This is a genomic window from Cupriavidus sp. PET2-C1 (assembly GCF_054515855.1).
In genome coordinates this window covers 2,384,762-2,612,208 of sequence record NZ_CM137260.1, presented here as the reverse complement: position 1 = coordinate 2,612,208, position 227,447 = coordinate 2,384,762, and the positions used below count along the sequence as shown (strand labels likewise).

196 protein-coding genes, 2 tRNA genes and 3 rRNA genes (2 of these 201 running past the window's edge) are annotated in these 227,447 nt (G+C 66.4%); 74 read left to right on the top strand and 127 right to left on the bottom strand.

What is annotated here, in order from left to right:
- Nucleotides 1–322, top strand: the 3' portion of a protein-coding gene (locus tag ACX12D_RS31685) for a DUF6896 domain-containing protein (protein WP_459374942.1). The gene continues 656 nt to the left of window position 1, outside the view; 322 of the gene's 978 nt are visible here — the last part of the coding sequence; its start codon lies off the left edge, out of view; the stop codon is at nt 320–322.
- Nucleotides 323–832: 510 nt separating this feature from the next.
- Here ACX12D_RS31685 and ACX12D_RS31680 read toward each other — a convergent pair.
- The 12 genes from ACX12D_RS31680 to flgB form a co-directional block, all read right to left on the bottom strand.
- Nucleotides 833–2,638 carry a methyl-accepting chemotaxis protein gene (locus tag ACX12D_RS31680; protein WP_459374941.1) on the bottom strand — a complete coding sequence of 602 codons (1,806 nt, stop codon included), beginning with the start codon at nt 2,636–2,638 and terminating at the stop codon, nt 833–835.
- 496 nt (nt 2,639–3,134) lie between these two features.
- A complete protein-coding gene (flgL, locus tag ACX12D_RS31675; protein WP_459374939.1) occupies nt 3,135–4,367 on the bottom strand; it encodes a flagellar hook-associated protein FlgL in 1,233 nt (410 codons plus the stop codon).
- A gap of 37 nt (nt 4,368–4,404) precedes the next feature.
- Nucleotides 4,405–6,318: a flagellar hook-associated protein FlgK gene (gene flgK / locus ACX12D_RS31670; RefSeq protein WP_459374938.1), complete on the bottom strand. Its 1,914-nt coding sequence runs from the start codon at nt 6,316–6,318 to the stop codon at nt 4,405–4,407.
- Between the two features lie 215 nt (nt 6,319–6,533).
- Nucleotides 6,534–7,556 carry a flagellar assembly peptidoglycan hydrolase FlgJ gene (gene flgJ, locus ACX12D_RS31665; RefSeq protein ID WP_459374936.1) on the bottom strand — a complete coding sequence of 341 codons (1,023 nt, stop codon included), beginning with the start codon at nt 7,554–7,556 and terminating at the stop codon, nt 6,534–6,536.
- A gap of 2 nt (nt 7,557–7,558) precedes the next feature.
- Nucleotides 7,559–8,692 carry a flagellar basal body P-ring protein FlgI gene (locus tag ACX12D_RS31660; RefSeq protein ID WP_416051540.1) on the bottom strand — a complete coding sequence of 378 codons (1,134 nt, stop codon included), beginning with the start codon at nt 8,690–8,692 and terminating at the stop codon, nt 7,559–7,561.
- Nucleotides 8,693–8,706: 14 nt separating this feature from the next.
- Complete coding sequence (flgH, locus tag ACX12D_RS31655; protein WP_459374935.1) at nt 8,707–9,384, bottom strand: flagellar basal body L-ring protein FlgH; 678 nt, start codon at nt 9,382–9,384, stop codon at nt 8,707–8,709.
- Nucleotides 9,385–9,386: 2 nt separating this feature from the next.
- Nucleotides 9,387–10,172 (bottom strand): flagellar basal-body rod protein FlgG, encoded by a 786-nt coding sequence (gene flgG / locus ACX12D_RS31650; protein ID WP_043356996.1) that lies wholly within the window; start codon nt 10,170–10,172, stop codon nt 9,387–9,389.
- A gap of 51 nt (nt 10,173–10,223) precedes the next feature.
- A complete protein-coding gene (flgF, locus tag ACX12D_RS31645) occupies nt 10,224–10,967 on the bottom strand; it encodes a flagellar basal-body rod protein FlgF (protein ID WP_416051539.1) in 744 nt (247 codons plus the stop codon).
- Between the two features lie 50 nt (nt 10,968–11,017).
- Complete coding sequence (flgE, locus tag ACX12D_RS31640; protein ID WP_441635663.1) at nt 11,018–12,259, bottom strand: flagellar hook protein FlgE; 1,242 nt, start codon at nt 12,257–12,259, stop codon at nt 11,018–11,020.
- Nucleotides 12,260–12,315: 56 nt separating this feature from the next.
- The gene (locus tag ACX12D_RS31635; protein ID WP_459374934.1) at nt 12,316–12,987 is read right to left on the bottom strand and encodes a flagellar hook assembly protein FlgD; all 672 of its coding nucleotides are present in this window, start codon (nt 12,985–12,987) and stop codon (nt 12,316–12,318) included.
- Between the two features lie 14 nt (nt 12,988–13,001).
- Entirely contained in the window at nt 13,002–13,409 is a 408-nt protein-coding gene (flgC, locus tag ACX12D_RS31630) for a flagellar basal body rod protein FlgC (protein ID WP_006162655.1), read from the bottom strand.
- 7 nt (nt 13,410–13,416) lie between these two features.
- On the bottom strand, nt 13,417–13,827 hold the full coding sequence (flgB, locus tag ACX12D_RS31625; protein ID WP_416051536.1) for a flagellar basal body rod protein FlgB: 411 nt from the start codon (nt 13,825–13,827) through the stop codon (nt 13,417–13,419).
- Between the two features lie 222 nt (nt 13,828–14,049).
- Here flgB and flgA point away from each other — a divergent pair, with 222 nt between their 5' ends.
- From flgA to ACX12D_RS31610, 3 genes are all read left to right on the top strand, one after another.
- Nucleotides 14,050–14,769, top strand: a complete 720-nt coding sequence (gene flgA, locus ACX12D_RS31620) for a flagellar basal body P-ring formation chaperone FlgA (protein ID WP_441635667.1) — start codon at nt 14,050–14,052, stop codon at nt 14,767–14,769.
- Between the two features lie 167 nt (nt 14,770–14,936).
- Nucleotides 14,937–15,242, top strand: a complete 306-nt coding sequence (gene flgM / locus ACX12D_RS31615; protein WP_183033945.1) for a flagellar biosynthesis anti-sigma factor FlgM — start codon at nt 14,937–14,939, stop codon at nt 15,240–15,242.
- 54 nt (nt 15,243–15,296) lie between these two features.
- Nucleotides 15,297–15,755 (top strand): flagella synthesis protein FlgN, encoded by a 459-nt coding sequence (locus ACX12D_RS31610; RefSeq protein WP_459374933.1) that lies wholly within the window; start codon nt 15,297–15,299, stop codon nt 15,753–15,755.
- 363 nt (nt 15,756–16,118) lie between these two features.
- Here ACX12D_RS31610 and ACX12D_RS31605 read toward each other — a convergent pair whose 3' ends face one another.
- From ACX12D_RS31605 to ACX12D_RS31500, 22 genes are all read right to left on the bottom strand, one after another.
- The gene (locus ACX12D_RS31605; RefSeq protein WP_459374932.1) at nt 16,119–16,550 is read right to left on the bottom strand and encodes a flagellar protein FlhE; all 432 of its coding nucleotides are present in this window, start codon (nt 16,548–16,550) and stop codon (nt 16,119–16,121) included.
- Nucleotides 16,547–17,263 carry an RNA polymerase sigma factor FliA gene (locus tag ACX12D_RS31600; protein ID WP_006162649.1) on the bottom strand — a complete coding sequence of 239 codons (717 nt, stop codon included), beginning with the start codon at nt 17,261–17,263 and terminating at the stop codon, nt 16,547–16,549. The genes ACX12D_RS31605 and ACX12D_RS31600 overlap by 4 nt, the downstream gene beginning before the upstream one ends.
- A 40-nt stretch (nt 17,264–17,303) precedes the next feature.
- Nucleotides 17,304–18,122 (bottom strand): MinD/ParA family ATP-binding protein, encoded by an 819-nt coding sequence (locus ACX12D_RS31595; protein WP_459374931.1) that lies wholly within the window; start codon nt 18,120–18,122, stop codon nt 17,304–17,306.
- A 3-nt stretch (nt 18,123–18,125) separates the two neighbouring features.
- Nucleotides 18,126–20,567 carry a flagellar biosynthesis protein FlhF gene (gene flhF / locus ACX12D_RS31590; RefSeq protein WP_459374929.1) on the bottom strand — a complete coding sequence of 814 codons (2,442 nt, stop codon included), beginning with the start codon at nt 20,565–20,567 and terminating at the stop codon, nt 18,126–18,128.
- 13 nt (nt 20,568–20,580) lie between these two features.
- Complete coding sequence (flhA, locus tag ACX12D_RS31585; RefSeq protein WP_459374928.1) at nt 20,581–22,668, bottom strand: flagellar biosynthesis protein FlhA; 2,088 nt, start codon at nt 22,666–22,668, stop codon at nt 20,581–20,583.
- Complete coding sequence (gene flhB, locus ACX12D_RS31580) at nt 22,665–23,807, bottom strand: flagellar biosynthesis protein FlhB (protein WP_459374927.1); 1,143 nt, start codon at nt 23,805–23,807, stop codon at nt 22,665–22,667. Before flhB ends, flhA begins: the two co-directional genes overlap by 4 nt.
- A gap of 274 nt (nt 23,808–24,081) precedes the next feature.
- On the bottom strand, nt 24,082–24,717 hold the full coding sequence (gene cheZ / locus ACX12D_RS31575) for a protein phosphatase CheZ (RefSeq protein ID WP_043358525.1): 636 nt from the start codon (nt 24,715–24,717) through the stop codon (nt 24,082–24,084).
- Nucleotides 24,718–24,727: 10 nt separating this feature from the next.
- Nucleotides 24,728–25,123 (bottom strand): chemotaxis response regulator CheY, encoded by a 396-nt coding sequence (gene cheY / locus ACX12D_RS31570; protein WP_459374926.1) that lies wholly within the window; start codon nt 25,121–25,123, stop codon nt 24,728–24,730.
- Between the two features lie 88 nt (nt 25,124–25,211).
- Nucleotides 25,212–26,288 (bottom strand): protein-glutamate methylesterase/protein-glutamine glutaminase, encoded by a 1,077-nt coding sequence (locus tag ACX12D_RS31565; RefSeq protein WP_459374925.1) that lies wholly within the window; start codon nt 26,286–26,288, stop codon nt 25,212–25,214.
- A gap of 23 nt (nt 26,289–26,311) precedes the next feature.
- Nucleotides 26,312–26,968 carry a chemoreceptor glutamine deamidase CheD gene (gene cheD, locus ACX12D_RS31560; protein ID WP_441635686.1) on the bottom strand — a complete coding sequence of 219 codons (657 nt, stop codon included), beginning with the start codon at nt 26,966–26,968 and terminating at the stop codon, nt 26,312–26,314.
- Complete coding sequence (locus ACX12D_RS31555) at nt 26,968–27,870, bottom strand: CheR family methyltransferase (RefSeq protein WP_459374923.1); 903 nt, start codon at nt 27,868–27,870, stop codon at nt 26,968–26,970. Before ACX12D_RS31555 ends, cheD begins: the two co-directional genes overlap by 1 nt.
- 70 nt (nt 27,871–27,940) lie before the next feature.
- Nucleotides 27,941–28,435 carry a chemotaxis protein CheW gene (gene cheW, locus ACX12D_RS31550; RefSeq protein ID WP_006162638.1) on the bottom strand — a complete coding sequence of 165 codons (495 nt, stop codon included), beginning with the start codon at nt 28,433–28,435 and terminating at the stop codon, nt 27,941–27,943.
- A 21-nt stretch (nt 28,436–28,456) separates the two neighbouring features.
- Nucleotides 28,457–30,478 carry a chemotaxis protein CheA gene (gene cheA, locus ACX12D_RS31545; RefSeq protein ID WP_459374922.1) on the bottom strand — a complete coding sequence of 674 codons (2,022 nt, stop codon included), beginning with the start codon at nt 30,476–30,478 and terminating at the stop codon, nt 28,457–28,459.
- A gap of 59 nt (nt 30,479–30,537) precedes the next feature.
- Nucleotides 30,538–31,560, bottom strand: coding sequence for a flagellar motor protein MotB (motB, locus tag ACX12D_RS31540; protein WP_459374921.1), 1,023 nt, complete (start codon nt 31,558–31,560; stop codon nt 30,538–30,540).
- Between the two features lie 18 nt (nt 31,561–31,578).
- Nucleotides 31,579–32,442, bottom strand: a complete 864-nt coding sequence (gene motA, locus ACX12D_RS31535) for a flagellar motor stator protein MotA (RefSeq protein WP_006162635.1) — start codon at nt 32,440–32,442, stop codon at nt 31,579–31,581.
- Nucleotides 32,443–32,681: 239 nt separating this feature from the next.
- Nucleotides 32,682–33,287, bottom strand: coding sequence for a flagellar transcriptional regulator FlhC (gene flhC, locus ACX12D_RS31530; RefSeq protein WP_183033935.1), 606 nt, complete (start codon nt 33,285–33,287; stop codon nt 32,682–32,684).
- Nucleotides 33,284–33,601, bottom strand: coding sequence for a flagellar transcriptional regulator FlhD (gene flhD, locus ACX12D_RS31525; protein WP_006162633.1), 318 nt, complete (start codon nt 33,599–33,601; stop codon nt 33,284–33,286). The genes flhC and flhD overlap by 4 nt, the downstream gene beginning before the upstream one ends.
- A 409-nt stretch (nt 33,602–34,010) precedes the next feature.
- Complete coding sequence (locus ACX12D_RS31520; protein WP_459374920.1) at nt 34,011–34,745, bottom strand: DUF4088 family protein; 735 nt, start codon at nt 34,743–34,745, stop codon at nt 34,011–34,013.
- Nucleotides 34,746–34,795: 50 nt separating this feature from the next.
- Nucleotides 34,796–36,619, bottom strand: coding sequence for a methyl-accepting chemotaxis protein (locus ACX12D_RS31515; RefSeq protein WP_459374919.1), 1,824 nt, complete (start codon nt 36,617–36,619; stop codon nt 34,796–34,798).
- Between the two features lie 156 nt (nt 36,620–36,775).
- A complete protein-coding gene (locus ACX12D_RS31510; RefSeq protein ID WP_459374918.1) occupies nt 36,776–38,416 on the bottom strand; it encodes a methyl-accepting chemotaxis protein in 1,641 nt (546 codons plus the stop codon).
- 45 nt (nt 38,417–38,461) lie between these two features.
- On the bottom strand, nt 38,462–38,938 hold the full coding sequence (locus tag ACX12D_RS31505) for a chemotaxis protein CheW (RefSeq protein WP_441639107.1): 477 nt from the start codon (nt 38,936–38,938) through the stop codon (nt 38,462–38,464).
- 168 nt (nt 38,939–39,106) lie between these two features.
- Complete coding sequence (locus tag ACX12D_RS31500; protein ID WP_441639105.1) at nt 39,107–39,490, bottom strand: response regulator; 384 nt, start codon at nt 39,488–39,490, stop codon at nt 39,107–39,109.
- 345 nt (nt 39,491–39,835) lie between these two features.
- Here ACX12D_RS31500 and ACX12D_RS31495 point away from each other — a divergent pair, with 345 nt between their 5' ends.
- Nucleotides 39,836–40,588, top strand: a complete 753-nt coding sequence (locus ACX12D_RS31495; protein WP_459374917.1) for a hypothetical protein — start codon at nt 39,836–39,838, stop codon at nt 40,586–40,588.
- 53 nt (nt 40,589–40,641) lie between these two features.
- Here ACX12D_RS31495 and ACX12D_RS31490 read toward each other — a convergent pair whose 3' ends face one another.
- From ACX12D_RS31490 to ACX12D_RS31480, 3 genes are all read right to left on the bottom strand, one after another.
- Nucleotides 40,642–42,585 carry a putative bifunctional diguanylate cyclase/phosphodiesterase gene (locus ACX12D_RS31490; protein WP_459374916.1) on the bottom strand — a complete coding sequence of 648 codons (1,944 nt, stop codon included), beginning with the start codon at nt 42,583–42,585 and terminating at the stop codon, nt 40,642–40,644.
- 132 nt (nt 42,586–42,717) lie between these two features.
- Nucleotides 42,718–44,469 carry a methyl-accepting chemotaxis protein gene (locus ACX12D_RS31485; protein ID WP_459374915.1) on the bottom strand — a complete coding sequence of 584 codons (1,752 nt, stop codon included), beginning with the start codon at nt 44,467–44,469 and terminating at the stop codon, nt 42,718–42,720.
- 184 nt (nt 44,470–44,653) lie between these two features.
- Nucleotides 44,654–45,481, bottom strand: a complete 828-nt coding sequence (locus ACX12D_RS31480; protein ID WP_459374913.1) for a flavin reductase family protein — start codon at nt 45,479–45,481, stop codon at nt 44,654–44,656.
- A gap of 125 nt (nt 45,482–45,606) precedes the next feature.
- Here ACX12D_RS31480 and ACX12D_RS31475 point away from each other — a divergent pair, with 125 nt between their 5' ends.
- Nucleotides 45,607–45,912 carry an H-NS histone family protein gene (locus ACX12D_RS31475; RefSeq protein ID WP_441639095.1) on the top strand — a complete coding sequence of 102 codons (306 nt, stop codon included), beginning with the start codon at nt 45,607–45,609 and terminating at the stop codon, nt 45,910–45,912.
- Nucleotides 45,913–46,101: 189 nt separating this feature from the next.
- On the opposite strand, the gene galE is transcribed toward ACX12D_RS31475, so the two are convergent.
- Both galE and ACX12D_RS31465 read right to left on the bottom strand, forming a co-directional pair.
- Nucleotides 46,102–47,121, bottom strand: coding sequence for a UDP-glucose 4-epimerase GalE (gene galE, locus ACX12D_RS31470; RefSeq protein ID WP_459374912.1), 1,020 nt, complete (start codon nt 47,119–47,121; stop codon nt 46,102–46,104).
- A 164-nt stretch (nt 47,122–47,285) separates the two neighbouring features.
- Complete coding sequence (locus ACX12D_RS31465; protein ID WP_459374911.1) at nt 47,286–48,323, bottom strand: tyrosine-type recombinase/integrase; 1,038 nt, start codon at nt 48,321–48,323, stop codon at nt 47,286–47,288.
- 374 nt (nt 48,324–48,697) lie between these two features.
- Here ACX12D_RS31465 and ACX12D_RS31460 point away from each other — a divergent pair, with 374 nt between their 5' ends.
- Together ACX12D_RS31460 and ACX12D_RS31455 are read left to right on the top strand one after the other, a co-directional pair.
- The gene (locus ACX12D_RS31460) at nt 48,698–49,078 is read left to right on the top strand and encodes a nuclear transport factor 2 family protein (protein ID WP_217446695.1); all 381 of its coding nucleotides are present in this window, start codon (nt 48,698–48,700) and stop codon (nt 49,076–49,078) included.
- A 53-nt stretch (nt 49,079–49,131) separates the two neighbouring features.
- A complete protein-coding gene (locus ACX12D_RS31455) occupies nt 49,132–50,133 on the top strand; it encodes an NAD(P)H-dependent flavin oxidoreductase (RefSeq protein WP_441639089.1) in 1,002 nt (333 codons plus the stop codon).
- A gap of 113 nt (nt 50,134–50,246) precedes the next feature.
- Here ACX12D_RS31455 and ACX12D_RS31450 read toward each other — a convergent pair whose 3' ends face one another.
- Nucleotides 50,247–50,792, bottom strand: coding sequence for a PadR family transcriptional regulator (locus tag ACX12D_RS31450; RefSeq protein ID WP_459374910.1), 546 nt, complete (start codon nt 50,790–50,792; stop codon nt 50,247–50,249).
- Nucleotides 50,793–51,103: 311 nt separating this feature from the next.
- Here ACX12D_RS31450 and ACX12D_RS31445 point away from each other — a divergent pair, with 311 nt between their 5' ends.
- On the top strand, nt 51,104–51,325 hold the full coding sequence (locus ACX12D_RS31445; protein ID WP_459374909.1) for a hypothetical protein: 222 nt from the start codon (nt 51,104–51,106) through the stop codon (nt 51,323–51,325).
- Between the two features lie 234 nt (nt 51,326–51,559).
- Here the strand turns inward: ACX12D_RS31445 and ACX12D_RS31440 are convergent, their stop codons facing one another.
- The 7 genes from ACX12D_RS31440 to ACX12D_RS31410 all read right to left on the bottom strand — a co-directional run bounded on the left by ACX12D_RS31440 (nt 51,560) and on the right by ACX12D_RS31410 (nt 60,907).
- Entirely contained in the window at nt 51,560–52,579 is a 1,020-nt protein-coding gene (locus ACX12D_RS31440; RefSeq protein ID WP_459374908.1) for a Bug family tripartite tricarboxylate transporter substrate binding protein, read from the bottom strand.
- Between the two features lie 125 nt (nt 52,580–52,704).
- The gene (locus ACX12D_RS31435) at nt 52,705–53,436 is read right to left on the bottom strand and encodes an SDR family NAD(P)-dependent oxidoreductase (protein WP_043357057.1); all 732 of its coding nucleotides are present in this window, start codon (nt 53,434–53,436) and stop codon (nt 52,705–52,707) included.
- A gap of 223 nt (nt 53,437–53,659) precedes the next feature.
- The gene (gene pcaF, locus ACX12D_RS31430) at nt 53,660–54,862 is read right to left on the bottom strand and encodes a 3-oxoadipyl-CoA thiolase (protein WP_174424128.1); all 1,203 of its coding nucleotides are present in this window, start codon (nt 54,860–54,862) and stop codon (nt 53,660–53,662) included.
- A gap of 75 nt (nt 54,863–54,937) precedes the next feature.
- Nucleotides 54,938–55,585 carry a 3-oxoacid CoA-transferase subunit B gene (locus tag ACX12D_RS31425; protein WP_043357060.1) on the bottom strand — a complete coding sequence of 216 codons (648 nt, stop codon included), beginning with the start codon at nt 55,583–55,585 and terminating at the stop codon, nt 54,938–54,940.
- Between the two features lie 20 nt (nt 55,586–55,605).
- A complete protein-coding gene (locus tag ACX12D_RS31420; RefSeq protein WP_043357062.1) occupies nt 55,606–56,289 on the bottom strand; it encodes a 3-oxoacid CoA-transferase subunit A in 684 nt (227 codons plus the stop codon).
- A 398-nt stretch (nt 56,290–56,687) separates the two neighbouring features.
- Complete coding sequence (locus ACX12D_RS31415) at nt 56,688–59,765, bottom strand: AAA family ATPase (RefSeq protein WP_459374907.1); 3,078 nt, start codon at nt 59,763–59,765, stop codon at nt 56,688–56,690.
- Nucleotides 59,762–60,907 carry an exonuclease SbcCD subunit D gene (locus ACX12D_RS31410; protein ID WP_459374906.1) on the bottom strand — a complete coding sequence of 382 codons (1,146 nt, stop codon included), beginning with the start codon at nt 60,905–60,907 and terminating at the stop codon, nt 59,762–59,764. Before ACX12D_RS31410 ends, ACX12D_RS31415 begins: the two co-directional genes overlap by 4 nt.
- Nucleotides 60,908–61,117: 210 nt before the next feature.
- Here ACX12D_RS31410 and ACX12D_RS31405 point away from each other — a divergent pair, with 210 nt between their 5' ends.
- Nucleotides 61,118–61,462, top strand: coding sequence for a NirD/YgiW/YdeI family stress tolerance protein (locus tag ACX12D_RS31405; RefSeq protein ID WP_459374905.1), 345 nt, complete (start codon nt 61,118–61,120; stop codon nt 61,460–61,462).
- An 89-nt stretch (nt 61,463–61,551) separates the two neighbouring features.
- On the opposite strand, the gene ACX12D_RS31400 is transcribed toward ACX12D_RS31405, so the two are convergent.
- On the bottom strand, nt 61,552–62,541 hold the full coding sequence (locus ACX12D_RS31400; RefSeq protein WP_459374904.1) for a Bug family tripartite tricarboxylate transporter substrate binding protein: 990 nt from the start codon (nt 62,539–62,541) through the stop codon (nt 61,552–61,554).
- 400 nt (nt 62,542–62,941) lie between these two features.
- Here ACX12D_RS31400 and ACX12D_RS31395 point away from each other — a divergent pair, with 400 nt between their 5' ends.
- Both ACX12D_RS31395 and ACX12D_RS31390 read left to right on the top strand, forming a co-directional pair.
- Nucleotides 62,942–63,799 carry a helix-turn-helix domain-containing protein gene (locus tag ACX12D_RS31395; protein WP_459374903.1) on the top strand — a complete coding sequence of 286 codons (858 nt, stop codon included), beginning with the start codon at nt 62,942–62,944 and terminating at the stop codon, nt 63,797–63,799.
- 72 nt (nt 63,800–63,871) lie between these two features.
- Nucleotides 63,872–64,198: a hypothetical protein gene (locus ACX12D_RS31390; RefSeq protein WP_006165120.1), complete on the top strand. Its 327-nt coding sequence runs from the start codon at nt 63,872–63,874 to the stop codon at nt 64,196–64,198.
- A 45-nt stretch (nt 64,199–64,243) separates the two neighbouring features.
- On the opposite strand, the gene ACX12D_RS31385 is transcribed toward ACX12D_RS31390, so the two are convergent.
- From ACX12D_RS31385 to ACX12D_RS31315, 15 genes are all read right to left on the bottom strand, one after another.
- Nucleotides 64,244–65,614: a sigma 54-interacting transcriptional regulator gene (locus tag ACX12D_RS31385; RefSeq protein WP_459374902.1), complete on the bottom strand. Its 1,371-nt coding sequence runs from the start codon at nt 65,612–65,614 to the stop codon at nt 64,244–64,246.
- A 38-nt stretch (nt 65,615–65,652) separates the two neighbouring features.
- Nucleotides 65,653–67,383: a TadG family pilus assembly protein gene (locus ACX12D_RS31380; RefSeq protein ID WP_459374901.1), complete on the bottom strand. Its 1,731-nt coding sequence runs from the start codon at nt 67,381–67,383 to the stop codon at nt 65,653–65,655.
- The gene (locus tag ACX12D_RS31375) at nt 67,380–67,736 is read right to left on the bottom strand and encodes a DUF3613 domain-containing protein (RefSeq protein ID WP_459374900.1); all 357 of its coding nucleotides are present in this window, start codon (nt 67,734–67,736) and stop codon (nt 67,380–67,382) included. Before ACX12D_RS31375 ends, ACX12D_RS31380 begins: the two co-directional genes overlap by 4 nt.
- A gap of 77 nt (nt 67,737–67,813) precedes the next feature.
- Complete coding sequence (locus ACX12D_RS31370) at nt 67,814–68,569, bottom strand: pilus assembly protein TadD (RefSeq protein WP_459376581.1); 756 nt, start codon at nt 68,567–68,569, stop codon at nt 67,814–67,816.
- A 131-nt stretch (nt 68,570–68,700) separates the two neighbouring features.
- Nucleotides 68,701–69,726 carry a type II secretion system F family protein gene (locus ACX12D_RS31365; RefSeq protein WP_459374899.1) on the bottom strand — a complete coding sequence of 342 codons (1,026 nt, stop codon included), beginning with the start codon at nt 69,724–69,726 and terminating at the stop codon, nt 68,701–68,703.
- Nucleotides 69,727–69,738: 12 nt separating this feature from the next.
- The gene (locus ACX12D_RS31360) at nt 69,739–70,665 is read right to left on the bottom strand and encodes a type II secretion system F family protein (protein WP_459374898.1); all 927 of its coding nucleotides are present in this window, start codon (nt 70,663–70,665) and stop codon (nt 69,739–69,741) included.
- Nucleotides 70,658–71,974: a CpaF family protein gene (locus ACX12D_RS31355; RefSeq protein ID WP_459374897.1), complete on the bottom strand. Its 1,317-nt coding sequence runs from the start codon at nt 71,972–71,974 to the stop codon at nt 70,658–70,660. Before ACX12D_RS31355 ends, ACX12D_RS31360 begins: the two co-directional genes overlap by 8 nt.
- A 1-nt stretch (nt 71,975) precedes the next feature.
- Nucleotides 71,976–73,193, bottom strand: a complete 1,218-nt coding sequence (locus ACX12D_RS31350; RefSeq protein ID WP_459376580.1) for a pilus assembly protein — start codon at nt 73,191–73,193, stop codon at nt 71,976–71,978.
- 38 nt (nt 73,194–73,231) lie between these two features.
- A complete protein-coding gene (locus ACX12D_RS31345) occupies nt 73,232–74,593 on the bottom strand; it encodes a type II and III secretion system protein family protein (protein ID WP_459374896.1) in 1,362 nt (453 codons plus the stop codon).
- Nucleotides 74,594–74,690: 97 nt separating this feature from the next.
- Nucleotides 74,691–75,662, bottom strand: coding sequence for a Flp pilus assembly protein CpaB (cpaB, locus tag ACX12D_RS31340; protein WP_459374895.1), 972 nt, complete (start codon nt 75,660–75,662; stop codon nt 74,691–74,693).
- Nucleotides 75,663–75,744: 82 nt separating this feature from the next.
- Complete coding sequence (locus ACX12D_RS31335; protein ID WP_459374894.1) at nt 75,745–76,209, bottom strand: TadE/TadG family type IV pilus assembly protein; 465 nt, start codon at nt 76,207–76,209, stop codon at nt 75,745–75,747.
- A gap of 95 nt (nt 76,210–76,304) precedes the next feature.
- On the bottom strand, nt 76,305–76,811 hold the full coding sequence (locus tag ACX12D_RS31330; protein ID WP_459374893.1) for a prepilin peptidase: 507 nt from the start codon (nt 76,809–76,811) through the stop codon (nt 76,305–76,307).
- On the bottom strand, nt 76,812–77,000 hold the full coding sequence (locus ACX12D_RS31325) for a Flp family type IVb pilin (protein WP_459374892.1): 189 nt from the start codon (nt 76,998–77,000) through the stop codon (nt 76,812–76,814). It abuts the gene before it with no gap.
- A gap of 357 nt (nt 77,001–77,357) precedes the next feature.
- A complete protein-coding gene (locus tag ACX12D_RS31320; RefSeq protein WP_459374891.1) occupies nt 77,358–78,533 on the bottom strand; it encodes a collagen-like triple helix repeat-containing protein in 1,176 nt (391 codons plus the stop codon).
- Between the two features lie 521 nt (nt 78,534–79,054).
- A complete protein-coding gene (locus tag ACX12D_RS31315; RefSeq protein ID WP_459374890.1) occupies nt 79,055–79,237 on the bottom strand; it encodes a hypothetical protein in 183 nt (60 codons plus the stop codon).
- Between ACX12D_RS31315 and ACX12D_RS31310 the strand changes: the two genes are divergently transcribed.
- The 5 genes from ACX12D_RS31310 (at nt 79,236) to ACX12D_RS31290 (ending at nt 88,453) form a co-directional block, all read left to right on the top strand.
- The gene (locus tag ACX12D_RS31310) at nt 79,236–80,735 is read left to right on the top strand and encodes a collagen-like triple helix repeat-containing protein (protein ID WP_459374889.1); all 1,500 of its coding nucleotides are present in this window, start codon (nt 79,236–79,238) and stop codon (nt 80,733–80,735) included. The genes ACX12D_RS31315 and ACX12D_RS31310 overlap by 2 nt on opposite strands.
- A 197-nt stretch (nt 80,736–80,932) precedes the next feature.
- Nucleotides 80,933–82,600, top strand: coding sequence for a ShlB/FhaC/HecB family hemolysin secretion/activation protein (locus tag ACX12D_RS31305; RefSeq protein WP_459374888.1), 1,668 nt, complete (start codon nt 80,933–80,935; stop codon nt 82,598–82,600).
- Nucleotides 82,601–82,767: 167 nt separating this feature from the next.
- Nucleotides 82,768–85,056 (top strand): TonB-dependent receptor, encoded by a 2,289-nt coding sequence (locus ACX12D_RS31300; RefSeq protein WP_459374887.1) that lies wholly within the window; start codon nt 82,768–82,770, stop codon nt 85,054–85,056.
- Nucleotides 85,057–85,312: 256 nt separating this feature from the next.
- Complete coding sequence (locus ACX12D_RS31295) at nt 85,313–87,529, top strand: TonB-dependent receptor (protein ID WP_459374886.1); 2,217 nt, start codon at nt 85,313–85,315, stop codon at nt 87,527–87,529.
- Between the two features lie 117 nt (nt 87,530–87,646).
- On the top strand, nt 87,647–88,453 hold the full coding sequence (locus ACX12D_RS31290) for a tetratricopeptide repeat protein (RefSeq protein WP_459374885.1): 807 nt from the start codon (nt 87,647–87,649) through the stop codon (nt 88,451–88,453).
- Here ACX12D_RS31290 and ACX12D_RS31285 read toward each other — a convergent pair.
- Together ACX12D_RS31285 and ACX12D_RS31280 are read right to left on the bottom strand one after the other, a co-directional pair.
- Nucleotides 88,422–88,628, bottom strand: coding sequence for a dodecin (locus ACX12D_RS31285; protein ID WP_459374883.1), 207 nt, complete (start codon nt 88,626–88,628; stop codon nt 88,422–88,424). The two genes, ACX12D_RS31290 and ACX12D_RS31285, sit on opposite strands and share 32 nt — an antisense overlap.
- A gap of 164 nt (nt 88,629–88,792) precedes the next feature.
- Nucleotides 88,793–89,755, bottom strand: coding sequence for a LysR family transcriptional regulator (locus tag ACX12D_RS31280; RefSeq protein WP_459374882.1), 963 nt, complete (start codon nt 89,753–89,755; stop codon nt 88,793–88,795).
- A gap of 433 nt (nt 89,756–90,188) precedes the next feature.
- Here ACX12D_RS31280 and ACX12D_RS31275 point away from each other — a divergent pair, with 433 nt between their 5' ends.
- The 3 genes from ACX12D_RS31275 (at nt 90,189) to ACX12D_RS31265 (ending at nt 93,222) form a co-directional block, all read left to right on the top strand.
- The gene (locus tag ACX12D_RS31275; protein WP_459374881.1) at nt 90,189–91,595 is read left to right on the top strand and encodes an amidase; all 1,407 of its coding nucleotides are present in this window, start codon (nt 90,189–90,191) and stop codon (nt 91,593–91,595) included.
- A 79-nt stretch (nt 91,596–91,674) separates the two neighbouring features.
- Nucleotides 91,675–92,694: a Bug family tripartite tricarboxylate transporter substrate binding protein gene (locus ACX12D_RS31270; RefSeq protein WP_459374879.1), complete on the top strand. Its 1,020-nt coding sequence runs from the start codon at nt 91,675–91,677 to the stop codon at nt 92,692–92,694.
- A gap of 276 nt (nt 92,695–92,970) precedes the next feature.
- A complete protein-coding gene (locus tag ACX12D_RS31265) occupies nt 92,971–93,222 on the top strand; it encodes a hypothetical protein (RefSeq protein WP_006163098.1) in 252 nt (83 codons plus the stop codon).
- A 33-nt stretch (nt 93,223–93,255) separates the two neighbouring features.
- Here ACX12D_RS31265 and ACX12D_RS31260 read toward each other — a convergent pair whose 3' ends face one another.
- Entirely contained in the window at nt 93,256–93,999 is a 744-nt protein-coding gene (locus ACX12D_RS31260; RefSeq protein ID WP_459374878.1) for an SDR family oxidoreductase, read from the bottom strand.
- 187 nt (nt 94,000–94,186) lie between these two features.
- On the bottom strand, nt 94,187–95,098 hold the full coding sequence (locus tag ACX12D_RS31255; protein WP_459374877.1) for a LysR family transcriptional regulator: 912 nt from the start codon (nt 95,096–95,098) through the stop codon (nt 94,187–94,189).
- A gap of 316 nt (nt 95,099–95,414) precedes the next feature.
- Between ACX12D_RS31255 and ACX12D_RS31250 the strand changes: the two genes are divergently transcribed.
- The 3 genes from ACX12D_RS31250 to ACX12D_RS31240 all read left to right on the top strand — a co-directional run bounded on the left by ACX12D_RS31250 (nt 95,415) and on the right by ACX12D_RS31240 (nt 98,971).
- The gene (locus ACX12D_RS31250; protein ID WP_459374876.1) at nt 95,415–96,149 is read left to right on the top strand and encodes a DNA/RNA non-specific endonuclease; all 735 of its coding nucleotides are present in this window, start codon (nt 95,415–95,417) and stop codon (nt 96,147–96,149) included.
- Between the two features lie 262 nt (nt 96,150–96,411).
- Complete coding sequence (locus ACX12D_RS31245; RefSeq protein WP_043357103.1) at nt 96,412–97,131, top strand: dienelactone hydrolase family protein; 720 nt, start codon at nt 96,412–96,414, stop codon at nt 97,129–97,131.
- 298 nt (nt 97,132–97,429) lie between these two features.
- Nucleotides 97,430–98,971, top strand: a complete 1,542-nt coding sequence (locus ACX12D_RS31240) for a fatty acyl-CoA synthetase (RefSeq protein WP_459374875.1) — start codon at nt 97,430–97,432, stop codon at nt 98,969–98,971.
- Nucleotides 98,972–99,133: 162 nt separating this feature from the next.
- Here the strand turns inward: ACX12D_RS31240 and ACX12D_RS31235 are convergent, their stop codons facing one another.
- Together ACX12D_RS31235 and ACX12D_RS31230 are read right to left on the bottom strand one after the other, a co-directional pair.
- Nucleotides 99,134–99,811, bottom strand: coding sequence for an outer membrane lipoprotein (locus tag ACX12D_RS31235; protein WP_459374874.1), 678 nt, complete (start codon nt 99,809–99,811; stop codon nt 99,134–99,136).
- Between the two features lie 177 nt (nt 99,812–99,988).
- On the bottom strand, nt 99,989–100,441 hold the full coding sequence (locus tag ACX12D_RS31230; RefSeq protein ID WP_150991589.1) for a MarR family winged helix-turn-helix transcriptional regulator: 453 nt from the start codon (nt 100,439–100,441) through the stop codon (nt 99,989–99,991).
- Nucleotides 100,442–100,643: 202 nt separating this feature from the next.
- Here ACX12D_RS31230 and ACX12D_RS31225 point away from each other — a divergent pair, with 202 nt between their 5' ends.
- Both ACX12D_RS31225 and ACX12D_RS31220 read left to right on the top strand, forming a co-directional pair.
- Entirely contained in the window at nt 100,644–101,213 is a 570-nt protein-coding gene (locus ACX12D_RS31225) for a YggT family protein (RefSeq protein ID WP_459374872.1), read from the top strand.
- A 219-nt stretch (nt 101,214–101,432) separates the two neighbouring features.
- Nucleotides 101,433–101,711 carry a hypothetical protein gene (locus ACX12D_RS31220; RefSeq protein ID WP_253930380.1) on the top strand — a complete coding sequence of 93 codons (279 nt, stop codon included), beginning with the start codon at nt 101,433–101,435 and terminating at the stop codon, nt 101,709–101,711.
- Nucleotides 101,712–101,873: 162 nt separating this feature from the next.
- Here the strand turns inward: ACX12D_RS31220 and ACX12D_RS31215 are convergent, their stop codons facing one another.
- Entirely contained in the window at nt 101,874–102,803 is a 930-nt protein-coding gene (locus ACX12D_RS31215) for a LysR family transcriptional regulator (protein WP_459374871.1), read from the bottom strand.
- Between the two features lie 141 nt (nt 102,804–102,944).
- Here ACX12D_RS31215 and ACX12D_RS31210 point away from each other — a divergent pair, with 141 nt between their 5' ends.
- Nucleotides 102,945–103,793, top strand: a complete 849-nt coding sequence (locus ACX12D_RS31210) for an IclR family transcriptional regulator (protein ID WP_459374870.1) — start codon at nt 102,945–102,947, stop codon at nt 103,791–103,793.
- Nucleotides 103,794–103,806: 13 nt separating this feature from the next.
- On the opposite strand, the gene ACX12D_RS31205 is transcribed toward ACX12D_RS31210, so the two are convergent.
- Complete coding sequence (locus tag ACX12D_RS31205; protein WP_441639009.1) at nt 103,807–104,577, bottom strand: phytanoyl-CoA dioxygenase family protein; 771 nt, start codon at nt 104,575–104,577, stop codon at nt 103,807–103,809.
- Between the two features lie 284 nt (nt 104,578–104,861).
- Here ACX12D_RS31205 and ACX12D_RS31200 point away from each other — a divergent pair, with 284 nt between their 5' ends.
- From ACX12D_RS31200 to ACX12D_RS31180, 5 genes are all read left to right on the top strand, one after another.
- A complete protein-coding gene (locus ACX12D_RS31200) occupies nt 104,862–105,782 on the top strand; it encodes an AAA family ATPase (protein WP_459374869.1) in 921 nt (306 codons plus the stop codon).
- Between the two features lie 6 nt (nt 105,783–105,788).
- A complete protein-coding gene (locus ACX12D_RS31195; RefSeq protein WP_459374868.1) occupies nt 105,789–106,835 on the top strand; it encodes a DUF58 domain-containing protein in 1,047 nt (348 codons plus the stop codon).
- On the top strand, nt 106,832–108,859 hold the full coding sequence (locus ACX12D_RS31190; protein ID WP_459374867.1) for a transglutaminase TgpA family protein: 2,028 nt from the start codon (nt 106,832–106,834) through the stop codon (nt 108,857–108,859). Before ACX12D_RS31195 ends, ACX12D_RS31190 begins: the two co-directional genes overlap by 4 nt.
- 115 nt (nt 108,860–108,974) lie before the next feature.
- Complete coding sequence (locus tag ACX12D_RS31185) at nt 108,975–109,463, top strand: MarR family winged helix-turn-helix transcriptional regulator (protein ID WP_441639001.1); 489 nt, start codon at nt 108,975–108,977, stop codon at nt 109,461–109,463.
- Nucleotides 109,460–111,034, top strand: coding sequence for an MFS transporter (locus tag ACX12D_RS31180; protein ID WP_459374866.1), 1,575 nt, complete (start codon nt 109,460–109,462; stop codon nt 111,032–111,034). Before ACX12D_RS31185 ends, ACX12D_RS31180 begins: the two co-directional genes overlap by 4 nt.
- 230 nt (nt 111,035–111,264) lie before the next feature.
- Here ACX12D_RS31180 and ACX12D_RS31175 read toward each other — a convergent pair whose 3' ends face one another.
- The 9 genes from ACX12D_RS31175 to ACX12D_RS31135 form a co-directional block, all read right to left on the bottom strand.
- Nucleotides 111,265–111,582: a hypothetical protein gene (locus tag ACX12D_RS31175; RefSeq protein WP_006164639.1), complete on the bottom strand. Its 318-nt coding sequence runs from the start codon at nt 111,580–111,582 to the stop codon at nt 111,265–111,267.
- A gap of 272 nt (nt 111,583–111,854) precedes the next feature.
- On the bottom strand, nt 111,855–113,318 hold the full coding sequence (locus ACX12D_RS31170) for a DegQ family serine endoprotease (RefSeq protein ID WP_459374865.1): 1,464 nt from the start codon (nt 113,316–113,318) through the stop codon (nt 111,855–111,857).
- Between the two features lie 164 nt (nt 113,319–113,482).
- Complete coding sequence (locus ACX12D_RS31165) at nt 113,483–113,785, bottom strand: GIY-YIG nuclease family protein (protein WP_459374864.1); 303 nt, start codon at nt 113,783–113,785, stop codon at nt 113,483–113,485.
- 154 nt (nt 113,786–113,939) lie between these two features.
- Nucleotides 113,940–114,052, bottom strand: a 5S ribosomal RNA gene (gene rrf, locus ACX12D_RS31160).
- Between the two features lie 128 nt (nt 114,053–114,180).
- Nucleotides 114,181–117,153, bottom strand: a 23S ribosomal RNA gene (locus ACX12D_RS31155).
- 303 nt (nt 117,154–117,456) lie between these two features.
- Nucleotides 117,457–117,532: transfer RNA gene (locus ACX12D_RS31150), tRNA-Ala, on the bottom strand.
- Nucleotides 117,533–117,580: 48 nt separating this feature from the next.
- A tRNA-Ile gene (locus tag ACX12D_RS31145) sits at nt 117,581–117,657 on the bottom strand.
- Nucleotides 117,658–117,718: 61 nt separating this feature from the next.
- Nucleotides 117,719–119,250 (bottom strand): 16S ribosomal RNA (locus tag ACX12D_RS31140).
- The 16S, 23S and 5S rRNA genes sit together here with 2 tRNA genes alongside, the layout of an rRNA operon.
- 187 nt (nt 119,251–119,437) lie before the next feature.
- Nucleotides 119,438–119,731, bottom strand: coding sequence for a hypothetical protein (locus ACX12D_RS31135; protein ID WP_459374863.1), 294 nt, complete (start codon nt 119,729–119,731; stop codon nt 119,438–119,440).
- 51 nt (nt 119,732–119,782) lie between these two features.
- On the opposite strand from ACX12D_RS31135, the gene ACX12D_RS31130 reads away from it, so the two are divergent.
- From ACX12D_RS31130 to ACX12D_RS31090, 9 genes are all read left to right on the top strand, one after another.
- Nucleotides 119,783–121,381, top strand: coding sequence for an exonuclease domain-containing protein (locus tag ACX12D_RS31130; RefSeq protein WP_459374862.1), 1,599 nt, complete (start codon nt 119,783–119,785; stop codon nt 121,379–121,381).
- Between the two features lie 281 nt (nt 121,382–121,662).
- On the top strand, nt 121,663–123,186 hold the full coding sequence (locus ACX12D_RS31125; protein WP_459374861.1) for an amidase: 1,524 nt from the start codon (nt 121,663–121,665) through the stop codon (nt 123,184–123,186).
- 64 nt (nt 123,187–123,250) lie between these two features.
- A complete protein-coding gene (locus ACX12D_RS31120; RefSeq protein ID WP_459374860.1) occupies nt 123,251–124,591 on the top strand; it encodes an MFS transporter in 1,341 nt (446 codons plus the stop codon).
- 81 nt (nt 124,592–124,672) lie between these two features.
- Nucleotides 124,673–125,104: a hypothetical protein gene (locus ACX12D_RS31115; RefSeq protein WP_459374859.1), complete on the top strand. Its 432-nt coding sequence runs from the start codon at nt 124,673–124,675 to the stop codon at nt 125,102–125,104.
- Between the two features lie 467 nt (nt 125,105–125,571).
- The gene (locus tag ACX12D_RS31110; RefSeq protein WP_459374858.1) at nt 125,572–126,567 is read left to right on the top strand and encodes an ABC transporter substrate-binding protein; all 996 of its coding nucleotides are present in this window, start codon (nt 125,572–125,574) and stop codon (nt 126,565–126,567) included.
- Nucleotides 126,568–126,616: 49 nt separating this feature from the next.
- Nucleotides 126,617–127,654 (top strand): aromatic ring-hydroxylating dioxygenase subunit alpha, encoded by a 1,038-nt coding sequence (locus tag ACX12D_RS31105; protein WP_459374857.1) that lies wholly within the window; start codon nt 126,617–126,619, stop codon nt 127,652–127,654.
- 46 nt (nt 127,655–127,700) lie between these two features.
- A complete protein-coding gene (locus ACX12D_RS31100) occupies nt 127,701–128,615 on the top strand; it encodes an ABC transporter ATP-binding protein (RefSeq protein ID WP_459374856.1) in 915 nt (304 codons plus the stop codon).
- Nucleotides 128,616–128,657: 42 nt separating this feature from the next.
- Nucleotides 128,658–129,452, top strand: coding sequence for an ABC transporter permease (locus ACX12D_RS31095; RefSeq protein WP_459374855.1), 795 nt, complete (start codon nt 128,658–128,660; stop codon nt 129,450–129,452).
- Nucleotides 129,449–130,885, top strand: a complete 1,437-nt coding sequence (locus ACX12D_RS31090) for an amidohydrolase family protein (protein WP_459374854.1) — start codon at nt 129,449–129,451, stop codon at nt 130,883–130,885. The genes ACX12D_RS31095 and ACX12D_RS31090 overlap by 4 nt, the downstream gene beginning before the upstream one ends.
- A 120-nt stretch (nt 130,886–131,005) precedes the next feature.
- Here ACX12D_RS31090 and ACX12D_RS31085 read toward each other — a convergent pair whose 3' ends face one another.
- Entirely contained in the window at nt 131,006–132,184 is a 1,179-nt protein-coding gene (locus ACX12D_RS31085) for a citrate synthase family protein (protein ID WP_459374852.1), read from the bottom strand.
- A 111-nt stretch (nt 132,185–132,295) separates the two neighbouring features.
- On the opposite strand from ACX12D_RS31085, the gene ACX12D_RS31080 reads away from it, so the two are divergent.
- From ACX12D_RS31080 to ACX12D_RS31070, 3 genes are all read left to right on the top strand, one after another.
- Nucleotides 132,296–133,708, top strand: a complete 1,413-nt coding sequence (locus ACX12D_RS31080) for a CoA transferase (RefSeq protein WP_459374851.1) — start codon at nt 132,296–132,298, stop codon at nt 133,706–133,708.
- Between the two features lie 104 nt (nt 133,709–133,812).
- A complete protein-coding gene (locus tag ACX12D_RS31075) occupies nt 133,813–134,085 on the top strand; it encodes a type II toxin-antitoxin system Phd/YefM family antitoxin (protein WP_459374850.1) in 273 nt (90 codons plus the stop codon).
- The gene (locus ACX12D_RS31070) at nt 134,082–134,474 is read left to right on the top strand and encodes a type II toxin-antitoxin system VapC family toxin (protein ID WP_459374849.1); all 393 of its coding nucleotides are present in this window, start codon (nt 134,082–134,084) and stop codon (nt 134,472–134,474) included. The genes ACX12D_RS31075 and ACX12D_RS31070 overlap by 4 nt, the downstream gene beginning before the upstream one ends.
- A 52-nt stretch (nt 134,475–134,526) precedes the next feature.
- On the opposite strand, the gene ACX12D_RS31065 is transcribed toward ACX12D_RS31070, so the two are convergent.
- Nucleotides 134,527–135,531, bottom strand: coding sequence for a Bug family tripartite tricarboxylate transporter substrate binding protein (locus ACX12D_RS31065; RefSeq protein ID WP_459374848.1), 1,005 nt, complete (start codon nt 135,529–135,531; stop codon nt 134,527–134,529).
- Nucleotides 135,532–135,807: 276 nt separating this feature from the next.
- Here ACX12D_RS31065 and ACX12D_RS31060 point away from each other — a divergent pair, with 276 nt between their 5' ends.
- Nucleotides 135,808–137,121: an MASE1 domain-containing protein gene (locus tag ACX12D_RS31060; RefSeq protein ID WP_459374847.1), complete on the top strand. Its 1,314-nt coding sequence runs from the start codon at nt 135,808–135,810 to the stop codon at nt 137,119–137,121.
- Entirely contained in the window at nt 137,118–138,353 is a 1,236-nt protein-coding gene (locus ACX12D_RS31055; RefSeq protein ID WP_459374846.1) for an alpha/beta fold hydrolase, read from the top strand. Before ACX12D_RS31060 ends, ACX12D_RS31055 begins: the two co-directional genes overlap by 4 nt.
- Here the strand turns inward: ACX12D_RS31055 and ACX12D_RS31050 are convergent.
- The 7 genes from ACX12D_RS31050 to ACX12D_RS31020 all read right to left on the bottom strand — a co-directional run bounded on the left by ACX12D_RS31050 (nt 138,350) and on the right by ACX12D_RS31020 (nt 148,954).
- Nucleotides 138,350–140,677 carry a patatin-like phospholipase family protein gene (locus ACX12D_RS31050; RefSeq protein ID WP_459376579.1) on the bottom strand — a complete coding sequence of 776 codons (2,328 nt, stop codon included), beginning with the start codon at nt 140,675–140,677 and terminating at the stop codon, nt 138,350–138,352. The genes ACX12D_RS31055 and ACX12D_RS31050 overlap by 4 nt on opposite strands.
- Before the next feature lie 379 nt (nt 140,678–141,056).
- Nucleotides 141,057–142,055: a Bug family tripartite tricarboxylate transporter substrate binding protein gene (locus ACX12D_RS31045; RefSeq protein WP_459374845.1), complete on the bottom strand. Its 999-nt coding sequence runs from the start codon at nt 142,053–142,055 to the stop codon at nt 141,057–141,059.
- The gene (locus tag ACX12D_RS31040; RefSeq protein WP_459374844.1) at nt 142,046–143,401 is read right to left on the bottom strand and encodes a DUF1254 domain-containing protein; all 1,356 of its coding nucleotides are present in this window, start codon (nt 143,399–143,401) and stop codon (nt 142,046–142,048) included. The genes ACX12D_RS31045 and ACX12D_RS31040 overlap by 10 nt, the downstream gene beginning before the upstream one ends.
- Before the next feature lie 24 nt (nt 143,402–143,425).
- Complete coding sequence (locus ACX12D_RS31035) at nt 143,426–144,745, bottom strand: DUF1254 domain-containing protein (protein ID WP_459376578.1); 1,320 nt, start codon at nt 144,743–144,745, stop codon at nt 143,426–143,428.
- 27 nt (nt 144,746–144,772) lie between these two features.
- Nucleotides 144,773–145,783, bottom strand: a complete 1,011-nt coding sequence (locus ACX12D_RS31030; RefSeq protein WP_459374843.1) for a Bug family tripartite tricarboxylate transporter substrate binding protein — start codon at nt 145,781–145,783, stop codon at nt 144,773–144,775.
- Nucleotides 145,784–145,885: 102 nt separating this feature from the next.
- Complete coding sequence (locus ACX12D_RS31025) at nt 145,886–148,045, bottom strand: acetate--CoA ligase family protein (protein WP_459374842.1); 2,160 nt, start codon at nt 148,043–148,045, stop codon at nt 145,886–145,888.
- A gap of 102 nt (nt 148,046–148,147) precedes the next feature.
- The gene (locus ACX12D_RS31020; protein WP_459374841.1) at nt 148,148–148,954 is read right to left on the bottom strand and encodes an IclR family transcriptional regulator; all 807 of its coding nucleotides are present in this window, start codon (nt 148,952–148,954) and stop codon (nt 148,148–148,150) included.
- A gap of 156 nt (nt 148,955–149,110) precedes the next feature.
- Between ACX12D_RS31020 and ACX12D_RS31015 the strand changes: the two genes are divergently transcribed.
- The 3 genes from ACX12D_RS31015 to ACX12D_RS31005 all read left to right on the top strand — a co-directional run bounded on the left by ACX12D_RS31015 (nt 149,111) and on the right by ACX12D_RS31005 (nt 151,836).
- Nucleotides 149,111–149,803: a TetR/AcrR family transcriptional regulator gene (locus tag ACX12D_RS31015; RefSeq protein ID WP_459374840.1), complete on the top strand. Its 693-nt coding sequence runs from the start codon at nt 149,111–149,113 to the stop codon at nt 149,801–149,803.
- Nucleotides 149,804–149,946: 143 nt separating this feature from the next.
- Nucleotides 149,947–150,945: a Bug family tripartite tricarboxylate transporter substrate binding protein gene (locus ACX12D_RS31010; RefSeq protein WP_459374839.1), complete on the top strand. Its 999-nt coding sequence runs from the start codon at nt 149,947–149,949 to the stop codon at nt 150,943–150,945.
- Nucleotides 150,946–151,149: 204 nt separating this feature from the next.
- Nucleotides 151,150–151,836: a histidine phosphatase family protein gene (locus ACX12D_RS31005; protein WP_459374838.1), complete on the top strand. Its 687-nt coding sequence runs from the start codon at nt 151,150–151,152 to the stop codon at nt 151,834–151,836.
- A 1,041-nt stretch (nt 151,837–152,877) separates the two neighbouring features.
- Here ACX12D_RS31005 and ACX12D_RS31000 read toward each other — a convergent pair.
- The 3 genes from ACX12D_RS31000 to ACX12D_RS30990 all read right to left on the bottom strand — a co-directional run bounded on the left by ACX12D_RS31000 (nt 152,878) and on the right by ACX12D_RS30990 (nt 155,688).
- On the bottom strand, nt 152,878–154,056 hold the full coding sequence (locus ACX12D_RS31000; RefSeq protein ID WP_459374837.1) for an acetyl-CoA C-acetyltransferase: 1,179 nt from the start codon (nt 154,054–154,056) through the stop codon (nt 152,878–152,880).
- 180 nt (nt 154,057–154,236) lie between these two features.
- Nucleotides 154,237–154,701: a PaaI family thioesterase gene (locus tag ACX12D_RS30995; protein WP_459374836.1), complete on the bottom strand. Its 465-nt coding sequence runs from the start codon at nt 154,699–154,701 to the stop codon at nt 154,237–154,239.
- Between the two features lie 12 nt (nt 154,702–154,713).
- Nucleotides 154,714–155,688: an NAD(P)H-dependent flavin oxidoreductase gene (locus ACX12D_RS30990; protein ID WP_043357169.1), complete on the bottom strand. Its 975-nt coding sequence runs from the start codon at nt 155,686–155,688 to the stop codon at nt 154,714–154,716.
- Between the two features lie 186 nt (nt 155,689–155,874).
- Here ACX12D_RS30990 and ACX12D_RS30985 point away from each other — a divergent pair, with 186 nt between their 5' ends.
- On the top strand, nt 155,875–156,762 hold the full coding sequence (locus ACX12D_RS30985) for a crotonase/enoyl-CoA hydratase family protein (protein WP_459374835.1): 888 nt from the start codon (nt 155,875–155,877) through the stop codon (nt 156,760–156,762).
- Between the two features lie 28 nt (nt 156,763–156,790).
- A complete protein-coding gene (locus tag ACX12D_RS30980) occupies nt 156,791–157,462 on the top strand; it encodes a nitroreductase (RefSeq protein WP_459374834.1) in 672 nt (223 codons plus the stop codon).
- A 173-nt stretch (nt 157,463–157,635) separates the two neighbouring features.
- Here the strand turns inward: ACX12D_RS30980 and ACX12D_RS30975 are convergent, their stop codons facing one another.
- Both ACX12D_RS30975 and ACX12D_RS30970 read right to left on the bottom strand, forming a co-directional pair.
- Nucleotides 157,636–160,407: a LuxR C-terminal-related transcriptional regulator gene (locus ACX12D_RS30975; RefSeq protein WP_459374833.1), complete on the bottom strand. Its 2,772-nt coding sequence runs from the start codon at nt 160,405–160,407 to the stop codon at nt 157,636–157,638.
- Between the two features lie 230 nt (nt 160,408–160,637).
- A complete protein-coding gene (locus ACX12D_RS30970; protein ID WP_459374832.1) occupies nt 160,638–162,182 on the bottom strand; it encodes an AMP-binding protein in 1,545 nt (514 codons plus the stop codon).
- A 299-nt stretch (nt 162,183–162,481) separates the two neighbouring features.
- Here ACX12D_RS30970 and ACX12D_RS30965 point away from each other — a divergent pair, with 299 nt between their 5' ends.
- Together ACX12D_RS30965 and ACX12D_RS30960 are read left to right on the top strand one after the other, a co-directional pair.
- Entirely contained in the window at nt 162,482–163,627 is a 1,146-nt protein-coding gene (locus tag ACX12D_RS30965) for an acyl-CoA dehydrogenase family protein (protein ID WP_459374831.1), read from the top strand.
- Between the two features lie 47 nt (nt 163,628–163,674).
- On the top strand, nt 163,675–164,910 hold the full coding sequence (locus ACX12D_RS30960; RefSeq protein WP_459374830.1) for an acyl-CoA dehydrogenase family protein: 1,236 nt from the start codon (nt 163,675–163,677) through the stop codon (nt 164,908–164,910).
- A gap of 6 nt (nt 164,911–164,916) precedes the next feature.
- Here ACX12D_RS30960 and ACX12D_RS30955 read toward each other — a convergent pair whose 3' ends face one another.
- From ACX12D_RS30955 to ACX12D_RS30930, 6 genes are all read right to left on the bottom strand, one after another.
- Nucleotides 164,917–165,231: a DUF7696 family protein gene (locus ACX12D_RS30955; protein ID WP_459374829.1), complete on the bottom strand. Its 315-nt coding sequence runs from the start codon at nt 165,229–165,231 to the stop codon at nt 164,917–164,919.
- Nucleotides 165,232–165,258: 27 nt separating this feature from the next.
- Nucleotides 165,259–165,969 (bottom strand): helix-turn-helix transcriptional regulator, encoded by a 711-nt coding sequence (locus ACX12D_RS30950; RefSeq protein WP_459374828.1) that lies wholly within the window; start codon nt 165,967–165,969, stop codon nt 165,259–165,261.
- Between the two features lie 417 nt (nt 165,970–166,386).
- A complete protein-coding gene (locus ACX12D_RS30945) occupies nt 166,387–167,964 on the bottom strand; it encodes a fatty acid--CoA ligase (protein WP_459376577.1) in 1,578 nt (525 codons plus the stop codon).
- A 64-nt stretch (nt 167,965–168,028) separates the two neighbouring features.
- On the bottom strand, nt 168,029–168,811 hold the full coding sequence (locus ACX12D_RS30940) for an SDR family NAD(P)-dependent oxidoreductase (RefSeq protein WP_043357193.1): 783 nt from the start codon (nt 168,809–168,811) through the stop codon (nt 168,029–168,031).
- Between the two features lie 219 nt (nt 168,812–169,030).
- On the bottom strand, nt 169,031–169,276 hold the full coding sequence (locus tag ACX12D_RS30935) for a GlsB/YeaQ/YmgE family stress response membrane protein (RefSeq protein WP_441639843.1): 246 nt from the start codon (nt 169,274–169,276) through the stop codon (nt 169,031–169,033).
- Nucleotides 169,277–169,307: 31 nt separating this feature from the next.
- A complete protein-coding gene (locus ACX12D_RS30930) occupies nt 169,308–169,730 on the bottom strand; it encodes a signal protein (protein ID WP_459374827.1) in 423 nt (140 codons plus the stop codon).
- Between the two features lie 388 nt (nt 169,731–170,118).
- Between ACX12D_RS30930 and ACX12D_RS30925 the strand changes: the two genes are divergently transcribed.
- Together ACX12D_RS30925 and ACX12D_RS30920 are read left to right on the top strand one after the other, a co-directional pair.
- Nucleotides 170,119–172,398, top strand: coding sequence for a mechanosensitive ion channel family protein (locus ACX12D_RS30925; RefSeq protein ID WP_459376576.1), 2,280 nt, complete (start codon nt 170,119–170,121; stop codon nt 172,396–172,398).
- A 331-nt stretch (nt 172,399–172,729) separates the two neighbouring features.
- Nucleotides 172,730–173,890 carry a helix-turn-helix transcriptional regulator gene (locus tag ACX12D_RS30920; RefSeq protein ID WP_459374825.1) on the top strand — a complete coding sequence of 387 codons (1,161 nt, stop codon included), beginning with the start codon at nt 172,730–172,732 and terminating at the stop codon, nt 173,888–173,890.
- Between the two features lie 9 nt (nt 173,891–173,899).
- On the opposite strand, the gene ACX12D_RS30915 is transcribed toward ACX12D_RS30920, so the two are convergent.
- A complete protein-coding gene (locus ACX12D_RS30915) occupies nt 173,900–174,790 on the bottom strand; it encodes a LysR substrate-binding domain-containing protein (protein ID WP_459374824.1) in 891 nt (296 codons plus the stop codon).
- Between the two features lie 156 nt (nt 174,791–174,946).
- Here ACX12D_RS30915 and ACX12D_RS30910 point away from each other — a divergent pair, with 156 nt between their 5' ends.
- From ACX12D_RS30910 to ACX12D_RS30895, 4 genes are all read left to right on the top strand, one after another.
- A complete protein-coding gene (locus ACX12D_RS30910) occupies nt 174,947–176,155 on the top strand; it encodes a CaiB/BaiF CoA transferase family protein (protein ID WP_459374822.1) in 1,209 nt (402 codons plus the stop codon).
- A 69-nt stretch (nt 176,156–176,224) separates the two neighbouring features.
- Complete coding sequence (locus tag ACX12D_RS30905) at nt 176,225–176,686, top strand: MaoC family dehydratase (protein ID WP_441639848.1); 462 nt, start codon at nt 176,225–176,227, stop codon at nt 176,684–176,686.
- A 19-nt stretch (nt 176,687–176,705) separates the two neighbouring features.
- Entirely contained in the window at nt 176,706–177,866 is a 1,161-nt protein-coding gene (locus ACX12D_RS30900) for an acyl-CoA dehydrogenase family protein (protein WP_459374821.1), read from the top strand.
- Nucleotides 177,867–177,879: 13 nt separating this feature from the next.
- A complete protein-coding gene (locus ACX12D_RS30895) occupies nt 177,880–178,881 on the top strand; it encodes an acyl-CoA dehydrogenase family protein (RefSeq protein ID WP_459374820.1) in 1,002 nt (333 codons plus the stop codon).
- Nucleotides 178,882–178,916: 35 nt separating this feature from the next.
- Here the strand turns inward: ACX12D_RS30895 and ACX12D_RS30890 are convergent, their stop codons facing one another.
- Nucleotides 178,917–179,591 carry a TetR/AcrR family transcriptional regulator gene (locus ACX12D_RS30890; protein ID WP_459374819.1) on the bottom strand — a complete coding sequence of 225 codons (675 nt, stop codon included), beginning with the start codon at nt 179,589–179,591 and terminating at the stop codon, nt 178,917–178,919.
- A gap of 99 nt (nt 179,592–179,690) precedes the next feature.
- Between ACX12D_RS30890 and ACX12D_RS30885 the strand changes: the two genes are divergently transcribed.
- Nucleotides 179,691–181,127, top strand: coding sequence for a protoporphyrinogen/coproporphyrinogen oxidase (locus tag ACX12D_RS30885; RefSeq protein WP_459374818.1), 1,437 nt, complete (start codon nt 179,691–179,693; stop codon nt 181,125–181,127).
- Nucleotides 181,128–181,142: 15 nt separating this feature from the next.
- Here ACX12D_RS30885 and ACX12D_RS30880 read toward each other — a convergent pair whose 3' ends face one another.
- From ACX12D_RS30880 to ACX12D_RS30840, 9 genes are all read right to left on the bottom strand, one after another.
- Entirely contained in the window at nt 181,143–182,669 is a 1,527-nt protein-coding gene (locus ACX12D_RS30880) for a SpoVR family protein (protein WP_309406016.1), read from the bottom strand.
- A gap of 88 nt (nt 182,670–182,757) precedes the next feature.
- Nucleotides 182,758–184,035, bottom strand: a complete 1,278-nt coding sequence (locus ACX12D_RS30875) for a YeaH/YhbH family protein (RefSeq protein ID WP_459374817.1) — start codon at nt 184,033–184,035, stop codon at nt 182,758–182,760.
- A 37-nt stretch (nt 184,036–184,072) separates the two neighbouring features.
- Entirely contained in the window at nt 184,073–185,995 is a 1,923-nt protein-coding gene (locus tag ACX12D_RS30870) for a PrkA family serine protein kinase (protein WP_318235460.1), read from the bottom strand.
- A gap of 421 nt (nt 185,996–186,416) precedes the next feature.
- The gene (locus ACX12D_RS30865; RefSeq protein ID WP_459374816.1) at nt 186,417–187,604 is read right to left on the bottom strand and encodes an acyl-CoA dehydrogenase family protein; all 1,188 of its coding nucleotides are present in this window, start codon (nt 187,602–187,604) and stop codon (nt 186,417–186,419) included.
- A gap of 74 nt (nt 187,605–187,678) precedes the next feature.
- Nucleotides 187,679–188,458 carry an enoyl-CoA hydratase/isomerase family protein gene (locus tag ACX12D_RS30860; RefSeq protein ID WP_459374815.1) on the bottom strand — a complete coding sequence of 260 codons (780 nt, stop codon included), beginning with the start codon at nt 188,456–188,458 and terminating at the stop codon, nt 187,679–187,681.
- Between the two features lie 60 nt (nt 188,459–188,518).
- Entirely contained in the window at nt 188,519–189,505 is a 987-nt protein-coding gene (locus tag ACX12D_RS30855; RefSeq protein WP_459374814.1) for a Bug family tripartite tricarboxylate transporter substrate binding protein, read from the bottom strand.
- Nucleotides 189,506–189,544: 39 nt separating this feature from the next.
- Entirely contained in the window at nt 189,545–191,224 is a 1,680-nt protein-coding gene (locus ACX12D_RS30850) for a long-chain fatty acid--CoA ligase (protein ID WP_459374813.1), read from the bottom strand.
- 123 nt (nt 191,225–191,347) lie between these two features.
- Entirely contained in the window at nt 191,348–192,340 is a 993-nt protein-coding gene (locus ACX12D_RS30845) for a Bug family tripartite tricarboxylate transporter substrate binding protein (protein WP_459374812.1), read from the bottom strand.
- A 41-nt stretch (nt 192,341–192,381) separates the two neighbouring features.
- Nucleotides 192,382–193,386, bottom strand: coding sequence for a tripartite tricarboxylate transporter substrate binding protein (locus ACX12D_RS30840; RefSeq protein WP_459374811.1), 1,005 nt, complete (start codon nt 193,384–193,386; stop codon nt 192,382–192,384).
- A gap of 335 nt (nt 193,387–193,721) precedes the next feature.
- On the opposite strand from ACX12D_RS30840, the gene ACX12D_RS30835 reads away from it, so the two are divergent.
- Complete coding sequence (locus tag ACX12D_RS30835) at nt 193,722–194,900, top strand: AraC family transcriptional regulator (protein WP_459374810.1); 1,179 nt, start codon at nt 193,722–193,724, stop codon at nt 194,898–194,900.
- A gap of 147 nt (nt 194,901–195,047) precedes the next feature.
- Here ACX12D_RS30835 and ACX12D_RS30830 read toward each other — a convergent pair whose 3' ends face one another.
- Together ACX12D_RS30830 and ACX12D_RS30825 are read right to left on the bottom strand one after the other, a co-directional pair.
- Entirely contained in the window at nt 195,048–195,482 is a 435-nt protein-coding gene (locus tag ACX12D_RS30830) for a universal stress protein (protein ID WP_174423784.1), read from the bottom strand.
- Between the two features lie 36 nt (nt 195,483–195,518).
- Nucleotides 195,519–195,737, bottom strand: a complete 219-nt coding sequence (locus ACX12D_RS30825; protein ID WP_441639861.1) for a YdcH family protein — start codon at nt 195,735–195,737, stop codon at nt 195,519–195,521.
- Nucleotides 195,738–196,222: 485 nt separating this feature from the next.
- Here ACX12D_RS30825 and ACX12D_RS30820 point away from each other — a divergent pair, with 485 nt between their 5' ends.
- Both ACX12D_RS30820 and ACX12D_RS30815 read left to right on the top strand, forming a co-directional pair.
- The gene (locus ACX12D_RS30820; protein ID WP_459374809.1) at nt 196,223–196,675 is read left to right on the top strand and encodes a helix-turn-helix domain-containing protein; all 453 of its coding nucleotides are present in this window, start codon (nt 196,223–196,225) and stop codon (nt 196,673–196,675) included.
- A gap of 11 nt (nt 196,676–196,686) precedes the next feature.
- Nucleotides 196,687–196,986: a hypothetical protein gene (locus ACX12D_RS30815; RefSeq protein ID WP_459374808.1), complete on the top strand. Its 300-nt coding sequence runs from the start codon at nt 196,687–196,689 to the stop codon at nt 196,984–196,986.
- 353 nt (nt 196,987–197,339) lie between these two features.
- On the opposite strand, the gene ACX12D_RS30810 is transcribed toward ACX12D_RS30815, so the two are convergent.
- The 5 genes from ACX12D_RS30810 to ACX12D_RS30790 all read right to left on the bottom strand — a co-directional run bounded on the left by ACX12D_RS30810 (nt 197,340) and on the right by ACX12D_RS30790 (nt 202,518).
- Nucleotides 197,340–198,584, bottom strand: coding sequence for a CaiB/BaiF CoA transferase family protein (locus ACX12D_RS30810; RefSeq protein WP_459374807.1), 1,245 nt, complete (start codon nt 198,582–198,584; stop codon nt 197,340–197,342).
- Nucleotides 198,581–199,444: a MaoC/PaaZ C-terminal domain-containing protein gene (locus ACX12D_RS30805; RefSeq protein ID WP_459374806.1), complete on the bottom strand. Its 864-nt coding sequence runs from the start codon at nt 199,442–199,444 to the stop codon at nt 198,581–198,583. Before ACX12D_RS30805 ends, ACX12D_RS30810 begins: the two co-directional genes overlap by 4 nt.
- Nucleotides 199,445–199,448: 4 nt before the next feature.
- Nucleotides 199,449–200,363: an SDR family NAD(P)-dependent oxidoreductase gene (locus ACX12D_RS30800; RefSeq protein WP_441639885.1), complete on the bottom strand. Its 915-nt coding sequence runs from the start codon at nt 200,361–200,363 to the stop codon at nt 199,449–199,451.
- Nucleotides 200,364–200,455: 92 nt separating this feature from the next.
- Nucleotides 200,456–201,457, bottom strand: coding sequence for a tripartite tricarboxylate transporter substrate binding protein (locus ACX12D_RS30795; protein ID WP_459374804.1), 1,002 nt, complete (start codon nt 201,455–201,457; stop codon nt 200,456–200,458).
- A 68-nt stretch (nt 201,458–201,525) separates the two neighbouring features.
- On the bottom strand, nt 201,526–202,518 hold the full coding sequence (locus ACX12D_RS30790; RefSeq protein ID WP_459374803.1) for a Bug family tripartite tricarboxylate transporter substrate binding protein: 993 nt from the start codon (nt 202,516–202,518) through the stop codon (nt 201,526–201,528).
- Between the two features lie 208 nt (nt 202,519–202,726).
- On the opposite strand from ACX12D_RS30790, the gene ACX12D_RS30785 reads away from it, so the two are divergent.
- The 3 genes from ACX12D_RS30785 to ACX12D_RS30775 all read left to right on the top strand — a co-directional run bounded on the left by ACX12D_RS30785 (nt 202,727) and on the right by ACX12D_RS30775 (nt 204,327).
- The gene (locus ACX12D_RS30785) at nt 202,727–203,629 is read left to right on the top strand and encodes a LysR family transcriptional regulator (protein WP_043357232.1); all 903 of its coding nucleotides are present in this window, start codon (nt 202,727–202,729) and stop codon (nt 203,627–203,629) included.
- Between the two features lie 102 nt (nt 203,630–203,731).
- A complete protein-coding gene (locus ACX12D_RS30780) occupies nt 203,732–204,010 on the top strand; it encodes a type II toxin-antitoxin system Phd/YefM family antitoxin (RefSeq protein WP_459374801.1) in 279 nt (92 codons plus the stop codon).
- A complete protein-coding gene (locus ACX12D_RS30775) occupies nt 204,007–204,327 on the top strand; it encodes a type II toxin-antitoxin system RelE/ParE family toxin (protein ID WP_459374800.1) in 321 nt (106 codons plus the stop codon). Before ACX12D_RS30780 ends, ACX12D_RS30775 begins: the two co-directional genes overlap by 4 nt.
- Before the next feature lie 72 nt (nt 204,328–204,399).
- Here the strand turns inward: ACX12D_RS30775 and ACX12D_RS30770 are convergent, their stop codons facing one another.
- From ACX12D_RS30770 to ACX12D_RS30760, 3 genes are all read right to left on the bottom strand, one after another.
- Entirely contained in the window at nt 204,400–205,728 is a 1,329-nt protein-coding gene (locus ACX12D_RS30770) for a TldD/PmbA family protein (RefSeq protein ID WP_459374799.1), read from the bottom strand.
- Nucleotides 205,728–207,161, bottom strand: a complete 1,434-nt coding sequence (locus tag ACX12D_RS30765) for a TldD/PmbA family protein (RefSeq protein WP_459374798.1) — start codon at nt 207,159–207,161, stop codon at nt 205,728–205,730. Before ACX12D_RS30765 ends, ACX12D_RS30770 begins: the two co-directional genes overlap by 1 nt.
- Before the next feature lie 1,191 nt (nt 207,162–208,352).
- Nucleotides 208,353–209,354 (bottom strand): tripartite tricarboxylate transporter substrate-binding protein, encoded by a 1,002-nt coding sequence (locus tag ACX12D_RS30760; RefSeq protein ID WP_459376575.1) that lies wholly within the window; start codon nt 209,352–209,354, stop codon nt 208,353–208,355.
- 406 nt (nt 209,355–209,760) lie between these two features.
- Here ACX12D_RS30760 and ACX12D_RS30755 point away from each other — a divergent pair, with 406 nt between their 5' ends.
- The 7 genes from ACX12D_RS30755 to ACX12D_RS30725 all read left to right on the top strand — a co-directional run bounded on the left by ACX12D_RS30755 (nt 209,761) and on the right by ACX12D_RS30725 (nt 217,154).
- Nucleotides 209,761–210,930, top strand: coding sequence for an acyl-CoA dehydrogenase family protein (locus ACX12D_RS30755; protein ID WP_318235482.1), 1,170 nt, complete (start codon nt 209,761–209,763; stop codon nt 210,928–210,930).
- Between the two features lie 11 nt (nt 210,931–210,941).
- Nucleotides 210,942–212,141, top strand: a complete 1,200-nt coding sequence (locus ACX12D_RS30750) for a CaiB/BaiF CoA transferase family protein (RefSeq protein WP_459374797.1) — start codon at nt 210,942–210,944, stop codon at nt 212,139–212,141.
- Nucleotides 212,142–212,360: 219 nt separating this feature from the next.
- Complete coding sequence (locus ACX12D_RS30745; protein ID WP_459374796.1) at nt 212,361–213,740, top strand: MmgE/PrpD family protein; 1,380 nt, start codon at nt 212,361–212,363, stop codon at nt 213,738–213,740.
- 31 nt (nt 213,741–213,771) lie between these two features.
- On the top strand, nt 213,772–214,608 hold the full coding sequence (locus tag ACX12D_RS30740) for an HpcH/HpaI aldolase/citrate lyase family protein (protein WP_459374795.1): 837 nt from the start codon (nt 213,772–213,774) through the stop codon (nt 214,606–214,608).
- A gap of 28 nt (nt 214,609–214,636) precedes the next feature.
- Entirely contained in the window at nt 214,637–215,491 is an 855-nt protein-coding gene (locus tag ACX12D_RS30735) for an HTD2 family dehydratase (RefSeq protein WP_459374794.1), read from the top strand.
- 79 nt (nt 215,492–215,570) lie between these two features.
- Nucleotides 215,571–216,545, top strand: a complete 975-nt coding sequence (locus ACX12D_RS30730; protein WP_459374793.1) for a tripartite tricarboxylate transporter substrate binding protein — start codon at nt 215,571–215,573, stop codon at nt 216,543–216,545.
- Nucleotides 216,546–216,638: 93 nt separating this feature from the next.
- Nucleotides 216,639–217,154: a MaoC family dehydratase gene (locus tag ACX12D_RS30725; RefSeq protein WP_459374792.1), complete on the top strand. Its 516-nt coding sequence runs from the start codon at nt 216,639–216,641 to the stop codon at nt 217,152–217,154.
- 70 nt (nt 217,155–217,224) lie between these two features.
- Here the strand turns inward: ACX12D_RS30725 and ACX12D_RS30720 are convergent, their stop codons facing one another.
- The 3 genes from ACX12D_RS30720 to ACX12D_RS30710 all read right to left on the bottom strand — a co-directional run bounded on the left by ACX12D_RS30720 (nt 217,225) and on the right by ACX12D_RS30710 (nt 220,903).
- Nucleotides 217,225–218,187, bottom strand: a complete 963-nt coding sequence (locus ACX12D_RS30720) for a Bug family tripartite tricarboxylate transporter substrate binding protein (RefSeq protein WP_441639878.1) — start codon at nt 218,185–218,187, stop codon at nt 217,225–217,227.
- Between the two features lie 110 nt (nt 218,188–218,297).
- Nucleotides 218,298–219,842, bottom strand: coding sequence for a class I adenylate-forming enzyme family protein (locus ACX12D_RS30715; RefSeq protein ID WP_459374791.1), 1,545 nt, complete (start codon nt 219,840–219,842; stop codon nt 218,298–218,300).
- A gap of 80 nt (nt 219,843–219,922) precedes the next feature.
- On the bottom strand, nt 219,923–220,903 hold the full coding sequence (locus ACX12D_RS30710) for a tripartite tricarboxylate transporter substrate binding protein (protein WP_441639880.1): 981 nt from the start codon (nt 220,901–220,903) through the stop codon (nt 219,923–219,925).
- 279 nt (nt 220,904–221,182) lie between these two features.
- On the opposite strand from ACX12D_RS30710, the gene ACX12D_RS30705 reads away from it, so the two are divergent.
- Entirely contained in the window at nt 221,183–222,391 is a 1,209-nt protein-coding gene (locus ACX12D_RS30705; protein ID WP_459374790.1) for an acyl-CoA dehydrogenase family protein, read from the top strand.
- A 25-nt stretch (nt 222,392–222,416) separates the two neighbouring features.
- Complete coding sequence (locus ACX12D_RS30700; protein ID WP_459374789.1) at nt 222,417–223,544, top strand: acyl-CoA dehydrogenase family protein; 1,128 nt, start codon at nt 222,417–222,419, stop codon at nt 223,542–223,544.
- Between the two features lie 477 nt (nt 223,545–224,021).
- On the opposite strand, the gene ACX12D_RS30695 is transcribed toward ACX12D_RS30700, so the two are convergent.
- From ACX12D_RS30695 to ACX12D_RS30685, 3 genes are all read right to left on the bottom strand, one after another.
- Nucleotides 224,022–225,560 carry an acetolactate synthase large subunit gene (locus ACX12D_RS30695; protein WP_459376573.1) on the bottom strand — a complete coding sequence of 513 codons (1,539 nt, stop codon included), beginning with the start codon at nt 225,558–225,560 and terminating at the stop codon, nt 224,022–224,024.
- Between the two features lie 112 nt (nt 225,561–225,672).
- The gene (locus ACX12D_RS30690; protein ID WP_459374788.1) at nt 225,673–226,503 is read right to left on the bottom strand and encodes a GntR family transcriptional regulator; all 831 of its coding nucleotides are present in this window, start codon (nt 226,501–226,503) and stop codon (nt 225,673–225,675) included.
- Between the two features lie 219 nt (nt 226,504–226,722).
- On the bottom strand, nt 226,723–227,447 hold the 3' portion of the coding sequence (locus tag ACX12D_RS30685) for a DUF535 family protein (RefSeq protein WP_459374787.1). Its footprint extends 328 nt past the window's final position; only the last 725 of its 1,053 coding nucleotides appear in the window; its start codon lies off the right edge, out of view — the gene reads right to left on this strand; the stop codon is at nt 226,723–226,725.

The following is a 227,447-nucleotide window of genomic DNA, read 5'->3' as shown; positions in this document are numbered from 1 at the left end:
AATGCACGTTTTCCTGCAGAATAGTCGCCCAGCAGCCTTTGAGGAATTGATTCCGAAAAGCGATGCCATAGGGAAAATGATTAAACGGCACCGCCATCCGCTTCGGGAGCTCCGAAACAAAACGTTTCATCTACGGGAAAATCCGGAGGCAATCCGACGATTCTTCGATCCCGATGAAAACAGGCTTCCGTGGGCTCGTGAATTGCACGATGCGCTTACAGATTTTTTCTCTGCTTATCGCGTCACGTGTGAAGTCCATTACGCGCTCAACGGACGACGGGGTGAGCTGCGCGTCACACGAGAACCGCCTCAACGATGGTGAGCTACCAGCCCAGCCAAACGGTTGAAGCTCCGGGGATTTGGTGGCCCATCTCGTCGAGGAGGATCGTCATCAAGACGATCGACTGTTAAAGCTTCGCGTATCCGAAAAGCGGACATCAGCGACAGGCCGCTTTTGGCCGAACTGAGACATCACCTCAGTTCTACCGCTACCGGCGCCAGGCCCGACCGCGCCCGGTGACTCGTCCTGCCCGCGCCCCCGGAAATCGGCGAGAACCCAAGAAACGTTCTTCGCCGAATCACGAGGTGGGAGAGCCGAGCGGGGCCGGGTAACGGTGTAGTTCAGGGATCGGCCCAACGGCTGGCATCCTCGCCCATCCGGCACTAGCAGCCACCATGGTCCTTGCGACCTCCGGACGTAATAGCGTAGGTGCCTCCACGGGGACCGGTGTAGTGGTGCCCTTGATGCCGAGCGGACAGGTGGGGATGCACATTCCAATGTCCGCGCGTTCATGTCTGTGTCGCTGTCCGCGGGCCGCTGCCAAGAACCGTGTTATGCCTCGCGCAATTGAAATCGTGCCACTGTTCGCGCGAGCTCCCGTGCCTGATCATTGAGCATCGATGATGCTGCCGCAGACTCCTCCACCAGCGCGGCGTTCTGTTGCGTGGCTTGATCCATTTCTGACACGCTCTGGTCGAGCTGTCCAATACCTGTGTTCTGCTCGCTCACCGCACCGTGTATCTCGGTAATGATGCGTCGAACGTGCTCGATGTCCTTGACAATTTCAGTCATGGTCGAGCCCGCTGCCTGGACCCGCTCGGTGCCGCTGCTTACGCTGGCTACGGAGCTTTCGATTAGCCCCTTGATCTCCTGGGCGGCCGTGGCACTGCGCTGAGCCAGGGTCCGCACCTCGCCAGCCACCACGGCAAAGCCGCGGCCCTGTTCCCCGGCACGCGCCGCCTCGACTGCCGCGTTAAGCGCGAGGATATTGGTCTGGAAGGCGATGCTGTCGATCACGCCTATGATTTCCGTGATCCGCCCCGACGATTTGGCGATCTCGTCCATGATGCGCACAGCGCCAGAGACAACTTCGCCGCCGCGCGCCGCGGTGGCGCTGGCATCAGTCGCCAACTGCGTTGCCTGCTCGGCCGCTTCCGCAGTCTGCTTGACACTCGATGCCAATTGGGTCAAGGCTGCCGAGGTCTCCTGCAGATTGCTGGCCGAGGCTTCCGTGCGGTGGGATAGGTCGCGATTACCTGCCTCGATCTCGCCAGTTGCCGAGGTCATACCCTGCACACTGGCACGCACGTCGATCAACACGGCGCCGATCTTCTCTACGAAGGCGTTGAACGACGCGGATATCTGTGCCACCTCATCATTGCCCACGACATCCAGCCGGCGGGTCAAGTCACCCCCGCCAGTCCCGATGGTATCCATCGCGTCACGTACGCTAGAGAGCCTGCGGAGCGCTTTTGCGGTAAAGAAGGTGGCAATGCCGAGCGCAGCCAGGGTAAGCAGGACCAAGGCTATGCCCATGGCGCTTACGACGTGGCGCAGGCCTACGGTGGCTTCGGCCTTATCGAGCGCGATCACCAGATACCAATCGGTGCCGGCGACAGCCTGGGCCTTCAGCAGCTTCGGCACGCCCTGGATTTCCACTTCTAGCGGCGCACTAGCCCGAACCAGGTTCTCGAGCGTGGCCGGCGTCAGTGCAGCTGTCACTTCGCTGACCGGCTTTAGCATCTGATTCGCATCGGCGTGGGCGATTACCTGGCCATCCCTGGCTACAACGAAGGCCAAGCTCGAAGGCGTTGGATGTATCGCCTTCACGACTTCTCGCACGCCGTCCAGAGGCACTGCGCCGCTGACGGCGCCGATTGCCGCGCCGTCACGGATGAGTGGCGCCGCAAAGGACACGTACGGCACTCGCGTCGAGACATCTCCATACGGCTTGGTCACAGTCGGCTTGCCCGCGGCCAGCGCCGCTTTGTACCAAGGGCGCGCGGTAGGGTCGTAGTCCTTCGGCGTCGTGCTGCTGCTCGAGTAGTATGACTTGTCGTTCCACCCGATGGTGGTCACGGGAAAGCCGTTGGCATCACCCATGAACTTGACCAAGCCAGCGGGGTCGCCTTTCTCCACGACCTCCGCTGCAGTCTTGACGGCCAAAGCCTTGGCGGCGACCCATTGTTCGATCGCCAGCGTGTTGCCACTGGCGATGGCGCTAAGGTCGCTCTCCATTGTTGCCGTCATATTTGCATGGACGATGCCATAGGTGGCGGCACCCGAGAGTGCGAGAGCGCCAACAACCGTGGCGGACATGATCAGAGCGATGCGGGTGCGGAGCGAGGATGCGGTCATACCGAAGAGAGTGAAGTTACCTGGGTGAGTCGGTCTGAGTGCGGCATTGTCGCGGTGCCTGAGACCACGGCATCGGCCGGCCTTAGGCACCACAGAGCTAACTACGGCAACCGAGTGGGTAACTTAAGGCCGGCGGCAAGAACCGGCGCGAGTGCCCTGCGCTGGGTCCGAGGGTGGGGTGGAACCTGTTCCTCGCTCGGGTAGAGCGATGGGCGGCCGGGGACTGACGGTACCCTGGTAGACATGAGAGGGCATGCGGGCTGGCAGGTCTTGGCGTGTTCAACCATACTGGCCCAAGGTTCCGTCTCCCCTCTTACAAGCGCAAACGCTTCAGTGCTGAGTACGATACCGAGGCATTAGAGGGTCCCAAGCAATAAAGCCCCAAGAGCCTTATGGTGCAAGGCTCTTGGGGCGATTTACGGTTTCGGGCTTTGTTGCGCTGGCGCGATGACCTTTATTGTTTCCTAACAACTCACCGGCCGCTGAAATCCCGCGCTTACCCCAGGTACTTGAACAGATTCATCCCCTGGATCTGCATGAACGACTGCTGCGCCGCCTGCAACGAAGTCTGGCGCTGGTAGTACTCGGTCATGGCCGAGTAGTAATCCAGGTCCTGCAAGCCCGACAGCGTCTGGCTGTAATTCAACCCGCGGTTGGTGCCGATAGTGTCGAGCGCATCGAGCTCATTCATGCGCGAGCCGACCGAGGTCTGCACCGTGCTGACGTTGTCCAGCGAGTTGGCCATCTGGCGGTTCGCCGTGGACAGCGCGTTGGCCAGCGTGGCGCGGTCGGTGTCGGTGACGATCGGTTGCTTCAGGGCATTGATGACGCTTTGCAGGTTGGCAAAGATGTCGGTGCCGGCTTGCTTCGCGGGTTGCAGGTTGACGACATCGCCATCCTTGGGCGTGCCCTTGATCGACAGCGAGAGCCCGCCGACCGAGATGCCGGCGCCGTCCACATAGTCCACCGGGGCGCCAACGGCGGCCGGCGGCGCGGCGCTCTGGTCCATTACCTGGTACTGCATCTTGCCGGTGACGGCATTGGTGGCGAAATTGAGCGAGAGGCTGTGGCCATACAAGGCGTTGGTCGGATCCGTCACCGAGATCGCGCTGAACTCGCCGGTGCCCGTATTGGTGGTGGGCGAGGAGGCAACGTAGGTGGCGGTGGACTGCACGCTCATGAAGATCGCGTTGCCGTTGTCGTTGGTGGGCATCTGGCGGGCAACGTCGACCTGCAGCAGTTGCTGGCCGGTATCGCCGCCATAGACCACCGCGCCGCTGCCGTTCTTCGCGAACGGCGGCGTGGACGACTGATAGCCCGCGAACAGGAACTGGCCGTTACCGTCGTCGGCGTTGGACAGGCCTAGCAGCTGGTTGTATGAGTCCTGCAGCGACGAGGCGACCGAGGCGCGGTCGGCAGCGCTCATGGTGCCGTTACCGGCTTGCACCACCAGCGTCTGGATGTTCTGGACGGTGGTGACGACGCTGTTGAGCGAGCTCAGCTCCATGGACAGGTTGGTGTTGGCCTGTTTGCGGGACGTGGCGTACTGGTCGTTGACCGCGCTGGATTGTGAGACCACCAACGCCCGGGTCGCGCCCACCGGGTCGTCGGACGGGGTCAGGATACGGCGGCCGGTGCCGAGCTGTTGCTGCACATGCAGCAACGAGCCTTGCTGGCTGTTCATCGAGGCCAGGCCGAGCTGGTAGAGCGTGGAGCTTGCAACGCGCATGTCTGTTCCTTTAGGAAATCCGGGTCTTCAGAAGCGATCAGCGGCCGATACCGATGATGGTGTCGAACAGCGTGGTGGCAGTCTGGATGACCTTGGCGTTGGCCTGGTAGAGCTGCTGGAAACGCAGCATGGAGACCGTTTCCTCATCCATGTTCACGCCCGAGACGGCTTGCTGTGCCGTCTGCACCTGGGTAGTGACGCTGTCCTGCGACGTCGACGCGATCTGCACCGACTTGGCGCGGCTGCCGACGTCGTTGACCAGCTGCGCGAAGGCGTCGTTATAGCTCGACACGCCGCCGATGGTCTTGGTAGTTTGCAGCTTGGCCAGCGTGAGCGCGTTGCCGTTGTCGGATACGCCGCTCAGGTTGGGCGCCAGCGTGAAGGTGTCGCCAGTCTTGGGCGTGCCGTCGAAGCTGACCGTGACACCGTTGAACGAGTATTGCGTGGCAGTGCCGCTGGGGGTCGGGCCGCTGGTGGGCACGACCGGTGCACCAGTCGCATCGGTGAAGACGTAATTGGCGCCGTTGTACTTGGCCGTGATCGTGGTAGCGGGCAGGCTGAAGCCTTGCGCGACATTGCTGACCTTGACCGTGCCGGTACCGGTGTTGGTGGTGCCTGCACTGACGCGCAGCGGGCCCGCGGCGGCAATCTTGGCGGGATCGGTAATGGCCATGTCCATGCCTGCGGCCACATTGCGGGTCGGCTGGATCTGGTAGGAATCATTGGCCGACATCGCTGTCGGGATCTTGACGTCCACGCCGTCCGCCGACAGCGTCAGCGGATAGGTGGCGGTAGCACCCGCCTGCGTAGCCACGACCTTGTTGTCGGACATGCGCGTGAGCGAGTAGTTGGTGCCGTCGTAGGTCAGCGTGTAGTCGCTGGTGGTCAGTTGCGACGTGTTGCTGATGCTGGCCGATACCAGCGAGGTGCCGGTGTTCGAGCTCTTGGGCAGCGTGACGGGCGTGCCGAGCTTGAACAGGTTGCCGCCGATCTGGCCGGTCAGGTCCACGCCGAGCTTATGCTGGTCGTTGAAGGTCTGGGCCAGCGTCACCGACAGCCGCCCGATGGCGTTCTGCGCGGGATCCAGCGACTCGGTGCGGAACTTGAGCAAGCCGCCGACGGAGCCCCCGGTGAGGGTGCTTTCGTCCATCTCGGTCACGTTGCCATTGGCCTGCGTGTAGGCGATCGTGGTACGCGACGGATCGGCTGACGATTGCACCGCCTTCAGGTCATAGGAGTTCGAGCCCATCACCAGCGGCTGGCCGTTGCCGACGAACACGTTGTATGTATTGTCCTGCGGCACCACCTTGACACCGACCAGCTGGGTCAGCTGCGAGACCAGCTGGTCGCGCTGGTCGAGCAGGTCATTGGGCGGCTGGCCGCCGCCGGCAGCGGTAGCCCGCGTGATCTGGTCGTTGAGCTTGGCAAGCTGCTGGGAGTAGGCGTTGATCTGCGTTACCGAGCTCTGCACCTGGGTATTGACGCCGTCACGCAATTGCTGAAAGTAGGAATTGGCGGCGCGCATCTGGCCGGTGAGCGATTGCCCGGCATTGATCAAGTTCTGGCGCGCGGCGGGATCCGCCGGCGTGTCCGACACCCCTTGCACGGCGGCGAAGAACTTCTGCATCAGCGGCGCGATGCCGCCCTTCTGGTCGGCCAGCAGGTTGTCGATCTGGCCGATCTGGGCGGAGTACGTCGAGAGCTGGGCGCTGGCGGACTGGGCGTTGCGCAGCTGGCCCGTCAGGAATTCATCATAGACGCGAACCACCGTGGTCGTGTTGGAGCCCTGCCCGTAAAAGCCGCTGCTGGTGTACTGGCCACCCGCGGACGCAATGATGGTGTTCTGCCGCGTATAGCCTGCCGTGGTGGCATTGCTGATATTGTGGCCAACCGTCGTCAACGCGTTCTGCGCCGTGTTCAGGCCGGAAAGTCCGATATTGAAGAGAGACATGCTCTAACCCCGCATCTGGTGGCTGCCGTGTGCCCGACCGGGCGATCCGTGCACCGTGGCCGCTGCTCGCGGAGCCTTCGATGCCGGTTCGCCGCTGCCGGACATGGACGGCGGTGAATGATGTAAGTAACGGCAGAAGTACAAGGAGACTTTAGTGCGCGGCGCCGACAATTTGCGTCCGGCCGGCGTGCGCCCGGCCAGGGCGCGGCATGCGCTCAGACAGGCACTTTCCGCATGATCCGGACCAGCTTTTCGCCGTAGGCAGGATCCGTGGCGTAGCCGGCCCGCTGCAGGCCCCGCGCCGCGTCGTCCGGCGTGGCCGCCGCCAGTACCTCGGCGTAGCGCGGGTTGTTGCTCAGCAAGCGGCCATAGTCGGCAAAGGCTTCGTCGTACGAACCGTAGGCGCGAAAGCGCGCGCGCACCTTCTGCGGCTGGCCGTCGACATATTCGGTGGTGGTAATTTCCGCGACCTGGCCCTTCCAGTTGGCGCCCGCCTTGATGCCGAAGACATTGAAGGTGGTGCTGCCGTCGGGGTAGGCAATCTCGCGCCGGCCCCAGCCGGATTCGAGCGCCGCCTGGCCCAGGATCAGCTTGGCCGGCACGCCGGTGGCGCGCGCCGCGGATTGCGCCGGCCCCGCCATGCGGGAAACGAAGGCGCTGATGTGGGCCGGTGTGTCTTCCGGCAACACGGCATTGCCGCCCTGCCAGGCTCCGGTGTCCTGCGACTGGTACTGGCGCAGGCCCGCGGTGGGGTTCCAGCTGGTGCCGGCCACCACGCTGCCCGCACGCGGCGCGTCCGCGTCGCCGTTGCGCATGTCCAGCGTGCGCGCAAGTCCGGGGGCCGCGTCGCCCATGCCCGCCTGCACGGCGGCCTGCTTGGCGGCCGCGCCGGCAAGCTCGGGCGGCAGGCCCGCGCCGCTGGCGCGCGCGAGCTGGCGCACCATCACGTCGGCCAGGCCGATGCCGCGCGTGGACATCTGCTGGGACAGCTGCTGGTCCATCATCGACATGTACAGCTTGGTCTGCTCGTTGTCGAACAGGCCATCCTGCGGCGTGGCGTCGCGCATGCTCTTGAGCACCATCTGCGTGAACACCGCCTCGAACTGGCGCGCGGCGGTGCGCAGCGTCTCCGGGGTGGCTCCGGTACGGGCGCTTTGCTTGAGGCCTTCAAAGCCTTGCGTATCCAGGGCGAAGCGTTGCGAGAGTTCGGCCTGTGCGGCCACGCGGCTAGCTGACATGATCAGATGATCTCGAGGTCCGCGCGCAGCGCACCCGCGGCACGCATGGCTTCAAGGATGGTCTGCAGGTCGGCCGGCGTCGCGCCCAGCGCGTTCAGGCCCTTGACCACCGCGGCCAGCGAGGCGCCGGCCTTGACCATTTGCAGCGCGCCGCCCTCTTGCTTCATGTTGATCTGGGAAACCGGCGCCACCACCGTCTGGCCGCCACTGAACGGCGCCGGCTGGCTGATCACCGGCTGGGTGTTGATCACCACCGACAAATTGCCGTGCGCCACCGCGCAGTCGTCCACCGTCACGGCCTGGTTCATCACGATCGAGCCGGTACGCGCATTGAGGATGACCTTGGCGGCGGCCTTGGCGCGCGTGACCTCGATGTTCTCGATGCGGGCCATGAAGCCCACCCGCGCGCTCGGGGCCGCGGGCGTGCGCACCTGCACCACCCTGCCGTCCAGCGCGCTGGCTACGCCGCCGCCCATCGCGCGATTGATCGCCTCGACAACGCGCTCGGCCGTGCCGTAATCGGTTTCGCGCAGCTCCAGGTTCAGGATGCCGCCTTCGGGCTGGAACGCCGGCACGGCGCGCTCCACGATGCCGCCATTGGCAATGCGGCCCACCGCCAGCTGATTGACCTGCACCTTGCTGCCGTTGGCCGACGCGCCCGCGCCGCCCACCAGCATATTGCCCTGCGCGATCGCGTAGACCTGGCCGTCGGCGCCCTTGAGGGGCGTCATCAGCAAGGTGCCGCCACGCAGGCTCTTGGCATTGCCCATCGACGAGACCACCACGTCGAGCTGGCTGCCGGGCCGTGCGAACGGCGGCAGCGTGGCGGTGACCATCACCGCCGCCACGTTCTTGAGCTGCATGTTCTTGCCGGCCGGCAGGGTGATGCCGAGCTGCGAGAGCATGTTGGTCAGGCTCTGCGTGGTGAACGGCGTCTGCATGGTCTGGTCGCCGGTGTTATCCAGCCCCACCACGAGGCCATAGCCCACCAGCGGGTTGTCGCGCACGCCCTGGAAGTTAGCCAGGTTCTTCAGCCGTTCCGCGTGCGACGCGCCTGCTAGCAGGCCCAGCGTCAGCGCCAGGAAGAGAGCGCGGACGATGCGGCTGCGCGAGGCGGGGAACGAAGACAGGGACATGACGCGGTCAGTGATCAATACGGTGAAACATTGAGGAAGAAACGCTGCAGCCAGCCCATGTTCTGCGTTTCGTCGATATAGCCCTTGGCGGTGTACTCGATGCGCGCATCGGCCACCTGCGTGGACGGCACTGCGTTGTCGCCGGTGATCGTGCGCGGGTTGACCACCCCGGAGAAGCGGATGTATTCCGCGCCCTGGTTGATGGCCATCTGCTTTTCGCCGGAGACGATGAGGTTGCCGTTGGCCAGCACTTCCAGCACGGTCACGGTGATGGTGCCATTGAACGTGTTGGTGGCGCTGGCACCGCCGCTGGCCTTGAGCGCGTTGGCGCCGCTCATGGTTGCGTTCTGGGCGCTGCTGAACAGCCCGCCAAGCGCCCTGGGCACGGCATCGAAGGCCAGCGCGCTGTTGGACGTGCGGCTGGCATTGGTGCCGGAGTTCTTGCTGGCGTTGACGTTCTCGCTGATCACGATGGTGAGGATGTCGCCCACGTTGCGCGGCCGGCGATCCTCGAACAACGGATTGCCCGCGTACGACGACTGGTAGATCGATCCGCTTGCCGGCGCCAGCGCGCGCGGCTCTGCCCGCGCGGAGGTGGGCAGCTGGACCAGCGGCTCGCGCGGCATCATCGCGCAACCTGTCGCGAGGCAGCAAAGGGCAAGCGCGCCCAGGCGAGTCAGCGAGGCAATCATGATCATCCCAGCTGGGTGAGGCGCTGCAGCATCTGGTCGGAGGTCTGCACAGCCTTGCTGTTGATTTCGTAGGCGCGCTGGGTCTGGATCATGCTCACCAGCTCCTCGACCACGTTCACGTTGGACGCTTCGACGTAGTTCTGCTGGAGCGTGCCGGAGCCGTTCAGGCCGGGCACCGTGGTATTCGGCGCGCCCGACGCATCGGTCTGCACATACAGGTTTTCGCCGAGGCTCTCGAGGCCGGCCGGGTTCGCGAAGGTAGCCAGTTGCAGCTGGCCGACCTGCACGTTGGCGCTCGAACCGGGCTGGGTCACCGAGACCACGCCGTCGCGTGCAACCGTCAGCGCCGTGTAGTTGGCCGGCAGGGTGATGGCGGGCTGGATCACGAAACCGCTGGACGTCACCAGCTGGCCGTTCTGGTCGGTCTGGAACGAGCCATCGCGCGTGTAGGCGGTGGTGCCGTCAGGCATCGTGACCTGGAAGAAGCCCTGGCCGATCACGGCCACGTCCTTGCTGTTGCCGGTCTGCTGCGGATTGCCCTGGGTATGGATCCGCTCGGTAGCCACGGGGCGCACGCCGGTGCCCAGCTGCAGGCCGGACGGCAGCGTGGTCTGGTCCGAAGACAATGCGCCGGGCTGGCGCACGGTCTGGTACATCAGTTCCTCGAACACGGCACGCCCACGCTTGAAGCCGTTGGTGGAAACGTTGGCCAGGTTGTTCGAGATCACGTCCATCTGCGTCTGCTGCGCATCGAGGCCGGTCTTGGCAATCCAGAGAGAGCGGATCATGTTTGTCCTCACAAGGCTGCCGCGAGCCGCGGCAGCACATCAATTCAAAGTTCAGTTATTCGAGAGCAGTTGATTAGCGCGCTGATCGTTGGTGTCAGCGCCCTGGATCATCTTCATCTGCATTTCGAAGCGGCGGGCGTTGGCGATCATGTCGACCATCGCCTCGACCGGGTTGACGTTGCTGCCTTCGATCGCGCCGGAAATCACGCGGATATTGGCGTCAACCTGCAGCGGCTGCGCGCCGGGGCGCAGCCGGAACAGGCCATCGTCGCCTCGGGCGATCGAATCGGGCGGTGGATTCACCAGCCGCAGCTTGCCCACCTGGGCCAGGCCCGCGGAGGTCTCGCCAGGGCCGCGCGCGGTGATCGTGCCATCGCTGCCGATGGTGACCTGCGCGCCAGGCGGCACCGCGATCGGGCCGCCATCGCCCATCACCTGCAGGCCGGTGCTGGTAACCAGCTGCCCGTCCGCCGACACCTGCAGCGAACCGGCGCGGGTGTAGGCTTCCGTGCCGTCCGGTGCCTGCACCGTCAGCCAGCCGTTGCCCTGCAGCGCCACGTCCAGCGGGCGCTCCGTGTAGGTCAGCGGGCCGGCCTTGAAGTCGGCGCCAGGCGTGGACGCCAGCGTGAATGCGCGCGTTGGCGAGGCTTGCCCCACCACCGGCACCGCGCGGAACATGTTGACCTGCGCGCGGAAGCCCGGCGTGGAAGTATTGGCCAGGTTGTTGGACACCGCGGCCTGCTGGTCGAGCGTCTGCTTGGCCCCCGACAGGGCGGTATAGATCATGCGGTCCATGGCGTCCCTTTAGTTCCTGTCCGTGCGGCTCGTCTTGCCAACGCTGCGCATTACAGGTTGACCAGCGTCTGCATGACGGTGTCCTGCGCCTTGATGGTCTGCGCATTGGCCTGGTAGTTGCGCTGCGCGACGATCAGGCTGACCAGCTGGCCGGACAGGTCCACGTTGGATGCCTCCACCGCATTGGACTTGAGCGTGCCAAGGCTTCCGCCGGCCGCGCCGACCACGGCCTGGCCCGATGCGCCGGTCGCGGACCACACATTGTTGCCCTCCGGCTTCAGGCCCTGCACGTTGCCAAAGCCGGCCATCACGACCTGGCCCAGCGCCTGCGTCTGCTGGTTCGAATAGCTGCCAAGGATGGTGCCATCCGGCTGGATCGCGAAGCCGAGCAAGCTGCCCGCGGTATAGCCGTTCTGCACGGGCGGCTTGGTGTCGTTGGCGCCGGCGAACTGCGTCGTGCCGGTCAGGTCCATCGCGATGGCCAGGGGTGCCGCGCCGTTGGCAGCAGCGATGTTGATGGCGGTGGTAGCGCCGGCGGCCGGCGACTGCAGCGTGCCCTTCGAGTCGAATTTGAGCGTGACCGGCGCGCCAACCACATTGCCCGCCGCATCGGTCAGGTTCATCGTCCAGTCGGTGCCGCCGCCGCCCGCTGCCGGGAACGTGCCCGCGCCGGGCGTGCCCGTGGAGAAGTACGCGGTGAGCTGCTTGGCGTTGCCCAGCGAGTCATAGACAGTGACGCCGGAGCTGTAGTTGTACATGCTCGACGTCGGCAGCGCGGCCGGCGTGCTGGCGAACGGCGTGGTCGGTACCGTGCTGCCGGAGTTCAGGTTGAAGGAGATGCCGAGGGTAGTGGTCGCCTTGGCGGCCATGGTGGTGTTCGGCACCACCAGCGGCTGCGGCTGCACAGCGCCGCCGCCGGTCGTGCCAGCCGGGTAGCCGGTCAGTTTCAGGCCTTGCGCGTTGGTGATGCTGCCGTCCTGCTGGCGCTGGAACTGGCCATTGCGCGAGTAGAAGACCGAGCCCGAGGAATCGGTCAGCCGGAAGAAGCCATTGCCATTGGTAATGGCTACATCGAGCGCACTGCCGCTCGACTCGATATTGCCCTGGTTGAACGACTGCACCACCGAATTCACGGTCGTGCCCAAGCCGATCTTGGTGCCGGCATACACGTCGGCGAACTGCGCGGTCGATTGCTTGTAGCCGACCGTGTTGGCGTTGGCGATATTGTTGCCGATGACGTCCAGATTCGATGCGGCGGCATTGATGCCGCTTACCCCTTGACCGAAACCCATGATTTTCTCCTAGTTACCTGACATCCTGCCGGCGCGTCTCGCGCGTGGCCACGTGATTAAAGAATGCGGCGAACGCCGTCGACCGGCGCGGTGCGGCCGCCGCCGATGTCGACCAGCACGCCCGTGGAGTCGCCACTGATGCTGTTGACCTTGCCGTAGACCAGCGCGACCGGCGCGACATTCTTGCCGTTGGCGGTGGCAGTGACCTTGAAGCTGTAGTCGCCGTCGGCAACCGCCACGCCTGCGTCGTTCTTGCCGTCCCAGGCGATGTCGTGCACGCCGGCGGTCTGGCCCTTCATGTCGATGGTGCGCACCACGTTGCCGTCCTTGTCGAGCACGCTGACCGTGACCGCATCGGCGGTCGCCGGCAGGTCCACGCCGATCTGGCCCGGCACGCCGCTGGCCACCGTGGTGGCATTGCCCGGCACCATCACGGTGTGGCCGATCAGCGCAGCCGAATCCATCGCGCGGCTCGCGCTGACTTGCGACAGCAGCGAGTTCAGCGTGGTGTTCAAGGTCTGCATGCCGCTCACCTGGCTGATCTGCGCGAGCTGCGAGGTCAGCTGCGAGTTGTCCATCGGGTTAAGCGGATCCTGGTTGTTCATCTGCGTGACCAGCATCGTCAGGAAGCTGTTCTGCAGGTCGGCGGCGGAGGCGCTGCCGCTTTGCAGGGTATTGGCGATCCCGGCAGCGCTGGTGCTGCCGCTGGTGGAAGAGGTCGTGGTCATTGCGTATCCCGGTTTTACTGACCGATGGTCAGCGTCTTGAGCATCATGTTCTTGGCGGTGTTGAGGACTTCCACGTTGGCCTGGTAGGAACGCGAGGCCGAGATCATGTTGACCATCTCCTCCACCGGGTTGACGTTTGGCATCGTGACGTAGCCGTCGGCATTGGCCAGCGGATGCGTGGGGTTGTGCACCATGCGCGGGGGCGACGGATCTTCCATCACGCCCTCCACCTGCACGCCGCCCACGTCGTTCTGGCCCGGGGTGGCGGCAAGGCCGAACACCACTTGCTTGGCGCGGTAAGGCTGGCCGTTGGGGCCGACCGCACTGTCGGCATTGGCCAGGTTGGACGCGGTCACGTTCATGCGCTGCGACTGCGCGGCCATGGCCGAGCCGGCGACTTCGAAGATGTTCATTGCTGGCATGGCGTGCTCACTGCTGGATGGCCGACAGCATGGTCTTGATCTTGGCGCTCATCACGGTCAGCCCGGACTCGAAGTGCACCGCATTGTCGGCAAAGGCGACGCGCTCGGTGTCCATCTCGACGGTATTGCCATCGATGCTCGACTGCATCGGGATGCGGTAGTCGAGTTGCATCTTGTCGGCGAACGCAGACGTCACGCCCGGCAAGTGGCGCACCGAGGTGGTGGACAGCGACACGCCTTCGGCTTGCTTTCCGCGCTCGACGCTTTGCGCCAGCGTGCTGGAGAAATCGAAGTCGCGCGCCTTGTAGCCGGGTGTGTCGGCGTGGGCGATATTGGAGGCAATCACCGATTGCCGCTGGGTCCGCAAGCTCAGCGCTTCTTGTTGGAAGCGCAACGCCGCATCGAGTCTGTCAATCATGTCTGTGTCTCGCTGGAGGGGGAGAGCAACGAAGGTCGACCTTCTTCAGGTGTGCCATCTTAGGGGCGGCCCCGTCATGCCAATCGCACGAATAGGGCAAAGAAAACCGCGCATTTCGACTCGAGCAAGAACGCGGGGCTGCCTACAATAGGACCCGTTGACACGCACGCGGCACCCGCTTTCGCGGTGCGGCCCGCGTCGTTTCCTTGCCTGGATGTACACATGAACCCTCGTTTCCGCGCCACCGCGGCGCGCGCCCTGCTCTGCGTGCTGGCCGCTGGCGGCACGCTGGCCGGCAGCGCCGGCGCGGCGCCGCCCTCGCCGTATCCCGAAGACCCGGTGCGCGCCGCGGTCGAACAATTCCTTGAGCGCCAGACTGCCGGCCTGCCCGGCAAGGCCACCATCCAGGTGGTGCCGCCCTCGGGCGGGCGCGCGCCGGATTGCCCGTTGCCCGAGCCGTTCCTGCCACCGGGCGCGTCTCCCTGGGGCCGGGTCTCGGTCGGCGTGCGCTGCGCCGGCGAACGTCCCTGGACCCGCTACGTGCAAGCGCGCGTGTCGGTGGTGGCCGACTACTATGTGGCCGGGCGCAACCTGATGCCCGGCGAGGCCATCGATGCGGCCGACATGGAAGTCCGCCAGGGCGACCTGGCATCGCTGCCGCGCGCGGTGGTGACGGATCCCGCCCAGGTGAGCGGCGCGGTGGCGGCCAACCGCATCGCGGCGGGTTCCCCGATGCGGATGGATCTGCTGAAGAAAGCCATTGCCGTACGCCAGGGCCAGAACGTGACTGTGCTGGTGGAAGGCGATTCGTTCCAGCTCAGCAGCGAAGGCAAGGTCATGGCCGAGGCCGCGGTGGGCAACAACGTCCAGGTGCGCCTCAAGAGCGGTCAGGTGGTCAATGCGCTGGTGCGCAACGGTGACACGGTGGTGCTGCAGCAATAGGGAGTCGGGACGGCGACGCCTGGAGTTGCGCATGCGTCTCATGGGTCGGCTCATGAGACAATACCGCGCGCTCCGGGGCCGGAAAAACGGCGCCGCGGCGCCGCAATTCGACCTAAAGTTTCGCCCGAAGCATCCGATAAGCCAAAGGTACCCAGCAAGGAATCATCGTGAAGATCAATCAGACCACCTCGTCGAGGCCGAGCGACGCCATCGACGGCGCCGTGCGCAGCGTGGCCGGCGCCCCCGGATCGACGGCTGCCCCGGAGACGTCCAGCGTACGCGTCAGCAGCCCCCTGTCGGCCCAGGTGCGCGAGATCGGCGCGCGCATGGTAGAAGACCATGACGACGATATCGACACCGCCAAGGTCGAAGAGATCCGCCAGGCCATCTCCGAAGGCCGCATCAAGATCGACCCAAGCAAGATCGCCGACGGCCTGCTCGCGTCCCTGCGCGAACTCAGCGGCGGCGCCTGACACCGCGGCTTGCTACGGGCCGCATCGCCAACCCCACCCCAAGATAGGCAAGCCATGAGCCAGTCCCTGATCCAGAACCTGCGCCGCGAAACCGAGCTCGCGCAGGAGTTCGCCACCGTGCTGGGCGAAGAAAGAAGCCTGATCAAGGCCGGCGATTACCAGGCCCTTGCCGGGGTGCTGGAACGCAAGGTCGAACTGGCCGGATTGCTGGGCGCGCTGACGCGCACGCGCGAGGCGCAGATGGGCGCCATGGGAATTCGCACCGGCGCGGGCGGCCAGCTGTTCGGGCGCCAGATCGATCCATCGGTGGAAGCCGCATGGCGGACGCTGGTGTTTGCGGCACGCGCTGCAAGCGACGCCAATGCGCTGAATGCCGCGGTTGTGGATGCGCACCTCGAGTTCACCGAGGAAGCGATTCTGGCGTTGCGGCAACGGGGTGACAACACGACGCTGTATGGGCGCGACGGGCGCGCGCAGACCGGGCCGCAAGGGGTCAGTCTGGCGACTGGTTGAATGGGGTAGCGGTTGAGCTGGGTAGTTTGTGGCATCTCGTTCTTGCGAGTGCCCGCCCTCTCCCCCGGCCCCTCTCCCACAAGTGGGAGAGGGGAGCAAACCAGCTGGGGGGAATTGGCCAACGCCTCGGTTTAGCCGTGTGACCCGCCCCCCAGGCGGGGAACACCCAAGCGCGATGCGAAGCGAGCCGTAAAGGTTTGAATCTCCCGTTATGCGGCGCCGCATCCGGGTCGCCTTCTTTGCCTACTTTCTTGGCGAGACAAGAAAGTAGGTCGCCGCCCCGCAGGGGTGGTGAAACTGCAGTTGAAGTTGCAGTTAAGCAGTTGCGGTTAAGCAGTTGCGGTTGCGGCTAAGCACCCCCCCTCACCGAAACCCAACCGTAACCTCATTAGCCTGCCCAATCAAAACCGGCGTCAACGCCCCCTTCCCCGGCACCTGAAAGGCAAACACAAAGCCCTTGGCAGCGTCATCCCCGCTAAACGCCTCGGTCAGCCCCTCAGCCCCCGAAAGCAATACACACCGTTGCGCATTGCATAGGTAAGCCTGCAGTGCATTCGGCGGCGTACGCGAGAAGCTATAGCGCCACCGCACTGTCGTGATTGCGCCCTGCGCCTGCGGCAGATAGCCGGTCGGTGAAATCGGGACGGAAACGGTACGCAGGCCTTTGCTGTATAGCGCAGGCCCGTTCACCGAAGCCGACCAGCTATGCAACGCCTGCCCGCCAGGCGCTGCCAGTGCCGGGCAGCACGCCACGGCGAGCGTCAACGCGGCGAAGCGCTTGGGCCAGTGGCTCACAGCAACCCGCGCAACTGCGAACGCAGCCGTGTGATCGCCTGGCTACGGATCTGGCACACGCGCGACTCGGTGACTTCCAGCACCGCGCCGATTTCCCGCAGGTTCAGCTCCTGGTCATAGCACAGCGACAGCACCAGCTTCTCCCGCTCGGGCAGGCGCTCGATGGCGCGGATCAGCGCTTCGCGCATGCCGCTCTCCATCAGCACCGTGAGCGGGTTGCCGTCATCGCTCACGCTCAGGTGCCGGTCCAGGAAGTCCTCTTCGCCGGAGCGCTCGAAGTCTTCATAGTGCAGCAGCTGGCAGCCATAGACCTCGTTGAGCAGCGTCTGGTATTCGTCCAGCGGCAGCTCCAGTTCCTGGGCCACTTCGGAATCGAGCGGCGCACGGCCCAGCGTTTGCTCCAGGCCGCGCACGGTGCGCTCGATCCGCCGCGTGAACTGGCGCAGGCTGCGCGACTGCCAGTCGTTGGCGCGCACCTCGTCGAGCATGGCGCCGCGAATGCGCTGGCTGGCGTAGGTCTCGAAACGCGCACCGTGGGTGTCTTCATAGCGCTTGGCGGCGTCGAGCAGGCCGATCATGCCGGCCTGGATCAAGTCATCGAGCTGCACGCTGGCAGGCAGCTTGGCCGCCAGTTGCAAGGCGATGCGACGCACCAGCGACGCATGCGCCGTCACGGTATCAGTCTGTTCGAGCTTTCCCTGAATCGTATACATGGTGGAATTCTCGTGAGTCCTAGCTTGCAGGTCCCGGCGCTTAAGCCAGGGCCGTGGCCGTCGGCGCCATTGGCGCCGACAGGGTTGAACGGGGATCGGAGGACATTGGCCAGCTGGCAATGCCTGTGGCAATTCGGCGCAATGCGGCGGTGGCGGGCGCGGCCGGGAAGGCCTCGACCACGCAACGGCCCAATGCGGTACTGCGCTCGACCAGCGGATCGTGCGGCAGGCTGCCCGCGGGGCTGGCCTCGACGCCAAGGTACTGGCTGGCGGTACGGGCCAGGTTGCCCAGCACCGCACTGGCGGCAGCGTCCCCGGCGGCGGCGTTGATCACCAGGTGGAAACGCCGGCAGGCGTACAGGTGATTGAGCTGCTTGATGCAAGCGTATGCGGCCTTGATCGAGGCCGGCTCCGCGCGCAGCACCACGATGAGGTTGTGCGCCGCGCCAGCCATTTGCGACAAGCCGCCATCCGCATCGCTGCGGGCATCGCTGAGCACGGTGCGAAACGACTTGAGCAACTGCAGGTCGCCATTGGCCTGGGGGCTGCCCGGCAGCACGGCAACGGTGCCGGCGGGACGCTTGCCGAGCGCTGCGTCGAGCGTCACCGCGCCTCCCAGCACCGCGGCCAGGGTGCCTTCCGGCATGGCGCCGGCAAGCCGGGTGGCGCGGGCGCCGAAGCGGTCCTCATCGACGAGCAGCACGCGTTCGCCTTGCAGGGCAAGGGCGTTGGCCAGCCCCAGTGCCACCGTGGTGGCCCCGGCACCGGCATCGCTTGCGACCACGGCAATGCGGCGCGTGGCGCGTGGCGCCAACATGCGCCGCAGGCTTTCCGCCTGGTCGGTTGCGAGTGAATTCACGGCTTATTCTCCCTGCGCCAGCGTCTCGAACACGCGGCTTGCGCTCATGCGCGCCTCGAGCTGGCCCCCGGCGACGCCCAGTTGGAACGTCTGCTCCGGCGCTTCCTGAACGGCGGGCTGCGTGGCGCGGCCGCTGCGGGCGGGATAGTTTTCCAGCACGTCGAGCAAGGCCAGCAAACGGCCGATGCCTTCGACCAGCACAGCGGCGCCGCAAGCCTGGCGAGCCGGCGCGCGGCCGGTCAGCCGCGCCAGGAATGCAGCGACCGAATCATCGCAGGCCTGCTCGAGGCGCAGCGCGGCCACACCCATCTGCAGCGCGAGCAAGCGGGCGCAGGCCTGCGCTTCGGCCTGTGCGGGTTCATTGCCGCCGTCGCCTTGGCCCAGGTGGTCCAGCGCATGGCGCAGCGTGCGCAGTTGCGCTTCGCCGGCTTCGGCCCAGCGGGCCCAGCGTGCTAGTTGCGCGCCCTCGGCCGACAGCGCCGGGTCGCACAGCAGGTAGTGCACGGCGAGCGTCTGGCCGTTCTCGCGGTCGACCACGCGCGACACCAGCAAGCCGGCATCGGTGCCGCCCTCGGCGGCGGAGCGGGCGCCGCGGGCCTGGCCTTCGAGCACGCGCACCGGGCATTGCGCGATCCACTGCACCGCATCGCGGCCGCGATAGTCCATGTCATGCACGGCGTGGAAGGTCAGCGTCTCGGCCAGCGCATCGAGCTTGACGGCGGCACCGCCGCTGGCCACGCGGGTGGTCTTGCGTGCGGTAGCCAGCCAGCGCTCGCCAGCTTGCTGCCAGCGTGCCAGCACGGGGGCGGCAGGCATGGCGTCGAGTACGTTGACCACGGTACGGGCGGCGGCGATGGCGGCGCACAGCGTGGCGGCATCGGCTTCCCATCCGCCCTGGCCGCCTTGCAGCGCCGGGCCGGTGCGGCCTGCGGGTGCGGCAGCGGCCGCCAGCGGCAGGCCGTCGCGGTCCGCCAGGAACAGCGTGTGCTGCCATGGGCGCGGCGCGCGCCGTCCCGCCACCGGTGCGGCCACCGTTGCGCTCAGCGACAGCACGAAGCGGTCGCAATGGCGGGCGAGGTCGCGGCAGGCGGCCTCGCGCACTTGCTGCGCCATCAGGCGCGGCGAGGGTGCGCTCTCATTGCGTTGCTGCCACAGCGAGCGGACCAGTTCAAAGCTATAGCTGCCAGCGTTCAGTTGCTCCACGCAATCGCCCACCGCGTTGGCGCTGTCGGCGAGCGAGCGCAGCATGCCGTCGGCGCCGCCTGGGCTGGCCGCGCGCGCGGCTTCGCTGTCGTCCTGCGCGGGCATGGCGCGGCGCGCGGCTTCCGCGTCGGCAAACACCGAGCCGCGGCGCGGCGTCTGGAAGGCGCGCTCGACAAGGGCCGCGCCGTTGGCGAGCTCAAGGTGCTCGGGCACGCGCTGGCCGGTGGAAGCGTAGTACACCGGCAAGCGGTGGCGGATCACCACGTCGAGCACGGAGCCCAGGTGCGTGGCCTCATCCAGCTTGCTGACGATGCAGCCGTCGATGCCGCCGTCGGGCGTGGCATCGTGACGGTAGGCGTGGACGACTTCGTTGAGCGTGTCGCCGTGGCTGGCGCCGTTGAGCAGCAGGATGCGCTGCACCGGCGCCTGCACGCCGGCCAGCATGGCGATCTGCTCGGACAGGTTGCGGTCGCGCTGGCTCATGCCCACGGTGTCGATGATCACCAGGTGCTTCTCGGTCAGCGCCGCCAGCGCGAAGCGCAGGTCGGCCGCGTCCTTGACCGCATGCACGGGCACGCCAAGGATGTCGCCATAGATGCGCAATTGCTCGTGCGCGCCAATCCGGAACGTGTCGGTGGTCAGGAGCGCCAGGCGTTCCGGGCCGTGCTTGAGCACGAAGCGCGCGGCCAGCTTGGCGGTGGTGGTGGTCTTGCCCACGCCGGTGGGGCCCACCAGCGCCAGCACGCCGCCCTGGGCGAAGAGCGCATCTTCGTCGTTCAGCACCGGCACCTTGCGCGCAAGCTCCTGGCGGATCCAGGTCATGGCGGCGGGCCGGTCATGGCCCAGCGGCAAGTGACCCAGCAGCGAACGGGCGAGCTGCCCGGAGAAGCCAGCGGTCACTAACCAGGTAAACAGCGAATCGCGCAACGGGTCTCCGCCGATCGACGGCAGGCTGTGCGTGCCCACGCCGGAGAACTGGCGCTCCATCATGGCGCGCATGGTCTGCAGCTCGCCGCGCAAGTCGCCAAGGGCGCCGTCGACGGCGACCGCGGCAGCCGGCGGCGGCGTGAACACGGGCGCGTTGCTGGAGATGGCGCCGAGATCGGTGTCGCGCATCGCGACAATCTCCACCCCCCCTTCGACGGTGCGGTTGGACAGCACCACGGCATCCGGCCCCATCGCCTCGCGCACCTGGCGCAAGGCCTCGCGGCCATTGGCCGCCACGAATTTAGCTACGCTCATTTTGCGAAACCCCTCACGCTGTGCCACCGATCATGGCGGTGATCCTGATATTTCGGTTGTCCGGCACCTCGGCATGCGAGAGCACCTTGAGTTGCGGCATGGTCCGGCGCAGGAAGCGCGCCAGCAACGGGCGCAGCGGATGCGGCACCAGCAGCACCGGATCCAGCCCCAGCTGTTCTTGCCTGGTCACCGCGCCGTGCGTCTGCTGCAGCAGCGCATCGGCCAGGCCCGGCTCGATGCCGCCGCCGTTAGTGAGCGCCTGTGACAGCACGCGTTCCAAGCCAGCGTCAAGGCCGATGACCTGGAGGTCGGCGCCGTTGGGGAACCACTGCTGGGTGATGGCGCGGCCCAGCGCCATGCGCACCAGCGAGGTGAGCTCGTTGGGATCGCTGACCTTGGGCGCGTGCTCGGCCACCACGTCCAGCACGGTGCGCATGTCGCGGATCGGCACGCTTTCGTCCAGCAGGTTCTGCAGGATCTTTTGCAGCGCGGTGAGCGTGATGACCTTGGGAACCAGGTCTTCGGTGAGCTTGGGAGATTCCTTGGCGATGCGGTCGAGCAGCGCCTGCACTTCCTGGCGGCCAAGCAACTCGGCCGCGTGTATGTGGATCAGGTGGTTGAGGTGAGTCGCCACTACCGTGCTTGCGTCCACCACGGTGTAGCCGTAGGTCTGTGCCTGCTCCTTGAGGCCGCTCTCGATCCACACCGCGGGCAGGCCGAAGGCCGGGTCCTGGCTGGGCGTGCCCGGCAGCGCGCCGGACACCTGGCCGGGGTTGATCGCCATCCACTGCCCGGGCGCGGCTTCGCCGCGGCCGATCTCCACGCCCTTGAGCGTGATGCGGTAGGCGTTGGGCTTGAGCTCCAGGTTGTCGCGGATATGCACCACGGGCACCAGGAAGCCGATCTCCTGCGCCACCTTCTTGCGGATGCTCTTGATGCGCCCGAGGAGCTCGCCGTTCTGCGCGCGGTCCACCAGCGGGATCAGGCGATAGCCCACTTCCATGCCGAGCGGATCGACCAGGGTGACATCGTCCCAGCTGGCTTCGGTCGATTCAGGCGCCACTGTGGGGGTACGGTCCTCGCGCTTCTTTTCCTGCGCCTGCGCCACGTCGCGGCGTGCCACGTAGCGGCCGAACCACACCAGCGCGCCGGCAAAGGCCAGGAAGGCGAAGTGCGGCATGCCCGGGATGATGCCCATCATGCCAATGATGGCGCCGGTCAGGTAGAGCACGCGCGGATTGGAGAACAGCTGGCCGGTCAGCTGCTGGCCCACGTCCTGCTCATTGGAGACCCGCGAGACGATCACACCCGCGGCGGTGGAAATCACCAGCGCCGGGATCTGCGCGACCAGGCCATCGCCGATGGTCAGCAGCGTGTAGTTGCGCACCGCGGTGGCGAAGTCCAGGTCATGCTGCACCATGCCCACCACCATGCCGGCGCCGACGTTGATGAACATGATCATCAGACCCGCCACGGCATCGCCGCGCACGAACTTGCTGGCGCCGTCCATCGCGCCGTAGAAGTCCGATTCCTGCGAGACCTCGGCACGACGCTTCTTGGCGCCGTCTTCATTGATCAGGCCGGCGTTGAGGTCGGCGTCGATCGCCATCTGCTTGCCGGGCATGGCGTCGAGCATGAAGCGCGCGCCAACTTCGGCGATACGCCCCGCGCCCTTGGTGATGACCATGAAGTTGATCACCACCAGGATCGCGAACACCACGATGCCCACCGCGAAGTTGCCGCCGACCAGGAAGTGGCCGAAGGCCTCGATCACCTTGCCCGCGGCATCCGGCCCGGTGTGCCCTTCCATCAGCACGACCCGGGTCGAGGCCACGTTGAGCGACAGCCGCAGCAGCGTGGTGAACAGCAGCACCGCCGGGAAGGCGGCGAAGTCCAGCGCCTTCTGGGTGTACATGCCCACCAGCAGCACCATGATCGACAGGGCGATGTTGAACGTGAACAGCAGATCCAGGATAAAGGGCGGCAGCGGCAGGATCATCATGCCGAGGATCATGATGATCAGCAACGGGCCGGCCAGGGCCTTCATCTGCCCGCCTGTCTGGCCCCCCGGCAGTTTGAACAGCGAGGTCAATGCGTTCATGCTTGGCTTTCCGGTACGGCTAACTCGTCAGGCACCAGCAGATCGGAGGGTGCCGCCGGATGCGGGCCGCTGCTGTGGTGCCAGTGCTTCAGTTGATAGACCCAGGCCAGGACTTCGGCCACGGAGGTGTACAGGCCGGCAGGGATTTCCCTGCCCAGCTCGACGTGACGATGCAGCGCGCGCGCCAGCGGCGGCGCGGACAGCAACGGCACGCCGTTCTCGACGGCAATCTCGCGAATGCGCGCGGCAATCGCGTCACTGCCCTTGGCGACCACGCGCGGCGCGCTCATGCGGCCTTCTTCGTAGCGCAGCGCCACGGCGAAGTGGGTGGGGTTGGTGACCACCACATCCGCCTTGGGCACTTCGGACATCATGCGGCGCTTGGCCATGGCACGTTGCTGCTGGCGGATGCGCGCCTTGATGTGCGGGTCGCCATCGCTGTCCTTGTGCTCCTGCTTGACCTCTTCCTTGGTCATGCGCAGCTTCTTGTAGAAGGTCCAGTACTGCCAGGGCACGTCGAGCGCGGCCACCAGCACCAGCGAACCCGCCACCATCGCGGTGCCGCTCAGCACCATCTCCAGCATGTGCAGCAGCGCTTCGTGGATCGGCGCGCTCATCAGCGCGATGGCCTCGGGCAACCGCCGCCACAACACCCAGCCGGCCACGCTGCCAACCAGCAGCGCCTTGGCAATGGCCTTGGTCAGCTCCACCAGCGACTGCGAGGAGAACAACCGGCCCAGCCCCTTGAGCGGCGAGAGGCGGGAGAAATCCGGGGCGAAGGACTTGGCGGAGAACATCCAGCCGCCCAGCAGCATGGGGCCGGCCAGCGCTGCCGCGCCAAAGAACAGCAGCAGCGGCAGGAAGGCCAGCAGGCCCTCCCAGACCGCGATGCCAAAGCGCGACATCATGCGCGTGGTGTCGAAGGCAATCGCCGGCTCGAAAGCCAGGCTGGCGTGCAACACGGCATCGAGCTTGTTGGCAAGCGTGCCGCCCAGCGTCGACAGGCCCACTACGCCACTCATCAGCATGATCAGCGTGGCGAGCTCGCGCGAACGCACGACCTGCCCCTCTTCGCGCGCCTTTTCCAGGCGCCGCGCTGAGGCAGGTTCGGTTTTCTCGAGATCGCTTTCTTCGGACATGGCCGCTCCGTTACGAAGCGGCATGCGGCCGTTCGTCAGGATCGATTATCGGAGCGGAAACCGGCGGGCATTAGCCGGAATAGGACTGGGATTCTGGCGCTGTTTGCGCGATGGCGGCGCTTGGGCGGGGCGCGCGGCGCACGCGGGAGGGCCGGCATGCGCGATGCGCAGCCCTCGCCTTGGCGGCGGGGGCGCTCCGGCAGTGCACCCCGGGGAAGGGGCGCACGCGGGACGGCGCGGCGCCGCTAGCGGCGCCGCGGTCCGTGCCTGGCGATCAGAAGCCCAGGCTGGCGAGCAGGTCGTCGACCTGTGACTGGTCCGAGACCACGTCGGCCTTGCCTTCGGGGTTCACCTGCGGCCCGTTCATCAACGTGGCCGGCGCTTCCACGCGGCGATCGGCCGGGACATTGTCGATCAGCACCTGCAGCAGTTCCTGCTCCAGGGAGTGGATCATGTCCATCATCTTCTTGATGACCTGGCCGGTCAGGTCCTGGAAGTCCTGCGCCATCATGATGTCGAGCAGGTGGCTGCCGGTGGCGCGGGCCTGCTGCGGCACGTCCGTCAGGAAGGCGCGGGTGTCGAGCACGAGCTCGCGCGCGTCTCCCAGCTCCACCGGCGTTTCGAACCAGGCTTCCCAGCGCTTGTCGAGCGCCTCGGCCTGCTTCTCCATGCCGGACTGGATCGGCTGCGCCAGCTCCACCGCGGTCAGCGTGCGCTCGGCAGCCTGCTCGGTCATGGAGGCGATATAGCTCAGGCGGTCACGCGCGTCGGGGATGGCCTGCGCGGCGCGCTCGATTTCCTTGTCGAGCCCCAATTCGCGCATGTTGTCGCGCAGCATCCGTGTCAGGGCGCCAATGCGCTGGAACAGCTGCTCGGCAGATTCGTTGCTTAGCGTCGGAGTCGTCGACATATCGCCCACCTTATGCCCCTTCCTTCGCCAGCTTCTCGAAGATCTTGGTAATCTTCTCGTCGAGCGTCGCGGCCGTGAACGGCTTGACCACATAGCCGTTCGCGCCGGCCTGTGCCGCGGCGATGATGTTTTCCTTCTTGGCCTCGGCCGTCACCATCAGTACCGGCAGCTTGGCGAGCGCCCCTTCGGCGCGAATCGCCTGCAGCATGCTCAGGCCGTCCATGTTCGGCATGTTCCAGTCGGAAATGACGAACTGGAAGCTGCCGTCCTTGACTTTGTCCAGGCCCGCGGCGCCGTCTTCGGCTTCCTCGACGTTGGCAAAGCCCAGTTCCTTAAGCAGGTTGCGGATGATGCGACGCATGGTGGGGAAGTCATCGACCACCAGGATCTTCATGTTCTTGTCCACTCTAACGGCTCCAATACAGTTGTGGAAAGTTGCTGCAATACTTGCGCTGGCCCCGCCGGTATGCGGCCGGGCCAGCGCTTGTGCCCTGTCAAACTCGCTGCGCGCGTGTCCCGAAGGTGGCCAGGCGTGCCATCACGCGCTGGCTCATCGCGTGCAGCGGTACTACCTCATGCACCCCGCCGGCGGCAATCGCCTCCTTGGGCATGCCGAATACGATGCAACTGCTCTCGTCCTGCGCCAGGTTATAAGCACCGGCCTCGCGCATGCGCAGCATGCCTTGCGCCCCGTCCTTGCCCATGCCCGTCAGCATCACGCCGATGGCATTCTTGCCGGCATGCCTGGCGGCCGAGTCGAACAGCACTTCCACCGACGGCCGGTGGCGGTTGACCGCCGGCTCCTGCGACAGGTGGGCCACATAGTTGGCCCCGCTGCGCGCGAGCAGCAGGTGCGAGTCTCCCGGGGCGATATAAGCGTAGCCGGGCAACACGCGCTCGCCGTGCTCCGCTTCCTTGACCGTGATCCGGCACAGGCCGTCCAGGCGCTGCGCGAACGAACGCGTGAAGCCGGCTGGCATATGCTGGACGATCAGCACGGCGGGGCAATCGGGCGGCATCGGCATCAGGAATTCCTTGATGGCCTCGGTGCCGCCGGTGGACGCCCCCACGATGATCAGCTTTTCCGTGGACAGCAACGGGCTGCGCAGCATCGGGGCCGCCGGCGCTGCCGCTTCCCCGCTGGCGGGTGCGTTGCTGCGGATGCGTGCGCGCGACGCGGCGCGGATCTTGTCGGCGATGGTGTCGGTGTAATCCATCAGGCCGTCGCGGATGCCGAGCTTGGGCTTGGTGACGAAATCCACCGCGCCGAGTTCCAGCGCGCGCATCGTGATTTCCGAGCCGCGCTCGGTCAGCGACGATACCATCAGCACCGGCATCGGGCGCAGGCGCATCAGCCGCTCGAGAAAATCCAGCCCGTCCATGCGCGGCATTTCCACGTCCAGCGTCAGTACATCCGGATTCAGGCGCTTGATCAGGTCGCGCGCCACCAGCGGATCGGGGGCAGTGCCTACCACCTCCATATCGCTCTGGCTGTTGATGATCTCCGTCATCAGGCTGCGTATCAGCGCGGAGTCGTCCACGCACAATACCTTGATCTTGGCCGCAGTCATGTCTGGAAAAAGTCCTTGTCGTATCAGGAAACGGCAGCCGATGGTGCACGCCGTGAAAACAGTTCCGCGCCGCCCTGTGCGGGCGTCGTCGCGGAGTTGGCAATGGCGCGTGCCAGCGCGCGTTCGTTGCGCTCGACCACCACCTGGTCGTCCTGGCGCGTGAGCCGGCGCACCAGCGCCAGCCCGGTAAGCGGGAAATAGCTGACCCGGCGCGCATGCGGGCCGCGCAGGTCTTGCGCGGCCAGCCGGATCCCTTCGGTCTTCAGGTAACGGATCACGAACTCCGCATTGCGGTCGCCGATGTTGAGCGTGGTCATGTTGGCCAGCACCGCGCCGCCGCCAAACACCTTGGCTTCGAGCCGCTCGCGCCGCGCGCCCATCTTCAGCAGTTCGTTGACCAGCACTTCCAGCGCGTAGCAGCCGTAGCGCATCGACGCGGACAGCAGCCGGTCGGCGCCCACGCCATCGTCATCCGGCAGCATGAAATGGTTCATGCCCCCTACCCCGGCCGTCTCATCGCGGATGCATGCCGCTACGCACGAACCGAGCACCGTGGTCAGCACCACGTCTTCGCGGGTCACGTAATACTCGTTGGGCAGCAGCTTGATGGCTTGCTTGCCGAATTCACGGTCGAAGTAACTGCGGGTGGCGATCGCCTCCGGCAATTGGGGCGTGCGCATCACGATCCTCCCAGCCGGGCCGACTGCGGCGCCAGTTCATAGACAGTCTGCCCGCGCAGCTGGAAGGCACGCGTCACGTAGGAGAAATTCTCGGAGTGGCCCGCGAACAGCAGCCCGTGCGGCTTGAGCAGCGGCACGAAGCGCTCCAGGATCTTGCCCTGGGTAGGCTTGTCGAAATAGATCATCACGTTGCGGCAGAAGATCGCGTCGAACTTCTCGCGAATCCCCCAGTCCGGCGCCAGCAGGTTCAGCGGCTCGAAACTGATGGTGCCCGCCAGTTCCGGCTTGACCTTGACCGCGCCGGCGCGCTGGCCGGTGCCCTTGAGAAAGAAGCGCTTGAGCCGCTCCGGCGAGAGCTTGCTCACCTGCTCGGCCGTATAGACACCGGAGCGGGCCTTGGCCAGCACCTGGGTGTCGATATCGGTGGCCAGCACGGTGGCGGCGCGCTCGCCGAGCGCTTCGGCCAGCGTGATGGCGATCGAGTAGGGCTCCTCGCCGGTGGACGCGGCCGAGCACCATACCGAGTAGGGCCGGCCGGTCTTCTTGGCGTGCTCCGCCAGCAAGGGGAAGTGATGGGCTTCGCGGAAGAACGACGTCAGGTTGGTGGTGAGCGCGTTGGTAAAGAACTCCCACTCGTCCGAGCCGTCATCGGCGTCCAGCATCGCCAGGTAAGTGCCGAAATCGACCAGCTGCAGCGTGCGCAGGCGTCGCGCCAGCCGGCTGTACACCATCTCTCGCTTGTGGCTGCCAAGCGAGATGCCCGCGCGGCGATGAATCATCGCGCGGATCTTCTCGAAGTCCCGCTCGGTCAGCAGGAAGTCACGCGGCTCGTCGCGCCGCAGGGAAGCGGGCTGCGCCGATTGCGGGCCGGCGGCAAAGGCGGTTGGGCGAGGCTGCGTCATGTGTTGCGGGGCTTTTGGCCGTGGTCTTGCTGGGGCTTGCTTTGGCGAACTCAGGCGGATCCGGTCGGGATCAGGCGAGCTCGGCTTCGACCAGTTCCATTTCGGCACTGGTCATCAGCTTCTCGATGTCGATCAGGATCAGCATGCGGCCGTCGACAGTGCCAAGGCCGGTCAGGTGATCGTTGGAAACCGAGACGCCGAACTCCGGCGCCGGCTTGATGGCTTCGCCGGTCAGGGTCAGCACGTCCGATACGCCATCCACCACGATGCCAACCACACGGCCGGCGATATTGAGGATGATGACCACGGTCTGGTGGTCATAGCGCACGTTGCCCAGGCGGAACTTGAGGCGCAGGTCCACGATCGGCACGATCACGCCGCGCAGATTGGTCACGCCCTTGATGAAGTCAGGCGCATTCGCCAGGCGGGTCACGGCGTCGTAGCCGCGGATCTCCTGCACCTTGAGAATGTCGATGCCATACTCTTCGCTTCCCAGCGTGAAAACCAGGAACTCCTGCCCAGAAGCTTCGCTCCCGGGGGTATCGATGTGTCCGATGCCGGCCATGATGTCTTGTTCTCCTGAGCGTTAAGCAAGCGCCGGGTCTTGGCGGCGCACTCCGGTGCGCTGCAGCGCGCCGACGTCCACGATCAGTGCCACGCTGCCGTCGCCAAGGATGGTGGCGGCGGAAATGCAAGGCACCTTGCGGTAGTTGGTTTCGAGATTCTTCAGCACGACCTGGTGCTGGCCGATCAATTGGTCCACCAGCAGCGCGAAGCGCTTGCCTTCGGCCTGCAGGATCACGGCGATGCCCTGGGTCGGCTCGTGCACGGCTTCGGCCACGTTGAACACGCGGTGCAGTTCCAGCAGCGGGAGGTACTCGCCGCGCACATGCATCACGCGGTCGTTGTTGGCGGCCGTGTGCACGTCTTCCGGCTTGGGCTGCAGCGACTCCATCACGCAGTTCAGCGGCAGGATGAAGGTCTCGGCGCCCACCTTGACGGACATGCCGTCCAGGATCGCCAGCGTCAGCGGCAGCACGATGCGGGTGGTGGTGCCCTGGCCGGGACGCGAGGTAACCTCGACGTGGCCGCCCATTTCCTGGATGTTCCGCTTGACCACGTCCATGCCCACGCCGCGGCCGGACAGGTCGGTCACCGCTTCGGCAGTGGAGAAGCCTGGCGCGAAGATCAGTTGCCAGACTTCATCGTCGCTGATGTTCTCTGACACCGGCAGGCCATTCTGCAGCGCCTTGGCGAGGATCTTGTCGCGGCGCAAGCCACCGCCGTCGTCGCTCACTTCAATGACGATGTTGCCGCCGTGGTGCTGGGCCGACAGGATCAGCTGCCCGGTGGGTTCCTTGCCCGCGGCAACGCGCAAGTCCGGTGTCTCGATGCCGTGGTCCAGGCTGTTGCGCACCAGGTGGGTCAGCGGGTCGATGATGCGTTCGATCAGGCTCTTGTCGAGCTCGGTGGCCTTGCCGAAGGTAATCAGGTCGATCTGCTTGCCCAGCTTGCCGGCCAGGTCGCGCACCAGGCGCGGGAAGCGCGAGAAGACGTAGTCCATCGGCATCATGCGGATCGACATCACCGCTTCCTGCAGGTCGCGCGCATTGCGCTCGAGCTGGCCCATGCCGGAGAACAAGCGGTCGAACAGCACCGGATCGAGCGCGGATGCGGTCTGCGCCAGCATCGATTGCGTGATGACCAGTTCGCCCACCAGGTTGATGATCTGGTCCACCTTTTCGGTGGGCACGCGGATGGAGCCGTTCTCCTGCGCGTGTGCGGCCGCGGCGGGCGGTGCCTTGGCTTTTTCCTTGGCGGGCGCGGCTGGGGCCTGCGCCGGTGCGGCGGCGGCCGGCGCAGCAGCCGCAGCTACCGGCTCGGCTGCTGCCGGCGCTGCGGCCGGAGCCGGCGCATCCGCCGCTTCCACGACGATCTGGTCGCCATCGACGACGAAGCAGCATACCGCGATGATGTCGTCGGCGCTGCACTGGCTCGACAGCCACACGGTGAGATCGCCGCCCTCTTCCTTCTGGCCGGTGATCTCGCCCAGGTTGGCGAGTTCCTCGCGCAACAGCGCCTGGTCCGAGGGCGACACCTTGACCAGCGTCACCTTCAGGCCGCCGCCGGCGCTCGCAGGCGCCGCGGCTGCCACGGTTGCCGCTGCGGCGACAGGCGCCGGGGCGGGCGCCGCTGCCGGCGTGCCGCCCGCAGCCTCGAGCGCCAGTTGCTGAAGAACGGCGCAGATGCGCGCCAGCGTTTCCGGATCGGGTTCCGTACCGTTACGGTAGGCGTTGAGCTGATCTTGCAACACGTCCTTGGTTTCCAGAAAAGTGTCGATGATGGTCCGGGACAACGCCAGTTCCCGCCGCCGCGTACGGTCAAGCAGGTTTTCCAGCAGGTGCGTGGTTTCGGTCAGGGCGGCGAAGCCGAACGTGGCCGCGCCACCCTTGATAGAGTGCGCCGCGCGAAAGATCGCGTTGAGCTCTTCCGCATCGGGGGATTCGAGATCCAGCCCGAGCAGCAGCTGCTCCATTTCCACGAGGAGCTCTTCCGCCTCCTCGAAAAAGGTCTGGTAGAACTGCGTGATATCGATATCGACAGACATAACCGTCCTGGCTCACTGAATTTTGCTGCGAAGCCCGCTGCCGGCATGGCAGGCGGCCTTCATTGAACTCTGCCCGGCTTGGCCGGGGCCGCGGCGGCGTTGCCCGGCGCAGCCGCAGCCGGGGCGGCCGAAGCGGCCGGCGCGACTGCGGTTGCGGGGGCGGAGGCGGCCGCCAGGCCTGCCTGCACTTCCTGGCCGGCTTCACCGGCCTTTGCTGCGATCGAAACCTCGGCGGCGCTGGCATTCTCAGCCTCGATCCGCGCTTGTGCGCGCTGGTTCAGCACCACGATGCTGATGCGGCGATTCACCGGCGCGAGATCGTCCTTCTTGTCGAGCGGCATGGTCGCGGCCAGGCCGATCACGCGCAGCACCTTGCCCTCGTTCATGCCGCCGGCAATCAGCTCGCGCCGGGAGGCATTGGAGCGGTCCGAGGACAGCTCCCAGTTGCTATACGTGCGCTCGCCATTGGAATAGTTGGCGGAGTCGGTATGGCCGGACAGGCTGACCTTGTTGGGCATCTCGTTGAGCACCGGGCCGATCTCGCGCAGGATGGTGCGCATATACGGCTCGACCGCGGCGCTGCCGGTACGGAACATCGGCCGGTTCTGCGTATCCAGGATCTGGATACGCAAGCCTTCGCTGGTGATATCGAGCAACAACTGGGGGCGGAACTGGCGCAGCACCGGGTTGTTCTCGATGATCTGCTCAAGGCGCTTCTTGAGCGAGCGCAGGCGCTCGGCTTCCTGGCGTTCCTTGGCCTTTTCGGTGGCGTCTTCAGGCGTCTTCCTGACTTCCGCGTCCTGGCGGGTCACGTCCGTGCCGCCGCCCGGGATCACGCTGGAAGACATGCTGCTCTTGTTGCCGCCCGCAATGGCCACTTTCAGCGGCGTGCGGAAATACTCTGCCAATTGCACCAGGTCCTTGGGCTGGGCAGCCTTCAGCAGCCAAAGCACAAGGAACAGCGCCATCATTGCCGTCATGAAGTCGGCGTAGGCGATCTTCCACGATCCGCCATGATGCCCGGCGCTGCTCTTCTTGATGCGTTTGACGACAATGGGGTGCGCACCGTGCTCACTGCTCATCGCTGTCGCTCCTCTTCGTCAGGTGATGCTCTTGACTTCGCGGACGTGGTCGTCCAGTTCGAGGAAGGATGGCCGCTCGGTCGAGTACAGCACCTTGCGGCCGAACTCCACCGCCACCAGCGGTGCATACCCATTGAGCGAAGCCAGCAGCGTGACCTTGATGCACTCGTACATCTTCACGGTTTCGTCCACCTGGTGCTCGACCCGCGCCGCCAGCGGCGAGACAAAGCCGTAGGCGAGCAAGATGCCGAGGAAGGTGCCGACCATGGCGTGGGCAATCAGCGCGCCCAGTTCGGCCGGCGGCAGGTCTGCCGAGGCCAGCGCGTGCACCACGCCCATCACCGCGGCGACAATGCCGAAGGCGGGCAATCCGTCGCCGATCCGGGTCAGCGCATGCGCCGGCACCTCGGCCTCGTGGCGGAAGGTCTCGATCTCGTGATCCATCAAGGTCTCGATCTCGAAGGCGTTCATATTGCCGTTGACCATCATGCGCAGGTAGTCCGTCAGGAACTCCATCATTCCCGGGTCGGCAAGGATGCGCGGATACTGGCTGAACACGCTGCTGGCCGCCGGATCCGCGATTTCCTTCTCGAGGAACAGGATGCCTTCGCGGCGGGCCTTGGACAGCAGGACATAGAGCAGCGCCATGACTTCCATGTACAGCGCCTTGCTGTACTTGCTGCTGCGAAACAGTGTCGGCAGCACGCGCATGGTGGCCTTGATAGCCTTGCCATTATTGGAGCTGATGAACGCGCCGATCGCGGCGCCCCCAATGATGACAAGCTCTGCCGGTTGATAAAGCGCGCCCATATGGCCGCCGGTCATGGCGTATCCACCAAGCACCGCCACTATCACGACAACAAAGCCAATTACAACTAGCACGATTGATTCCCCGTCAGAAAAACACGCGTCAGGCACGCACAAGAGTCACCCCTCCAGCCAGGCGGATATACCGCCTGCCTTGGCAGGGCTCACCTGTCACGCAGGCTGCCATCGGATCTGAGACCTTGGGACTATCGGGCCTTGAAGCCTTGGGTCCTGAAGTCTGTCCGTCTTAAGACTTAACGACTGAAGACGGCAAGACTTGAAGACTTAGTGCCCTATCGACCCAAGGATTTCAGTCAGGCGACAGCTTGCGCTGGTGCGATGTCCTTCGAGAGCTTCTTGGCTTTGCCGGCACGCGAGGGCGGACGGCACAGGCTGCATACGAAATTCGCATGCGGCTCGTACGCGTGCGTCACGAAACGCCCGCCGCAGCAGGTGCAGCTGGAAAGCTGCAGCATGTTGCTCTCGAAAAACCGTACTAACGTCCAGGCACGGGTGAAACTTAAGACAATTTCGCTTTCGAGCAGCGATACGTGCTCCAGATAGAGCCGATAGGCTGCCACCACGCCGCGGATGCCAACCGTCTCGCCCTGCTGGACCATGAACTGATAGGCCGAGAAGAACAGCGAGGAATGGATGTTTGGCAACCAGGTGGTGAACCAGTCGGTCGAGAAGGGCAGCATGCCCTTGGGCGGCGAGGCGCCGCGCAGCTCCTTGTAGAGGCGGATCAGGCGATCGCGCGAGAGCGTGGTCTCGGCTTCGAGGACTTGCAGGCGCGCACCCAGGCCGATCAGCTCAATGGCGAGCTGGGTCTGGTTGGCATCCTGCAGGACGCTCTTGCGATTGGGGACGGGAGTGGCCGTGGTACTCCGGGCTGACGGGGCCTGCAGAAGCGCGGTCAATTGAGCGACTCCACGGGCTGCCGTGCGAGCAGGATCGCAGCATGGATCTGCTGCATATCGTGGCTCTTGGCCGTATGGGTGAGCGTCGACAGCAAGGCATGGTCGTCGAACCGAAAACGGCATAGGACCATGTTTGATGCTGCCAGTTTGACAAGCTGGGCCGGTGTCAACTTGGCGAGAATGTCGGCAATTTCCTTGCTGACGCCAAGCCTGAACATGGCTTCCAGATGATTTTCGCGCACCAGGCGTTGCGCGAGCAGCAGATAGGCGAGATTGACCTCCCTGATCTCCTGGAGAACTTCACTGCTTTCCAATTTTTCCCCGCTACCAAAAACCCTTCGACCGCTTGTCCGGCGCTTACCCGCAGCCGAAGGCTGAAGGCGACCAGATCGTTTGAGTGCGTGTTCGACGGGTACTGCGTACAACTACGGAACTGCGCTTGGTCAGACCTATCTGAAACGTTACAAATGTTACAGAGTGTAAGTGCGACTGACAGAGTTATATCGGCAATTTGAGCAGACTGCCAATCCCCTCTTACGTTGGGGTACAGCAATGTCGCATGAAACATACATGGGATTCGAAGTTTGTAACAGACATCTCCTTGTCATGTGATTTGCATCAAAACTGTTACGCGTATGTAACAGAGGGAAAACTCTAAAATGGCGTGTCGGGTCGGCCCTTCAGAGGGTGTACTAGTCGCATTCCTCTATTGACGGGCCGGACTCACTGCACTAGGACCCTGCGCAGCCATGCAGCCACCCGTGCAAACAGGTCGTCGGGCTCTTCGCGGAACAGATGCGAGCAGGTTTGCTCCACCTGCTCCATCACGCGCGCAGCCTCTTCGGCACTCACAGTGCCGTAGTCCATCGATAGCCCCAGCAACGCGCGCAGCTCGCCCAGCCGCGAGCGTGCCGTGCTGGTGGTGCGTTCAGTCTGCACCATGTACATGAGGTCGTAGACCCGGCGGCGCAGGCTTTCCGCGACGCGCCATGCCGGTGTCTGCATCTGCTCCTCAAGCGTGCGGATATCCACCGCCGAGGTAGCCAGCTGGGATGCCAGGGGATCGGTAAAGGCCAGGTCGGCCCCGGCGTCCTCCAGTATCTGCCGGGACCAGTCACGGGCGTGCGCAAGGCGTTCCTGGGGCGTCCACTCGTAGCGCACCGCCAGGCCATAGCCATAGCGCTGCGCGTCGCGCATCAGGGTTGCCATGGCATTGGGCAGCTGCTTGTTGAACACGCGCTTGGCCCAGGCGTACTCCCCACCCGAGAGCAGCCGCGTGACGGCACGCTCGGTCAGCGGGCCGTCATGGTGCAGCAGGCGCGCCCGCAGGAAGTCATCGAAGGCGGGCGGCGTGAACTCGTTGTCCAGCCCGGTCGAGAGCTTGACGAAGTGCTCGAACTCGGCGCGCAGCTTGGCCGCGGCTTCTTCGGGCAGCGCCAGGGTGATTTCAGTAGTCATGATGTGCAGGTCTGGCTACGCCGCTGACGGCGGGGGCATCTTGTTCGCCGTCAGAAAGCGCTCCAATCGCCGCTTTCCGAGGTGGCCAGGGCTGCAGGACGTGCGGCGCGTGCCGTAACCGGCGCAGGCGCTTCACGTCCGCCCTCGCGCTCAGCCTTGTCCACCGGTGCGGGCTCGGCGTGGCCGGACTCTTCGTGGCGGGCGGCCGGCGCCGACGGCTCCATGCGCTTGGGCTTGGCCTTGGACGCAGCGATCACCTTGGGCTGCGGCGCTTGCGCGCGGGAGCCGGCAAAGGCATCCGCCTCGGCCAGGCGGAAGCTGGCTACCGAGGATTGCAGGCGCGTAGCCTGGTCTTCCAGCGAACCGGCGGCAGCCGCGGCCTCCTCGACCAGCGCCGCGTTCTGCTGCGTCACCTCGTCCATCTGGGCCACGGCCTTGTTGACTTGCTCGATGCCCGAGCTCTGCTCGGCGGACGCCGCGCTGATCTCGCCCATGATGTCCGTCACGCGCTTGACCGCCTGCACGATCTCACCCATGGTGTGCCCGGCCTGGCCCACCAGCGCCGAGCCGTTGTCCACCCGCGCCACCGTGTCGCCGATCAGGCCCTTGATTTCCTTGGCCGCGTTCGCGCTGCGCTGCGCCAGGCTGCGCACCTCGCCGGCCACCACCGCAAAGCCCCGGCCCTGCTCGCCGGCGCGCGCGGCTTCCACTGCCGCGTTCAGTGCCAGGATATTGGTCTGGAAGGCAATGCCTTCGATCACGCCGATGATGTCGACGATCTTCTTGGAGGCATCGTTGATCTCGTCCATGGTCTTCACCACGCGGCCCACCACTTCGCCACCCTTGACCGCGGTCTCGGAGGCGTTGGCCGCCAGGCCGCTGGCCTGGCGCGCGTTGTCCGCGTTCTGGCGCACCGTGCTGGTCAGCTCTTCCATGCTCGATGCGGTTTCTTCCAGCGAGGCCGCCTGCTGTTCGGTGCGCTGCGACAGGTCGCTGTTGCCCGCGGCGATCTCACGCGAGGCGGATGCGATCGATTCCGCGGAATCCTTGAAGTCGCGCACCATGGCCGAAAGTTGCTGCTGCATCTGCTTCATGGCGTGCAGCAGGCTGCCCTTGTCGCCCGCACGCAGCTTCACGTCGGCCGAAAAATCGCCCTCGGCGATACGCGAGGCGATGGCCACCGCGTAGGCTGGCTCGCCGCCCAGCTGGCGCGACAGCGTACGGGCCAGGAGCGCGCCCAGCAGCACCGAGACTGCCAGGCCACCCAGCACCAGGCCCAGCATCCACAGGCGGGAGCTTTCGTAGACGCCACGTGCCTCGTCCATGTTGCCCAGCGCGCGATCGTCGCGGCGCTTGACCATCTTTGCCATCACGTCTTCGAGCGCGCGGCTATCCTTGATCAGGTCGGCGCTTTCGCTAAAGACCTGGCTTTCAAACTGCGAGGTATCGAGCGGCTGCTTGCTGACGAGCGCCACATACTTGCCCAGGCGCTCACGGTAGGCCGGCAGCAGGGCGTCGAACTGCTTGACGAGGGCAATCCCCTCGGACTGGCTGAACGCCGGGCGCGCACGCTTCACGCTCTCGTCGAGCAGGACCAGCGACTTTTCGATCTGCTCTTTCTCGGCGGCGCGCTCGCCCATGGTCGAAGCCGACAGCAGCGCAATCTGCGCGCGGCTGGCATAGAGCAGGTCGATGTTGCCGCTCTGCACCGCCTTGAGCGCCTGCAGGTCGCCGTGATAAATCCTGCTGGTCCAGTCCGTCATGCGTCCCATATTGATGACGCCCAGCAGACCCATCACCGCGCCGATAAGCGACACGACCAGAAAGCCAACGACCAGCTTGGTCGTGACGCGGAGCTGATTGAACCATTGCATGCAGACTACCTCTTTTTTCTGAATGACTTGACCGGGGGCCTCATCTGTCCGCTGCCGGCGGGTTGCCGGCGGTGCGCACGACAGGCGCTACTTCTTCTTTTTTTTGAACATGCTTTCAGGCTGATTGCCTCGACACTGCTTGATCTCTTTCACTTTTCAGGCTTGCGCCAGATGCTGCGCGTCGCCTTGGCGGGCGCGCGCGGGCCGTGCTTCAGGGCGCAAGCTGACGCGGAAGGTGGCCACCGCATCGCGCAGGCGCCCGGCCTGGTCTTCCAGCGCGCCGGCCGCGGCCGCGGCCTGCTCCACCAGTGCCGCGTTTTGCTGCGTCACCTCGTCCATCTGGGCCACGGCCTTGTTGACCTGCTCGATGCCCGAGCTCTGCTCGGCGGACGCCGCGCTGATCTCGCCCATGATGTCCGTCACGCTCTTGACCGCCTGCACGATCTCGCCCATGGTCAGTCCGGCCTGGCCCACCAGCGCCGAGCCGTTGTCCACCCGTGCCACCGTGTCGCCGATCAGGCCCTTGATTTCCTTGGCCGCGTTCGCGCTGCGCTGTGCCAGCCCGCGCACCTCGCCGGCCACCACGGCGAAGCCCCGGCCTTGTTCGCCGGCGCGCGCGGCTTCCACTGCCGCGTTCAGCGCCAGGATATTGGTCTGGAAGGCAATGCCTTCGATCACGCCGATGATGTCGACGATCTTCTTCGATGCACCATTGATGTCGTCCATGGTCTGCACCACGCGGCCTACGACTTCGCCGCCCTTGACGGCGATCTCGGAGGCGTTGGCCGCCAGGCCGCTGGCCTGGCGCGCGTTGTCCGCGTTCTGGCGCACCGTGCTGGTCAGCTCTTCCATGCTCGATGCGGTTTCTTCCAGCGAGGCCGCCTGCTGTTCGGTGCGCTGCGACAGGTCGCTGTTGCCCGCGGCCACCTGCCGCGTGGCCGTGGAAATGCTCGCCATGCCCTCCTGGATCTCGCCCACCACCGACAGCAAGCTGCGCTGCATCGTGCGCATGGCACGCGCCAGCGCCCCCACCTCGTCGCTTGCGCGGTAGTCCAGGCGCGTGGTGAGATCGCCCGCGCCCATGCGCAAGGCAAAGTCGAGCATGTCCTGCACCGGCCGGTTCACGCGTGCCAGCAGCAGCGTGCCGCCGATAAAGGATGACGCGACCGCCAGCCCGAAGCCGCCCCACAGCCAGGGCCGCAACTGGCTCATGGCTTCTGCCCCGGCCAGCACCTCGAAGGCCAGCAGCGCCGCGAGGAACCACACCAGGCCCGCCGCCTGCGACAGCAGGATGCGCCGCTTGAGCGTGATCTTGCCCAGGCGTGCCGGCAGCCCCGCCAGGCCCCGGCGTACCACGGCACCGTCGCGCACGGCCAGGCCCGAGCCACCGCTCTCGCGCAGGCGTGCGTAGGCGGCGTCTGCTGCCTCGACCTGCCCGCGCTGCGGCATCGAACGCACCGAGGTGTAGCCCACCAGCTGGCCATCGACGACCGTTGGCGTCACCGTGGCACTGACCCAGTAGAAATCACCGTCCTTGCGGCGGTTCTTGACGATGCCGACCCACGAGCGTCCGGCCTGGATGGTCTTCCACAGGTCGGCGAATGCCTCCGGCGGCATGTCCGGATGGCGGACCAGGTTGTGCGCGGCGCCGAGCAATTCCTCCGCCGCGAATCCGCTGGCCTCGATAAAGGCACGGTTGGCGAACGTGATGCGACCCTTCAGGTCGGTCCTGGAGATCAGGTAATCGTCTGCGGAGAGCTTGTACTCTCGGGAGGTAACGGGTTGATTATTTCGCATGGATGGAAGACTGCATGGATCGGACTCTCGCTACGTGCGGCCGCCTCAGGTGGCCGCGGCTGCCTCGATGGCCGCGAGTTCTTCGGTGTCTAGCAGTTTCTCGATGTCGACCAGGATCAGCATGCGGCTTTCGACCGAGCCGATGCCGCGGATGTAGTCCGTCTCGCCGGACAGCTGGGGCGCCTGCCGGATCTGGCCCGGGGCCAGCGTCAGCACGTCGGACACGCCGTCCACCACGATGCCGGTGGTGCGATCGTGCAGGTCGGCGATGATCACGACCGTGTACTGGTCGTAGTTGACCTTGTCCTGGCGAAATTTGATGCGCAGGTCGATGATCGGGACGATGATCCCGCGCAGGTTGACCACGCCCTTGAGATAGGCTGGCGCATTGGCAATCTGCGTGACGTTCTCATAGCCACGGATCTCCTGCACCTTGAGGATGTCGACGCCGTATTCCTCGCCGCCCAACCTGAACGCGAGGAACTCTTCCCCCGTGCCCTCTGTCTTGTTCCCGGCTTTCATTTGCTGGCTCCCGCTGCAATGACCGGCCATGCGGCGCTGCCAAAGCCGCAGCCGGCCGGCCCGCGGGCGGGCAGCCAGGCCGAGACTCAGCCTGCGACGAGGCACGAATATCGTTTACCTCTTAACGGCAGTCCTGGACGTGACTGAAGGGCAACAATGCCAAGGCATTTACCCTACCTTGGAGGGGTCTAGCAGTGCATTCACGGCTTCCATCAGCTGATCCGGATCGAACGGCTTGGCCAGGAAGCCGGACGCGCCTGCCACGCGAGCCTGCTCGCGCACCTGGCTGTCGGCCTCGGTGCTCAGCATCAGCATCGGGATGGCGGCATAGGCAGGTTTCGCACGCAGCGTGCGGATCAGGGTCAGGCCGTCCGTTCCCGGCATCACCTGGTCGGTCACCAGCATGCCGAAGCTAGCGTCGAGTGCCAGCGCCAGCGCCTCGTCGCCATCGGCGGCTTCGGACACGCCGTAGCCCCCGGCGCGCAGGCAGGCGCCGATCATGCGGCGCAAGGAGGGAGAATCATCGACGACTAGAATATGAGGCAAAGACATAGCGGCTCCGTTGACGGCACGATGGTGAGTCCACAAAGCCGGCGTTCTGGCACGGTGGACCGATGTTCCTGCGGACGGGGCTGCGGTGTACGGCGATGCGCGACTGGCGTGGCCGGTGCAAACAACGCCCCTTTGGGGCATATCGGCAGCGGCGGCCGAATCCGTAGTACGGTTGCGTCGATCGGCGGCATTTGTGGCATTTGTTACCCCACGAGCATGGGGTGCATCTGGCGGCGGCGGGTGGGCATACTACGGCCTCGCCGTAAAATGGCCCGCGCACCGGCGGGCCATGGCACGCCTGCGCTACCCGCGACTGAGGCACTGCAATACCATCGGAACGTGATCATGTCGAACTTGCCAGGCCCGCAGTGGAGCAAACGGGATACCCCTGACCCGCGCCAACCCGACAAGCTCACCGTCTTCGTCCAGGGCGCCCCGGACGCATTGCTGGCGTCGCTGCCGGACTTTGGTGGATGCCTGCACTGGGTATCGCGGCGCCCGCGCCAGCCGGCCGATGCGCAGATTGTGATCGTGGAGCGGCAGATCAACGCTACCACCGCCCAACGCCTGCGCTCCCTGCGCCATCCCGATCGCCTTGTGCTCACATTGCTGGTCGACGGCCTGCCACATGCCGCCACTGGCTGCGGGCCTATCGTGCCGACCACCGCCGAGGCGCTGCCGCGCACCCTGCAGCTGCTGGCTTCGGTGCTGTTCGCGCCGGTGCTCAGCGACGGGCCCATGCCTCTGAACTGGCGGGATGTGCAGACGGTGGCCAATCGCGACGCCATTGGCCTGCCCTTGCACCTGGACACCAGCAGCGAGGCCGGCATGTCGGATGAGCTGCTGATGCAGCTGGCGCGCTTCCATGGCCGCACGCGGATCGAGCCGGAGGCGCTGCTGGCGAGCATCTACCTGCCGCGCGGGCTGCCGTCGCTGGTTAGCTGCAGCCAGCAGTTGCGCCGGCTTGGGGCCGTTACAGGGCATCATTGCGAGACCCGGTTTGCCTTGCTGGTGCCCGAGAGCGGGCGGTTTACCCGGCTTTTGGCGCTGTTTCCGCCTGGAGGCGCGTTACCGGAGCCTTTCACGCCCAGAAAGTGAGGTTTGACGGCGAGGCGTCATTCGCTCGATCCGCCCGATCCGCTCGATTCGCCTCACGCGCCCGATAACAAATTGGCAAACGTGACCGGGTCCAAGGGATGCGACAGCAAATACCCCTGCGCCTCGTCACACCCCATCCCCGCCAGGATATCCAGTTGCGAATGCGACTCCACGCCTTCCGCCACCACCCGCATCTTCAGCTCGTGCGCCAGCGCCACCATCGACCCGACAATGGCCCGGCCCTGCGCGTCGACATCCAGCCCGCCAATCAAGGTCCGATCGATCTTCAACGTCCCGACCCGCAAGCGCTTGAGATAACCGAGGCTTGAATAGCCACTGCCAAAGTCGTCCAGCGCCACGTGGATGCCCAGCGCCTGCAGCTCCAGCAGCGTCTCCAGCGATTGGGCGATGTCCTTCATCGCCGCGGTCTCTGTGATCTCGAGCGTGACAGCCGATGGCGGGATGTCATGCTGGTGGATCTGCTCGAGCAGGTACTGCGGGAAGTCGCGGCTGGCAAAGCGCAAGCCGGAGACGTTGATGGCCACCGGCACCACCGGGATGCCATCGTCCTGCCACTGGCGGATCTGCCGGCAGACCGTGGCGATCACCCAGTCGTCGAGCTTGTCGATCTGCCCGGATTGCTCCGCCACCGTGATGAACTCGGCGGGATTGACCTGCCCCAGGGTCGGATGGCGCCAGCGGCATAGAGCCTCGGCGCCGATCACGGTACGCTGGTGCACGTCGAACTTCGGCTGGTACTGCAAGGCGAGGCCGTCGTCCTGGATGGCCAGCCACAGGTCGCGGCGGATCACCCGCATGCGCCGGGCGCGTTCGCCGGCTGCCGAGTTGAATACGCGCACCTGGTTCGAGCCGCTCTCGCGCGCCTCGCTCAGGCTCACGCGTGCCGCCTGCATCAGGGCCTCGGAGGTTTGCGCATCGCGCGGGTAGATGGCGATGCCGATGTTCACGCCGATCTGCATCTGCAGGCCACGCGCGGCCACGAACTCCGCGAGCGAGCCCAGCAGGCGCGCGCCCAGCTCATTGGCGCGGCTCTGGTGCACCATCTCCGGCACGCCGACCGCGAACTCGTCGCGCGCCAGGCGCGCCAGGAAGTCGTGCGGCTCCAGCGCCGCCTGGGCCAGCGCCCCGGCATCCTGCGCCAGGATATCGTCGGCGCGCACTTCGAAGACCTCGTCGACCTCGCGAAAATCGGCGATATGCACCAGCAGCACGGCGCAGCTGGTCTCGGCCAGGCGCGCCTGGGCGATCGACTGGTCGAGCCAGCGCGCAAAGCCGGTGCGGTCCGGAAGGTCCGTGCTGACGCTGTACTCCCCGACCGTGCCATGCCCGCGCGCGGTCGTGCGCACGGTCAGGCGGCCCGGGATACGGCCGCGGCGCCGCATCGGCACGGTCGGGCCGCCGGTGCCGGGCGGATGGTCCTCGAACATCTCGTCCAGGGCACGGCTCTGCGGGCTGGCGAAATTGCCGCTGCTGGCCAGCCGCCATCCGGGCAGGCTGGCGCGGCGCAGGGCGAAGAGTCCCAGCGGCAGCAAAAGCAGCGCGCCCGCCGCCACCCAGGCCGGCGGCATGAACCTGCCGGGATTCAGGCAAAGGGCGGACGGGTGCGGGGCCTCTGCGCACAGGGTGCTCAGGCGCATGCCGGCAGCCACCACCACGCCGGCGCCGGCCAGCGTCATCGCCAGCGCTGCGCCACGCAGTTGCACGTTGCGGCGCAGCCAGGGAATGGCAAGCGTGAGTGCGGCGGTCGCGGCGAGTGCCGCCGCGGTCTGCGCCACGTCGTGCGTGACGCGCAGACTGCCGGAACCCAGCGCGACCCATAACGGCAGGCCGACGGAAGCAGGGGAGAGCAGCAAGACCGCCCATTGCAGCGATCGGGCCGGCCCGCTAGGCAGCTCCCGGTCCGGCTTGGCTGCACGTATCCCCAACCCGACCGCGAGGCCGGATAGGGCAGCGAGCAGCAGAAGGCTAGCACTCATGTCAATAGGGAAGCTGCGCAAAAATTGGGGGCGATGGCGCGACGATCCAGGCGATGCGGGCGCAAAACCCGCATCATCGCATCACACGCGCTTCCCCGGTGATGAAAACGGCGGCAAACGTTCAACCATGGCTCAGAACGCGCTCCAGTCGTCGCCGCCAGCGTTGGCCGAAGCCATTGCCGGGACGGCCGAACGCGCTGCGCGTGCCTGGTGCAGGACCGGCGTGCGCGGGCTCGCCGGCAGGGCCGGCTTGCGCCCGGGCGAACGGCTCGCCGCGGCCTTGGCGGCCACGGGGACGCGCGTTGCCGGCGGCTGCGCTGCCATCACGTGGCTGCCCGAAAGGCGGAACACCGACACCACGCCATTGAGCTTCTGCGCTTGCTCTTCCAGGGCGCCGGCTGCCGCCGCGGCCTCTTCCACCAGCGCGGCATTCTGCTGGGTGACCTGATCCATCTGCGTGACCGCCTGGTTGACCTGCTCGATGCCGCTGGTCTGTTCCTGCGTGGCCGCGCTGATCTCGTTCATGATGTCGGTGACGCGCTTGACCGCATTGACGATCTCACCCATGGTCTGGCCGGCTTCGGCGACCAGCTTGGTGCCGCTTTCCACGCGCTGGCCGGATTCGCTGATCAGCGCCTCGATCTCCTTGGCGGCGGCGGCCGAGCGCTGCGCCAGGGTGCGCACCTCGCCTGCCACCACCGCGAAGCCACGGCCTTGCTCGCCGGCGCGCGCGGCTTCCACCGCGGCGTTCAGCGCCAGGATGTTGGTCTGGAAGGCAATGCCTTCGATCACGGCGATGATCTCGACCACCTTGCGCGACGAGCCATTGATCTCGTTCATCGTATCGACCACGCGGCCCACCACGTCGCCGCCCTTGAGCGCGATCTGCGAAGCGTCGCTGGCCAGCACGCCGGCCTGGCGCGCGTTGTCCGAATTCTGGCGCACGGCCGAAGTCAGCTCTTCCATGCTGGCAGCGGTCTCCTCGAGCGACGAGGCCTGCTCTTCGGTACGCTGCGACAAATCGAGATTGCCGGTGGCGATCTGCTGCGTGGCCGAGGCGATCGAGTCGGTGCCGCCGCGCACCTGCGAGACAATGTTCGACAGGCTTTCCTGCATGGCGACCAGTGCCTGCATCATGCGGCCCACCTCATTGCGCGACACATTGGTGATACGCGAGGTCAGGTCACCCGCGGCGATCCGCTCGAATACCGCCAGGGCTTCCTCCACCGGCCGGACAATGGCCCGCTGCAGGGTAGCCGTGCACAGCGCGGCCACCACCAGGCCAAAGGCGATCAGCAGGAAGCAGAGCACACGCACGCGCTGGAAGCGGGCCTGGGCGTCATTGAAATTGGACTCGCCGGAACGGTACTGGAATGCCTGCAGTGCCTCGTAGGCGGTCGCCATGCTGCGCTGCAGATCGGGCAAGTCCTTCTTGGCAATCTTGAGTGCCGTGTCCGTGTTGTTCTCCCGCAAGGCTTTTTGCACGGGCAGGATGCCCTTTTCCATGAATTCCTGGCGCTTGCGGGCAAACTCGGTGGCCAGCGCCTTTTCTTCGGCGTCCTGCGGCAGCGCAGAGTATCGCTTCCAGGCCGCCTCGGCACTGTCGACGAATACCATCGAACGGTCCACCACCGCCTTGGCATCATCTCCGTCGCCCGGCATGACGCCGCGATCGAGGGCCAGGCGCATGCGCGTCATGCCAAGCATGGTCTCGCCCAGCGCTTGCGACGAAGCCAGCTGGTTACCATAGGTTTCCTGAAGCGCGTCATTGCTGTGCGACATGCCATACAGGCCAACGCCGCCAACCAGCATCAGAAGTAGCGACAACATTGCCATTGCGCCACGCAGCAGAGTTTTGATCTGGATATTGTTATGGAAAGACATGAAGCACCCGATACGATAAGGAACGCGCGAGGCCTCCATCGGCCCCGGCCCAGCGGATCGACACCCCAGCGACCCGCTCAGGGCAGATAACGGCGGTGTCCCGCAATTCCTTGAGCCGGGTGCCGTGCCCGCCACGCCAGACCGCTCATGGCGGGACGGCCGCGGCGCAGCGCCCTCGCCCTGTTCATTCGCACTCTCCCGGCACTACCTGAAAACCCTCGCCCGTGGCAAAAAAGGCGCCACCAGCCAGATAGTGTATCGAGCGGCACTCGGCATCCGGAAAATGCCATCTACCCTCTGAAAATGCGGCGGCGTCAGCCCACGCGGCCACCACTTCGGCGATGAACAGGTCGTGGCGGCCGGCCACGGCTGGCTCGGGAATAACGCGGCACTCCAGCCAGGCGAGGCAGCCGGCCACCAACGGCGCGGCAATTTCCGCCGCCGCGAACGTGGCCAGTCCCGCTGCGGCGAACTTGTCCTGCTCGCGGCCGGAACGCGAGCCCACTGCCAGCGTGGCGGCAGCCTGCCCACGCGTGGGTATGTTCAGCGCGAACTCACCGCAGGCATCCACCAGTTCGCGCGTGAGCGTGCTGGCGTCGATCACTACCGCGACTTTCGGTGGCTGGAAATCCAGCGGCATGGCCCAGGATGCCGCCATCACGTTGCGGCGGCCGCCATGCGCGCTGGTGACCAGCGTCACCGGGCCGTGATTCAGCAGGCGATAGGCTTTCGCCAGTTCCACGGGGACGCGCCGGCAGGCGGCGCCGGCGTTAATCGAGTCGTCAGGCATGGCGGATACGGATGAGGGTTCGCTCAAACTGGAAGCGGATCGGCATTGTTGCAGCAAAAGCACTTTATGACCCTCGTCATTACAAGGGGAAGGGTTATTGCGCAGCGCAAATGTAAGAAAAACGAATCCGCGCCACGCATGGATTTCGGCGAGCTGCCAAAGTGGGCACCACGCCGGAAAATCCGGCCCCATCGATGACCGGCGGCCTGCACGGAAGTTCATTAATTAGATGGCGCAGATGATTTATCAGAATTCTCCCCATCGGGGTTAAAAGCGTTTGCAGGATCGCTTGCGGCCGTTATAATTCATCCGATTCATCATGCTCACCCAGTAAATCGAGGCTCGTAATGGCGACTTATCAGGAAATTGTTCAGAAAATCAGCGAACTTCAAAAACAGGCCGAGGAAATCAAGGCCCGCGAGCAGGCTTCCGTCATCGCCGATATTCGCCAGAAAATCGACCAATATGGACTGACTGCGGACGACCTGGGCTTCGGCACCAAGCCTGCCGCCAGCAAGAAGGCCACCCGCAAGGTACCGGTTCGCTATCGCGACAGCGCAGGCAATACCTGGACCGGCCGCGGCAAGCGTCCGGGCTGGCTGACCCAGGCCCTGGCCGCGGGCAAGACCATCGAAGACTTCCTGATTCGCTAAAGTCGGGCGCGACGCCGGGCATGGCGGCCGACTCGGCCGCATGCCAGCAGGAACCCTGAAGACGGCCGGGCATTTGCCCGGCCGTCTTCATTGCCTTCTACCCTGTCCTCGCCGCGCCGGAGAAACCGGGGACGCGCAAGCGGATACGCGCCCCGCTTGCCCGCGTGCCCACGCGTGCGGCCAGGCAACTTAGCCGGCAAACCCCAGCGGGTTCATCGACTGCCAGCGCCAGGAATCCTCGCACATGCGGTCGATGTCGTGCTGCGCGCGCCAGCCGATCAGCTTTTGCGCCAGCGCGGGATCGGCGTAGCACGAAGCGATATCGCCAGGGCGGCGGTCCCCGATCACGTAGGGCACCGGGCGCCCGCTGGCGCGCTGGTAGGCCGCGACCACCTCCAGCACGCTGTAGCCGCGCCCCGTGCCAAGATTGACCGTCAGGCATTGCTGCTGGTCGCGCAGGTAGACCAGGGCCGCAAGGTGGCCGGCTGCCAGATCGCAGACGTGGATGTAATCGCGCACGCCGGTGCCGTCGACCGTGGGATAGTCGCCACCATGCACCTGCAGTTTTTCGCGGCGCCCGCCGGCGACTTGCGCCACATAAGGCATCAGGTTGTTCGGCACACCACCCGGGTCTTCGCCGATCAGCCCGCTTTCGTGCGCGCCCACCGGATTGAAATAGCGCAGGTAGGCGATACGCCAGGCGGGGTCCGACAGTTCCAGGTCACGCAGGATCTGCTCGCTCATCAGCTTGGTCTGGCCATACGGATTGGTGGCCGACAGCGGAAAGTCCTCCAGGATCGGCACCGCATGCGGATTGCCATAAACGGTGGCCGAAGAGCTGAACACCAGCTGCTTCACGCCGGCCGTGTTCATGGCCGAGCAGAGGGTGAGCAGGCCGTTGAGATTATTGTCGTAATAATCCAGCGGTTTGCTGACCGATTCCCCTACCGCCTTGAGTGCCGCGAAATGAATCGCGCCCGAGATCCGGTGTTCGGCGAACAAACGGTCCAGCAAAGCGCGGTCCCGCACGTCGCCTTCGACAAAATGCGGGCGCTGGCCGGTAATCTGCGCAAGGCGCTCGACCACGGCGCGATTGCTGTTGCAGAGATTATCCAGGCCGATCACGTGATAGCCGGCCTCGAGCAAGGCGACCCAGGTGTGCGAGGCGATATAACCGGTGGCTCCCGTGAGCAGCAAGGTTTCAGACATAGCGATTCATCAAATAGTTGTGAAAAGAGACGTAACGGGCGCCAGGACAACGCGCACGATGCCACAAGCGCAATATCGCGGCGCTGTCCTGGCGGGCAGCAGCCACGGCCAGCCAGGGTCGCCCGCCTCGGATCGAAACAGGTCGAAACAGATCGAAAAGGCGGCTAAGCATAGCAGGCCACTTCTGTCGCGCCTGTGTCACCGGGACCGCTGTGCGCCGGTTTCAGGCCAGCACGTGCCTGCCAGGCCTCAAAAGCGGCACGCAAGCGCCAGCCGGACTCCAGGTCGCGCATGCCGAGACACTGCGCCACCTCGGCCGGGCCGGCCCCGGCCTCGAAATGCAGTGCGCCACAGGTATTGCGCAGCGTCTGCGGCGACGCGCGCTCGCTGCGCCCCGCCAGCACGCCAGCCTCGTCGAGCAGGATCTCCACGCGGCGGTATAGCGAGGCCGCGTGCAAGTGCCGCCCGCTTGGCATGGCTGGAAACACCAGGTTGCCCAGCGTGCCGGTACGGGAGCGGATTTCCATCCAGGCCAGCAGCGCCGCCCGCGCGAAGGCAAAGACCGGCGCCTCGTAGGTGCGGCCGTTGTCGGCGCGGACCAGGCGCAGCCTGGCGGCATCCTCGGCGATGCTGTCGATGCCCAGGCCGCGCGCCTCGCCCACTTTCAGGCCGGCGCCCAGCAACACGGCCACCAGTGCGGTATCGCGGGCGCGCTTCCACTGGGTGGCCGACAGCGCGCCGCCCTGCCCGGCCGCCAAGGCCGCCGGTGCCAGCACACGGGCAATCAGGGCATCGCGCTCGGCGGGCAGCAGGAAGGCGGTCGGATCGTTCTCGCCTTCGGCGAGGTGAGCGCGCACGGCCTGGCTGGCGGGGTTGTGCAAGCCGTCGTGCAGTAGCGATAAATGGTGGAAGACACGCTCGATCAGCCGCGTGTACCGGTAACGATGGTGCTTGTGCAGATCCTGCTCGTCGAGGAAGGCCCCGATCTGCTCCGCCGACCACGACAGCGGCGCCAGGCCACGCTCTGCCGACCAGCGCAGGAGCTTGCCCCACATCGCGCGGTACACCACGGCCGTGCCACGGCGAAAACCGTGGCTAGCCAGCCAGCCGTCGAAGGCTCGCTCGGGCTGCTTCCGCCAAGCCTCCAGGTCAGCATCGAACAGGTCGGGGGATGGCCCGTTGGCGCTTATGTCAGCACTCACTCGCGCTCCTGCGTTGGTTTTCGGCAATGCCGGTATTGTAGACAAGTCGGCACAAAAGACAGAGTCGTTTGCGCACTGCCCAAGCACGGGCGGGATTCGCCCGGCAATCCGGAACGCGCCGGATCCTGCACTTGCAACGCCAGGCCATTGCAATTGTCGTCGTCTGCTGCTACCTTGCACACATCGCTATGCAACTGGTTGCATAGCGATGTGTAAGCCGCCGCTGCCGCAGGCCCTGAGGGGCCAAGCAGGCAAGCGTTGCGCAGCGTGCCGCAACGGGCGACTCCCACGCCCTCGGCCCAACCGGAGGAGACACCGTGACCCAAGCAACCTTGTCAGCGGCGGCGCAGGCCTCGCTAGCCATCTGGCACCGCATGATCGCCACCCATTCCATGTCCGACCTGGACAGCATCGTGGCGGACGAAGTGGTTTTTCACTCGCCCGTCGCCCACACGCCGTACCCGGGCCGCGTTGCCCTGCGCATGGTGCTGGAATCCGTCAACCAGGTGTTCCAGGACTTCCGCTACCACCGCACGTTCGTCAGCGACGACGGGCGCAGCGTGGTGCTGGAGTTCAGCGCGATGGTCGATGGCAAATCCGTCAAGGCCATCGACATGATCCGATTTAACGACGCGGGCAAGATCGACGACTTCGAAGTCATGGTCCGCCCGAAGAGCGGCCTGGACGCGCTCGCCGCCGCCATGGGCGCCCGCCTCGCCAGCCAGAAATCCGTGCTGCAGGGCGCCAGCGCCTGAGCGCATCGCCGTGCTCCTACCCGTTCCACTGTATTCACTCTCGCAGAAACGCCATGTCACTTCCCGCCATTCTCCAGAACCGTCTTTCGCTGCCGGTGGTTTGCTCGCCGCTGTTCATCATCTCCAACCCCGACCTGGTGATCGCCCAGTGCAAGGCCGGCGTGGTCGGCTCCTTCCCGGCACTCAATGCGCGCCCGGGTCCGGTGCTCAACGACTGGCTGGACCGCATCACCACCGAGCTGGCCGAGCACGACGCCAAGCATCCGGACCGCCCGTCGGCACCGTTCGCGGTCAACCAGATCGTGCACAAGTCCAATGATCGGCTCGATCACGACCTGGAACTGTGCGTGCGCTACAAGGTGCCCATCGTCATCACCTCGCTGGGCGCGCGCAAGGAAGTCAACGATGCCGTGCACTCCTATGGCGGCATCGTGCTGCATGACATCATCAACAACACCTTCGCACGCAAGGCTATCGAGAAGGGCGCCGACGGCCTGATCGCGGTCGCCTCGGGCGCAGGGGGCCATGCCGGCGTGCTGTCGCCGTTTGCGCTGCTGCATGAAATCCGGGAGTGGTTCGACGGCCCGCTGCTGCTGTCGGGCGCCATCGCCAGCGGCGACGGCATCCTCGCGGCGCTGGCCGCGGGCGCCGACCTGGCCTATGTGGGCTCGGCCTTCATCGCCACCGAAGAGGCCAACGCGCAGGCCGGCTACAAGCAGATGATCGTCGACAGCACCGCGTCGGACATCGTCTACTCGAACCTCTTTACCGGCGTGCACGGCAACTACCTGCGCCAGAGCATCGTCAATGCCGGGCTCGATCCGGAGGCGCTGCCGCAATCGGATCCGTCCAAGATGAACTTCGGTTCGGGCAGCGCCAAGGCCTGGAAAGACATCTGGGGCGCTGGCCAGGGCGTGGGCGCCATCAAGCGCGTGGTGCCGGCCGCCGAGCTGGTGCGCCGTTTCAGCGAGGAATACGCGCTGGCGCGCCGCCGCCTCGGGCTGGCCCCGGCAACGGCTTACGCCAACGGCGCGACGGCGGCCGACCTGGCCTGAGCGTTGTTGACGGTGGCCAGCGCACTGCAGCGCCTGGCCACCGGTCCGATCCCCCTATTGCCGCCCATTTCCACGCATGTCCCATCCGCCGGGCGCGATCGCCCGGCGCGACCTCAGGCCGGGTCGTCCTGCTTGTCCAGCAGCGGCAACAATTCCTCGGCCCACGACACCCAATCCTCTTCATACCGGATGCCGCGCCTGAGCAGGGCGTGCTGCACCTGTTGTGCACGCGTGGGCTGCGTCGCGGAGAAATCGCGCCGCTCGATCTGGCGATAGGTCTCGAGCCGCTCGCGGTGCAGGCCGATCAGCCGCGCCATCTCCGGCCCCAGCCCCAGCGGGCCCACGACGGCATCGGCGCGCAGCTTCACCAGGATTTCATCGCGCACGTCCAGGCCGGCGGTAGGCGCCAGCACCCAGCGCGCCAGTTCGTCGCGCCCTGGCGGCAGCACGAAGTAGACCTTCTTGCGGTTCCTGGCGTCCCCCTCCCCCTCGTCCGCGGCAATCCAGCCGTGCTCCGCCATGCGGCCCAGCTCCCGATAGATCTGCTGGTGCGTGGCATGCCAGAAATAGCCGATGGAGCGGTCAAAGCGGCGGGCCAGCTCGTAGCCGGAAGACGGTTTTTCCAGGAGGGAGGTCAGGAGTGCGTGCTGAACGGACATGCGGGAAGCGTGACGTGGAGGCCGGTCGCCCGGTGGCGGCGCATGGCTGCCGCCATGGCTTTGGGTGGCGAGCGCCTATGGTAGCGCAAAGCCAGGCCCCGACAGGGCTGCCGCCCACGGATACCGCCAATTTCCTGCGGTCGGGCACATGAAAAATGACAAGGCAACGACAACGCTGATGCAGATCTAAAAAATGCTAAATAGCATTTTTCGGCAGGGTGCAATACATTTGCAGACATAGTCATTCCGCATGCCTGTTGCCGGTTCTCGGCCACGGCACAGCCATGCCAGTCATTCACCAGGAGTGGTCCATGCCAGGACGAACAGATTTCGCCGAAGACCGGGATGTCCCGTGGGAGGCCGATGGGCCCCAAGACGCCAGCCAGCCCGCGTCGGCGACAACGATGCCCGTGTACTACCGCCTGCCGGATACGCCGGACGGGCACCATATCAAGGAATACGCCAGCGGCTTGCGCCAGCTGGTGCGTTTTGTGGGCGTGGAAGAACAGGTTGTGAAGTACAGCCTGGCCTGATGGCCGATGCGCGGCGCTCGCCGTGCACCGTCTCCTGCCATTGTTTCCCCCTGTCTCCTCCTGCCCCGCGTGTGGGGGCCAGGATTGAGCCCGCAAGCTACCGCGGGCTTTTTTCTGTCCTGAGCGCGTCCACATGTCAAGCGCACGTAAAAAGGCCGGCCCCGAAGGGCCGGCCTTTTTACCGTCATCGGCCCGGGGCAGACGCCCGGGCCGGGGTCACCGTGCGGGGATCGATCAGTCCACCGTGGCGCCCGAAGCCTTCACCACCTTGGCCCACTTGGCGGTCTCGGTCTTCATGAAAGCGGCCAGTTCGGCCGGCTTCTCGGGATGCGGCTCCGCGCCCTGGTCGGCCATCTGCTTCTTCACTTCCGGCATGGCCAGGATCTTCGCCACTTCCGTATTCAGGCGATCGACGATCGGCTGCGGCGTGCCGCCGGTGGCGTACAGCGCGAACCAGGAAGTCGCTTCATAACCCGGCACGCCGGATTCAGCCACGGTCGGCACGTTCGGCAGTGCCGGCGAGCGCTTGGCCGAGGTCACGGCGATGGCGCGCAGCTTGCCGGCCTTCACGTGCGGATACGACGACGGCATGTTGTCGAACATCAGGCCGATCTGGTTGCCCAGCAGGTCGTTGACCGCCGGGGCGCTGCCCTTGTACGGGATGTGCTGGATATGCAGGCCGGTCATCGAGTTGAACAACTCGCCCGACAGGTGCATCGACGAGCCGCTGCCCGACGAGCCGTACGACAGCTTGTCCGGGTTGGCCTTGACGTAGGCGATCAGTTCCTTGATGTTGTTGACCGGCACCTTGGGGTTCACCACCACGATGTTCGGCACCATCGCCACGCGCGAGATCGGCGCGAAATCCTTGACCGGATCGAACGGCAGCTTGGAGTAGAGCGACTGGTTGATGGCGTGGGTACCGATGGTGCCCATGAACAGGGTGTAGCCATCGCCCGGCGCCTTGGCCGCGATCGATGCGCCGATATTGCCGCCCGCGCCCGGACGGTTGTCGATCACCACCGGCTGGCCGAGCGCCTTGCCCAGTTGCAGGCCGACGATGCGCGCCAGGATGTCGGTGGTGCCGCCGGCCGAGAACGGCACGATCATGGTGATCGGCTTGGTCGGGTAGTTGCCTTGCGCGTAGGCCGCGCTGGTCATGCCGCCGAAGGTGGCGGCCAATGCCACACCGGCAGCCAGCAGGCGGCGGCGCGCGCTGTTGTGCGGGGTGCGAGCTTGGGAATGGGATTTCATGTTTGCTCCAGGATAAATCGCTGTAAGCCCGCGCTTGTGGCGCGGGTCATCTTTTTTAGTTTTCTACGGACTAAATGCTGCGGCGTGATGACGGGTGCGCGTTTTGCACCGGTCACGCCGCGGGACTACACGGGTGCCACGCCCAGGGTGGTGCCACCGCACACATATAGCACCTGGCCGGTCACGAAGCCGTTCTCCGGCGACAGGAAGAACATCGAGGCGCGAGCCACGTCTTCCGGGGTGCCCATGCGCTTGACCGCGATGCTGGCGAGAATCCGCTTGGTCTGCTCGCTGCCTTCGGGGTTGCTCTTGCGGAACAGGTCGGTCGCAATCGGGCCAGGCGCCACGGCATTGACCGTGATGCCATCGCCGCCGAGTTCCATCGCGAGCGTGCGGGTCATGCCGATCAGGCCGGCCTTGGTGGCGGAATACACCACGCGCTCCGGCTTGCCCAGCGCCGCGCGCGAGGCCATGTTCACGATGCGGCCAAAGCGTGCCGCGCGCATCGCGGGCAGGCAGGCCTGGGTCAGCAGCAGGGTGGCTTGCAGATGCAGGCCAACCACATAGTCCAGGTCTTCGACGCGCGCCGTGTCGGCCGTGCCGGGGCGGGTGGCGCCGGCATTGTTGACCAGCCGGGTCACGGCAAAGCGCGAGGTCACCTGCTCGGCCGCGGCGCGGGTCGCGTCGGCATTGGTCAGGTCGGCCTGGACAAACGTCATGTTGGGATGGGACCAGGCGGGGGCGACATAGTCGACATTGACCACCTGGGTCACGCCATCGGCCAGCAGCATTTCACTGATGGCGCGGCCGATACCGGAACTGGCGCCGGTAACGAGCGTGGCAACGGGAAGGGACATCACATACTCCGACCGGCAAGGGGCACCGGGTCATGCTGAAGAGGATGCGACGAGAGCCGGCGAGCCAGTCGGCCCTGTCGCGCTGCTTCTTTGCGTTGGGAAACTTCATCAGCCTGCGCTTCCACCGGGTACTAACGGCAGCCGCGCGGCATTCTTTAGCGCACGGCGCCCGCGAGCCGAAGCCCGCGGGCGCCCAGGTGTCAAACGGTCAGGCAGCTGACGATCAGACGCGCTCGATCACCATGGCGATGCCCTGGCCCACGCCGATGCACATCGTGCACAGCGCGTAGCGGCCGCCAGTGCGGTGCAGCTGGTACATGGCGGTGGTGACCAGGCGGGCGCCGCTCATGCCGAGCGGGTGGCCCAGCGCGATCGCGCCGCCATTCGGGTTGACGCGTGCATCGTCGTCGGCCACGCCGAGTTCGCGCAGCACGGCCAGGCCTTGCGCGGCGAACGCTTCGTTCAGCTCGATCACGTCCATCTGGTCGATGGTCATGCCGAGTTGCTTGAGCAGCTTCTGCGAAGCCGGTGCCGGGCCAATGCCCATCACGCGCGGCGCCACGCCGGCGGTTGCCATGCCGACGATGCGCGCCTTGGGCGTCAGGCCGTGCTGGCGGGCCGCGGCTTCGCTGGCGAGCAGGATGGCGCAGGCGCCGTCGTTCACGCCCGAGGCATTGCCCGCGGTCACGGTGCCATCGGCGCGAACCACGCCGCGCAGCTTGCCCAGCGCTTCCATGCTGGTGGCACGCGGGTGCTCGTCGCGGTCCACCACCAGCGGGTCGCCCTTCTTCTGGGCGATCGTCACCGCGGTGATTTCCTGCGCCAGCGTGCCGTCGGCTTGCGCGCGCGATGCCTTTTCCTGGCTGCGCAGGGCCATCAGGTCCTGGTCTTCGCGGCTGATCTTGTAGTCGGTGGCAACGTTCTCGGCGGTCTCGGGCATCGAGTCCACGCCGTAAGCCGCGCGCATCGCCGGGTTGATGAAGCGCCAGCCGATGGTGGTGTCGAAAATCTGCGCATCGCGCGAGAAGGCGCTGGTCGCCTTGCCCATCACGAACGGGGCACGGCTCATGCTTTCCACGCCACCGGCGAGCATCAGGCCGGCTTCGCCGGACTTGATCGCGCGTGCGGCGGTGCCGGTAGCGTCCATGCCCGAACCGCACAGGCGGTTGATGGTGGCGCCCGGCACGCTTTGCGGCAAGCCGGCCAGCAGCAGCGACATGCGCGCTACGTTGCGGTTGTCTTCGCCAGCCTGGTTGGCATTGCCGTAGATCACGTCGTCAATGGCGGACCAGTCCAGGTTCGGATTGCGTGCCATCAGCGCCTTGAGCGGCACCGCGCCCAGGTCATCCGGGCGCACGCCGGACAGGCTGCCGCCGTAGCGGCCGATGGGGGTACGGATGGCGTCGCAGATGAAGGCTTCGGTCATGGTTGTCTCTCTCTTGCTTGTTCGTGATCGTGAAAACGGGAAGCTTGGAAGCGTGCTCGCCGGTCAGGCCGGCACTCAGGCAGAAGCGCCCTGCTTGAGCGGCACGCCGGTCAGGCGTTGCAGTTCGTCGAAGGACAGGCCTTCAACCAGGTCGCGCGCCACCAGCCCGTCAGGCGTGACGTCGATGGTAGCCAGATCGGTATAGATGCGCGTGACGCAGGTCATGCCGGTCAGCGGATACGTGCATTCCGCCACGATCTTGCTCTCGCCCTGCTTGGTCTGGTGTTCCATCATCACGAACACCTCCTTGGCGCCGATCGCCAGGTCCATCGCACCGCCCACTGCGGGGATCGCGCCCGGCGCGCCGGTATGCCAGTTGGCCAGATCGCCCTTCACCGAGACCTGGAAAGCACCCAGCACGCAAAAGTCGAGGTGGCCGCCGCGCATCATGGCGAAGGAATCGGCATGGTGGAAATACGAGCCGCCCGGCTTGATCGTGACCGGCTGTTTGCCGGCGTTGATCAGGTCGCCGTCTTCTTCGCCGGCGGGGGGTGCCTTGCCCATGCCGAGCAGGCCGTTCTCGCTGTGCAGCAGGATTTCGCGGTCGGCTGGCAGGTGATTGCCAACCAGGGTGGGCAGGCCGATGCCGAGATTGACCACGGCACCGTCGGGAATGTCTTTGGCCACGCGGGCGGCCATCTGATCGCGGGTCAGGCGTTGCATATTCTGGATCTCCTTGGCGCTCAGGCAGCGGCCTGGCTGGCGCCGTCGACCTTGACGACGCGCTTGACGAACAACCCCGGGGTCACGATGTGTTCCGGGTCCAGCTCGCCGAGTTCGACGATCTCGCTGACCTGCACGATGGGGCATTTGGCGGCCATCGCCATGATGGGGCCGAAGTTGCGCGCGGTCTTGCGGTAGGTCAGGTTGCCCCAGCGGTCGGCGCGCAGCGCCTTGATCAGGGCGAAGTCGGCATGGATGGGCGTCTCGTAGACGTAGCCCTGGCCGTCGATGATGCGGGTTTCCTTGCCCTCGGCCAGCGGCGTGCCATAGGCGGTGCGGGTGAAGAAGCCGCCGATGCCGGCGCCGGCGGCGCGGATGCGCTCGGCCAGGTTGCCCTGCGGCACCAGTTCCAGCTCGATCTTGCCAGCGTGGTAGAGCGAATCGAAGACGTAGGAGTCGGCCTGGCGCGGGAAGGAACAAATGATCTTGCGCACGCGCTCGGTCTTGAGCAGCGCGGCCAGGCCGGTGTCGCCATTGCCGGCGTTGTTGTTGACGATGGTGAGGTCGCGGGCGCCCTGGGCGATGAGGGCATCGATGAGCTCCGCCGGCATGCCTGCCATGCCGAAGCCGCCGATCAGGATGGTGGCGCCGTCCTGGATATCGGCCATGGCCGATTCCACCGAGTCGAATAGCTTGTTGATCACTTGCGTTCCAGTTCCGAGAGTCCGGACGAACTATCCGGAACCGGCCGCCAAGGAAGAAAACCAGGCGGCGCGCAAACGCTGTCTCCGGACAGTCCTGCCGGAAGAGCCATCCGGCTTGGGCGCCCTCCGCTTGCAAAAGGCGCGCCGCCGGAAACGAATCCAACAGACTTTGGTTTTTCTTATTATTGTGGTTTGTTCTAATTGCGAACTTCAATTCGCAGAATGAACAGGTTACACCCCCTGTCCGCGGGTGGTCAAGGCGCCGGCAAATCGCTTGTGCGTTAGCCGGCCACGACCGTAGGGCAGTTGAAAGCTAGCTTGCGCAAGGGGGCCACCGCGGCCCGGAACATCGGACAGCTTACGCTCTTCGGGCCCCGCTGAGGTGGCCCTTGAGGCCGCTATGGCAATTGCAGCTCCGCCCGGCTGCCGCCGGCCCCGGCCCGGATCTCCAGCCGCACATCGATGCGCTCGCGCAGCTCGGCCACGTGGGAAATGATGCCCACCAGCCGCCCGGCATGCTGCAGGTCGATCAGGGTGCGGATGGCAAAGTCCAGGCTCTCGGGATCGAGCGTGCCGAAGCCTTCGTCGACAAACAAGGTATCGAGCTGGATCCCGCCCGCGCGCGACTGCACCACATCGGCCAGCCCCAGCGCGAGCGAGAGCGAGGCCAGGAAGCCCTCGCCACCGGACAGGGTATTGGCCGGGCGCGCCATGCCGGTGTCGTGGTCGAACACCTCCAGGTCGAGGCCGCCGGCGGTGCGCTGGTCGCCCTGCTGGCGCACGCGCTGCAGTTCATACCGGTTGCGGCTCATGCGCATCAGCCGCAGCGAGGCCGCTTCCAGCACCTCGTCGAGCAAGGTGGCCAGCACGAAGCGCTGAAATGTCATGCGGCGCGGATTGTTGCCGTTGGCCACTTCCGCCAGGCGGCCGAGCACCGCGTAGCTGCGCTCGATGTCCGCGCCCTTGCTGGCCAGCGCATCCAGCCGTTGCTGGCACTGCAGCAGGTTCTCGCGGCTGCGGTGCAGGTCGGCCTGCTGCCGGACCAGCGCCTCGAGCGCGCCAGCGGCGTCCGCCTGGGCCTGGCGCAGGGCGGCAAGATCGGGCGGGGCAAGGTCGCGCGCGGCGATGGCGGCGCGCTCGCGGCGATCGCCGGCAGCGGCCAGGTCGAGGTCGAAGCGATTGACCTGAGCGTCGGCTTGCTCCATCTGCGGGCCCGGCATGCGCGCCTCGGCATAGGCCTGGCGGGTGACAAAGCCAGCTTGCTCCAGCGCGCTCGCGAACGCGGCGCCCGCCTGCGTCTCCCGCATTGCATGGGTGGAGAGGCTCGCTTGCGCGGCGGCTTGCGCGGCCAGGGCGGCCGCCAGCCCCACGCCGGCCTGCTTGTCGGCCGCCTGCGCGGCGGCCAGTGCGGCTTCGCGCGCGGCAAGGTCCCCGCGTGCCTGTACCAGCGCCGCTGTCAGCCGCTCCGGCTCGCGCCGGTCCGGCGGCACCTGCGTGCTGGCGGCCTGCCATTCGCCCTGGAGCTTGGCGTGACGCTGGCCTGCATCCTGCACAGCGGCGGCGGCGGCGCGAATGGCCGCCTCGGCTGCCGTGAGAGCGGCTTGCTGCCGCTCGACTTCCGCGGCCAGCGGCTGGCAGCGGCCGGCGGCCGCCTCTGCCGCCTGTTGCTGCTGGCGCAGCGCCTGGATGGCGCCGGCAAGCTGCTGCCTGGCCGCCGCCGGGTCTTGCGCGGCGCCGTCGGGCATGCCCGCCGCTCCCGCCGCTTCGCGCAGCTCATCCAGTTGTTCCTGCCGGTGCTTGGCGGCCAGCAACGCACCCTGCGCACGGCTGGCCGCGCCCTGCGCCGCCTGGTCGGCAAGCCGTGCGGCCTCGCGGGCCAGGTCCAGTGCCTCGTCGGAAACCGGTGCATCGACGTGCTGCGCCAGCTGCGGGTGCGCGGTGCTCCCGCAGACAGCGCACGCCTGGCCATCATGCAAGCCGGCAGCCAGCCGCGCGGCTTGCCCGGCCCGCCAGGCCTGCTCCGTCTCGCGCAGGCGCAGCAGGCTTGCCGCCTGCTGCGTGGCGGCTTGCTGCGCGGCGAGCTGGTCGGCGTCGGCCTGCCGGCGCGCTTGCTCGCACTGCGCCAGCGTGGCGGCGTATCTGTCGAGCGTGCTTGCCTGCTGCGCCAGGCCGGCCTGCTTGAGCTGGATCGTCTCCAGCCCGCGCGCGCCTTCCTGCGCCTGGGCCTGGCTGGCCTCGGCCTGGCGCAACGTGGCGGTGACTTGCTGCTGCGCCTGCAGCGCCCCGGCATGGGCCGCGCCCGCTTGCGCCTGCTGGCGTGCGGCAGCCTCCAGCTCCTGCTGCAGCACGCCGAGCCGCTGCGCCTGCGGCAACATGGCCTCCAGCTCCGTCACCTGTTTTTGCGCCGTCTGGCGCTCGCCGGCACGGGCCACTTCGGCCGCAAGCCCCGCCGCGGCGGTGGCCGAGACAGCGGCGCATTCGGCAGACCGCGCGCTTGCGGCGGCCAGCGCTTGCTGCGCTTGCTGGTGTTCCTGCACGGCCTGCCCCAGATGCTGCTCGAACGGCTGCACCTGCATGGCACGGCGTGCGGCCTGCAGCCGCTGGCGCTGCGCCTCCATCTCGGGCCGCTGCGCCATCAGCGCAGCATGGGCCGCCTCGGTATCGCGCTGCTCCCGCAGGCGGGCATCCGTGTGCTCGCCTTGCCGGGTTGCCAGCGTGGCCACCTCCAGCAAGGTGCGCGCGGCCACATCGCGCTGCTGCAGTTCGGCTAGCTGGGCCTGCAACCCTGCAGCCTGCTCCCGCAGCGCGTCCATGGACTCCAATTGATACTGCTGCAGCAATGCCGTCTGTTCGATGCGCAGGCGCTCGGCTTCCTGGCGAATGCCGGCCGCCTGCCCCTTGAGCAGTTCCTCCACGCGCCGGTACAGCTCGGTGCGGAACAGCCGCTCGAGGATGGCCTGGCGGCTCTTGGAATCCGCCGTGAGCAATTCGCGAAAGCGCCCCTGCGGCAGCACGATCACCTGGCGGAACTGGCTGCTGTCAAAACCAAGCAGGTTGCGCACGAAGTCATCGACCTTGTTGGGCTGGCTCGCCTTGCTGATCCAGCCCGCGTCGCCCATGACATCGAGCTGGGCCTTGGGCGTTTCCTTGACTGTGCCCTCGCCACGCAGCTTCGGCCGCTCCTGCGCGGGCGAACGCGTGGCCAGGTAACGCTGGCCCCCCAAGCTGAACTCGAACGTCACCTCCGTGCGCAAGGCCGGATCGGCGTTGGCGCTGCGCATGTCCTGGGCGCTGCGCTCGCCGCCGGAGGTGTCGCCGTAGAGCGCAAAGCAGATCGCGTCGAGCAAGGTGGTCTTGCCCGCGCCGGTGGGGCCGTGGATCAGGAAGAATGCCCGCTCCCCGAGCCGGGTGAAGTCGATTTCCTCGCTGGCGGCAAACGGGCCGAAGGCTTGCAGTTTCAAGCGCAGCGGTCTCATGCGGACTCCCGGTCTGCGCGGGCAATGCCCTCAAGCACCTGGTCGATCACGCGGCGCTTGTCGTCGTCCAGCTCTTCGTCCGCCACCTCCTTGAAGAAGTTGGCGAACAGCTCGCCGGTATCGAGCTGGCGCAGGCGCTGGCCCGCCGCCCCCGCCTCGCCCGTGCGCGCCAGCACGGCGCGCTCGATGGCGAGCGCATTGGGATAGGCCTGGCGCAAGCGCGCCATCGGATCGAGCAAGGCGCCGTTGTCGGTCAACACCGCGTGGATGTAGTCGTCGCGCCGCGGGTCGGCCGCGCCTTGCGCCAGCAGATCGGCCAGTTGCCCTTCAACGATGCGCAGGTCGCGCCGGGGCGACAGCGCGATCGGCTCGATGCTGACCGCGCCATCGGCCGCCAGCTCGATCAGCGAGACCGACTTGGCATGCGTGACTTCGGACAGCGAGTACTTCAGCAAGGAGCCGGCGTAGTGGATGCGCTGGCTGAAGGTCTGCGGGCGATGCAGATGGCCAAGCGCGACCAGGTCGAAGCCGTCGAACACGCTGGCGGCAACGGCACCGCTGCCGCCAACCGACAGCGGCCGCTCGGATTCGCTGGCCTCGCCACCGATCACGAAAGCGTGGGCCACCACCACCGAACGCGCCTGCGCCGGATGGCTGGCGCGGATCGCGTCCAGGCGCGCCGCCAACGCCGCCTCGTGCCCGGGCAGCTCCATGTCGAAGGCGTCGCGCACGGTTGCGGGCTCGGCATAGGGCAAGGCGTAGATCCGTACTTCGCCATGGGCATCGGACATGGTCACGCAGGTGGCATCGCGCTCGGTGATGCCGGCCACGTGCAAACCCTGCGCCGTCAGCAGCCGTGCGCCGAAACCAAGCCGCTGGGCGCTGTCGTGATTGCCCGCGATCATCACTACCGGAATGCCGGCATCCACCACGATGCGGGCCAGCACGTCGTCCAGCAGCGCCACGGCCTCGGGCGGCGGCACCGCGCGGTCATACACGTCGCCCGCGATCAGCACCGCATCCGGCCGGCGCTCGCGCACCAGCGCAACGAATTGGTCAAGCACCCAGGCCTGGTCTTCAAGCAGGCTGCGCGCATGGAATACGCGCCCGAGATGCCAGTCGGCAGTGTGAAGAAAACGCAATGTGAATCCCTAGCAGTGTGTGGGCGGCCCGGAGCGGACCGCGGCGGCAGGCGCCATCATAACGTTGCCCGGCCGTCATTCAGCTTCGGTTCAGCCAGCACTCTCCACAATGGGCGCCGAGCTAGTGCAAAAGCACCGCCTCCGGCACAACGGGCTGGCCAGGTTGCCACCCACAGCCGGTATGTTTCAACCAGACCTGAGAGAGAACGCATGAAACGCATCCTGATCGCGGCAGCACTGACGGCGACGGCCGCCTTGGCACAAGCACAGTACGTGGGCCCAACCACGGTTCCAACGACCACCGTCAAGGCGTTGACGGAGCAAGGCAAGGATGACCAGCACGCCATGCTGCGCGGGCAGATCCTCAGCAGCGTGGGCCACGAGCATTACCAGTTCGACGACGGCACCGGCCAGATCCGGATCAAGATCGACAAGAAGCTGTGGCCTGCCGGGAAGCCTGTGGACGCCACCACCAAAGTCGAGCTGCTGGGAGAATACGACAAGGCGCTCTTCGGCGACTCCAAGTTCAAGGTCAAGCAGATCCGCATTCTCTAATGCATAGCGCAAAAACGGCGATGCCCGGGCCGTAGGCACCCGGGCATCGCCGCACTGACGTCTGGAAGACTGGAAGACTGGAATCCGGATTATTCCTGGATATTGGCTTCGCTCACGATCTTGCGGTACGACTCGGTTTCCTTGGCGATAAAGCTGCGAAAGGCGGCGGCGTCCTTCGCGTCGATGTCGACACCCGATTCGGACAGCTTGCTCTTCACTTCCGGCGCGTTAATGGCGCGAGCCAGTGCGTCGGTCAGCTTGTCGGTCACCGCCTTGGGCGTGTTGGCCGGCGCGAACAAGCCAAACCACAGGCGCATATCCACATTGGCCAGTGCCTTGTTCTCCGCCAATGCCGGGATATTGGGCGCGGCATGCGAGCGCGTGGCCGAGGTCACGCCGATCGCTTGCAGCTTGCCCGACTTGATCTGCGGCAGCGCCGTCGACAGCACCAGCACGCCCAGCTCGATCTGGTTTGCCATCAGGTCGGCGATGGCCGGCGCGCCGCCCTTGTACGGCACGTGGGTCATATCGACCTTGCTGGCGCCGCGGATCAGCTCTCCCGACAGATGCAGCGGCGTGCCGATGCCCGAGGTGCCGTAGTTCACCGGCTTCTTGCTCTTGGCCAGCGCCAGGAAACCCGCCACGCCCTGGATGCCGGAATGCGCGCCGGAGACCAGCACCATGGGCTGCGAGCCCACCATGCGCAAGGGCACGAGATCCCGCTGGCCGTCGTACTTGATCTTCGGGTTGGTCAGCTTGGCGATCGAGATTTCGCTGTTGGAACCCAGCAGCAACGTATAGCCGTCGGCCGGCGCGTTGATGGTCTTGAGCGCGCCGATGGTACCGCTGGCGCCCGGCGCATTGTCCACCACCACCGATACACCCAGGTCCTGGCCAAGGCGCTGGCTCAGCACGCGCGCCACCAGGTCGTTGCTGCCGCCGGCGGCGTAGGGCACGACGATGGTGATGGGCCGGTCCGGATAACCGGCGGCCTGGGCAGGCGCTACGGCGAGGGTCAGCGTGGCGGTCGTAGCGATCGTGATGGCGGCGGACAGCGCCGTGGCGAGGGACTTCTTCATCGGATTCCTTTTCTGGCGCCTGAAGCGCTCCTTTGGTGTGGCAAGCGTGATGCGGGAAACCAGCGGATTGCCGGCCTCATGATGCGGATCGCAATATACATGCCATCCAAAAAACTAGCCAAGTCTCGTTTACGAGACTATCCAGGCGTTGACGCCGTCTTCATGCACCACAATCGAGCATCAAAGGCATATTGATGCACAAAGTACGGCCGATCCGGATCATCCGGCCGTCGCGGGTATATCGTCCGGAAGCACGAATGCCTTGAACGCGGAGAAGCACGGCGGCATGGCATTTCGACACGATGCTTCTCTCGCCATCCGGCCACGGCCCATGCTAGGATGGGTCTTGTCTTCTTTTTGAGATTCCCTGAGGATGGACGCTCCGCTCGCTGCCGGCCCAATGGTTGATTTCGTTGAAATCGGCAATCGCCTGCGCGCCTACCGTCTAGGCGCGGGAATGCGCGCGGAAGCCATCGCCGAACAGCTCGGCGTATCGCGGGCCGCGATCTACCGCATGGAGAAGGGCGACATCGTCAAGATCGAGACCCTTGGCCGTCTCGCCCAGTTGCTCGGCACCTCGCTGGCATCCATGCTGGGGGTCGAGTCCGAGTACTACTACTCGGCCGTGGCGTATATCGAGCGCATGCGCCAGCTCGAGCATGGCGCGACGCGCATCCTGGCCCATTTCGAACCGATCTCCTACCTGCTGACCTCGCCCGATTACGCCGGCCACCTGCGCCAGATGCTGGCGGAGAGCCCGCAGCCGGCGCCAGCCGCAACCATCGACGCCCTGCTGGAGCTGCTGGAAGAGCGCAAGCAATCGTTCGCGCGCAGCGTGCCCCCCATCACCAGCCTGATCGACCTGCGCTCGCTGGAGCGCTTCGTGCATTTTGGGTTGGTGGGACGGCTGGACCTGCCGCCCGCGGTACGCATGGAGCGCTCGCTGGCAGCCCGGCGCGAGATCGAACGCGTGATCGACCTGCTGGACGCGCAGCCCATCGGCCTGCAGATCGGCATCGTCGACGGCAGCATGCCCAACGTGACCTTCCAGGTCTTCGAGCGGCCCGGCAAGGCTTATGTGGCCACCAGCCCATTTCGTTTTGGCGAGTTTCCCAACGTGTCCACTGGCATCGCCACCGTGACCGCAGCGCCCGAGGCGGTACGGCTTTACACCACCATGGTCAATGACCTATGGCAACGCGCCTACAAGGGGCGCGATGGCGCCGCGCTGCTGCGGCGCATGTTGAACAGCGTATGAGCGGGCACGATCCGCCCTGCTGCCATTTACATCTGACTTACCGAACCCGTTTTCACTAACCGATATTGCGCCATGACGCTTGAAACCACCCTCCAGCAATTCCAGGATTCGCTCCCCGGCACCGACGCTTTCGTGACGGTGAAGAAAGCCACGCGCGAGCTGATCGACACCGACCCCGCGCACGCCGCGGCCTACTTCCTGCTGTACGGCTTCGCCCGCTCGTACGTGCTGCTGTACGAAGACCAGGCAGTGACCATGGACTTTGCCGAAGCCGCCAAGCAGGAACTGCTCGGCTACATGCAAGGCATTGCGCGCACGCTGCACGGCGAGCCCGCCGCGCTGCTGGCGGAAATGAACCGCATCGTCAGCGCTTACCAGGGCGGCAAGAAGACGTTCTGAAGCGTTGTGAAGCGCAGCGCCCCCGCGCCATGGCACGGGGGCAATTCACGCCGGCTCGGCCTCGTTGTCGGCGATCTGGAACTTGCGCATCTTCTCCCACAGCACCTTGCGGCTGATGCCCAGGCTGGCCGCCGTATCCTGGCGCCGCCAGCTATTGGCATCCAGCGCGGCCACAATGCGGCGGCGCTCCTCGGTCTCGCCGCGCCAGTCGGCCGTGCGCTCGCTGCTGTCGAACGCGCCCGGGCGCAGGCTGCGGAACAAAGGCCGGATCCGCGCCTCGTCCCAATGCCCGGTCTGCTGCACGGTAATGCCGATGCGCTCGGCCAGGTTGCGCAACTCGCGCACATTCCCCGTGAAGAACGCCGTGCCCACCGCACCCTTGAGCCAGTCAGGCACGGGCGGCAAGGCATCCAGGCCCGACGGCCCGAGCATCTGCTTGAGAAACGACACCAGCAACGCCACCTTATCGACGGCGCCCCGCTCCTCCAGGCTGGGCAGCCGCAGCTCGATCACCGCCAGCCGGAAATACAGGTCAGCACGGAAGCGGCCCTGCGACACGGCCTCGCGCAGATCCTTGTTGGTGGCCGCGACCAGGCGGAAATCCAGCTTGACCGGCATGGTCGAGCCCAGCCGGGTCAGCGCGCTCTCCTCCAGCACGCGCAGCAGCTTGACCTGCTGGAACAGCGGCAGGTCGCCGATTTCATCCAGGAACAGCGTGCCGCCGTTGGCCTGCTCGAAGAAGCCGCGGTGCGCGAACATCGCACCGGTAAACGCACCCTTGGCATGGCCGAAGAACTGCGACTCGAACAGGCCATCGGGAATCGCCCCGCAATTCACGGCAACGAACGGTCCCTTGCCATAGATGTTGTTGCGCTCGTGGAAGCGCTGCGCGATCCGCTCCTTGCCCGCGCCGGTCTCGCCATACAGCATCACGTTGCTGCCGAAATCGGCGAAGGTCTCCACTTGCGACAGGAACTGCTGCATGGCGGGCGACTCCGCCACCAGATCCGCTACCGCGTTCGCGGGCTCGGCCGCCGCCAGCAACTGCGGCAGCAGCTTGCCGATCTGGTTGCGCAAGTCGGGCCCCGTGAAATCATCGGCCAGGATATGCGCATACTCCGCGGGAAAGCGCCCCGGATCCGTCTCGCGCCCCGGCGCCGCCACCCACACCACGGGCATGCCGTGGGCCGCCTCCCAGTCCAGCGCGGTGAACTTCGCCGCGCCGATCACCGAGACGCTGATGACCGCCACGCACGGCTTCAGGCGCGGCTCCGCGGGCAATGCCTCCAGCGCGCCGGCGCGGATCACGTCCACGCCAAGCGGCGACAGGAAACGCGCCACGCGCTCGGCAATGTCAGACTTGCCTTCCCATACATATACTTCAAGGCTCTCGTAAGCCCAGCGATCTGTCTTCATCTGTCTTCCGCCGTATAGCGATTAGCCTGCTGCATGGCTCAGAACACCAGCTCGGCGTTGTTACAGTCGATTCCTTGCATCCAGACCGTGGCGCCGCCGAGGTTGAGACCCAGGAGGCTGAGCAAGGCAGTGACGATGGGATCAAGCAAGGTAAACAGCGGCTTCAGCAAGTCCTTCAGCGGCAATGGCAGGCTTACGGGAAGCCCAAGCACGGTCACCGTGATGACCAGGTTCAGGTTGTCAAGCACGTCGGCCGCCACGCCGCTCAGCACCGACGTCGTGGAAACGCTCGCGCTCTGCCCCGGTGCCAGCGTCATGGTCGACGTATTGACTGGAACGGCGCCCGTACGCGGACTGCCCGACGCAGTGATGTTCACGGCCATCAGGCCCAACACATCCAGGTTCACCAGCGTCACCGGACCCGAAGCGCAGCCGCTGCCGCTGGCCGCCGCCAGACAGGCTTTGACCACGCCGGTGTTCACGCTCAGCGTGGCGCGGCAATCCGCCCGCGCCGCTGCGCACTGGATGCTCTGCAGCGAAGCCGAGGCCTCGGCCAGCTCCACATAAAGCGGCACATTGAGCGTCACGATCTGGGGCAAGATGCCTCCCCCCACATTGAGCGCCACCGCCAGCCGCAAGCCCACTGCCGCCGTATGCGCCGTCGTCTGCCAGGTCGGCGGCGCGCTGCTCAGCTGCCGGGCCGGCCCCACCGCCATCACCGGCGGCCTCACGATGTACAAATTGGCGTTCACGCCGCCGATACCCGTCGGCAGATTGACGTTCAGGGGCAGCTGGATAGCCGAGTTGCCATTCGCCACCTGCGCGCCGAGCGTCAGCAAGCTGGCGACGTTAAGCGCCACATCGGCCGCCGACGACGCCGCCGGCGCCAGCACGCCCAGGTTGAGCAGTTGGCCCAGCCCGACATTCGCCTGCACTCCGCTCAGGCCGAGCTGCGTCGGCGGGCTGCCCAGCGCGGTGGACAACAGCGCATCCTTGCCAGCTGCGCCTAGCACCAGTGCATAGAACTGCTGGATCGACAGCGAAGTCTTCAGCAACTCGTCGATGGTGCCGACACCCAGCTTCAGGCGCAACTGGTCTAGCGTGACATTGGCGTTGAGCAAGCCCTGCCAGTCCAGCGCGGAGAACTTGACGGAGCTGCCCAGCAACAGGCTCAGCAAGCTATTGCCGGAATTGAAATCCAGCAACCCGCTACCCAACGAGAACGACGCCACCGGCGGGCTCGCATTGGCAATCGCCTCCGCGCGCAACTGGCGCGATGCGCTGCCGGGAATCACGAACAGGATCGGCACGGTCTGGGTCACCACCACCTGCACCGCGTTTGCCGATAGCTTGGTGGTGTCGTAGCCGGCGTTGAAGTGCCGTACGGTGTCGCTCCCAGTGCTGTAGGCCGGATCCCATACGCCCAGGCAGACACGCATGCCATCGGCATCGCTGCTGCCCGCTGCGCTGCAATTGGCGCTCGCCGTACCGGCGTAGTCATTCTGCGCGCCAGCCGATTGCGTTGCGCTCAGCACATTGGCCGACACGGTGGCGGCAGCCGCGGCTTGCTTGAGCTGCTGCGCGCCGGCCAGTGCGGCCATGTCGGCGATCTTTTGCAACTGGCGCTGGCGGTAAAACACATGGCCGACATCGATCGACACCAGCGAACCGATCGCAACCGTGGCCAGCAGCAGGGCGCCAAGCACGCCGATGGCACCGCGCTGCCCGCGTCGGCGCCCGGCGACAAGATGCGAGCAGCAGCGGATCATCGGCCTGCCACTCCCTGGCCTGCGCCGCCGGCGCCATTTTTCGACCCCGCCTGGCCCGTGTAGAACTCGGGGATCGGATAGGTGAACGTCGCCATATAGCGCTGGTAGGACAGGGCTGCCTGCTCCCCATGCAACACCTGCTGCTCGCCGGCCTGCGCGCCACTGCGCTGGATCTCGAGGATGCCACGGGTATGCGGGCCAATCTCTTGCCGGGCTGGTCGCGCCGACGGTGTGGCAGGTGCGTCCGTCTGGGCCTCGGCGGGGAAGGCGCCCAACCCGAGCACGGCGAACGCTAGCGCCAGTCCGCTGCGGCGGGCATGGCCGCGCAGGTCTCTTGTCCCGGTCTGGTTCATGGAAATCTCCTGGGTTGGTGCGGTCGGCACGGACGATGGGTATCGGGTATTGCGAGGCTGTGCCATCCAGCGATCTCTCATGGCGTGGCCTGGATGATGTCGGTCAGGCGCTGATGGTTCGGGCCGGCTGTCCCGGCGGCGGCAAGCCGGGCCGATTGTGGCGCGGTCTGCGCCACGGCCTGCTGCGCGGCGACGCGCTCGCGTTGCGTGCCCGCGCGCCGGACCCGCTCCGCCTCCTGCATCACCGCCTTGCGCGTTGCCTCGGGCAGGCCAGCCCGCTGCATCAGCGACGCCGCCTGGTCACGCTTGCCGTCGGCTGCGAGCCAGACCGCCGCGTTGCTCACCACGCGCGGGTTCTTGCCATCGAGCTGCAGGGCCTGCATCACCGGCACGCGCGCCTGGGCCAACGCACCCGTGCGCATCAGCGCGTAGCCCAGGTCGTTGGCCACCTGCGCATTGGTGGGATCCGCGCCGGCTGCCAATTGAAACGCTGTCGCGGCAGCGGCAAAATCGTTCCTGCGACCGGCGATCAGGCCCAGGCCGTGGTAGGCGCGCGCCTGCACCGAAGTGGCAGCCAGGCTGCGATAGGCCTGCTCGGCAGCGGCATCCTGATTGGTCTCGCGCAACGCGTCCGCGCGCATCAGCGTCATCGCCGGCGACGCGCCGAAGCGCTTCTCGTAGACGTCGATATGCGCGAGCGACGCGAAGTACAGGCCCTCTTCCTGCATCTTGCCGATCAGGCCGAGGTAGACCGATTTATCGTCATAGATGGCCCGGTCCTGCTTGTCGCGCAGCTTGGACAGCTCCACCTGGGCATCGGCCTGATCGCTCATGCGGGTGGCCAGGCTGGTGCCGCAGCCGGATAGCACGGCCAGGGCCAGTGCCGATGCCAGGCCGGTTAAGGAGCGCACGGGCCAAGGCGATCGATATCTCGTCTTGCTTCCCGAGCGCTTGTCTTGTTTGTTCATTTCGGTCCCCCCGACATATGCGCCAGCATTCTTATCACGCCCAAAAAGCCGGGTCCGGCCGTGATGATCAGCAATACGGGCAGCATGGTCACCACCATGACTGCAGTCATCTTCACGGTCAGCTTCCCCACCTGTTCTTTCATGCGCGCCTTGCGCGATTCCTGCAGGCGCAAGCCGAATTGCCGCAGTGGCTCCTGAACGGCCCCGCCGAATCGATCCACCTGGCTAAGCATGGTGATCAGGCTTTTCAGGTCCTCGCTGTCGAACAGCTTCCCGATGCGCTGGAGCGTCTGGTCGCGCGACCGGCCCGAGGCAAACTGCTGGTTGGCTCGCATCAGCTCAGGGCCAAGCACACGCAGCATGCCGCCGAACTCGGCCACGATCACCTGCAGGCTCTGATCGATCGACAGCCCCACGCCCTGTAGCAAGCGCAGCATGTCGACCAGCACGGGCAACTCATCCTCCAGGCGCAGCATGCGGCTGCTGGCCCGACGTTGCAGCGCCCATTTCGGCGCTAGGAAACACACCGCGAACGTGACGAAGGCCCACATCATTGCGCCCATCAGCGATGTGGGCAAACGCCATGCAAAGACCCCTGCCGCCAGGGCCACCGGCAATGACAGGCGCAGCCCCCCAAATATGGCCCGGGCCTTGTCACCGTAAAAACCACACTGCTCAAGCAAGCGCTGTTCTTCGGCCGTCACCACGGCCTTGCCCAAAGGCGACTCAAGCCAACGCTGGTCAAAGCGCTTGCTAAGCTGGCCGCCCAGCCGCGCACCAATGCGAGCGCCGGCACTTTGGGCCGCGGCGGCGTTGGCAGCATTGGCGGCGCTGGCCGGAACCGTGGCGGGAGCATCCGGCGCGACGGCGGCAGCGGCGGCCGCCTGTCGCGAGAGCGCAGCATCGATGGTCCGCTCGGCGCGGTGACGTTGCCGCCATTGCGCCACCAGCGGCAAGGCCAGGGCGGCTAGCCCGATGGCCGCCGCGCATAGGCTCAGCGAGATCAAGGTGGTGCTATCCATGGTCCCTTGTTCCTATACCGACCTGGCCAGGCGATAGAGCATGGCCGCCCCCATCACCTCCAGTACCACGGCAACCAGCAATAGCGTCTTGCCGGCCGGGTCGCGCCACATCATCATGATGTAGGCGGCGTTCATCACAAACATCATCCCGGCCACCACCATCGGCAGCAAGCCAAGCACCCAGGCCGACAACCGCGTCTCGGACGACAGCGCGTGCAGTTCCTGCTGCGCTTGCTGACGGTCTCGCATGAAGGCGGCGGTACGCTCCATGACAATGTCCGCGCGACCGCCGTAGCGCACCGCGAGACGTAGCACGGAAGACAGCAGCATCAGTTCGTCAACCTGGTAGATCCGCGCGACCTGCAAGACCGCCTGATCCAGTTCCTTGCCTGCGCGCTGCAAGTGGATGGCCTGCACCAGGCACTGGCGCAATGGCGCCTCGGTATTGCCGATGGCAGCCTGAAAGGCCGAAGGCACGCTGCTGCCGATGCTCATCATCCGGACTACCGCATCGAGAAACGACGGCAACTGCTGGCGAAGCCTCTGCCCGGTACGACGGGCTCGGTTCCAGAGCATGAAATAAAGGATCACCAGCCCGATTGACAGCGCGGCCAATGCAGCCAGCCAACCGCCCATGGCAACGCCCACTAGCCCCAAGCCGACGATGGAACCACCCCACAGCGCATATGTGCGGCGCGTCGGTGCCAGGTCCGCACGGCGCAGGAAATCCGCCCACTTGCGCCGCAGGTCGTGCTGCTTCCTGCCGGCTTGCGGCTCTGGCGTGGTCGCATAGCGTGCCTTGACCTGCTCGGTCTGCGCTTGCAAAAACGCACGCGCGCTCTCTTCCTGCGCGCGCGCCTTGGCGCTGGACAGCAGTAGCAGGCCCAGTCCGAGCAAAACGAGAGCGGCCGCCGCAACGACCAGCGCCGCGCTAGACATCGAAGCGGTCGTCCAGGCCAAAGTTGTTCGGGCGCATGCGCGCTAGCTTGGGCGAATGCGGCAAGATGCCAAGCGAGAGCCAGCGGTCTACCTCGTTGCCGTCGGGGCCGACGAACGGCTCGTGGCGGAACAGCTCCTGGGTCGAGATGATGTTGTCGCCAAGGCCGGTGACCTCCGTGATCGAGAGGATGCGGCGCTTGCCGTTGGAGAGCCGGCCGATCTGCACGATAAAGTCGATGGCATTGGCAATTTGCCGGCGCAGGCTGGCCTCGCTGCCCTGGAAGCCGGCAAAGCCGGCCAGCATCTCCAGGCGGTACAAGCACTCGCGCGGGCTGCTCGAGTGGATGGTGCCCATGGAGCCATCGTGCCCCGTGCTCATGGCCTGCAGCATTTCCAGCACCTCGCCGCCGCGCACCTCGCCCACGATGATGCGGTCGGGCCGCATCCGCAGGCTGTTGCGCAGCAGGTCGCGGATCGACACCACGCCCGTGCCTTCGAAGCCGCCGGGGCGGCTCTCCAGCCGCACCACGTGCGGATGGTTGAGCGCCAGTTCCGCCGTGTCCTCGATGGTGATCACGCGCTCGCCGTCGGGCACATAGGTGGCCAGCGCGTTGAGCAGCGATGTCTTGCCCGAGCTGGTGCCGCCGCTCACAAGGATATTGCAGCGGGCCTTTACGGCAGCCTCGAGCAGTTCGTTGACCTCGGCGCTCATGGTGCCCAGGCCTTGCAGGTCCGCGGGCGTCAGCGGGTCCTTGCGGAATTTGCGGATCGACACCACCGGGCCGGCCAGCGCCAGCGGGGGAATCACCACGTTGATGCGCCCGCCGTCCGGCAGGCGTGCGTCGACCATGGGATTGGACTCATCCAGCCGGCGCCCGATCGGCGCCAGGATGCGGCGCACGATGCGCAGCAGATGCCCGCTATCGGCAAAGCGCACGGGGATGCGTTCCAGCACGCCGTGCCGGGATACATAGACATCCAGGTGCCCGTTGACCAGGATGTCTTCCACCGCCGGGTCGTTGAGCAAGTCCTCGATCGGGCCGAAGCCCGCCAGCTCCTTGGTCAGCGCCTCGGCGATCTGATGCAGCTCGGCCTCGTTGATGGGGATGCGGCGCAGCCGCGTGAAGCTCTCCAGCTCCAGGTCGACAAAGCGGTTGATCGCGGTGCGCGACCAACGGCCGAACTCCGCGCCCAGCTCCTCGATGCGGGTGAGCAGATGCTCATGGGCCGCTTCCTTGATGTTCTGGAATTCCTGCGAAGCAGGAAAAGGCGCGGCGGAGTTATCGGAGAATTCGATGGCTTGCGACATGTCAGTTCCCAGCCCGCTCAGCACGTATCACGCGCATGGCGCGTAGCGCTTCGGGCAGTTTTTCTTTTACCCGGCCCAACAAGCCAGCTTCGCTTGCAGTGCCGGCACGGTATCCCAGCCGATCCACCAACTGGCCAACAGCACGGACATAGGGATCGGCGGGGCTGTCATCGGCCAGCACCACGCCACGGTTGAGCGCCAGCACCAGCGGCTCGCGCCGGTCGGGCAAGGTGCCGACCGATGGCGCCTCCAGGCGCTGCGCAATCTGCTGGGCATCCACGCCCAGGCGCGCCTCGAAACGCGAGACCAGCAAGTGCAGGTCCTCGCGCTCCACCTCGCGCTTCTTCAACTCCTGGAGCAACTCCGCGGCCGAGACGATGGCGCCGATGCTCTGGTCCACCACCAACACCACCATGTCGGCGGCCTTGACCAGGTGCGCCATGAAGTCGACATTGCTAAAGCCGCCCAGGTCCACCACCTGCAGGTCAAAAAAAGCGCGCAGGCGATTCAGTAGCCCGAGCGCCTCCATGAACGAGATATCCCGCATCTCCGCCAGGGTGGCCGGCAGCGGCAACACGGCCACGCCATTGCCGTGGCGCGCCAGCGCGGTCTGCACGAAAACCTGGTCGAAGCGCCGCAGGTTGCGTACGCCTTCGACAAAATGAAAGCCGGGGCTGATGTTCATGTACAACGAGCCGTCGCGCGATGGCAGCCCCAGGTCCATCAACAGCACCTCGCCATGGCTGCGCTTGCGCACCGCCGCCGCGAGGTTGGTCGCCAGCGTTGTGGCACCCACGCCCACGCGCGCGCCAAGCACCGCCACGACCTTGCCCCGGCGTGCCGGCTCCGCCTGGACGCGCACCGCCAGCAGCCTGCGCACGATCTCGATCGCGCCGGCCGGCGGCGCGGTCATGTCGATGAAGTCTTTGGCGCCGGCCCGCAGCGCGGCCAGCATGATGTCCGGCTCTCCCGCGTTGCCCACCGCCACCAGCGGCAGCCCCGGGTACAGCTTCGTCACGTGCTCGGCCAGCCGGCTTGATGCCAGCGCCTGCTCCCGCGAAAAATGCAGGAAGACCATGCCGGGATTGACCGTGGCGATCTGCTCCACGAAGGCATCCTGCGGGCCAGCCTCGACGACCAGCCGGCCCAGGTTGCCGAGCGCGTTGGCCAGCCATTGGCGCGGCTCCGGCTGTGCGGTGTTGAACAGGAAAAAGTCCATCTGACCCTGCCTTGCGCCGTCGTCCTGCTTGCCCAATGTCATTTTGAAAACCCTGGCAGCGTCGGATCGACGTATTCGCCAAGCACGTACCGGCCCCACACATTGGGATTGCCGCTGGTGCGCCCATCCTCGCTGACCGCGGCCACGGCCGCCGCGCCCTTGGCGAGCGGGCGCACCAGGCGCGGCGTGACCACGATCATCAGCTCGCGGTCTTCCTGGTTGAAGTTCAGGTTGCGAAAGAAGGTGCCGATGATCGGCAGGTCGCCAAGGAAGGGCACCTTGTTGACGTTGCTGACCGTGGTACGGCTGACCAGCCCGCCAATCACGAAGCTCTCGCCGTCGCCGAGTTCCACCGTGGTATCGGCGCGGCGGGTCACGATGGCAGGCACCATGGCCCCGTTGATCGATATGCCGCGTGACGGATCGAGATCGCTGGCTTCAGGCGCCACCTTCAATGCAATGCGATCCTTGGCCAGCACGGTGGGCGTCACGGTCAAGCCGATGCCGAAGGGCTTGAACTGGATGGTGGTCGTGCCGAGTGCCTGCGGCACCGGAATCGGGATCTCTCCGCCGGCGAGAAAGCTCGCGCTCTGCCCTGACAGCGCCACCAGGCTAGGCTCGGCCAGCACCCGCGCCATGCCATTGCTCTCCAGCACGCTCAGGTTGGCGAAGATCCCGTGCGAAAGCGACGCCGCGACAAGATTGAAGGCGCTGCTCATCGGCAAGCTGATATCGGTGCTGAGCGAGCCTTGTGCACCTCCGGTTCCTGGCGCGAAGGTGACCTTGTTCAACGACGACGGGGAAAAGGTACCGAAGGCGAAGCCGCCGCTGTTCCTGAAGAAGTTGAACCCCACCTCCTTGAGTACAGTCTTGCTGACCTCGACCACCTTCACGTCGACCTGCACAGTGCTGCTGACTGGAATCGTGGAACGATCGATCACCACACCGCCCTTGCCCTCAGCCGTGGCAGTGGCTGCGCGCGCCACCAGCTGCGCGCGCAGCGATGCCTGCGCATCGCGCGCCTCGCCGCTGATCAGCGCGCCCCCGCCAGATACCGCTACGTCTGGGCCACCAGGCTCGCCTCGCGTCGCATCCACCTGCACCCGGTAGGTTTGCGCGGCTTCGCCACGCGCCCAAACCATGAGCTCGGTGGCGCCGGGCTTCTTGGCCACCACCAGCACGCCGTTGGCACCCGTGCCGCTCTTTAGCAGCAACGCATCCGCCACGGCAGGATTGCCGATCGCCACGCGTTCAAGTGGCTTGTTCAGACGTAGCTCACGCTGGCTACCCACCACCAGCTTCAGATCACGCACACCGCCATCGGCCTGCTGCGCCCATGCCGCGGGGATGGTGCAGCAGACCGTCAGGATGGTGGCGGCCCCGGCAAGAATGGATTTCATCAATCGACTATCCAGAAGTAACACTGAAAACACCAATCCAAGCGCAATCCGGCGGGCCTGCACGAGGCATGCTTCGACCACGACGGCGTGCCTTGCTTCATTCGATCTCGCGCTTGCCGCCGCGGATCATCTCAACACTGTTTTGCGCAACGCTGCTCGCGCTCGCGCCATGCACGCGCTGCGCGATGGCTGCGGGCACCGGGACAGGCGGTGGCGCTGCCTTGACAGGAAGCGCTTCGCCCCGTGCCCCACCCGCGATCCCTGCCAGCGCAACGCCTGCCATTGCGCGATCGGATGGCGCCAGCGCTGCGGCAGGCGCCCCGCCTTTTGCCTGCGCCTTCGCCTGCAATACCGGCGCGGGATCCTCAAACAAGCCTTCGGTGGGAACGTCCGGATCCTCGGGGTTGCGCAGGGCCAGCAACAGGCGCCCGGTTTGCTGCGCGATAGCCAGCTTGCCGACGTTGGCCACCGGCACTGCCAGCACGGCGGTCTTCGCGCCTTCGCGGCGCGCCATCATTTGCTCGGGCGGGGGCTTGGCGGCTTCATTGACCGTCCCCGCGCCATAGGCCAGCACGCGCAGGCGCGCGAGCAGCATGCGCGCCTGGCTGCCTGCGATCTCCTGTCCATCGCGGCGGAACACCGCGAACACATCGACAAAGTCGCCCGGCTGCACCTGATTGCCAACGCCGATCACTTCATCAACCGCGACCGCTACCGCGCGCTCGCCCTCTTTCACCTGCGTGGCAAGACCTGCCAGCAGCTGGCTTTCGAGTACCGGCACGTTCGCGCCGACGCTGACCAGCGGCACCTGGCCTGCCACGCGGGCCACCTCGGTGTAAGCCCCCGCCGGATTGATGGGCAATTGCTCTACCTTGAGCGCGTCAACGGGGACTGGCTTGCCGGCTTCGATCGGCTTCGCTGTGACCACCACCGGATACGACTGCGCGCTTCCCACCACGGGCTCCGCTGGTTTGGCCGGCGTACGCGCCACGCGCCACGCGAGCAACGCCAGCAACGCGGCAAGGACGAGCAGCACGATGGCAAGCACGCGGATCTGTTTGCTGGTCATGCGAACTCTCTGGTTTGGATAAATGGAATCTGGCTTGGGCACATGTCGACAAACGGCGTCCGCTCGTGGCGTGGGCAGATCCTCATGTGTCAGGGGCCAGTTGCACCGTCGCGCTGCCAGTCAGCGTTGTGGGAATGGGTACCCCAGGTATGACCGGCAAGAGCGCGCTTGAGGGAAGGTTCAGCGTCACCGTGACGCAGACTGAGCCGCTCGGATTGGCGCAGGCAACAACTTGCGCAATATTGGCGGTGGGAATGACGCTGCTGATTGAGGCAGGCAGCACGGCCAAGGCCGTCGTCGACGCTGCACTCACCCGCAAGGCTTGCGTGGCGGCTGCGTTATTGGCTGATGCCCCGCTGGGGTAACGCAGGGCGGCACGGGCACCTTCTTCCGCGGCAAGCGTCAGTGTCTGCTGCAGTGCCAGCACGATGCCGAAATAGACAATGCCGATCACGACAGCCAGAAGAACCGGCAGCACGATGGCGAATTCAAGCGCGGCCGTTCCGGACGAGCGCGTCCGCACGGCGTGGTTTCCCCGCAATGGCATACTTCACCCGGTTATCTTTTACTTTTTTTGCGCCAACCGGTGACGCGGGCGCCAGGCGGTTGGCAATTGGCTATCAGACCCCGCCCGCGCGGCAGCTACCTTCCCAAAATCATCCAGACCAACAAGCCGATCGCAAGGTACGCGGCGTACGGAATGCCGCGTGCCTCCGCGGCATGGCGCGCCGCGCCAGGGACGCTCATGCCGCCTCCTCGCTGCAGCAAGCTTGCGAAATGGTCTCGCCATACAGCCCAGACCGCGCCAGCTTGCATGCGCACCAGCAAGGCATGCGCAAGCGCCAGCAGGCTGCCGACGACCCATACCGTCACCAACCCCGTGGGGCCAGTGAACAAACCTGTGACGGCGAAGAACTTGATGTCGCCCGCGCCCATGCGGCCGAGTGCATAAACCGGCAACATGACCAGCAAGCCCACCAGAAAGCCGAGCAGCCGCGAAATCAGCCCAGGCTCAGGAGCCGGCCCGAACGCAAGCGCCAGGCTCATTGCCACAATCGTGGCAACCAGCACGGCATTTGGTACTTTGCGATAAGCGAAATCGGTCCAGATGATTGCCGCGCAGAATAACGCGGCAATTAGGGCTAACACTTAGCCACCGGATGCGGGAAGAATGGCAGTGACCTTGCTGCTCAAGCGAGTGAACAGAGCACTGACGTCGGTGCCTAGTTGAGTGACCGTGGTGATAAGAGCCAGAGCAATGAGACCTGCAATCAACCCATACTCGATTGCAGTTGCCCCTTGTTCGTCCCGAAGAAAGCGTGCCAAAGCGTTTTTCATGATGTCACTCCGATTTTGATTTATTACATCACCCAGCGTCCGCTTACCCCTTCGATACCGCCTCGCTCTTGTGGCCAGGCTAGTACCGAGCGGTAACGCTGGTGAACAATTTATAGATCAAAGCCATGTATCAACCATACCCCCCCTTGGAGTTATAGTTGTCTCAGCATAATGGCTGACGTCCGTTTGAAAACAGTGTTTTTTTAAAGAGCAAAAGTTCTACTCGCGTCAAATACCACACCCGTTCGGGTGAGCCATGTGGCGCGGTGTGATGTAAAAGGATGCGCAGCCGCGGGGTAAGGACGACTGCGCACCGTAAAGACGTATTCGACGTATTCGACGTATTCAGATCGACGATTAACGAGCCAGGCCGCCGAGCAGATTGGTCAGCCCCGGCGCGTTCGGCGTGCTCGATGTCGTCGAAGCCGCGCCCGCTGCCGCGTTGCGCGCGCCGCTCAGCACACCCGTCACAGGTGCCAGCAAGCCGGCCAGAGGCCCCAGCGCGCCGGCAGTGCCAGTGCCTGCGGAAGCGCCACCCGTCACGCCGCCAAGCAAGCCGGTCACGGGTGCCAGCGCGCCTGCTGCGCCTGCGCCCGTGCCCGAGCCGGAACCGCCCGCGATGCCACCCAGGGGCAGGTTGCCGAGCAACCCGCCGAGCGGATTGCCGCCGGTGCCGTTGCCGTGCACCAGCACACCGGCCCCGGCGACGGTCTTGCCGGCTTCGGTCACGACACCGCCGAGGCTGGAGACCAACGGGGCCTGGGCGTTGGTCAGCAGGCTGCCGCCGCTGGCCACGGAGTTGCCAAGGGTGGCCAGCAATTTGTCCAGCGGCGCGCCAAGGCCAGTGGCTCCGCCAACCGTTTGTGTAACGGTGGTGAGCTGCGTGGTCAGCGGCACGATCACCTTGCTCACGCTGCCGGTGACTTGCGCCACGGGGCCGGTCGAGAGCGCCTCGCCGAGCTTGCCGCCGGCCATCGTCACCGCGCCGCCAACCTGATTGACCAGGCCGCCCACGGGTGTCGTCACCGCACCTAGCGGCGCCAGTTGCCCGGTACCGAGGCTGCTCACGAGATCACCCGCGCTCGATACCGTGACGCCGGCTTTCTGCACCACGTTGCCCGTGCTGGACACGGTGATGCCAAGCGGATCGGTGACTGCACCCATATTGCCAAGGCCGTCGCGCACACCCACGCCTAGCGTGCCGACCGTGTTACCCGCGTTTACCACTACGCCGCCGAGCGCGTTGCGCGTGGCGTCAGGAAGCAGCGGCACTTGCGCAGCCTGGATCTGCTTGCCGATATCGCTCACCGCATTGCCCGTTGCCACCACCGTATTGCCCGCGCCTTCAGTGACCTTGGCGGTGGGCGTGATGTCGGGCGTCGCAGCCGGTTTGTTCGGAGGAGGCGTGGTTGGCGTGACGGCGCTGGGGCTCACGCCGCTGCCGGATCCGCCGGAGGAGCAACCTGCCAGCAGCAACAGTGCGGCGGCACAGGCGAGGGTCATGGATGACATCGGGGCGAAATGCGCTTTCATGGGATCTCCTGGTCTTCCTCGCGGAAGGTTCTCCTTTGGAACTGCAATCGAATTGGCTCTTGGACGATGCATGCGAAGCCTTGAGCGCGGAACGCAATACCGCAATACGACTGGGGCGTTTGCTCCGCGCCGCGCTGTGCGCCGCGCTTGTCGGGAGCCAATACCGCAAGCTGCGTGCCACCCACGTGGCACGCAGCCCGCAATGCAGTCCATCAACCCTGGCGCCGCCGCGCAAACCGTTGTTTGACGCGGGATGGCGAGCATGGGCCAGTCACTCGTCGCGTGGCACTACAAGGCGGCCCCATGCCGCGCGGCGTGTTACGTGCTACGTAACGTGTTCCCCCCTCGATGTTCCCGATGTGCAACTGCGCACCCACCGTCTGCCCACGCGCTGCCGACACGGTGGCATGCGGCCGCGGCGCAGGGAACAAGTCCGCGTTGTTCCCTATTGGCGCCACCGCGTTACGTAACGCGTAACACCGAAACACCGCGCAGCGCGCTCATGTCTGGTCCTTTCCCGGCTATGTCTCATCCTCTTCAAACCCAGGCGTGGCAAGGCCTGGCACGTTTTTATCGGGTGTCCGCGCGCGGTCCGGCGGCATGCGGGCACGCACTGGCACACCCTTTGCGCTATGCAGTGACACCACGGCAGGCGCCACGCGCACCGTGATTTCACGACGAGAAGAAAAAAGGGAAAAGGTCATGCGTACTCAACAGATCCTCATCACGGCACTGCTCGGCTCGCTGTTGGCACTTGGCGGTTGCGCAAGCGGTGGCGGCACGACGTCCATGGATACCGGCAGCAGTGCGGGCAGCAGCAATGGCGGCGGTACCAGCGCAGGCACCACCGGCACCACCGGCACCACCGGCAGCGGCGGCGGCACCAACGCCGGCACGGGCGGTGGCAGCAACGGTGGCAATTCCGGCGGAAACAATGGCGGCAACAACGGTGGCAATAACGGCGGCAACAATGGCGGTAATAACGGTGGCAACACGGCCGCGCTGACGCCGACCAGCAAGATCGTCGATCAGGCGGGTGGCGTCGTAACCTCGGCCGGCAACGCTGTGAGCGACCTCGGCACGCAGATCAAGAACACCAACCTGCCGATTCTCTCGACCCAATCCAAGGATGGCCTGGGCGGCGTGGTCGGCTCGCTCGGCGCCGCGGTCAGCACCCTGGGCAACGGCGTGCAAAACGGCCTGGGCAACATCCCTAATGCCACCAACCCGCTCGGCACCACGGTGGCAAGCACCGGCGGCGTGGTCAGCCAGGTGGGCAATGCCGTGACCAACGCCGGCGCGCTCGTCAGCGGCCTGGGCAGCGGTCCGCTGTCGCCCCTGGCAGCCGTCACCACGCCGGTGGGCTCACTGGTTTCGCAAATCGGCACCGCGGTCAATGGCGCGGGCGCCCAGCTCGGCGCGGCCCTCTCGACCGGCCCCGTGGAGCAGCTCACCGGCGGCGTCAGCAAGCTCATCGTGCCGCTCACCTCGCAACTCACCGGCGGCACGCAGACGCTGGGCGCGGCAACCGGCCTGGGTGCTCCGGTCAACAACCTGCTGGCGACGCTTGGCGGCGGCCTGGCCACGGCAGGCAACACGATCAGGCAGACCAACACGCCGGTGGTGTCGGGCGTGGGCGGCATCGTCGCCGGCGCGGGCAGCACGGTGGCCGCGCTTGGCGGCGTGGCCTACAACCCGGGCGGCACCGGTAGCGGCAACCCGCTGGCGCCGGTCACGAGCCTGCTGGGCGGTCTCACGGGTGGTCTGCCTGGCGGACTGACTGGCGGCGGCGCAAGCGGCCCGCTCGCGCCCGTCACCGGCCTGGTCAGCGGCTTGACCGGCGGACTCACCGGTGGCCTTGGCGGCGGCAGCGCAAGCAGCCCGCTCGCGCCTGTCACCAGCCTGGTCAGCGGCCTGACCGGTGGGCTCACCGGCGGCCTGGGTAGCGGCAGCGCAAGCAGCCCGCTCGCGCCTGTCACCAACCCGGTCAGCGGCGTGGTGAGCACGGTCGCCGGCGCTGCCGGCGGTGCCTCGGGCGGCGGCGCGGGCAATGCGCTCGCACCGGTGACCGGCATCGTCGCGGGCATCACCGGCGGCAATGCCGCAAGCAGCGGCAGCGGCAGCGGCTCGGGCAACAACGCACTGGCGCCGGTGACCGGCCTCGTGAGTGGCCTGCTGGGCGGCCTCGGCGGCAAGCGCTAAGTATTTAGCGGGCAATGCATGCTTCGCGCTTCGTGCGCCTGCATGTAAGAATTAAAAAAGGGGCGCGTTCGACGTGCCCCTTTTAAAAGAGAACGCGATCGGCCACGCAACAGCGCCAAGGGTAGCGGCACCCCTGGCGTCATTGGCACAGCGCGTTAAAGCCGCATGCTGATTTTTACGGATCCAGGGGTATTACCATGACGCACACACGCCTGCGTGTTGCCACGTTGCTGCTCAGCATCGGCGCCTGCAACAGTGTCTTTGCGGAGCCACGCAGCCCGATCCTGGGCGATCCCACGCAAACCTTGCCTAGCATCGCACCTGCGCGCCCGCCGCAGAGCAACGTCACCGTGCAGGTCGAGCGGCCGGACTCCGCGCTGCAAAACCTGCTTGCCAGCAAGCTCACGCCGCAGCGATTCCAGATCGAAGGCGTGAAGGCGATCCCATTCGCGGAGATCGCCGCCAGGTTCGCACCGCTGGCCGGCAAGGAAATCATGGTGGGCCAGCTGCTGGCGGTGGCGAATGAAGTCACCCAGATGTACCAGCAACGCGGCTTTCCGCTGTCCTTCGCCTTTGTCCCGGCGCAGAGCTTCGAGAATGGCAATGTGCTGGTCACCGTGGTGGAAGGCCATGTTTCCACCATCACGATCCGCGGCGAAGCGGGCCCGGCCGAAGGCCGCCTGCGCGCCATTGCAGAGCAATTGATGCAAGACCAGCCGCTGCGCCGCGAGACCTTCGAGCATTACGTCAACGTGCTGGCGCTGCAGCCCGGCATGCAGGTGGCCGCTACCGTGCAGCCGCCGCAGACCACGGACGGCGCCTGCGAGATGGTGCTCGAGGTCAAGCGCAAGCCCTTTACGTTTGGCATGGGCCTGGATTACAAGGATCCGAGCGTGCGTGGCATCTTCACCGCCACCACCAACAGCCTGACGCCGCTGGGAGAACAGATATCGGTCTCCGCGCTGGCGCCCCGGGGCCCGGACCACGAGGAATACTACGTCGCCAGCTATGGCCAGCCGATCGGCACCGAGGGCATGATGGCCCGCCTGAGCGCCTCGCATTACCGTGGCGTGCCTCAGAACGGCACGCTGGCGCAGATCGGCTTCGATACGCGTTACGTGAACGACACCAAGCGCCTCGGCGGCACGCTCAGCTATCCGGTGATCCTCAACAACGCGCACTCGCTCACCGCTACCGGCGGCCTTTATGCCAACGACCAGTTCGAGCGCTACACGCAGTCGGGCACCGGCAGCCAGATCGCGCTGACCACGCACGTGCGCGTGCTGAGCGCGGAACTCGCCTACGTGCAGCGGCAGGAGGGCCAGACCCGCAGCGCCACGCTAGGCGTCTACAAAGGCATGAATGCGCTCGGCGCGAGCCGTGAGAACAACGTCAACGACCTGGACTTCGTGCGCAGCCGGCTGGTGGTGTCGCAGGCCACCGACTTGCCATGGGGCTTCGGCGTGGCGGTGTCCGCCACCGGCCAGTACAGCGGGCAGCGCCTGGCGTCGAGCGAGCAGATCAGCTTTGGCGGCCGCTTCTTCGGGCTCGGCTATCCGGCGGGCGAGGTGGCGGGCGACAAGGGCTGGGGCGCGTCGGCTGAGATCAACCGCCTCTTCACGCCTGGCCTGACCTACCTGAAGACCGTGCAGCCTTACGTGCTGACCGACATGGCGCGCGTGTACTCGAACAGCTTGTCGCTGGTACACCGCACGCTGCAGTCAGTGGCCATCGGCCTGCGCTTCTCGGACCGGCGTTACTACACGCTGGATGTCTCGGTGGCGCAGCCGGTTGGCGACAAGCCGACCAATGCCTCGCGCCGGTCGCCGCGCCTGAACGCGACATACTCTTATCAGTTTGAATAGGTGACGCGTGGTGGCGAGTAGGTGGCGAGTAGCTAGCGAATGGACGGCAAGGACGAAGCGTCTTTGGGAATTTTCCACTTAGCCTTGCAGATTTTTCCGAATTCTTGCGGCGTGGATGCAAATGATACTTGTTTGCATTCATTGTCAACCGCAGCCGTCGGAGAATCATGCAAAGCGCCCTCGTCACCAGGACCAAGAAGAAACTCAACGCCATCCCGCACCTGACAGGCGCGGTTGGCGTGGCCATCGCGGCCGCGCCAGCGGCTGCCCAGACCGCGGGAAGCACCAAGGTGGCGGCGGCGGAACTGCCTGCGGTCATTGTCAGCGGCTCGGCCCCGAACCAGTTCAAGACCGACAGCACCTCCTCGGTCAAGACGCCTGGCGCGTTGCTGGATACGCCCAGGTCCATCACGGTGATCCCGCAGGAACTGATCCAGAGCACCGCCTCCACCAGCCTCACCGAGGCGCTGCGGACCGTGCCCGGCATTGCATTTGGCGCGGGCGAAGGCGGCAACCCGGTTGGCGACCGTCCGTTTATCCGTGGCTACGATGCGCAGGCCAGCACCTTCCTGGATGGCATGCGCGACATCGGCGCGCAATCGCGCGAGATGTTCAACATCGAGTCGGTCGAGGTCACCAAAGGGCCGGCTGGCGCCTACGACGGACGCGGCTCGGCGGGCGGCAGCATCAACATTGTCAGCAAGTCGCCCAAGCTGGGCAGCTTCGCCGAAGGCAATCTCGGCGTGGGCAATGCCAGCTACAAGCGCGGCACCGCCGACGCCAACTGGCAGTTCAGCGACCACGCCGCGGCGCGTTTCAACGCCATGTTCCAGGATGCGGGCGTGCCCGGCCGCGACAGCACGCATCAAGAGCGCTGGGGCTTTGCCCCGTCCGTCGCTCTTGGCCTTGGTGGCCCAACCCGGCTGACGCTGTCCTACTACCACATGGAGACAAATGGGCTGCCCGACACCGGCATGCCTTACAACAACCCGAACTTCGTCCCGCGCACCGATGGCCGGCCGCGTACACGGCTGCCCGGCGACGGCTCACCGCTCAAGTTGCCACGCAACACCTACTACGGCCTGGTCGATCGCGATTTCCGCAAAGACAGCGCCGACGTCGCCACCGTCCGCTTCGAACACGATTTCAGCCCGGCGCTCAAGTTCCGCAACCAGACGCGCGTCGGGCGCACCAAGCAGGACTACCTGTGGACGCGCCCGGACGGCAGCTTCAATGGCAACATCTACTACGACATGGTCTGGCGCCGGACCAACCAGCGCCACGGCATCTCTACGACGCAGGCCAACCAGACCGACCTGTCGGGCGAGTTCCTCACCGGGGCCATCAAGCACAAGTACGCGTTCGGCGTGGAATTCTCTCGCGAGAAAAGCGAGAACGACGGCTACACGGTCGCCACAGGCAACAGCCGCTGCCCAAGCGGCCCGGGCGCGGCCAGCGGCTACAACTGCACCACGTTGTACAACCCCGACCCGCATGACCCGTGGAGCGGCCGGATCGCCCGCAACTACAACCCGACCAATCACACAGCCACGACCGCATCGGTCTATGTCTTCGACTCGATCGAGCTCAGCAAGCAGTGGATGTTGAATGCGGGATTGCGCTTCGACCGCTACCGCGGCGAAGTGCAGACCGCGCGCGCCAACGGCGGCGCCGGCCCGCGCAGCACGCATACGCGTGACGACAACCTCTTCAACTATCAGGTAGGCGTGATCTACAAGCCAGTGGAAAACGCCAGTGTCTACTTGTCCTACGGCACCTCGTCCACGCCAGCCGGTGCCGTGGTCGGCCAGGGCAGCGAGCCGAGCGGGCTCGCGCCGACCAGCGCGGGCTCCGCGTTGTCTCCGGAAAAGAACCGCAGCATCGAACTCGGCACCAAGTGGGACGTGCTGCGCAAGCGCCTGGCCCTGACGGCCGCCATCTTCCGCGTGGAAACCACCAATGCGCGCATCATCCTGGAAGACGGCCTCGCGGCCATGGCGGGCAACAAGCGCGTGGACGGCATCGAGCTCGGCTTCTCCGGGAACGTGACGGACCAGTGGGCTGTCTTCGGCGGCTACACCCACCTGAAGAGCGAACTGCGCAACAACGGCGGATCCGGCGCGGCCTTCGGCGCATCCAACGGCCACTCCTTCCCCAACACGCCGTCGGATAGCTTCAGCCTGTGGAGCACCTACCAGTTCCTCCCCAATCTCACGGTGGGCGGCGGCGCTTACTACGTCTCCAAGGTGTGGGGCAGCGAGGCCCGCAACAACTGGGTGCCGTCCTACTGGCGCTTTGACGCCATGGCGGCCTACCAGATCAACAAAAACGTGACGCTGCAGCTCAACGTGATGAACCTCGCCGACAAGGTCTATTACAACCAGGCCTACCCGGCGCACTACGCATCGATTGCGCCCGGGCGCGCCGCCGTTTTCAACGTCAACCTGCGCTACTGAGCCGAGGTTAGTCGTCGCCGTGGCACGCGGGAGCCGCACGTGCCACGGCATCTATTCCCATACCGCAATCCCGAAATGTAACGTTTTCGCTACAGACACGATGGATGTATGTCTTGACTGACATATGAAATACAAATGATAATTCTTCTCATTCGCAACATTATTCAAGCAATCGGGGGAATTCGTGCAGACCGCTTTTGTCGTCCGGAAGAACAAGAAACATAACGTCATACCGCGCCTTTCCGGCGCCGTTGGCATGGCGGTCGCAGCCGCGCCGGTCGCTGCCCAATCGGCCGGCACGACCGTTGCCGCCGTGGAATTGCCCGCGGTAACCGTCAGTGGCGCCAGCGAAAGCGGCTTCAAGGCGGACACTGCATCGTCGATCAAGACGCCCGCCGCCCTGCTCGATACACCCAAGTCGATCACCGTCATTCCGCAGGAAGTGATCCAGAGCACCGGCTCGACCAGCCTGAGCGATGTGCTGCGTACGGTACCCGGCATCTCCTTCGGCGCCGGCGAAGGCGGCAACCCGGTTGGCGACCGGCCCTTTATCCGTGGCTACGATGCGCAGGCCAGCACCTTCCTGGATGGCTTCCGCGACATCGGCTCGCAAAGCCGCGAGTTGTTCAACGTCGAATCCGTCGAGGTCACCAAGGGCCCGGCCGGCGCCTACGACGGCCGCGGCTCGGCCGGCGGCAGCATCAATATCGTCAGCAAGGCGCCCAAGCTGACCAGCTTCGCCGAAGGCAACATTGGCGTCGGCAATGCGGAATACAAGCGCGCCACGGTCGACGGCAACTGGAAGTTCGCCGACCACGCGGCCTTCCGCCTGAACGCCATGTATCACGATGCCGGCGTCGCCGGGCGCGATACCACGCACCAGAATCGCTGGGGCTTTGCACCCTCCGTGGCCTTCGGCCTGGGTACCGACACGCGCCTGACGCTGTCCTACTATCACATGCAGTCGGACGATATCCCCGACACCGGCATCCCGTACAACAACCCCACGTTCAATCGCCGCACCGACGGCCGCCCGCGGCTGAGCGTTGCCGGCGACGGCTCGCCGGTGAACGTGCCGCGCAGCACCTATTACGGCTTGTCCGATCGCGACTTCCGCAAGGACAAGGCCGACATGGGCACCATCCGCTTCGAGCACGATTTCAGCCCCGCGCTCAAGTTCCGCAACCAGACCCGTATTGCCAAGACCAGCCAGGACTTCATCTGGACCCAGCCGGACGACAGCCAGGGCAATCTGTACTACGGCATGATCTGGCGCCGCGCCAATACGCGTGTGGCCACCGCCAAGACCATTGCCAACCAAACCGACCTGTCGGGCGAATTCGCCACCGGCACGATCAAGCACAAGTACGCCTTCGGCGTGGAGTTCGCGCAAGAGAAGAGCGAGAACGACAGCTACAACGTGGCGACCGGGAGCAACCGCTGCCCGAGCGGCCCGGGCGCTGCCGGCGGCTACAACTGCACCACGCTGTACAACCCCAACCCCAACGACCCATGGGCGGGCGCCATCAGCCGCGTGAACAACCCGACCAACTCGAAGACCAACACCAGCTCGGTCTACGCCTTCGACTCGATCGAGCTGAACAAGCAGTGGCTGCTCAATGCCGGCGTGCGCTTTGACCGCTACAGCACCGAGTTCCAGACCCCCCGCGCCGCCGACGGCACCCGCGCCGAGTACTCGCGTGACGACAACCTGTTCAACTACCAGTTGGGCTTGGTCTACAAACCGGTGGACAACGCCAGCTTCTACGTTTCCTACGGCACCTCGTCGACCCCGGCCGGCTCCTTCCTGGCCCAGGGCAGCGACGGCAACGCACTGGGGCCGGACCGCAGTGGCCGCAATCCCGGCTCCAACCTCGCGCCGGAAAAGAACCGCGCCTTCGAGATCGGCACCAAGTGGGACGTGCTGCGCAAGCGCCTGGCCCTGACCGCCGCGATCTTCCGCGTGGAAACCACCAATGCGCGCATCACGCAGCAGGACGGCACCGCCGCCATGGCCGGAAACAAGCGCGTGGACGGCGTAGAACTTGGCTTCTCGGGCAACGTCACCGACAAGTGGGCCGTGTTCGGCGGCTACACGCACCTGAAGAGCGAACTGCGCAACAACGGCGGCGCGGGTGCGGCCTTCGGCGCCACCGACGGCCAGTCCTTCCCCAACACACCCGCGGACAGCTTCAGCGTGTGGAGCACGTATCAGATCATCCCCAACCTCACGGTAGGCGGCGGTGCGTACTATGTCTCCAAGGTGTGGGGCAGCGAAGCCACCAACAAATGGGTGCCCTCATACTGGCGCTTTGATGCGATGGCCTCGTATCGCATCAACAAGAACGTGGCGGTGCAGCTCAATGTGTTCAACCTGGCTGACAAGGTCTATTACAACCAGGCCTTCGCCAGCCACTACGCATCGATCGCTCCCGGACGCTCGGGCGTCCTGAGCCTCAACGTGCGCTATTGAGCCGCGGCAGGCGCTCGGCAAACCCTGCGCTGCTGACCGGTCATGCAAACCGGCCAGCCCGCACACGGCACACCACCCTTGCGGCACGGTGTGCCGTTTTTACTTTCTCCGCCCCGTATGGAAACACTGGACACACTGGCCACACTCCCCTTCCGCATCGTCTCTCCCGGAGAGCTTGACCAGCTTGGCCCCAACGGCCTGGCCGACAAGCTGCGCGAGCCGCCACACCTGGCGCTGCCCTGGCTGGGCGGCGCCGCCGTGCAAGGCAACCTCGAAGCGCAGATGATTCTCGGCCAGTGGTTTCTCGCAGGCCACGGCGTCGAGCGCGACGCAGCCCGCGCCTTCGTGTGGTTCAAGTACGCCGCGCACGCCGGCCATGCCGGGGCCTCGAACATGACTGGCCGCTGCTACGAAAACGCCTGGGGCACGCTGCAGGACGATCACGCGGCAGCGCAGTGGTACACGCTCGCGGCACAGCGCGGCTCCGATTGGGGCATGTACAACCTGGCAACCGCGCTGGTGCTGGGCCGTGGCATTGCCGCCAGCCGCCCGCAAGCGCTCGACTGGTATCTGCGGGCAGCCGATATGGGGCACGCCAAGTCGCTCAATATCGTGGGCGGCTTCTACGAGGACGGTTGGGAAGTGGAACGCAACGCGGCCGTGGCAATGGACTACTACCGCCGCGCCGCCGAAGGCGGCGATTTTCGCGGCCAGTTCAACTACGCCCGCACGCTGGCGCTATGCGGCCAGGAACACGAGGCCATCCGCTGGGTGCGGCAAGTGCCGCGCACCGCCAATGCGCCCTTCATCGACAAGATGCTCGCCTTCCTGCGCGACGCGCCCGACGCAGCACTGAACCAGTTGTATAGCCACGCGGACGATGCGGCGCAACTCAGCTCACGCGAAACCCAATCTTCAGCGTGACCTGGAAGTGCGCGACCTTGCCGTCCGCGATGTGCCCGCGTGTCTCAACCACTTCGAACCAGTCGATATGCTTGATGGTCTCGCTCGCCTTGTCGATGGCGCTACGGATCGCCGCGTCGCAGCCGTCCGGCGACGAGCCGACGATCTCGACCAGTTTGTAGGTGTGGTTTGACATGTCCGCCCTCCTTGGCGCGATGGCCGCTGGCTACGATACGCACCCGCCAGCTTGGTGCTCCAGATACGTTTCTCCATCATAGGCAGCGGGCACGGCAAATCCAAAGAGCGGTTACTCGCCGACAAGATTGCTGACGTGTTAAGCACTGGCCCCGTGCCGGCGTTTCATGCCTGAGCCTGGCCGGCGCGCCGGCGTGCCGGCTGGTCCGGCACGGCGCGGCGCCGCCCGGCGATGTCCTCGGCGAGCCATTCGACGAAGGCGCGCACTGCCGGCGGCAGGTGGCGCCCCGCCATGGTCTGCACCTGCAGCGCGCGCTGCTGCATGGCGCGGCTGGCGATCGGCACCAGCACGCGCCGCTCCGCGCGCAGGTTGTTGCGCACCGCCAGGGAGCCCGTCAGGTACACCGCGTCCGCATACGCCTGGTAGCCCACCAGCGCGCTCAGCGAATTGCTGCTAAGCAATATGCGCGGGCGCAGCCCTTCCACGCCACAGGCCAGGTCGAACAGCTGCCGGATGGTGTTGGTCTCGCTGGGCAGCGCCAGCGGATACGCCACCACCTCCTTCAGGCTGGCGCGCTTGAGCGCGGCCAGCGGATGCTTGCGCGCGACATAGGCATAGACCGGTGCGGTTTCCGAGTAGGCGACTTCGATGCCTTCCTGGGCCGCGATGGCGAACGTCAGCGCCAGGTCCACCGTGCCCTCGCGGACCATGCGCGTGGCGATCGCGGGCGCGCAGACTTCAAGCGAAAAGCTCACGCCGGGAAAACGGCGCTGGAACAGCGCCATCGCGTAAGGCATGTAGTCCCGCGCGAAGCCGTCGGTGCAGGCCAGCCTGACTTTGCTGTGCGCCACGCTAAGCAAACCCTGGAGATCGGCCTGCAGGGTCTGCGCGTCGAGGAAGGCGCGGCGTCCGTACTGCTGCACCACCAGTCCGGCCTCGGTCAGGCGCATGCCGCGCGGCTCGCGCTCGAAGAGCGCCGTACCGAGTTCCGCTTCGAGCCGGGCCACCTGCCGGCTGATGGCCGATACTGCCACATGCAACGAGGCAGAGGCCGCGCTGAGCGAGCCGCGCTCCGCCACTTCCAGGAAATAGGCCAGTGGTACTGCGTGGATCGATGTGAGCTTCATATGTGAGCTTCATGAATGTGCTTCTGGCAAGCATGTCTTTGCATGAGAGGGACCGGCAGCGCGCTGCCATGCCGCACCGGCCTTTGCGCAATGATAAGCCTGGCCTGCGCCTGCCTTGCTGATTTTAGAAAGCAGCTTTCTGGCTGGCCGGAGCACCAATGGTGCCGAAATGCCATGCGGCGCGGCCTGAGCGGCAGCTTCTCGCGCAAACGGCACCGCCGCGGTGCGGCTAGTGCGCTCTGCCACGCCACTGGCGGGCGTGAACTGGCAGGCAGAGCGCGGAAATGCTGTTGGCATTGCGACACGCGTTTTGCCGCAACTGGCCCGGCTGCCGTTATCGTTACGCCATGCCCCGGCCGCGCACGCACGCAAGCCAGCGAGCGGCAGCGGGGCGCCGACAGAATGCAAAGCGAAGCAAGGAGACCGTAACCTCATGGAAGACATCTGCTACCTGGGCGCCGTGGAAATGGCCCGCGCCATCCGCACCCGTGAACTCGGCGTGCGCGAAGTGATTGACGCGCATATCGCGCGCATCCAGCGCGTCAACCCGGCCATCAACGCGATCGTCACCACCACCTTCGAGGAGGCACAGGCCGCGGCCGATGCGGCCGACACAGCGCTGGCGCGCGGCGCCGTGCCCGGGCCGCTGTTTGGCCTGCCGGTGGCGCACAAGGATTCCTTCCTGAGCGCGGGGGTGCGCACTACCTTTGGCTCGGCGGTGTACCGGGATTTTGTGCCGGCGCAGGACAGCGCGGTGGTGGCGCGCCAACGGGCGGCGGGCGCCATCATGCTGGGCAAGACCAACCTGCCGGAGTTCGGCGCGGGCTCGCACACCTTCAATGCTGTGTTCGGCGCCACGCGCAACCCTTACCGCCAGGGCGTCTCGGCCGGTGGCAGCAGTGGTGGCAGCGCGGCGGCGCTGGCCGCGGGCATGGTCGCGCTGGCCGATGGCTCGGACATGGGCGGTTCGCTGCGCAACCCGGCCAGCTTCTGCAATGTGGTGGGCTTGCGAGCGTCGATCGGACGGGTGCCGATGACGCCGGCCAACCATGCATTCAACACGCTCACGGTGGGCGGGCCGATGGGCCGCTCGGTGGCGGATGTGGCGCTGATGTTCAGCGTGCTGGCCGGCGACGATCCGGCCGACCCGCTGGCCATTGCCGCCGACGCCAGCGATTTCACCACCCTGCCCCGGATCGATGGCAAGGGCCTGCGCGTGGCGGTCAGCCCGACGCTCGGTGGGCTGCCGTTCGAGCCGGCGGTGAGCCGCATGCTGCAGGAGGGAATTCGCCAGTGCCAGGCGCTGGGCTGCACGGTGGACGAGGCGGAGCCGGATTTCAGCGGGGCCGACCACGCCTTCGAGGTGCTGCGCGCGCTGGCGTTCGCCACCAACTACGGCGCCGCCCGCGCCGAGCATGGCGAACAGATGAAGGAATCGGTGCGCTGGAACATCGACCTGGGCCTGGCCCAGGACGGCGCCGCGATGGCGGAAGCCGCGCGGGCCCACAGCCGCATGTTTGCGCGCATGCAGGCCCTGCTGGCGCGTTACGATTTCCTGATCGCGCCGGTGTCGCAGGTGACGCCGTTCGCCGTTGAAACCGAATATCCGCAGCGCATCGAAGGCGTGCCGATGCCTAGCTATATTGGCTGGATGCGCTCGTGCTACCGCATCACCATCACGGGCCATCCCGCCATCTCGGTGCCCTGCGGCTTTACCGACGACGGCTTGCCGGTGGGCTTGCAGATCGTCGGCAAATATCGCGGCGAGCGCGCGCTGCTGGCGTTTGCGCAACTGTTCGAGCAGGCCAATCCCGCCGGGCGCATCCGCCCGGCGTTGTAAGCCACCACGGCAGCACCGGCCAGGATCGGCGCGCCGGGCCGCATCGACCACATTGATCGCAACACAAGGGGAAACACAGATGTTTGCAACGCACATGACCAGATGGACGCTGGACAAGACCCGCGGCGTGGCCCGATGCATTCTTGGCAGTGCCGCCGCCTGCGCGGCACTGGCGGCTGCCGGGCCGGCGCTGGCCCAGACGTACCCGGACAAGCCGATCAAGCTGGTAGTGCCGTTTCCCCCGGGCGGCTCCACGGATGTGCTTGCCCGCCTGGTGGCGCGCAAGCTGGGCGACGTGCTGCGGCAATCCGTGGTGGTAGAGAACAAGGCCGGTGCGGGCACGATCGTCGGCGCCGACTATGTGGCGAAAGCCACGCCTGACGGCTATACCTTGCTGCTCAGTGCTGCCACCACGTTCACCGTGAATCCGGTCACGTACTCGCGCCTGCCCTACGACTCGCTCAAGAGCTTCGAGCCGCTCGGCATGGTCGGCTCCACCGCGCTGGTGCTGCTGGCCAATCCGGCGGTCAAGGCGGACACGCTCAAGCAACTGGTGGCCGAGGCCAAGGCCAAGCCGGGCGGCATGTCCTACGGCTCCTATGGCGCGGGCACCACCGCGCACTTCGCGGGTGAGATGATCAACGCGGCGACCGGCATGGGCTTGCTGCACGTACCGTACAAAGGCAGCGCGCCCGCCATGGCCGACCTGATCGGCAACCAGATCCCGCTGTCGGTCGATACCGTGGTGGCCGCCGCGCCGCAAATCAAGGGCGGCAAGGTCAAGGCCATCGCCGTCACCAGCGCCGCGCGCTCGATGCTGCTGCCCCAGGTGCCCACGGCGATCGAAAGCGGCTATCCCGGCGTGTCGCTCAGCACCTGGTTTGCCATCGTCGCGCCCAAGGGCATTCCCGCGCCGGCGCGCCAGACGCTGGAAACCGCTATTGCCAGCATGATGAAGGATCCCGCGCTGCAGCAGAGCATGACCGCCAACGGCTTCGAGCCCGAGTACGGCAGCGCCGGCGAATACCGCGCGCGCGTCACCAGCGAGATCGCACGCCTGCGCAAGATCGCCCAAGCGGCAAACATCCACGCCGATTGATTGCTATCCGCCGGCATTGGCCTCGCATGGCGCCATGCGGGGGCGCCCGCTCGCCAAAGGACGCCTCGCAAAATGCCATGCAAACCGGCAAGGATCATGCCATCGCAACGGTGCGTTTGGTGTCCGCGCCTTGCGGTTGCTTGCGCTGTCCTGAGCGAGCATTGGCAGACTGTTGCCTAACGCGTAAAACGATCGAACGCGCTGAGAAAGAGTTTGTCCTTTCCGGTGCATACGTTCTACCTTACGAGTGTGCGCCCTGCCTTTCCGGAGACCGCAATGGCAATCCGTTCCACCGCATCACACAGCACCGCGCAGTTGCGACGGCTCGTCGGCCAGTTGCAGGCCGAGGTCGATTCGCTTGATCACCTGGCGATCTTCGACGCCGAGACCCAGACCGCGCTGGGCCAGGCCCGGGACCGCCTCACCCAAGGCATCGAGGCGATCGAAGATGCCATCCAGAGCCTGCGCACCCTGCAGCAGGTGCGCCCCTCGGCCATGCGCAGCCGAAAGACGCCGCGCGCGGCCTGATCCACAGGGACGCGGCCGCGTTGCCCGCAATGCTCAGAATTCCTGCACGGTCGGGCGCAGCACAATCTCGTTGATATCCACGTCGGCCGGCTGCTCGATCGCGTAGGCGATGGCGCGAGCCACCGAATCGGCCGGGATGGCTTGCTGATAGAACTCGCCCACCACCTTGGCGCTTTCCGCGTGGGAGCTGCCCAGCTTGAGCTCCGAGTCGACCGCGCCCGGCGAAATCACCGTGGTGCGGATCGCGCCGCCGGTTTCATGCCGCAAGCCTTCGGAAATGGCGCGCACTGCGAACTTGGTGCCGCTGTACACCGTGCCGCCCGGGCTGAACACCTTCACGCCCGCGACCGAGGCAATATTGATGAAGTGCCCCGCGCCCTGCTTCTGGAACACGGGCAGCGCGGCAGCGATGCCATACAGCACGCCCTTGATGTTGATGTCGATCATGCGCTCCCATTCCTCGACCTTGGCCTCGCTCATGGGGGCGATGGCCATGAGACCCGCGTTGTTGATCATGACATCGATGCGGCCGAAGCTTGCCACGGCCTTTTGCACCAAGGCCTCGACATCGGCGCGCCGGCTCACGTCGGCTACCACCACTTCCGCCTTGCCGCCCTTGGCGCGGATCTCGGCCGCCAGGGTTTCCAGGCGGTCGCCGCGACGCGCGGCCAGTACCAGCGAGGCGCCCGCCGCGCCCAGGTGACGCGCGGTGGCTTCGCCCAGCCCGCTGCTGGCGCCGGTGATGACTACAACCTTGCTTGCGATGTTCGTGCTCATTGTTCACTCCGGAAAACTGCAGGCGCGCTGCCTGCGGATGGAAGTGATTATCTTGGCGGCGATGATCAATCGAAATGGAAACGTTTTGATTTCAGAATTCCATGTTCTGGAATTCATTGGTTAACGGATAACCGTGCCCGGCAGCGGCATGCCACCGTCCGCTCGGTCAAGACAGCGGAAAGCGCGCTCAGCGCGCCGCCACTGCGTCTTTGTCGCCGAAGTAAGCCACCAGCGCGTCAAACACCAGCCGGATGCGCATCGGCACCGGGCTACGGCGCGAGCGGTAGATGTACAAACCCCACGGCGCGGGCGCGAAGCGGTCCAGCACGCTGACGAGGCGGCCCGAGCGCAGATGGGGCTGCGCGAGATAGTCAGGCAACTGCCCGTAGGCGAGCCCGGAGAGGATCGCTTCCATTTCGGTCTCCGGGTCGTCGGTGAGAAAAGCTGGCGCGCGCGGATTGAACTGCTCGCCCTGGGCGAAATACCACGGCCAGGCGCGGCCGCTGCTGCGGTCGATCAGGCCTGTGGTGGGCAGCGCGGCGAGTTGGGCCAGGTCGGCCGGCTTGCCCACGCGCGCCACCAGCTCCGGCGTGCCCACGATGTGAAAGCCCACCCGCGTCGTCATGCGCGCCACCAGCCGCTGGTCGCGGAACATGCCCAGGCGCAGGCCGATGTCGATCTCGTCGTCGACCACATCGGCGACCTGGTCCGAAAGCCGGATGTCGAGCGTGATGCCCGGATGCGCCAGCGCTACCTCCCGCAGCGCCACCAGCAGATGCTGCCGCCCAAGCGTGCTCGGCGCGGTAATGCGCACGACGCCCTTGAGCTCCGTGTCCGAGCGGCTGGCCGGATGCGCGAACAGGCTGTCGACATCGACGAGCGCCGCGCGGGCGCGCTCGGCCAGGCGCTCGCCGGCGGCGGTGATGCGGATCTGGCGGGTGTTGCGGTGGAACAGCGGCTCGCCCACGGCTTCCTCGAGGTCCTTGACCGCGCGGGTGACGGTTTGCGGCGACGTGCCCAGCCGCGTCGCGGCCGCCTTGAACGAAGCCGACTCCGCTGCCGCGCAGAAGATCCTCAGCATTTCCAGCCGGTTGAGCATGGTGGTGTGCGCCGTGAAAAAACGCAGGTGCGTAGGTGATTGTGCAAAAGCGCGATTATAGGAGCCGCCGCGGCATTGAATGAGAACTGTCTCATTGCCGCCCTGGTCTATGTAGGTTGCGCATCGCCCGTTCCGCATCGCGCTTCTGTCTGGCAGAATGCCCGGCTCCCGCGCGCGGCCTCCGCCATCCTGCGCAACGGTGCAATGTCCTCTGACGGCTCTCGCCGGCTTTTTCGGACCTATTCGGGCCTATTCGGGCCTTTGCCGGCTTTTGCCGTCTCTTCAAATCTGCAAGCTGTAAGGATTCCTTTCTCGCATGAAGAAGTTTTTTTTCTCGGTGGCGCTGTGCCTGGCATCTGGCGTGGCCAGCGCTTCCGGCGGCTTTTCCCAATGTCCTCAATTCTTCGCGCAAAGCGCGGCCCCCAAGGCACCGAGCTCGGCGGAGCTCAAGCTGCGCCCGCTTTGCTATGACGCCTTTGCTGTCATGCACTCGGGCCGCAGCAAGACCCCGCTGTACGTGGCTGAGCGCCTGTCGCGCGCGCAACTGATCGATGCCAGGGACGAGACGCGAACAAATCGCTTCTTCTCCGATGCGCGCCTGCCCCGCGCCGAGCGGGCGGAACTGGACGACTACAAGGGCAATGAAGGCATCGACCGTGGCCACATGTCGCCTGCCGCCGACCAGCCGACCGCGCAAGCCATGTCGCAATCGTTCACGCTCGCCAACGTGGTGCCGCAATACAGCCAGAACAACCGCAAGGCATGGGCCTCCATCGAAAAGGCCACACGCAAGTACGCCATGCGCGCGGCCGGCGATGTCTATGTCATCACGGGCCCGGTCTTCGATGGCAACGTTCGCACCATTGGCAGCGGCAAGGTCTGGGTCCCCACATACCTCTACAAGCTCGTCTACGACCCGTCGACCAACCGCGCCTGGGCGCACTGGATCGAGAACTCCGACGCCGCCCGGCCGGGCAAGCCGATCTCCTATGGCGAGCTGGTCAGGCGCACCGGCATCGAGTTCCTGCCTGGCGTTCAGCCGGCAAGCTGATGGACCGGGCCCCCGCATGCTGCATGACGGGCTGAGTGACGGGCCAAGAGGCTGTTTCAAAATGAAGCGAAGCGGTTCTGGCTAGGCGCGCGGCCGCAGACAGTACAAGTGGTACGGCAAGGCCGCGCAACGACGCCAGAATCTTTTTGAAACGGCCTCTAAGTGACGCCCGGCACGTCTGCCCGGACAGTGGCACACTTGCAGTTTTCCGGATTTCTGTCCTGCCGATCAACGGCACTGAGTGTCAATGGAGCAAGCAAGCATGCCTAACCACAGCAACAGCCAATGGATCCGCGTTGAAACCGAAGGTGGCGCCTTCGATGCCTACCTGGCCCTGCCGCCCACCGGCAAGGCGGCCAATGCACCTGGCATCGTGCTGGTGCAGGAAATCTTTGGTGTCAATGAACATATCCGCGCGGTAGCGGACCAGTACGCCCTCGACGGCTACGTGGTGCTGGCGCCGGACGTGTTCTGGCGCTTGGCGCCGCGCGTGGAACTGGGCTATGCGGGCGCGGACATGGCGCGCGCGATGGAGTTGCGCCAGAAGGTGGATGTGGAGCTGGCGGTGAAAGACATCGCCGCCACCGCCAAGGCGCTGCGCGGCCAGCTCGGCGCGGGCGCGAAGATTGCGGCAGTGGGCTACTGCTTCGGTGGCCTGATGGCCTACCTGAGCGCCGCGCGTGGCCTGGTCGATGCGGCGGTTCCTTACTATGGCGGCGGCATCCAGAACAACCTGCAGGAAGCCGCCAGTATCAAGGTGCCGGTCCAGTTCCACTACGGCGCGCTCGATGCGCATATCCCGGCCGACGCCGTCGAGAAAGTGCGCGCGGCCGTGGCCGGCAACCGCCAGGCGGAAATCCACGTTTATGCGCAGGCCGATCACGGCTTCAACTGCTGGGCGCGCGGCTCGTATCATCAGCCGTCCGCCGCGCTGGCCCACGGCCGAGCCCTGACCTTCCTGGCTGGCGCGCTGTCCGCCTGAGCCAGCGGCAGCGGCAGCAAAAGCCGCCGCCATCGGGCTGCATACACGCGCCACGGCCCCGCCGTGGCGCGCTGCCTCGCTCTATCCTCCCCTTGCGCCGGACGTCCTGCCCGGCGTCTCCGCCTTCCCCACGCCAGGGCGGCTTGCGCCTGCGCCGGCCCGCCCGTATGCTGGCCCCTCGAACGCCAACGCCGCGGCCATGGCATCGTGCTTGCGCCAGGAATGCAATGACGCGATCAAGCCCTGCGGCATCGGCTCTCAAGACTTGCTGGACCCTAAAACCATAACGGAGACCACCATGCAGTCAGAGCAGCAGCGCGTCCTGCGCAACACCATCCCCGATGCCCTCGCCCGCGCGGTACGGCGCAGCCCCGACAAGGTGGCGCTGCGCTTTGGCGAACGCAGCTGGACCTATCGCGAACTCGAGGCCGCGGCGGCCAGCGTGGGCGCCGCGCTGCAACGGTGGGGCCTGCGCCCCGGCGACCGCGTGGCGGCGTTCGGCAAGAATTCGGATGCCTACGTGCTGCTGTGGCTGGGCTGCCTGCGTGCCGGGCTGATCCATGTGCCGGTGAATTTCTCGATGACGCGCGGGGAGGTCGAATACATCGTCGCCCAGTCCGGCGCCAGTGCGCTGTTCGCCGACCCGGCGCTGGCCGCGCACGTCGAAGGGCTGCCTTGCCCGTTGCTGGGGAGCCTCCATGGCGGCGGCGAGCGCGACGTGCTGACGGCGGCCAAGGGCCCCGCCGGGGAGATCCTTGCCACCCTCGACGACGCCATGCCGGCGCAGATCCTCTACACCTCCGGCACCACGTCCGCGCCCAAGGGGGCGGTGCTGACGCATCGCGCCTTGCTGGCCGAATACATGAGCGCCATCGCCACGTGCGACATCAAGCCGGAGGATGACGCGCTGGCTGCGCTGCCGCTCTACCACTCCGCGCAGATGCATGTCTTCCTGATGCCGCTGCTGCTGATGGGCGGCAGCATCCTGCTGGCGCAAAGCCCCGAGCCGGGCTTCTGCCTGCGCACGGTGCGCGAGGCCGGCATCACCAGCTTCTTTGCGCCACCCACCGTATGGATTGCGCTGCTGCGCCACGCGGACTTCGATCCGCGCCAGCTGGTCTCGCTGACCAAGGCCTATTACGGCGCCTCGATCATGCCGCTGCCGGTGCTGCTGGAATTACGCGAGCGCCTGCCCGCGCTGGGCTTTTTCAACTGCTACGGACAAAGCGAGATCGGCCCGCTGGCCACGGTGCTCGGCCCCGATGAGCACCGCGAGCGGCCCGCTTCGGCCGGGCGGCCCGTGCTGAATGTGGAAACCCGCATCGTCGACGAGAAGATGCAGGACGCCAGGCCCGGCGAGCTCGGCGAGATCGTGCACCGCTCGCCGCAATTGCTCACCGAGTACTGGGACAAACCGGAGCAGACCGCCGAGGCTTTCAGCGGCGGCTGGTTCCACTCGGGCGACCTGGGCTATATGGACGAGGGCGGCTATCTGTATGTGGTGGACCGCATCAAGGACGTGATCAATTCCGGCGGCGTGCTGGTATCCAGCCGTGAAGTCGAGGAGTGCCTGTACCAGCATGAAGCCGTGGCGGAAGTCGCTGTCTTCGCGCTGCCGCACCCCAAGTGGGTGGAAGCCGTGGCGGCTTGCGTGGTGCTCAAGCGCGAGACGCGCGCTGAGGAGGAGGCGCTGCTTGCCCATGCCCGCGCCGCGCTGGCCCCGTACAAGGTGCCCAAGCGCATCGTGTTCGTGCCCGACCTGCCGCGCAACACCGCCGGCAAACTGCTCAAGCGGCAATTGCGCGAGGATTACGCGGGCTTGTTCGGGGCGGGCCGATAGGCGGCGAGGCCAGCGTGATGCCGGCCCCGGCATCGCGGAACACCTTGCTGCGGGATGAACGGCGCCCGGCGAGGAAGCGGTGCGCCACGCGCGGCCGCCTCACCGCCCGGGAGCCCTGACACCCTTAGACAAGGGAAGATGACGATCCGGGCAACCCCATCGTCAGTAAGGCATTGCCACGCCGTTCTGCACCTTGACCCGGTCGCCGTTGCGCAAGTTGTACGGCGTCGACTGGGTCACCGTGAGGTAGCCGTTGTCAGTGGTGCGCACGCGGATGCGGTACGCGGGCGGTGCCGTGTTGGTGCGCTTCTCCACCTCGTTGCCGGCCACCGCGCCGACCACCGCGCCGCCGATGGTCGCGACCGTATTGCCGCGGCCGCCGCCGACCTGGTGGCCGAGCAGGCCGCCAACCATGCCGCCGATCAAAGTACCGGCGACGCCGCCGCTAGCCGACTGTCCCGGCAACATCTCGATGGATTCAACCTGGCCATAGCGCACGCCGTAGGCATCGTTGCCGTAGGCGGCTTGCGGCTGGCTCGGCTGGGGATAGCCGGCTTGCGGGTAACCTTGTTGCGGATAGCTCTCCTGTACCGGCGCCTGCGGATAGCCCGATTGCGGGTAGTCGGCCTGCGGGTAAGCGGGTTGCTGGTAGCCCTGCTGCGGATAGGCCACGGGGTAAGCGCCACCCACCTGCGTGCTGCTGCCGTATGTGCCCGAATTGCCATAGGCCCCGTAGCCACCATACCCGCCGCCATACGGCGCGCTCACACAGCCGGCCAGGGCACCCGCTGCAAGCAAGGCAAGCGCGGCGGTACGAAGGGGGAAAGAAGGGAAAGACATCGGGAAAACTCCTGCGGTAGCAACGCGTGTGGGAATGCGCGCGAGTCTAGGGCCGCAGGGGCGCCTCGGGTGTCACCGAGGCTTGTGATTGGTAACTGCCTGTAACGGGAATGCCTGCCGGGTTAAAAAAAGCCGATTTCCCGCTTCAGGAACGCTTCAGGATTGCTTCTTGGGTGCTCAGGCGCGCTCCGCGCCATCGTCGTTGAAGGCCGTGAGGCGTGCCACGCGAAAGGTGCCACGCAGCGATTCCAGCTCGCTCCGGTGCAGCATGGCCAGCCGGTTGAGGAAGCGCTCGCCCTTGGCCATCAGGTGGACCTCGACAATGCGGCGGTCATCCGGGTTGGCCTTGCGCTTGACCAGCCCGGCCGCCTCGCAGCGGTTGACCAGCGCGACCACGCCGTGCTGCTTGGCCTGCAAGCGCTCGGCGAGCTCGCCGATCGATGCCCAGTCCTTGCCGGCACAGCCGCGGATATGCAGCATCAGCAGGTATTGCTGCACGGTCAGCCCTTCGCTCTGGGCGGCATCTTCTGAAAACCGCAGGAAACGCCGCAGTTGGTAGCGAAAATCGGATAATGCCTCGAAATCCTGCTTGGCAAGCGGGGATTTGGATGCGGCAGGCTGGCGGGTCATAGGGGGTAGCGTCTGGACGCTGGGGAACTTGGCTCGACGCTCATTATAGGGGCTGCCCCCGGCGGTTCCGCGGACGTGCGGCAGTGCCAGGTTCCGGGGCCAGGCCGGGGTTTCGACCTGCGCCGATGCGGGTATGGCAGAATCTGTGCGTTCGCAGACACTCCCGACTGCCGACATCACACTTCCACCGGAATCGAAACCGATGTTCTCGGAAATCGCCCTTTTCCTGCTCGATACCGTCTTCAGCTTGTTCGGCATGGCGCTGCTGCTGCGCCTGTGGATGCAATGGACACGGCTGCCCACGCGCAATCCCGTCTCGCAAGGCGTATTCCAGGTCACCGACTGGCTGGTGCGGCCCTTGCGCCGGTTCATCCCCGGCCTTGGCGGCATCGACTGGGCCACCGTGATCGGCGCCTGGCTGACCGCCCTGGCGTTCCTGCTGCTGGTGCTGCTGGTCTCCGGCGCCGACCCGCTGACCTACCTGCCGCTGATCCTGCTGATCGCCGTGCTCAATATGCTGAAGTGGGGCATCAGCATGGTGATGTGGGTCACGCTGCTGATGGCGGTTCTGTCGTGGGTCAACCCGCACTCACCCGTCACGCCCGCCATCAACCACCTGACCGAGCCGCTGCTACGCCCGATCCGCCGGGTCATTCCGCGCCTGGGCGGCTTCGATATCTCGCCGCTGGCGCTTTTCGTGATCGCGCAGATCCTGCTGATGATCATTGCCCGCCTTGGCGCGGGATTGTTCGGCGCGCGATTTGGCCTCTGAAGACCTCTAAAGGCACCTGAAGGCACCTGAAGACATCTGAAGGTCTTTGAAGGCCCCGCCGGCAAGGGATGCTTGTGAATGCCCCGGGCCCACGCCCGGGGCATTGTCCATAGTGACGAACAGTGTTTTGGTGATTGACGCTTTTTCCTGGGCAGATGTAGGCATACATTACAGCCAACGTGGAACACACCACGATATGCCTGAAGGAAGAAAAGCATCATGAAGACCCTCGCACAAACCCGCACCCTCGCCGTTTCCCTCCTCTGCGCCATCGGCCTGTCGATGGCCGCCGCCTCCGCGCACGCCAGCACGCCGGTTTCCGACCTGGCCCGCCTCGATGGCAGCATCGGCCGCACGGTCGATGCGTTCACCGACGGTGCCCGCAACGGCCCGCGCGACCCGTTCACCGATGGCGCCCGCAGCGGCCCGCGTGACCCGTACACCGACGGCGCTCGCGGCGTGAACGAGCCCCGCAGCAGCTTCAGCGACGGCGCCTGAGCGCAACCTGGCATTCGCCAGGTGTGGAAGAGACAGTTAGAGTTGGATAGTCAGAGATAGTCAGCAAGTGCTCACGGTGTGAGCAACATTGTCAGCGCGGACATGGGCAGGCCTGCCAGCCGCCCACCCCAGCCGCAATGACCCCCACAGCCGCGCCAGCCCTCACGGGCCGGGCGCGGCTGCGTCGTTTCGGTCCTGCAGTTCGGAGGCCATCATGGCTTCCACCGCCTCCATGAAGACGCGTACCTTGCGCGGTTGCAGCCGGCGATCCGGCAGCAAGGCAAAGACCCGCAGCGGTGGCGGCGGGTAGTCCGGCAGCACCTTCACCAGCCGTCCCTGGGCGACTTCCGCTTCGCAATAGATCAGCGACAACCGGGCAATGCCAAGGCCGGCCAGGGCGCCCTGCAGCCGCAGCTCGGCGTTGGCGGTCTGCATGCGCGGCCGGATCGGTACCGCCACGCGCTCGCCATCGCGGGTGAATTCCCACATGCCGTCGCCAGGCGTGGTCAGGGTCGGCAGCTTGGCCAGGTCTTCGGGCTGCAGTTGCAGCGGCAGGCCGGCGGCCAGCGCCGGCGCCGCGAACAGGCCGCGCTCCACGTGATAGATGCGCCGCGCCACGGTCCCGGAATCAGGCAGGTCGGCATCGACCGCGACAAAGGCGACGTCGAATCCGTCACGAATGGGATCGACCATGCCTTGCGAGATCTCCACCTTCACGTCCAGTGCCGGGTGGGCCGCCAGCGTGCGGCAGATCACGCCACCCAGTTGCTGGGCGCCAAACTCGTACGGCGCGGCGATGCGCAGCACGCCTTGCACCCGCTCCTCGCGCGCCAGTGTTTCCTGGCGGATCTCACGCAGCCGCGCAAACAAGGGCGCCACGTCCCGGTACACCGCGCTGCCGGCATCGGTCAGGCGCATGCGCCGGGTCGTGCGCTGGAGAAGCTTCGAGCCGATTGCCGACTCGAGCCGCGCCACCGCCGCCGAGACCCGGGACTTGGGGCAGTCGAGCTGCTCCGCCGCAGCCGTGAAAGTGCCTTGCTCCACCACGCAGCAGAAGGCTTCCCAATCGTTCCACTGGATTGTCTCGTTCACCAGGCGATGTTTCCTTTACAAGCTATGTTTCCCAAACGCGCGACATTATGCGCGCAGCGGGTGCGCCACTGGCGCGCGCCCCGCATTTCCTCTACCCTTTCGGCCTTTCCGTGTGTATTCGGCAATCAGCCGAACCAACCGATGGCCAGCCCTGCCGCTCCCGACAATTCCGACCACCCGGCCACGGATGCTTCCGTGGCGCCCGCCGCCGCGCCGGGCCCGGAGAAGCCGAGCGATACCTATGTGCAGTCCTTTGCACGCGGGCTCTCGGTCATCCGTGCCTTTGACGCGCAGCACCCCGCCCAGACGCTGAGCGAGATCGCGCAGGCCAGCGGCCTGACCCGCGCCGGCGCGCGGCGCATTCTGCTGACCCTGGTCGGGCTGGGCTATGTGCGCGCCGATGGCCGCCTGTTCCGCCTGACGCCCAAGATCCTCGACCTGGGCTTCGCCTACCTGACCTCGATGCCGTTCTGGAATCTGGCCGAGCCGATCATGGAAGCGTTGTCGCAGGAGGTGCATGAAAGCTGCTCGATCTCCGTGCTGGACGGCACCGAGATCGTCTATGTGCTGCGGGTGCCGGCGCGCAAGATCATGACGATCAACCTGTCCATTGGCAGCCGGCTTCCGGCCTATTGCTCGTCGATGGGCCGTGTGCTGCTGGCCGGCCTGCCGCTTGAGGAGCTCGACCGGGTGCTGGGCGCCAGCGAACTGCGCGCCCGTACCAGCCGCACCGTCACCGACCCCGCCGAGCTCAAGGCCATCATCGCCGGCATCCGCACGCGCGGCTGGGCCCAGAACGACCAGGAACTGGAAGAAGGGCTGGTCTCGCTGGCCGCGCCGATCCGCAACCGTGCCGGCCAGGTCATCGCCGCCATCAATATCAGCGGCCAGGCCAACCGCACCAGCGCCGACGACATGGCCAGCAGCTTCCTGCCGCCGCTGCTGGCCGCCTCCGAGAAAATCTCGAACCTGATCAGCCTGCGGAGCTGATGCGCCAGCGCGGTTAGCGTGTGGCCGTTGCCGGCGCAGGCAGCTCGACGCTGCCGAACTCGGCCGAGCGGGTGCCCGGCAGCGGATGGTTGCTGGCACCGTGGTAGGCGAAGGCGACCGACAGCTTGACTGCCTCGGAAACGTTCTGGCCCGCGCTGTGAAACAGCCGGCTGTCGAACAGCAGCACGTCGCCGCGCTCCAGGGCCAGCGGCCGCACGCCTTGCAGCATGGCCTGGCTGGCCGGATGCGACTCGATCAGGAATTCGGCCGCATCGAGCTGGCCGGGTTCGAGCGCGACGGTGTGCGAGCCGGGAATCACGCGCAGCACGCCGTTGCTCTCATCCTCCCTGCCCAGCGCCAGCCACACCGTCACCAGCTCCGGGCGGGCAAATGACCAGTAGCGGGTATCACGGTGCCAGCCGGTCTGGCTGCCATAGTGCGGATGCTTGGTCATCACGCAGTTGTGGTGAGCGAGAGTCAGGCGCACCGGCTCGCCCAGCAAGGTCGCGACCACCTGCGTCACCGCGGGATCGGCGGCCCATGCACGGAATGCATCGTCGCGCCCATAGGCCTGGCGCAAGCGCCGCACCGTGGCCCCTCCGACGGCGTCGCGGCTGGCGGGCGCGCCGGGATAGCCTAGCTCGGCTTCATATTCGACCGGCGCCGCGGCCGCGGCCAGTTGCGCGCGTGCGACCTGCTCGAGCTGGCCGCAGACCGCGGGCGGGGCAAAGCCGCGCAGCACGATATAGCCGTCTGCGTGAAAGGCGCGGTTGAGTTCGTTCAAGTCTGCAGCGGTCGGGGCGATGGCCGCAGGGGTGGCAGAAGCGGTGGAAACCTTGGAAGCCGTGGAAGCCACTTTGGAAGCGGCACCCGGCGGGACAGCAAGCGGGGAGTTCATTGCAGCGGATGAGGGGTTGGCTGGGCCGACAGCTTCGATAATGCCAGAAGCCGGGCGAATCGGCGCGCCCCGCGTGCGTCGGGTGCCCGTTGCGTGCGCAAACAGACTGTTCCCGCGCCTGCGCGCGCCGCTACAATGGCCGGGTTCTCCCCCCGACCCGCAGGCTTCACGTGACAGCTCGCCCACGCATCGTCGCATCGCTCTCCGAGGCGGAAGCCCAGCTTGGCCGCATCGTCCTGGGCAAGCCCCGGCAGATCCGGCTGGCGCTGGCCTGCATGCTGGCACGTGGCCATCTGCTGCTGGAGGACCTGCCGGGCGTGGGCAAGACCACGCTCGCCCACGCGCTGGCGCGCACGTTGGGGTTGCAGTTCCAGCGCGTGCAGTTCACCAGCGACCTGTTGCCCGCCGACCTGATCGGCGTCTCCGTCTTCGTGCGCGACAGCGCGGAATTCCGCTTCCACCGCGGCCCCGTGTTCGCACAGGTGGTGCTGGCCGACGAGATCAACCGCGCCACCCCCAAGACACAGAGCGCCTTGCTGGAGGCGATGGCCGAGGGACAGGTCACCCACGACGGCGTCACCCATGCCTTGCCGTCCCCGTTCTTCGTCATCGCCACGCAGAATCCGCTGGACCAGATCGGCACGCACGCCTTGCCCGAATCCCAGCTCGACCGCTTCACCATGCGCCTGTCGCTGGGTTATCCCGATCCGGCCTTCGAGCGCGTGCTCTACCTTGGCGGGGCAGCCCCCGCGGCCGGCACCCCGGTGATGGATGCAGCGCAGGTGGCCGCGCTGCAGCAGGCCGCGGCCCAGGTCTATGCCGGCCCGGCGCTGGTGGACTACGCCCTGGCCCTGGTGCAGGCCACGCGCGCGCACGCCGCCTTTGCCGCCGGGTTGTCGCCGCGGGCAGGCCTGGCGCTGCTGGCCTGCGCGCGCGCCTGGGCGCTGCTGCACCAGCGGGACAGCGTGCTGCCCGAAGACGTGCAGGCGGTCTTCATGCCAGTGGCGGGCCACCGGCTGCTGCCGTCCGGCCCAGCCGGCGGTGGCCAGGAGGCGCTTGCCCGCCTGCTGGCCGATGTGGCCATTCCCTGACGCCCGATGGCGCGCAGCCGGCCGTTTTCCTCGCCGGGCACGGCATCTCCGGCCGCGCCTGGCCCCAAGCGGCTGGCGTGGGCGTCACCACCCTGGCTGCAGCGCCGGCGCGCCCCCCGGCAAGGCGTGGTAACGCTCGACCGCCGCCACCTGTACATCCTGCCCACCCGGGCCGGCCTGGGCTTCGCGGTCTTGCTGATGGCCATGCTGCTGACGGCACTGAACTACAACATCAGCCTTGGCTTCGCCCTCACCTTCCTGCTCGGCGGCATCGGCATGGCCTGCATGTGGCAGGCCTACCGCAACCTGCTCGACATGACGGTGGCCGGTGTCAGCGCGGCGCCAGTCTTTGCCGGCGAGCCGGCCGCATTCAGCCTGCGCATTTCAGGCAGCAACGCGCCAGTACGCATCGGCGTGGAGGCGAGCCTGCCGGCCCAGGCCGGCGCGCTGCCTGCCCGCCTGAGCCTGGCACGGGATGCCACCGGCCAACTGACCTTGCACATGCCCACCAGCCAGCGCGGCTGGCTGGCGCTGCCGCGCGTCACGCTCTCGAGCCGTTTTCCGCTGGGCCTGTTCCGGGTGTGGAGCTATGCCGACCTGCCGCTGGCCGCGCTGGTCTACCCAAGGCCGGAACCTGGCGCGCCGCCGCTGCCTTTTGCCGCGCAGCCCGACGACGATGGCGCAGCGTCCTTGCCTTCTGACGATGGCACGGATCAGTTGCGGCGCTACCGCAGCGGCGATCCGCTGCACCGCATCGCCTGGAAACATAGCGCGCGTACTGGCCGCTGGCTGAGCCGCACCGGCGAGGCCGGCAGCCTGCCGACCTGCTGGCTGGACTGGCAGGCCCTGCCGCAACAGCTCGGCCTCGAGGCGCGGCTATCGCGCCTGTGCGCCTGGGTGGTGGCCGCGGGCGACAGCATGGAAACCGGCCTGCGGCTGCCCGGGGTCGAGATCCCGCCCGGCCGCGGCGGCGCGCATCGCCGCGCCTGCCTCGAAGCCCTGGCCCTGTGGCCGGGACGCGCCGGTCAAGCCCCGCCGGAAAGCACACCGTGAAGTTGCCACCGCGCCCCCTTGCGCACGAAGAGCATGGCCTGCTGCTGGGCCAGCTGGCACTGGTGCTCGCGCCGCAGGCGCGCAGCCTGCCGGTGACCATCAGCGTCTTGCTGGTCTTGCTGCTGGCGTGGCGCTGGCTGTTGTGGCGCCAGCGCGCGCCGCTGCCCTCGCGCCTGATGCTCGGGATCATCGCGGGGCTGGTGATGCTGGTGGCCGCCGCACTGGTCTGGCAGGCCGGCGGCAACATGGGGCGCGACCTGTCGGTGGCGCTGCTGGGCGCCTTCGTCGTGCTCAAATTGCTGGAGTGCCGGGTGCTGGCCGATGCCACACTGGTTACCCAGCTGTGCTTTTACCTGCTGCTGAGCCTGTACCTGTTCGACCAGCCGTTCTGGCTGGCCTTGTACAGCCTTGCCATTGCCGCCTGGCTGCTGCGCAACTGGCTCTTCCTGGGGCATCCCGAGGCACGCGGCTATCTTGCCGTGTGGCCGTTGCTCGGCCGCCTGACCCTGATCGGGCTGCCCTGGGCGCTGCTGCTCTTTGTCTTGTTTCCGCGCCTGGATCATCCACTGTGGCGGCTGCCGCAAGCCGAGGCCGTGGCCACTACCGGCATCAGCGACTCCATGAGCCCGGGCAGCGTGAGCCGGCTCACCCAGTCGACCGAAGTGGCACTGCGCGCCGACGTGCAAGGCGGTCCGTTGCCGGCCAGCGCCCTGTACTGGCGCGCGCTGGTGCTGTGGCAGTTCGATGGACAGACCTGGCGGCCATCGCCCCTGCGGCAGCGGCGCGCGCAGCCGGCGCCGGGCTTGCCGGCGGCCGATGACACGACAGCGGATGCCGGGCCCGGCGAGGCGGCTGGCAACGCCTCGGCCAACGGGATCGTCAACTACAGCGTCACGCTGGAGCCCAACCAGCACGCGTGGCTGTTCCTGCTCGACCGTGGCCAGGCGATTGCCCCCGGCGCCGGCGCGGTGATCAATGCCGACGGTGAGTTTTTTACGCGCGACCCGGTGGACCGGCGCCTGCGCTACCGCGCGCGTTCGGCTCCGGCCGCGGCGCAGCCGCTCGATCTGGCGACGCGAGAGCTGGCGCTGGCGCTGCCACCGGGCAACCCGCGCACGCGGGCGCTCGCCGCCGCGTGGGCGGAGCAATACCCGGATCCCGCCCAGCGGGCGCAGGCCGCGCTGCGGCTGTTTGCCGCCGCGCCGTTCAGCTACACGCTCTCGCCTTCGCCGCTTGGCCACGAGCAGGTCGACAGTTTCCTGTTCGACACGCGACGCGGCTTTTGCGAGCATTACGCCAGCAGCTTCGTGTTCCTGATGCGCGCGGCCGGCGTGCCGGCGCGCGTGGTCACAGGCTATCTCGGCGGCGAGTACAACCCCATTGGCGGCAACTACATCGTGCGGCAGGCCGACGCCCATGCATGGGCGGAAATCTGGCTCGAGGGGCGCGGCTGGGTGCGCGTCGATCCCACCAGCGCGGTGGCGCCAAGCCGGGTCGAGCGCGGCATCGACGCCGCGCTGGAGGCCAGCGAGATCGAAGCGCTGCGCGCGATGCGAGACCCGGGCTGGCTGCGGAACCTGCGCTGGGGCATGGACGGCATGGTCTACACCTGGCAGCGCTGGGTATTGCAATACGATCGCGGCCAGCAGGCGCGGCTGATGCGGCAGCTCGGCATCGGCGACAGCGTGCCGCAAGTCCTGCTGGGCGGACTGGCGGCGCTGAGCCTGCTGGCGCTCCTGCCGCTCGTGCTCAAGCGCCGCCGGATCGATCCGGTGCAAGCCGCCTACGCACGCTTCTGCCGCCAGCTGGCACGCCGCGGTTGCGTGCGCGCGCCGTCCGAAGGGCCGCAAGATTTTGCAACGCGGGCCGCCCGCGCCCTCCCGGCTGCCGCGCTGGCAGTGCAGGACTTCAGCGATCGCTACACCAAGCTGCGCTACGGCCGTCTGGCGCCGGCGCAGCGCTCGGCCGAGCTTGCCGGGCTGCGCCAAGCGCTGCGGCGGCTTTGCCGTCACCTTGCGCGCTGAATGCAACGGGCGCCGGAAGGCATCGGCGCCCTGGTTTGTTTCAGATGATATAATTACGTTTGTAATTATATTGCCGGATCGGACCAGTTGTCCCGGCATCACCTGACTCCCCGCCATGTCCTTCGAAGACCGCATTGACCGCTTCTGCGCGGGCCATCCGGAAGCGCCGCGCGACCTGATCCTGGCCTCCCGGCTGCTCATGCGCACCGCACGCCTGCTGCGCAGCCACATCGATCGCGCGCTAGCGCCTTTCGAGCTGGACCTTCAGCAATACCTCGCCATCAGCCTGCTCGCCACCGACGACAACCAGCCCAGCCTGCCGTCCGAGCTCGGCATCACGCTCGACGCCACGCGCACGCAGATGACCCGGCTGATGGACGGCCTCGAAGCGCGCGGCCTGGTGCGCCGGCACGCCTCGGCGCAGGACCGCCGCAGCACCGAGCTGGTACTGACCGCCGCCGGCCACCGCATGCTGGAGCGTACCGCCCCGGCCGTGCATGCGGCCTACGCCGAGGCCTGGGGGCCGGTAGGCGAAAGCGGCCTGGCCGCGTCCACGCGTGCGCTCAACCGGATGCATCAGAACCTGCTGACGCTGGAACCATGAAAACCGTGTCTGCCTTACGGCCGCTGCGGCTCGGGCTGCGGTGGCTGCGCCTGCTCAGCCGCCGGCAGCGCCAGACTCTGGTGATGCTGTTGCTCGCGCTGGCCACCTCGGTGGAGTTCCTTGAGAACATCATGTTCGTGTTCGCATCGAGCCATATCGTTGGCGGCGTCGATGCCGATCCGCGCAGCTTCGCCCTGGTCCAGGCCGCGTACGCGGTGGGCAGCATGTTGATGATCCTCAAGCAGCAATGGCTGGCGCAGCGCTTTGGCTATCGCTACTACCTCACCGGCGCGCTGCTGATCTTCATGGCGGGCACGCTGGCGGCTGCCACCAGCCATTCGCTGCCGCAGCTGGTGGGCGCGCGCTTTGTGCAGGGCGTGGGCGGCGGGGCGCTGTTTACCAGCTGCCGCATCCTGGTCAATGTGATGTTCGCGCCGGCCGATAGGCCGCGCGCTTCGCGCATCTTCATGCTGGGGATCTTTGCCGCCTCCGCGCTGGCGCCCGCCATGGCAGCTGAGCTGATCGAGCGCGGCGTGTGGCAGGATGTGTTCTACGGCGTGCTGCCCTTCGCCGCGCTGGCAACGCTGGGGGCGTGGCTGCTGCTGCCGGACGCCGAACCGCGCGAGGACGATCCCGGCCCCGCGTTGGGCCCGCTGCTGCTGTTCGGCGCGGCGGTGGTGACCCTGCAGGCGGCCATGACGGAGGCGCGCTTCGATATCTTCTCGCACCCGCTGCGGCTGGCGCTGATCTGCGCGGCGGGTGTCGGCCTGCTGATGGGATTTCTCTGGCAGCAATGGCATCACAGCACGCCGGTGCTCCATCTGCGCGCGCTGCGCAATCCGGTCTATCTGACCGGGCTGGCCATGTATTTTCTTTACTACCTGATCAGCAACCTGAGCGGCTACGTGTTCCCGATCTACGCCGAGCAAGCGCTCGGGCTGCCGCTGGCGACCACCGGATGGCTCAACACCTTCGCCGCCACGGTCAGCCTGGCCGGGATCTTCGTCTACCTGCGCGTGGCCCCAAAACTGCCGCACAAGAAGCCGCTGATGGCAAGCGGCCTGCTGCTGATGGCCGGGGCCACGTGGTGGTTTTCGTCGATGCCGCCCAACGCCGGCCCGCCGGCGCTGGCGTGGGGGCTGGTGGGCAAGGGCCTGTTTGGCGTGATGGTCATCATCCCGATTGCCGGCCTCACCTTCCGTTCGCTGGCCGGCGACGATTTCGCCCACGGCTACCGCAGCAAGAACCTGCTGCGCCAGATCGCCGCGTCCTTCGCGTCTGCGCTCGGCGCCGTGCTTTTGCAGAACCGGCAGTTCGCGGTGCACACGAGCCTGACCGGCGCCCTTGGCCAGCACACGGCGCAGACGCAGCAGTGGATGGCGGCGGCCCAGGCAGCCTTGAGCGCGCGCGGGCTGGATCCTGGCCATGCCTATCAGGCCGCGCTGGCGCAGCTTGCCGGCCTGCTGGATACGCAGGCCAGGTTGATTGCCTGCGAGGATCTGTATCGGCTGATCGCGGCGCTTGCCCTGACGGCTGCTGTCTTCATGCTGGCGCAACGCCGTCTCGATTGACGTGCGCTTGCTGCAAGACTGGGAGTTGGATGCCGGGGCGCGGGCAGATCTGTCTGCCGCACAGGCTACGCAGTGTCGGCCCGAGGGGCTGAGCAGCGCATTGGATCTGCTAAATCTGGCTGAATCTGGCTGGCTTGCCGGAGCGGATCGCTCCGGGGAGTCGCGGCGCGGGGCGCGCGCGGCTGTCGCTTTCCGGGAAAGCGTCGGGTCGGCTGGTTAATCGGCTCTAGTCAGAACAGTGCGAGCTGGCGCATGCCAAAGCCGATGGTTTCTTCCACGCGCATGCGGGCGTGAGCGAGCGAGCCCTCCGCACCGGAGTAATTGCCTGCGGCCCAGTGATAGACCACCGGCATGTCGCCGCGATCGGACAGGCGAACTTCGCCCAGTTTCTCGCCGCGCTCATTGCGGTAGAAATGCGAACGGTAGCCACGCTCCCAGTGCGGGGCTTCGGCTTTCTTGCGTCGGCGCGGGGTGGGCGAGGCTTGCGGCAGGCGCCGCGCTCTCTCGGTACCCGTGGTCGCGGACGCGCGGGTGAAATCCAACTGCATAGACTTCCTTGTGTCATCGAGTCTGCAGGACAATTTCGCATTAATGGCCCGGGATGGTCAAGGCCATTGCTGCGTGTCCTGCTTCGCAGTCGAGATGATACCTGTTACCGCGCGTTCTGGCAGCCCTATTGCACCGGAATTCGGCGTCCACTAAGGCTTGGCGGGCCGGCACGTATACCTTCGCACCGGCCCGCCCGCCATTTATGCCGAGGTTAACTCGGGGGTTAACTTCGCGGTTAACTCCCTGGCTATCTCCGTGGCTGACTTTGCCGTTAACCCAGATCCAGAGGGATAAAGATACGGGCATCGTCGCGTTGCACCAGCAGTGCAACCTGCTTGCCGGACTTCGCTACCAGGGCCCGCAACTGCTCCGCCGAGCTGATCGGCGTGCCGTTGATGGACAAGATGACGTCACCCGGCTGGATGCCAACCTTGGCCGCCGGGCCTGCGACATCTTCGACCACCAGCCCGCCCTCGATCCCGCTGTCGCGCTTCTCGGTCGGGCTCAGCGGGCGAACCGCCAGGCCAAGCTTGCCGCCAGCGTCGTTGGCGGGGGACTTGCCAGCGACTGCCGCATCCTTGGCCGTGCCGACCTTCACCGTCAGGGTCAGGGGCTCGCCCTTGCGGATCACCTTCAGCGAAGTCTGCGTGCCCGGCGCAATGTCGGCCACATGCTCTGGCAAGTCGCCCGAATGGTCGATCACGTCGTTGCCAAGCTGCACGATCACGTCGCCCGGCTTGAGGCCAGCCTTGGCGGCCGGGCTGTCCGGCTCCACCGAGTTGACCAGCGCCCCGCTAGGCTTTGGCAGCCCGAACGATTGCGCCAGGGCCTGGTTGATCTCCTGCACGCCGATGCCGAGACGGCCGCGCGTGACCTTGCCATGCGCCACCAGTTGCGCCTGCACCTTGGTGGCCACGTCGATGGGAATCGAGAACGACAACCCCTGGTAACCGCCGGTCTGGCTGTAGATCTGCGAATTGATGCCGATCACTTCGCCCCGCAGGTTGAACAGCGGGCCGCCCGAGTTGCCGGGATTGACGGCGACATCGGTCTGGATGAACGGCACATAGGTGTCATCGGGCAAGGAGCGCGATTTCGCGCTGACGATGCCGCCGGTGACTGTATTCTCGAAACCGTAAGGCGAGCCGATGGCCAGCACCGGCTCACCCACGCGTACGCGCGAGGGGTCGCCCAGGCGAACGGTCGGCAGGTTCTTGGCGTCGATCTTGATCACCGCGACGTCCGTTTGCGCATCCGCGCCCAGCACCTTGGCCTTGAATTCGCGGCGGTCGGTCAGTTTGACCGTCACCTCCTGGGCGCCGTCCACCACGTGCGCATTGGTCAGGATCAGGCCATCGGGGCTGACGATAAAGCCCGAGCCAAGGCCACGCACTAGTTGCTGCTGGCCGTTCTGCGGTCCCTGGAATTGCGGGCCGAAGCGCTTGAAGAACTGGAACAGGGGATCGTCCGGGTCCATGCCCTGCGGCACTTGCGCCGAAGCGTGCTGGGCGCGCGCCGTCACGCTGATATTGACCACCGCCGGACCGTATTGGTCCACGATGCTCGAAAAGTCTGTGGGCGCGGCCACGGCCAGCGGCTGGGCCGAGGCGGTCACGGGCGCCTGAGCGGCATATCCCGGCGTGATCACTTCCTTCTGCAGATAGGCATACCCCCCGGCAAGAGCGGCCAGGGCAGCAATGCCAATAGCGGAGCGTGCAAGCGTCTGGCGAATCATGGCGTTTTCCTTTCTTGGTTACCTCAGGCGTCCGGGCTATCTGGACGCGACAGGACCATCCTAAAGGCCGATCCTTAAACCAGGCTTAAGGAAGCGTAGAAGGCACTGCCGGGATCAAGAAGGGTGCCGCCGATGCGGGGGCATTCAAGGTGCGAGGGTAATGCTCAAGCAGGATCGACGGCTGGAGCTTCGGGCGCCTCTGTCGTCAATTGCGCGCAAAAACTCCGCTTCTGCGCGGAAGTCAGCCGCTTCGCCGCCGCTTCAGCCTTTGAGGCTTGCGAGCGATTGTCGAAGCGCTGCCAGCCCAGGATCCTGATGGGCTTGCGCGATCGCGTATATTTAGCGCCCGTTCCTGCCAGATGCTGGGCGAAGCGCCGCTCCACGTCCGTGGTAATCCCGGTGTAGATCGTATTGCCCTCACATTCGAGCAGGTAAAGAAACCACGGGGCTTCGCCGTCGGCTGGCATTCGAAATGAGTGAAAGAGGGGGGGGGGGCAAGGTGGCCGGAGCAGCAATTATGCTTGCCGCCATCACTTTCCGCAGCCGCAAATCGTAGCCACAAACCGCAGCCACAAAAGCAAAACCCCCCAGTACTTTCGTACTGAGGGGTTTCAAGGGAGAGCCTGGCGATTACCTACTTTCACACGGGTATCCGCACTATCATCGGCGTGGAGTCGTTTCACGGTCCTGTTCGGGATGGGAAGGGGTGGTTCCAACTCGCTATGGTCACCAGGCATAAACGGTGGCCGCGCTGAGGGATGCTCAACGCAGCGAATAGGGATGTAGTAGGGGTTGTGCGTATCGGCCTAGCTGCTGGGCAGCGGCACGCGACACTCACACCAGGTAGAAACACACTGGTTATAGGATCAAGCCTTACGGGCAATTAGTACTGGTTAGCTTAACGCATTACTGCGCTTCCACACCCAGCCTATCAACGTCCTGGTCTCGAACGACCCTTCAAGGAGCTCAAGGCTCCAGGGAATCCTCATCTTCAGGCGAGTTTCCCGCTTAGATGCTTTCAGCGGTTATCTCTTCCGTACATAGCTACCCTGCGATGCCTCTGGCGAGACAACAGGTACACCAGCGGTACGTCCACTCCGGTCCTCTCGTACTAGGAGCAGCCCCCGTCAAGATTCCAACGCCCACGGCAGATAGGGACCAAACTGTCTCACGACGTTTTAAACCCAGCTCACGTACCTCTTTAAATGGCGAACAGCCATACCCTTGGGACCGGCTACAGCCCCAGGATGAGATGAGCCGACATCGAGGTGCCAAACACCGCCGTCGATATGAACTCTTGGGCGGTATCAGCCTGTTATCCCCAGAGTACCTTTTATCCGTTGAGCGATGGCCCTTCCATTCAGAACCACCGGATCACTATGTCCTGCTTTCGCACCTGCTCGACTTGTCGGTCTCGCAGTTAAGCACGCTTTTGCCATTGCACTTTAGGTACGATGTCCGACCGTACCAAGCGTACCTTCGAACTCCTCCGTTACACTTTGGGAGGAGACCGCCCCAGTCAAACTGCCTACCATGCACTGTCCCCGATCCGGATTCACGGACCAAGGTTAGAACCTCAAACAAACCAGGGTGGTATTTCAAGGACGGCTCCACGCAGACTAGCGTCCACGCTTCAAAGCCTCCCACCTATCCTACACAGATCGGTTCAAAGTCCAATGCAAAGCTACAGTAAAGGTTCATGGGGTCTTTCCGTCTAGCCGCGGGGAGATTGCATCATCACAAACACTTCAACTTCGCTGAGTCTCGGGAGGAGACAGTGTGGCCATCGTTACGCCATTCGTGCAGGTCGGAACTTACCCGACAAGGAATTTCGCTACCTTAGGACCGTTATAGTTACGGCCGCCGTTTACCGGGACTTCAATCAAGAGCTTGCACCCCATCATTTAATCTTCCGGCACCGGGCAGGCGTCACACCCTATACGTCCACTTTCGTGTTTGCAGAGTGCTGTGTTTTTATTAAACAGTCGCAGCCACCATTTTATTGCAACCCCTTCACCCTCCTGGCGCAGGCCAGTCAAGCTACAAGGGCGTACCTTATCCCGAAGTTACGGTACCAATTTGCCGAGTTCCTTCTCCCGAGTTCTCTCAAGCGCCTTAGAATACTCATCTCGCCCACCTGTGTCGGTTTGCGGTACGGTCTCGTATGACTGAAGCTTAGAGGCTTTTCTTGGAACCACTTCCAATTGCTTCGCAGCACTAGGCCGCTCGCCCCACATCCTTGAATTCCGCGCCCGGATTTGCCTAAGCGCCTTCTCCAATGCAGGGACCGGGACTTCCAACACCCGGACAACCTTCCGCGATCCGTCCCCCCATCGCATCATACGACGGTGCAGGAATATTAACCTGCTTCCCATCAGCTACGCATCTCTGCCTCGCCTTAGGGGCCGACTCACCCTACGCCGATGAACGTTGCGTAGGAAACCTTGGGCTTACGGCGAGGGGGCTTTTCACCCCCTTTATCGCTACTCATGTCAGCATTCGCACTTCTGATACCTCCAGCATCCTTTACAAGACACCTTCACAGGCTTACAGAACGCTCTCCTACCATGCGTGCACTCCTTTAAATCCACTCTACTTGCATCCCAACGATCTCTGTTGGGCGCTTTGTCGATGCGCAGCATCGACAAGCAAGGTGCACTTAAAGGAATGCACGCATCCGCAGCTTCGGTGACTGGCTTAGCCCCGTTACATCTTCCGCGCAGGACGACTCGATCAGTGAGCTATTACGCTTTCTTTAAAGGATGGCTGCTTCTAAGCCAACCTCCTGACTGTTTTAGCCTTCCCACTTCGTTTCCCACTTAGCCAATCTTAGGGACCTTAGCTGGCGGTCTGGGTTGTTTCCCTCTTGACACCGGACGTTAGCACCCGATGTCTGTCTCCCGTGATTGCACTCTTCGGTATTCGGAGTTTGCTATGGCGGGGTAATCAGCAATAGACCCCCCAACCATGACAGTGCTCTACCCCCGAAGGTGAGACACGAGGCACTACCTAAATAGTTTTCGGAGAGAACCAGCTATTTCCAGACTTGTTTAGCCTTTCACCCCTATCCACAGCTCATCCCCTAACTTTTCAACGTTAGTGGGTTCGGTCCTCCAGTACGTGTTACCGCACCTTCAACCTGGCCATGGATAGATCGTCTGGTTTCGGGTCTACACCCAGCGACTGAACGCCCTATTCGGACTCGCTTTCGCTACGCCTTCCCTAATCGGTTAAGCTTGCCACTGAATGTAAGTCGCTGACCCATTATACAAAAGGTACGCCGTCACCCGTTTCCAGGCTCCGACTGTTTGTATGCATGCGGTTTCAGGATCTATTTCACTCCCCTCCCGGGGTTCTTTTCGCCTTTCCCTCACGGTACTGGTTCACTATCGGTCGATCACGAGTATTTAGCCTTGGAGGATGGTCCCCCCATCTTCAGACAGGATTTCACGTGTCCCGCCCTACTTGTCGTACACCTAGTTCCACAACGCTGTTTTCGCATACAGGGCTATCACCTGCTAGGGCCGGGCTTTCCATCCCGTTCTGCTAACAATGCTGCTAAAGAGTACAAGGCTCTTCCCATTTCGTTCGCCACTACTCTGGGAATCTCGGTTGATTTCTGTTCCTGCAGCTACTTAGATGTTTCAGTTCGCCGCGTTCGCTTCCCTGACCTATGTATTCAGTCAGGGATGACCCATAAGGGCCGGGTTTCCCCATTCGGACATCTCCGGATCAAAGCTTGTTTGCCAGCTCCCCGAAGCTTTTCGCAGGCTACCGCGTCCTTCATCGCCTGTGATCGCCAAGGCATCCACCACATGCACTTGTTCGCTTGACCCTATAACGAGTGTGTCTCAAACTTGCGTTCAAGCCGTGCTCGCTACAGGATGAGTTCTCGCATTTGTGCCGTATTCCAAGTCATCTTTCGATCACTTAAATACATTTCGGTTGATACAATCACAACCCGGTATCGTGTTTTTACTGCAGCGTCTCATCAACGCTCACGACACCTTTACTACATCCCATATTGTTAAAGAACAGCCGTGCGAGACTTGGTCTCGCAACGTCTTGGCCAAGGCCAAAGGCAAACGCTCAATCCTAAGCGCTTGCCTTTGACGACCAATCCAAGGTACCAGGTAATTGGTGGAGGATGACGGGATCGAACCGACGACCCCCTGCTTGCAAAGCAGGTGCTCTCCCAGCTGAGCTAATCCCCCAAATACTACTGACGCCGGAAGCTCAACATCGAACCACCGTCTATAACTTGGTGGGTCTGGTAGGACTTGAACCTACGACCCCCGCCTTATCAAGACGGTGCTCTAACCACCTGAGCTACAGACCCTTGGCTGTAACAGCAAACAAACCGATAAGTGTGAACGCTCGACTTAAGATGCACGCTCTTGAAAGGAGGTGATCCAGCCGCACCTTCCGATACGGCTACCTTGTTACGACTTCACCCCAGTCATGAACCCTGCCGTGGTAATCGCCCTCCTTGCGGTTAGGCTAACTACTTCTGGCAAAACCCACTCCCATGGTGTGACGGGCGGTGTGTACAAGACCCGGGAACGTATTCACCGCGGCATGCTGATCCGCGATTACTAGCGATTCCAGCTTCACGTAGTCGAGTTGCAGACTACGATCCGGACTACGATGCGTTTTCTGGGATTAGCTCCCCCTCGCGGGTTGGCAACCCTCTGTACGCACCATTGTATGACGTGTGAAGCCCTACCCATAAGGGCCATGAGGACTTGACGTCATCCCCACCTTCCTCCGGTTTGTCACCGGCAGTCTCTCTAGAGTGCTCTTGCGTAGCAACTAAAGACAAGGGTTGCGCTCGTTGCGGGACTTAACCCAACATCTCACGACACGAGCTGACGACAGCCATGCAGCACCTGTGTCCACTTTCTCTTTCGAGCACCTAATGCATCTCTGCTTCGTTAGTGGCATGTCAAGGGTAGGTAAGGTTTTTCGCGTTGCATCGAATTAATCCACATCATCCACCGCTTGTGCGGGTCCCCGTCAATTCCTTTGAGTTTTAATCTTGCGACCGTACTCCCCAGGCGGTCAACTTCACGCGTTAGCTACGTTACTGAAGAAATGAATCCCCAACAACTAGTTGACATCGTTTAGGGCGTGGACTACCAGGGTATCTAATCCTGTTTGCTCCCCACGCTTTCGTGCATGAGCGTCAGTGACGTCCCAGGGGGCTGCCTTCGCCATCGGTATTCCTCCACATCTCTACGCATTTCACTGCTACACGTGGAATTCTACCCCCCTCTGACATACTCTAGCCTTGCAGTCACAAGCGCCATTCCCAAGTTGAGCTCGGGGATTTCACGCCTGTCTTACAAAACCGCCTGCGCACGCTTTACGCCCAGTAATTCCGATTAACGCTCGCACCCTACGTATTACCGCGGCTGCTGGCACGTAGTTAGCCGGTGCTTATTCTTCCGGTACCGTCATCCCCCCGCCGTATTAGGGCAAGGGATTTCTTTCCGGACAAAAGTGCTTTACAACCCGAAGGCCTTCTTCACACACGCGGCATTGCTGGATCAGGGTTGCCCCCATTGTCCAAAATTCCCCACTGCTGCCTCCCGTAGGAGTCTGGGCCGTGTCTCAGTCCCAGTGTGGCTGATCGTCCTCTCAGACCAGCTACTGATCGTCGCCTTGGTGGGCCTTTACCCCACCAACTAGCTAATCAGACATCGGCCGCTCCTATCGCGCGAGGCCTTGCGGTCCCCCGCTTTCACCCTCAGGTCGTATGCGGTATTAGCTAATCTTTCGACTAGTTATCCCCCACGACAGGGCACGTTCCGATGTATTACTCACCCGTTCGCCACTCGCCACCAGGATTGCTCCCGTGCTGCCGTTCGACTTGCATGTGTAAGGCATGCCGCCAGCGTTCAATCTGAGCCAGGATCAAACTCTTCAGTTTAATACCTGTGTGGTTCCGAAGAACCTCGCTCTTTCGAGCGGTCGCTCACTCTCAGAAAACTGACTGGTTACATCCAAAGACATAACCAACATGTTTTACTGTGCGAGCACTTTATAACTTGTAAGCTAAAAGACCGAAGTCTTCCGCATCCGCTATCAAGCGCCCACACTTATCGGTTGTTTGTTTGTTAAAGAACTGGCCACGGTTCGCTTTGCTTACCGCGTCGCTGCGTTTGCTGCAGCAGAGAAACGAGATTATGAAGCGTGATCATCGTTTCGTCAACAGGTTTTTTTCCTTCAGCTCGCTGCGCCATCCGCGCCGCCAACCACCTTGCCGACCCCGCAACCCTTGTCCCGTCTGCTTTGCAGCGGTGTTTCGTGTTGCGAGGGGGCGAATCATAGGGGACCCCCTCGGCCTTGGCAAGCGTTTTCTTGAATTTCTTCAGAACGGTCTGTGACACAGTGATGAAGCAGGCTTCCATGCCCCGGCGCAGGGTCGCGCGACCGCTATCTCTATCTATTAGAATCGACGGATGCCTGAGCTTCCTATCTACCAGCCATCGCACCCGCCGGCGGATATGCCCCGGTATCTGGATGCGCAAGCGCTGGCAGCAGCACTTTCACGCCCGATTGTCTTTGTCGACCTGGAAACGACGGGCGCCGACGGCACCCGCGACCGTATTACCGAGATTGGCGTCGTGGAAGTGGGACCGGACGGCATCGTCGAATGGGACACCCTGATAGACCCGGGCATTGGCATCCCGCCGTTTATCCAGCAGCTGACCGGAATCACCGACGACATGGTGCGTGGGCGGCCGAGCTTTGAGTCACTGGCCGAGACGCTCGCGGAGCGGCTGCAAGGCAAGCTCTTCGTGGCGCACAACGCACGTTTCGACTATGGCTTCCTCAAGAATGAGTTCCGCCGCGTCGGCGTCACCTTTCGCGCCGATGTCCTGTGCACGTTACGGCTCTCCCGCTCGCTGTTTCCCTCGGCGGCGCGCCACGGGCTGGATGCGCTGATCGCCCGGTTCGAGTTGCAACCCAAGGGCCGGCACCGGGCTCTCGCCGATGCCGAACTGTTGTGGCAATTCTGGCAGAAGGTCCACGAGCTCTACACGATGGACCTGGTCGAATCCGCGGTGCAGTCGCTGATCAAGCGGGCAAGCCTGCCTGCCGGGCTCGAAGAAACCGCGCTGGACGACGTTCCCGACACCCCTGGCGTCTATCTCTTTTATGGCGACCAGGACATGCCTCTCTATATAGGGAAGAGCGTCCACCTGCGCCAACGCATTGGCGCGCATTTCTCCGGCGATCACCGTGCCGCCCTGGAAATGCGGCTGGCGCGCGCGGTGCGCCGCGTCGAATGGCGCGAGACCGGCGGTGAGGCCGGCGCGCTGCTGCTGGAAGCGCACCTGATCAAGACGATGCAGCCGCTGCACAACCAGATGCTGCGCCAGAACGCCGGGCTCTACACGTGGGAACTGCCGCCCGGACTGAGCGCGCCGATACTGCGCTCGGATCGCAATACCGATTTCAGCCGGCACCCTGATCTATATGGCGCCTTTCCCAGTCGAGCCAGCGCCCAGGCCCGGCTGGCCGAACTGGCCCAAACCCATCAACTCTGCCAGGTCGCCCTCGCCCTGGAAAAAACCGCGCGGCGCGGCCTGCCCTGCTTCGCGCGTCAGCTGCACCGCTGCCTGGGCGCGTGCACCGGCGACGAGTCCCTCGCAGCGCACCGCTTGCGGGCGGTCACCGCACTGGCCAACCTGGCGATCCAGCCCTGGCCATTCGCGGGTGCAGTGGCATGGCGCGAGCAGCACGGCGCCAAGGCGTGGTGGCATGTCCTGGAAGACTGGTGCTACCTGGGCTCGGTGCCCACGCTGGAGGAGGCGCCAGGCTTGTTGTCCTCGCCCGCGCGCTTTGACCTGGACACCTATCAGATCCTGGCGCCAAGGCTGCCGGCCTTGCTCGCCAGTGCCGTTCCGCTGGAAGCAGTGCGGCGATTCGAGCTGCAACCACCGCCCGCGCCCCAGCCGGAAACACAGCCGCAGACGACATCGCCCCCGGCGGGCCCCCACCGGCGCAAGCCGCCAAGCCCGGACCAACAGACCTTGCCTTTCTTCGACCGCTAGGCGGGGCGATTGCCGACCAGCCTATAGGCCACAAACGGTATACCAAACTCCGCATAACTCGCGCACCACCAAGGTGCGCGACGTCTAACACTCCTTTCCCAAGAACCCCGGATTTGTGCCATAGCCTGCTGCGTTGCACCAGAACGCGGCGAATTGCGGGCGCTCGAACATTTGCCTTGCTCTCGGCAATTCGATGAATATAGTATACCGATTCTAGCGACAGGCCCGATTGCCCCCACCCGGGCGCCATGGCAACGGACCCCACGATACGGAGCGAATGCGTGACGCGGCAAGACATTGCAAGCACCGACACCCGGCCGCCAGAGGCGTGCTTCCTGCCAGTGCGGGAAGCCGCGGCGCTATTGGCCAAAGGCGACGCCAGCGCGCAGGACCTGGTGAACTGGTGCGAGGCAGCCTATGCCGCCTCGCATCGGAAGATCAACGCCCTCATCCTGGCGGATTTCACCGCCGCGCGCGCCGCAGCCGACGCCAGCGACCAACGCCGGCGCCGCGGGGAGCCGCTTGGCTTGCTGGACGGCATTCCCTTCTCCATCAAGGAATCCTTCGATGTGGCAGGCTGGCCCACCACGTGCGGCAACCCGGCGCAGCGCCACAACATTGCCACCAGCGACTCGGCCGTGGTCGAGCGCCTGCGCGCGGCTGGCGCGGTCCTGCTGGGCAAGACCAACGTGCCGATCGGGCTGCGCGACTGGCAAAGCTACAACGCCATCTACGGCACCACCCGCAACCCGCGAGACCCCGGGCGCACCCCGGGCGGTTCGTCCGGCGGCAGCGCGGCGGCGGTCTGCGCGGGCATGAGCTTCTTTGACGTGGGCTCCGACATCGGCTCGTCGCTGCGCAACCCGGCACACTACTGCGGCGTGTTCTCGCACAAGAGCAGCCACGGGCTGGTGCCGCTGCGCGGCCATGGCATCGGCCACGGCTACGGCGAGCAGGACATCAACGTGGCGGGGCCGCTGGCGCGCAGCGCGCACGACCTGGAACTGCTGCTGCGGGCGCTGGCTGGCCCGGACGGCATCGAAGCGCAGGCCTATCGCCTGACGCTGCCGCCCTGCGACAAGCGCGCGCTGGCCGACTTCCGCGTCGCCGTGCTGCCGAGCCATCCGCTGTGCGAGGCCGACGGGGAAGTCAGCGACGAAATCGAAAAGCTCGGCCGCTGGCTGGAGGGACAGGGCGCCCAGGTGCGCTGGAACGCGCGCCCGGACTTCGATGCCTCGGCTCTCTGGCACACCTACGTGCTGATGCTGCGGGCGACCACGTCGGTCCATATGGATGACGCTGGCTTCGATGCCGCGCTGGCCCGCGCCGCAGGCGCCGAGCCCGACGACCACAGCTACGCCACGCTGCAATTCACTGGGGCCGGCATCCGGCACCGGCAATGGCTGCAGTTGCAGCAAGCCCGGGCCACCTTCGCGCAGGCCTGGCAACGCTTTTTTGGCGAGGTCGACGTGTTGCTGTGCCCGGCAGCGGCCACCACCGCCTTTGCGCTGGATGAAGCCGGCGAGCCATGGCAGCGCATGCTCCAGGTCAATGGCCGGGCGCAACCGCTAACCAGCCAGTTGTTCTGGGCCGGGCACTCCGGCCTGTGCGGCCTGCCCTCGACGGTAGCGCCGATCGGCCCGGGCCGCGGTGGCCTGCCGGTGGGCGTGCAGATCGTCGCCGGAAGGTTCGCGGACCTGACCGCATTGCGTTTTGCCCAGTTGCTGGAAGCAGCAGGTTTCGCCTTCCGGCCGCCGCCGGCCTCGGCTCAGTCCCAGTCCCAGTCCCAGTCCCACACGGTGTAACGCGCCCCGGCGCCATAAAAAGACCAGCGCACCGCCCCCGAAGCAAAGACACGAAGGAGAGATCATGTTCACCTGGTTCAAGGATTTATCGACAATGGAGCGCAAGGGGTTTTACGGCGCGTTCCTCGGTCATGCGGTCGACGTGTTCGACTTCATGATCTATTCCTTCCTGATTTCGACGCTGCTCACCCAGTGGGGCATGAGCAAATCGGCCGCAGGCGCCATTGTCACCTGGACCTTGGTGTCCTCACTGGTGGGCGCCATCGGCGCGGGCGTCCTGGCTGACCGCTATGGGCGGGTGCGCGTGTTGCGCTGGACCATCGTGGTGTTCGCCGTTGCCTGCTTCCTGTGCGGGCTGGCCAACACCCCCGAGCAACTGCTGGCCTTTCGCATGCTCCAGGGCCTGGGCTTCGGCGGCGAATCCTCGCTGTGCATGGTGCTGGTGACGGAAATGATCCGCAACCCGGCACACCGCGGCAAATACTCCGGCTTCACCGCCAGCAGCTACTCCTTCGGCTGGGGCGCGGCGGCCATTGCCTACGCCATCACCTTCAGCATCTTCCCAGCCGAAACCGCCTGGCGCGTCTGCTTCTTCATGGGCATCCTGCCGGCGCTGGTGGTGATCTACCTGCGCCGCAACCTGGAGGAGCCGGAAGTCTTCACCAAGAGCCAGGCCGACCGCGCTGCCGCTGGCGACGGCAGCGGTCCCACCGCATGGCAGCAGCTGGCGCGGCTTGGCCACAGGCCTCTGCTGGGCAAGACCGTGCTGTGCAGCCTGCTGTCGGGCGGCATGCTGGGCGCCTACTATGCGATTGCCACCTGGCTGCCGACATTCCTCAAGACCGAGCGCGGGCTGTCGGTGTTCGGCACCAGCTCCTACCTGGCGATGACGATCGTTGGCTCGCTGGTGGGCTACGTGGCCGGCGCCTATGCCACCGACCGCTGGGGCCGCCGCCTGACCTATATCGCCTTTGCCGCCGGCGCCTTTGTCATGGCGCTGGTCTATATGGTGATCCCGGTATCGAACACGTCGATGCTGTTCCTTGGCTTCCCGCTGGGCGTGCTGATGCAGGGCGTGTTCGCCGGCATCGGCGCCACCATCTCGGAGTCCTACCCCAATGACATCCGCGCCACAGGCTATGGCGTCTCGTACAACGTCGGGCGCGTGATCGGCTCGCTCTTCCCGCTGACGGTAGGCTGGCTCAGCACCGGCCGCACCTCGTTGCCACTGGCGATCGCCATCGTGGCCGGCGTCGGCTACATGATGGTGATGGGCGCCGCCTTGCTGCTGCCGGAAACCAAGGGCATGGACCTGGGCCAGGCCGGCGGCGACGACAGCGCGCACGAGCCGTCCCGGGATGCCGGCAAGGCCGCGCTGGCGCCGACTGTGGGCAAGCCCGCATAAAGCGCCCGCAGCCGCTTGCGGCGAGGCCGGCGGCTAAGCTAGGCTGCACGGAGGGGGCATGCCTGCACCCCTGGAGCCGCCATGTCTGTCGTTCGCCGTCCCTCCATCTCCCCTCGCCTTTGGTTGACCCCACTCGCCGCCATCGCCCTGGGCGGCTGCGCAAGCGCCGAGCAATCCGCCATGCAGCGCATCCTGGATTCGTGGCAAGCCGCCCCGATCGAGCAAGCCAAGGCGCAATGGGGCCCGCCGCAATCCGTCCAGGCCGTGCCGGGCGGCACGGCCTACTTGTGGACCGAGGAGGTGCCACCGGCGCGTGCGCCGGGCAGCGGCCCGCGCGATGCGCGCGCGCCCACGTCACCCGAGCCCCTGCTGGTGCCCGGCCTGTGCCATCGCCGCCTGATCGCTGGTCCCACTGGCCTGGTGATCGGTGGCGACTGGTCCGGCAACGCGTGTTGTGTCACCACTGTGCTAGGCCGCTGCGGCGGGCTGGTCAGGGCCAGCACGAGCTCCTGATCGCACCGGCCACCGCGCGGCTCACCGAATTGGTGCACATCGCGCATCGAGGCAGGCGATCGTGCACCAGGCCGCTCAGCGGCTTGCCACGATCCGGCGCATTTGGGGCGCGGCGCTCGCCGCTGCCGTTGGCACACCTCTTGCTGAACAAGCTATCGAGTAGAAGCGGTTAGCGCCGATGCGCCTCCCCCAGCGGGCAGGCGCATGCCGGCGCGGGACATTGCTCTCGCGGCCATCCGGTCGCACGCCTGGCTGACTCGCATCGCGAGGCATCCAGGCGTTTGGATCCGGCCACCAGGCCGGGCACGAGAGAAAAGAGAGCGCCCACGATGTCCTCCATCTTCACGCCCTTATTCCATTTCGCAGACGCGGGCGGCGGCAATGCCACCGCCCGCGTCCTGCGCCGTTGCCCGCCTGTTGCCGTACCCGCCCCGTTTCCCTCCGCAAACATCCGCACAGGAGCCTCCATGAAGACGCCCTCCCCCATGCGCCGCCTGTTGATCGCCGGCGCCTGCGCCACGCTCACGCTCGCCGCCGTCCCCGCCACCGCGCTCGCCGCCGACAAGGTGACGTTCCTCACCTCCTGGTATGCCCAGGCGGAACACGGCGGCTTTTATCAGGCGGTGGCGAAGGGCATCTACAAGAAGTACGACCTCGATGTCACCGTGCGCATGGGTGGCCCGCAGGTCAATGGCATGCAGATCCTCACCAGCGGCCAGGCCGATTTCCTGATGGGCTATGACCTGCAGGTGCTCAAGAGCGTAGAGCAAGGCGTGCCGGTGACCACCGTGGCAACCTCCTTCCAGGCCGATCTGCAAGGCATGATGACCCACGAGGACGTCAAGAGCCTGGCCGACCTGAAGAGCCGCACGGTGCTGGTCTCCACCTCGGGACGCACCACCTGGTGGCCGTGGCTCAAGGGCAAGTACAAGCTCGATGAATCGCAGTCGCGCGTCTACACCTTCAACCTGCAGCCCTTCTTTGCCGATCCGCAATCGGCCCAGCAGGCGTATGCCTCTTCCGAAGTGTTCTCGGCCAGCAAGGCCGGTGCCAAGACGCGCTTCTTCCTGTTCGCCGACGATGGCTATCCGCCCTATGGCACCACCATCGTCGCCATGCAGAAGATGGTCAAGGAGAAGCCGGACGTGGTCGCGCGCTTCGTCAAGGCGAGCATGGAAGGCTGGAAGAGCTACCTGGCGGACCCTGCCCCGGCCAATGCGCTGATCAAGCAGGAGAACCCCAACATGAAGGACGACCAGCTCGCCTGGGGTGTGGAGAAACTCAAGGAGTACCGCATGGTTGGCGGTGGCGACGCGGCCCGCTACGGCATCGGCGTGATGACCGATGCGCGCTGGCAGAAGACGCGCGACTTCATGGTGGGCGCCGGGCTGCTCAAGGCCGATACCGACTGGAAACAGGCCTACACCACGCAGTTCGTGAAAGACCTGAAAGTCATGCCCTGAAGCGCGCAGCTTCGCTGCTCTAGCTCAACCCCATACAAGGATATTTGACATGCTGGTCACCCAACAGCCCGTATTGCGCCGCTTCTGGTATGCACTGATGCCGATCTCGATGCTCGACGACGGCCCCAAGCCCTTTACCCTGCTAGGCGAGAACCTGGTGCTGTGGAGGGGCACCGACGGCAAGCCCGCGGCGCTGCAGGACCGCTGCTGCCACCGCACCGCACGCCTGTCCAAGGGCTGGGTCAACGAGCGCGGCGACATCGTCTGCGGCTACCACGGCTGGGAATACAACTGCTCGGGCAGCTGCGTGCGGATTCCGCAGGCGCCGGACAACGCCATTCCTTCCGGCGCAAAGGTGCAGGCCTATCACGTGCAAGAGAAATACGGCTACGTGTGGGTGGCGCTGGACGATCCGCTGCAGCCCATCCCCGATTTCCCCGAGGATGGCGACCCCGCCTACCGCCGCATCCTCCAGTTCTACGAGAAGTGGAACACCAGCTCGCTGCGCGTGATGGAGAACGCCTTCGACAACTCGCACTTCAGCTTCGTGCACCGCGCCAACTTTGGTTTGTCGGAGCAGCCCAAGCCGGAGAAGTACGAGCTGCAGCAGCGCGAGTGGGGCTTCGAGGCGGAAACGCTGGTGCCGATCCGCAATATCGAGGCGGGCCACCGTGTTACCGGCACCACCGAGCCCATCACGCATCGCCATATGTTCAACCGCTGGGACCTGCCGTTCACGCGCCGCTTCGGCTGCACCTACCCGGCCAGCGGGCGCCATCACATCATCTACAACTGCGCCACGCCGATCGACGACAAGAGCGTGATGCTGTCGCAATGGCTGTACCGCAATGACAGCGAGCAAGACTGCTCGACGCAGGAGCTGATCGACTGGGACGCGCCTATCGTCGCCGAGGATCGCGACATCCTGGAAGCAACCGACTACGACGCCTGCGTGGACACGCGCCGCCGCGTTGAATTCCATATGGAATCCGACAAGCCCGGCTTGCTGATGCGCAAGATGCTGATGGAGCTGTTCACCCGGCATGGCGAGAAGGAGACCTTCCGCATTCCCGTGGTTCGCGGTTAAGCCGGACTTCGGTCAGCCCCCGGAACCATTCCATACGGAGACAGCCATGAGCGTCCTCTTTCGCAGTGCCATGCAAGCCCGCGCTGCAGCCCCGAGCGCCGGCGGCCTTGCGCCCAACGCCGGCGGCGAGCCCGCTGGCACCAGCCGGCGCGATGCCGATGCGCCGCTGCTGTTCGCCAACCAGGTCGAGAAGACCTACCCCAACGGCACCGTGGCGCTGGAGCGCGTCAAGCTGGCGATCAAGCCCGGCGAGTTCGTCTCGCTGCTGGGGCCGTCCGGCTGCGGCAAGAGCACCTTGCTCAAGCTGTTTGCCGGATTGGAGGCGCCGTCGGCGGGCCATATGCGCTGGTGGGGCAACCCCGCCCTTCCGAGCGGTGCGAACGGCGCCACGGACAGCGGCGGCCGCACGCTGGCGATGGTGTTCCAGGAAGCCACGCTGATGCCGTGGGCACGCGTGGCCGACAACGTGCGGCTGCCGCTGGACCTGGCCCGCATGCCGCGCGCCGACGCCGACGAACGCGTGCGGCGCGCGCTGGCGCTGGTGGGGCTGGGCCGCTTCGCCGCGGTCTATCCGCGCGAGCTGTCGGGTGGCATGCAGATGCGCGTGTCGATCGCGCGGGCGCTGGCGACCAACCCGGATCTGCTGCTGATGGACGAGCCCTTCGGCGCGCTCGACGAGTTCACCCGCAACAAGCTCGACGCCGACCTGCGCGCGCTGTGGGCCGAGCGCGGCCTGACGGTGGTCTTCGTCACCCACAGCATCTATGAGGCGGTCTACCTGTCGAGCCGCGTGGTGGTGATGGCGGCGCGGCCGGGCCGCGTGATTGCCGACGTGGCCATCGAGGGGCCCGAAGTCCGCGATGAGGCCTTCCGTGTTTCGCCCGCCTTCATGCGGTACTGCGCGCAATTGTCGGCGCTGCTCGCGCAGGCCAACACCCGCGCCGACCCCAACCAGCACTGAGCCCGGCAGCCGCATCGGTCCCACAGACAACAAGGAGCCCCCATGAATCCCCCGCTACTGTCGCGCCCCGCCGTACAGCGCGTTGCCGCCCCGCTTGCCGTCGGCGTGCTGCTGTTGCTCGCCTGGCAGGCGACATGCACGGCGCTCGCCGTGCCCGCATACCTGGTGCCCACGCCCACCGCCATCGGCCATGCGCTGATGGAAGACTGGAGCCTGCTGTGCGGCTCGCTATGGGTGACGCTGCGCATCACCATGCTGGCCTTTGCGCTGGCCGTGGTGGTCGGCACCGCCGCGGCGTTCGTCTTCGTGCAGAGCCGCCTGATCGAAGCCAGCCTGTTTCCCTACGCGATCCTGCTGCAGGTCACGCCGGTGGTGGCGATCGCGCCGCTGATCATCATCTGGGTCAAGGAGCCGACGCTGGCATTAGTGATCTGCGCCACCATGGTGGCCGTGTTCCCGATCATCTCCAACACGGTGCTGGGCCTGCGCAGCGTCAACCCCGGCCTGCTCAACCTGTTCCGCATCAACCGCGCGAGCCGCTGGGATACCTTGCGCCGCCTGCGCATTCCCAGCGCGCTGCCGTATTTCTTCGGCGGCCTGCGGATCTCTTGCGGCCTCGCGCTGATCGGCGCGGTGGTAGCGGAGTTCGTGGCGGGCACCGGCGGCACGGGCGCGGGGCTGGCTTACCAGATCCTGCAGGCGGGCTTCGCCCTCAATATCCCGCGCCTGTTCGCCGCGCTATTCTTGATCACGCTGACCGGCGTTGCGTTGTTCGGCGCCATGGTGGTGGTATCGCGCATGGCACTGTCCCATTGGCACGAAAGCGAGCTGGCATGACGACCAACACCATCCTGATCCGCAATGCCACGGCCATCCTGACCGGCCTTCGTCGCAACGACAAGGGTGAGGGGGAGCGCCATGCCGGCCCGGACCTGCGCGTGGCCGGCGGCACGATCGAAGCCATCGGCAAGCTGGCGCAGCGCCCCGGCGAGCAAGTCATCGACGCCACCGGCTGCGTGGTCTACCCGGCCTGGGTCAACACCCATCATCACCTGTTCCAGTCACTGCTCAAGGGCGATCCGCCGGGGCTGGACCTGACGCTCACGCCGTGGCTCGGGGCTACGCCTTACCGCTTCCGCGCCGCCTTTGACGAAACCACCTTCCGGCTTGCCGCCCGCATCGGCCTGATCGAACTGGTGCGCAGCGGCTGCGGCACGGTGGCGGACCACAACTATCTCTACTATCCCGGCATGCCCTACGACAGCTCGGCCATCCTGTTCGAGGAAGCCGAGGCACTGGGACTGCGCTTTGTGCTGTGCCGTGGCGGCGCCACCCGCACACGCCAGCTGGAGAGCGAGCTGCCGCAGGCATTGCGCCCCGAAACGCTCGACCAGTTCCTGGGCGATTGCGAGCGGCTCACCGCTCGCTACCACCAGCCCGCGCCGGATGCGATGCGCCGCGTGGTGATGGCGCCCACCACGCCGCTGTACTCCATGTCGCCCGAGGAGTTGCGCACCTGCGCGCGCACCGCGCGCCGGCTTGGCATCCGGCTGCACAGCCATTTGTCGGAGACGGTGGAATACCAGAACGCCGCGCGCGACAAGTACCAGACGACACCCGTGGCCTTCTGCGGCGAGCACGAATGGCTGGGCCGCGACGTTTGGTTCGCCCATCTGGTGAAACTGGACGCGGACGAAATCCACCAGCTCGGCGCAACCGGCACGGGCATCGCGCACTGCCCGCAGAGCAACGGCAGGCTGGGCAGCGGCATCGCGAATATCCCGGCGCTGGAAGCCGCAGGCGTGCCGGTGTCGATCGGCGTGGACGGCGCCGCTTCCAACGAAGCGGCCGACATGATCTCCGAGACGCATGCGGCGTGGCTGCTGCAGCGCGCGCGGCGAGGCCATGGCGCCCGCCCACGCGCCGAGGGTGGCGACCATGAAGGCGGCGCCGACGCCGCGCGCGTGGAAGATGTCGTGCGCTGGGGCACGGCGGGCGGCGCGGCGGTGCTCGGCCTGGATGCGGTGGGCACGTTGCAGCCGGGCAAGGCGGCCGACCTCGCCATCTACCGGCTCGACGACCCGCGCTGCTTTGGCCTGCACGATCCGGCCATCGCCCCCGTGGCCAGCGGTGGGCGCCCTGCACTGCGCGCGCTGCTGGTGGGTGGGCGCATGGTGGTGGAGCATGATGCGATTCCGGGGCTGGACCTTGCCGAGCTTGGCGCCGCCGCGCGCGACGCGGTGCTGCGCTTGCAGCAGCGCGCGGCATAACCCGCGGCGCCACGTTGTTGATACAGGAGGGCGCGAACTGGCCGCGGATGTTTATCTTGCGCCTGGCGCTCGCGGGGCTGATCGGCCTGCGGTTGGCCGAAACGGCGGCGCGATCCAGCGCTAGCCGGGCCGTGGGCCGACGTACGCGGCACGCGGGCGGATCAGCTCGGCATCGGCACGCTGCTCCAGCGCGTGCGCGATCCAGCCGATGGAGCGGCCAAGCGCGAACATGCCGAAGGCCGCGCCGGGTGGCAATCGCAGATGCCGGCGCAGCGCCACCAGTGCGAAATCGATCGATGGCCGCTGCCCCACCAGCGCGAAAGCGTCGTCGATGAGCGCTTGCCATTGCGGGTGATGGGGAAGTATCCGCGTCAGCAAGCCGACAGCGCGGATGTCACCGGCGGGGTAGAGATGATGGCCAAACCCCGGCAGGTTCTCGCCGCGGGCAAGCCGCTCGCGCAGCTTCGATGCGGGCGGGGCCTCGCCGAGTTCATCCCAGAGGGCCTCCACGCGGGCCGTGGCCCCGCCATGCAGCCCACCGGTCAGCGCGGCCAGGCCGGCGACCACGGATGCGCGCAGGCTGGCGCCGGTGGACGCCACGCAACGCGCCGTGAAGCTCGACGCGTTCAGCTCATGGTCCGCGCAGAGCACCAACGCCATGCGGATCAGGTCCGCGCCGTCTTCGTCCACTTGCCAGGCGCTGGCGCATTGGCGATGGACCGGCGCGCTGGCGGGTGCCGTGTGCAGCAGGCAGGCCGCCAGCAGACGCACCAGCACGCCGCATCCCTCGGCAACGCGTTGCGGTGATTTCTGCCAATGCGCCGTGGGGTCGTCATCGCTGGCGAGGGTAAACAGCGGTAGCAGCGCCTCCTCGCTGCGGCGCCCGGCGAAGGCCGCCTGCATGGCCGCGAGGTGCGCCGGTGCAAGCGGCGCAGTGCCAAACGCCGCGTCCTGGGGGCAGTGCCATAGCAACGCGGCCACCGCTTCCACCGTATCCGAGGCGGCCAGGGCCATGGCATCCACGCCCCGGTAGTAAAGCCGTCCATCCTCGATCAACGTGATCCCGGACTCCAGCACCGGCAATCCCCAGCTCAGCGTGGCCTTGGCCACCTCGCGAGGCTTGCGGCCGCGCGTGCGCTGGCTCGCCAGACGCGCAACGTCGTCGGCGAGATAGCGGCTTTCGCGGTGGGTTTCGCCATCGTGCGCGTACAGCAGGCCACGGCTGACATAGGCATACAGCGTCTGGCGGGAGACGCCAAGCTGGGCGGCGGCTTCGGCGGAAGTCAGGTAGCGGGGCATGGGCGGCGAAATCGGGCAATAAGTTGATTAAGTTAATCAATATTGACTATTAAAACAAGGCGCCTATGCTGCAAAGCACTGATTCCTTCCCCCTGACACAGAGAGCGCGCCATGCCTGCCCCAGGAGAATCCATGCTTTCAGCCACGAGTCCCACGACAGCCACGACCCGTTTCCTTGGTGAGATCTGGCGCGGCGTACACGGGGATGCCGCGTGGCTGGAGCACATCGCGGTGGCCGGCGCCGGTCACTTGCCCGCGGTCTTCCCCGTCACCGGCCTGGCCACCGCCGCCGTCGGCGCAGCCGCCCTGGCCATTGCCGAATTGATACACCAGGCCTGCGGGCATGCGCCGCATGTCCAGGTAGATCAACGTCTTGCTTCGCTATGGTTCGGCACTTCGCTGCGGCCGCAGGGCTGGGAATTGCCGCCGCAATGGGATCCGGTTGCCGGCGATTACCGGGCCAAGGACGGCTGGATCCGCCTTCATACCAACGCCCCACATCACCGCGACGCGGCCCTCGCCGTGCTTGGCATGGCGGCGCATGCGGACAAGGCCGCCGTTGCCCAGGCCGTATCCGGATGGGATGCCGGCGCGCTGGAAGCCGCCATCGTCGAGAACGGCGGCTGCGCCGCGGCCATGCGCTCCGTGGCCGAATGGGCAACCCATCCGCAGGGGATCGCCGTCAACAGCGAACCGCTGATGCACTGGGCGACGACCGCTGGCGGGCCGCGGCCGGCCTGGGCCATCGCCCCCGACCGCCCATTGCGCGGCATCCGCGTGCTGGACCTGACCCGGATCCTGGCAGGCCCGGTGGCCACCCGCTTCCTGGCCGGCTTCGGCGCCGATGTGCTGCGTATCGACCCACCCGGTTGGGAAGAGCCAGGCACCGTGCCGGAAGTGGTGCTCGGCAAGCGCTGCGCCCGGCTCGACCTGAAAAGCGCGGCGGACCGGCAGGTGCTGGAACGGCTGCTGAGCCAGGCCGACGTGATGGTGCACGGTTACCGTCCCGAGGCCCTGGCGCGGCTTGGACTGGACGCGCGGCGCCGCCGCGAGATCAATCCCGCGCTGGTGGATGTGTCGCTCGATGCCTATGGCTGGAGCGGGCCTTGGAAGGGCCGGCGCGGCTTCGACAGCCTGGTCCAGATGAGCACCGGCATTGCCGATGCGGGCATGCGCGCCGCGGGCCTGGACCGCCCCAAGCCGCTGCCGGTGCAGGCCATCGACCACGCCACCGGCTACCTGATGGCAACAGCGGCCATCCGCGGGCTGACGCAGCGCCTGGCGACCGGCGCCGGCAGCGAGGTGCGGGCCTCGCTGGCGCGCACGGCGCATCTTTTGGTGGCGGGCACGCAAGGCGAAGCATCTCTGTTCCCGCCTGAAGCCCCGGCGGACCTGGCGGAAACGATGGAAGCGACCGGCTGGGGACCTGCGCGCCGGCTCAGGCCGCCAGCAGCTGTGCAGGGTGCGCCAATGCTGTGGGACCGTCCAGCGGACAGGCTAGGCGCGTTGCTTGCACAGTGGTAACTAAACTAACTGCTGGCCTGTGGCCGACCTGGATATGCGCGTTGCCTTGCCTTGTCGGCCGGACTATACTTAGCCCACTGAATTAGCTAAGTCAGGATGGCCACATGCTCACGATCAACATGCACGATGCCAAAAGCCAATTGTCACGGCTAGTGGAGTCGCTGGAAAGCGGGGCGCAGGATGTCATTGTCATCGCGCGCAATGGCAAGGCTGCCGCCAAGCTGGTGCCCATCGGCGAGCCGGACGTTTCCAGGAGAATCGGCGGGGGGCTTGCGCTGCTTGGCCAGTTTCCGTCTGTCAGCCTGGAGGCATGGAATGCGCTCGATGCGGACGTGGCATCGCTCTTCGAGAACGGGACAGAGAGTGACCACTCGTGAAGGTGCTGCTCGACACGCATATCGCTATCTGGGCGAGCCTGAACGATCCACAACTGTCGGCCAAAGCCCGGTCGATGATCGCGGAGCCTTCCAATGAGATTTATGTGAGCGCTGCCAGCGTGTGGGAGATATCCATCAAGGCAGGGTTGGGAAAGCTGGACATGTTCAACGGTAGCCAGGCCGCTGCTGTTTTCCGCTTGTGCGGCTACAAACTCCTCGACGTCACTGCCGCCCACGCGGGTGCGGTGGACAATCTGCCGGTCTTTGCCAACCACAAGGACCCATTCGATCGCATGCTGGTTGCACAAGCGCTGCAGGAGGCCATGGTGCTGCTCACCGACGATGCCAGGCTGCCGCAATACCACCCGATCCTGATCGTCGCCGCCTGAGCCCGGCCGCGCATCGGCCTTTTGCCACATCGGCCGATGCGTCAGGGCGCGCTTAGTCGATCTTCGCGCCGGAAGCCTTGATCACCTGTCCCCAGCGCTTCTGCTCGGCGGCAATGGTCTGGCCGAAGGCCTCCGGGCCCTGCCAGGCTGCCTCGGCGCCTTGCTGCTCCAGCTTGGCGCGGGTATCGGCTTCGCCCAGCACGGCCTGCAGCGCGCCGGACAGCTTGGCCACCACCTCCTTGGGCGTGCCCGCGGGCGCCAGCATGCCGTAGAAGCCGACCACCTCGAAATTCTTCAACCCTGCCTCTTCCATGGTCGGCACATCAGGCAAGGCCGGCGAGCGATGCCTGGACGTCACCGCCAGCGCGCGCACCTTGCCGGCCTTGATGTATTGCGTGAACAGCGGGATCGAGTCGGCCATCATCTGCGCCTGGCCGCCCATCACGTCGGTCAGCGCCGGGGCGCTGCCCTTGTAGGGAATGTGGACGATAAACGTGCCGCTGGCCTGCTTGAACATCTCCGGCATCAGGTGAGAGATGCCGCCGTTGCCGCCCGAGGCAAAATTCAGCTTGCCAGGATTGGCGCGCGCATAGCCAATGAATTCCTTGAGGTTGCGGGCCGGCACGTTGTTGTTGACCACCATGACTAGCGGAATCAGCGCGGTGCGGGCCACCGGCGCAAAATCCCGCGGCATCACGTAAGGCAGCTTGGGATAGAGCGCGCCATTGATGGCCATCTGGCCGGTATTGGCCAGCAGCAGCGTGTAGCCGTCCGGCGCGGCCTTGGCGACGGAATCCGAGCCGATGTTGCCGGCCGCGCCGGCCTTATAGTCCAGCACCACTGACTGCCCCAGGATAGGCTGCAGCTTCTCGGCGAGGATGCGGGCGTGGGTGTCGACCGGGCCACCCGGCGGGAAGCCCACCACCAGGCGGATCGGCTTTTCCGGCCAGGCGGCGGCGGCGGCGGGGGCCGCGCCCAGTGCCAGCGGCAGCGCGGCGCAGGCCAGCAGCACCGGCAAGCCGGGCAGGAATCGGTTATTTAATGTGTACTTCGCCATCAGGTCTTTTCTCCTCGTTTATATTGCGGCCTTGCCTTGCCGGTGTGCGCCGGGGCGAGTCCTGGCCGGACTCGTGGCCGGACACCCGCGAACACCCTTAATTGTGACGATTTTATTACATGGCGCCATGATAGAAATCCCTGTGCAGGCTTATGATGCCCCTGCCCGGCCGCGCCATTGCGTCAGCCGCATGCCGGCCTGGCGCGTTCAGACAATGGCTGGCCGCTGCGCGCCGGCCTCGCATCCGTGCCCGGGCATCAGCCAAGGAAAGCCAACGTGAAACCAACCAACCGAGCCGTCGTCCTGTTTTTGTGGGCCGCACTGTACTTCTGCTCCGGCTACATCTCGCACAAGCTGAACGGCCCGTTCTCCGCCACTGGCTATATCTGGCTGCCGGCCGGCGTGACCGTGGCCGCGTTCATGCTGACGCCGATGCCGCGCTGGCTGCCGGTAGGGCTGGCGTTCTTCGCCGCGCAGATGCTGCTGGGCTGGGTGGAGGAGCGCGACACGCTGCGCCTGATGCTGTTCTCGCTCGACGAGATCGGCTTTGCGGCGGTGGGCGTGGCACTGGTCAGGCGCACGCACTTCTCGCTTGAAGGGCTGGCCTTCGTGCGCGGCTTGCTGATCGCCGGGGTGATCAGCAGCGCCGCCAGCGCCGCGGTGGGCGCGGGCTGGTTCACGATCATGCAGGACGTGCCGTTCTGGCGCACCGCGCGCGTCTGGGCCGCGGCCGACCTGGTGGGCGTGCTGATCATCACGCCGGTGCTGGCGGGCTGGTCGCGCTTTCGCGCCATGCGCTCGGGCGGCATGAGCGGCGGTGATTTCCTGTTCGGCCTGGGCGCGTTCGCCGCGCTGGTGCTGACCACCTTCTTTATCTTCGACAACAAGAGCCTGGGCCCGCTGCCTGCCGGCGTGGTGTTTGCGCTGACCTATATCCCGCTGTTCTTCGCCGCGGTGGTGACGCTGCTGTGGGGCGGCCGGGGCGGCTCCGTGGCGGTGGCGATCCTGGCGCTGTTCGTGCTGGTCAATACCGGCCAGGGCGACGGCCCGTTCGCCGAAAGCGCGGCCCACCATGGCCGCTCGCTGATGGAAGCCCAGCTATACCTGGCCGTGGCCGCCTTGCTGACGCTGCTGATCAGCACGCTGCGCACCAGCCGCGAGCAACTGCACCTGCAGTCGGCGCAGCGCCAGAACGATGTCAAGCTGGCGCTCGCGGCCAGCGGCCAGCTGGTCTATTGTCTGGACCCGCGCAGCGGCACGCTGCGCTGGAGCGGCGACGTGGAACGCTCGCTGGGGGTGCGTGAAGATACCTTTGGCAATCTCGACAATGTGCTGGCTCACGTGCATGCCGACGACCGCGCCCGGGTGCGCGACCGCTGGCTGCGCGAGAGCGACGGCGACGGGGGTGGCGACGGGGGTAGCGAAACCCGCACCGACCTGCTCTTTCGCCTGATGCTGCCCGCGGGCGACTGCACCATGGTGCTGGATATGAGCGGCCCGCTGCTCGACGGTGACGAGACCGTAGCGGTCATTGCCGGCGCATGGCGCCTGCAAGGCGCGGCTGTGATCGAGGAGCGCGACGCAGCATGACGGCTCTCAAGGGCAGTGGCACGGGTGCCCTGCTCATCCATGGCCTGGGCGGCACGCAGTTCGACCTCGGCCCGATGCACAAGGCCCTGCGGCGCGCCGGGGTGGAAACCCACGCGGTGACGCTGCCGGGACACGCAGGCACGCCCGAGGACCTGGTGCCCGTGCGGGCCGAGCAATGGCTCGACACCGTGACGCAGGCATACGATGAGCTGGCCGGGCAGTACGAAACCTTTCACATCATGGGCATGTGCCTGGGCGGGCTTCTGGCCCTGGCGCTGGCCGAGCGCCGCCATCACACCAAGGGCCGGCTGATCGCGCTGGCGGCCCCGGTCTACATCGACGGCTGGTCCACGCCCTGGTACCGCGCGCTGCGGCACCTGGTCTATCACATCCCCACGCTGCCCGCGCGCATGCGGGTGGAGGAAGACGAGCCGTTCGGCATCAAGAACGACCTCGTGCGCGCCATCGTCAAAGCCAAGTTCGAACGCGGCGACAACTTCCACTACCGCTGGGTGCCGCTGGCCTGCATCCGCCAGGTGGACCGGCTGCGCGGCTGGGTGCTCAACGGCGCCCACCGCATCGCCTGCCCCACGCTGGTGGTGAACGCGCGCGAGGACGAGCTGACCAGCCTGCGTTCGGCCGACTTCCTGGAAGCTACGGTCCCCGACGTGCGCAAGGTGGTGGTGGAAAACAGCTATCACATGATCTGCGTGGACAACGACCGCGAGCAGGTGGTCAGCAACGTGCTCGAGTTCCTTGGCTTCGACCCCGCGCAGGCGCGCCGCCCGGCGCGGGCCAGGGTGGAAGTGCCGATGACCGAGGACGCGGTCGCCACCGTGGTGAACGAATACCTGCAGGCCCTCACCAGCGGACAGTTCGAAGCGTTGTTCCCGTTGCTGGAGCCCGGCGTGCGCTGGCGCCACCAGGGCGAGCATCCACTGGCGGGAAGCTATGACGACCGCGACGCCGTCATCGACATGTTTGCCAAGCTGGAGGCAATCTCCGGCAAGACGGTACGCATCGCCGTCACCGCACCGCCGCGCATCGAGGGCGCCACCGCGCAGATCGACGTTGCGGCCTCCTCTGTCATGAACGGCGAGGCCCGGCACAGCCAGGGCACGCAAACCCTGCGCATGCGCAACGGGCGCATCTCCGCGGTGACCTTCCGGCCGGCGGACAGCGCCGATAACGCCGTGAGCGCCAACGAGCCCCTGCCGGCGCCCGCGGGCTAGAACACGCGGCCTAGCTGCAAGTACAGGTTCCACACCCCGTTCGGCGCCGCGGCAAAGCCGAAGTACAGCGGGCCAATGGCGCTGTTGCCGCCAATGAACAGGCTGGCGCTGGTCTTGAACGGCCCGTTGCCAAAGTTCTTGCGCCGCAGCCAGACGTCGCCAGCCTCCAGGCTGGTGCCCACCACGGTGGTGCGCAGCCCGGGCAGGATGAACTCGCGCAGGTCGTTCAGGTAGGTCACGCGCCCGTACAGCAGGTAGTTGCCTGAGAACTGGTCCTGCGCGTAGGCCGAAAGATGCTGGAAGCCGCCCAGCGTGAAGCCCAGCCCGCCACTGACGCTGTTGTCGCTGCGGTGATCGCCATAGGTGGCCGCGGCCTCCGCCGCCAGGTTCAGCGTGTGCCGGCCGTAGCTGGCGGCCCAGAGCGCCTTGGCATGGGCATCGTTGAAGCGGTTGTCGGTGCCGCCGAAGGCCAGCTCGTTGGTCGCCAGCAGGTAGTAGCCGGTGCGCGGGAACAGCGGATCGTCGAGCTGGTCGATGGTGAGCTGGGCGCGCATGGTGGGCTGGCGCACACGGGCCTGGGAGAATAGCCGGCCGGTGCCGATAGGCAGGTTATAGACGGCCGAGTAGTTGACCTGCTGGTAGTTCACGCCCGCCCGGAACTCGCCCAGCCGGCCCAGCGGCACACCCAGGTCCAGGCCCGCGACGGCCGTGTCGATCCGGAAGGCGGTGATCGGGTCGGTATTGCGGTTGGGCGCGGTGTCGCCATAGAGATCGACGCGCTTGCGCCCGTATTCCACATAGGGCGCGACATAGAAGCCCAGCCGGTCGAATACCGGCTGGCGCAGCTCGGTGCGCCACTTGGCCTGGGTGCTGCCCAGCACGATGTCATTGCGCCATTCCAGCCCGCCAGGCGTGATCCAGGGATAACGATGCCCCAGCTGCAGGTTGAACCCGCCCTGGCCATTGAAGGTATTGGATACGCCGAAGCCGAACAGCAGGAACTGCGGGCCCCAGGATTTTTGCTGCGCGTCGACCTTCAGCACATTGCGCCCGTCTTCCGTGACCAGTTCCTGCGTCACGCTCTCGAAGTCGCCCGAAGTGGAGAGCTGCGCCATCTCGCGGTTGAGCGTGACCGCGTCGTAGGTGTCTCCCTCGTTCACGCCCAGGTACTTGCGCACGAAGCTGGCCGGGATCCGGCCTTGCGACTGGATCTGGATGGCATCGATGCGCACCGGGCCCGCCACCGCCTGACCGTTCTTGCGCGCCGCCAGGTAGCTTTGCCAGGCGTGCTCCGGCAGCGTCAGCGACGCAAGCTTGGGCTCGGCCGCCAAGACCGCGTTCCAGCCGCCCTGGATGCCGTCGTTGGCGCGCGAGAAGTCGGTGAAGGACAAGTCACCCAGCTGGGGCTCGATCAGCACGTCGCCCGGCTTGAGCAGCGCCTTTTGCGTGGCCACGTTCTGGTTGGTCAGGATGGTGAGCATCTGCTGCGTCACCGCCGCCGGCGAGTCCAGGCTGCCGGGGTCATCCAGCGGCGAGGCGATATTGACTGCGATGATCACGTCGGCGCCCATGTCGCGCGCGAGCTGCACCGGCAGGTTGCTGACCAGCCCGCCATCGACCAGCACGCGCCCGTTCACCTTGATCGGCGCGAACAAGCCCGGCACGGCCACGCTGGCGCGGATGGCGCGCGGCAGCGAGCCGTGGTCCAGCACGACCGGGGCCCCGGTGCCCAGGTCGGTGGCAATGGTGCGAAACGGCGTTGGCAGCTTGTCGAAGGCGCCGTCGGCCGGCAGGTGCGGGGTCAGGTTCTGCAGCAGCGCCAGCAGGCGGTTGCCCTGTACCAGGCCGGTGGGCAGCTTGATCTTGCCGTCGCCGTAGCCGGCCGAGATGCCGATCGGGTATTGGAGGTCATCCTCGCGCTGCGCCTGCGGCAGTTCGGCGCGCTCGTTGCGGTCGAAGGCGATATCGCTCAGGTTGGTATGCGACAGCTTGGCCTCCAGTTCGCCCGCCGACAAGCCGCTGGCGTACAAGCCGCCCACCACCGCGCCCATGCTGGTGGCCGCGATGCAGTCGATCGGCACGTGCATTTTCTCCAGCGCCCGGATCACGCCGATATGCGCGTAGCCGCGCGCACCGCCCCCGGACAGCACCAGGCACACGCGCGCTCGCTTGCCCGGCTCGTGAGCGGGGGCAGCTTCAGCGGCAACTTCGGTGGCAACATCGGTGGCAACGTCGGCGGTGGATTGCCTGGCCGGCTGCGCAGGGTGATCCGCGGCCCCGGCGGGCTGCGGCGCCAAGGCTAGCGCCGCCAATGCAAGCAGCATCGGCAGCAGCTGACAACCGGACACCAGCGAGCGCAAGCGGCGCGCGATGCGTGAAAGAGAGCAGGACATGGACAAACCCGGACAATCCGCGGCAAGACGGGACAAGACGGTGAAATCGCCGCGCAGAGTTGGCGGGGAAGGTCGTCACGATAGGGCAATTGCCCGTCCTTGAACAGCGGCGCATGCACCAGCGGAGTGCCGGTTACCTAACCTGCGAGGCGGTTGCTGCCCCGTCCGCCAAGCTGCCGCGCGGGTTGACCGTGCAAACCCTCGGCGCAGAGCATCTTGACGCACATCTTGCCTAGGGCGGTAAACGTATGCTGAATACAACATAGGGGATCCGGCTGCAGTGGTCCCGCCCCTGCTCCCCCTGCTCCACCTATTCCAGCTTGATCCCCGCCGACTTGATCAATGGCCCCCACTTGGCCACCTCGGCATCGACGAAGCGCGCGAACGATGCGCTGTCGCCCGCCTCCGGCTGCAGCCCGAGGCCGATCAGCTTGCCGCGCGTCTGCGCATCGGCCAGCACCGCGTTGGCGTCCCGGTTGAGTTGCTGCACGATGGCCGGCGGCGTGCCCGCCGGCGCCATCAGCCCGAACCAGCCGTAACCCACCACACCGGGATACCCTTGCTCGCCGAACGTGGGCGCGTCCGGATACACCGGCGTGCGCTGCTCGGCGGACACCGCGATCACGCGCAGCTTGCCGGCCTTGATAAATGGCAGCGCCGTGGTGATGGCGGTCAGCGTGGCGTCGACCCGCCCCGCAAGCAATTCGGTGTAGGCCGTGGAGTCGCCGCGGTAATGCACGTTGAGGCCCTTGAATTTTGCCTGGGCGGCAAAGAGCTCGGCAGTCAGGTGCGGGCCCGAGCCGATGCCCGGCGAGGCGAATGTCACGCCGTCCTTTTTCTCGCGCGCCATGCGCACGAAATCCGCCACCGTGCGCACCGGTGAATCGGCTTTGACGATCAGGAATATCGGCCCGAGCACGCGTGGCCCTACCGCCACGAAGTCCTTGTGGATGTCGTAATGCTGGGATAGCCCTGCCGCCGCGTTGATGGCAAACGGCGCCGCCGCCCATAACAGCGTGTAGCCGTCCGGCGTGGCGCGCGCGATCTGCTCGTTGGCCACGCGCGTGCCAGCACCGGGCTTGTTCTCCACCACGAACTGCTGCTTGTACTTGCGGCTGAGCCCCTCGCTGAGCAGGCGCGCCGAGATGTCGTTGGAGCCGCCCGGGCCGTAGGGCGACACCAGGCGCACCGGGTGCGACGGAAATCCCTCGGCATGCACCGGCGCCAGCGCACCGCAGCCCGCGGCCAACAGCATGGCGTTGCCGGCCAGGCGCAGCACTTGCCTGCGCTTGTGCGAATTCAGTGCCATGACCGCTCCTTGACCGAAGCGGCGGCGCCCGCCAGCGGGCGGATCGGCGGATAGACAAAGGTCTTGTCGAGATGCGCGGGCTGGGGCACGTAGAGCCGCAGCGTCACGTAGAACGGGCCTGCGGGCGCGGGCAGCCAGTTGCCTTCGTCTGCCGGGTCGGCCGGCGGCGTGGCCGACAGGCGCAGCCGCAGGCCGCCGTCCGGCGCGTAGCGCAAGCTCGGCGAGCGGTCGCCCAGCGAGTAGCGCCCCAGCACGTTATCGACCAGCATGCAGTCGGCCTTGCCATACATGGTGAGTGACCAGAACGCGCCGACCTGCGGCAGCGCATCGGCCGGGAAGACCAGTTCGTAGCCGGCGCGGCCATCGAGCGGCGCGCCTTCGCTGTCGCGGTCGGCCATCACGTACATCGCCTCTTGCACGCCGAGCGCGCCGATATAGTTGCGCGCCACCAGCGCGCGCTCGGCGAAACGCGTGCCGAACGATTCGCGGATTTCCACCGGCTGGGTCCAGCCGCCGCCAAGGTCGGACGGCAGCGGCGTCGCCAATTCGGCAAGCACTGTCTGGATGGCGTCGCCCAGGCGGGCAAGCGCTTCATCGCCAAGCCCGGCCGCATCGCAATCCGCGCCAATGCCAAAAGGCGCGAAGCCTGCCACCAGCCCTGCCTCAGCCTGCGGCGGCGGGTTCTCGCGCAACGCCTGGTTGACCACCTCGGCATAGCGGCGCGGATCGCCCAGATGCTCGCCGGGCTGCATGCGCACATCGAAGGCCCGCGCGGCGCTCGCCCCGGCCAGCGTGCTCAGGCGGAACTGGTCCTGCAGCGCGTGCACGGCCGGCAGGTCGGCTTCGCCATCCACCAGCACGCGGCCGAGCAGCCACACCGCATCCGTGGGGCAGGCGATGGCGGTGGCGCCAGCCGGCACGTCGCCCTGCCAGCGCGGGCCATGCAGCAGGAAGCGGCCGCGCCCGTTGCCCGTGGTGCGGGTGCCGATATAGCCAAAGGGGTTGGTATAGAAATCGAGCAGGCCGAGCACGTAGTAGCGGCCCAAGCTGTCGGGCACGTCCAGCAGCAGCGGCCCTTGCGACAGGTCCATCCAGGCGTTGCTGTAGAGCGTGTCGTTATTGGGCGTGACCACCTGGCGATGCTGCGGGCCAAGCAGCTGGCGCGTGTGAATGAAATGATTGATCCAGCGCACCGGGGCATCGGGCTGCTGCGCGGCAAACACACCGGCGCTGTTGCGGCGCGGGCAGGTGGCGGCGCGCATGCGCGCCATTTCGTAAAGGGGCAGCGTGTAACGGATGGCGTCGAGGGCGGGCGCGGCGGATACGGCGGATACGGTCTGGTGCATGTTGGTTTCCATAGCTGGGTTGGCTCAATCGACGCGGCGCACGGCCGGGATGGTGTACTGGCCTTGCAGGAAAGACTGCGCGGGATGGTAGAGCCGCAGGATCAGGTAGAACGAACCAGCGGGTGCGGGCAGCCAGTTCTCCTGCTGCTGCGCTCGCGCGTGCGAGATCGGAATCACCAGGCTGCCATCGGCCTCCATGCGCAAGCCCGGCGTGCGGTCGCCCACGGCGTAGCGGCCGATCTCGTTGGCGCTGAAGTAACGATCCTCGCCGTACAGCGACACCGACCAGAACGCTTGCGCGGGCGGCAGCATGCCGGGCGCGAAGCGCAGCTCGTAACGGCGGCGGCCATCGAGCGGCGCGCCGTCGGCATCGAAATCGGCCATGGCGTAGATCGCCTCGTCCGCGCGCAGGGCGCCCAGGCCCTTCATCGCGGTGCAGGCGCGCTGCAGCCAGTCGTCGCCGTACATGCCCAGCTTCAGGCTGTAGCCCCAGCTCTTGCGGCCCTGGCTGCGGGTATGGGCCTCGATCACCGCCATGCCTTGTGCGTAGGCGCTTTCCAGCCCGGCCACGATGGCCGGGCGCAGCGCCGCGAAATCGGTCTCGTCTTCCAGTCGGATGCCTACCTTGCGCAACAGCGTCAGGATGCCCAGTTCTTCAACCGCCGGCGGGAACTCGCGCAATGCGTTGAAGAGATTGTGGAAGAAGTCCAGCGCTGGCCGGCCGCTGTCGTGCCACTGGTCCACGCAGCGCGGACGCGCCGCGCCCGGCGTACGGGTCAGCGCGAAGCCCTGCTCGAAGGCACGCGCCACCGCCAGGTCATCCGGCCCCTGCACCAGCACGCGGCCGAGCAGCCAGACCAGCGAGCTCGGGCATGACACCGCATGCGCGCCGCTGGCCTTCTGGCCCGGGCCGAGCAGCTCGATCTCGCCGCCTTCGGCGGCGACATTGCGTGGCCCCAGGTTCTCGAAGTTGTTGGTGTGCACGTCGAGCAGCTCGATCACGTAGTAGCGGCCCGCGTCGGGCAGCGGCGGAATGCGCAGCGTCACCGGGCCATCGGCCAGGTTGACCCAGCCGCAGAAGTACAGCAGGTCGTTGGCCGGGGTGACGATGTCGCGGTCCTCATGCGTCCACTGGCGCTCGCTCGCGGACAATGCATTCATCGGCGCGCGGCCATAGCCGGTGGCGGCGGCGACCGAGGTCTGCAGGCGGCAGGTGCGCAGCGTCTCGATAAGCGCATAGCCGTAGATCACCAGCGGCAGCGCTGCGCCGGCGACCAGCGCCTGCTGGGGGCTGGCGAGCGTGGAGACACCAGCGGGAGCAGCTGGAGCAGCGGGAGGGTTCATGTTCATGTGTGTTGGCTCCTGGCGGGATTATTCGAGGGCGGCGCCGCTCGACTTGACGAGGGCGGCCCAGGCGCGGACGTCGTCCTGCATCTGGGCGGCAAAAGCGGCGCGCGGCTGCGGGGTGAAGCGCATGCCCAGCGTGGCGGCCTGCGCCTGCATGGCGGGCTCGGCCATGATGGCGTCGACAGCGCGCTCAAGGCGGTCGAGGATGGGAGCCGGCGTGCGGGCCGGCGCAAACAGCGCGTACCAGCTGTCGATGCGCAACGGCACGCCGGACTCGGCGAAGGTCGGCACATCTGGCAGCGCCACCGAGCGCTCTGAGCCGGTCACCGCCAGCGCCCGGACCTTGCCACTGCGGATCAACGGCAAGGTGCCGGCCAGGTCGGACATGGCCACCGGCAGCGTGCCGCCCATCACATCGGTCAGCATCGGGCTCACGCCTTTGTAGGGAATGTGGCGCAGATGGATGCCGCTGCTGACATTGAGGCTCTCGCCCGCCAGGTGGCCGCCCGAGCCGGGGCCCCAGGAACCATAGGTGAGGTCTGCGCCTGGACGCTTGGCGGCTGCGATCAGCGCAGGCAAGTCCTTGCCCGTGAACGCCGGGCCTGCCACCAGCACGTTGCCGCCGTAGGCCAGCCGGCCCACCGGCACGAAATCGCGCACGGGATCGTAGGGCAGACGGGGAAAGATCGCCGGCGCGATGGCATGCGTGGCGGAGATGCCGAGCAACAGCGTGTAGCCGTCCGGCGCGGCGCGCGCCACCTGGGCCGAGCCGATGGTGCCGGTGGCGCCCGCCACGTTTTCCACCAGCACGGTGCCGCCCAGCGCGGTCGACAGCTTGGCGGCCACCAGCCGCCCGATGACGTCGGTGCCGCCGCCCGGCGGAAAGGGCACCACCAGCCGGATCGGCTTGTCAGGGTATTTCGTGGCTTGCGGGGGTGCGGCGTGCGCCGGTGTGGCGGCCAGCGCCGTCAGCATGACGACGGTGAGAGCGCCTGCCGCCGGCGCGCGCGCGGTCCTTGCAGCTTGCAAATGCATGATGGTTTGTCTCCGGTTCTGGTGGTTCCCCATCCGCGCGTCCGGTCTGTGCCGGCATCGGGTTGCGCGGTGGGGTCAAGCTTCGTTGCTACGCCATCTCGGTCATGCCCCTGGCCCGCCCGCCGGCAGCAAGGTGATCACGGCGTCTGCCGCCACCGCGCCATCGGCGCCGATGATGAACGGGTTGATCTCCAGTGTGTCGAGCCGGGGACCCAGCGCCGCGGCCACCTTCGACACGCGCACCAGCAAGTCGGCGGCCTGCGCCAGCGGCAGCACCGGGTTGCCGCGATGGCCGGCGAACAGCACCGCCGCGCGGCTCTGCTCGAGCATGGCGCGGGCGCGCTCGGGCGACAGCGGCGCCAGGCCGAAGGCCATCTGCCGGAAGATCTCCACCGCGGTGCCACCGATGCCGGCCAGCACCACCAGCCCGAACACCGGATCGCGCCGCACGCCCACCATCAGCTCGCCCCAGCCGCGCACCATGCGGGCCACCAGCACGCCCTCGAAGGGCAGGCTGGCGTCGGCCCGGGCCAGCGCTGCCTGCATCGCGGCATAGGCCTTGCGCACCGCGGCGTCGTCCGTCAGGTTGAGTGCCACGCCGCCGACGTCGCTCTTGTGCAGCACCTGTGCCGAGCACAGCTTTACCGCCACCGGGTAGCCGATGCGCTGCGCCAGCGCCACGGCTTCATCGGCGTCGCGTGCGAGGCCGTGCGCGGCCACTGGCACCCCGGCGTCAGCCAGCAGGCGCATGGCGTCGAACTCGGACAGCGCGCTGGCATCGTCCGGCACATCGCGCAGGAGCGCGGCGGCCGGCGCTGCGGCCTCGGCAACTGGCGCGCTCGCGGCGGCGGCTTCCAATGCTGCCGCGCGGGCCAGCGCGGCCACGGCCTCGATGGCGTGGGCCGGTTCGCGGAACACCAGGCAACCATGCGCCTCCAGCCACACCCGCTTGTCGTCGTCGACCACGCCGGAAAGCAGCAGCGGCGCTGCACGCTTGTCCTCATGCAGCGCGCCGATGGTGCGCTGCAATCCTTCCCACAAACGCGGCGCGTTGGCGCCACCGGCGAGGAAGGCCACCACGCTGCCGTACTCGCCGCAAGTGGCCACGCCGGCCATCGCGTCGAGCAGCACGGCGGGCTGGGCCACCACCTGCCCCGTCACATCGATCGGGTTGGCGGTGCTGGCAAAGGGGATGCTCGTGCGCAGCACCTTGGCGGCCGCCGCGGGCATGGGCGGCATGGGCATGCCAAGCTCTTCGGCGCGGTCGGCCATCATGATGCCGACGCCGCCGGACACGGTGACGATGGCCACCGGCGCCACCGCGTCGGCCATCAACCCGCTCGGGCTGTCCCAGCGCGCCGGGCGGCGCCCGCGCGACAGCGTGTAGCCGAGGCGGAAGAAGTCCTCGAGCGTATGGGCGCGATGCACGCCGTACTCGTCGAACACTGCCTGATACACCGCATCCTCGCCTGCCAGGCTGGCCGTGTGCGACTGCGCCGAACGCGCCCCTGCCTCGGTGGTGCCCACCTTGGTGATCACCACCGGCTTGCCGGCGGCGCGCGCCGCGGCCAGCGCCCGGCGCAGGCGCGCGCCATCGCGGCAGCCTTCCATATACGCCAGGATCACGCGGGTATCCGCGTCCTGCGCCATCCACTCGATCACGTCGGCCACCTGCAGGCCGGCCTCGTTGCCAGTGGTCACCCAATGGCTCAGGCCCAGCCCGGCCTCGCGCGCCAGCGCAAAGGCGTAGGCGCCAAACGCGCCGCTCTGGCTGACCAGCCCCACGTCGCCCGCAGGCGGCACGCCAGTCAGCGGGATCGGCGAGAACGTGGCAAACATGCGCGCGCGCAGATTCATCACGCCCAGGCAATTGGGGCCGAGCAGGGCCACGCCGTGGCGGCGCGCGCTCTCGGCCAGCGCCACTTGCATGGCCAGGCCCTCATCGCCCACTTCGGCAAAGCCCGAGGTGAAGAAGATCGCGGCGCGCGTGCCGTTTTTCGCCAGTTGCGCCATCACGGATTCCGTCGCCACCGCCGGCACCGCCACGATGGCCAGGTCGACGGCCTGGCCAATGGCGGCCAGCGTCGCGTAAGCGGGCAAGCCCTGGATCTCGCTGGCGGTGGGATGCACGGGAAAAACATGCCCGGCGTAGCCAAGCTCGCGCAGCAGGCGAATCGGCATGCCGCCCACCTTCTCGGCCTGCGTGGACGCGCCGATGACCGCGACCGAACGCGGTTTCAGCAGGAAATCTAGATTGGGCATGGCGTTGTCTCCGGATGGCCTTGATTGGCTTGTTCTGGTTGCGCCTGTGCCGGCGCTGTGTATGTGTGTGTGGCTTCGTGTGCCTTCTCTCTGCCGGCCGGGCTATTGCCGCAGGCCCGTCATGGATTCGATGGTGCGGGTCATCTCCATCAGCAGCGGCGCGATCTTCTTTTCCAGCATGCCGCGCCGCATTTGCGAGCCGGCGATCGCACAGTTGAACAGCAGCGGGCGGTTCAGGTAGACGATGCGCGAGTACACGCCCACGCCATGCACGCCGCTGCCGGCATCGCCTTCATTGATGGCAAAGCCGCGCTTGGGGTAATGCGCCACGTTGTGGCAAATGGTGTCGTAGCAGGCGGCGTACTCCTCGGCGCGTTCGTGGCGCGCGGCCTGCATCAGTTGCTCGAACTCGCTCTTGGAAAGCGTGCACAGGAAGGCACGACCCATCGCGGTGCTCAGCACCGAGCGCACCGCGCCCACGCCGGGGCGCGCCGCCGTGCCCTCGTGATGCGTGCAGCTCTGCAGGTAGGTCACGTCCAGCCGGTGTGCCACGCCCATCGATACGGCACCTTCGATACGATCCGCCAGCGCCTGCATCAGCGGCCGTGCCACATGACGCACCTGCAGCCCGGCCAGGTAGGGATAACCCAGGGCCAGCACCTGGGCGCCGACGAAATACTTGTCGAGCTTGGGGTCCCAATCCAGGTAGCCCAGCTCGAACAGCGTGCGGCAGATGCGCGACACCGTGGCGCGTGGCATCTGCAGGCGCTCGGAGAGCTCGCCGTTGCCAAGCGGACGCGGCTCGTCGATGAAGCAGCGCAGCAAGGCAAAGCCCTTGGCCAGCAAGCCACCGAAGGACGGATCCTCTTTCCTGCGCTCGGCTATGAATTGTTCGACCGGCGTGTTCATCTTGTCTCCTTGCACCGCAGTGTGGGCGGCGTCATTTTCTGTGTCAAAGAACGGTATGTATTTCCACATATTGGAAATGTAGACCGTTTCTTGACGAAACGCCGTGGTAACCATATGGTTCACAAAACCGAATCAGAATTCGCATACGGAATTACCATGCCCCTCTCGTCCTCTGCCGCGTCCCCCGCCAAGCCGTCCAAGGGGACTTCCGCATTCCCTACCGTAGCGACCCCGTCGATCCTGCAGCCGCCGCGCCAGCGCCGTGCGCGCGAGACCGAGCAGGCCCTGCTGGACGCCGGCCGCGAGCTGCTCGCGCAGCGGGATTTCTCCGCGGTGTCGGTTGCGCAGATCGCCTCGGCCTGCGAAGTGTCGGTCGGGGCTTTCTACGGCCGCTTCCGCGACAAGCAGGCATTCTTCGAATCCCTGCGCACGCTGGTGATGCAGGAAACCGGCGATTCCGTGGCGCGCTACCTGCGCGTGGAACGCTGGGAGGACGTGCCCACCGATGTGATGCTGGAAAAAATCATGCGCTACGTGGTGCTCGGCTGCCACGCCAACCGCGGCGTGATCAAGGCATCGCTCAAGCACGCCTCCGTCCGCCCGGAAGAGTGGCTGCCGCACCGCGAAAGCGGGCAAGACGTGGTGGAACGCATGGTGGCGCTGCTGGTGCCGCGCATGCCTGTGCCAGCGGAGCAAGCGGAGATGCGCGTGCGCTTTGCCATGCAAGCCGTGTTCAGCATCGTGGTCAATGCCATCCTCAACGACGCCGGTCCGCTGCCGCTCGACGACGAACGGTTGCCCGGCGAGATGACCCGGCTGGTAGCCGGCTACCTGGCGCTGCCGGCCTGACGTCGTAGCGTCACAACATCACCACATCGATACGCGCGGGTCCGCGCGTGGTTTACCGCCGTCATCAAGCCTTGCCCAGTATCGGCGCGCGCATTTTGCTCGGAGCGCGCGCCGGATCCTATAAAAACCCGAGGAGACAAAACATGACAATACGCAGCCCGTTCTGCGGGAAGGCAGCCGTCCTGCTGGCTTGCGCCTGCGCGGCACTGCTGCCGCTGGCAGCCCAGGCGCAAGCCAGTTATCCCGCCAAGCCCCTGCACCTGATCGTGCCCTACCCGGCCGGCGGCCTCACCGACACGCTCTCGCGCACACTGGCCGAAGGCCTGGGCAAACGGCTGGGACAAACCGTGGTGGTGGAGAACAAAGGCGGCGCCGGCGGCATCATCGGCACCGACTATGTGGCCAAGTCAGCGCCCGATGGCTACACGCTGCTGCTGACCATCCCCGGTCCCATCACCGCCAATCTCGCCCTTTACAAGAAGCTGCCCTACGACCCGCGCACCGATCTGCGCCAGGTGTCCGACATCGCCATGGCGCGCACGGTGCTAGCCGTCAACGGCAAGCTGCCGGTGAAGACCGTGGCGGAACTGATCGCCTATGCCAAGAAGGAACCCGGCAAGCTGCGCATGGGCTCCTGGGGCCCGGGCACGCAGCCGCACACCATCCAGGCCTACCTCGACAAAACCTACGGCATCGATATCCTGCATGTGCCGTATCGCGGCGAAGGCCCGATGGTGAGCGACCTGCTCGCCGGCCAGGTCAACATGACGGTTGGCTCGGTGACCTCGCTCAAGCAGCACTTCGCCAGCGGCAAGCTACGCCCGCTGGCCGTCACCGGCATCCGGCGCGCCAAGGCCTTGCCCGACGTGCCAACCTTTGCCGAAGCCGGCTATCCCGACGAGCCGTACAAGCTGACCGGCCCCATCACGCTGCTGGTCCCCGCACGCACGCCCGGCGACATCGTCGAGCGCCTGGGCCGCGAGGTGAGCGCACTGGTGAAGACACCAGAGATCAGCCAGCGCATCGAGGACATGGGCGCGGAGCCGATCGGCAACCTGCCGGCAGAAGCCCTGACCGCCTACAAGGCCTACCTGCCGGGCGTGCTCAAGCTGACCGCGGACACCGGCGTCACGCTGGACTAAGGCCTGACCCAGGCTGGACTGACCTTGCAGCTGCGCAGCGGGATAATGCAGCGCGGCAATGACCGCTATGAATCCGGCGCGGCTTAGCTTGGCCGCCGCGCCCGGCACTCATACAATGGCTGCACCCCGCGCGGCGCCCCCCGCGTTCGCGTGCCGATTCCCGTTTTACCGCTTCCCGGGTGCCTACCGGCGCCGACATCACGCATGGCAACGCTCTTCCTGGTACGGCACGGTCAAGCCTCGTTCGGCGCCGCCAACTACGACTGCCTCTCCGACACCGGCCGGCAACAGGCCCGCTGGCTGGGCGAATATTTCCGCGAGCGCGGCGTCTCGTTCAAGCGCGTGGTTGCCGGCTCGCTGGTGCGCCAGCAAGACACCGCGCTGGAGATCCTGGCCGGCATGCGGGCTGGCGATGTGCCGGTCCGGACGGATATCGAAACCCACCTCGGCCTTAACGAATACGATGGCGAAGCGCTGTATCGCAGCCATACCGGTGGAGCGGATCATCGCGCGCACCAGAACGCTGACTACAACGACTACTGGCGCACATTCCGCGCGGCCTATCAGGCCTGGACGCTGGATCAACTGGTGGGCATGCCGGAATCATGGGCAGAGTTTGGCGGGCGGATCCGCGATAGTTTGCTGCATGCCACGGAAGGGGCCTCGCGGGAGGATGCGGTGTTGGTTGTCAGCTCTGGCGGGGCTATCGGGCGGGCTACCGCGGATTTGCTGGGTGCGCCGGCGCAGACTGCGATCGAGTTGAATTTGCAGTTTCGGAATACGGCGTTTTGCGAGATTATTTCTGGGCGCGGGACGCAGAGGTTGCTTAGTTTTAATAGTTTGCCGCATTTGGATCGGGGTGATCGGCGGGATGCTATTACGTTTGCGTAAGCGGTTTTGGTTGTTTGGGGCAAGGGCAGAACCGTTGGCTCTTGTTGCCTTGGTTTGGCGTTCTTTGTGCGGCGTTGGTTTTTGGACCCAAGGGCCATACGACATCCGCCTGCCGGGTTGGTTGCGGTTTCTTTGAGCAGCGATGGCTTTTGCACCCAAGTGCCATACGACATCCCCCTGCGGGGGCTGCCGGTCACTTTTCTTTGACCGGCAAAGAAAACTAACGAAAAGAAAGCCGCCCTGCCGGGAGCAGAGCAATCAGGCTGTTTTTGCCTCTGTGGTTGCGTCGTACGGCCCGGAGTGTTGGCTGACGGATTCTACCGGCCCAGAGGACATCGCTTCTGCATGACCCATGGGTTACGTGGTGCAGCCCCTGACCTCGCTTGCGGTGACCGTTCCCACATCTGCCGTTCGCGGGGCGAAGTGCTGCGCCGTTTCGGGGGTGGCTGGTTTCGTGGTTTTGTCTCGGAGGACGAGCACCGTGAGGTGCGAGCGCGGCCCCCGCGGACCGGGCCACGATGCCCACCACGAAACCGGTGGGGGCGATAGCAAGGTGCCGCTCGCGCCGGTACGGCAGGGCATCAAATGGCCGGGCGGCCACCGTCAGAGACAAAACCACGAAACCACCATGGCAGGCAGGATCGTGGTACTACGCACCGCGAACGGCAGATGCCCGAACGCTCACCGCGCAAAGCGATGAGGGGCACCACCACGTGACCATTGGGTCATGCAGTAGCGATGCCCTTCGGGCCGGTAAGGCACGCCAGCCAACACTCCGGGCCGTACGACGCAACCACTACCCCACATAAGCCTTATTGCTCTGCTCCCGGCAGGGCGGCTTTCTTTTCGTTAGTTTTCTTTGCCGGTCAAAGAAAAGTGACCGGCAGCCCCCGCAGGGGGATGTCGTATGGCACTTGGGTGCAAAAGCTATCGCCGATCAAAGAAATACCGACCAAGGCAACAAGAGCCCAATGTGCCGCCCTTGGGCCCAAAAGCCATCGCCGCAAAATAAAAGCAACGAAGACCCCCCAACAATCAACCCTATAACCTTTCAACAATAGTCACATTCGCCATCCCCCCACCCTCACACATCGTCTGCAACCCATACCTCTTCCCCTGCGCATGCAGCGCATGCACCAGCGTGGTCATCAGCTTAGCCCCCGAGCCACCAAGCGGATGCCCCAACGCAATAGCCCCGCCATTCACATTCATCCGTGCCGGATCCGCGCCCGTGGTCTGCAACCAAGCCAGCGGCACCGGCGCAAACGCTTCATTGATCTCGAACAGGTCGATATCGCCGATCTTCATGCCGGCCTTCTCCAGCGCCCGCAGCGTTGCCGGCAACGGTGCTTCCAGCATGATCACCGGGTCATGGCCCAGCACCGACATATGGTGAATGCGTGCCAGCGGCTTGACGCCCAGCTTCTTCAGGCCGGCTTCATTGACCACCATCAGCCCCGCCGCGCCATCGCAGATCTGGCTGGCGCTGGCGGCGGTGACGGTGCCGCCTTCCTCGATCAGCTTGACGCTGGCGATGGATTCCAGGCTGGCTTCAAAGCGGATGCCTTCGTCCACCGTGTGCAGCTCGCCGTTGGCGCTGCCGTCGGCGGCGCGCACGGCGACGGGCACGATTTCGTCCTTGAAGCGGCCGGCCTGCGTGGCGGCGATGGCGCGGCGGTGGCTTTCCAGCGCGTAGCGGTCCAGGTCGTCCCGCGTGAGGCCGTACTTGCGCGACATCATCTCGGCGCCGGTGAACTGGCTGAACTTCACGCCGGGATAGCGTTCCTGCATGGCCGGGCTCATCGAGCTGCCGAAGCCGTTCTTGAAGGGCAGCGTGGAGGGCAGGCCCATCGGCACGCGGGTCATGCTTTCGACGCCGGCGGCGATCACGATGTCCATGGTGCCGGACATCACCGCCTGCGCGGCAAAGTGCAGGGCTTGTTGCGACGAGCCGCACTGGCGGTCGACCGAGGTGCCGGGCACGCTTTCCGGCAGCTTCGAGGCCAGCACGGCATTGCGCGCCACGTTGCCGGCCTGCTCGCCGGCCTGGCCGACGCAGCCCATGATCACGTCGTCGATCAGTGCCGGATCGGCGCCGCTGCGCTCAACCAGCGCGTTCAGCACCTGCGCGGCGAGATCCGCCGGATGCCAGCCTGCCAGCTTGCCGCCCTTGCGCCCGCCCGCGGTGCGCGCGGCCGCTACGATGTATGCCTCTGCCATGTCGTCTCCTCTTGTCGTTCGTCGTTCCGGGGCGAACCCGCCCGTGATGGCCGCGTCCCGGGAAGGGCACGGCCAAGCCTCGCTATCCTGTTGCGGATTCTGGCGCAGCAGCGGGGCGCCCGGCGTCGTCGGAAGCGACGATTGCGCAGCGCCGCCGACGCGCCAAGCGGCGGCGGCGCATCATGTGCGCGGCGTGAGCACCGAGAAGATGGCGGTGGCGCGCAGCAGGCAGCGCTCCCCGGCCATCAGGCGGCAACCGCCGAAGCGCAGCCGCGAGCCCAGCTTGTCGAACTCGACGTGCGCCTCCACCCAGTCGCCCACCCGCGCGGCATCGAAGTAGTCCATGCTGAGGTTGACCGTCACCGCCGGCTGCTTGCGGTCGGTCTCCAGCGCCATCATCATGCCGATGGCGGTGTCGGCCAGCGTGGCCAGCATGCCGCCGTGCGGGATGCCAAGCGGGTTGAGGTGATGCGGCCCGATGCGGATGGCCACTACGCGCCGCGCCCGGTCCACGTAGATCTGCCCGAAGTTCTCTAGGAAGCCCTTGGCGCCACGCAAGGCGACAAAGCCTGGCGGCGCCGCCTCGGCCCCTTCGGATTGCCCTGCGCCCGTGCCGGCATCGGACGGTTGATTGGCTTCTGCCATGGATGCGCCGCCTTATGCTGCAAAGTAGCGCGAGGCCACCCCGAGCTGCTCGCGGCATTCGGCCACCATGCGCTCGATCAGCTCGGCGCAGGTCGGGATGTCGTCGATCAGGCCCACGCACTGGCCGGCGCTGATGATGCCGCCATCGGTCTCGCCGGCGGCGAGCGCGGCCTTGCCGCGTACGCCCGCCACCAGGTGCTTGACGTCCTCGAACTGGGCGCCGCCCGGCTGGCGCTCGATGGTGACGACCTCATCGGAGATGGCGTTCTTGAGCACGCGCGCGGTGTTGTGCAGCGTGCGGAAGATCAGGTTGGTGTCGCGCTCGCTGGCGTCCACCAGGGCCTGCTTGACGTTGTGGTGGATCGGCGCCTCGCGCGTGGCGCAAAAGCGCGTGCCCATGTTGATGCCCTCCGCGCCCAGTACCAGTGCCGCCGCCATGCCGCGCCCGTCAGCGATGCCGCCCGATGCAATCACCGGAATGCCCAGCCGGCGCGCCGCCAGCGGGATCAGCACCATGCCCGGGACGTCGTCCTCGCCCGGGTGGCCCGCGCACTCGAAACCGTCGATGGACACCGCGTCCACGCCCAGGCGCTCGGCCGACATGGCATGGCGGATCGCCACGCACTTGTGGATCACCTTGATGCCGGCCGCCTTGGCGCGCGCGATATGCTCCTTGGGGTTGTTGCCCGCCGTCTCCAGCACCTTGATGCCGCTTTCGATGATCACGTCGAGGTAGCGGGCGTACGGCGGCGGGTTGATGGAGGGCAGCAGCGTCAGGTTGACGCCGAAGGGCTGGTCGGTCAGCTCGCGGGTGCGGCGGATCTCCGCGGCCAGCGCTTCCGGGGTGGGCTGGGTCAGCGCGGTGAGCACGCCAAGCCCGCCGGCATTGGAGACCGCGGCGGCCATCTCGGCGTAGCCAACCCACTGCATGCCGCCCTGGATGATGGGGTAGCGGGTGCCCAGCAATTCGGTAATGCGCGTCTTCATGTCGTTCCTTCTGGCTTCGGGTCTTGTATCGTCTCTGGTCTGTCTTCTGCCGGGCATGCGCCGCCAGGCGTCCTGGCGCCAGTCTACGGCGGCGCTGCCGTGCCTACCTCGTCGGATTCGACGATTGCAGGCGCCCGATTCTGCACTACCTTATCCACACCCATTTCGAGAGAGCCAAGGCCAGCCATGAGCACCCCGAACCCAGCCGTCCCCCCCAGCTTCGAGACCCTGCAATACGCCGTCGACAAGGGCGTCGCCACCATCACCCTGCACCGCCCGGAAAAGCTCAATGCCTTTACCCCGCGCATGATGCAGGACCTGATCGACGCCTTTGACGCCACCGACGCCGACGACGACGTCCGCGCGGTGATCGTCACCGGCTCCGGGCGCGCCTTCTGCGCCGGCGCCGACCTGTCCTCCGGCGGCTCTACCTTCGATTACGAGAAGCGCTACGGCGCCAGCAAGGAAGCCTCCCACCGCGATGGCGGCGGACGCGTGGCGCTGCGCATCTTCCGCAGCCTCAAGCCGGTCATCGCGGCGGTCAACGGCCCGGCGGTGGGCATCGGCGTGACCATGCAGTTGCCGATGGACATCCGCCTGGCCTCCAGCGACGCCAAGTTCGGCTTTGTGTTCGCGCGCCGCGGCATCACGCCCGAGGCGGCATCGTCGTGGTTCCTGTCGCGCGTGGTGGGCATCTCCACCGCGCTGGAATGGTGCTACACCGGCCGCGTGTTCTCCGCGCAGGAGGCGCTGGAGCGCGGGCTGGTGCGCTCGCTGCACGCGCCCGAGGACCTGTTGCCGGCCGCGCAGGCGCTGGCCCGCGAGATCGCCGACAATGCCGCGCCGGTATCCGTCGCCATCTCGCGCCAGCTGATCTGGCGCATGGCCGGGGCGAGCCACCCGATGGAGGCGCACCGCCTGGACAGCCGCGCGATCCAGTCGCGCGGCCAGTCGGCCGACGTCAAGGAAGGCGTCAGCGCCTTCCTGGAAAAACGCCCGGCCAGCTTCCCCGAGCGCGTGTCGCAGGACATGCCGGACTTCTTCGACTGGGGCAACGAGCCGCCCTTTATCTGATCCCCCAGCCAAGCCCCAGGAGAGCCGCGTGAAAGTCAGCATGGCAGTCCAGAGCCGCAAATCGGTACGCGGCTTTCTTCCCACGCCGGTGCCGCCGGAGATCATCCGCGCCGTGCTGGAGCAGGCCGCGCGTGCGCCCTCGGGCGGCAACCTGCAGCCGTGGCACCTGCACGTGGTAGGCGGCGAGCCGCTGGCGCGGCTCAAAGCCACCATGCGCGAGCGCGTCGCCGGCGCGCCCCGCGGCGAAGGGACCGAGTATGACGTCTACCCGCGCGAGCTGGTCTCGCCTTATCGCGAACGGCGCTTCCAGGTGGGCGAGGAGCTCTATCGCTGCCTGGGCATCCCACGCGAGAACAAGCCGGCGCGCCTTGCCCAGTTTGCCAACAACTTCACGTTCTTCGGCGCGCCGCTGGCGCTGTTCTGCACCGTGGACCGCCGCATGGGCCCGCCGCAATGGTCGGACCTGGGCATGTACCTGCAAACGGTGATGCTGCTGCTGCGCGAGCATGGGCTGGACAGCTGCGCGCAAGAATGCTGGGCGATGTATCCGGAGACCATTGCGGGCTTTCTCTCCCTGCCCGCCGAACGCATGCTGTTTACTGGCATGGCGATCGGCTACGAGGATCCGGCAGCGGCGGTCAACCAGCTGCGCGCCACGCGCGCGCCGCTCACCGAGTATGCGGAGTTCATCGGCATCTGAACCGGTGAACCGATGAACTGGTGAACGGCTGAACGGCTAGGCGCCATGGCCATGCCGATTTCATCGTCGGCTTGCGCGAGAAGCCACAAGCCAGCAGCACGCCCGAGTGCCCCGCAGCAGGGGCTTCCATCCTCCCGGACGCAGCCTGGGCCCGCTTGGCCGCCTGCGCTTCCTTACAGCAAACCCAGTTGCCGCGCAATGGCAACCGCCTGCGTGCGGTTGCTGGCCCTCAGCTTGGCGCTGATATTGCGCAGGTGGGTGCGCACGGTGGTCTCCGAGACAAAGAGCCGATCCGCCATCGCCACGTTGGAGAAACCTTCGGCCAGCAGCTGCAGCACCTTCTGCTCCTTGGGCGTGAGCGGTTCCAGCAGCCCATGGCGCGCCTGCATGGCGGCCGGGTCCGCCGGCTCCGGCGCGCCGCCGCAGGCTTGCAGCAGGCGCTCCACATACCCCGCGTGCAACGCACTGCCCTGGCGCAGGCAGGCCTCGGCCACCAGCCGGCGCACGTCCGCGCTTTCGTCAGCGAAGATGCGGATGAAGCCTTCCGCCGCGCCGAAGCGCAGCGCTTCGCCCATCGCCTGCAACGCCTGGGCGGCTTCGCCGCAGCGCTGGCAAGCCAGCGCCAGCAGAATGCGCAGCTTGAGCGCCCTGCGCATCAGTTGCGCGCGCTCGGTGGCGGCGAGCTCCGTCTCGATGGCCTCGCGCGTGTGCACGGAGGGCTCGGTGAACAGCGCCAGCCGCAGGCGCCCCATGACCACGTCTTCCAGGTCGTTGGCGAAAGAGCTGACCGCGCTCAGGCCGGGACGCGCGCGCCACAGCGCCGGGTCGGCTGCATACTGCAGCGCTTGCTCGGCGGCATGCTGATTGCCTTGCAGCAGCGCCAGGCGGGCGCGCTCGAGCATGGCGCCCAGCACCAGCCGTGGCAGGCCGCGATGATGGCCAAGGTGCTCGAGGGCGGCCAGCCATTCGTGCGCGCCGTCCACATCGCCGCGATCGCAGGCAATGCGGGCCAGCACGGTGTGGCCGGTGATGATCTGGTCGGGCAGGCCGAGATCGCGCGCGAGCGGCACGTACACGGTGAGCAGGCGCTCCGCGCGCTCGCGCTCGTTGATCTCGTAGAGCGCATCGGCCAGCAGGATGCCGGCCATGGCGTTGCCGTTGGTGGGGCCGTAGCGGTTCGGCAGCATGGTGCTGGCGGCAATGCGAAACCGCGCCAGCGCCTGCTGCAGGCGGCCCTGGCGCAGGTCGATCAGTCCCTCCACCGATTCCGAGAAGATCTTGTTGAAGTTGCTGTCGGAGCCGCGCACCACCTGCCGGGCCACGCCCAGCAGGCGCCGCGCCTCGCGGTAGTCGCCGGTGACGGCGGCCATGCGCGCCATCGAGGTGGCAAGGATAGAGTCCGGGAACGGATAGCCCATGGGCAGCGGCAGCGGATCGTCGCGGCTGCAGGCACGCGCCTCGTCGAAGCGGTCCATCATGTTCAGCAGCATATGGCGCAACGCGCGCACATGCGCCAGCAGGTCGCCCTCGGCACCGGCCAGCGGGATGGTCTGCAGCAGCGCAATGGCATCGGCCGGGCCGCGCGTAAACGACAGCGCCCACACATGGGCGATCTGCAGCTTGGGCCACGCGGCCAGCGCATCGGCCGGCACCGCGTCCAGCCAGCGCGTCAGCAGGCGCATGCGGCCCTGCGCCAGCAACTCGTCCACCTTGCCCGCCAGCAGCGGCAGCGCGTGGGCCACCGCGCCGGCCGCCAGCGCATGCTCGATGGCCGGCACCGGCCGGCCCTGCTGCTCGTACCAGCGCGAGGCGGCCATCTGCAAGGCGGGCACTTCGTCTGGCATGGCCTGCTGCAGCTGCGCGCGCAGGAAGCTGGAGAACAGGCTGTGATAGCGGTACCAGCGCGCACTGGGCTGATGGGCCTGGACGGGCGGCTCCGCGCCGCCGTGGCGCTCGCCATCCAGCGGCATCAGGAACAGGTTGGCCCGCTCCAGCCAGGCGAGGATCTCCTCACTGTCGGCGGTGCCGCTCACGGCATCGCACAGCGGCCCGCTGAGCTGGTCGAGGATGGAAGTACGCAACAGGAAAGCGCGCACCGCGTCGGGCAGGTGCAGGTAGACGTCCTCCACCAGGTAATCGGCAATCGCAGCGTTCGAGCCGGAAAAACCGGCGATGAAGGCATCCGGCTGGCCGCGCCGCTCCAGCGCCACCGACGCCAGCCACAAGGCGGTGGCCCAGCCTTCGGTGCGCCGGTGCAGCGTGGAGATGGCGGCGGGCTGCAGCGCCAGGCCGCGCGCGCGGCGCAGGAAGGAATCGGTCTCCTCGGCGGTGAAGCGCAGCTGGGCCGGCTCGATCTCCAGCAGCTCGCCACGCGCGCGCAGCCGCGCCAGCCCGGACTCCGGCACCCAGCGCGTGCCTACCACCAGGCGGGCGCCGGGTGGCAATTGCTCCACCACCTGCCAGACCAGGCCGGCCACGGCGGGGTTCTGCAAGGCCTCGAAGTCGTCCAGGAACAGCGTGAAGGGGCGGTCGTGGGCCGCCATGCGGTCGATCAGCGCGAGCGCGTGCTCGCCGGCCGACTGCGCCGCAGGCTGGGCCGCGGCGAGCGGCGCGCCGCCCTTGCGCAGCACCAGCTCGAAGGCAGCTTCAAGCGAGCCGAGAAAACGCGTGGCGTCATTGTCCGCGCGGTCCAGCGTGAGCCACGCGGTGGCCACGCCTTCGGCGTCCAGCCGCGCCCGGCATTGCAGCATGGCGGTGGTCTTGCCGAACCCGGCCGGCGCGCGCACCAGCACCAGCTTGACGAAGCCGGCCGCGCACACCGCGTCGCAAATGGCGCGGCGCTCCACCTGGAACGGGGTCAGCATGGGCGGGCGCAGCTTCGCCACCAGCGTGGCGGCGCGGGCGGCGCCCCGTTGGCCCGCGCTAGTCTCCTCGATTGTTGCCATTCGCCGTGTCTTCCTGTTGGCGGCGGCATCCACGAGCGGTGGATGCCACGCGATCGGCACCGGCTTATGGTTGCCGGCTGCTGGCGCCACATGCGCCAGGGATCGAACGGCTGATTATGGCGTAAACGCCCGCCCGGCATGCGGCGCGGCCGCGATGCCGGGCGGGCGGCCCCTATGCTGGCCCCTATGCCGGCCACGATGCCGACCGCAATACCGGCTACACAAGCAGGCTATACCAGCTTGTTCTCCCGCCCCGCCCAGTAGCGCTCGCGCAGCAGCCGCTTGAGCAGCTTGCCGGTGGGCAGGCGCGGCAGCTCGGCGGCAAAGTCCACCGAGCGCGGGCACTTGATGGCGGACAGATGGGTGCGGCAGAAGGCCAGCAGCTCGTCGGCCAGGGCCGGGCTGGCGCGCGCCATGTCGAGTGGCTGCACCACCGCCTTGACCTCCTCGCCAAAGTCCTCGTTTGGCACGCCGATCACGGCCACGTCCATGACCTCGGGATGGGTCATCAGCAGGTTCTCGGCCTCCTGCGGATAGATGTTGACCCCGCCCGAGATGATCATGTTGGCCTTGCGGTCGGTCAGGTAGAGAAAGCCCTCCTCGTCCACGTAGCCGACGTCGCCCAGCGTGGTCCAGCCGGCGTGCACCGGGTGGCGCGACTGCGCGGTCTTGCCGGGGTCGTTGTGGTAGACGAAGCTGCGCCCTTCGGCAAAGTAGATGGTGCCGGGCTCGCCCGGCGGCAGCAGCGCGCCGCTGTCGTCACAGATGCGCAGCTGGCCAACGGAGGCGCGGCCCACCGTGCCTTTATGGGTGAGCCAGTCGGCCGAGCCCACGGCGGTGGAGCCGTTGCCCTCCGTGCCGGCGTAGTACTCCCAGATGATCGGCCCCCACCAGTCGATCATCTGCTCCTTGACGGCCACCGGGCAAGGCGCGGCGGCATGCACGGCAAAGCGCAGCGAGGACACGTCGTGGCGCAGGCGCACATCCTCGGGCAGCTTGAGCATGCGCGAAAACATGGTTGGCACGACCTGGGTGTGCGTGATGCGGTGCTGTGCCAGCAAGCGCAGGAATGCTTCCGCGTCGAAATGCTCCATCACCACCGAGGTGCCGCCGAGCTGCTGCACCGCCATGTTGTAGCGCAGCGGCGCGGCGTGGTAGAGCGGTGCCGGCGAAAGGTAGCGCGTGTCCGTGCCGAACTGGTAGAGGGACTGGCACATCAGCACCATCGTGCCGGGCACGTCGATCTGCTGGTTGGCGGGCGGCGTGAAGACACCCTTGGGGCGGCCGGTGGTGCCGGAGGAGTACAGCATGTCGGTGCCTGCACATTCGTCCTCGATGCGCCACCCGGGGTACTGCGCCAGCGCCGTCTCGTAAGCGGCAAAGCCCGGCACCGCGCCATCCATCATCAGGCGCGCGACCAGGCCTGGCACCTTGGCGGCCACCCCCTGCGCGACGGCGGCCTGCGCGTGCGAGGTGACCAGCATCCTGGCGCCGCTGTCGGCCACGATATGCGCCGCGTCGTCCACGTTCAGGCGCGTGCTGATGCACACGTAGATCAACCCCGAGCGCTGCGCGCCCCAGCACAGCTCGAACAGGCGCGGGTGGTTCTCCAGCAGGAAGGCCACCCGGTCGCCCGGCTGCAGCCCGTGGTCACGGAACAGCCGCGCCGCCTGGTTGGAGCGCTCGTCAAGCTCGCGGTAAGTAACGACGGTGCCGCCGGCCATGATGATGGCCGGCTTGTCCGGGGTGCGCTGCGCATGAACATGCGGGTGCATGACTGACCCTCCTGGAAGTGGGTGTGGCCGAACTGGGTGACTGGGTGACTGGGTGCGTTGGAGACTTCGGTATCGCGGAACCGGCGGGATGGCATTGCGTGCGGCACATTGTCGGGACAGGCACCCCGGGCGGGCATCGTCCGAAGCGACGAACGCGCCTTGGTGCAATGCCGCAAACGCCAGTGCGGCCACCCGTGCGGCGCGCCACGCGCCAAGTCGATTCGTCGCATCCGACGATGCGAACCAGCGGCCTCTTCACATAATGGCAAGTGCCCCAGCAACCGCGCCAAGGAACCACCGTGGATTTCCAATTCAGCGAAGAACAATCGATGTTGCGCGACACGCTCGCGCGCTACCTGGCCGACCACTACAGCTTCGAAGCCCGCCAGGCGGCAATCCGCTCGCCCGCTGGCTGGCGGGCGTCCTGCTGGCAAGCCCTGGCACAGGAGCTAGGGCTGCTGGGTGCCGCGTTCCCGGAACGGTTTGGCGGGCTCGGCGGCAATGCCGTCGACCACACGATCGTGATGGAGCAGTTTGGCCGCCACCTGGTGGTCGAGCCCTACCTGTCTACCGTTGTGCTCGGTGGCGGCGCCTTGCTGCATGGCAGCGAGACGCTGGCCGCCAACTGGCTGCCAGCCATCATCGGCGGCGAGGCCACCGTGGCCTGGGCGCACGCCGAGCCGCGCAGCCGTTACTGCCTGCACGATGTAGAAACCAGCGCCGCCCGCGCGCCAGGCGGCTGGCGCCTTGGCGGCCACAAGGCGGTGGTGGTGGCCGCGCCGTGGGCCACCCACCTGGTGGTGAGCGCGCGCACCAGCGGCGCCCGGCGCGACCGGGACGGCATCAGCCTGTTCTGGATTGCGCGCAACGCGCCCGGCGTGACGCTGCAGGAATACCCCACCGTGGATGGCGCCCGGGCGGCCGACATACGCCTGGACAACGTCTTCGTGCCGGATGGCGGCTTGCTGGGCGCCGAGGGCGAGGCGCTGGCGCTGATCGAGCGCCTGAGCGACGAGGCCGCGGTAGCGCTGTGCGCCGAAGCTGGCGGCGCCATGAGCCGCATGCTCGGCGACACGGTCGACTACGCGCGCCAGCGCAAGCAGTTTGGCGTACCGATTGCCACCTTCCAGGTGCTGCAGCACCGCATGGCCGACATGTATGTGCAACTGGAGCAAACCGTGGCGCTGACGCAAGTCGCCGCCATGCAGGCTGGCGCGCAGCCCGCGCAACGCGCGCTGGCGGCCAGCGCCGCCAAGGCGCAGGCCGGGCAGGCCGGCCGGTTCGTCGGCCAGGCCGCGGTGCAGATCCATGGCGGCATGGGCGTGACGGAGGAACTGGCGGTTGGCCATTACTTCAAGCGCGTCACCGCGATCGACCTGCAGTTTGGCTCCGCCGAACACCACCTGCGCCGTTACGCCGACCTGCTGTATCCGGTCGCCGCGTGAGCCTGCGCATTCCTGCCCCGCACTGACGAACATCCCGAGGCCCATCGATGAATCTCGATTTCTCCCCGCAAGAGCTGCAGTTCCGCGACGAGGTCCGTGCCTGGATCAAGGAAGCCTTCGACCCCGGCCTCAAGGCCCTGATGGCGCGCACCAAGAATGGCTACCTCGACAAGGAAGGCCAGGTGCGCTGGCAGAAGAAGCTGTTCGAGCGTGGCTGGGCCGCGCCCAACTGGCCCGAGGAGTATGGCGGCCCGGGCTGGTCCCCGGCGCAACGCTACCTGTTCCAGGCGGAGACCGCCGCCGCCGGCTGCCCGACCGTGTCGCCGATGGGCCTGAAGATGGTGGCGCCGGTGATCATGAAATACGGCAGCCCGGAGCAAAAGGCGCGCTTCCTGCCGCCCATCCTGCGCTCCGACATCTGGTGGTGCCAGGGCTACTCGGAACCCAACTCCGGCTCCGACCTGGCCTCGCTGCAGATGCGCGCCGAGCGCGGGGACGATGCGCACGGCGAGCACTACATCCTCAACGGCTCCAAGATCTGGACCACGCACGCGCAGTGGGCCGACTGGATGTTCTGCCTGGTGCGCACCAGCCGCGACGCGCGCAGGCAGGATGGCATCTCCTTCGTGCTGGTGGACATGCGCACGCCCGGCATCACCGTGGCGCCACTGCCCACGCTGGATGGCCCGGTCGAGGGCCAGCAGGAAGTTAACCAGGTCTTCTTTGAAGATGTGCGCGTACCGGTGGAAAACCGCATCGGCGAGGAGGGCCTGGGCTGGACCTACGCCAAGTACCTGCTTGAGTTCGAGCGCGGCGGCAGCTACGGCCCGATGCTGCGCCAGCAACTGGCCAAGGTGGCGCGCATCGCGGAAATGGAGCCCGGCGAGGATGGCGGGCGCTTGCTCGACGATCCGGTTTTTCGCCGCAAGCTGGCCGAGCTGCACGTGCGCGCGGCCGCGCTGGAGGCAAGCGAGCTGCGGCTGTTCTCCAACGTGACGTCGGGCACTTCGATCGGCGCCGCCTCCAGCATGCTCAAGCTGGTGGGCACCGAGACCATCCAGGCCATCAGCGAGCTGGCGGTGGAGGCGGCCGGCCCGTACGCGCTGCCCTTCGTGCAGGACGGCTGGGGCGAATTGCAAGGACGCGCCACGGGGCCACAGGTGGGCCCCGGCTATGCCGCGCCGCTGGCGCCGCGCTATTTCAACTACCGCAAGGCGTCGATCTACGCCGGCTCCAACGAGATCCAGCGCAACATCATCGCCAAGCTGGTGCTAGGGCTGTAAGCCAGGTCAGTGCAGCAGCCCGCCAGCCGGGCTGCGCCCCTGGCCGGCGCCCGCCTCGTCGCCGGCTTCCAGCGCCTCGGTCACCGTGGTCCGGATCGATTCCGCCTTGAGCAGCAAGCGCAGGGCGATGTCGGCGCCACGGCTGGCCGCCACGCGCGCAATGAAGGCCCGGCGCGCCGGTTCGCCCAGCGTGGCAACGTGTGCCGCTTCGCACAGCACATGCCATGCGGCTGGCTGGCCGTCGAACTGTTGCCGGCGGCGCAGCAGGGTGGCGTCGATGGCGGCGGCGACGTCCGCGTCCCTCACGGTGTGATTGCGCATGGTGCTCTCCTGAACGGGAAACCGGGGTTAGGGCCAGGCGTGGGCCGTGCCATGATCGTTGCTGCCGTGGCCGCTGCCGGTCTGGAACCTGGCGCCGCGCTGGCGCGCGGCATGGATGGCTTCGCTCCTGTTGCTGGCATGCAGGCGCTGGTACAGCAGCGCGACATGGCTCTTCACGGTCGCCACCGAGATGTTGAGCACGCGGCTCACGGTCTTGAGCGGATAGCCGTGCGACAGCAGGACCAGCACCTCGTACTGGCGTGGCGTGAGCTTCAACATGCGCGCCTCGTCGCGTAGCAGGTCGATGCGGGCGCCTTCCGTCGCCGGCGCCTGCAACAGCGCCGTGGGGTATGGGGCCGGCTGGCGCCAGCGCGCGTCATCGGCCAGCACCAGCCGGATTGCTGCCTCGATCGCCGCCAGCGATGTCGCCTTCGGCAGCCACGCACAGATGCCCCACGCCAGGTCCGGCGGCAACACGGGCGGTAACGTGCCATCGACCAGCAGCAGCAGGTACTGCGCCGATAGCACGGTGCGTGCCGTCTCCAGCAATGCGCGCGCGCGATCCTGCGCCTGCGGCAAGCCGAGGATCACCAGCCCGATGTCGTTCATCTGCCCCTGCAGCATGGCGAGATCGGCCGGATCCAGGCAGATCGCATGGCCCAAGCCCTCGACGCCACCAAGCATGCGCAGCAGGCCGAGCCGCAGGAGCGGGTTGTCTTCAAGCAGGAGTGCATTCATGACGGCGTGCCTCCGTGCGAGCTGCTGCGTTCCGGTTCCATCTGCTCCCCCTCTCCCCGTTTGGCAACGACGTGCCCATCCGGCTTGGCTGGTATTCGCGGCAACGTCGTCACAGGCAATACTGCAAGCCGTGTGCCAGCGGCAAGGCGTTGGGCGCAGCGGATGCGAGGGGGATTGCGGCAGGGGTGGCGCCGGCCAGGAAGGCAGGCGCCATAACGGCTGGCGGGAGGGCATGCCAGGCGGGAGGGACTTGGCGATGCCCCTTGCCAGCCGCGAATGCGCGAGCGGCGGGCCGGCTGCGTGTTACGCGTTACGTAACGCGTTCCGTGGGGTGTTCCGTGAGGCGGGTGGAGGCGTTCAGGAATGTGCCCCGATGATCACTGAAGCACTGCGCTCTCGCATGCCTGTGCGCCAGCCTCAGTTGACCCGCCGGTTGTACCCTTCCCAATACGGCTCGCGCAGCTTCCTGCGCAGCAGCTTGCCGGAGGGGTTGCGCGGCAGCGCATCGACAAACTCGATGCTCTTGGGGATCTTGTAGCCGGCCAGCCGCTCGCGCGCCCACGCCACGATGCTGTCGCGATCCGGCGCCTGCCCGGGATGGGGCACGACGATGGCCTTGACCGCCTCGCCCCATTTTTCGTCGGGCACGCCGATCACGGCCACGTCCGCCACCTGCGGGTGGCCATAGATCGCGCTCTCGACCTCGGCGGGATACACGTTCTCGCCGCCGCTGATGATCATGTCCTTGACCCGGTCGTGGATGTAGACATAGCCCTCGGCATCGAGAAAGCCGGCGTCGCCGGTGCGCAACCAGCCGTCGGCGTCGATGGTGCGCGCGGTTTCGTCGGGTTGCTTCCAGTAGCCGGCCATGTTCTGCGGCGAGCGGATCATCAGCTCGCCGACTTCGCCCGGCGGCAGGCGCCGGCCTTCCCAGTCCACCACCACCACTTCCACGCCGGGCAGCGGCTTGCCGGCGGCCCGCATGCGCGGCACGTCGTCGGTGGTGTGGTCTTCCGGCGCCAGTGCCACCACCGTGCCGGTGGTCTCGGTCATGCCGTACTGCTGCGCAAACCCGCAGCCGAAGACTTCAATGCCTTCGCGCAGCAAGGCTGCCGGGATCGGCGCCGCGCCATAGAGCAAGGTCTTCAGGCGGGAGTAGTCGATGCGGCGCGCGCGCGGATCGCGCAGCACGAACTGCATCGCGGCCGGCACCAGGAACAGCTTGCTGATGCGCTCGCGCTCAAAGAAGTCCAGCACCGCGCCGGGATCGAAATCGCGCGCCACCACGCCCTTGGCCCCCGCGAGCATACTGCGCAGGCCCCAGCCCGAGCCACCAATGTGCGCCACCGGCATGGCCACCAGTGAGACATCGTCGTCCGTCCAGCGCGACCACGAGATATCTTCTCGCTCGCTGGCCTCGGTGCCGGCGGTCAGGTTGCGGTGGGTCAGCATGGCGCCCTTGGGGCGGCCTGTGGTGCCCGACGTATAAAGCTGCAGCACCACGTCGTGCGCGGCGGGCTGGTGCGCCGGTGGCGTGGGCGCATGCGCGTCGCGCCACGTCACATAGGCGGGCCAGTCCGGCTGGCCGCCTTCCATGGCGATCACCTCGCGCACCAGCGGCAGCGTGGGCAGCAGCTTGCGCACCAGCTCTGCCGATTCCGGCCCGACGAACAGCAGCGCGGCATCGGAGTGGCCAACGATATAGCCCACCTCCGGCGGCGCCAGGCGCCAGCTCGCGGGCGCCATCACGGCGCCCATCTTGGCGGCCCCCAGCAGCAGCTCGAAGTAGTGATCGCTGTTCTTGCCGATATAGCCGATGCGATCGCCGGGCCCGACCCCCGCTGCGGCCAGCGCCTGGGCGACACGATCGCTCTGGCGGTCCAGCGCCAGATACGTGGTCAGCCTGCCTTCGAAGGCATAGGCCACCGCATCGGGCCGCCGCTGCGCGAAGTGGCGCAGCGCATGCGGCAGTGTGGTCAGGTAACTGAAGTCCATCAGCGTCTCCTCCTCTCGGTCCTGCTGCATGCGCGCGTCCTTTTTATTGTCGTGAACTGCCGGATCAGCGCGGGGCCATGCGGATGGCGCCATCGAGCCGCACCGCTTCGCCGTTGAAATAGCTGTTGCGGCACATCTCCAGCGCGAGCGAGGCAAACTCTTCCGGCGCGCCGAGCCGCTTGGGGAACGGCACCGAGGCGGCCAGCGCAGCCTTGACATGTTCCTGCGCGCCTTGCAAGAGCGGCGTGTTGAAGATGCCGGGCATGATGGTGTTGACGCGAATGCCTTCGCCGGACAGGTCGCGCGCAATCGGCAGGGTCATGCCGACCACGCCGGCCTTGGAGGCGGAGTACGCCGCCTGGCCCATCTGCCCGTCCTGCGCCGCCACCGAGGCGGTATTGATGATGACGCCGCGATCGCCGTCACGCGCATCCAGCGTGAGCATGCCGGCGGCCGAGCGCGCCAGGCAGCGGAAGGAGCCGATCAGGTTGATCTGGATGATGCGCTCGAACGCATCCGAGGCGAAGAAGCGGATCTGGTCCGGCGCTTCCTTGGCTCGCGATGCGGTCTTGATGGCGTTGCCGGTGCCGGCGCAATTCACCAGGATACGTTCCTGGCCGAGCGCGGCGCGCGCCTTGGCGAAGCCGGCTTCGACCTCGGCTTCCGACGTCACGTTGACCTGGCAGAACACGCCCCCGAGTTCACGCGCCACGGCCTCGCCCTTTTCCGCGTTCATGTCGAACAGCGCGACGCGCACGCCGTGCGCCGCCAGCGCCCGCGCGGTGGCTTCGCCCAGGCCCGACGCGCCGCCCGTGATCACTGCCGTTACCGATGCATTGAGTTCCATGTTGTCTCCACGTTTTCTTGATGTGTGTTGGTGGTATGGAGATTCAGGGATGACAGCGCGCAACGCATCGTCCGAAGCGACGAATGCATGAAAGCACATCAAGCACGTGAAGCACGTGAAGCACGTGAAGCGCATGAAAGCGTGAGCACGCCAGCGCGCGGCGCGAATGCTGCTGCCCCCGGGCAGCAGCATTGGCCACTTGAAGAATCCGCGGCCCGTCTAGCGCCGCGTTGCCAGGTGATACAGCGCCAGCAGGATCACAGCGCCCAGCACGGCGCCGATAAAGCCAGCGGACTGGCCCTGGCGGTACCAGCCCAGCGCCTGCCCAAGGAAGGTCGCGGCCAGCGAGCCGACGATGCCCAGGCCAGCGGTCAGGAAAAAGCCGCTTGGCCCGCGCCCGGGCGTGAGCATGCGCGCCACCAGGCCGGCAAGAAAACCGATGAGAATGATCCAGATCAGGTGCATGTCATGCCCTCCCGGCGGCGCTTCCCGCGGCTCACTTGCATGCCTTGCCGTGATCCGCGTGGAACCCTTGCGCGGTGGCGTCAGCCTCACTCATGTAAGCGCCGTTCTTGGTCTTGCCGTAGTACTTCGTACCAGGGCAGTGATAGACCTTGGAAGACTTGTTGGCCCATACCTGCCCAGGGCCGCCACCCGGGGCCGCGGCGGCGGCGGGCGCGGCCGGCTTGGCCATCGGCATGGAGGCTGAGGGCGCGGGCGCGGCAGGCTTGGCCATCGGTGCGGCAGCGGCAGCGGCGGGGGCAGCTGGCGTGGCTTGAGCGCGCGCCAGGTGCGGGACCGAGACGATGAGCGCTGCGGCCAGCAGCACGGGCAAGCCGACGCGCCGGCCGAACGAGGCAGGCAAAACGGTAACGCCGGTAACGGCGGTAACAGCGTTCATGGCTTTCATAGCATTCATGACAGGCTCCTGCGGTAACAATGCCATTGGGACAACGAAACGACAGGGCTGCATACAGCCGCAACCCGACCGACACGCAATACCACACTCAACGGCCCGCACCGTCACTCCGTTGACCGCAACCGGGCGGCACGGGCCCGCTGCCATGGTACGCGCGCTGCACGGCACCCGCTGCTGCCATGCAACACGCCTTGCCGGGTGCCCTGCGCGAGCGGCAACGCCGATTGCCGCGCCGCACGAATCCACCGCGTGTGCGGTATCCGCAATGCGCTACAGTGTCAGGCATCCCCCGGGGTTGCCCGGCACTCTCTACCCGCATGAGATGACGCTCGTGATCAGGTCCCCATTCATGTTGCCGGCCGCATGCCGGCCAGGCGCACTGCTGCCGATGCTGATGCTGATGATCTGGCTGGCGCTGACCACGCTGGCAGCGCAGCCGGCACTGGCGGCGCCGGCCGGACTGGCCTCGCTGGCGGCGGTCGTCAAGGCCGAGTCCGCGCCGGCCTCGCAGCCCGCGGCCAGCGAGCCGCTCGCGCAGTCGCTCGACCAGGTCATCACCACGCTGCAGAGCGACAAGGACCGCAAGGCCCTGGTCGACCAGTTGCAGACGCTGCGCAAGGGCATAGGCGGCGCCAGTGCGGCGTCGGCGCCACAGCCCGGCCTGCTCGGGGCGCTGGCCGAGGCGGTCGACCATCTCGATGCGTCGCTCGGCAAGGACAAGGGGCCGTGGCACTACTGGCGCTGGCGCATCGATTTCGCGGGCGAGGAGTGGCTGGCCGCACTGACCATCAACGGGACGCGCTCGCCCTGGCAATCGGCACGGGAGTTCTCCACCGTGCTCGCGGCCTGGTTCTTCGCCGGATGGCTGTTGCGGGAGGCGGTGAGACGCGTGCGCAACCGGCGCCTGCAGCCAGCGGTGCGCTATGAGCTGCCCGCAGTGCCGTCCTGGATGGACGTCGGGCTTTACATGCTGCGCAGGGTGGCGCCGTGGGTGGTGGCCTTCGCCCTGGCGATGCTGCTCTCGAGCGGTATGTTCGAAAGCTCGCCCGCCAGCATGGCCGGCATGGTGATTGCCTACTCGGTGGTGGCCGGCGCCGTGATGGGCGCGGTGTGCCAGGTCATCTTCGCGCTGTTTACCTCGGCGCACCGTGCGCACGCGGTGCGCGACCTGCTGCTGCACTCCCGCAGGCTGCTGTTCGCCACCGGCGCGCTGGCGGCGCTGGGCGACGTCACCACCGACGCGCGCGTGATCGCCGCGCTCGGCACCAACCTGTCGGCGCTGACCTCCACCGCGGCCAACATCGCCGCGGCGCTGCTGATCGGCGCCTTCACACTGCGCTTTCGCCGGCAGATCGGCCAGATCATCAGCAACCGGCCGCTGGCTTTCCGTCAGGAGCATCCCGCAATCATGGACCTGTTGCGCCTGGTAGGCGCGAGCTGGCACCTGCCGGTGCTGGCGGTGGTGGTGGCCTCGGTGGCCGGCACGCTGCTGGCCACCGGCTACGCCGACATCTTCCTGCGGCGCACGGTGGGCTCGGTGGCGCTGTTCGTCGCCGCGCTGCTGCTGACGCTGATCACCGGCCGCTCGCCCAAGGCCACGCACCGCGCGCCGCGCTTTCGCGACCGCCAGCGCTCGGCCTACCTGGCGCGCTTCGGGCGTTTCGCGGTTGCGCTGGTGCGGGTGGTGATCTGGTTCGCCTACTTCGAGCTGGCCAGCCGGATCTGGGGCGTGTCGCTGCTCTCGGTGATTGAATCCACCACGCTCGGCAAGCGCATCGGCGAGGCCGTGTTCAGCGTGACCTCCACCGTGCTGCTGTCGTGGCTGATGTGGCTGCTGATCGATACCGCCATCACCCAGACGCTGACGCCCGCGCATGGCCGCGGGCAGCCGCCCAGCCTGCGCGCCAGGACCATCCTGCCGCTGGTGCGCAATGCCTTGTTCGTCGCGCTGCTGGTCATCACGCTGATCGTGGTGCTGGCCAACCTCGGCGTCAACGTGACGCCGCTGCTCGCCGGCGCCGGCGTGGTCGGCCTGGCCATTGGCTTTGGCGCGCAAAGCCTGGTGCAGGACCTGATCACCGGCCTGTTCATCGTGGTGGAGGATTCGATCGCCATCGGCGACTCGGTGGAACTGCCCGACCATATCGGCACGGTGGAGGCCATGACCATCCGCACCGTCAAGCTGCGCGACGGCAAGGGCGCGCTTCATATCCTGCCCTACAGCCAGATCAAGGCCATCAAGAACATGTCGCGCGGCTATGCCGTTGCCGTGTTCAACATCGGCGTGGCGTACGGCAGCGACCTCGACCAGGCCATCGAGCTGATCCGCGAGACCGGCGCCGAGGTGGCGCGCGATTTCCGCTACGCGCGCAACCTGCTTTCCGGACTCGACATCCTGGGCCTCGATCGCTTCGACCCCAACGGCTCGGTGGTGCTGGCCCAGTTCAGGACCCGCCCGCTGACCCAGGCGGAAATCACGCGCGCGTTCAACGTGCGGCTCAAGCGCAAGTTCGACCAGCATGGCATCAGCATGGCCACGCAGCGGGTGACGGTGCAGGTCGAGGGCGGCCCGGGGCTCCCGCCGGCGCAGGGCGCGCAGGCCACCGAGCTGGCGGCCGGCGCCGGGGGCGCTGCGGCGCTGTCAACGGGCGCACCCGGGCCAGGCTGAGCCGGCTAAGTCACTATGGGGCTCGCAACGCGCACGCAGAAACGGGTACGCTTTGCGTGGCCAGGCCCCGCCTCGCGGGCGTTTCAGCGCCGAAATGATGTTTTAATCATTGCCCAGGCAACATTCCCCGTTTGCGAAGTTATGCCCGCATCCGCATAATGCCGCCACACGGCAACACGCAGCGCTGACGCACCCGGCATACCGGGCGCCTGATCCCGTCCGGTGGCACCTGCCACTTCGGAGCCGGCCACTGCGAGCCAGCCGTACCGCTACCAGCGGGCCAATAAAAAAAGCAAAGCAGGATCAGGCGAGAGCCACCGGGGAAAACACTATGGGCGAACATCCGTCGGCGGATGAAGACTTCCATCGTCTGATCGATTCGATCTACGAGTCGGCGCTTGACGTCACTGCCATGCCAGCCGCGCTGGATCTCTTCTCCCGCTATACCGACATCGAAAGCCCGCATTACCTGGTCTGGGACAAACTGTCCGGGCAAGCGCGCCTCGGCGTCACCCCGCATGGCTGCTTCCCGGCGCAGGGCACCTACGTGCCGGAAGGCCTGCATGCGCTGGCAAGCCTGCCCAGGCGCGCGCTCGCGGGCGATCACCCTGGCGACCTGCGGGACGGCGCGCCTTGGCGCGCGCCGGCGCATGGCGCCGACCTGGAGCATGGCGTGCGCCTGCTCGATACCGCCGAGGTCTGCGTGCTGATGGGCGGCACGGACCGGGGCAGCCGCCCGGACACCGGTTTCGACGGGGCGGAGGGCTTGAGCCGCCGCAGCAAGCGGCTCGCGCGCGTGCTGCCGCACTGGGCCCGCGCCGCGCGCATGCAACAGCGCAACTTCGAGTTGAGCGGCCTGGCGGCCCTTGGCCTGGCCGGGCTGGACACGCTCGACTTCGGCGTGATGGTGCTGCAAGCCGATATGCGCGTGCGCTACGCCAATATCTGGGCCGAGGCGCTGGTGCAGGCCGACAGCCAGCTCGCGCTGGAAAACGGCGTGCTCAAGGTCCACGACCAGACCCTGCACGCCACCCTGCACAAGCTGCTCGACCGCGCCATGCAATCCCGTGGCGGCGAGGCGGCAGCCGGCTCGTGGATGCACATTACGTCGGGCGGCCAGCCGGTACCCATCATCGTGCTGCCGCTGGTGGCCCGCCAGCCGGTGGAAGGCCCGTGGCAACTGCCGTTCGCGATGGTGCTGATGGGCAATTCGGAATCGCGCTCGGTGCTCGACAGTTCGGTGCTGACGTCGCTGTTCGGCCTGTCGCGCAAGGAAAGCCTGATTGCCATCCGCCTTGCCGCCGGCGAAACACTGAACGAGATCGCTGACCACGAATTCGTCTCGCCCCACACGGTGCGCGTGCATATTCGCGACATCCTGCGCAAGACCGGCACCCATCGCCAGAGCGAGCTGGTGCGCCTGCTGCACCTGCTGCCGGGCGTGGCGCTGGAGCGCGCCGGCGCGGCGCGTGGCGAGCGCGCGCCCGCCTGATCCGCCGGCCTAGGCAACCACGGCGCTGGCTACCTCCAGCAAGTGCTGCACCTGCCGGTCATCGCTATCCGTGGACGTAGCCAGCGCGATGCCGATGCGCGCCGCCGGCCGCGGGCTGGCCAGCCGCAGGAAACGCACGCGCCGGTTGATATAGCGCGCCGCCACGCTGGGCACCAGCGCTACCCCCAGGCCGCTTTCCACCAGGCTGACGATGGTCTGCACCTGCACCGCCTCTTGCGTCACACGCGGCACGAACCCGGCTTGCTGGCACAGCAGCATGGCGATGGCCTGCAGGTTGGGCACCTCGGCGCTGGGATGCATGATGAAGGGTTCCCCGGCGAGCGCCTTGAGGGCAATCGCGTCGCGCTCGGCAAAGCGGCTATCGGCCGGCACCGCCGCCACGAACTCGTCGTTCTCCAGCGGCATCAGCGTGTAGCCGCCGCTGTGCAAGATGGGAAAGCGCACCAGCCCGGCATCGAGCTGATGGCGTTCCAGCCGGTCCAGGATCGAGGCCGAGGTGGATTCATGCAGGATCAGCTCGATCCCCGGGTGCGCGGCCCGAAACGCCGGGATCAGCTTGGGCAGCAAGGCGTAGGTTGCCGAGCCCACGAAGCCCACGCGCAGTGCGCCGCGCTCGCCATGCGCCGCCGCCAGTGCCGCCGCGCGAGCCTGGCCGGCATGGAACAGCGCGCGCCGCGCGTCATGCAGCGCGGCTTCGCCGGCCTGGGTCAGCCGCACCCCGCGCGAGGTACGCACGAACAGCGGCGTGCCAAGCGCATCTTCGAGCTTGCGGATCGAGATGGAGAGCGGCGGCTGCGCCATGTGCAGGCGCTCGGCCGCGCGGTGGAAGTTGCCGGTTTCGGCCAGGGCGACAAACTGCTGAAGTTGACGAAGGTCCACGCTGATGTCCGCATTGATATCTGGGAGATATCGAATCCTAAAAATCTAATATTAGACGCAAGCGACCCGCCTGATCTACCCTGTGGCATCTGGCGCGCGCCCGGGCACCCGGCCCGGCGCAAGCCAGGCACAAGAACAGACAGGAGACACCCAGGCATGTTGCCCCTCTCAGGCATCCGCGTCATCGACCTGTCCACGGTCGTGATGGGCCCTTACGCCAGCCAGTGGCTGGCCGACCTCGGCGCCGAAGTCATCAAGGTGGAGCCCCCCGAGGGCGACTCCACGCGGCGCACCGGCCCGGCCGCCGAGGATGGCATGTCGGCCATCTTCCTGGGCGTGAACCGCAGCAAGAAAAGCGTGGTGCTCAACCTCAAGCTGCCCGCGGCGCGGGCCGCGCTGGAGCGCCTGCTGGCCAGCGCCGATGTGTTCATGCACAGCATGCGCCCGCAGAAGCTGGCCGGCCTCGGGCTGGACCCCGCCGACGTGATGGCGCGCCACCCGCGCCTGGTCTACGTGAGCTTGCTGGGCTTTGCCGAGGATGGCCCCTATGGCGGCCGCCCGGCCTACGACGACATCATCCAGGGCCTGTCCGGCAATGCCGCGTTGATGGCCGCGCAGACCGGCACCATGCGCTACTTCCCCACCATCGCGGCCGACAAGACCAGCGGGCTGGTGGCGGCGCTGTCGATCTCGGCCGCCATTGCCGGGCGCGAGCGCCAGGGCGGCAAGGGTGCGCTGGTGGAAGTGCCGATGTTCGAATCGATGGTGGCCTTCAACCTGGTCGAGCATCTCTATGGCCAGCACTTCGAGCCGCCGCGCGGGCCCACCGGCTATCCGCGCGTGCTGGCGCCGCTGCGCCGGCCCTACCAGAGCGCCGACGGCCACGTCTGCATGATGCCGTACACCGATGCCCACTGGCGCGACTTCTTCACCGCCGCGGGCCGGCCCGACCTGGCCGCCGACCCGCGCTTTGGCGGCATCGCCGCGCGCACGCAGCATATCGAAACCCTCTACGAGCTGACCGGCGAGATCGTGCGCACGCGCACCACCGGCGCCTGGCTGGCGCTATGCGAAACGCTGCAGATCCCGGTGGCGCGGGTCAACCAGCTCGCGGAACTGGTGGATGACCCGCACCTGCGCGCCACCGGCTTCTTCGACACGCTGGACGACCCGGCCATGGGCACGCTGCGCTTTGCCGGCGCGCCGGTGCGCTTTGACGGCCAGCGCGCGGCGAGCGCGCTGCCGCCACGCCTGGGTCAGCACACCCGCAGCCTGCTTGGCGAGGCAGGCCTGAGCGGCGAGCAGATCGATGAGCTGGGCCGCACCGGCGCGGCCTATTGTGCGTCGCCGGCCACTAATGCCTAACCCTGCCGCATTCCCGCTCCTAACATAAAGGAAGCCGGCCGCCGATGGCGGCCCTCACCAGGAGACGCCGTGCCCCATACCCAACTACCCCGCCTCGGCCAGGGCTTTTATTGGCAAGACATCAAGGAGGGCCAGGCCTTCCAGACCTTCCGCCGCACCGTGACCGAGACCGACCTGATCAACTTCATTTCGGTCACCGGCATGCTGGAGGCGATCTTTATCGAGACGGGCTATGAAGGCGGCGCCATCCATGGCCGGCCCGTGCCCGCCGCGCTGACCTACGCCATGATCGAAGGCTTCATCCTGCAGACCATGATCCAGGGCACGGGGCTGGCCATGCTGGAGCTGACGCAGAAGATCCACGCCCCGGTGATGGTGGGCGACACCATCTGGGCCACGGTCACGGTGACCGGCATCCGCCCGACTTCGCGCAACGGCCGCGCCGTGGTGGACTCGGACATCGAAGTCTTCAACCAGCGCCATGAGCGTGTCATGACTTATTCCGCCCGGCGCTTGCTGGCCGGCCGCTAGCCACACGGAGACTCCCGTCTTGACTTCACTGCCCAGCACGTTCCAGCTGACTGCCTTGCCGCCGGCCGCTGCCGCCTTCCGGCGCGAGGTGAAGGCATTCCTGGCCGAACACCTGCCAGCCCTTGCGCCCGAGGTCCGCGCCCGTTCATGGATGGGCTTCGACGCCGGTTTCAGCCGCGCGCTGGCGCGGCGCGGCTGGGTGGGCATCACCTTGCCCGCGCAATATGGCGGCGCCGGGCTCGATCCGTTCTCGCGCTTCGTGCTGGTGGAGGAACTGCTGGCGTGCGGCGCGCCGGTCTCGGCCCACTGGATCGCCGACCGCCAGAGCGGGCCGCTGATCCTGCGCTACGGCAGCGACGCGCAGAAGGCGTTCTACCTCCCGCGCATCTGCAAGGGCGAGGCCTTCTTCTGCATCGGCATGAGCGAGCCCAACGCCGGCTCCGACCTGGCCAGCGTCGCGACCCGCGCGGTGCCGCAGCCGGATGGCGGCTGGCGCTTGAACGGCCGCAAGATCTGGACGACCAATGCCGATCGCTGCCACTACATGCTGGCGCTGGTGCGCACCTCCGGCACGGGCGAGGACCGTCAGCGCGGCTTGTCGCAGGTCATCATCGATCTCTCGGCGCCGGGCGTGACCGTGCGCCCGATCCGCGACCTGGCCGGCGACGCACATTTCTCCGAAGTCAGCTTCGAGGACGTGATGCTGCCTGAGGCGGCGCTGGTGGGCCGCGAAGGCAGCGGCTGGGAGCAGGTCAACGCGGAGCTGGCCTTCGAGCGCAGCGGGCCGGAGCGGCTGTATTCCAGCGTGGTGCTGCTCGATACCTGGATTGCGGCGCTGCGGCGCGCGCCGCCCGCGCGCCGCGACACCGCCACCATCGGCCGGCTGGCAGGCAGGCTGGCGGTGCTGCGGGCCATGTCGCTGGCGGTGACCGCCCGGCTTGCCGCAGGCGAGAGCCCGGTGGTGGAAGCCGCGCTGGTCAAGGACCTGGGCACGGAGTTCGAGCAGGCCATTCCGACGCTGGCGCAGGCCGCGCTGGGCGACGACCCGCGCCTGGCCGCCGATCCCGACCTGTACCGCACCCTGGCCTACGTCAGCCAGGTCGCCCCGTCCTATTCGCTGCGCGGCGGCACGCGCGAGATCCTGCGCGGCATGATCGCCCGGGGCCTTGGCCTGCGCTGAACCGGAGTTCCCCATGCATAACGCTTACTCGGACGCGCTCGACAGCCTGCTGCGCGACTGCTGCACGCCCGCCGTCATCCGCGCCATCGAACGTGGCGAAGATCACCTGGCCCTGTGGCAGTCACTGCAAGACAGCGGCTTTGCCGATTGCCTGCTCCCCGAGGCGGCCGGCGGGGCGGGCTTGCCGCTGGATGAACTGGCGCCGGTGCTGTTCGCGCTGGGCCGCCACGCGCTGCCTTTGCCGCTGGGCCAGACCTTGTTCGCGCGTGCGCTGCTGCACGCTGCCGGGCTGGCGGTGCCGGCCGAGCCCATCGCGCTGGCGAGCTTCGACATGGAAGACAGCGCCACGGATGCGGTTCTCGTGGCCGGCGGCGCGCAGGCGGCCTGGTTCCTGGTGCAGGAAGGCACGCAATGCCTGTTGCTGCCACGCGCCCGCGCGCAAGTCCGCCCGACCGGCGCCCATGCGGATCTGGCGGTGGTGCTGCCGCGCCCTGCATCGGACGGATTGCCACGATTTGCGCTGCCCGCGGGCACGCTGCGCCAGATCGGAGCTGCCCTGCACGCTGTGCAGCTGGCCGGCGCGATGTCGCATGTGTTCGACATGACACTGCGATATGCCAACGACCGCCAGCAGTTCGGCCGCGCCATCGGCAAGTTCCAGGCCATCCAGCACCAGATCAGCGTGATGGCGGAACATGTCACCGCCGCGCGCATGGCCGCGCAGATCGCCTGCGCCGCCGGCGGCTGGCTGCCAGACCCACTGCGCGCGGCCATCGGCAAGCTCAACGCCAGCGAAGCGGTCACGCCAGTGGCCGCCATCGCGCATGCCGTGCACGGCGCCATCGGCATCACCGAGGAGTACGACCTGCAGATCTACACCCGTCGCCTGCATGCCTGGCAGCTGGCGGACGGGTCGCAGACTTACTGGGCAAGGGTGGTAGGTGAGGCGGTGTGCGGCCAGCCCGGAACGGGCGTGGTCGATCTGGCGCGAAGCTGGAGCACCGACGCGGCCTGAGCCCCGGACGGGACCGGGGCCGGGGCCGGCCAGGATCAGCAGGCGTCGGGCTCGCGCTGCAGCAGGCTCCAGCACAGGCGAACCAGCTCGTCCTCCAGGGCCGGGCTGCCGAGCAAGGGCGAGCGCTCCAGCGCGGCCGAGCGCACTACCCCGAACAAGGCCCGCGTGAGCGCGAACATCTGGGCCGGGGCGGGCAAGCGCAGCGCGCTCATGCCCAATGCCTGCAACTGCGCACCGATCCGTTCGCTGGCCAGGCGCAGCGCCGCCACGGCATCCTCGTCGCGATCATGGCGCCAGGCCAGGCGGGCCAGGGCGCGGCTATGCGCATCGTAGCCGCCAAAGCTGAGCACATAGGCCTGCACATAGGCCCGCAGCGCGGCGCGCGCGGCTTGCGGCTCCGGCAGGCCCGCCGCTGCCGGCATGGCGGCCAGGCGTTCGGCCAGCATCGTTTCCAGGGCCACCATGGCCGCCTCGCGCTGTTGCTCGATCAAGGCGCGGCCAATCGCCGCGCGGTCGGCAAAGTACTGATAAAGCGAGCCAACCGAGACCCCTGCCAGCGCAGCGATCTGCTCGGTGGTGGGCTCGGGCTGGGCGCGCATCTCGTGTTCGGCGAACAGTTTCGCCGCGGCTTGCAAGATGGCTTGGACGGTATGTTGCGCGCGCTGCTGCGAGGGCTGGCGGCGCTTCGGCGGTTCGGTGGCGGCAGGCATGATGGAATCTGAGGAGAAAGCGAATTGGCTGCGACGCGGCAAGCCGATAGATTGTCGCACGGTGCCCTGAGCACGGGCTAACCGGACAAGTCCCAGACCATGCACGCCACTTCCTCGCCTTCACCCGTTCCGCCTGTTCCACACTTCCCGCCCGCATCGGCGCTGCCGACGCATTCACCCGGCCCGCGCCCCACCCCCGATGTGATCGTGGCCGGCGCCGGCATTGCCGGCCTGTGCGCGGCCGACGCGCTCGCCCGTGCCGGCGCGCGGGTGCGCGTGTTCGAGGCCGCCGGGGATGTCGGCGGCCGCATGCGCAGCGAAACCCTCGGGCCGCATGGTTTCGAGTGCGGTGCACAATTCCTGTCGAGCGGCTACACGGTGCTGCCAGCACTGGCCCGGCGGCTCGGCCTGGACGGAGGACTGCAAGCCGCCAGCGACCTCAACGCGGTGGTACGCCAAGGCCGGCCGCGCCGCGTGCGCGCGCAGAGCCTGCTGGACCCGCTGCGCAGCGGCCTGCTCGGATTGCCAGCCTGGCTGGGCCTGGGGCTGGCGCTAGGCCGCGAAGGCCGCGCGCTGCGCACGCTGCCGCTCGACGACCTTGGCCAATGGGCGCGCTACGATGCGGATTCCGCCAGCGAATGGCTTGGCCAGCGCGGTTGCCGCGAGGCGCTCGCCTATGTCACGGAGCCGCTGTTGCAGGGGTTCTATTTCCTCACGCCCGAGTCGTCCTCCGCCGCGCTGATGCTGATGGCCAGCGGCTTCGGCTGGCGCCGCTGCGCCAACACTTCGCTGGCCGGCGGCATGCAAAGCCTGCCACGCGCGCTGGCGCGCACGTTGCAGGTGGAGACCGGGCGGCGGGTCACGGCGATCCGGCAACAGGACACGGGCGTGGTGGTAAGCGGCGCGGGCTTCGAAGCCATGGCCGACTACGTGGTGTGCGCCCTGCCGGCACCCATTGCCCGGCAAGCCTGGACGGGCGGCGATGCGCTGGAGCGCCGCCTGCTCGCCACGCCTTACAGCCGCACCATCAACCTGTCCTTGCTCACACGGCCGGGGTTTCGTGTGCCGGCGGCTTTGGCGGGCGTCTACGGCGTCTTGGTGCCGCGTGCCGAGCGCCGTTTTGTGGCCGCGCTGGCGCTGGACGCCGGCAAGCACCCGCTAGCGCATCCCGCCGGCGGCCATGGGCAAGTCATCCAGGTCATGCTGGAAGACCGCGCCGCCGCGGATCGGCTGGGCGCGAGCGATGCGCAGATCCTCGCCGGCGTGCTGCCCGAGGTCGAACATTACCTGCCGGGCATCTCGCGGCAATTGCAGGACTGCCTGGTCACGCGCTGGGCGCAGGCGATGCCCACGGTGCCGGTCGGCCGCGCCGCCGACGTGCTGGCGTACCGCAGCCGTGCGCCGGCATCGCGGCAACGGGTCTTCCTGGCGGGGGACTACGTGAATGCGCCCTTCACGGACGCGGCCGCGGCGACCGGCTTGTGGGCCGCGCAGGCCATCATGCGGGCGGTGTTATCCACCGCCCGCGCGGGCTGACGCTGCCATGCCCGCTCAAGCCGCCTTGCGGTGCCGGCGTTCCGGCTTGCATTCGTACTTGGATTCGCGCCGGCCATCTTCATAGGCCACTTCCAGGCGCACCGTAAAGCCCCACAGCCGCGTGACGTGGCGGATCACCTCGTCGAAGTTCTGCGCCAGCGGACGGCGGTCGTTCTGCAGGTGGCGCAAGGTCAGGGAGCGGTCTCCGCCCACATCCACATTGGTGATCTGGATGTTGGGCTCCATGTTCGACAAGTCGTACTGGTTGGCCAGCAACTGGCGGATGTTCCGGTAGCCCTCGTCGTCATGGATGGCAGTCACGCGCAGCTTGCCTTCGCGGTCGTCGTCGAGCACGGAGAACAGCTTGAGCTCGCGGATCACCCGCGGCGACAGGAACTGCAGCAGGAAGCTCTCGTCCTTGAAGTTGCGCATGGCGAAGTCGAGCGTCTTGCGCCAGTCGCTGCCGGCGAATTCCGGCGCCCAGCGATAGTCTTCCTCGGTCGGGTTCTCGCACATCCGGCGCAGGTCCTGGAACATCAGGAAGCCCACGGTGTACGGGTTGAGGCCGCTGTAGTAAGGGCTGTTGTACGGCGGCTGGTAAATCACATTGGTGTGCGCCTGCAGCAGCTCCATCATGAAGGCGTCGTTGACCAGGCCTTCTTCATACAGCTGGTGCAGGATGGTGTAGTGCCAGAACGTGGCCCAGCCTTCGTTCATGACCTTGGTCTGGCGCTGCGGGTAGAAGTACTGCGCGATCTTGCGCACGATGCGCACGATCTCGCGTTGCCACGGCGCCAGCTTGGGCGCGTTCTTCTCGATGAAGTAGAGCAGGTTTTCCTGCGGCTCCGGCGGGAAAGCAGCGTCGCGCTCGAACCCTTCATCGTCTTCCAGCGCGTGCGCGCGGTGCTTGGGCAGGGTGCGCCACAGGTCGTTGACCTGCGTCTGCAGGTAGTTCTCCCGCTCGGTCTGGCGCGCCTGCTCCTCGGCAATGGAGAGCTTCTTGGGCCGCTTGTAGCGGTCCACGCCGTAGTTCTGCAGCGCGTGGCAGGAATCGAGCAGCAGTTCCACTTCCTGCTCGCCGTAACGCTGCTCGCATTCGGCTACATAGTTCTTGGCGAACAGCAGGTAGTCGATGATGGCATCGGCGTTGGTCCAGGTGCGGAACAGGTAGTTGCCTTTGAAGAAGGAGTTGTGGCCGTAGCAGGCGTGCGCGATGGTCAGCGCCTGCATGGGCATGGTGTTCTCCTCCATCAGGTACGCGATGCAGGGATTCGAGTTGATGACGATCTCGTAGGCCAGGCCCATGTGCCCGCGCTGGTAGCTGCGCTCGGACGCGAGAAAATGCTTGCCGTACGACCAATGGCTGTAGCCCACCGGCAGGCCGGACGACGCATAGGCATCGAGCATCTGCTCCGCGGTAATGATCTCAACCTGATTGGGATAGGTGTCCAGACCGAAATCCCCGGCAATGCGTGCGATTTCGCGGTCATAACGCTGGATCAGCTCAAAGGTCCACTCCGAGCCGGTAGAGAGATATGCCATTTACGACCCCCGTTGCGGGTGAAGCTAGGGTTGCCCCTCTACCGCACTGCGGGAGAGGGGAAAACACCTGCCAAAAACCAGGGCGACCTCAGCGGCTGGATGGCCATGCCGCTTTTTTCTGGAACAGGTCATGCAGCACAGGGTAGATCTCGTCCGCACCGATGATGCGCTGCATGGCGAAGTTCTCATGCCGGTCCTTGACCGCCAGATACTCTTCCCACAGGTTCTGCGGCTCCTCCGAAGCCACTTCCACATAGGCGTAGTACTGCACCAGCGGCAGGATGGACTCGCGCAGCAAGCGCCCGCACAACTCCGAATCACCCGCCCAGTTGTCGCCATCCGAGGCCTGGGCGCAATAGATGTTCCACTGGCTGGCGGGATAGCGGTCTTGAATTACCTCGACCATCAGCTTGAGCGCGCTCGATACGACCGTACCACCGGATTCGCGCGAATGGAAGAAATCTTCCTCGTTCACTTCCTTCGCCACCGTGTGATGACGAATGAACACCACGTCGATGCGATCGTAGTTGCGCTTGAGGAAGAGGTACAGGAGCATGAAAAAGCGCTTGGCGAGATCCTTGCGGCTCTCATCCATGGACCCGGACACATCCATCAGGCAGAACATCACCGCCTGTGCCTGCGGGCGCTTTTTCAGCACGCGGTTGTTGTATCGCAGGTCGAGCTTTTCGATAAAGGGCACGCGCTCCACGCAGGCGCGCAGGTGACGCATTTCCTTCATCAGCTCCAGCGCCCGTGCCGAGTAAGGCCCGTCCTGCTCCAGCACCTCGCCATACTCCTGCTCCAGCAACGCGAGCTTTTTCTGGTAAGGACTGGACAAGGCAATGCGGCGCCCGAGCGAGCTTCGCATCGTGCGCAGGATGGACAGGTTGGACGGCGTGCCGTCGATCGAGAAGCCAGCCCGGACCTTGCGGACCTCGGCGATCTTGGCAAGGTGGCGCTTGGCCATGTCCGGCAGCGCCATGTCCTCGAAGAAGAAGTTGAGGAAATCCTCGCGCGACAGGCTGAAGACGAAATCATCCTCGCCTTCACCCGAGTCGCTCGCCTTGGAGCCGCCTCCACCCCCGCCTTGCTGCTGGCGGTCGAAGCTGTCCCCCCGGACAAATTTCTTGTTGCCCGGGTGGATCCACTCCCGCCGGCCGCCCTGGCCGTGGTGAAAAGCTGGCTCGGAGATGTCCTTGACCGGAATGGACACCTGCCCGCTTTGCTCGATGTCCATGATCTTCCGGCCGGACACCGCCTTCGCCACCGCCTGGCGTATCTGTTCGCGGTAGCGCTTGATGAAGCGTTGCTGGTTGACGGCACTCTTGTTGCCGCCGTTCTCGCGCCGATCGATGACCGTGGCCATATGCTTGCCCTCGCTTAGAGGCCTCGTTCAGGCGCCGTTACGATGATTTTCTTACGCGCAAATACCACTCCACAAGTAAGCGGACCTGCTTCGCGGTGTATCCCTTCTCAACCATGCGGTTGACGAAGTTCGCGTGCTTGTCCTGATCCTCGCGAGAGGATTTGGCGTTGAACGAGATCACGGGCAACAGATCTTCGGTGGTGGAGAACATGCGCTTCTCGATCACCATGCGCAACTTCTCGTAGCTGGTCCACGCGGGGTTCTTGCCCGCGTTGTTGGCCCGCGCGCGCAGCACGAAGTTGACGATCTCGTTGCGGAAGTCCTTGGGGTTGGATATCCCCGCGGGCTTCTCGACTTTTTCAAGTTCGTCGTTCAACGCGTTGCGATCGAGAATCTCGCCGGTGTTCGGGTCGCGATATTCCTGGTCCTGGATCCACAGGTCGGCAAACACCACGTAGCGATCGAAGATGTTCTGGCCGTATTCGGAGTACGACTCCAGGTAAGCAGTCTGGATCTCCTTGCCGATGAACTCCACGAACGGTGCGGTCAGGTACTCCTTGATGTACGACCGCAGCTTGGCTTCCTGCTCCGGCGGGAACTGCTCGCGCTCGATCTGTTGCTCGAGCACATAGAGCAGGTGCACCGGATTGGCGGCCACCTCGGTATTGTCGAAGTTGAAGACCTTGGACAAGACCTTGAAGGCGAAACGCGTGGACAAGCCGTTCATGCCTTCGTCGATGCCAGCGTAGTCCCGATACTCCTGGTACGACTTGGCCTTGGGATCGACATCCTTCAGGCTCTCGCCGTCATAGACACGCATCTTGGAGAAGATGTTCGAATTCTCCGGCTCCTTGATGCGGGTGAGCACGGCGAACTGCCCCATCATCTTCAAGGTGTTGGGCGCGCAAGGCGCGGCCGACAGCGAACTGCTGCGCAACAGCTTGTCGTAGATCTTCACCTCCTCCGACACGCGCAGGCAGTACGGCACCTTGACGATGTAGATCCGGTCGAGGAAAGCCTCGTTGTTCTTGTCGGCCTTGAAGGTTGTCCACTCGGCTTCGTTCGAGTGCGCCAGGATGATGCCGTCGAAGGGGATCGCGCCGAAGCCCTCGGTACCCTTGTAGTTGCCTTCCTGGGTGGCGGTCAGCAGCGGGTGCAGCACCTTGATCGGCGCCTTGAACATTTCCACGAACTCAAGCAGCCCGCGGTTGGCCAGGCACAGCCCGCCGGAATACGAGTAAGCGTCCGGATCGTCCTGCGGGAAATCTTCCAGCTTCCTGATATCTACCTTGCCGACCAGCGAGGATATGTCCTGGTTGTTTTCATCGCCCGGCTCCGTCTTGGAAATCGCGATCTGCGACAGCACCGACGGGCGCAGCTTGACCACGCGAAAGCGCGTGATGTCGCCGTTGAACTCATGCAGGCGCTTGACCGCCCACGGCGAGGCGATGGTGTTGAGATAGCGCACCGGGATGCCGTAGTCCTCTTCCAGGATCTTGCCGTCTTCCTCGGGCGAGAACAGCCCGAGCGGCGATTCATGGATAGGCGAGCCCTTCAATGCGTAGATGGGAATCTGCTCCATCAACGCCTTGAGCTTTTCCGCGAGCGAGGACTTGCCACCACCCGGAGGCCCAAGCAGGTAAAGGATCTGCTTGCGCTCCTCGAGCCCTTGCGCGGCATGCTTGAAGAAGGCGACGATCTGCTCGATCGTGTCCTCCATGCCGTAGAACTCGCGGAAGGCCGGATAGACCCTGATGACCTTGTTGAAGAACAGGCGGGACAGCCGAGGATCGTGGTGGGTATCCACCAGTTCGGGCTGACCAATGGCGGCGAGCATGCGCTCGGATGCGGTTGCATAGGCGGAAGGATCCTTCTTGCAGATATCCAGGTACTCCTGGATGCTGTATTCCTCTTCCTTGCGACCTTCGAAGCGTGTGGCGTAGTGGCCGAAAATGTCCATACCTCACTCCCGTCAGAGACCCGTCCGAGGCGAAGGTAGATCTACTACAACTCAAGATTTCGCGGCAGCGCTTGCGGTTCCGCCACCCCGGCTTGGCGGTGCTGCCATGTTGCGAAATCTTTACTTAATCATAGTCAAATAACGGCGAGAGCTGAGAGTCGGTTGACGAACTTTGCAATGATGCAACGAATCAGCTCGGCTCACCGTACTACCACTCCAGGCCCCACTCGCGACGGGCATTTGAACCATGTCTTGTGACACACATTACACCTTTCCGTTATTCCGTGCACACCTGCTTTTGTAACGAAACACGCGCTTTTCCCCTCGCAACCCGCGCTGGGCGGGGCTTTGCGGCCGGCATACTTCCAACGCACTACGACGTTGGCATGAGAGGCTTGCCGCATGGCCCCGCGCACACGCATCACAGCGTGCGTGCCACCAGCTCCTTCATGATTTCGTTGGAGCCGCCATAAATCTTGCTGACCCGCGCGTTCGCATACATGCGCGCGATCGGGTATTCGAGCATATAGCCGTACCCGCCATGCAGCTGCAGGCATTCGTCGATGATTTCGCAGTTCTTCTGCGAGCACCACCACTTGGCCATGGCCGCGGTGGGCGCATCGAGCTCGCCTTTCAGCAAGCGCACCATGCAATCATCCACGAACGTGGCGGCGATGGTTGCCTCGGTCTTGCACTCCGCCAGCTTGAAGCGCGTGTTCTGCATATCGATCAGCGGTTTTCCAAACACCTGCCGCTCGCGCACGTAGTCGGTGGTGAGCTCGATCGCACGCTGCATGCTCGCCACCGCACCAAGCGCGATGATCATGCGCTCCTGCGGCAGTTGCTGCATCAGCTGATAGAAGCCCTTGCCCTCCTCGTCGCCCAGCAGGTTCTCCACCGGCACGCACACGTCGTCGAAGAACAACTCGGCAGTGTCCTGGCCTTTCTGCCCGATTTTTTCCAGAATGCGGCCGCGCCTGAAGCCAGGCTGGTCCCGGGTCTCGACCATGATGAGCGAGACCCCTTTCGTGCCGGCATCGGGATCGGTCTTGGCTACCACGCAAACGAGGTCGGCGTGGTAGCCATTGGTGATGAAGGTTTTTGCACCGTTGATGCGATAGATGTCTCCGTTCTGGGTCTTCTCGCGCACCGCTCGGGTGCGTACCGACTTGAGATCCGAGCCCGCGCCGGGCTCCGACATGGCGATGGCGGCCACCATGGCGCCTGAAGCCATCTGCGGAAGCCATTTGCGCTTCTGCGCCTCGGTACCGTAGTTGAGCAAGTAATGGGCCACGATGCCGCTGTGCACGCCATTGCCCAGGCTGGTGGCGATGGCGCGTGCCATTTCGTTACAGATCACAGCCTCGTGGGCAAAGTTCCCGCCGCCGCCGCCGTACTCCTCGGGAATGCTGGCGCATAGCAGCCCAACCTCGCCGGCGCGGTTCCAGACTTCGCGGTCGATGTAGCCGCGCTCGGCCCAGCGCGCCTCGTTCGGCACCAGCTCGCGCTCCACGAAGCGGCGGACGGTGTCCTGGAACATGACCAGGTCTTCGCTCATCCAGGGCACCTTGCGGGCAGCCATCGCCATGTTCTTGTCGGAATTTCCCATGTTGTTCTCCTTGATGATTGCCGGTGTTGCGGGTGTTGCGCTGCAGCACCACGCAGTGGTTGCCGTGTAGTTGTTCAGTCGGGCCAGCGATAGCGCGGCGGCTGCTTTTCCAGGAAGCGCGAGGCGGCCTCCTTGCGGTACTCGGTGGCGAATGCGATACCCTGGCCGTCCGCCTCCATCTCCAGCATGCTGTGCAGGTCCTGGTTCAGCGAGGCATTGAGCGCCTTCTTGGTCAGCGCAACCGCTACCGGCGAGGCTTCGGTAAAGGCCGAGGCAAGCGCCAGCGCGCGCGCCTGCAGCGCCTCCGGCGCAACGATCTCCATCACGATGCCTTGCTCCAGCGCCGCTGCGGCGCTCAGTTCACGCATCGAGAACATCAGCGCCTTGGCGCGCTGCAGGCCGATCATGCGCGGCAGCGTGTAGAACACGCCGCAATCCGGGATCAGGCCCAGGCGCAGGAAAGGCAGGCCAAAGCGCGCGCGCGGCGTGGCCAGGATGATGTCGGCCACGAGAGCCAGGCTGAAGCCGGCGCCATAGGCCGCGCCGTCTACCGCCGCGATCACGGGACGGTCGAGGTGGATCAGGTCTTCCAGCCAAGGATGGATGGCCGCCAGGCGCTGGCGGCCCTGGTCAGCGCTGATTTCGCCCTGCATCGAGCTGATGTCGCCGCCGGAACAGAAATCCGTGCCCGCGCCGGTCAGGATCAGCGCGCGCACGCTGGTGTCCTGGCGCAACTGGTGCACGACCTCGCCGATCTCGCGGCGCATGGTGCCGTTCAGGGCGTTCTTGCGCTTCGGGAAGTCGAGCGTCAGGGTGGCAACCCCGTCCGCGACGGCGTAGCGAATGGTTTCCATGGCGAGCTCCTCTGGGTGGCCTCGGTGAATAAATGCTGTAGCAGTCATACGATCGGCGCCTCAGTCGAGCTGGATGTTGGCGTCGCGGACGATGCGCGCCCACTTGGGCGTGTCCGTCGCGATCACCGCGGCCAGTTCCTCCGGGGACGAGCCCACCGGCTGCAGCCCCATCGCCGCCAGCTTTTGCGAGATGTCCGGGAGCCGCACGATGCGGGCGATCTCGGTGGAGAGCCGGGCGACCACGTCGCGCGGCGTATTGGCGGGCAGGAACATCGAGAACCAGCCGCTCGGCTCAAACCCGGTGAAGCCGGCCTGTGCGAACGTCGGCACAGAGGGAATCGATTTGTAGCGCTGGCTGCCGGTGATGGCGAGGATCTTGAACTTGCCGCTATTTAGATAGCTGTTGGCCGAGGTCACATCGACGAACGCCGAATCCACCTGCCCGCCCAGCACGTCGCTCATCAGCGGCGCGGCGCCTTTGTATGGAATGTGTGCAAGGTCCACGTGCGCCTGCATCTTGAGCAGCTCGCCATGCAAATGCGACGAGGTGCCGTTGCCGTAGGAGCCGTAGCTGAGCTTGCCGGCCTTGGCCAGGGCCACGAACTCGGCAAGCGTGCTGGCCGGCACCCGGTTGGGCACCACGAACAGGTCGGAGGACCTGGCCAGCAGTGAAACCGGCGCGAAATCGCGGGCCACGTCGTACGGAATGCGCTTGTACAGGCTGGGCGACTGGATCATGGCGGTGATGCCGAGCAGCATCGTGTAGCCGTCGGGCGGCGCCTTGGCCACGATGTCGTTGCCGAGCATGCCGCTGGCGCCGGGCTTGTTGTCAACCACCACCGGCTGGCCCCAGGCCTCGGTCAGGCGCTGGCCGATCATGCGCGCGATGGTATCGGTGCCGCCGCCGGCGGGATACGGCACCACCATGCGGATGGGCCGCGCCGGATAGGTGCCCTGCGCCTGCGCGGGCCGCTGCCATCCGCCCAGCAACGCACCGCCGCCCAGCGCGGCCGCCTGGCCCAGCCAGTTTCGTCTCGATGTCTTCATGATGTCTCCCATCGTTCTCGTGGTTCTCGTTGCTCTGGTTCAGGCCACGCTGCCGGCGGCGGCCGGTTGATCCCCGCCTTGGTCCTGCTCCAGCTCCTGCAGCGCCCGCCACTGGATCTTGCCGGTGGCCGATTTGGGCAAGGCATCGACGAAGCTGACAATGCGCGGCACCTTGTACGCCGCCAGCCGCTCGCGGCACCACGCCATGATCTGCTCGGCGCTGGCCTCGGGCGTGCCGCGCGCGGCCGGCTTGAGTGCCACCACGGCCTTGACGGTCTCGCCGCGGCGCGCGTCGCGCGCGGCGATCACGCAGGCTTCGTGAATGGCGGGATGCCCGTAGAGCAGGTTCTCCACCTCCGCCGGCCAGACCTTGAAGCCGGATGCGTTGATCATGCGTTTGAGCCGGTCGCGCATGAAGAAGTAGCCTTCCTCATCCATGAAGCCGAGGTCGCCAGTGCGCAGGAAGCGCTTGCCATCGATCTCGATGAACGATTCCGCGTCGGCCTGCGGGTTGCGCCAGTAGCCGTGCATCACCTGCGCGCCATGGGTCACGATCTCGCCCAGTTCGCCCCGCGGCAGCTCGGCCAGCGTGTGCGGGTCGATCACGCGCGCGTCCACGCCGAACGTAGCGATGCCCAGGCATTCGCGCTTGGGCCGGTGGCGCGGATTGGACAGGAGGAAGGCGGCGGTCTCGGTCAGTCCGTACGCCTCCACGTAAGGCAGGCCAAAGCGCTCCTGCAGCATGGTGGCCACAGCGTCCGGCATGGCGGCCCCACCGCCGCCCAGGTAGGCAAGGCTGGAGAGGTTGCGCTCGCCGATGCCCGGCTGCGCGAAGAAATCCACCAGCATGGCGGGCGGCGCGCCCCAGGTGGAAACCTGGTAGCGCTCGATCAGGTCTGCTGCCAGCGCGCGATCCCAGCGCGGCAGCAGCACGATGGTGGCACCCAGGTAAAGCGGCGCGTGGATGCCGTTCTGCATGCCCAGCAGATGAAACATCGGCGCGACCGACAAGCACACGCTCTGCGGGCTGGCGCTGCGCCACAGCTGCGAGCCCACCGCCGCGCTCATCAGCGTGCCGTGCGTATGCATGCAGCCCTTGGGATGGCCCGTGGTGCCCGAGGTGTAGGCCAGCATGCACAGTGTGTCGTAGCCGGCCTCATGCGCGCGCGGGGCATGGCCGGCGGCGTCGGCCTGTGTCCAGGTCGCCAGCGTGGCGCCCGCGGGCGCGCAGGCGGGCAGCGGAGCGCGCTCGTAAAGCCAGGCGGGCACGCCGCCGGTGCCGCCGGCCGCCTCGAGCATGTCCCCGTACTGATGCACGATGACATGCGCCAGCCTGGCGCCATGCAGCGGCGCGATCTGCGGATAAAGCTCCGCCGCGACGAAAGCCGCCACCGCGCCGCTGTCCGCAGCCACGTGTTCGAGCTCCCCGGTCAGCCACATCGGGTTGGCTGGCACGACCACCGCCTCGGCGCGCAGGATGGCGTAGTAGGCCACGATGAACTGCGGGCAGTTCTGGCTGAACAGCATCACGCGGTCGCCCGGTGCCACGCCGCAAGCCTGCTGCAGGTAGCCGGCCATGCGCTCGATCTGCGCGTGCAGGCTGGCGTAAGAGATGCCCGTATGGAAATACTGGATCGCGGTCTTGTCCGGATAGCGCCGGGCGGCCACCTCGACGTTGTAGGCCAGGCTGGTGCGCGGCACGCACACCTCGGCGGGCATGCCTGGAGGCCAGTGGGGAGAACGGTAGGCCGGAGCGTGGGTAGCAGAAGCAGCTTGATTCATAAGAAACACAAAGTGGGAAAATTGCCGGCCGCCACCGGCCCGGCATGCATCAAGGCGGCGTTAGTCAAGACGGATGTTCCGGGTGCGGATGACCTTGCCCCAGCGCGCGTAATCGCTGCGCATGGTCTCGGCGAAGGCATCGGGCGTGCTGCCGGCAAGCACCACGCCCATGTCGTTCATGCGCGCGCGCACGGCTGGCATGGCCAGCACGCGGTTGACGTCCGAGGAGAATTTTTCTATCACCGGGCGCGGCGCGGCGGCCGGCAGCAACAGCCCGAACCAGCCCATCGAATCCATGCCCGCGATGCCAGACTCGCGAAAGGTCGGCACGTCTGGCAGTTGCGGCGCGCGCGCGGGGCCGGTCACCGCCAGCGCGCGCAGGCGGCCGGTTGCCGTGTGCGGGCGCGCGCCCATCACCGAGATGATCGCCGCGGGGATCTGCCCGCCGAGCAGGTCGTTCAGTTCCGGCGCCTCGCCCTTGTACGACACGTGGGTCATGTCCAGGCCCGCTGCCTCGTTGAACACTTCGCAGTAGAGATGGCCGCTTGAGCCGGTGCCGTAGGAGCCATAGTTGAACTGCTTTGGCCTGGACTTCACCAGCGCGATGAACTCGGCCAGCGTTGTGGCGGGCACCGAGTTGTGCACCGCGAACACCAGGCTGGTGGTGCCAAGATTGGACACCGGGGCGAAATCGCGCACCGGGTCGAAGGGCGCCTTGGCGTAGAGGCTGGGGGCCTGGACCAGCGTGGTGATGGTAAGCAGCGCGGTATGGCCGTCGGCATCGGCCTTGGCCACGGCGTCGGCGCCGATCATGCCGCTGGCGCCCGGGCGGTTTTCCACCACGATGGGGCGCTGCCACATCTTGCCAAGCGGCTCGGCAATGGCGCGTGCCAGCACATCGGTGGCGCCGCCCGCGGGGTAGGGCACCACCAGCCGCACGGGCTTGGCCGGGAAAGCGCCGGCACGCGCCGGGCTCAGCCCCAGGCCCAGGCCGCCGGCGGCGAGGGCACCGGCTCCGATCTGCTGCAATGCCTTGCGGCGCGTGTGCTGCATCGCTGCTCCTGAGAAAGAGAGAGTTGGGAATTGCCGCGGGCTCAGTCGAGCCGGATATTGAGTTTGCGGATCACGCCGTTCCAGTAAGCCTGGTCGGCGCGCGCCACCTCGGCGAACTCCATCGGCCGGGTTCCTTTGACGATCACGCCAAGGTCGGTCATGCGCTGCCGGATATCGGGCGTGGCCAGGATGGCGTTCACGTCCGCCGACACCTTGTCCACGATCGGCCGGGGCGTGCCGGCCGGGGCAAACAGGCCGAACCAGCCGGGCCCGTCCAGGCCGCTGTAGCCCAGTTCCTGGAAGGTCGGCACCTCGGGCAGCATGGGCGCCCGGGTGTTGCCCACCACCGCCAGCGCGCGCAGGCGGCCGGTGCGCACATGCGGCTTGATGCCCATCACGGAGATGGTGCCCACCGACACCTGGCCGCCCAGCAGGTCGTTGAGCAGCGGCGCCTCGCCTTTGTAGGGGACATGGATCATGTCCAGCCCGGCGGCGCCGGTAAACACTTCCATATAGAGGTGCGCACCGCTGCCGGTACCGTAGGTGCCGTAGGAATACCCTTTCGGCTTGCCCTTTGCCATTTGCACCACCTCGGCGAGGCTGCCCGGCATGGACGAACTGGCGGCCAGCACCAGGTGCGAAGTCGCCAGCTCCGACAGCGCGACCAGGTCGCGCATCGGGTCGAAGGGTGGCTTTGCATACTGGCTGGGCAACTGCACCACGCTGGTCAGCGTGAGCAGCAAGGTGTAGCCATCGGCAGGCGCCTTGGCCACCGCATCGGCACCGATCATGCCGCTGGCGCCCGGGCGGTTTTCCACCACCACCGTGCGCTGCCACTGCTGGCCCAGCGGCGCGGCAATGGCGCGGGCGAGCACGTCGGTGGCGCCGCCCGCCGGATAAGGCACCACCAGCCGCACCGGCTTGGCGGGGTATCCGGTGGGCACGGCGCCTTGCGCGAGCGCGCTGGTGATCCCGGAGATGCTGCCGCCAGCGGCCAACGAGGCCGCGCCAAGCCGTAACAGGGTCCTGCGACGTTCTATCTGCATCCTGCTTCTCCCCTCGTGAACCGCCATGCCGCGCCCTGCGGGTGCGCAGGCCGGCAAGGGATGAGATTGCGCGATGGTGCACTGCGTGGACAATGACCTTTCGGCCCAAAATGATTGGCCGAATCGTTCAGGGAAAAGCCTGCCTTTGGTAAATCCGGATTGTGCTGGGGCGCAGCATCGGATTAACTGGCGCACATAGCCGGCGCAGAACCGGCAGCGGTCCGGCGAGCCCGCCCGTTGCGCTGCACTGCAGCGATGCAGCGGTGCACTGCAGCGAGATGCCGCCCAGGGTAGATCCGGAACAGGACCGGGGAGTCCGTTGAGACGAGGAGACCATGCAAATCGCCGCACTCAGGGCATCCGCACCGCCATCGATGACGGTGCCGCTCAGTTCGCTCCCGCCAGGCACACCGGGCGCAGCTGGCGCGCCAAACACGCGCCAGCAAGAGGCGCCACGCGCCGACGCCGCCCAGCCGCCCACGCGCCACACCATTTCCGTGCTGCAGCTGCACCATATCGTGCAAGGCGCACGCCGCCTTGGCTGCGACATCGACGCCCTGCTGCGCCGCGCCGCCATTTCGCCCGCGCTGCTGCAGTCGCCCAACGCGCGCGTGAGCGAGGGCCAGTTTGCCGCGCTGATGCGCTCGATGCGGCGCGTCACGCGCGACGAGTTCTGGGGCTTGCTCAGCCGGCCCGTGGCGCCGGGCGTGTTCGCCCAGGCCTGCCAGGCGTTGATCCACTGCGCCACGCTGGAAGACGCCATGCGCGCCGGGCTGAACCAGTATCGCCTGCACCTGGCCGATTTCGTGCCGCGGCTGCAACAGCGCGACGGCCGCGCCACCCTGCTCCTGCTGCCTCGCGCGCCCGCCACGGCGTGCCGCCAGTATGCGGAGTCCACCTTCGCCTTCCAGGCATACGGGGTGGCCAACTGGCTGGTGGCGCAACGCATTCCCCTCGCCGGCGTCGACCTGGCCGCCCGCGCGCCCGAACCGGCGCGCGGGCCATCCCGGCTCACCGACACCGAACGGGTGTTCAACACCCAGGTCCGCTATGGCCAGCCGCACACGGCCTTGCATTTCGACGCCAGCTGGCTGCGCTTGCCCGTGGTCCAGGACGCCAGCAGCCTGCGAGCCTTCCTGAACGACACGCCGCGCAACCTGCTCACCCGCTACCGCGATGACTCCTGCCTGGCCGATCGCATCCGGCGCCACCTGCGCAGCCACCTCGATGACGAACTGCCCTCGCTGGAACAAATGGCCGAGACCCTGCGGCTGACGCCGCAAACCCTGCGCCGCCGCCTGCGCGACGAAGGGCGCGGCTACCAGAGCATCAAGGACAGCCTGCGCCGCGACGCGGCCATCGCCTTCCTGGAGCACACGGACCTTGCACTCCAGCAGGTAGCCCTGCGCGTGGGGTTTTCAGAACCCAGCACGTTCCATCGCGCGTTCAAGAAATGGACGGGCGTGGCGCCGGGCGAATACCGGCAGCGGCAGATGATGGAGTCCGCGGCCTGAGTGCCTGGGCGCGGCAGATGAAGATGAAGATCCCGTCGAGTCGGCGGTGAGCGCTCGGGTCGGCGGGATCCGTGTGGCGCAGGGAGATTGCGCCGCTAGTGCGTCGCAACAAATCACAAATCCAGAATCACAAATCCCCTGGCCGGCTTAGCGGAACACCAGCACCGGAATATCGCTATGCGTCAGCACCTTCTGGGTCTCGCTGCCAAGCAGCAGGCCGCTGATGCCACGCCGCCCATGCGACGCCATGAAGATCACGTCGCAGCCCAGTTCCTTCGCCATGCCGATGATGCCCCGATAGGGCGCGGACGCAATGGACGTAGCGCCCGAACACGGCACGCCGGCCAGTGCCGCGGCCGATTCCACCTTGGCCAGCTCCTCGCGCGCCGCGGCCTCGATGCGATGCTCGAAGACCGACTTCTTCTCGTGGCCCGCGTCGCTGGACATCAGGAACGGATACTCCTCGAGGCACATATACGGGGTCAGCTTGGCGCCGGTCGTCCGCGCGAACTCGACGGCGGCCGGGAAAGCCTTTTGCGAGAGTTCCGATCCGTCGATGGGGAGCAGGATATGTTTGAACATGGGATGACCTTTCGATTGGCGGATTTGAAATGGGCTTCAGGAAGCCGAGACCTTGCGCAGGATGACGTAGAGCTGGTCCTTCAGGTGCAGCTTTTCCTTCTTGAGGATCTCGATGGCGGTGCCGTCTGCGGGAACCTTTGCCGCCTCCATGTTCTTGATCTCATGGTCCAGTTCGTTGTGGCGGGTGAACAGCCGCGCAAAGTGGGCGTCCTGGGTCTTGAGGATGGATATCTGATCGCGGAATTCAGGAAACATGGGCCTCACCTTGGATGGGAGTTGGGACGCTGGGGAGTTCAGGGACATTGTGCCGTTAACCGGGCACGCGAGGCTTGATATGGATCATGTCCGGTGGGCTGGGAACCCGGCGAGGGAACCGCTCTTGCCGGATGGCCTTATCCCGGGCCTCGCCATGCCTGATTGCAATTGACCGGCCGTCCATAGCAACAAAAGTTTTCTGGACGTCACGGGAATAGCGCCTGATAGTTCGATCTAAAAAAAGAGCCCAGTCTCGATCCATGGGCAGAAAGATGCACGCGACTCCACAGGACTTGCAAATTATCGGAAATAACCAATAATGAGGAGGTGCCTTGTCTTTCTTCATACCGGGTTCTGACAGCGTTCTTCACCATCGTTGGTCCGGTCAGGTCAGGCTCGATGCTGGTCGTGCTCGCCGTCGACACGAACGCCGCCCGGGGAGAGCGCCATGCGAAGGAACGTACCTAGAGGCAAAGGAGCGCATCATGGCCAAAGATGGCAAGAACGTTTTGAATCCCGATTCGTTCGAGAAGTTTCGCAAACGGGCTCTCGACAAGCCTGAGACACGCCGCGCCTATCTGGCGGAAATGCAGAAGCTCGACGAAGATCCCGATACGCGGTTTGCGGTGGCCGGCCGGGTCGGAAGCATCCTGCGCGCCGCGCGCCAGAAGAGCGGCAAAACACAGGCGCAGCAATCTGCCGACAGCGGCATGCTGCAATCCGAGATCAGTCGGATCGAGAACGGCGGCGGCTCACTCGGGCCCTCGATGGAAACGATCGTGAATTACGCTCACGCGCTAGACATGGAGGTCGTATTGATGCTGAAGCCGCGTGAAGCCAAACTGCCTCTTGAACTGGTCGAGCCTGCCGATGAGTCAGCCGATGAAGCGAAGGCCGTGTCGGATATGAGCAGGGTACGGCTGTGGGGTGTCTTTTGATTGCGCACGCCATGGCGAATTTCTTCGGGCACTGGACGGAGATCGTCATCGAAGGCATGACCTTGCTCAGCGTCATTCTGATCTGGCGTCCCGCCGCGCGCATGACCCGGCGCCTCAGGGGCGCAATGATCGCCAAGGGCATACCGAACGACCTGGGGGTTGTATCCGACAAGGCGCGATACCAGCGCAAGGCGTTTGTAGCCGCCGCACTGTCGTGGGAGCCACGAGACAGCCAGCAGCTGATTTGCGGGCTGCTGCTCGCCATCGTGGTCTCGGCCGTCAAGATTGGCCTGATGCTGTTCGGTTCCTGACGGCTGGCGGCACCAGGCGGTGGAGTGGGGTAGAACCTTGCAAATGCCCCTGCAGTTCTCCAGAGTTTGCTGCCACCCCGCTCCCATGCGTAGGAGCGGGGCCAGGGTTCCGGCGGCCAGAAACGATCTCCGATGCATTCGTGCTCCTTGACTTTGGCGGCGGGCCAAGCCGCCCGCCGGACTCCCGCGGGGGCGCGGGCTGCATGCGTGGAGGCAAGTCCACGCCGAGCACGATGCTATGCGAGCCGGAGTACGTCAGGATTGGGAAATTTCATCTTATGCGCCGCCGTCCGCAGACCGATGGTACGCACCCCGGCTGCTGCACCTGGGCAACGCGTCCGCCGGAACCGGCCTCAGATCAAGCCTTGTTCGCGCAGGGCGGCGATCCGAGCTGCCGACATGCCCAGCACGCCCGAAAGCACCGCCTCGGTATGTTCCCCCAGCCGGGGCGGCGCCGCGTCATACCTGACCGGCGTAGCCGAAAGCCGCAACGGGCTCTTCACCGTGGGACAAACCCCGCCGTCGCTGCGCACCATATCCACCTGCAGTTCACGGTACCTGACCTGCGGATCCTCCAGCACCTGCGCATAGTCGTTGATCGGCCCGCAAGGAATCCCTTCGCGCTCCAGCGCTTGCACCCAATGCGCGGTCGTGCCAGTGCGCATATGGGCTTCGAGCAGCGGCACCAGCACATCGCGATTGACGATGCGCCCGGTGCCGGTGGTGAAGCGTTCGTCCGTGGCAAGGTCCGGGCGCTCCACGCCCCGGCAGTACCCTTGCCATTGCCCGTCGTTGCCAGCGGCCACGATCATGTAGCCATCCGCCGTGGCAAACACGTGGTACGGCACCATGTTCGCATGCGCATTGCCGAAGCGCTGTGGCGTCTTTCCGGTGATCTTCTGCGCCAGGATTGGCGTCGCCCCGATCGCCACCACGGCATCGAGCAGCGCCATATCGATGCGCTGCCCCTCGCCGGTACGCTCGGCATGGCGCAGTGCCGCCAGCACGGCCACGGTGGCATACATGCCGGTGAGCATGTCGACCACGGCCACGCCGACCTTCTGCGGGCCGCCGCCGGGCAGGTCGTCACGCTCGCCGGTGATGCTCATCAGGCCGCCGATGCCCTGGAAGATGAAGTCGTAGCCGGGCTTGTGCGCGCTCGGGCCCTCCTGGCCGTAGCCGGTGATGGAGCAATAGACCAGCGCCGGGTTGATGGCCTTGAGGCTGTCATAGTCCAGGCCATAGCGCTTCAGGTCGCCGACCTTGTAGTTCTCCAGCACGATCTGCGATTTTGCCGCCAGCTCGCGCACGATGGCCTGCCCTTGCGCGCTGGCGATATCCAGCGTGACCGAGCGCTTGCCGCGGTTGGCGCCGGCGTAGTAGCTCGCATCGCGCGAGGGCTTGCCGTCGCCGTCGGGCAGCCAGGGCGGGCCCCAGGAGCGGGTGTCGTCGCCCACGCCGGGGCGCTCGACCTTGATCACCTCGGCGCCGAGGTCGGCCAGGTTCTGGGCGCACCAGGGGCCGGCCAGGATGCGCGAGAGGTCCAGCACACGTACGCCGTCGAGCGCGCTCTTCATGGTTGTTGCCCTTGTTGTCATGCACGGAACTCCGCTACGCCGTTGCTGAGCACGGTGACGTCGCGCGCGGGCACGCGGGCGTCGAACAGCACGCGCCCACCGCCTTCGCGCCACATGCGCACTTCGAGGGTTTCGCCGGGAAATACCGGGCGGGAAAACCGTACATTGAGTTCGAGCAGCTGATCGCCGTCGCCGTTGGCGAAGGTATCGACCAGCGCGCGCGCCGCCACGCCATAGGTGCACAGGCCGTGCAGGATGGGCGCGTCGAAGCCCGCCGCGCGCGCCACTTCCGGATCGGCATGCAACGGGTTGGGATCGGCATTGAGGCGGTACAACAACGCGGCCTGCGGCATGATCGCCTGGCTGCGAACCGCATCCGGCGCGCGGGCCGGTGCTGCCGGCAGCGCTTCGGGCGCGGTATCGCCCTGGCCAAAGCCGCCATCTGCGCGGCAGAAGGTGGTGTGGTTCACGGTGGCCAGTTCGGCGCCGGTGGCTGCATCCACCAGCGTGCGCTCCACGATCACGAGCGCGCCCTTGTCGGCGCCTTTGTCGATGACATGGGTCACCCGTGCACGCGCACGCACGGTGCCGGACACCGGCAGCGGACGGTGCAGGCGCAGGCGCTGCTCGCCGTGGACGATGCGCACCCAGTCGATGCCGCTTGCCGGGTCCTGCATCCAGAAGCCGGGATAGGCCAGCACCACGGCCTGCGTTGGAAAGGCCTTGAGCTGCGCTTCATAGACGTAGCGCAGCTGGCGCGGATCGGTGGGCTGCTCGCCCAGGCCAAGACCCAGCGCGTAGAGGATGGAATCCTTCTCGCCGTAGGTTTGCGTGACCTCCGGAAAGTCCCAGTTCTTGATACGGTTGTAGTCGAGCGGCATAGCGTCAGATCGGGTCCCAGCTGATCACGTCGGGCGAGCGCTCGAGCTTGTAGAAGCTGTTGCGCATGGCGGGGATAGCGATCTCGGCAATGGATTCAGGGGTCCAGCCTTCGCTCATGTGGACCGAGCGCACCGGACGCGGCTGGCTCATCAGCATGATCTCGTTGGCGCGCACGGCAAAGATCTGCGCGTTGACTTCATGCGCGGCATCGCTGGCGAGGAAGGCGGCCATCGGCGCGACCTTGTTGGCTTCCATCTTTTGCAGCTTGGCGACGCGCGCCTTTTCTTCCGGGGTCTCGGAGGGGATCGAGCTGGTCATGCGGCTCCAGGCGAACGGCGCGATGCAGTTCGAGCGCACGTTGAAGCGAGCCATGTCCAGTGCGATCGACTTCGACAGCGCGGCAATGCCAAGCTTGGCGGCCGAGTAGTTGGCCTGGCCCAGGTTGCCGATCAGGCCGGAGGTGGAAGTCATGTGCACGTAGGCGCCGCTCTCCTGGTCCTTGAAGTGGTTGGCGGCGGCGCGGCTGACAAAGAACGTGCCGTTGAGGTGGACGTCGATCACCGAGCGCCATTCTTCCTCGTTCATCTTGAAAAACATGCGGTCGCGCAGGTTGCCGGCGTTGTTCACCACGGCATCGATGCGGCCGAAGTTGTCGATCGCGCATTGCACGATCGCGTTGGCGCCCTGCCAGCTCGATACGCTGTCGGTGTTGGCTACCGCAATGCCGCCGGCGGCGACGATCTCGTCGACAACGCGCTGCGCGGGGCCGGCATCGCCGCCTTCACCTGTGAGCGATACGCCGATGTCGTTGACCACCACCTTGGCGCCGGCCTTGGCCAGTTCCAGCGCAACGCCGCGCCCGATGCCACCACCCGCGCCGGTCACCAGCGCTACCTTGCCTGCCATCACTCCACTCATGTTCATACCCCTGTCTACACCTTTGTTTGCTCGGCGGCCTGGCACGCGCCAGGCCGGGTTTTGGTTGATCTCTTCTGGTTGATCTCTATCTCTTATTCCAGGCGTGCGCCCGAGTCCTTCACGACCTTGCTCCAGCGCGCGATCTCCGCATCGATATGCGCGCCCAGCGCCGCCGGCGTGGAACCCACCGGCTCATAGCCGTTGGCGGCCAGGTTCGCGCGCAGCTCGGGCTGGGTCAATACAGACGCGATCTCCTTGCTGAGCCGCTCGACAATGGCGCCCGGCGTGCCGGCCGGCGCCAGCACCGCGTACCAGCCATTGATGTCGAAGCCGGGCACACCGGCCTCGGACAGCGTGGGCACGTCCGGCGCCAGCGTGGCGCGCCTGGCGCTGGTCACGGCCAGCGCCTTGAGGCGGCCGCTGCGGATATGCGGCATCGAGGTGGAAATGCTGTCGAAGGTCAGCTGCACCTCGCCAGCCAGCATGGCGTTGACCACCTGCGCGCTGCCCTTGTACGGCACGTGGGTCATCTTGACGCCGGCCAGGCTGTCGAACAGCTCGCCGGCCAGGTGGCCCGTGTTGCCGTTGCCCGCGGAGGCAAACGTGAGCTGCCCCGGCGCGGCCTTGGCCGCGGCGATCAACTCAAGCACGGTCCTGGCCTTCAGCGAGGGGCTGCCGGCCAGGATCAGCGGCAGGTTGGCCACCAGCGATACCGGCGCGAAATCCTTGCGGGTGTCATACGGCAGCTTGGGATAGAGGCTGGCATTGATGGCATGCGCGGCCAGCACCAGGATCAGCGTGTTGCCGTCCGGCTTGGCACGCGCAAGTTGTTGCGAGGCGATGGTGCCGCCGGCGCCGGGCCGGTAGTCGAGCACCACGGGCTGGCCCAGCCGCTCTTGCAGCTTGGCCGCCACGGGGCGCGCCAGCAGGTCGGCGCTGCCACCCGGCGGATAAGGAATCAGCAACTGGATCGGCTTGTTGGGCCAGGTGTCGGCCAGCGCCGAAGCGCTCGCGCCCAGCAGCCCCACTGCGAGCGGGGCAATCAGCACGGCCTGTAGCCATGACCTGCGGTGGCGCGCTTTCCGTGTTTCCATGCCTTGCCCTCTCGTTGTGTCGTGCTGTGTTGTGCTGTGGTGTTGCGTGCCGTGCTTCGGGCTCGCCCTCATTGCTGTGGAATGCCGGTGTCCCTCACCACCTTGGCCCAGCGCACGCGCTCCGCGTCGATGAAGCTGGCGAAATGCGCGGGCGTGTCGCCGCCCGGCACGCCGCCGAGATCGGCCAGGCGCGTTTTCACTTCGGGCTCGGCCAGGATGCCGGCCACGGTCTTTTGCAGGCGCGCGACCACCGCGGCCGGCGTGCCCGCCGGCGCCACCAGGCCGAACCACGCGGTCACCTGGAAGTCATCGAGGCCGGCTTCCTTCATGGTGGGCACATCGGGCAACTCCGCCACGCGGGTGGCGCTGGTCACCGCCAGCGCGCGCAGCTTGCCGGACTGGATATGCGGCAGCGAGCTGGGCAGGTTGTCCACCATCATCGTCACCTGCCCGGCAACCAGGTCGGCCACGGCCGGCGCGGCACCCTTGTACGGCACGTGGATGATGTCGATGCCGGTGCGCTTCTTGAACAGCTCGCCGGACAGGTGGACCGATTGCCCGGTCCCCGACGAGGCAAACGAGAGCTTGCCCGGCTGGGACTTGGCCAGCGCCACCAGTTCCGCCACGTTGCGGGCAGGCACCTTGGCGTTGACCACCAGCACATTGGGCACCGAGACCACCATGGTGATCGGCGCGAAGTCCTCGGCACGGTAGGGAAGTTGCTTGTACAGGCCGTAGTTGATGGCATTGGGGCCGATATTGCCCATCATCAGCGTATAGCCGTCTGGCGCGGCCTGGCGCAGCGCCTGCACGCCGACGATGCCGGCGGCGCCGGCACGGTTTTCCACCACCACGGGCTGGCCCAGCAGCTCCGAGAGACGCTTGCCGACCAGCCGCGAAGCGATATCGGTGGTGCCTCCCGGCGCTGCGGGCACGATCAGGCGCACCGGCTTGTCCGGATAGTCGGCCGCGGCAGCGCCGCCCATGGTGGCCAAGGTGGCCACGCCCAGCATGGTGGCCACGCCCGCCAGCCTGCTTGCGCTGTAGCGCCGAACTGTCATGTGTCGTCTCCTTGGTGGCTGCGCGGCGGCCCGGTGGCCCGGCAGCCCCGGTTTTGTGCCGCCTTTGCACGAGGCAAGCCGGTAACCGCCCGCGCAATACGGACGAGCCTGCCTTTATGGTTCTCTTGCCACGCCGAATACGATAAATTGACGGCGGGGACATTGCTATTCACGATTGACAAAAGAGGCCTTTGGCCCAGCGAAACACATGCATTACGACCTGACCGACCTGCGCCTGTTCCTCAACGTCGGCGAAACCGAAAACCTGACCCGCGCCGCCGAGCGCAGCTTCCTTTCCCTGCCCGCCGCCAGCACCCGCATCAAGCAACTGGAAGAGGCCTTCCAGACCCAGTTGCTGATCCGCCAGGTCAAGGGCGTGCGCCTGACGCCCGCGGGCGACGCCCTCTTGCGCCACGCGCGCGAAGTGTTCCGCGAACTGGAGTGCCTGCACTCCGACCTGCGCCCTTACGCCAAAGGCGTCAAAGGCCGCGTGCGCCTGCTGGCCAACACTACCGCCACCAATTCCTTTCTCGCCACCGCGCTGTCGCGCTTCCTGGCGGAGAACCCGGATGTGGATATCGAACTGGAAGAACAACTCTCGCAGGCCATCGTCTCGGCCATCAGCGCCGGCGCCGCGGATCTTGGCATCGTCGCCGGCGAGGTCGCCACCAATGACCTGGAGGTCATGCAGCTCTGCAGCGACGAACTGATCGTGATCGCGCCGGTCAACCACCCGCTGCCGCAATTCACCAGCCTGCACTTTGCCGACCTGCTGGATACCTGCCGCTTCGTGGGCCTGAACCAGTTCAGCGCCATCCAGTCCTTCCTGGACCGCATCGCCAGCGGCATGGGCAAGCGCATCAGCCTGCGCATCCAGCTGGGCAGCTTCGACGCCGTGTGCCGGATGGTGGAGGCAGGCGCGGGCATTGCCATCGTGCCCAATAGCTGCGCGCGGCGTTATGCCAGCCGCAAGGTGCTGCGATTTATTCCGCTTGAGGATGAATGGGCCAAGCGCGATCTGCGCCTGGTGCGCCGGCCAGGGCGGGAGTTGCCGCAGTTTGCGGAGACGTTGATTCAGTATTTGACGGATGCGGCGCGGGAACCGGTTTGAGCGGGACTCACGGCCGGCTTGCAGGTGGCCATTCCGCGAAATGGACGCCAGACCGGATTCGGTCTATATTCGGTCATCCGGTAACTCCCGAATGGCTGCCCCGTGAAACTCTCAAACATCAAGCCGATCAGCTTTCTGAAAAGCGATGCGGCCCGTATCGTCACGGAGCTCAGCGAGACGCGCGAGCCTTTGATCATCACCCAGAATGGCGAGGCTAAACTCGTCGTGCAAGACATTGCCAGCTATGAAGCGCAGCGGCAAACCATCGCGCTATTGAAGATCCTGGCGCTCGGCGAGAAGGAGATCGCGCAGGGCAAGGTGACAACGGCGGCAGACGTCTTTGCTGAACTGGATCGGCTGGACAAAAAAGACGGCGCATGAGGGTAGTCTTTCTCGAATCCGCCAAGCAAGACTTGATCGACCTCAGGCACTATCTGGCCAGATTCAAACCCGAGGGAACCTGGCAGGCCGTCAAGAAGCAGATTCAGCAGAAGGTAGCCTACATTGCCGAGTTTCCTGCATCCGGTACTCGCCCCGACGAGCTGGCAGGCTTCGCGGATGGCTTCAGGCAACATCTGACACATCAGCAGCGAATCATCTACAGGGTCACCCCCGACACCGTCTACATCCACATCATTTGCGGGCACGTCCAGGACTTCGAGGAATTCCTGAGCCGGCGGCTTACGAGGCCATGGTGACTCGGCCCTTTTTGCGCTCGAGGATGCCGTTCAGGCATAGCTGAGGAGCCGGTGCGCTAGCGCCTCACCCGCTCAGAGCGTCAACGTGAGTTTTCCAGTCAGCGCACCTGGCAACAGCGCCGAATCGGTCTGCCGCTCGCCATAAGTATTGCTCGACACCCGCAACTGCCGCTCGCTGGTCAGCGCCTCAAGGTGCTCGCCCAGGAAGCTGTAGATGCTGTCATCAAAGCGCATCGTGCCAAGCGGCGCCTGGATGCGGCCATCTTCCACCCAGAACGTGGCGAAGCGCGTCATGCCGGTCATGCGGGCCGCCGGCGCATCGGACCAGTTGAGGTACCAGAGGTTGCCGATATAGAGGCCCGTGCCGAGCGCCGCGAGCACGTCGTCCTGCGCGAGCTTGCCGGCCGCCATGGCAAGCGACTGCGGCGCCTCACCGGCACTGGCGGAATTGGCAGCCAGATCGTACTCGCGCGCGCTGCGTGGGTAGACCAGGCGGCCAGCTGGCCGCCCCGCTTGCACGAGCGTCACGTCGCTGCGTGGAATGCCTTCGGGGCCGAAGGCCGGAGCCAGCGTGCCGCTTGCGCGTTCGTCCAGGTCGAGCAAGTGGCTAAGCCGGGCGCCGCCATCGTACAGCCGCTGCAGCGGGCTTTCCTTCTGCGCCAGCGCGCGGGCCGAGAAGCCGCCCCAGGAACACATGCCGAGCACTTCATCGAGGGCCGCGGGGGCCAGGTAGGCCCGGTAGTCGCCGGGCGGCAGCACGCGCTGCGGCTTGCCCAGGTGCTCCAGCTGCTGGCGCGCTTGTGCAAAGCGGCTGGCGAACTCGGCGGCGTCCCAGCGCGAGCCCGCGTAGTCGGCCTTCACGGCCTGGCCGTTTTCGTGGAACAGGCTCCAGTCGAAGTGGAAGCCTTGCGCGGCATGCCAGCCGAAAGCGCCGAAGCTGCTGGCGAAGCCACGGTAGAGCGGGCCGGCGGCGTAGATGCCGACCAGGTCGAGCCCATGCGCGGCTTCTTCGATCTGCGCGAGCACTTCGGCGGTGTCCGGCGGCGCGGCCGCATCGGCCAGCGTGCGCTGCCAGGGCTCGCGCTCCAGCATCAGGTAGGGGTCCGGCTGCAATTGGCCGATGGCCTCGCGCAACCGCAGCAAGCCGTCTGCGAGGCGCTGCCGATCGGTCGCGGGATCGCCCGACAGCGCGACGCCGATATTGGCGTGGCGCTCGTCGCGGATCAGCTGGAGCCGGGCCGTGGCCTGCCGCACTTGTCCGGCCTGGCGCACCCTCGCGCGGTTGAAGCGGATGAACTCCGACTCCTCCGCGCTGTACCACAGCGTGAAGGCCTCACCCTCGCCCAGCGCCTTACGCACATCATCGGCCAGCGCCGCAAACAACGACTGCGCATCCGCCATCACGCGGCACCTCCAAAGACTTCCACTTGCTTGAACACGCAGGCCGGCGAAGCATGCCCGACGCGCACCACCTGGTTGGGCTCGCCCTTGCCGCAGTACGGCGTGCCGTGCACCTCGAAGGTACTGGCATCGCCAACCGCAGCCAGGCTGCGCCAGAAATTCGCGGAAACGCCGCGATAGTTCGGGTTCTTGACCACCCCCTTGAGCTCGCCGTCCTCGATCAGGCGCCCCCATTCGCAGCCGAACTGGAACTTGTTGCGCGCATCGTCGATGGACCACGAACGGTTGGACGACATCAGGATGCCGCGTTCAATGCCGCCGACCAGTTGCGCCATGGTGCGGTCGCCCGGCTCCAGGTTGAGGTTGGCCATGCGATCGATGGGCGGGCGGTTCCAGTTGCAGGCCCGGCTGTTTGCCACGCCCGGCAGCCCGCTGCGCCATTGCGACAGCGCGCCGCCCAGCGGGCGCAGCAGCAGCCCGTCCCGGATCAGGAATGCCTTCTGCGCGGGCTGGCCTTCGTCATCGTGGCCGTAGCTGGCCAGTTCCTCGGGGATGCCCGGGTCGAAGCTGATATTGAGCAGGTCCGAGCCGTACTGGTAGCGGCCGAAGTCCTCCAGCCCGATAAAGCTGGTGCCCGCGTAATTGCGCTCGTCGCCGAGGATGCGATCCAGTTCCAGCGGATGGCCGATGGATTCGTGGATCTGCAGCATCATCTGGTCCGGCATCAGCAGCAGGTCGGTAGGGCCGCTCGGCGCGTTGGGCGCCAGCAGCAACTGCAAGGCTTCGTCCGCCACCCGCGATGCGGCGCCGGCAAAGCCGAGCCGCGCAATGACCTCCGCCCCGCCCTGCTGGCCGCTGCCGAAGCCGCCGAAGCTGCGGGTCTGGCTGTCGCTGCCGTCGAAGGCGGTCACGCTGATGCCGGGATAGACGAAGCGCAGCGCCTGCCATTGTTCGGCGCCTGCGCTATTCAGGTAGAGCTGCTCGTGGCGCTGGTGATCGAGATAAACCAGCCAGTTCACCAGCCGCGGATCGGCGGGCACGCTGGCGGACACCGCCGCCAGCAGGGCGAAGCGCTCGGCCAGCCCGGGGAACGCGCCATGCAGGCCAGGGGATTCGTAGCGGGCCTGGCCTTGCGGCGGCTCCAGCCCACGCAGGTCGACCAGGCCACGCCCGGCGATCCGCCGGGCGAGTGCTTCGGCGCTGTCGAGCGCGCGCTGCAATCCGGCCACGCTGAGATCGCTGGTGGCGGCGTAGGCCTCCACGCCATCCACGCGCACGCTGAGCATGGCGCCCATGTCCTGCATGAAGGATGGCGGCTCGGCGATGCCGCGCCGCATCATGCAGTGCTCGCCGGTCTGGCGGACGAGACGCAACGAGTGAAACCCGGCGCGGGTGGTGAGCGCTGCGAAGTGCTGTCTGGCGCGTTCGAACAAAGGGGGCTCCTGCCACGGTTGCGGACGAGTCAACCTGACGCGGTTGCGTTCACACGCAAGCAGCAATGACCCATGAACTGTAAATCTTACTACCTTTGCACTTTATCGATGCCAGCAGCAGCTTCTCGAACGCTCTTCGGAAGCCGCCAGCCACGGTAGATCCGAGCCAGACAATGTCCGATCGCGATGCAGAAAATTCCCAACCGCATTCAGAAATATCTGGTTTTTCCGCTCTGGCAACTTTTAATGGACAAGGAGTGATAGAGTTTCACCGTCGTTACTCACGATTTATCTCGAATAGCGATCAAATATGCGACTGATTTACGGATTGATCCGCTCAGCTTCGCACTAGAACTCCCGGTAGATTTCAGACTCGGCGGAAAATAATAATTGCAAGTTAAAAGTAACACCTATCGTATTCCATTAGGTGTTGGCGGAGCTTTGCCCTCGATTGGCTTCGCTTGTTGGCGAGGCACAGAGGCCGATGGGAGGATCCACCCTCCCATCGTTACCGGAGATAGCCTTGAATTTAATAAAAGATTTCATCAGGAGCATTAAGGACATGCGCGGTTGCGACGTGAACTCTGGCGCCTACCTTTTTAATCTTGTGCACTTGGCCGTCATTATTCCGCTCATAATATTAATTTCCTTCTCTCTGATCAAAGAGTATTTTTTCAGCTAATCTCGAGACCACGTTTGGATCGGCGATCCATCTTGGGGAAATCGGCGTCTATCCAGGGACCAATTCCTCAATATGTGGCAAACACGGGACGATGAGATTCTAAAGGGGAGACTGCTTATAGTTCAGCCTATTAACGGAACCCCCTTGAAATCAGGTTCATTTGGCGAGCCTAATCCGCACACCCTCCCGGTGGCATTGCAGACTCAGCGGGCGCTCTAGAGGAACTGGTCCTGCGCTGCGCAAGGGGAACATAGCTGGGAAGGCATAGGAGCGCGGAGGCAGCACAAATGCAGTAGGATTTGCTGCTCATTGGGTCCACCGTCGGCCGCTCCCGCGAACTCGATCCGGTCAGCTCGTCCTCAACCGCTCCCGGAGCCAACGTTGTTCGATCGAGCCAGGCAGGATTGGCAGCCAGAATTGAGTAGTGTCTGAATATGAGGGCTGAAAAATTCCCAATTGGGGAAGAGCCACACGCTGCCTTCTCCCTCGGGACAGACTGCCCCCCGCCATTAGTCTGCCTTCACCCCCGCTGCCTTGATGATCGGCGACCATTTCTCGATCTCGGCCTTCAGCCAGGTGCGCAGCCCTTCCGGCGTCTGCTTCTCCTCCGGCACGATCTCGGCGCCCAGGTCCGCCAGCCGCGCCGCTACCGCCGGATCCTTCAACGCGGTGCGCAAGGCGCCGTTGAGCCGGTCGATGACCGCCGGCGGCGTGCCATGCGGGGCATAGATGCCGTGCCAGACCTTGACCTCGAAGCCCTTGAGCCCACTCTCGGCTAGCGTGGCGGTGTCAGGCAAGGCCTTGATGCGCGTGGTGGTGGTGACGCCGTAGAGCTTGACCTTGTCGGCCTTGATATGCGGCAGGGTCTGGGTGGTCTGGTCGCACAGGATATCGACCTGGCTGCCCAGCAGGGCGGTCATCGCGGGCGCGGTGCCCTGGTAGGGAATGGCGGTCAGCTCCACGCCGATGGCTTTCTGGAACAGCATGCCGCACAGCTGCGAGACCGCGCCCAGCCCGGCGTTGGCCAGGTTGACCTTGCCCTGGTTCTGGCGGATGTAGGCAATCAGCTCGGGCAATGTCCTGGCTGGCAGGTCATGACGGCCGAGCAGGGTCATGGGCACGTCGGCCACCTGGCCGACAAAGCTGAAATCCGTCAGCGGCTTGTAGGGGAGCTTGCTGTACAGCGCCGGCGCGGTGGCCATGCCGTTGTGGTGGATCAGGATGGTGTAGCCGTCCGGCGCGGCCTTGGCCACGTAGGCGGCGGAGACGGTGCCGCCGGCGCCAAGCCGGTTTTCCACCACCACGCTCTGGCCCAGGGACTTGGACATGGCCGCGGCCATGGTGCGCGCCACCACGTCGGTGGGGCCGCCCGCGGCAAAGGGGACCACCATGGTGAGCGGCTTGGCGGGGTAGGCATCGGCGGCGCGCGCCGGGGCAGGCGCGGTGAGGGCTGCCGCCACGCCCAGCGCGGCGAGCGCCATCCAGCGCCATGGTGCCTGGGCCCGGTTCATCCGCGCTGCGTGTTCGCTGCCGACCCGCCCGTGCCGCTGCTGTTTGCTGCCTGCCATGTCTTTTGTCTCCATCGTGGTGGATTGGCCGGGCCATGCCGGCCGGGGCTCGCCTGCGTCGGCCCGTGCGGGCGCGCGGCGCGTTATGGTTTCCGGCAAGCGTGGCGATAAAGCGACGCATATGCAATACGGATTTCCCTAAGGGTGGGCAAGGCCGGCCAGAAGCCGCCAGGCGCCGGCGAGTGCGCGCGGCGCCGCCCAAACCCGTGCCTTGCCCGCCCGGCCTGCTTCCGGGGGCGCTAAGCCGCTCTTTCGCAAATCCGAATTACCGCACGGCAGGCCCTCGGGAATAATGGCCGCAAGCTAAATCCCATAACATCCAGATAAGTCCATACCGGGGCCCCTTTTCATGTTCGCAGAACAATCGCACGACCAGCCGTATCCCGACATCCGCGAAGCCGTGCGTGCCCTGTGCACCGGCTTCGATTCCGCCTACTGGCAACGCGTGGAAGAGCAGAACGCCTTCCCGGAAGAGTTCGTGCAGGCGCTGACCAAGGCCGGCTGGCTGTCCGCCCTGATCCCGGAGGAGTACGGCGGCTCGGGCCTGCCGCTGACCGCCGCGTCCGTCATCATGGAGGAGATCAACCGCACCGGCGGCAACTCCGGCGCCTGCCACGGCCAGATGTATGTGATGGGCTGCCTGCTGCGCCACGGCTCGGCCGAGCAAAAGCAGCGCTGGCTGCCGGGCATTGCCTCGGGCGAGCTGCGCATGCAGTCGATGGCGGTGACCGAGCCCACCACCGGCACCGATACCACCAAGCTCAAGACCACCGCCGTGAAGAAGGGCGACCGCTACGTCATCAACGGCCAGAAGGTGTGGATCTCGCGTGTGCAGCACTCGGACCTGATGCTGCTGCTGGCGCGCACCACGCCGCTGGACCAGGTCAAGCGCAAGTCGGAGGGGCTGTCGGTGTTCGTGGTGGATCTGCGCGAGGCCATCGGCAAGGGCCTGACGGTGCGGCCGATCCGCAATATGGTCAACCACGAGACCAACGAACTGTTCTTCGACAACCTGGAGATCCCCGCCGAGAACCTGATCGGCGAGGAAGGCAAGGGCCTCAAGTACATCCTGGACGGCCTGAACGCCGAGCGCATCCTGATCGCCTCCGAGTGCGTCGGCGACGGCTACTGGTTTATCGAGCGCGCCAGCAGCTATGCGCGCGAGCGCATCGTGTTCGACCGCCCGATCGGCCAGAACCAGGGCATCCAGTTCCCCATCGCGCGTGCCTATGTGAACGTGGAAGCGGCCAGCCTGATGCGCTACAAGGCCGCCGCGCTGTTCGACGCCGGCAAGCCCTGCGGCAAGGAAGCCAACATCTCCAAGCTGCTCGCCGCCGATGCGTCGTGGGAAGCGGCCAACGTCTGCCTGCAGACCCACGGCGGCTTCGGCTTTGCCGCCGAATACGACATCGAGCGCAAGTTCCGCGAGACGCGCCTGTATCAGGTCGCGCCGATCTCCACCAACCTGATCCTGTCGTATGTGGCCGAGCACGTGCTCGAGCTGCCGCGTTCGTTCTGAGGGCCGCCGCCATGCTTGCTACGCACCGGGGCATCCGCCCGCTCGATGGCATCCGCGTCGTCTCCCTCGAACACGCCGTGGCCGCGCCGTTCGCCACCCGCCAGCTGGCCGACCTGGGCGCCCGCGTGGTCAAGGTGGAGCGCCCCGGCGTGGGCGATTTCGCGCGTGGCTACGATGAGACCGTCCATGGCCAGGCCTCGCACTTCGTCTGGCTCAACCGCGGCAAGGAGAGCCTGACGCTCGACCTCAAGCAAGACGAGGCGCAAGCCGTGCTGCACCGCCTGCTGGCCGATGCGGACGTGCTGGTGCAGAACCTGGCACCCGGCGCGGCTGCGCGCATGGGGCTGGATTTCGACACGCTGCACCCGCGCTACGGCAAGCTCATCGTCTGCGATATTTCGGGCTACGGAGACGCCGGCCCCTATCGCGACAAGAAAGCGTACGACCTGCTGATCCAGGCGGCCGCCGGCCTGATCGGCATCACCGGCAGCGCGGATGAACCATCGCGCGCGGGCATTTCCATCGCCGACATCGCGGCCGGCATGTACGCCTATAGCGGCATCCTCTCCGCGCTGCTGCAGCGCGGGCGCACCGGCCAGGGCCTGCGCGTGGAGGTGACCATGCTGGAGGCACTGACCGAGTGGATGAACTACGCGCTGTACTTCGGCCACTACGGCGGCAAGGCGCCAGCACGATTTGGCGCATCGCACCCGGCCATCGCGCCGTATGGCGTGCACCGTACCGGCGACGGCGGCAGCGTGATCTTCGGCCTGCAGAACGAGCGTGAATGGCAGGCCTTCTGCAACAAGGTGCTGGCGCAGCCGGAGCTGCTCAAGGATGAGCGCTTCGCCTCCAACTCGGGGCGCGTCAAGAACCGCACCGAGCTGACCGCGTTGATCGAAGCGCGTTTCGCGCCGATGACGGTGACGCAGGTCGAAGCACTGCTGGACGACGCGCAGATCGCCAACGCGCCCATGAACGATATCGAGGCCGTGTGGAGCCACCCGCAACTGGCCGCGCGCGGGCGCTGGCGCGAAGTGGCCAGCCCCGGCGGCCCCATCGGGGCGTTGCTGCCGCCGGCCAACCTGTCGGGCGTGGAACCGGTGATGGGCGACGTCCCGGCGCTGGGCGCGCATAGCGCGGCCATCCTGGCAGAGCTGGGTTACGGCGCGGACGAGATTGCCAGGATGACGGACAGCAAGACGATTTGAACGACGGCACGAAGCCGTGACGCCAACGCGCAGCCTCGCGCAGGCGTGGCTCCCCTCTCCCGCTTGCGGGAGAGGGGTTGGGGGAGAGGGCAGGCATGTGCAAGAGCGAGGCGTGTCACCTTGCGCGAGCGCCCGCCCTCTCCCCCGGCCCCTCCCACTGGCGTGGGAGAGGGGAGGAACAGCACGACAAACAACCCCAGAACCCCGCCCGGAGCCGGCATGAGCCAAGCCACTGACCACACCTACCCTACCCGCCAGCTGTGCGATTTCCTGGCCCGCTTCACGCTGGCCGACGTGCCCGCCGACGTTGTTGCGCGCACCAAGGACCTGTTCCTCGACTGGATTGCCTCCGCCATCGCGGGCAAGGATGCACCGGCGGTGCGCAAGCTGCAGGAGTTCGTCGCCGCAATGGGCCCGCAGCAGGGCCCGGCCGAGGTGCTGGTGGATCGCCGCCGCACCTCGCCATACTTTGCCGCCCTGATCAATGGCGCCTCCTCCCACGTGGTGGAGCAGGACGACGTGCATAACGGCTCGGTGCTGCACCCGGCCGCCGTGGTGTTCCCCGCCGTGATCGCTGCCGCGCAGGCCGAAGGCAAAAGCGGTGCCGAGGTACTGCTGGCTTCCATCGCCGGCTACGAGGCAGGCATCCGTATCGGCGAATTCATGGGCCGCTCGCACTATCGCGTGTTCCACACCACAGGCACCGTCGGCACGCTGGCGGCAGCCGCCGCTGTCGCCAAGCTGTATGGCATGGACGCAGAAGGCATCAACCAGGCGCTCGGCTCGGCCGGCACGCAGGCCGCCGGCCTGTGGGAATTCCTGCGCGACGCGGCGGACTCCAAGCAACTGCACACCGCCAAGGCAGCTGCCGACGGCCTGATGTCCGCCTGGATCGCACGCGCTGGCTTTACCGGTGCGAAGCGCATCCTGGAAGGCCCGCAGGGCATGGCCGCCGGCATGTCCAGCGACGCCAATCCCGCCGCCCTGACCGACGGCTTGGGCGAGCGCTGGGCCACCGCCGAGACTTCGTTCAAGTTCTTCGCCTCGTGCCGCCACACGCACCCGGCGGCCGATGCGCTCAAGGACCTGATGCTGCGCGAGAAGATCAGCGCGGACCAGATCGGCAACGTGACCGCGCACGTGCACCAGGGCGCCATCGACGTGCTCGGCCCCGTGACCGACCCCAAGACCATCCACCAGGCCAAGTTCTCCATGGGCACCGTGCTGGGCCTGGTCGCCGTGCATGCGCACGCCGGCCTGGGCGAGTTCGAGGACCATGCGCTGCAAGACGCGAAGGTGGCCACCTTCCGCGACAAGGTAGAGATGGAACTGGACGACGAGATCAATGCCGCGTATCCGCGCCAGTGGATCGGCCGCGTCACGGTCAAGACCACCGACGGCCGCACGCTGGCGGGCCGCGTGGACGTGCCCAAGGGCGATCCGGGCAATACCTTGTCGCGCCCGGAGCTGGAGGCCAAGGCGCTGCAACTGGGCGCGTTCCGCCGCGGCGCGAGCGAGGCCGAGATGCGCACCATCATTGCCCGCGTGTGGGCGCTGGAGAAGCAGCCGAACGTCAACGACTGGCTGCCCACCGCCTGATCACATGGCCAATCCTACCGAGACTCGCTTCATGTCCGCCGTCACCACCGCCATGACCTATCTGTTCGTGCCGGGCGACCGGCCCGAACGCTTCGACAAAGCCGCTGCCGCCGCGCCCGATGCGCTGATCCTCGATCTCGAAGACGCCGTGCATCCGGACGCCAAGCCGGCCGCGCGCACGGCCATTGCCGCGTGGCTGCTGGGGCGCGGTGCGCAGGCGCAGGCCTATGTGCGCATCAACGATGCCAGCTCGCCGGCCTTTGCCACCGACATGGCATGGCTGCGCGCCTTGCCGCCCGGCGCACCGCTGGCCGGCTTGCTGGTGCCCAAGGCAGAAGACCCGGCCGCGCTGGGCGAGATCGCCCAGGCGCTAGCGCAGGTCAACCCGCAGGGCCGCCTGGTAGCGATCATCGAGAGCGCGTGCGGCCTGCACGGCATCGATGCGGTTGCCACCGCGCAAGGCGTGTCGCGGCTGGCCTTTGGCTCGCTGGACTTCGCCGTGGACCTGGGTTGCGCCCATACCCGCGAGGCGTTGCTGATGGCGCGCTCGCGCATTGTGCTGGCTTCGCGCGTGGCCGGCCTGCCGCCGCCCGTGGATGGCGTCACCACCGCGCTGAAGGACGAAGCCGTGCTGGCCGATGACGTGGCGCACGCGCGCGCCCTCGGCTTTGCCGCCAAGCTGTGCATTCATCCGGCCCAGCTTGCCGCGGTGCGCGCCGGCTTCCTGCCCACGGCCGAGCAACTGGACTGGGCACGGCGCGTGCTGGACGCCACCGCCAGCGGCAGCCACGCCGTGCAGGTCGACGGCAAGATGGTCGACCGCCCCGTCATCGAACAGGCCCGGCGCATGCTCGCGCTGGCAGGCTAACCGGCGCCGAACCCGCAAATCCCCCGCCATGACCCAACTCGAAACCTTGCGTACCTGGATCGGCCGCAGTGAAAGCCGCACCGAGACCCTCTCCCCGGAACCCGTGATCGGCCTCGCGGCCACGCTCGACCTCGACGGCGACGCGCTGGTGCGCGGCCCGCTGCCGCCGCTGTGGCACTGGCTCTACTTCCTGCCGCGCGCCCCGCAGCGCGAGCTTGGCCAGGACGGCCACCCGGCGCTGGGCGGCTTCATGCCGCCGGTGCCGCTGCCGCGCCGCATGTGGGCCGGCGGCGAGCTGGATTTCCACAAGCCGCTGCGCGTGGGCGATACGGTGACGCGCACATCCACCATCCGCAATGTCGAGCACAAGAGCGGGCGCAGCGGAGAGCTGTGGTTTGTCACTGTGGAACATGTGCTCACCGTCAAGGGCGAGGTCGCGCTGACCGAGCGCCAAGACCTGGTCTATCGCGCCATGCCGGAGCCTGGCCAGCCACTGCCCGCGCGGCCGCGCCTGGCGCACCAGGCGCAATGGCAGCGCCAGTTGCGCGCCGACCCGGCGATGCTGTTCCGTTTCTCCGCGCTCACCTTCAATGGCCACCGCATCCACTACGACCACGACTACGTGCGCGACGTGGAAGGCTACCCCGGCCTGGTCGTGCACGGCCCGCTGCAGGCGATGCTCACGCTGGACCTGCTGGCGCGCGAGATGCCCGGCGCCACAGTGCGCCGTTTCGGCTTCCGCGGGCTGGCGCCGATGTTCGATCACGACACGCTGGCGGTGGGCGGCACGGCCGATGCCAGCACGCCGGGCAAGGTCACCTTGTGGACCGGCGACGATGCCGGGGGCCAGGCGATGGACGCATGGGCCGTGGTGGAGCACTGACCCGCGCAAGGACAGCAACAACGACAACGACAACGACAACATCGGGATCGAAGGGAACGACAACAAGAGGAGACTTCCGATGCATGCAGTCCGCAAGCCATGGCGCGCAGCTGGCGCCGTAATCGTTCTAGGCTGCGCCACGCTGGCCCAGGCGCAGCCCGCTCCCACCTATCCCACCCGCCCGGTAACGCTGATCGTGCCCTATGCGCCGGGCGGCACCACCGATGTGGTAGTCCGTCAGTTTGCCGCGGCCTTGCAGAAATCCCTCGGCCAGACCGTGGTGGTGGACAACAAGCCTGGCGTGGCCGGCACCATGGGCGCGCTTGCCCTGCGGCAAGCGAAACCCGACGGCTACACGCTGTCGATGATGCCGGTCACCGTGTTCCGTCAGCCCTTCATCCAGAAGACCGCCTTTGACCCGGCGCGGGATTTCACCTACCTGTCGCGCATCACGGGCTACACCTTCGGCGTAGTGGTGCCGGCCAATTCCCCGTGGAAGAACTGGAGCGATTTCCTGCGCGATGCGCGCGCCAGGCCGGGCACCGTGAGCTATGGCTCGCCGGGCCAGTACAGCTCGCCGCACATCACCATGATCGAGCTGGTGACCAAAGAGAACCTCACCGTCAACCACGTGCCCTTCAAGGGCGATGCCGACTGCCTGAACTCGCTGATGGGCAACCATGTGCAGCTCTGCGCCGCCGGCAGCGCAGCCGGCACGCTGGTCGATGCGGGCAAGTTGCGCTGGCTGAATCTATGGACGGCGCAGCGCTCCCCGCGCTGGCCCGACGCGCCCACGCTGCGCGAGCTCGGCTACGACATCGTCTCGAACTCGCCCTACGGCGTGGCCGGGCCAAAGGGCATGGACCCCAAGGTGGTCAACATCCTGCAGGCCGCGCTGCGGCGCGCCGCGGAAGATCCCCAGCATCTGGCCGCGCTCAAGCAGCAGGACCAGGACCTGATGTACCTGGACAGCGCCGGCTACACCCGCTTTGCCCTGCAGCAGATTGCACAGGAGAAGGCGCTGGTGGAGCGGCTGGGCATCAAGGCGGATTGACTTGCACCTGCACCCGCGCTGCGCCAGGCCATGGCGCGGCGCGGCTTCTTCTGCTGGCGCGCTGCTTCGCGCCACCAACCCCGATACCGACCGATGACCATCAAGCCATCCACAGCGAACCCCGAAACGACCAGCTTCGACCCGCGCGGCCACCGCATGTGCGAACAGCGTTATTTCGAAGATTTTGTACCCGGTGAACGCTTTGTGCTGCCCTCGCGCACCATGACCGAGGCGCTGTTCGCCGCCTTCCAGCTGGCGAGCGGCGACAACCACCCGGTGCATTACGACGCAGAGTACTGCCGCGCCCACGGCATGCCGCACATGCTGGCGCACGGCTACCAGGTGCTGATCCAGACGGCGGCGGGCGCCGGCCTGTTCCCGCATATGGTGGAGGAATCGCTGAAGGGGTTTCTCGACCAGAGCAGCCGCTTCCTGCATCCGGTCTATGTGGGCGATACGCTGTACAGCGCGCTGGAAGTCAGCGAGCTCGCGCCGAACCGCACCACCGGCGTGCTGACCTTGCGCTCGACGGTGCATAACCAGCACGGCGTGCTGGTGCTCGACGGCTTGCAGCGGTACCTGCTGCGCAAGCGCGCACCGGACGCCTGAACGGCGCTGCGCGCAAACGCATAAGCCGCGCTCCCCTCTGCCACAAGTTGGCGAGGGGAGCCATCCGGCCTCAATCCACCTGGATATTCGCCGTCTTCACCACCCCACCCCACAGCTTCAGTTCGCGCTGGATGCGGTCGGCCAGCGGCTTTGGCCCGGTGATATCAAGGTCGTAGCCGCCCTGCGTCATGCGCTGCTGGAAGGCAGGATCGTCGCCGATCGATTTCTGCGCCTTGACCAGCTTGTCCACCACATCGGCGGGCAGTTTCTGCGGGCCGATCAGCGCGTACCAGCCGGTCAGGTCATAGTTCTTCATGCCGGACTCGATCATGGTCGGCACGGTCGGCAGCGCCGCGTTGCGCGTCTTCGACGTCACCGCCAGCGCGCGCACCTTGCCTCCCTGGATATGGCCGATGGCGGTGCCGGTGATGTCGAACATGAAGGTCACCTTGCCGCCGATCACATCGGCCATCGCCGGCGAGTTGCCCTTGTACGGCACGTGCAGCATCTTCACCCCGCCCATCTGCGCGAGCAGCTCGGCGGACAGATGGTTGGACGCGCCCACGCCGGCCGAGCCGAAGCTGACGCCTTCCGGATGCTTGCGCGCGTACTCGACTAGCTCGGTGACGTTCTTGGCGGGGAAATCCTTGTTGATCAGCAGCACGTTGGTGTAATCGGTGATCAGGCCGACATAGGTGAAATCCTTGGTGGGATTGAAATTCACCGACTTCTGGATCAGCGGCGTCATGGTCATGGTGGGGCTGGCCACGAAGTACAGCGTGTAGCCGTCCGGCGTTGCCTTTGCCGTCAGGTCCGCGGCAATGGCGCCGCTGGCGCCGGCGCGGTTGTCCACCACCACCGGCTGCTTGAGCGTGCGGCCCAGGTAGTCGGCGTAGATGCGCGCGGCGGTATCGACCGGGCCGCCCGGGGCGTAGCCCACAATCAGCTTCACCGGGCGCGCCGGATAGTTGTCCGCCATTGCGGTGCCTTGCACCAAGGCCAGCAGCATGCCGGCCATCATCCATCGTTTCATCTGTCTCCTCCTTATTGTGCGTCTTGTGCGGGGCGCTGGCTGCGAGAACGCTTCGGCCCGCGGCGAAGCGCTGGTGGGCGGCGTGCTCATCGAATCAGCCGCCGCCGGGGTCATGCCGCTACGGCAGTGCCGTCCAGCATGGCGCGCAGCGGCTGCTTCAAGAGCTTGCCGCTGGCGGTGGTGGGAATGGTCTCGATCACGCGGATCTGCGCGGGCCGCTTGTACGGCGCCAGGCTGTCCCGCAGGTAGGCCTCCAGGGCGGCGGTGTCCAGCTTCGCGCCCGGCTGCGTTTCGATAAAAGCCACGACTTCTTCGTTGCCATCGGCAGCAGCGCGCCCGACCACGGCGGACTGGCGCACGCCGGGGAAGGCGTTGATGACGGACTCCACCTCGATCGGGTAGACGTTGAAGCCCGAGCGAATAATCAGGTCCTTGGAGCGGCCCACGATAAATAGTGCGCCGTCTTCGCCCAGGAAGCCGAGATCCCCGGTATTGAGCCAGCCGCCCGGCAACAGCGCCTCGGCCGTCTGCTCCGCGTTGCGGAAGTAGCCGCGCATCACACCCGGGCCGCGCACGCGGATCTGGCCACGCTCGCCGGCGGGCATCGGCTCGCCCTGTTCGTTGGTGATGCTGATCTCCACGCCTTCGACGATGTAGCCGGCGGAGCAATCGGCGCGCGGCGCATCCATGCGGGTGATGAACAGCGAACCGGCGTATTCGGTGATGCCGTAGCCGTGATGCAGCGGCTGGCCGAACCATGCCTCGGTGTCGCGCTTGAGAGTCGGGTCCAGCGGGGCGCCGCCGGTATAGAGATAACGCAGGCGGGGAAACGCGGCGGCGCCGCTCGCCAGCGACGACTCCCGCGCCACCGCCATGATGCGCGTGAACATGGTAGGCACGCCTTGCAGCATGGTGACGCCGGGGGACTCCAGCGCGGCAAACACATCCGCCGCATCGAAGCGTGGCCGCATCACCAGGCTGGCGCCCGCGTACAGCGTGGCCATCAGCACGGTGGCGATGCCGAAGATATGCGACAGCGGCAGCGCGCCGTAGGCGATGTCGTCGGGGCCGAGATGGCGCGAGGTCGCGGAGATCCGCGCGAAGATGGTCAGGCCGGCGTGCGGCACCATCACGCCCTTGGGCGCGCCGGTGGTGCCGGAGGTATAGATCAGCGTGGCCACGTCCCGCGCCTCGGCGGCGCTCACGCGCGGCGGCACCTCCGAGGCGCGCAGGCTGGCAAGGCCGGGATCGAGCGCCACGCAATCGGTGGGCTGTGCGCCGAGCCGCCTGGCATGCGCCGCGGCTACGTCGGAGACATGGTTGGTAAAGAACGTCAACAACGGCTCCGCATGCGCGCGGATGCCGTCGATCTCCCGCGGCGAAAGCCGTGCGTTGACCTGGATCGGCCACGCGTGCAGCGCGCTGCAGGCAAACAGCATCACCACCATCTCGGCACAATTCTCGCCCACCACCATCACGCGGTCGCCCTGCCCCACGCCCTGCGCGGCAAGCCAGTCGCGCGTGGCGGTGATGCGCTGCCACAGCGTGCCGTAGCTAAGCACGCCGCTGGCCTCATGCAGGCACGGCGCCTGGGGCGATTGCTCGGCCCAGTGCCGGGGGATGTCGTGAATGAACTCGGGGCGGAAAGAAGACATGGTGCTAGCGATGATTAGGTTGAAACCGGACTGGCTGTTGCAACGGCTGGGGTGGCAAGGAACGGCTGGGAGCGACGAACTCACTGATCCAGATGGATGTTCGCTGACTTGATCAGGCCGTCCCACTTCTGGTACTGGGTGCGCATATAGGTGCCGAACTGCGCCGGCGTCGAAGGAAAAGGCACCGTGCCCTGGCTTGCCAGCCGCGCCGCCAGCTCGGGCTGCGCGAGCGACGCCACGATCTCGGCATTGAGGCGATCGACAATGGCGGCCGGGGTATTGGCCGGCGCCACCACGCCGAACCAGGCCGTCAGCTCGTAGCCGGGCACGCCGGCAGCGGCCAGCGTCGGCACGCCAGGCAACTGTTCGGATGGCTTGGCGGTGGTGACCGCCAGCGCGCGCACGCGGCCGTCACGCACGTACGGCAAGGCGGTGGAGATGCTGTCGAACATCATGGTCAGGCGCCCGCCGATCAGGTCCGTCATGGCCGGGGCGCTGCCCTTGTATGGCACGTGGTCGATGCGCACGCCCGCCATGTGGGTGAAGAGCTCGCCAGCCAGGTGCGAGGACGAGCCGTTGCCAAAGGAGCCGTAGGTCAGCTTGCCGGGCTCGCGCCGGGCGAGCGCCAGCAGCTCGGCCACGTTACGGGCCGGGACGGAGGGATGGACCACCAGCACGTTGGGCAGGTAGGCCACGGAGGCCACCGGCGCGAAATCCTTGAGCGGATCGTAGCCCGGCTTGTCGTACAGGCTCTTGTTGACGGCCAGCGAGCCGAAGGTGCCGAACAGCAAGGTATAGCCATCGGCCGGCGCGCGCGCCACCGCCACGGCGGCGATGTTGCCGCCCGCACCGGGCCGGTTCTCGATCACGACCGACTGGCCGAGCCGCACGGAAAGTGCATGGCTGACTTCACGCGCGAGCAGGTCGGTGGCGCCGCCCGGCGGGAAGGGCACCACCAGCCGGACGGGCTTGTCCGGATAAGCGGCGAATGCGCTCGCCGTGGCCGCCAGCCAGCCACATAGGGCGAGCCATCGGGTGCAACGTTTGGTCCAGCGGGGCATCGCCTGTCTCCTCGGCGTGAATTGTTCTTGTGCTGCGACGGCACTGCGCCAGTGTGCGGCAGGCGCCTGCCGCGTGCCATTTGGATTTGGCTAAGGCCGTGTTCTGCGTGGCATGTGCGCTGGCAGGCGGCTGGCTGGCCGCGGCCATCGGTTCGCAAGCGCGGAAGGACGGCTTTGCCATTGCGGAAGAACCGAATGCCCTGCCACCCATAAAATCCCGGCAACGACTCAAAACGGCGGCCGGTGGCGGCCCGCCTTCCCAACCGAGGGGACAAACAGATGGACCTGCGTTTCAGCGCGGCGGAACAAGCGTTCCGCGAAGAAGTTCGGAGTTTCGTGCAGGCCAGCCTGCCCGCGGATATCCGCGACAAGGTGCTGGCTCACCAGCGCGTGGAGAAGGATGACTATGTGCGCTGGCACCGTATCCTGCACGCGCGGGGCTGGGGCGCGCCGACCTGGCCCAAGGAATGGGGCGGCACCGGCTGGAACGCGCTGCAGCGCCTGATCTTCGAGATCGAGGCGTTCCGTGCGGGCGCGCCGCGCCTGCTGCCCTTCGGCCTGACCATGATCGGCCCGGTGCTGATGAAGTACGCCAGCCAGGAACACAAGGAGCGCTTCCTGCCGCGCATCCCCACGGTGGAGGATTTCTGGTGCCAGGGCTACTCCGAGCCCGGCTCCGGCTCCGACCTGGCCTCGCTCAAGACGCGCGCCGTGCGCCAGGGCGACCGTTATATCGTCAACGGCCAGAAGACCTGGACGACGATGGCGCACTTCGCCGACTGGATCTTCTGCCTGGTGCGCACCGACAGCGAATCCAAGCCGCAGGAAGGCATCTCGATGCTGCTGATCGACATGAAGACGCCGGGCGTGACCGTGCGCCCGATCGTCACGCTGGACGGCGGCCACGACGTCAACGAGGTGTGGTTCGAAGATGTGGAGGTGCCGGCAGGCAACCTGCTGGGTGAAGAAAACCGCGGCTGGACCTATGCCAAGTACCTGCTCGGCCACGAGCGCACCGGCATTGCCGGCATCGGCCACTGCAACCGCGAGCTGCGCCAGCTCAAGCACTACGCCGCGCAAGCCACCGACGGCGCCGGCCGCCCGCTGATCGACGACGTGCGCATGCGCGACAAGATCGCGCGCATCGAGATGGACATCATGGCGCTGGAAATGCTGCTGCTGCGCGTAGCCACGCAAGACGCCGGCCGCGGCCCAGGCCCGGAGGCCTCCATCGTCAAGATCCGTGGCTCCGAGATCCAGCAGGACCTCGCCATGCTGCAGATGGAAGTGGCCGGCCCCAATGCCTGGCCCTACTCCCCGCGCTGGCTCGAAGCCGGCGAAACGCCGCCCGCCGACGCACCGCTGCACGCCCCGGCCTGGGCCGCGCCCGCCGCGTCCACGTATTTCGACATGCGCAAGACATCGATCTACGGCGGCACTACCGAAGTACAGAAGAACATCATCTCCAAGATGATCCTCGGTTTCTGAGAGCACAGACGGAACAAGCACAGTCATGGACTTCAACTACAGCGAAGAACAGCAGATGCTGGCGGACAGCCTGCGCCGCTTCATCGATACCGAATACACCTTCGATAAACGCCGCAAGAGCGCCCGCGGCGGCGGCAGCTTCAACCGCGCCACCTGGGCGCAGCTAGCCGAAATGGGCGTGCTCGGCCTGACCGTGCCCGGCGAATACGGCGGCTTCGGCGAAAGCGCCGCCAGCCAGCTGGTGGTGCAGCGCGAACTGGGCCGTGGCCTGGTGCTGGAACCGGTCACGCCCACCGCGGTGATGGCCGCCGCCGTGCTCACCGCCTACGGCAGCGCCGCCCAGAAAAACGAGTGGCTGCCCGCCATCGCCGCCGGCGAACGCGTGGTCAGCCTCGCCTACCTGGAACCCACCACCCGCTACCGCCCCGAGGCCGCGCGCGCCAGCGCCGAGCGCAAGGGTGATGGCTACGTCCTTAACGGCAGCAAGAGCCTGGCCTGGCACGGCGAAGCCGCTGACGCCTTCCTGCTCACCGCGCGCATCTGCGGCAGCAATGAGCTTGCCCTGTTCCTGGTACCCGCCAACGCCGCCGGGCTCACCGTGCGCGGCTATCCCACCATGGACGGCCTGCGCGCCGCCGACCTCGCCCTGCAAAACGTCGCCGTGGACGCCAGCGCCATGATCGGCGACGCGGCCGACGGCCTGCCCGCCCTGCTCCACGGCATCGACCACGGCATCGCCGCGCTATGCGCCGAAGCCGCCGGCGCCATGGAAAAACTGATCGAGATCACCGCCGAATACCTGCGCACGCGGCAGCAGTTCGGCAAGCCGCTAGCCGTGTTCCAGGCGCTGCAGCACCGCATGGCCGACATGCTCGTACAAAAGGAACTAGCGTTGTCGATGGCCTACGTGGCAGCCCAGGCGCTGGACGAAACCGACCCCGCCCAACGCCGCCGCATGCTTAGCGCCGCCAAGGTCACGGTCGTCAAGGCCGGCCGCCTTGTCGGCCAGCAAGCCGTGCAACTGCATGGCGGCATGGGCATGACGGATGAGCTGGAGGTTGGGGATTACTTCAAGCGGCTCACGATGATCGACCCGTTGCTGGGCGACAGCGATTTTCATGTGCAGCGGTATGGCGAGGTAATGGCGGCGTAAAGCCCGGGCCGGGCTTATGTGCGCAGTGCTATTTAGCAAGCGCCCGCCCTCTCCCCCGGCCCCTCTCCCACAAGTGGGAGAGGGGAGCCAACCAGCGGCAAGATCAACCGATCGGTGTAGCCGTGTCTCCCGCCAGTCAGGCGGGAGACACCCGCACGCGATGCGAAGCGAGCCGTGAAGGTTTACCTAGGCCGTATGGGGCGCCTCGGGATTCGGCGAAAAGAGCGGAAAAGAGGGACCCATGTCTGAGTATCGCCTTAAGGCGATGCGAGTTTGGGTCCCGGCCGCTCTTTTCGCCGAAGCCCGAGGGGGTAGTCGCCCCGTCCGGCGCGCCTTTTTTGCCTACTTTTTTGGCAAGACAAAAAAGTAGGTCGCCGCCCCGCAGGGGTGGTGAAACTGCCTTTGACTTTAAGCTCTTGACGTTGAAGTTAGGCAGTTGCAGTTGCAGTTGCATCTGCCCTTCGGCCCCCACCTACCTCAAATCACCAACTCAATAACAAACGGCCCCCGCCGAGCATTAGCCATACCAAACAACTCAGCAAACCGCTCCATATCCTCAGCCCGCGCAGCCTCCACCCCCATCCCATTGGCCAGCTGCACCCAGTTAAGATCCGGATTGCCGATATCCAGCATATCAAGCGCAGTCTTGCCCGGATTGGCCCCAACCCCGGCCAGCTCACCCAGCAAAATCGCATACTTCCGATTAGCCAGAATCACCACGGTGACGTCAAGCTTCTCCCGCGCCATGGTCCACAGCGATTGCAGTGTGTACATCCCCGAGCCATCGGCCTGCAGCGCAACAACCCGGCGCCCCGGCGCGGCAACCGCGGCGCCAGTCGCCAGCGGCAGCCCATCGCCGATAGCACCACCAGTCAGTTGCAGCCAGTCATGCGGCGCGGCATGCACGGTCCCCGGGTAAAACGCACGCCCGAAGCTCACGCTCTCTTCCACCACGATGGCCTGCTCCGGCAGCAGCGCCGTCAGCGTTTGCGCGACCGCCTCGGAGGTCACCGCGCCCTTGGCGATCCCACGCGGCGCGACCGAAGCCGGCACCGGCACCGAGGGGGCGCCAAGCTCGTCGGCAAGACGCGCCAGGGCTTCGGCCAGATCTTGTTCCGGACGTGCCAGCACATGGATCTCAGCGTCTTCCGGATACGGGCGCGGCGACTTGCCCGGGTAGGCGAAGAACGTCACCGGCGGCGGCGCGCCCACCAGGATGACATTGCGGATGCCGGCCAGCTTGTCACGCGCCACGTCGCCGGAATAGGGCACCCGATCCACATTGAAACGGCCGCGGCCGCGCGACACGCGGGCGTTGGACATCGGCGTGATCAGGCGCGCATCGGTGGCGGCGGCGATGCGGTGCGCATCGGCCAGCGGCGCTTCGCGCAGCGCGGTGCCGGCCAGCACGATCAGCGTGGGCTGGCCCGAGCGCAGCAGGCGTGCAGCTTGCTGGACGGCGTCGGGCGAGACCTTGGGCACCGGCAGCGGCGCCAGCGGCACGCCTACCTTGCCGCCGGCATCCCAGCAGACATCCGAGGGCAGGATCAGGCTGGCGACCCCGCCGGGGGCGGCGCACGCGGCCTGCACGGCCGTGGCGGCATCGGCGCCGACCGATGCCGCATCCGTGGCGGTGCGGGTCCAGACCGAGACGGGGCGCGCCCAACCTTCCGTATCGGCCGTCAGCGGTGCGTCGAACGGACGGTGATAGGTGGCCTGGTCGCCCACGATGTTGATCACCGGCGTCTGCGCGCGGCGCGCGTTATGCAGGTTGGCCAGGCCATTGGCCAGGCCCGGGCCGCAGTGCAGCAGTGTGGCCGCCGGCTTGTCGGCCATACGCGCGTAGCCATCGGCCGCGCCGGTCACCACGCCCTCAAACAGGCCGAGCACGCAACGCATGCCGGGAATGCGGTCTAGCGCTGCCACGAAGTGCATTTCGCTGGTGCCGGGGTTGGCAAAGCAGGTATCCACGCCGCAGGCCAGCAGCGTCTTGACCAGGCTCTCGGCGCCGTTCATCTCGCTCTGCCCGCTGTTGCCCTGGGTTGCATGGCTACCTTGGTTGCGGTCGGTATTCGGCATCTCGTTCATTTCCAGTTGGCGGATTGGGGAATGGATTGGTGGACAAGCATCAGGATTGCGCCGGCGGCGTGGCGGCCGGGCGCGGTGGGGCATAAACGGGGGCGGCGCCCGCGCCGGGCGCGAGCAGGTCGAAATCCAGGCAGACGAACTCGCTCGGGAATTCGATGCGCGCGTAATAGACGATCACGCCGTCCACGCACGCATAGCGCCGCAATTCGGCCACCGGCGCGCCAACGGGCAAGGCCAGCCTGGCGGCCGATTCCGCGCCCGCCGCAATGATCGACAGGCGCTGCCTGGCGGCGGTGACCTTCAGCTGGGGGAAACGATCCAGCACCGGCACCGAAGGCCCGTGGCGGAACGCTTCCGGCTTGCGGGCAAACACGCTGGCCTCGATGAAGACCTCGCCCAGCGCGAACGGGCGCTGCTCGATCCGGTGCAGGCGGCGCAGGAAGTGATAGCCCGGCGCGCGCGCGGCGGCGCAAGGCATGCCCAGTTCGTCCGGCAAGGTGACGGTGCCGTCGGATTCCGACAGCGCCTCCGTGTCGAGCTGCTCGCCGACCGCCACCACCTGGTCCCAGCTCACCGGCAGCCTCATGGCGCGGCGCTCGCGGCAGCTTGCCTTGACGAACGTGCCACGCCCGCGCTCGCGGGTCAGCAGGCCTTCTTCGTCAAGCAGGGAGAGTGCGTGATGCATGGTCATGCGCGCCACGCCGAACTCGCGGCAAAGCTGTTCGAGCGACGGAATGCGCTCGCCTTGACGCCATTCGCCGCTCTCGATATGGCGGCGGAAGATCGTGGCGAGCTGGAGGTAGACCGGCTGGCGGCTGCGGGACAAGAGGTCGCTGGAGGCAGGCAAGGCGGTGAGAGCGGGATTCGGCATCGTCGGCGGGAGCAACGCAGCGACTGCAAAAGTTGGGGGGCGCCAGCGTGTTGGCGCCGGCTGGCAGTGGCTTGCGGAAGTGGCTTACTCTAATAAGGTCTACAAATCTAGACTACTAGGGTTTACTGCAGTCCCGGTCTATACACCCGGCGTAAAAAAACGCAGGCCGAAGCCTGCGTTTTTTTGTGTGCCTCCACGGCGGCCCGCCGCCGCCCTGCCTTACGCCGCAAGCGGCTCCGCGCTGCCCGGCGCAATCGCCTGCGTCAGGGCGGGTGCCGGGGTGGTTGCCTGCGGCACGGCAGGTGCCGCGAACCAGTCGTGCACGGCCGCGTGGATGGCCTCTACCTGGGCCAGCTTGCGCCGGTACGCGGAGCGCTTCTTGGACGGCAGCGCCATCACATCGCGGCGCGGCTGGTTGACCGGCACCTCGACATTGCCGCAAGGCATTGGCTGGCCCGCGGACTCCATCCAGAAGCCCTCGTAGTCGCAGCGGATCTCGCGCGGGGTATGGCGTTGGCGGCCCACGTGATTTTTCTTGCTGACGCCTACGATGCGCTGCACCCCGAGCAAGGCGGCAAAGCCGAGCAGCGCTTCCATGACCGCGTCCTTGGGACGCAGGCCTTCGCATGCCTTGGTGGATTCGCGGATCAGGTCGCGGCTGCTCTCGCCCATGGGGCCTTGCAGGCCCCCGACGAAGATCTCCGTGCCGTCCTTGCGCTGCGCCAGGTAGAAGCTGAGCTGGCTCAGGCACACGCCGGTGGCCGTGTCCAGCCAATAAAAGGCCAGTTCGCCTTCCTTGGGGTTCGGCCCCGAATCCGCCAGGCGCAACCTATAGCGGCCGTCGCCCATCGCCCATTCGAGCCCGCCGCCCACGTAGACGCGTTCGCTCAGCGCCAGCGGCACCAGCGTGCTCATCGCACGGTAGTGATCCAGCACCGTGCGCA

What these genes read in the sequence shown, in the direction of transcription:
- ACX12D_RS31335 (WP_459374894.1), bottom strand. Translation starts at nt 76,209, where the DNA reads ATGCCATTGCGGGGAAACCACGCCGTGCGGACGCGCTCGTCCGGAACG.
- ACX12D_RS31435 (WP_043357057.1), bottom strand. Translation starts at nt 53,436, where the DNA reads ATGTCCCTTCCCGTTGCCACGCTCGTTACCGGCGCCAGTTCCGGTATC.
- ACX12D_RS31235 (WP_459374874.1), bottom strand. Translation starts at nt 99,811, where the DNA reads ATGTCTTTCCCTTCTTTCCCCCTTCGTACCGCCGCGCTTGCCTTGCTT.
- ACX12D_RS31045 (WP_459374845.1), bottom strand. Translation starts at nt 142,055, where the DNA reads ATGGCACTGAATTCGCACAAGCGCAGGCAAGTGCTGCGCCTGGCCGGC.
- cpaB (WP_459374895.1), bottom strand. Translation starts at nt 75,662, where the DNA reads ATGACCAGCAAACAGATCCGCGTGCTTGCCATCGTGCTGCTCGTCCTT.
- ACX12D_RS31480 (WP_459374913.1), bottom strand. Translation starts at nt 45,481, where the DNA reads ATGAACTTCCGTGCAGGCCGCCGGTCATCGATGGGGCCGGATTTTCCG.
- ACX12D_RS31220 (WP_253930380.1), top strand. Translation starts at nt 101,433, where the DNA reads ATGAAGACCCTCGCACAAACCCGCACCCTCGCCGTTTCCCTCCTCTGC.
- ACX12D_RS30960 (WP_459374830.1), top strand. Translation starts at nt 163,675, where the DNA reads ATGAATCTCGATTTCTCCCCGCAAGAGCTGCAGTTCCGCGACGAGGTC.
- ACX12D_RS31400 (WP_459374904.1), bottom strand. Translation starts at nt 62,541, where the DNA reads ATGAAGAAGTCCCTCGCCACGGCGCTGTCCGCCGCCATCACGATCGCT.
- ACX12D_RS31195 (WP_459374868.1), top strand. Translation starts at nt 105,789, where the DNA reads ATGGCGCGCAGCCGGCCGTTTTCCTCGCCGGGCACGGCATCTCCGGCC.
- ACX12D_RS31230 (WP_150991589.1), bottom strand. Translation starts at nt 100,441, where the DNA reads ATGACCCGCCAGCCTGCCGCATCCAAATCCCCGCTTGCCAAGCAGGAT.
- ACX12D_RS31020 (WP_459374841.1), bottom strand. Translation starts at nt 148,954, where the DNA reads ATGAACACGCCGGTCGAACAATTCATAGCCGAGCGCAGGAAAGAGGAT.
- ACX12D_RS30820 (WP_459374809.1), top strand. Translation starts at nt 196,223, where the DNA reads ATGGCCAAAGATGGCAAGAACGTTTTGAATCCCGATTCGTTCGAGAAG.
- ACX12D_RS31515 (WP_459374919.1), bottom strand. Translation starts at nt 36,619, where the DNA reads ATGCAATGGTTCAATCAGCTCCGCGTCACGACCAAGCTGGTCGTTGGC.
- ACX12D_RS31320 (WP_459374891.1), bottom strand. Translation starts at nt 78,533, where the DNA reads ATGAAAGCGCATTTCGCCCCGATGTCATCCATGACCCTCGCCTGTGCC.
- ACX12D_RS31280 (WP_459374882.1), bottom strand. Translation starts at nt 89,755, where the DNA reads ATGAAGCTCACATCGATCCACGCAGTACCACTGGCCTATTTCCTGGAA.
- ACX12D_RS30865 (WP_459374816.1), bottom strand. Translation starts at nt 187,604, where the DNA reads ATGGGAAATTCCGACAAGAACATGGCGATGGCTGCCCGCAAGGTGCCC.
- ACX12D_RS30695 (WP_459376573.1), bottom strand. Translation starts at nt 225,560, where the DNA reads ATGAACGGCGCCGAGAGCCTGGTCAAGACGCTGCTGGCCTGCGGCGTG.
- flgF (WP_416051539.1), bottom strand. Translation starts at nt 10,967, where the DNA reads ATGGACCGCATGATCTATACCGCCCTGTCGGGGGCCAAGCAGACGCTC.
- ACX12D_RS31180 (WP_459374866.1), top strand. Translation starts at nt 109,460, where the DNA reads ATGAAAACCGTGTCTGCCTTACGGCCGCTGCGGCTCGGGCTGCGGTGG.
- flhA (WP_459374928.1), bottom strand. Translation starts at nt 22,668, where the DNA reads ATGAACGCATTGACCTCGCTGTTCAAACTGCCGGGGGGCCAGACAGGC.
- flgC (WP_006162655.1), bottom strand. Translation starts at nt 13,409, where the DNA reads ATGCCAGCAATGAACATCTTCGAAGTCGCCGGCTCGGCCATGGCCGCG.
- ACX12D_RS30975 (WP_459374833.1), bottom strand. Translation starts at nt 160,407, where the DNA reads ATGGCAACAATCGAGGAGACTAGCGCGGGCCAACGGGGCGCCGCCCGC.
- ACX12D_RS31350 (WP_459376580.1), bottom strand. Translation starts at nt 73,193, where the DNA reads ATGGACTTTTTCCTGTTCAACACCGCACAGCCGGAGCCGCGCCAATGG.
- flhB (WP_459374927.1), bottom strand. Translation starts at nt 23,807, where the DNA reads ATGTCCGAAGAAAGCGATCTCGAGAAAACCGAACCTGCCTCAGCGCGG.
- ACX12D_RS31360 (WP_459374898.1), bottom strand. Translation starts at nt 70,665, where the DNA reads ATGTCTAGCGCGGCGCTGGTCGTTGCGGCGGCCGCTCTCGTTTTGCTC.
- flgH (WP_459374935.1), bottom strand. Translation starts at nt 9,384, where the DNA reads ATGATTGCCTCGCTGACTCGCCTGGGCGCGCTTGCCCTTTGCTGCCTC.
- ACX12D_RS30955 (WP_459374829.1), bottom strand. Translation starts at nt 165,231, where the DNA reads ATGCGCAATCACACCGTGAGGGACGCGGACGTCGCCGCCGCCATCGAC.
- ACX12D_RS31245 (WP_043357103.1), top strand. Translation starts at nt 96,412, where the DNA reads ATGCCTAACCACAGCAACAGCCAATGGATCCGCGTTGAAACCGAAGGT.
- ACX12D_RS30830 (WP_174423784.1), bottom strand. Translation starts at nt 195,482, where the DNA reads ATGTTCAAACATATCCTGCTCCCCATCGACGGATCGGAACTCTCGCAA.
- ACX12D_RS30790 (WP_459374803.1), bottom strand. Translation starts at nt 202,518, where the DNA reads ATGACAGTTCGGCGCTACAGCGCAAGCAGGCTGGCGGGCGTGGCCACC.
- ACX12D_RS30720 (WP_441639878.1), bottom strand. Translation starts at nt 218,187, where the DNA reads ATGAAACGATGGATGATGGCCGGCATGCTGCTGGCCTTGGTGCAAGGC.
- ACX12D_RS30930 (WP_459374827.1), bottom strand. Translation starts at nt 169,730, where the DNA reads ATGAATGCTATGAAAGCCATGAACGCTGTTACCGCCGTTACCGGCGTT.
- ACX12D_RS30885 (WP_459374818.1), top strand. Translation starts at nt 179,691, where the DNA reads ATGCACGCCACTTCCTCGCCTTCACCCGTTCCGCCTGTTCCACACTTC.
- ACX12D_RS31175 (WP_006164639.1), bottom strand. Translation starts at nt 111,582, where the DNA reads ATGCAGTTGGATTTCACCCGCGCGTCCGCGACCACGGGTACCGAGAGA.
- ACX12D_RS30920 (WP_459374825.1), top strand. Translation starts at nt 172,730, where the DNA reads ATGGGCGAACATCCGTCGGCGGATGAAGACTTCCATCGTCTGATCGAT.
- flgE (WP_441635663.1), bottom strand. Translation starts at nt 12,259, where the DNA reads ATGGGTTTCGGTCAAGGGGTAAGCGGCATCAATGCCGCCGCATCGAAT.
- flgJ (WP_459374936.1), bottom strand. Translation starts at nt 7,556, where the DNA reads ATGTCAGCTAGCCGCGTGGCCGCACAGGCCGAACTCTCGCAACGCTTC.
- ACX12D_RS31130 (WP_459374862.1), top strand. Translation starts at nt 119,783, where the DNA reads ATGCCTGAGCTTCCTATCTACCAGCCATCGCACCCGCCGGCGGATATG.
- ACX12D_RS31025 (WP_459374842.1), bottom strand. Translation starts at nt 148,045, where the DNA reads ATGCCCAATCTAGATTTCCTGCTGAAACCGCGTTCGGTCGCGGTCATC.
- ACX12D_RS31040 (WP_459374844.1), bottom strand. Translation starts at nt 143,401, where the DNA reads ATGCACCAGACCGTATCCGCCGTATCCGCCGCGCCCGCCCTCGACGCC.
- ACX12D_RS31370 (WP_459376581.1), bottom strand. Translation starts at nt 68,569, where the DNA reads ATGAGCGATCAGGCCGATGCCCAGGTGGAGCTGTCCAAGCTGCGCGAC.
- ACX12D_RS31050 (WP_459376579.1), bottom strand. Translation starts at nt 140,677, where the DNA reads ATGCTGCTTGCATTGGCGGCGCTAGCCTTGGCGCCGCAGCCCGCCGGG.
- ACX12D_RS31270 (WP_459374879.1), top strand. Translation starts at nt 91,675, where the DNA reads ATGTTTGCAACGCACATGACCAGATGGACGCTGGACAAGACCCGCGGC.
- ACX12D_RS30785 (WP_043357232.1), top strand. Translation starts at nt 202,727, where the DNA reads ATGCATTACGACCTGACCGACCTGCGCCTGTTCCTCAACGTCGGCGAA.
- ACX12D_RS30985 (WP_459374835.1), top strand. Translation starts at nt 155,875, where the DNA reads ATGAGCACCCCGAACCCAGCCGTCCCCCCCAGCTTCGAGACCCTGCAA.
- ACX12D_RS31365 (WP_459374899.1), bottom strand. Translation starts at nt 69,726, where the DNA reads ATGGATAGCACCACCTTGATCTCGCTGAGCCTATGCGCGGCGGCCATC.
- ACX12D_RS31450 (WP_459374910.1), bottom strand. Translation starts at nt 50,792, where the DNA reads ATGTCCGTTCAGCACGCACTCCTGACCTCCCTCCTGGAAAAACCGTCT.
- flgA (WP_441635667.1), top strand. Translation starts at nt 14,050, where the DNA reads ATGAACCCTCGTTTCCGCGCCACCGCGGCGCGCGCCCTGCTCTGCGTG.
- ACX12D_RS30770 (WP_459374799.1), bottom strand. Translation starts at nt 205,728, where the DNA reads ATGGCGGATGCGCAGTCGTTGTTTGCGGCGCTGGCCGATGATGTGCGT.
- ACX12D_RS31010 (WP_459374839.1), top strand. Translation starts at nt 149,947, where the DNA reads ATGACAATACGCAGCCCGTTCTGCGGGAAGGCAGCCGTCCTGCTGGCT.
- ACX12D_RS31080 (WP_459374851.1), top strand. Translation starts at nt 132,296, where the DNA reads ATGCCTGCCCCAGGAGAATCCATGCTTTCAGCCACGAGTCCCACGACA.
- ACX12D_RS31250 (WP_459374876.1), top strand. Translation starts at nt 95,415, where the DNA reads ATGAAGAAGTTTTTTTTCTCGGTGGCGCTGTGCCTGGCATCTGGCGTG.
- ACX12D_RS31565 (WP_459374925.1), bottom strand. Translation starts at nt 26,288, where the DNA reads ATGACTGCGGCCAAGATCAAGGTATTGTGCGTGGACGACTCCGCGCTG.
- ACX12D_RS31255 (WP_459374877.1), bottom strand. Translation starts at nt 95,098, where the DNA reads ATGCTCAACCGGCTGGAAATGCTGAGGATCTTCTGCGCGGCAGCGGAG.
- ACX12D_RS30805 (WP_459374806.1), bottom strand. Translation starts at nt 199,444, where the DNA reads ATGCCGCTCGACTACAACCGTATCAAGAACTGGGACTTTCCGGAGGTC.
- ACX12D_RS31115 (WP_459374859.1), top strand. Translation starts at nt 124,673, where the DNA reads ATGTCTGTCGTTCGCCGTCCCTCCATCTCCCCTCGCCTTTGGTTGACC.
- ACX12D_RS31005 (WP_459374838.1), top strand. Translation starts at nt 151,150, where the DNA reads ATGGCAACGCTCTTCCTGGTACGGCACGGTCAAGCCTCGTTCGGCGCC.
- ACX12D_RS31290 (WP_459374885.1), top strand. Translation starts at nt 87,647, where the DNA reads ATGGAAACACTGGACACACTGGCCACACTCCCCTTCCGCATCGTCTCT.
- ACX12D_RS31500 (WP_441639105.1), bottom strand. Translation starts at nt 39,490, where the DNA reads ATGTCTTTGCCTCATATTCTAGTCGTCGATGATTCTCCCTCCTTGCGC.
- ACX12D_RS31600 (WP_006162649.1), bottom strand. Translation starts at nt 17,263, where the DNA reads ATGTATACGATTCAGGGAAAGCTCGAACAGACTGATACCGTGACGGCG.
- ACX12D_RS30895 (WP_459374820.1), top strand. Translation starts at nt 177,880, where the DNA reads ATGCATAACGCTTACTCGGACGCGCTCGACAGCCTGCTGCGCGACTGC.
- ACX12D_RS31120 (WP_459374860.1), top strand. Translation starts at nt 123,251, where the DNA reads ATGTTCACCTGGTTCAAGGATTTATCGACAATGGAGCGCAAGGGGTTT.
- ACX12D_RS31425 (WP_043357060.1), bottom strand. Translation starts at nt 55,585, where the DNA reads ATGCAACGCCTGACCCGCGATCAGATGGCCGCCCGCGTGGCCAAAGAC.
- ACX12D_RS30705 (WP_459374790.1), top strand. Translation starts at nt 221,183, where the DNA reads ATGGACCTGCGTTTCAGCGCGGCGGAACAAGCGTTCCGCGAAGAAGTT.
- ACX12D_RS31135 (WP_459374863.1), bottom strand. Translation starts at nt 119,731, where the DNA reads ATGGAAGCCTGCTTCATCACTGTGTCACAGACCGTTCTGAAGAAATTC.
- ACX12D_RS31660 (WP_416051540.1), bottom strand. Translation starts at nt 8,692, where the DNA reads ATGTCCCTGTCTTCGTTCCCCGCCTCGCGCAGCCGCATCGTCCGCGCT.
- flgK (WP_459374938.1), bottom strand. Translation starts at nt 6,318, where the DNA reads ATGTCTCTCTTCAATATCGGACTTTCCGGCCTGAACACGGCGCAGAAC.
- ACX12D_RS31490 (WP_459374916.1), bottom strand. Translation starts at nt 42,585, where the DNA reads ATGAGTGCTAGCCTTCTGCTGCTCGCTGCCCTATCCGGCCTCGCGGTC.
- flgL (WP_459374939.1), bottom strand. Translation starts at nt 4,367, where the DNA reads ATGCGCGTTGCAAGCTCCACGCTCTACCAGCTCGGCCTGGCCTCGATG.
- ACX12D_RS31395 (WP_459374903.1), top strand. Translation starts at nt 62,942, where the DNA reads ATGGTTGATTTCGTTGAAATCGGCAATCGCCTGCGCGCCTACCGTCTA.
- flhF (WP_459374929.1), bottom strand. Translation starts at nt 20,567, where the DNA reads ATGAGCGTAGCTAAATTCGTGGCGGCCAATGGCCGCGAGGCCTTGCGC.
- ACX12D_RS31355 (WP_459374897.1), bottom strand. Translation starts at nt 71,974, where the DNA reads ATGTCGCAAGCCATCGAATTCTCCGATAACTCCGCCGCGCCTTTTCCT.
- ACX12D_RS31265 (WP_006163098.1), top strand. Translation starts at nt 92,971, where the DNA reads ATGGCAATCCGTTCCACCGCATCACACAGCACCGCGCAGTTGCGACGG.
- ACX12D_RS30795 (WP_459374804.1), bottom strand. Translation starts at nt 201,457, where the DNA reads ATGGAAACACGGAAAGCGCGCCACCGCAGGTCATGGCTACAGGCCGTG.
- ACX12D_RS31285 (WP_459374883.1), bottom strand. Translation starts at nt 88,628, where the DNA reads ATGTCAAACCACACCTACAAACTGGTCGAGATCGTCGGCTCGTCGCCG.
- ACX12D_RS31075 (WP_459374850.1), top strand. Translation starts at nt 133,813, where the DNA reads ATGCTCACGATCAACATGCACGATGCCAAAAGCCAATTGTCACGGCTA.
- ACX12D_RS31455 (WP_441639089.1), top strand. Translation starts at nt 49,132, where the DNA reads ATGTCACTTCCCGCCATTCTCCAGAACCGTCTTTCGCTGCCGGTGGTT.
- ACX12D_RS30750 (WP_459374797.1), top strand. Translation starts at nt 210,942, where the DNA reads ATGCTTGCTACGCACCGGGGCATCCGCCCGCTCGATGGCATCCGCGTC.
- ACX12D_RS31325 (WP_459374892.1), bottom strand. Translation starts at nt 77,000, where the DNA reads ATGAAAAACGCTTTGGCACGCTTTCTTCGGGACGAACAAGGGGCAACT.
- ACX12D_RS30775 (WP_459374800.1), top strand. Translation starts at nt 204,007, where the DNA reads ATGAGGGTAGTCTTTCTCGAATCCGCCAAGCAAGACTTGATCGACCTC.
- ACX12D_RS31635 (WP_459374934.1), bottom strand. Translation starts at nt 12,987, where the DNA reads ATGACCACGACCTCTTCCACCAGCGGCAGCACCAGCGCTGCCGGGATC.
- ACX12D_RS31405 (WP_459374905.1), top strand. Translation starts at nt 61,118, where the DNA reads ATGAAACGCATCCTGATCGCGGCAGCACTGACGGCGACGGCCGCCTTG.
- ACX12D_RS31110 (WP_459374858.1), top strand. Translation starts at nt 125,572, where the DNA reads ATGAAGACGCCCTCCCCCATGCGCCGCCTGTTGATCGCCGGCGCCTGC.
- motB (WP_459374921.1), bottom strand. Translation starts at nt 31,560, where the DNA reads ATGAGCAGTGAGCACGGTGCGCACCCCATTGTCGTCAAACGCATCAAG.
- ACX12D_RS31520 (WP_459374920.1), bottom strand. Translation starts at nt 34,745, where the DNA reads ATGACTACTGAAATCACCCTGGCGCTGCCCGAAGAAGCCGCGGCCAAG.
- ACX12D_RS31015 (WP_459374840.1), top strand. Translation starts at nt 149,111, where the DNA reads ATGCCCCTCTCGTCCTCTGCCGCGTCCCCCGCCAAGCCGTCCAAGGGG.
- ACX12D_RS30925 (WP_459376576.1), top strand. Translation starts at nt 170,119, where the DNA reads ATGCTGATGCTGATGATCTGGCTGGCGCTGACCACGCTGGCAGCGCAG.
- ACX12D_RS30735 (WP_459374794.1), top strand. Translation starts at nt 214,637, where the DNA reads ATGACCCAACTCGAAACCTTGCGTACCTGGATCGGCCGCAGTGAAAGC.
- ACX12D_RS30995 (WP_459374836.1), bottom strand. Translation starts at nt 154,701, where the DNA reads ATGGCAGAAGCCAATCAACCGTCCGATGCCGGCACGGGCGCAGGGCAA.
- ACX12D_RS30970 (WP_459374832.1), bottom strand. Translation starts at nt 162,182, where the DNA reads ATGCACCCGCATGTTCATGCGCAGCGCACCCCGGACAAGCCGGCCATC.
- ACX12D_RS30945 (WP_459376577.1), bottom strand. Translation starts at nt 167,964, where the DNA reads ATGGACTTCAGTTACCTGACCACACTGCCGCATGCGCTGCGCCACTTC.
- ACX12D_RS31315 (WP_459374890.1), bottom strand. Translation starts at nt 79,237, where the DNA reads ATGACCTTTTCCCTTTTTTCTTCTCGTCGTGAAATCACGGTGCGCGTG.
- ACX12D_RS31260 (WP_459374878.1), bottom strand. Translation starts at nt 93,999, where the DNA reads ATGAGCACGAACATCGCAAGCAAGGTTGTAGTCATCACCGGCGCCAGC.
- cheA (WP_459374922.1), bottom strand. Translation starts at nt 30,478, where the DNA reads ATGTCTGTCGATATCGATATCACGCAGTTCTACCAGACCTTTTTCGAG.
- ACX12D_RS30825 (WP_441639861.1), bottom strand. Translation starts at nt 195,737, where the DNA reads ATGTTTCCTGAATTCCGCGATCAGATATCCATCCTCAAGACCCAGGAC.
- ACX12D_RS31030 (WP_459374843.1), bottom strand. Translation starts at nt 145,783, where the DNA reads ATGCATTTGCAAGCTGCAAGGACCGCGCGCGCGCCGGCGGCAGGCGCT.
- ACX12D_RS31275 (WP_459374881.1), top strand. Translation starts at nt 90,189, where the DNA reads ATGGAAGACATCTGCTACCTGGGCGCCGTGGAAATGGCCCGCGCCATC.
- ACX12D_RS30840 (WP_459374811.1), bottom strand. Translation starts at nt 193,386, where the DNA reads ATGCAGATAGAACGTCGCAGGACCCTGTTACGGCTTGGCGCGGCCTCG.
- ACX12D_RS31105 (WP_459374857.1), top strand. Translation starts at nt 126,617, where the DNA reads ATGCTGGTCACCCAACAGCCCGTATTGCGCCGCTTCTGGTATGCACTG.
- ACX12D_RS30760 (WP_459376575.1), bottom strand. Translation starts at nt 209,354, where the DNA reads ATGAACCGGGCCCAGGCACCATGGCGCTGGATGGCGCTCGCCGCGCTG.
- ACX12D_RS31460 (WP_217446695.1), top strand. Translation starts at nt 48,698, where the DNA reads ATGATCGCCACCCATTCCATGTCCGACCTGGACAGCATCGTGGCGGAC.
- cheZ (WP_043358525.1), bottom strand. Translation starts at nt 24,717, where the DNA reads ATGTCGACGACTCCGACGCTAAGCAACGAATCTGCCGAGCAGCTGTTC.
- ACX12D_RS30730 (WP_459374793.1), top strand. Translation starts at nt 215,571, where the DNA reads ATGCATGCAGTCCGCAAGCCATGGCGCGCAGCTGGCGCCGTAATCGTT.
- ACX12D_RS30870 (WP_318235460.1), bottom strand. Translation starts at nt 185,995, where the DNA reads ATGGACATTTTCGGCCACTACGCCACACGCTTCGAAGGTCGCAAGGAA.
- pcaF (WP_174424128.1), bottom strand. Translation starts at nt 54,862, where the DNA reads ATGACCGAAGCCTTCATCTGCGACGCCATCCGTACCCCCATCGGCCGC.
- ACX12D_RS30940 (WP_043357193.1), bottom strand. Translation starts at nt 168,811, where the DNA reads ATGGAACTCAATGCATCGGTAACGGCAGTGATCACGGGCGGCGCGTCG.
- ACX12D_RS30875 (WP_459374817.1), bottom strand. Translation starts at nt 184,035, where the DNA reads ATGGCCACGGTCATCGATCGGCGCGAGAACGGCGGCAACAAGAGTGCC.
- ACX12D_RS31390 (WP_006165120.1), top strand. Translation starts at nt 63,872, where the DNA reads ATGACGCTTGAAACCACCCTCCAGCAATTCCAGGATTCGCTCCCCGGC.
- ACX12D_RS31035 (WP_459376578.1), bottom strand. Translation starts at nt 144,745, where the DNA reads ATGAACCCTCCCGCTGCTCCAGCTGCTCCCGCTGGTGTCTCCACGCTC.
- ACX12D_RS30810 (WP_459374807.1), bottom strand. Translation starts at nt 198,584, where the DNA reads ATGACAACAAGGGCAACAACCATGAAGAGCGCGCTCGACGGCGTACGT.
- ACX12D_RS31505 (WP_441639107.1), bottom strand. Translation starts at nt 38,938, where the DNA reads ATGAAAGCCGGGAACAAGACAGAGGGCACGGGGGAAGAGTTCCTCGCG.
- ACX12D_RS31295 (WP_459374886.1), top strand. Translation starts at nt 85,313, where the DNA reads ATGGCGGTCGCAGCCGCGCCGGTCGCTGCCCAATCGGCCGGCACGACC.
- ACX12D_RS31415 (WP_459374907.1), bottom strand. Translation starts at nt 59,765, where the DNA reads ATGAGACCGCTGCGCTTGAAACTGCAAGCCTTCGGCCCGTTTGCCGCC.
- ACX12D_RS31485 (WP_459374915.1), bottom strand. Translation starts at nt 44,469, where the DNA reads ATGTCTTTCCATAACAATATCCAGATCAAAACTCTGCTGCGTGGCGCA.
- ACX12D_RS30725 (WP_459374792.1), top strand. Translation starts at nt 216,639, where the DNA reads ATGACCATCAAGCCATCCACAGCGAACCCCGAAACGACCAGCTTCGAC.
- ACX12D_RS30880 (WP_309406016.1), bottom strand. Translation starts at nt 182,669, where the DNA reads ATGGCATATCTCTCTACCGGCTCGGAGTGGACCTTTGAGCTGATCCAG.
- ACX12D_RS31345 (WP_459374896.1), bottom strand. Translation starts at nt 74,593, where the DNA reads ATGAAATCCATTCTTGCCGGGGCCGCCACCATCCTGACGGTCTGCTGC.
- ACX12D_RS30950 (WP_459374828.1), bottom strand. Translation starts at nt 165,969, where the DNA reads ATGAATGCACTCCTGCTTGAAGACAACCCGCTCCTGCGGCTCGGCCTG.
- ACX12D_RS31300 (WP_459374887.1), top strand. Translation starts at nt 82,768, where the DNA reads ATGCAAAGCGCCCTCGTCACCAGGACCAAGAAGAAACTCAACGCCATC.
- ACX12D_RS31375 (WP_459374900.1), bottom strand. Translation starts at nt 67,736, where the DNA reads ATGAACCAGACCGGGACAAGAGACCTGCGCGGCCATGCCCGCCGCAGC.
- ACX12D_RS30860 (WP_459374815.1), bottom strand. Translation starts at nt 188,458, where the DNA reads ATGGAAACCATTCGCTACGCCGTCGCGGACGGGGTTGCCACCCTGACG.
- ACX12D_RS31000 (WP_459374837.1), bottom strand. Translation starts at nt 154,056, where the DNA reads ATGGCAGAGGCATACATCGTAGCGGCCGCGCGCACCGCGGGCGGGCGC.
- ACX12D_RS30990 (WP_043357169.1), bottom strand. Translation starts at nt 155,688, where the DNA reads ATGAAGACGCGCATTACCGAATTGCTGGGCACCCGCTACCCCATCATC.
- ACX12D_RS30740 (WP_459374795.1), top strand. Translation starts at nt 213,772, where the DNA reads ATGTCCGCCGTCACCACCGCCATGACCTATCTGTTCGTGCCGGGCGAC.
- ACX12D_RS30850 (WP_459374813.1), bottom strand. Translation starts at nt 191,224, where the DNA reads ATGCCCGCCGAGGTGTGCGTGCCGCGCACCAGCCTGGCCTACAACGTC.
- ACX12D_RS31495 (WP_459374917.1), top strand. Translation starts at nt 39,836, where the DNA reads ATGTCGAACTTGCCAGGCCCGCAGTGGAGCAAACGGGATACCCCTGAC.
- ACX12D_RS30715 (WP_459374791.1), bottom strand. Translation starts at nt 219,842, where the DNA reads ATGTCTTCTTTCCGCCCCGAGTTCATTCACGACATCCCCCGGCACTGG.
- ACX12D_RS30755 (WP_318235482.1), top strand. Translation starts at nt 209,761, where the DNA reads ATGTTCGCAGAACAATCGCACGACCAGCCGTATCCCGACATCCGCGAA.
- ACX12D_RS31225 (WP_459374872.1), top strand. Translation starts at nt 100,644, where the DNA reads ATGTTCTCGGAAATCGCCCTTTTCCTGCTCGATACCGTCTTCAGCTTG.
- flgG (WP_043356996.1), bottom strand. Translation starts at nt 10,172, where the DNA reads ATGATCCGCTCTCTCTGGATTGCCAAGACCGGCCTCGATGCGCAGCAG.
- ACX12D_RS31310 (WP_459374889.1), top strand. Translation starts at nt 79,236, where the DNA reads ATGCGTACTCAACAGATCCTCATCACGGCACTGCTCGGCTCGCTGTTG.
- ACX12D_RS31090 (WP_459374854.1), top strand. Translation starts at nt 129,449, where the DNA reads ATGACGACCAACACCATCCTGATCCGCAATGCCACGGCCATCCTGACC.
- ACX12D_RS31555 (WP_459374923.1), bottom strand. Translation starts at nt 27,870, where the DNA reads ATGACGCAGCCTCGCCCAACCGCCTTTGCCGCCGGCCCGCAATCGGCG.
- ACX12D_RS30710 (WP_441639880.1), bottom strand. Translation starts at nt 220,903, where the DNA reads ATGCCCCGCTGGACCAAACGTTGCACCCGATGGCTCGCCCTATGTGGC.
- ACX12D_RS31100 (WP_459374856.1), top strand. Translation starts at nt 127,701, where the DNA reads ATGAGCGTCCTCTTTCGCAGTGCCATGCAAGCCCGCGCTGCAGCCCCG.
- ACX12D_RS31085 (WP_459374852.1), bottom strand. Translation starts at nt 132,184, where the DNA reads ATGCCCCGCTACCTGACTTCCGCCGAAGCCGCCGCCCAGCTTGGCGTC.
- ACX12D_RS31065 (WP_459374848.1), bottom strand. Translation starts at nt 135,531, where the DNA reads ATGGCGAAGTACACATTAAATAACCGATTCCTGCCCGGCTTGCCGGTG.
- ACX12D_RS30845 (WP_459374812.1), bottom strand. Translation starts at nt 192,340, where the DNA reads ATGCAGCACACGCGCCGCAAGGCATTGCAGCAGATCGGAGCCGGTGCC.
- ACX12D_RS30745 (WP_459374796.1), top strand. Translation starts at nt 212,361, where the DNA reads ATGAGCCAAGCCACTGACCACACCTACCCTACCCGCCAGCTGTGCGAT.
- galE (WP_459374912.1), bottom strand. Translation starts at nt 47,121, where the DNA reads ATGTCTGAAACCTTGCTGCTCACGGGAGCCACCGGTTATATCGCCTCG.
- ACX12D_RS31240 (WP_459374875.1), top strand. Translation starts at nt 97,430, where the DNA reads ATGCAGTCAGAGCAGCAGCGCGTCCTGCGCAACACCATCCCCGATGCC.
- ACX12D_RS31210 (WP_459374870.1), top strand. Translation starts at nt 102,945, where the DNA reads ATGGCCAGCCCTGCCGCTCCCGACAATTCCGACCACCCGGCCACGGAT.
- ACX12D_RS31385 (WP_459374902.1), bottom strand. Translation starts at nt 65,614, where the DNA reads ATGAAGACAGATCGCTGGGCTTACGAGAGCCTTGAAGTATATGTATGG.
- ACX12D_RS30855 (WP_459374814.1), bottom strand. Translation starts at nt 189,505, where the DNA reads ATGAAGACATCGAGACGAAACTGGCTGGGCCAGGCGGCCGCGCTGGGC.
- ACX12D_RS30800 (WP_441639885.1), bottom strand. Translation starts at nt 200,363, where the DNA reads ATGAGTGGAGTGATGGCAGGCAAGGTAGCGCTGGTGACCGGCGCGGGT.
- ACX12D_RS30935 (WP_441639843.1), bottom strand. Translation starts at nt 169,276, where the DNA reads ATGCACCTGATCTGGATCATTCTCATCGGTTTTCTTGCCGGCCTGGTG.
- ACX12D_RS30690 (WP_459374788.1), bottom strand. Translation starts at nt 226,503, where the DNA reads ATGCCGAATCCCGCTCTCACCGCCTTGCCTGCCTCCAGCGACCTCTTG.
- ACX12D_RS31475 (WP_441639095.1), top strand. Translation starts at nt 45,607, where the DNA reads ATGGCGACTTATCAGGAAATTGTTCAGAAAATCAGCGAACTTCAAAAA.
- ACX12D_RS31165 (WP_459374864.1), bottom strand. Translation starts at nt 113,785, where the DNA reads ATGCCAGCCGACGGCGAAGCCCCGTGGTTTCTTTACCTGCTCGAATGT.
- ACX12D_RS31095 (WP_459374855.1), top strand. Translation starts at nt 128,658, where the DNA reads ATGAATCCCCCGCTACTGTCGCGCCCCGCCGTACAGCGCGTTGCCGCC.
- ACX12D_RS31510 (WP_459374918.1), bottom strand. Translation starts at nt 38,416, where the DNA reads ATGCGAAATAATCAACCCGTTACCTCCCGAGAGTACAAGCTCTCCGCA.
- ACX12D_RS30835 (WP_459374810.1), top strand. Translation starts at nt 193,722, where the DNA reads ATGCAAATCGCCGCACTCAGGGCATCCGCACCGCCATCGATGACGGTG.
- cheD (WP_441635686.1), bottom strand. Translation starts at nt 26,968, where the DNA reads ATGCGCACGCCCCAATTGCCGGAGGCGATCGCCACCCGCAGTTACTTC.
- ACX12D_RS30700 (WP_459374789.1), top strand. Translation starts at nt 222,417, where the DNA reads ATGGACTTCAACTACAGCGAAGAACAGCAGATGCTGGCGGACAGCCTG.
- ACX12D_RS30815 (WP_459374808.1), top strand. Translation starts at nt 196,687, where the DNA reads ATGGCGAATTTCTTCGGGCACTGGACGGAGATCGTCATCGAAGGCATG.
- ACX12D_RS31055 (WP_459374846.1), top strand. Translation starts at nt 137,118, where the DNA reads ATGACGGCTCTCAAGGGCAGTGGCACGGGTGCCCTGCTCATCCATGGC.
- ACX12D_RS31185 (WP_441639001.1), top strand. Translation starts at nt 108,975, where the DNA reads ATGTCCTTCGAAGACCGCATTGACCGCTTCTGCGCGGGCCATCCGGAA.
- ACX12D_RS31610 (WP_459374933.1), top strand. Translation starts at nt 15,297, where the DNA reads ATGAGCCAGTCCCTGATCCAGAACCTGCGCCGCGAAACCGAGCTCGCG.
- ACX12D_RS31445 (WP_459374909.1), top strand. Translation starts at nt 51,104, where the DNA reads ATGCCAGGACGAACAGATTTCGCCGAAGACCGGGATGTCCCGTGGGAG.
- ACX12D_RS31305 (WP_459374888.1), top strand. Translation starts at nt 80,933, where the DNA reads ATGACGCACACACGCCTGCGTGTTGCCACGTTGCTGCTCAGCATCGGC.
- ACX12D_RS31170 (WP_459374865.1), bottom strand. Translation starts at nt 113,318, where the DNA reads ATGATTCGCCAGACGCTTGCACGCTCCGCTATTGGCATTGCTGCCCTG.
- ACX12D_RS31380 (WP_459374901.1), bottom strand. Translation starts at nt 67,383, where the DNA reads ATGATCCGCTGCTGCTCGCATCTTGTCGCCGGGCGCCGACGCGGGCAG.
- cheW (WP_006162638.1), bottom strand. Translation starts at nt 28,435, where the DNA reads ATGGCCGGCATCGGACACATCGATACCCCCGGGAGCGAAGCTTCTGGG.
- flgB (WP_416051536.1), bottom strand. Translation starts at nt 13,827, where the DNA reads ATGATTGACAGACTCGATGCGGCGTTGCGCTTCCAACAAGAAGCGCTG.
- ACX12D_RS30910 (WP_459374822.1), top strand. Translation starts at nt 174,947, where the DNA reads ATGTTGCCCCTCTCAGGCATCCGCGTCATCGACCTGTCCACGGTCGTG.
- ACX12D_RS31680 (WP_459374941.1), bottom strand. Translation starts at nt 2,638, where the DNA reads ATGACCGCATCCTCGCTCCGCACCCGCATCGCTCTGATCATGTCCGCC.
- ACX12D_RS31440 (WP_459374908.1), bottom strand. Translation starts at nt 52,579, where the DNA reads ATGAAATCCCATTCCCAAGCTCGCACCCCGCACAACAGCGCGCGCCGC.
- ACX12D_RS30890 (WP_459374819.1), bottom strand. Translation starts at nt 179,591, where the DNA reads ATGCCTGCCGCCACCGAACCGCCGAAGCGCCGCCAGCCCTCGCAGCAG.